The sequence below is a fragment of the Bacteroides sp. B1-V-101 genome, assembly GCF_023656585.1.
Classification (GTDB): Bacteria; Bacteroidota; Bacteroidia; order Bacteroidales; family Bacteroidaceae; genus Bacteroides; species Bacteroides thetaiotaomicron.
Genome location: NZ_JAMOKH010000011.1, coordinates 1 through 170,857, shown reverse-complemented (window position 1 = coordinate 170,857; position 170,857 = coordinate 1). Strand labels below are relative to the sequence as shown.

General features: G+C 40.9%; 118 protein-coding genes and 2 pseudogenes. 32 read left to right on the top strand and 88 right to left on the bottom strand.

Going from position 1 to position 170,857, the window contains the following annotated elements; translation table 11 throughout:
• Positions 1-201, top strand: a 201-nt coding sequence (locus NBH01_RS10915; RefSeq protein ID WP_250700089.1) for a hypothetical protein, incomplete at its 5' end; no start/stop codon positions are given.
• A gap of 276 nt (positions 202-477) precedes the next feature.
• Here NBH01_RS10915 and NBH01_RS10910 read toward each other — a convergent pair.
• From NBH01_RS10910 to NBH01_RS10900, 3 genes are all read right to left on the bottom strand, one after another.
• Entirely contained in the window at positions 478-2,136 is a 1,659-nt protein-coding gene (locus NBH01_RS10910) for a tetratricopeptide repeat protein (RefSeq protein WP_055229364.1), read from the bottom strand.
• A 197-nt stretch (positions 2,137-2,333) separates the two neighbouring features.
• Positions 2,334-3,938, bottom strand: coding sequence for an OmpP1/FadL family transporter (locus NBH01_RS10905; RefSeq protein ID WP_055228957.1), 1,605 nt, complete (start codon positions 3,936-3,938; stop codon positions 2,334-2,336).
• A 32-nt stretch (positions 3,939-3,970) separates the two neighbouring features.
• On the bottom strand, positions 3,971-5,323 hold the full coding sequence (locus NBH01_RS10900) for a hypothetical protein (protein WP_055228958.1): 1,353 nt from the start codon (positions 5,321-5,323) through the stop codon (positions 3,971-3,973).
• 151 nt (positions 5,324-5,474) lie between these two features.
• Here NBH01_RS10900 and prmA point away from each other — a divergent pair, with 151 nt between their 5' ends.
• Positions 5,475-6,317, top strand: a complete 843-nt coding sequence (gene prmA, locus NBH01_RS10895; RefSeq protein WP_143919899.1) for a 50S ribosomal protein L11 methyltransferase — start codon at positions 5,475-5,477, stop codon at positions 6,315-6,317.
• 227 nt (positions 6,318-6,544) lie between these two features.
• On the opposite strand, the gene NBH01_RS10890 is transcribed toward prmA, so the two are convergent.
• The 10 genes from NBH01_RS10890 to NBH01_RS10845 form a co-directional block, all read right to left on the bottom strand.
• The gene (locus tag NBH01_RS10890) at positions 6,545-7,060 is read right to left on the bottom strand and encodes a flavodoxin (protein ID WP_055217389.1); all 516 of its coding nucleotides are present in this window, start codon (positions 7,058-7,060) and stop codon (positions 6,545-6,547) included.
• Between the two features lie 24 nt (positions 7,061-7,084).
• Entirely contained in the window at positions 7,085-9,121 is a 2,037-nt protein-coding gene (locus NBH01_RS10885; protein ID WP_008766152.1) for an alpha-ketoacid dehydrogenase subunit alpha/beta, read from the bottom strand.
• Between the two features lie 37 nt (positions 9,122-9,158).
• On the bottom strand, positions 9,159-10,529 hold the full coding sequence (locus NBH01_RS10880; protein WP_048692258.1) for a dihydrolipoamide acetyltransferase family protein: 1,371 nt from the start codon (positions 10,527-10,529) through the stop codon (positions 9,159-9,161).
• Positions 10,530-10,615: 86 nt separating this feature from the next.
• Positions 10,616-11,335 (bottom strand): lipoate--protein ligase family protein, encoded by a 720-nt coding sequence (locus tag NBH01_RS10875; RefSeq protein ID WP_048692279.1) that lies wholly within the window; start codon positions 11,333-11,335, stop codon positions 10,616-10,618.
• Positions 11,319-12,662 (bottom strand): dihydrolipoyl dehydrogenase, encoded by a 1,344-nt coding sequence (gene lpdA, locus NBH01_RS10870; RefSeq protein WP_008766155.1) that lies wholly within the window; start codon positions 12,660-12,662, stop codon positions 11,319-11,321. The genes NBH01_RS10875 and lpdA overlap by 17 nt, the downstream gene beginning before the upstream one ends.
• 74 nt (positions 12,663-12,736) lie before the next feature.
• The gene (locus NBH01_RS10865) at positions 12,737-13,630 is read right to left on the bottom strand and encodes a glycoside hydrolase family 25 protein (protein WP_048692256.1); all 894 of its coding nucleotides are present in this window, start codon (positions 13,628-13,630) and stop codon (positions 12,737-12,739) included.
• Between the two features lie 157 nt (positions 13,631-13,787).
• Positions 13,788-15,434 carry a diphosphate--fructose-6-phosphate 1-phosphotransferase gene (locus tag NBH01_RS10860; RefSeq protein ID WP_234141640.1) on the bottom strand — a complete coding sequence of 549 codons (1,647 nt, stop codon included), beginning with the start codon at positions 15,432-15,434 and terminating at the stop codon, positions 13,788-13,790.
• A 128-nt stretch (positions 15,435-15,562) separates the two neighbouring features.
• A complete protein-coding gene (locus NBH01_RS10855; RefSeq protein WP_062695209.1) occupies positions 15,563-16,936 on the bottom strand; it encodes an efflux transporter outer membrane subunit in 1,374 nt (457 codons plus the stop codon).
• Positions 16,936-20,040: an efflux RND transporter permease subunit gene (locus NBH01_RS10850; RefSeq protein ID WP_062695211.1), complete on the bottom strand. Its 3,105-nt coding sequence runs from the start codon at positions 20,038-20,040 to the stop codon at positions 16,936-16,938. The genes NBH01_RS10855 and NBH01_RS10850 overlap by 1 nt, the downstream gene beginning before the upstream one ends.
• Before the next feature lie 3 nt (positions 20,041-20,043).
• Complete coding sequence (locus tag NBH01_RS10845; RefSeq protein WP_008766159.1) at positions 20,044-21,279, bottom strand: efflux RND transporter periplasmic adaptor subunit; 1,236 nt, start codon at positions 21,277-21,279, stop codon at positions 20,044-20,046.
• A gap of 271 nt (positions 21,280-21,550) precedes the next feature.
• Between NBH01_RS10845 and NBH01_RS10840 the strand changes: the two genes are divergently transcribed.
• Positions 21,551-23,767 carry a patatin-like phospholipase family protein gene (locus tag NBH01_RS10840; RefSeq protein WP_062695213.1) on the top strand — a complete coding sequence of 739 codons (2,217 nt, stop codon included), beginning with the start codon at positions 21,551-21,553 and terminating at the stop codon, positions 23,765-23,767.
• A 149-nt stretch (positions 23,768-23,916) separates the two neighbouring features.
• Here NBH01_RS10840 and NBH01_RS10835 read toward each other — a convergent pair whose 3' ends face one another.
• The 12 genes from NBH01_RS10835 to NBH01_RS10780 form a co-directional block, all read right to left on the bottom strand.
• Positions 23,917-24,618 carry a hypothetical protein gene (locus tag NBH01_RS10835; protein ID WP_062695215.1) on the bottom strand — a complete coding sequence of 234 codons (702 nt, stop codon included), beginning with the start codon at positions 24,616-24,618 and terminating at the stop codon, positions 23,917-23,919.
• 15 nt (positions 24,619-24,633) lie between these two features.
• Entirely contained in the window at positions 24,634-29,343 is a 4,710-nt protein-coding gene (locus NBH01_RS10830; protein ID WP_008760597.1) for an efflux RND transporter permease subunit, read from the bottom strand.
• A 2-nt stretch (positions 29,344-29,345) separates the two neighbouring features.
• On the bottom strand, positions 29,346-32,462 hold the full coding sequence (locus tag NBH01_RS10825; RefSeq protein WP_008766163.1) for an efflux RND transporter permease subunit: 3,117 nt from the start codon (positions 32,460-32,462) through the stop codon (positions 29,346-29,348).
• A gap of 48 nt (positions 32,463-32,510) precedes the next feature.
• Positions 32,511-33,572, bottom strand: coding sequence for an efflux RND transporter periplasmic adaptor subunit (locus NBH01_RS10820; RefSeq protein ID WP_008760595.1), 1,062 nt, complete (start codon positions 33,570-33,572; stop codon positions 32,511-32,513).
• A gap of 7 nt (positions 33,573-33,579) precedes the next feature.
• On the bottom strand, positions 33,580-35,076 hold the full coding sequence (locus tag NBH01_RS10815) for a TolC family protein (protein ID WP_008760594.1): 1,497 nt from the start codon (positions 35,074-35,076) through the stop codon (positions 33,580-33,582).
• Positions 35,077-35,096: 20 nt separating this feature from the next.
• Positions 35,097-38,402, bottom strand: coding sequence for a golvesin C-terminal-like domain-containing protein (locus NBH01_RS10810; protein WP_055217379.1), 3,306 nt, complete (start codon positions 38,400-38,402; stop codon positions 35,097-35,099).
• A 15-nt stretch (positions 38,403-38,417) separates the two neighbouring features.
• Positions 38,418-39,311 carry an ABC transporter ATP-binding protein gene (locus NBH01_RS10805; protein WP_008766165.1) on the bottom strand — a complete coding sequence of 298 codons (894 nt, stop codon included), beginning with the start codon at positions 39,309-39,311 and terminating at the stop codon, positions 38,418-38,420.
• A gap of 268 nt (positions 39,312-39,579) precedes the next feature.
• Complete coding sequence (locus NBH01_RS10800; RefSeq protein ID WP_195382333.1) at positions 39,580-41,004, bottom strand: carboxypeptidase-like regulatory domain-containing protein; 1,425 nt, start codon at positions 41,002-41,004, stop codon at positions 39,580-39,582.
• A 38-nt stretch (positions 41,005-41,042) separates the two neighbouring features.
• The gene (locus NBH01_RS10795; RefSeq protein WP_048698988.1) at positions 41,043-42,275 is read right to left on the bottom strand and encodes a hypothetical protein; all 1,233 of its coding nucleotides are present in this window, start codon (positions 42,273-42,275) and stop codon (positions 41,043-41,045) included.
• 4 nt (positions 42,276-42,279) lie between these two features.
• Positions 42,280-43,029: a YjbH domain-containing protein gene (locus tag NBH01_RS10790; protein ID WP_048698984.1), complete on the bottom strand. Its 750-nt coding sequence runs from the start codon at positions 43,027-43,029 to the stop codon at positions 42,280-42,282.
• A 393-nt stretch (positions 43,030-43,422) separates the two neighbouring features.
• Positions 43,423-44,388, bottom strand: coding sequence for a tyrosine-type DNA invertase cluster 3b (locus tag NBH01_RS10785; protein WP_081363749.1), 966 nt, complete (start codon positions 44,386-44,388; stop codon positions 43,423-43,425).
• Positions 44,389-44,593: 205 nt separating this feature from the next.
• Positions 44,594-46,933, bottom strand: coding sequence for a beta-galactosidase (locus NBH01_RS10780; protein ID WP_236093085.1), 2,340 nt, complete (start codon positions 46,931-46,933; stop codon positions 44,594-44,596).
• Between the two features lie 317 nt (positions 46,934-47,250).
• On the opposite strand from NBH01_RS10780, the gene NBH01_RS10775 reads away from it, so the two are divergent.
• Positions 47,251-49,941, top strand: a complete 2,691-nt coding sequence (locus NBH01_RS10775; protein WP_236093086.1) for a TonB-dependent receptor — start codon at positions 47,251-47,253, stop codon at positions 49,939-49,941.
• 34 nt (positions 49,942-49,975) lie between these two features.
• On the opposite strand, the gene NBH01_RS10770 is transcribed toward NBH01_RS10775, so the two are convergent.
• The 7 genes from NBH01_RS10770 to NBH01_RS10740 form a co-directional block, all read right to left on the bottom strand.
• A complete protein-coding gene (locus tag NBH01_RS10770; RefSeq protein ID WP_074858583.1) occupies positions 49,976-50,197 on the bottom strand; it encodes a hypothetical protein in 222 nt (73 codons plus the stop codon).
• A 1-nt stretch (position 50,198) separates the two neighbouring features.
• Positions 50,199-51,722, bottom strand: coding sequence for a hypothetical protein (locus NBH01_RS10765; RefSeq protein WP_055217373.1), 1,524 nt, complete (start codon positions 51,720-51,722; stop codon positions 50,199-50,201).
• Positions 51,697-52,122, bottom strand: a complete 426-nt coding sequence (locus NBH01_RS10760) for an ExbD/TolR family protein (protein WP_008760582.1) — start codon at positions 52,120-52,122, stop codon at positions 51,697-51,699. The genes NBH01_RS10765 and NBH01_RS10760 overlap by 26 nt, the downstream gene beginning before the upstream one ends.
• A 4-nt stretch (positions 52,123-52,126) precedes the next feature.
• Positions 52,127-52,573 (bottom strand): ExbD/TolR family protein, encoded by a 447-nt coding sequence (locus tag NBH01_RS10755; RefSeq protein WP_008760581.1) that lies wholly within the window; start codon positions 52,571-52,573, stop codon positions 52,127-52,129.
• Positions 52,557-53,975, bottom strand: coding sequence for a MotA/TolQ/ExbB proton channel family protein (locus tag NBH01_RS10750; RefSeq protein ID WP_008766172.1), 1,419 nt, complete (start codon positions 53,973-53,975; stop codon positions 52,557-52,559). Before NBH01_RS10750 ends, NBH01_RS10755 begins: the two co-directional genes overlap by 17 nt.
• A 229-nt stretch (positions 53,976-54,204) precedes the next feature.
• Entirely contained in the window at positions 54,205-55,656 is a 1,452-nt protein-coding gene (locus NBH01_RS10745; RefSeq protein ID WP_117577342.1) for a leucine-rich repeat domain-containing protein, read from the bottom strand.
• Positions 55,657-55,902: 246 nt separating this feature from the next.
• Positions 55,903-57,198 carry a DUF3874 domain-containing protein gene (locus NBH01_RS10740; RefSeq protein ID WP_055217554.1) on the bottom strand — a complete coding sequence of 432 codons (1,296 nt, stop codon included), beginning with the start codon at positions 57,196-57,198 and terminating at the stop codon, positions 55,903-55,905.
• A 301-nt stretch (positions 57,199-57,499) separates the two neighbouring features.
• Here NBH01_RS10740 and NBH01_RS10735 point away from each other — a divergent pair, with 301 nt between their 5' ends.
• Positions 57,500-58,141 carry an HU family DNA-binding protein gene (locus NBH01_RS10735; protein ID WP_008760576.1) on the top strand — a complete coding sequence of 214 codons (642 nt, stop codon included), beginning with the start codon at positions 57,500-57,502 and terminating at the stop codon, positions 58,139-58,141.
• A gap of 105 nt (positions 58,142-58,246) precedes the next feature.
• Here NBH01_RS10735 and NBH01_RS10730 read toward each other — a convergent pair whose 3' ends face one another.
• The 14 genes from NBH01_RS10730 to NBH01_RS10665 form a co-directional block, all read right to left on the bottom strand.
• Positions 58,247-58,999 carry a hypothetical protein gene (locus NBH01_RS10730; protein ID WP_008766176.1) on the bottom strand — a complete coding sequence of 251 codons (753 nt, stop codon included), beginning with the start codon at positions 58,997-58,999 and terminating at the stop codon, positions 58,247-58,249.
• Between the two features lie 12 nt (positions 59,000-59,011).
• A complete protein-coding gene (locus tag NBH01_RS10725; protein ID WP_048698530.1) occupies positions 59,012-59,701 on the bottom strand; it encodes a hypothetical protein in 690 nt (229 codons plus the stop codon).
• Positions 59,702-59,837: 136 nt separating this feature from the next.
• Positions 59,838-61,610 (bottom strand): alkaline phosphatase family protein, encoded by a 1,773-nt coding sequence (locus NBH01_RS10720; RefSeq protein ID WP_250700088.1) that lies wholly within the window; start codon positions 61,608-61,610, stop codon positions 59,838-59,840.
• An 11-nt stretch (positions 61,611-61,621) separates the two neighbouring features.
• Complete coding sequence (locus NBH01_RS10715; protein ID WP_048698526.1) at positions 61,622-63,739, bottom strand: M60 family peptidase N-terminal accessory domain-containing protein; 2,118 nt, start codon at positions 63,737-63,739, stop codon at positions 61,622-61,624.
• A gap of 13 nt (positions 63,740-63,752) precedes the next feature.
• Positions 63,753-65,582: a LamG-like jellyroll fold domain-containing protein gene (locus NBH01_RS10710; protein WP_234131586.1), complete on the bottom strand. Its 1,830-nt coding sequence runs from the start codon at positions 65,580-65,582 to the stop codon at positions 63,753-63,755.
• A gap of 16 nt (positions 65,583-65,598) precedes the next feature.
• On the bottom strand, positions 65,599-67,284 hold the full coding sequence (locus NBH01_RS10705) for a DUF5124 domain-containing protein (protein ID WP_048698524.1): 1,686 nt from the start codon (positions 67,282-67,284) through the stop codon (positions 65,599-65,601).
• A gap of 20 nt (positions 67,285-67,304) precedes the next feature.
• The gene (locus NBH01_RS10700; RefSeq protein ID WP_008766181.1) at positions 67,305-68,027 is read right to left on the bottom strand and encodes a fasciclin domain-containing protein; all 723 of its coding nucleotides are present in this window, start codon (positions 68,025-68,027) and stop codon (positions 67,305-67,307) included.
• A gap of 26 nt (positions 68,028-68,053) precedes the next feature.
• Complete coding sequence (locus NBH01_RS10695; protein WP_048698522.1) at positions 68,054-69,565, bottom strand: RagB/SusD family nutrient uptake outer membrane protein; 1,512 nt, start codon at positions 69,563-69,565, stop codon at positions 68,054-68,056.
• Between the two features lie 24 nt (positions 69,566-69,589).
• Entirely contained in the window at positions 69,590-72,760 is a 3,171-nt protein-coding gene (locus NBH01_RS10690; RefSeq protein ID WP_250700087.1) for a SusC/RagA family TonB-linked outer membrane protein, read from the bottom strand.
• A 23-nt stretch (positions 72,761-72,783) separates the two neighbouring features.
• Complete coding sequence (locus NBH01_RS10685) at positions 72,784-73,818, bottom strand: DUF5007 domain-containing protein (protein WP_008766184.1); 1,035 nt, start codon at positions 73,816-73,818, stop codon at positions 72,784-72,786.
• Positions 73,802-74,596, bottom strand: coding sequence for a hypothetical protein (locus NBH01_RS10680; protein ID WP_008766185.1), 795 nt, complete (start codon positions 74,594-74,596; stop codon positions 73,802-73,804). Before NBH01_RS10680 ends, NBH01_RS10685 begins: the two co-directional genes overlap by 17 nt.
• A gap of 13 nt (positions 74,597-74,609) precedes the next feature.
• Entirely contained in the window at positions 74,610-76,148 is a 1,539-nt protein-coding gene (locus NBH01_RS10675) for a RagB/SusD family nutrient uptake outer membrane protein (RefSeq protein ID WP_053088291.1), read from the bottom strand.
• A 33-nt stretch (positions 76,149-76,181) separates the two neighbouring features.
• A complete protein-coding gene (locus NBH01_RS10670) occupies positions 76,182-79,115 on the bottom strand; it encodes a SusC/RagA family TonB-linked outer membrane protein (protein ID WP_048698517.1) in 2,934 nt (977 codons plus the stop codon).
• A gap of 275 nt (positions 79,116-79,390) precedes the next feature.
• The gene (locus tag NBH01_RS10665) at positions 79,391-83,443 is read right to left on the bottom strand and encodes a hybrid sensor histidine kinase/response regulator transcription factor (protein WP_055228969.1); all 4,053 of its coding nucleotides are present in this window, start codon (positions 83,441-83,443) and stop codon (positions 79,391-79,393) included.
• Between the two features lie 295 nt (positions 83,444-83,738).
• Between NBH01_RS10665 and NBH01_RS10660 the strand changes: the two genes are divergently transcribed.
• From NBH01_RS10660 to NBH01_RS10650, 3 genes are read left to right on the top strand one after another with little or no spacing between them, the layout of a single operon-like run.
• The gene (locus tag NBH01_RS10660) at positions 83,739-85,199 is read left to right on the top strand and encodes a hypothetical protein (protein ID WP_022471875.1); all 1,461 of its coding nucleotides are present in this window, start codon (positions 83,739-83,741) and stop codon (positions 85,197-85,199) included.
• Between the two features lie 12 nt (positions 85,200-85,211).
• On the top strand, positions 85,212-86,693 hold the full coding sequence (locus NBH01_RS10655; protein WP_061474196.1) for a family 43 glycosylhydrolase: 1,482 nt from the start codon (positions 85,212-85,214) through the stop codon (positions 86,691-86,693).
• A 41-nt stretch (positions 86,694-86,734) separates the two neighbouring features.
• Positions 86,735-88,483 (top strand): family 43 glycosylhydrolase, encoded by a 1,749-nt coding sequence (locus tag NBH01_RS10650; protein ID WP_225694256.1) that lies wholly within the window; start codon positions 86,735-86,737, stop codon positions 88,481-88,483.
• A gap of 125 nt (positions 88,484-88,608) precedes the next feature.
• On the opposite strand, the gene NBH01_RS10645 is transcribed toward NBH01_RS10650, so the two are convergent.
• Entirely contained in the window at positions 88,609-90,693 is a 2,085-nt protein-coding gene (locus tag NBH01_RS10645; protein ID WP_187323714.1) for a six-hairpin glycosidase, read from the bottom strand.
• A gap of 419 nt (positions 90,694-91,112) precedes the next feature.
• Here NBH01_RS10645 and NBH01_RS10640 point away from each other — a divergent pair, with 419 nt between their 5' ends.
• From NBH01_RS10640 to NBH01_RS10605, 8 genes are all read left to right on the top strand, one after another.
• On the top strand, positions 91,113-91,382 hold the full coding sequence (locus NBH01_RS10640; protein WP_008766192.1) for a hypothetical protein: 270 nt from the start codon (positions 91,113-91,115) through the stop codon (positions 91,380-91,382).
• Positions 91,383-91,390: 8 nt separating this feature from the next.
• Positions 91,391-91,945 (top strand): 1-acyl-sn-glycerol-3-phosphate acyltransferase, encoded by a 555-nt coding sequence (locus tag NBH01_RS10635; RefSeq protein WP_250700086.1) that lies wholly within the window; start codon positions 91,391-91,393, stop codon positions 91,943-91,945.
• A gap of 129 nt (positions 91,946-92,074) precedes the next feature.
• Positions 92,075-92,860: an amidohydrolase gene (locus NBH01_RS10630; protein ID WP_130042227.1), complete on the top strand. Its 786-nt coding sequence runs from the start codon at positions 92,075-92,077 to the stop codon at positions 92,858-92,860.
• Between the two features lie 139 nt (positions 92,861-92,999).
• The gene (locus tag NBH01_RS10625; protein ID WP_055217359.1) at positions 93,000-94,991 is read left to right on the top strand and encodes a glucosamine-6-phosphate deaminase; all 1,992 of its coding nucleotides are present in this window, start codon (positions 93,000-93,002) and stop codon (positions 94,989-94,991) included.
• A 228-nt stretch (positions 94,992-95,219) separates the two neighbouring features.
• Entirely contained in the window at positions 95,220-98,132 is a 2,913-nt protein-coding gene (locus NBH01_RS10620; protein ID WP_195382045.1) for a golvesin C-terminal-like domain-containing protein, read from the top strand.
• A gap of 124 nt (positions 98,133-98,256) precedes the next feature.
• Positions 98,257-98,574: a DUF8442 family protein gene (locus tag NBH01_RS10615; protein WP_008760554.1), complete on the top strand. Its 318-nt coding sequence runs from the start codon at positions 98,257-98,259 to the stop codon at positions 98,572-98,574.
• Complete coding sequence (locus tag NBH01_RS10610) at positions 98,574-98,798, top strand: sulfurtransferase TusA family protein (RefSeq protein WP_008760553.1); 225 nt, start codon at positions 98,574-98,576, stop codon at positions 98,796-98,798. The genes NBH01_RS10615 and NBH01_RS10610 overlap by 1 nt, the downstream gene beginning before the upstream one ends.
• A gap of 84 nt (positions 98,799-98,882) precedes the next feature.
• Positions 98,883-100,745: a YgiQ family radical SAM protein gene (locus NBH01_RS10605; protein ID WP_061474201.1), complete on the top strand. Its 1,863-nt coding sequence runs from the start codon at positions 98,883-98,885 to the stop codon at positions 100,743-100,745.
• 441 nt (positions 100,746-101,186) lie between these two features.
• Here NBH01_RS10605 and NBH01_RS10600 read toward each other — a convergent pair whose 3' ends face one another.
• Both NBH01_RS10600 and mfd read right to left on the bottom strand, forming a co-directional pair.
• Positions 101,187-102,032, bottom strand: a complete 846-nt coding sequence (locus NBH01_RS10600) for a hypothetical protein (protein WP_074858701.1) — start codon at positions 102,030-102,032, stop codon at positions 101,187-101,189.
• A gap of 113 nt (positions 102,033-102,145) precedes the next feature.
• The gene (mfd, locus tag NBH01_RS10595; protein ID WP_225680377.1) at positions 102,146-105,529 is read right to left on the bottom strand and encodes a transcription-repair coupling factor; all 3,384 of its coding nucleotides are present in this window, start codon (positions 105,527-105,529) and stop codon (positions 102,146-102,148) included.
• A gap of 244 nt (positions 105,530-105,773) precedes the next feature.
• Here mfd and NBH01_RS10590 point away from each other — a divergent pair, with 244 nt between their 5' ends.
• The 6 genes from NBH01_RS10590 to NBH01_RS10565 all read left to right on the top strand — a co-directional run bounded on the left by NBH01_RS10590 (position 105,774) and on the right by NBH01_RS10565 (position 111,162).
• Positions 105,774-106,517 carry a polyprenol monophosphomannose synthase gene (locus tag NBH01_RS10590; RefSeq protein WP_008760550.1) on the top strand — a complete coding sequence of 248 codons (744 nt, stop codon included), beginning with the start codon at positions 105,774-105,776 and terminating at the stop codon, positions 106,515-106,517.
• Positions 106,514-107,851 (top strand): dihydroorotase, encoded by a 1,338-nt coding sequence (locus NBH01_RS10585; protein WP_074858629.1) that lies wholly within the window; start codon positions 106,514-106,516, stop codon positions 107,849-107,851. The genes NBH01_RS10590 and NBH01_RS10585 overlap by 4 nt, the downstream gene beginning before the upstream one ends.
• 25 nt (positions 107,852-107,876) lie before the next feature.
• Complete coding sequence (locus NBH01_RS10580; protein ID WP_074858632.1) at positions 107,877-108,779, top strand: vitamin B12 dependent-methionine synthase activation domain-containing protein; 903 nt, start codon at positions 107,877-107,879, stop codon at positions 108,777-108,779.
• A 69-nt stretch (positions 108,780-108,848) separates the two neighbouring features.
• Complete coding sequence (locus NBH01_RS10575) at positions 108,849-109,358, top strand: RNA polymerase sigma factor (protein ID WP_008760547.1); 510 nt, start codon at positions 108,849-108,851, stop codon at positions 109,356-109,358.
• Positions 109,359-109,364: 6 nt separating this feature from the next.
• Positions 109,365-109,943, top strand: coding sequence for a membrane protein (locus tag NBH01_RS10570; RefSeq protein WP_008760546.1), 579 nt, complete (start codon positions 109,365-109,367; stop codon positions 109,941-109,943).
• 52 nt (positions 109,944-109,995) lie between these two features.
• On the top strand, positions 109,996-111,162 hold the full coding sequence (locus tag NBH01_RS10565; protein ID WP_143920100.1) for a metallophosphoesterase: 1,167 nt from the start codon (positions 109,996-109,998) through the stop codon (positions 111,160-111,162).
• On the opposite strand, the gene NBH01_RS10560 is transcribed toward NBH01_RS10565, so the two are convergent.
• Positions 111,146-114,010, bottom strand: a complete 2,865-nt coding sequence (locus NBH01_RS10560) for an AAA family ATPase (protein WP_055299568.1) — start codon at positions 114,008-114,010, stop codon at positions 111,146-111,148. The two genes, NBH01_RS10565 and NBH01_RS10560, sit on opposite strands and share 17 nt — an antisense overlap.
• A complete protein-coding gene (locus NBH01_RS10555) occupies positions 114,007-115,257 on the bottom strand; it encodes an exonuclease SbcCD subunit D (protein ID WP_016267949.1) in 1,251 nt (416 codons plus the stop codon). Before NBH01_RS10555 ends, NBH01_RS10560 begins: the two co-directional genes overlap by 4 nt.
• Before the next feature lie 119 nt (positions 115,258-115,376).
• Here NBH01_RS10555 and NBH01_RS10550 point away from each other — a divergent pair, with 119 nt between their 5' ends.
• Positions 115,377-116,135 carry a lysophospholipid acyltransferase family protein gene (locus NBH01_RS10550; RefSeq protein ID WP_055217550.1) on the top strand — a complete coding sequence of 253 codons (759 nt, stop codon included), beginning with the start codon at positions 115,377-115,379 and terminating at the stop codon, positions 116,133-116,135.
• Between the two features lie 77 nt (positions 116,136-116,212).
• Here the strand turns inward: NBH01_RS10550 and NBH01_RS10545 are convergent, their stop codons facing one another.
• From NBH01_RS10545 to NBH01_RS10530, 4 genes are all read right to left on the bottom strand, one after another.
• The gene (locus tag NBH01_RS10545) at positions 116,213-116,689 is read right to left on the bottom strand and encodes a polysaccharide deacetylase (protein WP_055217347.1); all 477 of its coding nucleotides are present in this window, start codon (positions 116,687-116,689) and stop codon (positions 116,213-116,215) included.
• A gap of 29 nt (positions 116,690-116,718) precedes the next feature.
• A complete protein-coding gene (locus NBH01_RS10540) occupies positions 116,719-117,102 on the bottom strand; it encodes a DUF3244 domain-containing protein (protein ID WP_055217346.1) in 384 nt (127 codons plus the stop codon).
• A 165-nt stretch (positions 117,103-117,267) separates the two neighbouring features.
• A complete protein-coding gene (locus tag NBH01_RS10535; protein WP_055217345.1) occupies positions 117,268-119,019 on the bottom strand; it encodes a tetratricopeptide repeat protein in 1,752 nt (583 codons plus the stop codon).
• A gap of 43 nt (positions 119,020-119,062) precedes the next feature.
• Entirely contained in the window at positions 119,063-119,797 is a 735-nt protein-coding gene (locus NBH01_RS10530) for a DUF4369 domain-containing protein (RefSeq protein ID WP_008766210.1), read from the bottom strand.
• A 157-nt stretch (positions 119,798-119,954) separates the two neighbouring features.
• Here NBH01_RS10530 and NBH01_RS10525 point away from each other — a divergent pair, with 157 nt between their 5' ends.
• Genes NBH01_RS10525 through NBH01_RS10515 form a run of 3 tightly spaced genes read left to right on the top strand, consistent with a single transcriptional unit; the run spans position 119,955 to position 125,547 of the window.
• Complete coding sequence (locus NBH01_RS10525) at positions 119,955-121,199, top strand: anaerobic sulfatase-maturation protein (RefSeq protein WP_008766211.1); 1,245 nt, start codon at positions 119,955-119,957, stop codon at positions 121,197-121,199.
• Between the two features lie 31 nt (positions 121,200-121,230).
• Positions 121,231-123,390: a S46 family peptidase gene (locus tag NBH01_RS10520; RefSeq protein ID WP_250700085.1), complete on the top strand. Its 2,160-nt coding sequence runs from the start codon at positions 121,231-121,233 to the stop codon at positions 123,388-123,390.
• Positions 123,391-125,547: a S46 family peptidase gene (locus NBH01_RS10515; protein ID WP_008766213.1), complete on the top strand. Its 2,157-nt coding sequence runs from the start codon at positions 123,391-123,393 to the stop codon at positions 125,545-125,547.
• Between the two features lie 89 nt (positions 125,548-125,636).
• Here NBH01_RS10515 and NBH01_RS10510 read toward each other — a convergent pair whose 3' ends face one another.
• Both NBH01_RS10510 and NBH01_RS10505 read right to left on the bottom strand, forming a co-directional pair.
• Positions 125,637-125,819, bottom strand: a complete 183-nt coding sequence (locus tag NBH01_RS10510) for a type II toxin-antitoxin system HicB family antitoxin (RefSeq protein WP_008760535.1) — start codon at positions 125,817-125,819, stop codon at positions 125,637-125,639.
• Positions 125,816-126,943: a glycosyltransferase family protein gene (locus NBH01_RS10505; protein WP_008766215.1), complete on the bottom strand. Its 1,128-nt coding sequence runs from the start codon at positions 126,941-126,943 to the stop codon at positions 125,816-125,818. Before NBH01_RS10505 ends, NBH01_RS10510 begins: the two co-directional genes overlap by 4 nt.
• Positions 126,944-127,138: 195 nt before the next feature.
• Between NBH01_RS10505 and trxA the strand changes: the two genes are divergently transcribed.
• Both trxA and NBH01_RS10495 read left to right on the top strand, forming a co-directional pair.
• On the top strand, positions 127,139-127,438 hold the full coding sequence (gene trxA, locus NBH01_RS10500; protein ID WP_055217342.1) for a thioredoxin: 300 nt from the start codon (positions 127,139-127,141) through the stop codon (positions 127,436-127,438).
• A gap of 14 nt (positions 127,439-127,452) precedes the next feature.
• Positions 127,453-127,917 carry a thioredoxin family protein gene (locus NBH01_RS10495; protein WP_225693935.1) on the top strand — a complete coding sequence of 155 codons (465 nt, stop codon included), beginning with the start codon at positions 127,453-127,455 and terminating at the stop codon, positions 127,915-127,917.
• A gap of 111 nt (positions 127,918-128,028) precedes the next feature.
• Here NBH01_RS10495 and NBH01_RS10490 read toward each other — a convergent pair whose 3' ends face one another.
• From NBH01_RS10490 to NBH01_RS10435, 12 genes and pseudogenes are all read right to left on the bottom strand, one after another.
• Entirely contained in the window at positions 128,029-128,664 is a 636-nt protein-coding gene (locus NBH01_RS10490) for a SagB/ThcOx family dehydrogenase (protein WP_225693934.1), read from the bottom strand.
• Positions 128,665-128,761: 97 nt separating this feature from the next.
• A complete protein-coding gene (locus NBH01_RS10485; protein WP_008760531.1) occupies positions 128,762-129,322 on the bottom strand; it encodes an NADH peroxidase in 561 nt (186 codons plus the stop codon).
• A gap of 22 nt (positions 129,323-129,344) precedes the next feature.
• Entirely contained in the window at positions 129,345-129,773 is a 429-nt protein-coding gene (locus NBH01_RS10480) for a Fur family transcriptional regulator (RefSeq protein ID WP_055217339.1), read from the bottom strand.
• A gap of 189 nt (positions 129,774-129,962) precedes the next feature.
• Positions 129,963-130,439 (bottom strand): lipocalin-like domain-containing protein, encoded by a 477-nt coding sequence (locus NBH01_RS10475; protein ID WP_234141518.1) that lies wholly within the window; start codon positions 130,437-130,439, stop codon positions 129,963-129,965.
• A gap of 21 nt (positions 130,440-130,460) precedes the next feature.
• A complete protein-coding gene (locus tag NBH01_RS10470; RefSeq protein WP_234141519.1) occupies positions 130,461-131,276 on the bottom strand; it encodes a DUF1573 domain-containing protein in 816 nt (271 codons plus the stop codon).
• A 12-nt stretch (positions 131,277-131,288) separates the two neighbouring features.
• Positions 131,289-133,375 (bottom strand): annotated as a pseudogene (locus NBH01_RS10465) (S8 family serine peptidase).
• Positions 133,376-133,425: 50 nt separating this feature from the next.
• On the bottom strand, positions 133,426-135,408 hold the full coding sequence (locus NBH01_RS10460) for a BACON domain-containing protein (RefSeq protein WP_195380527.1): 1,983 nt from the start codon (positions 135,406-135,408) through the stop codon (positions 133,426-133,428).
• 17 nt (positions 135,409-135,425) lie between these two features.
• Positions 135,426-138,140 (bottom strand): DUF4458 domain-containing protein, encoded by a 2,715-nt coding sequence (locus NBH01_RS10455; RefSeq protein WP_055217334.1) that lies wholly within the window; start codon positions 138,138-138,140, stop codon positions 135,426-135,428.
• 36 nt (positions 138,141-138,176) lie between these two features.
• Entirely contained in the window at positions 138,177-140,123 is a 1,947-nt protein-coding gene (locus NBH01_RS10450) for a DUF8476 domain-containing protein (protein ID WP_225693930.1), read from the bottom strand.
• A gap of 23 nt (positions 140,124-140,146) precedes the next feature.
• Positions 140,147-141,046 (bottom strand): DUF4984 domain-containing protein, encoded by a 900-nt coding sequence (locus NBH01_RS10445; protein WP_055217332.1) that lies wholly within the window; start codon positions 141,044-141,046, stop codon positions 140,147-140,149.
• An 18-nt stretch (positions 141,047-141,064) separates the two neighbouring features.
• Positions 141,065-142,600 (bottom strand): RagB/SusD family nutrient uptake outer membrane protein, encoded by a 1,536-nt coding sequence (locus NBH01_RS10440; RefSeq protein WP_195380524.1) that lies wholly within the window; start codon positions 142,598-142,600, stop codon positions 141,065-141,067.
• Between the two features lie 18 nt (positions 142,601-142,618).
• Positions 142,619-145,561 (bottom strand): SusC/RagA family TonB-linked outer membrane protein, encoded by a 2,943-nt coding sequence (locus tag NBH01_RS10435; RefSeq protein ID WP_225693929.1) that lies wholly within the window; start codon positions 145,559-145,561, stop codon positions 142,619-142,621.
• A 657-nt stretch (positions 145,562-146,218) separates the two neighbouring features.
• On the opposite strand from NBH01_RS10435, the gene NBH01_RS10430 reads away from it, so the two are divergent.
• A complete protein-coding gene (locus tag NBH01_RS10430; protein WP_225680800.1) occupies positions 146,219-148,144 on the top strand; it encodes an NAD(+) synthase in 1,926 nt (641 codons plus the stop codon).
• Positions 148,145-148,258: 114 nt separating this feature from the next.
• Here NBH01_RS10430 and NBH01_RS10425 read toward each other — a convergent pair whose 3' ends face one another.
• From NBH01_RS10425 to NBH01_RS26785, 9 genes and pseudogenes are all read right to left on the bottom strand, one after another.
• A complete protein-coding gene (locus NBH01_RS10425) occupies positions 148,259-148,819 on the bottom strand; it encodes a dual specificity protein phosphatase family protein (RefSeq protein ID WP_008766229.1) in 561 nt (186 codons plus the stop codon).
• Between the two features lie 39 nt (positions 148,820-148,858).
• On the bottom strand, positions 148,859-149,983 hold the full coding sequence (gene hisB / locus NBH01_RS10420) for a bifunctional histidinol-phosphatase/imidazoleglycerol-phosphate dehydratase HisB (protein ID WP_074858665.1): 1,125 nt from the start codon (positions 149,981-149,983) through the stop codon (positions 148,859-148,861).
• Positions 149,984-149,986: 3 nt separating this feature from the next.
• Positions 149,987-151,027: a histidinol-phosphate transaminase gene (gene hisC / locus NBH01_RS10415; protein WP_008760517.1), complete on the bottom strand. Its 1,041-nt coding sequence runs from the start codon at positions 151,025-151,027 to the stop codon at positions 149,987-149,989.
• Positions 151,024-152,307 (bottom strand): histidinol dehydrogenase, encoded by a 1,284-nt coding sequence (gene hisD, locus NBH01_RS10410; protein WP_165360478.1) that lies wholly within the window; start codon positions 152,305-152,307, stop codon positions 151,024-151,026. The genes hisC and hisD overlap by 4 nt, the downstream gene beginning before the upstream one ends.
• A 12-nt stretch (positions 152,308-152,319) precedes the next feature.
• A complete protein-coding gene (gene hisG / locus NBH01_RS10405) occupies positions 152,320-153,171 on the bottom strand; it encodes an ATP phosphoribosyltransferase (protein WP_008760516.1) in 852 nt (283 codons plus the stop codon).
• Positions 153,172-153,424: 253 nt separating this feature from the next.
• Positions 153,425-153,916 (bottom strand): PaaI family thioesterase, encoded by a 492-nt coding sequence (locus NBH01_RS10400; RefSeq protein WP_008766233.1) that lies wholly within the window; start codon positions 153,914-153,916, stop codon positions 153,425-153,427.
• Positions 153,917-153,991: 75 nt separating this feature from the next.
• A complete protein-coding gene (locus NBH01_RS10395) occupies positions 153,992-155,896 on the bottom strand; it encodes a fimbrillin family protein (RefSeq protein ID WP_225680802.1) in 1,905 nt (634 codons plus the stop codon).
• A gap of 309 nt (positions 155,897-156,205) precedes the next feature.
• Positions 156,206-156,859, bottom strand: coding sequence for a DUF2490 domain-containing protein (locus NBH01_RS10390; RefSeq protein ID WP_055217325.1), 654 nt, complete (start codon positions 156,857-156,859; stop codon positions 156,206-156,208).
• Between the two features lie 196 nt (positions 156,860-157,055).
• Positions 157,056-157,216 (bottom strand): annotated as a pseudogene (locus NBH01_RS26785) (MFS transporter); the annotation flags it as partial.
• A 146-nt stretch (positions 157,217-157,362) separates the two neighbouring features.
• Between NBH01_RS26785 and NBH01_RS10385 the strand changes: the two are divergent.
• The gene (locus NBH01_RS10385) at positions 157,363-158,067 is read left to right on the top strand and encodes a pirin family protein (RefSeq protein ID WP_234141520.1); all 705 of its coding nucleotides are present in this window, start codon (positions 157,363-157,365) and stop codon (positions 158,065-158,067) included.
• 95 nt (positions 158,068-158,162) lie between these two features.
• Here NBH01_RS10385 and NBH01_RS10380 read toward each other — a convergent pair whose 3' ends face one another.
• Entirely contained in the window at positions 158,163-160,217 is a 2,055-nt protein-coding gene (locus NBH01_RS10380) for a protein-disulfide reductase DsbD family protein (RefSeq protein ID WP_048693189.1), read from the bottom strand.
• A 15-nt stretch (positions 160,218-160,232) separates the two neighbouring features.
• Positions 160,233-160,532 carry a Dabb family protein gene (locus NBH01_RS10375; protein ID WP_008760502.1) on the bottom strand — a complete coding sequence of 100 codons (300 nt, stop codon included), beginning with the start codon at positions 160,530-160,532 and terminating at the stop codon, positions 160,233-160,235.
• A 101-nt stretch (positions 160,533-160,633) separates the two neighbouring features.
• On the opposite strand from NBH01_RS10375, the gene udk reads away from it, so the two are divergent.
• Positions 160,634-161,251 carry a uridine kinase gene (gene udk, locus NBH01_RS10370; RefSeq protein WP_008760501.1) on the top strand — a complete coding sequence of 206 codons (618 nt, stop codon included), beginning with the start codon at positions 160,634-160,636 and terminating at the stop codon, positions 161,249-161,251.
• Between the two features lie 17 nt (positions 161,252-161,268).
• The gene (locus NBH01_RS10365) at positions 161,269-162,657 is read left to right on the top strand and encodes an MltF family protein (protein WP_011107154.1); all 1,389 of its coding nucleotides are present in this window, start codon (positions 161,269-161,271) and stop codon (positions 162,655-162,657) included.
• A gap of 87 nt (positions 162,658-162,744) precedes the next feature.
• On the opposite strand, the gene NBH01_RS10360 is transcribed toward NBH01_RS10365, so the two are convergent.
• The 8 genes from NBH01_RS10360 to NBH01_RS10330 all read right to left on the bottom strand — a co-directional run bounded on the left by NBH01_RS10360 (position 162,745) and on the right by NBH01_RS10330 (position 170,340).
• The gene (locus tag NBH01_RS10360; protein WP_008760499.1) at positions 162,745-164,295 is read right to left on the bottom strand and encodes a sodium:solute symporter family protein; all 1,551 of its coding nucleotides are present in this window, start codon (positions 164,293-164,295) and stop codon (positions 162,745-162,747) included.
• Positions 164,292-164,417: a symporter small accessory protein gene (locus NBH01_RS26665; RefSeq protein WP_008766705.1), complete on the bottom strand. Its 126-nt coding sequence runs from the start codon at positions 164,415-164,417 to the stop codon at positions 164,292-164,294. Before NBH01_RS26665 ends, NBH01_RS10360 begins: the two co-directional genes overlap by 4 nt.
• Positions 164,418-164,488: 71 nt before the next feature.
• The gene (locus NBH01_RS10355) at positions 164,489-165,088 is read right to left on the bottom strand and encodes a nitroreductase family protein (protein ID WP_234132679.1); all 600 of its coding nucleotides are present in this window, start codon (positions 165,086-165,088) and stop codon (positions 164,489-164,491) included.
• Between the two features lie 12 nt (positions 165,089-165,100).
• On the bottom strand, positions 165,101-167,848 hold the full coding sequence (metH, locus tag NBH01_RS10350) for a methionine synthase (protein WP_008766707.1): 2,748 nt from the start codon (positions 167,846-167,848) through the stop codon (positions 165,101-165,103).
• A gap of 89 nt (positions 167,849-167,937) precedes the next feature.
• On the bottom strand, positions 167,938-168,390 hold the full coding sequence (gene smpB, locus NBH01_RS10345) for an SsrA-binding protein (protein WP_008760495.1): 453 nt from the start codon (positions 168,388-168,390) through the stop codon (positions 167,938-167,940).
• A 9-nt stretch (positions 168,391-168,399) separates the two neighbouring features.
• Positions 168,400-168,945 carry a Yip1 family protein gene (locus tag NBH01_RS10340; RefSeq protein WP_008760494.1) on the bottom strand — a complete coding sequence of 182 codons (546 nt, stop codon included), beginning with the start codon at positions 168,943-168,945 and terminating at the stop codon, positions 168,400-168,402.
• Between the two features lie 26 nt (positions 168,946-168,971).
• Positions 168,972-169,757, bottom strand: a complete 786-nt coding sequence (locus tag NBH01_RS10335; protein ID WP_048693181.1) for a hypothetical protein — start codon at positions 169,755-169,757, stop codon at positions 168,972-168,974.
• Between the two features lie 82 nt (positions 169,758-169,839).
• Positions 169,840-170,340: a DMP19 family protein gene (locus NBH01_RS10330; protein ID WP_032841243.1), complete on the bottom strand. Its 501-nt coding sequence runs from the start codon at positions 170,338-170,340 to the stop codon at positions 169,840-169,842.
• Between the last annotated feature and the right edge of the window lie 517 nt (positions 170,341-170,857).

Genomic DNA, 170,857 nt, shown 5'->3' with positions numbered 1-170,857 from the left:
ACGCTGTTGACGAGACAGGATTTCAATGAATTCTTCTTTACTCATTTTTTGCATAGTCTTTTTTCTGGCAAAGATCGAGACTTAAAGATACAAAGACAACGGGTACTTTATCGGGGGCTTACATTTAAATATTGCTCATCAATAGTTATTTCTATAGGCAAGGCTACAGACCGTGGGCGTTTTTTAGTTTTTGAGCTTTGAGTACTATGTAGACGAATATATCTACTAGATTCAACTTCGCACAGAATTGGCTGAATAATAAAGCCCAACAGGCATAACATTACAATTAATTTTTTAAGCATAGCATAATTTTTAGTTAGTAATAAAAATAATGCTCAAAATTAAAGTAATTAATAAGAGAGAGAGAAAAAAGCTGTCGACATCCATAAAACCATATCACATTAATTATCAAACAATTACACAATATTACATTCAAGATATATCGACATTATAATCAAAGAAAGAAAAAACATAGAACTATTTTGTCGAAAAAGAGTTTAAAATTTCATTTAAACTTCTCGAATCATTCAAATGCATTCTATCCTTTTTAATGCGCTCTTTTTTCTTATAAATAGATTTACGGTCTAAACAATAAATTGCAACCAAATCATTTATTGTTAGATTCATTTTCAATAAGCAACAAAAACGAATATCCAAATCTGTTAATTCAGGATACGTCTCTTTCAATTTCAGCGTAAAATTATCAAAAGCAACATTTACATTGTTAACTATATTATCCCAATCTTCATTAGAGAATTTAATATGCCCCGCTTTCCCAGTAGTCAATGAAATTCCTGAGACGGTTATTAATCTTTTGAAAAACTCTTCACGTAATAAAATCTCCTTTTGTTGCATTACAAGTAATTTCTGCTCGGTTTCCAATTGCGTTAATACTATATCTTGTACTTCCTTTTGTTTTTGCATTATTAATTTCTGTTGCAACCGAATCCTAAATTCTTTTTTTATACGATATTTATAATATGAATATACTATAAATAGAATTATTATAAAAAATAAAAGACATATCCTATATATATTTTTTTCCATCTGTAATTTCGAAAGCTTTAAAGAATCATTCTCATTTACTAACTTCTCATTTTGATATATTTCCTGCATTTTAGTTATTGTATTCGTATACGTTTCTTGTTCTATAGAATCCCTATAGACATCGTATATCCTCCTATACCTCAAAGCCTGTTTACAATTTCCCACCATCTCAGCAACATCAGCAAGTCCTTCATAACTGGCAGCTTTAGTATATAGATTATCACTACTTATGCTTTTACCATAATATATTCCTGCAGAATCAAATTGACACATATGCACAAAAATCTGTGCTTTTAATATATAACAATAGCACAATTCGTCTTTTTCAGGCTGAATATTCCCTGATTTATTAGCGTATTTCAAAGCTAAATCATATTTCTCCAATCTATCATAAGTAGTTCCAACGCAATTATATATATAGGCTAAAGAAATGCTGTCATCTAAATGTATCCAAGATGCTGCTTTTTCATAATAACATAAAGCACTGTCTTTCTTCTCAATTTCTAAAAAGGTAGTACCTATCGCCTGTAAGGCATATGCAATATTCATACTGTCTCCCAGTAAAGTAGAATAATAATATGCCTTTTTATGCATTAACAATTCATCCTCAAAAAGTTCCTGTTCTGAATATAAATTACCTAGATAGTAATGAGATAAAAATAATAACTTATAATTCTCATCAGAGTCAACTAATAAATCTATAACATTTAAGTAATACTCTATTGCTTTCAAGACATTTTTCATTTCTTCATTAGCCCTACCCGCGTAAAAATATGATTGCGCTAATAATTTTCGATCCATATTATCTTTAAAATAGTTTAATGATGTTTTTATAAGTGAATCCGATAATAAAGGACGATAAGTTTTTTCTATAGATTGTGTCAACAACAAACAATATAAAGCATAATCTCTTTGAGACATTTTTTGAGGAGTAGTTATACTTTCCAATATAGAGTATGAACTATCTGGATTTTCCTCTAATAGCTTCATAGCAAACAATAAGTTATCATCATATTTAACTGTTTTATCACATGACATAAAAACACACATGACAATAGTTATCAATATAAAACCTAATAAAATCTTCATTGTGAATAATCAAGTATTTTTTCCTTCCAAAGATACAATTTTATAAACAAGCTATCATAATAATAAACCATTAATTACAATAACATTGAGATTTAGATAAAAAACAAAAAAGAAATCCCTGGAACCGCTGTAGACACTCAGCATTCCAGGGACTCTAACACACAAAAGTTATTATTGAAATTGAAAACAGTTTCTAATTAAAAGCGTAAACCTAAAGTCATCATCACTTTACTACGGCTATTCGTCACATCAGTCTTTTTTAAAGCTCCATCATCAAATGGATAGAAATCTTCCTTATAAGTACTATACATATAAGCTAAGTCTGCGTAAAAAGTCGATCCTCTATAACCGATACCTAATGTATAATTATTATTTGCTTTTGCATTCGCAAAATCCGTATCCGTATTAATTGAATTGTAGCTCAAATCTTTAAAAGCTGTTTTTTTGAATGCTGCTGACATATAATTATAGCCTAAACGAAAAGCAAATTGAGGAATAACTTTCCACTCAGCACCGATACGGAAAGTATTCACACCTTTCAACATTTCTTTTGCTGTAGGATTCTGCCATCCCATTGCTTCTCCATCCGAATAGCTAAAATGCATAGCGGAATAATCCTGATATTCATATTCTGCTCCAATAGCGAAAGATGATCCATAAGTATACCCAAGACTTAGATTATATTTCCATGGTGTACGGAAACGGAAGTCATATCCATAATCAACACCATTCGTAAAATCATAAGAATCTACAACAGCCTCACTTAATTTTTTAGAGTCAAAATCAGGGGTATATGTCACTGCTCTAACATTCGTTTTAATTTTCAAATTATAAAATGTAGGAGTATGAACAGCAACACCAATACGGAATGGAGAGTCTTCAAATGGACGCACGATAGCTCCAAACTTAAAATCCACACCTGAACCATCTATTTTATTCTCAGTAGTCATTTCATAACTTGGAGTACCATAATTCACATTTTCTACGATATATTCCCCATACTCTTCTCCATAAGTAGAAGTCTTTGAATAATTAACATCGTATGCACCAATAGTCAATCCTAAATAAACACGATCACTTATATTAAAAGCAACATTAAAATCATACTGATTGATTCCTCCTTTTTCATGTCCATCATACCATGAATATGGCTGAGGCAAATAACCTATATAACCATCCTTATTTTCATTTAGATTATATAAATACCCATTCCAACCAGTAGCAGCAAGCCAACCAGTCTGACTATCAGTAAACAGATTAATCTTATCATCAGCCAACTTACTGATAAAATCACCATTCTCTTTAATCATAGTGTTTGCTTGATTCGTCATTTGATTAGTCTGAGAAAGAATTGTTCCTCCGGGCCCCAGATTAATCAAACCCTCCATTGTCATATACTTATCAAATGACTTGGAACGAGTATAACTGAATCCAAAATTCACATAACGCAGAGCGGTCTGATTTCCAATTTTAGAAGAAAACACAAATCCAATATTATCAAATGATCCACGAGTCTTATCAACATTAAACTTTGATCCTTCATATTTACTTTCCGAACCAAATGAAGAAAAGCCGAAAGTTCCCATTATATCATTACTACGATATATACCAATACCAGCCGGATTTGTCCCCATAGTAGAAATATCTCCTCCTAATGCGCCCATTGCTCCTCCCATTCCTACAAAACGGGCAGTTCCATTCAAATCCTTCTGCGTAAACTTAGCACCATCGTATATTGTCTGGGCGCTTGCACTTGCCACCATAATAAGAGCAAGTGCAGCTATATTTATTTTCTTTTTCATACGTTTCCTTAAATATTATTTATGCTATAGTTTTATCTTCTACTACCACCTCTAGCTGAACCTCCGCCACCGGAAGAACTTCCACGACTACTGCTACTGCTTCCGCCGCCATATGAAGAACCACTAGAACGAGAAGAACTGCTGCTAGGAGAATAAGAACTGGAACTACTAGAACGACTACTGCTACTAGGAGTATATGTTCGAGAACTACTACTAGAGCGGTTACTGCTGCTAGGAGTATATGTTCGAGAGCTACTAGAGCGACTAGGTGTATAACTACTACTTCCTCTTGAATAAGTTCCGCTACTTCTAGAAGAAGATCCCCTATTATAAGTACCTTCACTTCTTGAAGAAGAGGTACGAGTGCTACTACTACGATTGATTCCTGAAGATGTACTAGTACGAGTACTACTCGGGCGAGTATAAGTATCTCTACGAGAAGAGCTAGTTCTTGTACTTACCCCTGTCCGTGTACTATTCTCTCTGGTTCCTACTACACGTCCCGAAGTTGTTCTATTCGAAGATGTACGAACAGATGAAGAACGAGAAGATTGATATCGGTTAGAAGTATATCTAGTACCACTAGTTGTACGGTTAACACTCCTGTTAGGAGAACGACGGTTGGTGTATAGCATGTCTCTATGACCGCCTCCACCGCCCCAGCCCCAGCTAGGACCACCACCCCAGTGGTGATGATGTCCCCAATAGCCACCGCCGCCATAGAAGCCACCCCAGTAGCCACCATACCAGCCGCCCCATGAACCCGGGTAATATCCCCAGCCATAGTAAGGACGATTCCATCCCCAGCCATAGTTCCATCCCCAACCGTAGGAGTTGTAACGCCAATCCCACCAAAGCGGATTACTAAATGTCGGGAAAGCATAAGCGTACATGCCATCGGTATATACATTCCAGTTCCATGAATTAGGTCCGTAAACTACGTCCCAATAGAGTGGGCTGCTAATGCTGATAGCAAAACGTGGATTACGGAAACGGATAATACGTTCGGCATATTCATAGTCCTCTTGCGAACCATCAAATTCACCGGTTACCCATTCTCCTTCCAAGTCTGGCTGAGCTTTCTCTTTTATATATAAGGTATCGTTTTCCATTACGAATTCATTCTCACGAGCGTCATAACGGCGGTTATATTCATCCACATCCCGTGTTTTTCCCTTGCGGTCCTGAACTACAACGGTAGTGCCCGGTGATGTATAGATGTTGGTCGTGACTTGTCTTTTCGGTTCCTTCTTTTCCGGAGTCGTTTCTTTCTTCTCCTTTTTGTCTTTAGAAGGTACGAAATAAAGGTCGTCATCAACGCTTTGTGCCATCAAGCCTATAGGGAGGCATAAAGCAATTAGCAAGAAATAAACAATCTTTTTCATATCATCTCGGTTTATGTAATTACTTAAACTTATTCACATTACAAAGATAAGGAAGAGATTCGCCACTCTAGGGAGATTTTCCCCAAAGGATAATAGGGAAATCCCTATTTCTAACTATCTTTGCAAAAGATTCACCAAATTAAAAACAACTATGAAGTATTTTGAGTTCACATTCCATACAAGTCCATGCACAGAAACAGTAAATGATGTACTGGCTGCCGTATTAGGCGAAGCCGGATTTGAAAGTTTTGTTGAAAGCGAAGGCGGACTGACTGCATACATACAGCAGGCATTATGTGATGAAGGCACGATAAAGGATGCGATAGCCGACTTCCCGTTGCCTGATACGGAAATCTCCTATACGTACGTTGAAGCGGAAGACAAAGACTGGAACGAAGAATGGGAAAAGAATTTCTTTCAACCGATTGTGATCGACAACCGATGTGTTATCCATAGTACCTTCCATAAAGATGTACCCCAGGCAACTTATGATATCGTTATCAATCCGCAAATGGCTTTCGGCACGGGACATCATGAAACGACAAGCCTCATTATCGGAGAGTTACTGGACAATGAGTTGAAAGATAAATCACTTCTGGATATGGGCTGTGGAACTTCGATCTTAGCAATCCTCGCCCGCATGCGGGGAGCACGCCCATGTACCGCTATCGACATCGACGAATGGTGTGTACGAAACTCCATTGAGAACATTGAATTAAATCACGTAGACGACATCGCCGTTTCACAAGGAGATGCCTCATCGCTTATTGGCAAAGGCCCCTTTGATATCATCATCGCTAATATAAACCGGAATATCTTATTGAACGACATGAAGCAATACATTGCTTGCATGCACCCAGGATCGGAACTTTATATGAGTGGATTTTATGTGGACGATATTCCTTTCATCCACCGGGAAGCAGAAAAGAATGGACTGACCTTCGTACATCATAAGGAGAAAAACCGCTGGGCAGCAGTGAAGTTCACATATTAAGCATTAATCTTCCTTATCTGTTTCAAGAAGACACAGACCACGTATCTTTAAAAGACAGCATATATTTGTGGTAGAGATAAGATGTACGAGATGCTCATCTTGTTATACCCCAGATGCACATCCGGTAGCGTACGAGATGAGCATCTGGTACATACCATCCTTTAATGAAAAGAATGGTATGGTATAATATTCCTTCTGTTATGTTACCGGGAAACAGATATAAAGTATTAAGGTTTTGAATCAAACTCATTCTTTACCTGTTCACACCATTCCCTGATTCTCTTTTCCGCTTGCTCGGATTGATTATCCAAATCGACGACCAAACCGCACCACCGATCACCACGCAACGCTCTGGAACGTTCGAAAGTGTATCCTTCGGAAGAAGTAAAACCGACCAATGTAGCCCCGTCTCCTTCAAATACCTCGGCAAGTAACCCGATTCCGTCAGCAAAGTTTTCGGGATAACGTATCTGATCTCCTAACCCGAAGATAGCTACTTTTTTCCCTTTCAAATCCAATGTACGAAGTTCCGGCAATAACTCATCCCAATAGGTAGGAAGTTCTCCGTCAAACCAGGTCGAAGCACCTACTATAAAACAATCGTAAGCTGCAAAATCATTTTGCCATGCCTGCTCAATAGGCACCACTTCTATCCTATCTTTTCCAAATTCTTTCTGAATTTTCTCTGCCACCCAAGTAGTCTTATCAGCTTTGGTGGCATAAAACAAACCAATCTTCTTCATATACTATACCTCCATTTTATTCCATTAATATTCCAATAGCTTTTTAGCTGCCTCATAGATCTTCGCCTCATCCGGCAATATCTCTTTTTCCAGAATCGGATTGAAACCGACAGGAGTAAATGTAGATCCGACACGCTGCACCGGACCATCCAGATAACGGAACATATCCGTTCCGATCATAGCCGCAAGTTCCGCACCGAAACCGGAGAACACCTTGTCTTCGTGAACAACCAATGCTTTACTGGTCTTTTTCACCGATTCGAAAATCGCCTCCTTATCTAATGGTATCAATGAACGAATATCGATCACTTCGACTTTCCAGCCACTTTCTTTTTCCAGTTGCTCTGCTACATGCAGGCAGAAATGGGTAGTATTACCATAAGTAATAATGCTCAAATCCGTTCCTTCACGACGAATACGTGCCTTTCCGAAAGGAACCTCAAAATCTTCCGGAACAACAGCTGCTGCTTCTACCGAATTATATAGAGCTTTCGGTTCCAAAAACAAGGTAAATCCCTTTGAACGCATACTGGTTCGTAACAATCCGGCTGCATCATCTGCAAAAGAAGGGCAGACAATACGTGCACCCGGCAACGTTGTCAGAGCACCCTCTATATTTTGAGAATGATATAATCCACCACCGATATATCCTCCGGAAGCAAGCCGTAAAGTGATATTCGGAGCAAACTTACCGTTACTGCGCCAATATTCATGAGTACACTCCACATACTGTTCTACGGCAGGCCAGAAGTAGTCTGCAAACTCAGCTCCTTCTATCACTACATGGATTTTAGGGTCAAATCGGCTCATACCATTGGCTGTACCTACAATATAATCTTCGGCAATCGGTGCGCTGAATACACGCGCCTCGCCAAATTCCTGCTGCATGCCTTTGGTCACATTAAAGACCCCGCCTTTTTCTCTGTTAGCCACATCTTGTCCCCAGATAAAGGTATCCGGATTATGGCGGAATTCCGCTTTCAATGTTTCATTAATTGCATTGACCAGGAAAGTCTTCTCTCCTTCTTCCTGATGAGTACCTTCTTTGTATTTTTGCGGCTGATAAGGTTCGGGCATCACAAAATCGTAAATGCTTTTAGGATCAGGTTCAGGGGCAGCCAGCGCCTTGCGGTTGGCAGCAGATAGTTCCTTCTTTGATTCAGCTTCAATTTGCAGCAGTTCCTCTTCCGTCAAGCGCTTATAGCGCAATAACATCCGCCGGAACTTCATTAGCGGATCAGCTTCTTTCACATATTCCAGTTCGTTTTCGTCCCGATAAAGTGTATGTTTATCCGAATTGGAATGAGAACCGATACGAACGCAGTTAGCCTGTACAATCACAGGATTACGGGTACTGATCGCATATTCGCGTGCCTCAGTCATGGCATTCATGGAATCGAACACATCTTTTCCATTGCAGTAGATAATCTTCAGATTCTTGAAACCGGAGAAGTTCTCAGCTACTTTACGATTGGCAGTCTGCTCGGATTTAGGAACAGAGATGCCATATCCGTTATCCTGTATAACGAAAATCACCGGAAGACGTTCCAGACTAGCTCCATTGATAGCCTCGTAAACAAAGCCTTCGGAAGTAGCAGATTCTCCGTGCGAAGTGATTGCTACTCCTTTATGCCCATAATATACCATTGCTCTTGCTACACCTGCCGCATGAAGGTCATGCGTTCCGGTAGCAGAAGATATATTTTCAATATGCCATTCCGGTTTGGCGAAGTGATTCGACATATGACGTCCGCCGCTACCGGGATCGGTTGCTTTCGAAATGCCGTTCAATATAATCTCTTCCGCAGTCATTCCTGCAGAAAGCACGGTCAGCATATCTCTGTAATAAGGGAACAGGAAATCTTCTCCCAATGTGAAAACCTGACCGACAGCCAGTTGGATACCATCATGCCCCGCATAAGGAGCATGGTATGACCAACCCAAGGATTGCAGCTGGTAAGACGGCGCCTTCTCGTCCAAAGCACGCCCTAATGTCATCAGATGGTACCACTTTTTCAGTGTTTCAACATCTGTAGTCTTTATATCATATTTCTTTTTCATAGTTAATGAAGTTCTTAATGAATGAAACAATCTGTTATCAGCCCTTCCAGTTTTCCAGGTAATCGGCTATGAAGTGCAGGAAGTTGCCTCCCAGCATACCGTCAACTACACGATGGTCATAAGACAGGGACAGATACATCTTATGACGGATAGCAATCGTATCACCTTCCGGTGTCTCTATTACGGCAGGCTTCTTCTCAATATATCCCACTCCCAAAATGGCAACCTGGGGCTGATTGATTACCGGCGTACCGAACAAACTCTTGAATGTACCGAAATTAGTAATGGTAAACGTACCTCCGTCAATATCATCCGGCATCAATTTGTTATCACGAGCCTTCAATGCCAGCGAGTCTATAGCTACAGCCAATCCATTCAAGTTCAGATGATCGGCATCGTGTACCACAGGAACTATCAGATTGCCATCATTCAAAGAAACAGCAATACCGATATTGATATGTTTCTTGAAAAGAATATTATATCCGTCAACAGATACATTGACCTGAGGATATGCTGCCAATGCTTTTGCTACAGCTTCTGTTATGACAGGCATATAGGTCAGTTTCACTCCCTCACGACGGAAGAAAGCGTCTTTATTCTTTTCACGCCAGCGTACCAGTTTGGTTACATCTACCTCTACTACATTGGTTACGTGTGGTGAAACCTTCTTGGACATCACCATATGATCCGCAATAATCCGGCGGACACGATCCATTTCTTTCACTTCTACTCCCGGAATATTGGCAGCCGCAGGTGCTTGTTTAGATGGAGCAGACGGTGCAGCAACAGGAGTTTGCACGGAAGCCGCCACAGGAGAAGTTGTCATAGAGCCAGCCCCTCCAGTCGAAGAAGGCATAGAAGCCGTAGGTGCATCACCGGTAGGTATTGCCGCCTTCGATACTTCAGAAATTCCCCTTTTCTTCTTCTCAATATAATCCTTTATATCTTTCTTGCTCAACCGGCCTTCGTATCCTGTGCCTTGTATCGAATCAAGTTCTTCTTTCGGAATATTCGCACTTCGTGCCAATTGAATCACCACAGGAGAATACCAGCGTTCTTCAGCCTTTGCTACCTGAGAAGATACTTTTCCTGCATCAGAAGAAGTATTCTCCTTACTTTCTGGAGTTTCTTTTCCACTTGCAGTTTCTTCATCGGATGCCTCTTCACCTCCCATATCTACAACAGCAACCACTGTACCCACAGCGACTGTATCTCCTTCCTTAAACAGGATTTCCACTACCTTACCGGCTACCGGTGAAGGTATTTCCGCACTGACTTTCGCCGTATTTACCTCGAAGAGAACATCGTCTTCCTGAATGATATCCCCCACTTTCACAGACCAAGAGACAATCGTCCCTTCGGTTATACTCTCGCCCAACTTAGGCATTTTTATTTCGAATCTTGACATAGACAGTAAATTTATTATTCAACCTTGAACTATTAAAACAACCCGCTGAAAAAGAAAGTTTTAGGTTAAAGTATTTTTAACCGGACTCAACGACTGAATATCCATTCTTCGCAAATATATTTCTCAGTCCGAAGTTTATGGATTGCTTCCAATTCTTTCTCACTGAAAGTATCAGCACATCCCTTCTGACTAAAATATTCGAAAAGTATCGCTTTGAAATGATCAACCGTTTCCATAGGTAAGTAACGACTGATATTTGTGACTTCACTACGGACAGACGGAACAGCATACACAGATGATGCCACACCCGTCTCAATGTTCCTCTCCGGATTCAGTACCTTGTTTAAAGCGGTAAGATTCGTATCATACAACAAAGTACAATGATAAAGCACCCTGTTCTTGTGTACGCACTGGGCACTCCCCGATATTTTCAGACCATCAAGATAGATACCCAGCCGTTCATCTCCTTTTGCCGGCAATCCTATCTGTTTTAAGAAATCCAGTATCCGATGAAGATAAAGACTGAAATCAGGCAAGCGGGACACTGTTTCGATAAAAGTTAAATTGACATTACCCAAATCATGATATACAGCTCCCCCACCCGAAAACCGACGGGCTATTTGAATCTGTTGTTCTTCCGCCCATTCCCGGTTCACTTCCAACTGTACAGATTGGTGTTTTCCCATCACTACAGAAGGAGTGTCCTGCCAAAGCATGAAAACAGAATCTGTTTCCTGCTTCAGCAAATACTCTTCTGCCGCCAGATGAAAATAAATATCTGTAAAAGTGTTATGAAAGCACCTCATGATAAATCTCTCCAACCGTAGGATGGGGAAATACATTCTTCTGAAATTCCTCAACCGTATAGCCCTTCTGAATGGCTATTCCGGCAATCACAATCAATTCCGACGCTGGATTTCCAAGCATATGACAACCGATAATATGATCAGCTTCATCAAGTATCAGCTTACATATTCCATTTACCTGTTCGTTTTCCGCAACAAAACGTCCGGAATAAGCCATTGGTAACTTCGTAACACGATAAGGAATGCCCTGTTTGGTCAGCTCTTCTTCTGTCTTACCTACGCCGGCCACTTCCGGATTGGTGTAGACAACTCCCGGCACACTGTTATAATTCATCCGGTCTTCCACTCCTAAAATATGATTGATTGCCACTTCCGCCTCCCGAATTGCCGTATGCGCCAATAAAGAATAGCCTGTAATATCACCGCACGCATATACTCCGGGATGAGAAGTCTGAAGATATTCGTCTACTTTAACCCCATTCCGATGAAGTTCTATATTCAGCTTATCCAATCCGACATTGGTAATATTTGCTTTACGCCCCACACTGAGCAAGATCTTTTCCGTTTTGATAGTAGAAGCCTTCCCATCTTTCTCTATGACGACTCCGTCAGGTTTCACTTCTATTACTTTTGTATTCAAGTAGAAAGTGACTCCACGTTTTGCATATTCCATACGAAGCATACTGCTGGTTTCCTTATCCATGACTCCCAGTATCTCCGGCATCATCTCGACAACATGCACTTTCACTCCCATACTGTTGAAGAAAGAAGCAAACTCCATTCCTATGACTCCACCACCTATAACAACCAACGTTTCAGGAAGCTCTTTGATCTCCAAAGCCTCTTTTGACGTCCAGTAACTAACTTCCGACAGTCCCGGTATCGGAGGAATAACCGTGTCGGAACCGGTACATACCAGCAGATATTTCACTTCATATCTTTCTCCGTCACAGATGATACGGATCAGCCCGTTTTCTTCTCCTTCTATAAAGGCTTCTTTTTCCACGATCGTCACTCCGTAAGAGTTCACAGTCATCTTTACCCCACCAGTCAGCATTTTCACCGTTTTCTCTTTACGGCTCATTATTTTAGTTAAATCAAACGAAGGAGATTCGGCAGAAATGCCATATTTGGAAGCACTCTTGATGCTATCCAGAATTTTAGCAGAATATAACAACGTTTTAGTAGGAATACATCCTTCATTCAGACACACCCCACCTATTGCCTTTTTTTCAAACAAAACGGCTCTCAGTCCGTTTGCCCCTGCCCTTTCGGCAGCTGTGTAACCAGCAGGGCCACCACCAATAATAGCTATATCAAAGTTCATAATCGTATCTTTTTAGTAATAATACGATTATAACAAATGAGAGAAGAGATTAGTTGTATGACAGATCAATCATCCTACTTGATCGTCAGCTTTTTGAGTTCTTCTAATGTACCGTTGAATACATTGAGGTCTACATCTTCTTTAATACCGGGTACATTTCCGACATCAGTATGTTGCCAGAAATTCCACTTGCCCTGATATTTCACCGAATCGACATAATAGTGAGCGATCCAATAAGGATAAGCATTGAAAATAGAATCGTCCAGATAACGGGTCTTGAACTTATAAGAGGTATAAAGAATGGGCTTCACCCCATAATGGGATTCTATACGATCCAACCAGCGCTTAATGCCTTGCTGCAATTCTTTTTTCTCTTTTCGACCGGTCACTTCCACATCGAGAACCGGAGGCAGGTCGCCGGAATCCAGTTTGACCGTACGTATAAAAAAGTCCGCCTGTTTCAAAGCATCTGTACCGGGAATATAGAAATGATAAGCGCCACGGATAAAGCCATGATTACGCGCATTAGCAAAATTGGTTTGAAAGGTAGTATCGTTATGATCTCCCCCTTCCGTCGCTTTCATAAAAATGAAGTGCAAAGGAGTTGCCGTCTGTTTATTCTGTAAAAGTCTCCCCCAGTCTATTTTTCCTTGATAATGGGAAATATCAATCCCATGAATATCATATCCGGAAGGAATACAAACTCCATATTCCTTTAAACCATTACAAGGTTTCCACCGATAAGCATAAGGACGTATAAAGAAATAATAGAAAACCATAGAGAAACAACCGACAATTGCCACAGCCAATATATTTCGAAGCCAACCAGGCATCGAATAATGCTGCTTCACCGGTGCCTTTTTCGGAGCACGGGAAGGCCTGGAAGAAGAAACCGTCCTCTTTTTGGGGGTAGTGGAAGCAGTTCTTTTCTTTTGGACAGCAGAAATCGGATTATTACGTGACGACATTTACTTTGAGTGATGAATGTAATATAGATAGGCACGGATTACACGGAATACACGGTTTTAAGAAATAGTATAACTAAAACCGCGTCAATCCGCGTAATCCGTGCCTGAAAGAGCTCTTCATTGCAACTGTTTCTTACTACAGTCCGGTGAAGTTTTCTTATTTAGCTTGTTCCAATTGCAAAGTCTTAGTTGCCTGGTCGCAAACTTCTGTAGGACCAAAGTACTGAATCGGACCTGGATATACATAATCCGTTTCAACAGCCCAACGGTCACGCTGTGCAGCGAATGCTTTGAAAGGAGCACCATCCAATTTCACTAATGCTTTCTGGATCACCGGTTTCATTTCACCGTGGCGGCGTTCCATATTCATCATCATGGTGATAGGCACACCACCTGCAATCCATTCGGCAGCAGGAGCAGTTGTGTTGCGTACAGAAGACATATAACCGGTCTTACCGTCAGCAATCAGCATAGAAGCTGTGTATCCCAAAGAATAGCAGTAGTCAGCATCAAAGTTTGACGGAGCAGCGCAACGTCCTTCGTAACCGAAGAAGTGGTGCTGTGCAGCAAACTTACCCACATATTTGCCATCTTCTTTCCAAGCAGCCAATTTGGTAGCTACCATTTCAGACAACAGTTTTTCTGTTTCGATCAGTGATACCTGAACGTTTCCGTGCGGGTCACGGTCCAGTGTCAGCTGGCGAGCTACACCTTCCGGCAGACTTGCATAGATAGCAGAGTTTTCCGGAGACAGCTTACGGATGATGTAATCACGTTGATGAGACTTCTTGATCTGAGAGAACTCTTCTGCATTTGCAGCCAGGAAGTCGTTCAACTCAGCGATCAGACGCTTCATAGCCGGAATAAATTCCACCAGTCCTTCCGGAATCAATACTGTACCGAAGTTATTTCCCTGTGCAGCACGGTCAGCTACCACTTTAGCGATAGATGTTACTACATCATCCAGAGACATATCTTTTTCTTCCACTTCTTCAGAAACGATACATACGTTAGGCTGTACCTGCAAAGCACATTCCAGTGCGATGTGAGAAGCCGAACGACCCATCAATTTGATAAAGTGCCAGTATTTACGGGCTGAGTTACAGTCACGCTGGATGTTACCGATTACTTCTGCATAAGTCTTACAAGCTGTATCGAAACCGAAAGAAGTTTCAATCATATCGTTCTTCAAGTCACCGTCAATCGTCTTCGGGCAACCGATCACCTGTACACCGTACTTCTTGGCAGCATAGTATTCAGCCAACACACAAGCGTTTGTATTAGAGTCATCACCACCGATGATAACCAGTGCTTTGATGCCCAATTCCTTGATGATCTCAAATCCCTTTTCAAACTGAGTTTCAGTTTCCAGCTTCGTACGTCCCGAACCGATGATATCGAAACCACCTGTGTTACGGTATTCGTCGATGATGTCAGCAGTCAGTTCCATATAGTTGTGGTCTACCAGACCGCCAGGACCCAGGATAAAGCCGTACAGCTTACTTTCAGGATTCAGCTTTTTGATACCGTCGAACAAACCAGAGATTACATTGTGTCCGCCCGGAGCTTGTCCGCCGGAAAGGATTACACCTACGTTCATAGCAGGAAGTTGAACAGCTTCACCAGCTTCGAATGTAATCAACGGCATTCCGTACGTGTTAGGGAATAATGCTTTGATAGCTTCCTGATCGGCTACAGATTGAGTAGCAGCACCTGCTACAGCTTTAACGGCTCCTGTTGCCAATGCTTTCGGAAGTTTGGGCTGATAAGCAGCCCTTGCGATTTGCAATGCACTTTTAGTCATTTTCTTTATTTTTATTTAAAGGTGTTAGTAAGTTTCTTGTCAAACTTGAAAAGCGTTGCAAATTTCGCATTTTTCCTCGAATTATGAAAGAGAAGCCCTCATTTTATTTCGCTGCATAGTTACAGAGGCTATTGCTTCCAGCCACCGCCAAGTGCTTTATACAGTTGTACTACGGTGATCAGTTCATCACGAATAGCGTTACTCAGACCAATTTGTGCGTCAAAATAACCACGCTGGGCATCAAGAACATCCAGATAATTGATCACTCCATTGATATATTGCAACTGCGCCAAATCCATATAACTCTTAGCCGAACGTTCCAGATTGGCACGAAGCGCGTACACCTCTTTTATCTTATTAAAGTTGACAATCGCATTACGTGTCTCCTTGAAAGCCGTCAGGACTGTTTTCTCATAACTATGTATTTCTGCTTCATAGGCCGCTTTTTTGCCTTTCAACGCAGCACGGTTTTTTCCCCAGCCAAAAATAGGAGTCAATAAAGCACCTTCCATAACGGCATAAGGCGATTTTAGAAGTTCTGACAAAGACGTGCTTTCACTACCGAAACCACCCGTCAGTGCCAGACGAGGAAACATATTCGTATAAGCCACACCTACTTTTGCATTGGCAGCGATCAGTTTCTGCTCTGCCTGACGTATATCGGGACGGCGTTCCAGCAAAGTGGAAGGCATCCCTATCGGAAGAGTTTCCGGGAAATTAAACTCTTGAAGCAAACGGGAACGGGCTATGCGATTCGGGTATTCTCCGGCCAGAAAAGCAATATCATTCTCTTTCAGCGATATTTTGCGTTCCAGATCAGGAACCAGAGTAGCTGTACGTGCCAACTCTACCTGCGCCTGACGATAAGAAGTCTCCGAAGTAAGTCCTCCTTCAAAACGGATACGTGCCAGACGAACCCCTTCTTCACGAGCTTTTAAAGTCTGCTTGACGATATCCAGTTCCGTATCCAAGGCAACCAGCTCATAATATGCCTGTGCCACTTCCGCCACAATCGTCATCTGAAGCGCACGTTGTGCTTCTACTGACTGCAGATATTCGGCGATGCTGGCAGAACGTGCCCATCGCAGATTTCCCCAAAGATCGAGTTCCCATGAAACAAGGAACTGCGCTTCAAAAGTATCCGATTTCTTAAAAGCATCTCCCCCATGATTTTCAAGTTCACGCTCGGCAGTCACTTTACCTTTAATATCGGGAAGCAGCGCGGCAGTGGATATCCGTTTCTGAGCTGCCATTTCCTTGATGCGGGCAGCCGCTATCAACATATCTTTATTATGATCCAACGCACGGTCTATAAGACTGCGAAGTGTGGAATCCGTGTAGATTTCCTCCCAATCCTGATCTCCAAAGCTGACCGTATCCTGATGCTGAGCCAGACTATCGGGTAAATGAAGATCAGGACGGACGTAGCTCTTGCCTACTTTGCAGGAAGTCAGTATTCCTGCAATAAGTAGTATAGCAATATATAGTTTATTCAGTTTCATTATTTCTTATGTTTTAAGATTTTCGACTTTGTTTTATACACCATCACAAAGAAGAACGGCACGAGAATGATACCAAATATGATAGCGAATATCATTCCGAAGAATACGCCCGTACCAATCGCCTGACGGCTCGCCGAACCCGGACCACTCGCCAGTACCATCGGAAGCATTCCCAGTACAAATGCAAGGGAAGTCATCAGAATAGGACGGAAACGTAATTTCGCTGCGTAGATTGCCGACTGAATCAAGTCTTCACCTCTATCTACCTGCACTTTGGCAAACTCTACAATCAAAATGGCATTCTTGGCGGCAAGCCCGACAAGCATTACCAATCCGATCTGGAAATAAACATCATTCTCCAGTCCGCATACCCAGACTCCCAGATAGGCTCCCAATGCTGCTACAGGCAAGGATAGCAATACAGCAATCGGCACTGTCCAACTTTCATATTGTGCGGCAAGGAAGAGGAAGACAAACAAGAACACCAGTGCCATGACCATACCCGTCTGACCGCCTGCCTGTTTCTCCTGATAAGAAAGTCCGCTCCACTCCAGTCCGATATTATCCGGAAGATGGTCACGGGCGATCTGCTCCATAATCTCCATTGCCTGACCGGAACTGTATCCCTGTGCGGCAGCACCCCGGATAACGGCAGTAGTAAACATATTGAAACGCTTGATACTTCCCGGTCCTGTCGTATAAGAAGCATTACCCAAAGAAGTCAGCGGCACCATCGCTCCATTGGAAGCTTTCACAAAGAACAGGTTGATATTGTCTTTATGTTCCCGATAAGGAGCTTCCGCCTGAATATATACCTTATATATACGGTTGAACATATTAAAGTCATTCACATACACCGAACCTGTATACGCTTTCATCGTAGAAAACACATCTGCCAAGGGTACTCCCAGCATTTTCACCTTGTCTCTGTCCACATCAAAGTAAAGTTGGGGAATCTCCGACTGCAAGGAAGAAGACAAACCTGTAAGCTCCTTACGTTTGGAAGCATAATACATCAACGTATCTGCCGCATCTACCAAATTATCGAAAGTAGCCTCTCCACGAGCTTCCAACTGCATTTCAAAACCACCGGAGCTGCCCAGTCCCGGTATGACCGGAGGAGTAGACAGGTAGACTTTACATTCGGGGTATTCTCTCAAATGTTTTTCTACCGTATCCATAATTTTTTCAATACTGGTGCTCTTTCTCTCTTCCCAGGGTTTCAGAATAACGGTCAACTCGGCACGTCCCTGATTACTGCCTACACGCGGACTGCTTCCGGTCACGTTCTGCACATATTCTATATATGGATTCTTCTCCAGATAAGCAATCGCGCGTTCCGTTACTACACGGGTTCGCTCCAAGGTAGCTCCTTCCGGCAGTTCAAGTTCAATCTTAAAGTATCCCTGGTCTTCTACCGGCAAGAAACTGGTCGGAATAATCCGGTGAATCAACAGAATAGCAATCAATACCATACCAAAAGCACTCAAAACCCGACGAGGATGTTTGATAGTACGGGTGACGGCAGCTACATACTTATTGCTTCCGATACCCAGCCACTCATTGATCTTTCTGAATACTATATTTTTCTTCTTGCCACTATCCGGTTTCAAAATGAGCGAACACATCACAGGGCTCAGCGTTAAAGCAACCACAGTAGAAATCAGTACAGATACCACGATAGTTACCGTAAACTGACGATACAGCTGCCCGGTAATTCCACTCAGAAAACTTACCGGAACAAACACAGCCGCCAATACCAGTGAAGTAGCGATCAATGCGCTTGATAATCCGTTCATCGCTTTCTTTGTCGCCTCATAGGGACTCAGCTTCTCCGTTTCCATAATATGCTCTACTCCTTCCACCACTACAATCGCATCATCGACCACGATACCGATGGCGAGAATCAAACCGAGTAAGGTCAATATATTAATAGAGAAACCAAAAATCAGCATGAATCCGAAAGTACCAATCAGGGAGATAGGTACCGCTACCACCGGAATCAATGTAGCACGCCAGCTCTGCAAAGACAGATACACTACCAACACAACCAGCACCAATGCTTCGAACAACGTCTTATATACCTCATGAATAGACTCAGAGATATACGTTGTCATATCAAACGGAATCTCATAACTCAATCCTTCCGGAAAATTCTCGCTGATTTCTTCCATCGCCTTCTTTACATTCTCGGCTACTTCCATCGCATTGGCACCCGGCAACATGTAAATACCCAGTACCGCTGCATTCTCACCATTGATACCACTCTCGGTATTGTATGAAGAAGCCTCCAGAGATACACGTGCCACATCCTTCAGCCGGATGATGGAACCATTGGCATTGGCACGTACCACAATATCCTCAAATTGCCCTACTGTAGAAAGACGTCCCTGAGTAGTGATAGGAATCGTTATATCCAGTCCCTGTACCGGCTGCTGACCTAATACACCGGCTGCCGATTCACGGTTCTGGTCTTTCAAGGCATTCTGCAAGTCCTGCACAGTCAATCCGAAGTTAGCCAGCTTATCAGGCTCTGCCCATATCTGCATAGCATAGTAACGGCTACCAATATTGGATACACGTCCTACTCCCGGAATACGGCGAATCACATCGAGCACATTGATCGTAGCAAAGTTGCTCAGGTAAATTTCGTCAAACTTAGGATCGGTAGAAGTCAGACAGAGTGTCATTAACTGACTGGGTGCCTGTTTCTCTACGGAAATACCATTCTGAATCACTTCCGCCGGAAGACGGGATTCAGCCAGCTTCACACGGTTCTGAATTTCCACAGCAGCCAAATCCGGGTCAGCAGATACATCAAAGGTAACTGTTGCCGAGAAGCCACCGGAGTTAGAACTGTTTGATTCCATATAAAGCATACCGGGCGTACCATTGATTTCCTGTTCAATCGGAGTAGCCACCGCCTGCGACACGGTAAGTGCACTCGCACCCGGATAAGACGCACTGATCTTTACCACCGGAGGCGTGATCTGCGGATATTGATCCACCGGAAGCATGGTCAGCCCGATGATTCCGACAATCACAATCACGATGGAAATGACAGCCGAAAATACCGGCCTGTCTATAAAAAAACTAACTTTCATTGATTATTCTCCTTTTGCGTTATCCTTCATTCCTGTTGTAGAATCACCTGCCACCATAGTGGTATCCTTCACCTCCGCTTCCGGCTGACTGATCCGTACTTTCATGCCCGGGGTCAACTTATGGAAACCTTCTACAACAATTGTCTCTCCTACAGCAAGTCCTCTTTCCACTACGACGTTATTCCCCACTTCGGGTCCTAACTCAATAAAACGTTTCTCTACTGTATCATCTTTACGCATTGTATAAATATAAGCTCCGCCTTTTTCAATGGTAACAGCTTTCATCGGAACAAGGATAGCTCCTTCACGCACGTCCAAAAGTAGTTTTACTTTGGTAAACTGTCCCGGAAGCAATACCTGTTTCGGGTTAGGCATCTCTGCACGTACGGAGAAAGTACCTGTCTGGGGATCGACCTGCGGTTCTGCAAAATCGACATATCCTTTATAGGGGTAAACCGTATTATCCGCCAAAGTAATAGTTATGTTCGGTTGCCAGGAACGGGTAGAATCCTGTTGTCCGAGGTTAATATTACGTTCTTTACTTTTCAGATAATCAAGTGCCGTCATACTGAAATCGACCAATACGGTATCGCTTTTTACTACTGTAGCCAGCAGAGACTTTCCTCCGGGACCTACCAGCGTTCCCAAGTCTACATTTCTTTCACTGATATGTCCGGCAAGAGGTGAACGAACAATGGTATAGCCTAATTCGAGTTCAGCCTGCGCCAAGTCCGCCTCACTCATCGCTACTGTCGCAACAGCGCTTTCATAAGCTGCTTCCGCATTATCCAGATCCAGCTGGCTAGCAGCATTTTGTTCGTACAACGGACGGATACGTTTCAAGTCACGTTCAGCTTTCAATGCCTGTGCTTCGTCCTTTTTCAGCTGAGCCCGTGCCTTGTCGGCTTTCGCACGATATTGGTCCTGATTGATCACAAACAAGACCTGATTCTTATTTACATAAGTGCCTTCGGCAAAAAGCATGTTTTCCAGATAGCCTTCTACCCTGGCACGTACTTCGACAAATTGCTGGGCACGGATTCGCCCCACATATTCTCCGAATATCTCTACATCATCTTTTATAACCGGTTCAACAATCACTGTCGGCATTTCCGGCGCAGCCTTCTGAGGTCGAGTCAGTATCCAATATACTCCCAACACAATTACCACACATACTACAGCAGCAATGTTTCTCTTTCTCCTCAGTTTCAACTCATGTTTCGAAAAGAATAATCTCATATCGAATCTTATTATTTAATTTAACTTATGTTTGTTCTACACTCTATTATGCAATACACATACCAAAATATCCTGTTTTATCTTATCTGTTTATTATCAACATATTACATTTTTCCTCTTGAAGACGGAAGTGTGGAAAACATCCTTAAAGTGTAGAATTTATCCACATTTCCGACTTTTAGAACATTTTTTATAGTTCTTGTTTCATCAACTAAACAATTTATCCCCTACATTTGTAGTTATATTGTACATCAACACAATAACATGTCTAATGAAAAAACAAATCTTTTCAACATTAGTTTTTGCAATGTGCCTGATATTACCTTTTTCTGTTTATTCACAGGAACAACGGAAGAAGGTCGGCGTTGTCCTCAGTGGCGGCGGTGCCAAAGGAGTGGCACATATCAAAGCATTGAAAGTCATCGAGGAAGCAGGCATTCCGATCGATTATATAGTAGGCACCAGTATGGGATCTATAGTCGGTGGACTTTACGCCATCGGTTATACTCCGGAACAACTGGACAGTATGGTACGCAAACAGGACTGGACTTTCCTTTTGAGCGATCGTATCAAACGCAGTGCCATGTCGCTCACCGAACGCGAACGCTCTGCAAAATACATTGTTTCGCTTCCTTTCACAAAGAACCCGAAAGCTGCCATGTCCGGAGGAATTATCAAAGGACAGAATCTAGCCAATCTGTTCTCTGATCTGACAATGGGCTACCATGACTCGATCAATTTTAATAAGTTACCGATCCCCTTCGCCTGTGTATCGGCCAATGTAGTCAATGGGGACCAGATCGTATTCCATGATGGCGTACTCTCTACTGCCATGCGTGCCAGTATGGCTATCCCCGGTGTATTCACACCGGTACGCAAAGACAGTATGGTATTGGTAGACGGTGGAATTGTCAATAATTATCCGGCAGATGTGGCCAAAGCAATGGGGGCTGATATTATTATCGGAGTCGATGTTCAGAACGCGTTGAAAGGTGCCGACAAACTCAACAGCGCTCCGGATATATTGGGGCAGATTATTGATCTCACTTGCCAGACCAATCATGAAAAGAATGTAGAACTCACTGATACCTATATCAAGGTAAATGTAGACGGATTTTCTTCCGCCAGCTTCACTCCGGCAGCCATCGATTCCCTGATGCGTCGGGGCGAAGAAGCCGCACGTGCACAGTGGAATTCCCTAATTGCCTTAAAAAAGGAAATCGGTATACCGGACAATTATGTCCCCAAACAACATGGACCGTACTCTTCTCTTTCCAATTCACGGACAGTATACGTCACAGATATATCGTTCTCCGGCGTAGAGGCTGATGACAAAAAATGGCTGATGAAGAAGTGTAATCTCAAAGAGAACAGTAACATTACCACTCAGCAGATAGAACAAGCTGTGTATCAGTTGCGTGGCAGTCATTCTTACTCAAGCGCCAGCTACACACTTACCGACACTCCCGAAGGGTATCACCTTAATTTCTTGTTAGAAGAAAAATATGAGAAAAGAATCAATCTGGGCATCCGTTTCGACTCGGAAGAAATAGCATCCCTGCTGATTAATGCCACAGCGGATCTCAAAACTCATGTTCCTTCCCGATTATCCCTGACCGGCCGATTAGGAAAGCGATATGCCGCACGCATCGATTACACTCTCGAACCGATGCAGCAACGCAATTTCAATTTCTCATATATGTTTCAATATAATGACATCAACATCTATGATGAAGGTGAACGTGCCTATAACACTACTTACAAGTATCATTTAACTGAATTTGGCTTTTCGGATGTCTGGTACAAAAACCTCCGCTTCGGACTCGGACTTCGTTTCGAATATTATAAATACAAAGATTTTCTTTTCAAGAAACCGGAACTCACTGGGCTGGATGTAGAATCCGAACATTTCCTGAGTTATTTCGCTCAGGTATACTATAGTACATTCGACAAAGGATACTTCCCTTCCAAAGGAACCGAATTCAAAGCTGCCTATTCGCTCTACACCGATAATATGGCTCAGTATAATGATCACGCCCCGTTCTCCGCACTGAGCGGTTCGTGGGCCAGCGTAGTTCCCGTAACCCGACGTTTTTCTATCATTCCATCCATCTATGGTCGTGTTCTGATTGGAAAAGACATCGCCTATCCCTTGCAAAATGCCATTGGCGGCGAAGTATACGGACTCTACATTCCACAGCAACTGCCGTTTGCCGGTGTGACCAATATGGAACTGATGGACAATTCTATCATGATTGCATCCGTGAAACTCAGACAACGGATGGGAAGCATTCATTATCTCACTCTGACAGGTAATTATGGCTTGACGGACAGTCACTTCTTCGAAATACTGAAAGGGAAACAACTGTTTGGTATCAGTGCCGGATATGGTATGGACAGTATGTTCGGTCCGTTGGAGATTACGTTCGGGTATTCTAATCAGACTGACAAAGGAAGTTGTTATGTGAATCTGGGATACTACTTCTAAGTCACTATTTCGGTTCCTGCATACATAGGACTATACTTACCATGATGAGAAAAAGTTCTCACTGCGATGAGATTTTTTTCTCATCATAGTGAGAATTTTTTCTCATCGCAGTAAGAACACTTGAGAATATTCAGTATCCTAATCTGCTGTTATACAAACTTTTCCCTTTTCTGCAGATATAGTAATCCGATCATCATCCAGACTAAACTGGCGGATAAAAGGAAAATGCGGTTTTTGATAAGGATTCCCTCCCAAATAATCGGATGAACATTATCGGGAACACGAAAAGGATTCAGCAGAACGTTCCAAAAAGAATCCGGCTTACCTAAGAACATCAATGCAATGCCTATAATAATCATAAATACGGCAGTTCCGTTTCCACTCCGCGTAATGGTAGACAGCATAAAAGCCATGTTTCCGAAAAAGAGTATCGGGAACATCAACTGTAATGCCATCTCAAGCGGATTGACCGGATACAGCAATAAAATGGCTATGTATGAAAAGACAATCAGAATAACAAAAATTGCCACATAAATCATCAATAACCGCACGCCCCAAACCTTATACTTATAGTCGGGGATTCCAAAGAGAATCTCCAATATCCGGCTATCTTCATCATTCTGAATGCCGAATACAGCCGGATAGAAAATAAGCAGCATAGACGGAAACATCAGGATGCTATAGATGAGTCCCTCGTTAATCTCCTCCCGTTTCCAGGCATTCTGAAACATGAAAAGAGCAAAAAAGCCAAATGCAGCCAACAGAAACCAGAAAAACTTCCCGGCAAATATAATCTTCAGGTTATACCTGACTACTTTAGGCAACAGTTGTATCAATTGTTTGAATGTCATATCCTTCTTTTCTTTTTAATTCATATTCTTCAGCAGACAGAGATAAGCGTCTTCCAAATTAGCTTCTACCTCTACAGCCCCTTCATAAGGCTGTCCGACAGAAAGATAGCGCACCCGAATCGTATCGCCTTCCTGAATATGATGTATTACCAACGATTTGTCCAGTACTTTTTCAAATTCTGTCTTATCTATATTAAACTGCCATACTTTCCCGTTAGCCATTTCCACCATGTCCGAAGGGTCACCGAAATATTTCAGTTCACCTTTATTGATTACCACTACCTGATTACAGGAACTGGATATATCCTCAATGATATGAGTGGAGAAAATAACGATGCGGTCTTTACTCAACTCTACCAGCAGATTACGGAAACGGATACGTTCGCGAGGGTCGAGTCCCGCTGTAGGCTCATCCACAACCAGGATACGCGGTAAATGAAGCAGAATAAGCGCAATACCAATACGCTGTTTCATACCTCCCGAGAAAGAACCTATCTTTTCGTCTTTCCGCTCGTACATATGTACCGCTTTCAGTACATAATCCAGACGCTCCTTTCGTAACTCACCGTCTACAATCCCTTTCAGTATAGCCTGATAATCCAGAAACTCCCACGAAGTCATATTCTCATAAGTTCCGAATTCCTGTGGAAGGAAACCTATCAGACTCTGTAGCTCTTCTCTGTAGATACGTGTATCCAGACCATTGATCCAGATACTACCATAGCTCTGCTCAAAGATACCACAGATGACACGCATCAAGGTCGATTTACCTGCCCCATTGGGTCCCAGTAGTCCGAACATACCTGTCTGAATCTCGAATGACACCCCACGCAATGCTTTGAAAGGTTTGCGTCGTTTTCCAATCATAGGAACACTCTTCACCATGCGGAAATAGGAACGGCGAAGCCCTGCAAATCGTCCGGTGACACGCTCAATATTTACATCATGATCATACAGATACTGGGAAGTGACATAGATGGCAATACCCACAAGCCATAACAATCCGATCATGATGACCAGCCCGTTATTATCCAGTTTCCGGAATAACTGAAACAGGATAAGGGGAGGAAGACTCCAGAATATCACCCGGTTTACGATCTTTGTTACCCGATTATCTCCGTATCGATAATATAAATAGGAACGTACCTTTCTCCACAAATACAGTATCGCTGCATAAATAGCGAACGAGAACAGGAATATCCAAAGCCTGTTATGAATGAAGAAATAGGTGAAATAAATGGCAAACAGTAAGATACCAAACTGCCATAGCACATTGATAAAGTCCTTCAGAGAATGGTATTCATTGCTCAATCCCAGACGTTTGCGTAATTGCAAACCACTGTTCCACTGACGGCTGATGTGTCCAGGCCAATCGTAGATCTTAACCAGATTGCGGACAGAAATACGAATTTCTTCATCCGGATTGATAACCTCCGCCTTAGCTCTCCGAAGACTGGTTTGCGCAAAGTATGTCATCCCCGGTATGCCTGCAATCAGTGCTACCAGATAGATTGACTGCCAAAGGATTCCGTCAGTGTATAGCCAGATACAGATTACACCGGACACAAAAAGAATCAGGTGAATGGTCCATAGTTTACGGGATAACGAACGGTACCACTGAAGCACATTTTCCAGTCCCATACAAACTGTCGGAATTAAAATCAGCGTCAGCATGGCGGAAAAGAAAAGTCCGCCTATCACTGTAATGGCAAAAGGTGCACCGATAGCCCCTGCATACTCCGTATCTCCCATAGCCAACGGAAGCATGGCAGCAATTGTGGTGATGGAAGTAATCAGAATGGGACGAATACGTGACATACCGGCAGTCATCAACGCCCTGTTCCGACGGTATCCACGTTTACGCAAAATGTTGGCGTAATCTATCAGAATGATTCCGTTATTGACGACTACTCCCAACAGAATAAGGAACCCTGTCAATGTATTCGCATTCATCAGACTGTTGCTCGAAAGCAATAATGCCAGCAAAGAACCGATAGCAGCCAACGGAATGGTAAAAAGCAACACAAAAGGCGTCACTACAGATTCGAAGACTGAAGCAAGGATCATAAATATCAAAAGAAAAGCTGCCAGAATAAGGAATTTGAAATCCCCGAATTCATCCTCCTCATGGAATACCTGCACAGCGACTCCGGACGGAAGATTATAACTGGCAATCAACTGGTCGATATCGGAACGATATCCTCCCAATAAATCTTTCGAAGACTGAACATCTCTCGGAAAAGCATAGTATACCTCAATCTGCTTATCTTGATTGACACGGATGATGCGCGAACGCCCACGTCCATAATTCAGAGACGATATATCTTCTAGATTGTGCATACCGCCATTGGCATTTTCTATCCGGATAGCACGCAAGTCATCCACAGTTTTCTCTTTCTGAGCTTTTTCCTGTGCCTCTTCTTCAGTTTCCTTTTCCGGTATTTCGTCACGGATAATAATATCATAAATATCCTCTCCCACCTTGAAAGTAGCTTCGGAAGAGTATTCATTATTAAGCGCAGTTAATCCGGTGGTAATATTGCCACGGTTAATATCATAGGCAGTCAGCAGAATAGGGTCAAAGTTCAGATTTATTTCCGCCTGACGGGGAGTATACGAAACATGAGTATGCTGTACAAAATCCTGTTCGTCCAACAAATAACGCACTTCCTCTGCCACCATCTGCATCATTTCGAAATCAGATCCCCTGATCACCACCCGTTCACTGTTGTCACCGATGCCCAACAAACGCATGAATCCGCCCAGACTGCTCAGAGCCGAGTTATCTCCTCCGCCTCCCATAGCATCAGAAACATAGATTTCCGCACCATTGATATTGGCAACTTTAGTCTGCACATCCGCTTTTATATCGGCTATTTTCCGTTTGGCGATCTTTGTGTAATCTTCCTGCAAAACGAGTGTCAGAGTCGCCTCTTTTTCCCGAATACGGCAAATCAGATCTTTCTTTTCCGGAAAATCCTCCAGACGTTCTTCCAGTACCTTTACAATCTTATCCGTATTTTCAAGCGTACTTCCGGTAGGCATCACGACACTGATGTTGAACCGGTCTGAAGCAACTTCTTTCATCTGTTGCACATTCAAGGTCAATGACAAAATCAACGTTGCAAAAAGCAAGATCACAGCTCCAAAGACTGTCACTCCCGGATTACGCATACAAGTCTTCAATAAGACCAGATAGACCTGCATCGGACGCTGAACGATCGATACTTTTTCATAAACGACACTGTTCCCACTCTTACTCTTCAAAAGAAGGTAAGTAATCATCGGTATAAAAAGTAAAGCTACAAACAGCGAGATCGTCAAAGTTGATATAATGGATACTCCGATATGGTGCCCGATCAGTTTTATCAGGAAATTATCAGAAAAAACGAACGGCAGGAATACAGTAATGGTAGTCAGGGTAGCCGCCACAATGGAGCGCCACACTTCTTTTGTTCCCTGCGTTACCGAACGTTCGGGCGTATAGCCGTTTCCCGACAAACGATAAATATTCTCAAGCACCACGACACTATTATCCAGCAGCATTCCGATGGCCAACGCCATTCCTACCAAGGTAAGACTATTGATAGTGATACCAAAAGCGTAGAAGAAGTTGAAAGCCGTATAGACAGAAATCGGTATGGAAAGTGCGATAAAAAACACCAGCCGCATATTCTTCAGGAAAAGCCAAAGAACGAACACAGCCAATAATCCCCCTACCAATGCCAGATTAATAATCTGGTTGATATTATTTTCCATGGTTTCAGCCTTGTTCTCCTGAATGACAATTTCCAGTTCGAGCGGAGCCAGTTTCTCATTCAGCTTTTCAATCACATCGGATACACGGTGTGAAAGTTCAATCAGATTAGCCTGTGAATCATTGATCAAAGCAACCGAGACGGCTTCTTTTCCATTCACACGACTATAAGTGGTTTCATCTTTCAAGTCAAAAAAGACGGTTGCCACGTCTTTCAGCAGAATAGGACCGGGAGCGACAACTATATTCTCCAAATCAGAGACTTTGGTATACATCGCATTGACATGGACAAAATTCTTGCTGTCGGGTTCATCTGCGAAGCCTACAAATGTCTTTTCCTGGGTATTCTGCGAAAGCAAACCGCTTATTTTGGAAGCTGTGAGGTTCAGAGCTTTGCAAGCCTCCGGATTCAGACGCACTTCAATGGCTTTCTGCCGTCCTCCGTAGATATTGACGGAAGCTACTCCATCTATGTTCTCCAGATCAGAACGAACATCCTCGTCTACCAGACTCCGGACACGGTCAGTTCCTCCCGTACCACGCACTTGAAGCACCATGAAGTTATTATTCATCTGAGCAATATCCACTTTCTGTACCTGTACGGTAAAACCGGTCGGCAGGGAGGCTGCGATTTCATTCACTTTCTCCTGCAGTTTAAGACTGGTCATCTTGAAGTTGATATTCTTTTTAAAGTCAATCTGTATGCTGGACTGCCTCCTGTCAATGTAGGATTGCAGTTTGTCTACTCCACCTATCGCACTGACCGCTCCTTCGAGTGGAATAATCACTTCCGACTCTACATACGAAGGGTCCATATCCTGCTGTGACGACACCTGGACAAACAGAACCGGAAGTTCTGCGTTGGGCAGCAACTCCACCGGAAGTTGTTTATACGACACATAGCCCAGCAGGCTGAGTGCAATAAACAGCATACAAATCGTTATTCTCCTATTTAGTAAAAAGTTCATCTTCAGCTGTTTTTAGTTCGGCGATTTATACGTCTTTTGATATTCTCCAAGACATAATAGACACAAGGAATAACCATCAAACTCATCAGAGTAGAAGTTATCAATCCTCCGATCACAGCTATAGCCATCGGTGAACGTAAAGATGCACCTTCACCAAAACTGAATGTCATCGGAAGCATGGCCAGAATCGTAGTCAAAGTAGTCATGATGATCGGACGGATACGCTGTTGCCCTGCTTCTACAATGGCATCAGTCAACTCCATTCCCGCCTGACTAAGCTGATTGATACGGTCTACCAGAATGATAGAGTTATTGACGGCAATACCTCCCAGCATGACAATACCGATAACTCCCATCATATTGATAGTGGTTCCGGTAATGAAGAAAAGTAAGATAGCACCTACTACAGCCAGAGGAATAGTCAGCAAGATCGTAAACGGATGCAGCAAGGATTCAAACTGGGAAGCCATCACCATATAGACAAGTACAACAGAAAGCATCAGAGCAAACAACAGACTGTTCATTGATTCTTGCCGTTTTTCTTCCTCTCCTGTCACTGTAATACTGTAGTTAGCAGGCAATTCAATACCTTTCACCGTTTCACGCACTTCGGCTGCTACTTTATCCAGTGATTTACTCGCATCCATATTAGCCATCACCTTACCGATACGGCTTTGATTGCGGCGCAGAATCTCCTTGGGCGCTTGTCCGTGAGTAATGGTAACAATCTCTTGTAATACAAATTCCTGTGTTCCACTTTTGATGACAAGAGCACCAAGAGAACTCAACGGGATATCCGGCACCTTTATGACGATATCACGCATCTCACCGCGATATTCCATCTTACCGACTTCCTTACCGCTTAGTTGCTGCTTCAATTGTTCGATTACCATAGCCACACTCAAATTATTGATACCGGCTATTGTACGATCAATCGAGATCACAACTTCCGGAGCACCGTCTTCCACGGAGGTAATAACATCATAGATTCCATTTACGCCAATCATCCGTTCCTTCACCTCTTCAGTCAACTGAGCAATCTCATCCAACTCCTCTCCTTTGACCTCCACAACAATAGGAGCCCCTTCGCTTCCTAACAGTGAACTCAGAGAATTCTCATCCTGCTGAATCGTCAGTTCCAGTCCGTCAGGATTCTTGGCCGATTCCACGAAAGACGCAATCACCTTTTCCGGTGAAAGTGTACATTCCGGTGAAAGGATCACTTTCATCATTGCTGTATTTTCTCCTTCAAATATCGCATTTTCCGAACCGCTCCCCTCTCCGATATGACTGTATACCGTACATAAAGAATCACCGCCAACGATAGCATATAACAATTCTTCCAGATTACCTACAGCAGCGGAAGTGCGTTCCATCTGTGTACCTTCGGGCATTTTGATTACAGCCGTAAACGTCTTGCTTTCCGCACGGGGCATAAACTCAGTTCCGATAAACGGAGTCAGCAATCCAGTCACGATAAGGAGTAACACTGCCATACCGATCACCAGCCAACGTCGCTGAATCAGCTTGCGAAGCACTCTGCTATATCCTGTAATACGAATGGACTTCACTTCTTCCAGCTTAACCTTCTTGCCGGAAAGCTGGATATATAACATCGGAATCACCAGGATAGCCACAAACAAAGAAGAAACCAGTGAGAAAGTAACCGTCCATGCCTGATCTTTAAACAGTTCGCCCGAAGCTCCGTGAAGATAAACAATCGGCAGGAAGACGACAATAGTCGTCAGAGTAGAAGCTATTACCGCATTGGCAACTTCTGCCGTCCCGTTAATAGCAGCCTCTTTGATACTCAATCCTTTCTCCTGATTTCGGAAGATACTTTCTATGACGACAATGGCATTATCGACGAGCATACCCGCCCCGAGCGCCAGTCCTCCCAATGTCATAATATTCAGTGACAGTCCGTTGAAGAACATCAGATTGAAAGTAGCCACAATCGAGATGGGAATAGCAAGACTGACAATCAGTGTTGTCCCCATCCGGCGAAGGAATACAAACAAGACTACAATAGCGAGAATAACACCCAGAACAGCACTGCTCTTCACTTCTCCTATCGCACTTTTTATAAAAGTACCCTGATTGGAAATCACCTGAAAATGATAACCGGGCAATGCATTCTCTATCACTGCCAATTGGCGGGTTACCTCATCCACCACTTTTACAGTATTAAAGCGCATCTCCTTATAAATAGACAGTCCGATACTACGCTTCCCGTTAATCCGTACAATGTTCTCCGGACGAGCGTTCAAAAACTGCACAGTAGCCACTTCCTTCAAAAAAACAGGAGCTTTATTACTGTTGGCAGTCGCTGTTCCCGAAGCATTGTTTCCGGATGCTTCCTCTTGTTGTATCGCTTTGTATCCGACAATCAGATTCTCAAAATCATCTTCCGAAGCAAACAAGCTCGAACTTTTCACCAGATATTGTAATCCCAGTTCACTGACCCGTCCACCGGATATACTCTGATTATTCGATTCGATGCGCGAAGCGATATCTTCTATTTTCAGTTGAAAAGCATCCAGTTTATAAGGATCAGTCTGAATGGTAAGAGTACTGACTTCTTCTCCCGAAAGCGTCACTTCAGCCACGCCTTCCAGACGAATCAACTCATTGCGGATATAGCTTTCGGCGATTTTCCTTAATTCCGCCATATCTGTAATACTCTGATGAGACATTCCCACCAAAACTACCGGAGACAAGTTCGCATCGTGTTGCGTAATCTTCAGTTCAGTAATATCCTTGTTCTGGGCAAACGGATTCATGGCTTTCTGCAAATCTAGAAAAGCCTCATCCATATCCTTTGTCCAGGTATATTCTACAGTAATTCGTGCCGTCCCGGCTTTAATCACGGAAGAGACCTGAGTAACATCACTCTGCCGAATCGCCATAGACTCCATATTTTTAACGAATTGCTTTTCGATCTCCTCGGGAGGGCGTTCACCCGCCTTTAATTCAATAAACAGGCGGGGATTATTCAGATCGGGCAATAAATCCACACTCAACTGATCATATGATACTTTTCCCAACAATAAGAGGGCAAATACTACCATACAAATCGTAACCGGATTGCCTACTGCAAATTTGATTATATTCTTCATAAGTATTTCCTATTTTCAAAAGATGCGTTCATATATCGCATCCATGATTTACTTTTGGATTTTGACTTTGGCGTCTTCTTTCAGTGTTTCAAAACCCTTCACTACCAAATTGTCATTTACATTAAGTCCGGATAGAATTTCGATATTGTATTCATCCTCCAGACCTGTTTGCAGATTACGTATCTTTGCCGTATTCTTTTCGACGATATATACGTATTTCCGGCGACGATTGGACAGGATTACGTCTTTAGGTATAATGATAGAACTATCAGCTCTGTCAACGATAATATCTGCTTTGGCGAACATACCCGGACGCAGCTTCAGTTGGTCATTATCAATCAGAATCTTTCCTTTAAAAGTACGTGTCTCCGTACTGATTGCAGGAGACAGCTCACCGACTCTCGCTTTTAAAGTATCTCCGGGGATGGTATAATGAGTAATATATACCGGTTGCGCTTCCTTGACATAACGAATGCTGCTTTCCGGCAGATTGATATCCATATACATTTTATCATAAGCCATCAGACTCACCATAGCCTTTCCCTGCTCCACTCTTGTATCGGCCGTATAGTGAGGCAAATCAACAATCACACCATCAAACGGAGCTTTCACTTTCATCTTCTCCAGATTGAGTTTTGCGTTTTCATAATCGTAACGGGCATTCGTTACTTTTACTTCCGTATTCCGCATTTCACTCATCGTCACCCCTCCTTTTTCATAGAGAGCTTTCTGCTTTGACTGTTCCTGTTCGGCAATTTCAAGACTTAGTTTTTTAGCGTCAATAGCGATTCCGTTTTCATACTCCTTGTCTTCCAGACGGATTATCAGTTCCCCCTTACTTACCCTGTCTCCCATTTTGAAAGGTTTTCCGGTTCTCGGATTAGTCTGAAGTTTATAAAATCCGCTCATTTCCGCATTCTGAGATGCACCGTAAGTCGGCTGCACTGTTCCTGTTGTATTTATTAATTTACTGATAGAACCTTTCTTCAGCTCCACGACAGATACCGGAGTTGCAATATTATTGGGTGCGTTTTGTGGTTTGTTGCCACAGCCGGTTAACAATAAGGTTGTTAACAAAGAAGATGCAATAAAAATTTGATACTGTTTCATGGTCTGCTTATTTTTTATCAATAATGTCTTTCATAGGAACAAGAGGGATATTCTTGTCGAAATCATACAATGAAAGGATTTTAAGATTAAGTAATTCTATTCTGTAATTAATCAACGCCTGCGTATAAGTAATCTTCTTATTCGAAAGCTGAGTCTGGAACTGGCTCATTTCCATACCGGTTATGTCACCTTCCCGGTAACGAGTCTGATTCAGATCATAGGTCAACTGTGCATTCTGTACATTTTGCTCGGCGATCTTAATCTGAGTCCGGAGGTTTTCGAGGTTACGCCATACCTGACGAATATTCAGCTCGATATCCACTTTATCCTCTTGAAACTCGAGTTCATTAATCCGTTGGGCCATCTTTTGTGCTTTAATCCTTGCTTTCTTTTCACCCCAGTCGAAAATAGGGACAGCAAAGCTGATGGAAACCCTTGGATTCTGTGTCGGATTATTATAAACTTTATTCAGGTGGCTATTATCTCCTATCAATCCGAAAGAGATGGATACATCTCCTTTAAACTCGTTCAGCGCTTTTGTCTTAATCATATCGAACTCAAGTTCCTTGCTCTCTATTTCACGCTGACGAAGTTCCAGACGCGAACCCAATCCATGCGATATGGCCTGGTCCAGATTTACCTGAATCGGTTTAATCTCCACTTCCGCAAATACGAGAATATCTTCATCCAGCCTCATTCCGAGAGTCTGTTTGAGTTTGTCCTTCGCATTCTCCAGATTCACCTGACTTTCGTCTACAGACGAACGTGCCGTAGCCAGATTCAGTTCCGCTTGAAAGAGTTCGTCCTTCGCTGCTAAATCCGCTTCTACCTTATTCTTGATAATATCATAACTTTGCTGGGCATTAACCAGTTCTTCACGACTGATTTCCAGATTACTCTGTGCCATATAGACAGAATAGAACTGATCGGTTATACTTTTCTCCGTATTCAGTTGCTGCAAAGCATAACTGATATTGGCATTTTCATAATCATATTCTATTTGCTTCAGTTCCATTTTACGCTTGTTGTATGTGAAAATAGGCTGAGTCAATTGCAGATAGAGGTCATTGCTGAATGCCCGGTTACTAGTTTTATCCCCTTCTATAATGGAACTGTTGTCCTGCCAGCCGAAACGGTTGATTAAAGAAATAGTACCGTCTGTCCATAGAATGGGCTGATCGACCTGAAAGGTCCCGCTGGTATTGAATGTTTCATTCGTGTACCATTGTGACAGACGATTATCGAAACGCCTGTTCTTGTTATAGTCCACCGGGTTCAGATTTAATGAAAATCGAGACTTTAATGAAGCCTTCTGCGCCAGCAGATTCTGCTTATATCTCTCCAGATTCATGTAGGAACGGCGAAGAGAAGGACTGTTCTCCTGCGCAATCTCCATTGCCTTGTCAATCGTTAAAGGAATTTGTCCTTGTGATGTCAGGGCAATTCCCGTAAAAGTTACGATTGTCAGCAGCATTCTTTTTAATAGTAGTAAGTCACTTTGCATATAGTTTGCTGTTTTAATAATTATCGTTTCACTATTTTCACTGCGTCGGCTGTCACAGAACGCAGCTTACATTCATCCGTCAGCACGACACGAACCGTATCGGCACTAAAATAGTAAGTACCGAGTTGTTCCCAACCCTCATTGGCTTTTCTCAGATTGATATAAGCATCTTCCATCTCGCTGTCGTATGCCACCCTGAAATGATATTCACCCTGAAGGCGATCATTCCATCGCAGCTCATCATCCTTGAATACATGATAATAAAGCTCATATTGACCGGCTTCCGGCACAGGAATTTTCCATGTAGCCGTCTGACTGCCGTCTCCACTCTTAATCACATAGGCCGAACGGATATATTTGCCATAGTATTTAGCATTGGTGGTAGCTGTCCATTGTAAAGGCGCACGCCACCAGGATATGCCCGAATATTTAAAGGAAGTATCCTCCACTTTATCCAGCCATTTAGGCAGAAGTCCTACGACAGCAGGGGTAGAAAGTACAAAGAGAGTGGAATCTTCATTATCCACAATAACCTCTCCCGGCATTTCTAAGGATGATTCCGGCAAGGTATAGATAGTGTCCTTGACTATTTTATTCCGTTCTTGTTTTACATTACCAATGGATTGCCGTATCATATAAGGAAGATTGCCGGAAACCATCGTATTGATTTCCACATCACGTATCTGTTCTTCCCAGACAGAAACAAATTCTTTGCTTGTATGGGCAGCTATCTCTACCTTTTTTCTGGCTCTGGGATCTTCCATCGGTTGATACCACCAGCCATTTTGAAGAACGTTCATCTGAATGATTCCGTCATAATCCGAGTTATTGCTCACCAGTACTTTCAAGACAAAGAATTCTTCTCCTCCTTTATTGACAACTTTGGTCAGTTCGGGCTCTCCGATCGAATAAAAAGGAAGAGGCGTCAACTGTTCCCATTCTTTCAAATATGAATAAAGATCCGTCCGGCTCATTTCTCCCAGAGTATCCAGCATATTTTCGAACTTTATGTTCAGAAATGTATTACGCTTCAACATCGCATATAGTGAATCCCGGAAAGCATCTACGCCCATGTTTATTTCTGACCGGGCAAAAAGACGGCTTGCCTCCAGTCCTACGATATTATTTTGCAGATTACGCTGTTCCACATCAGCCAGCAACTCCTTGAACGTATGCTTTTCCAGCAGCAGGTTGGCCTTTTCATTGTTACTAAGCCCATTTATCTGACGTTCCCATCCTTCATTTTCCGACTTCTTTTGCAGATATAGTTCAATAGCCCGATTGGCAACAGGCCATTCCGAAGAGTAAATATTGTAACGGAAATTATAAATCTGCGGGAAAAGGAAATAAGGATTTGCCGTAGACGAAAGATTTCCCCGTCCTCTACTACCCGACGAAAAGTTATAATCGCCTTCTGTCTGCAAAAACATCCAGGCAAAGTTACTAAAAGTCCGCATCTGGGCTTCCTGCAGACTGATTTCATTATTTCCCGACCACCGGATATGATTCTTCACCTGCCTCTTCACATCCAGTTCCCAGAATATAGCTCCTTTTTCGGGGAACAATACCATTTCAGGTTGTACTGTCTCCTGCGCTTGCGACCAGGCACGTTCATAGCTGGCAAATTGCACAGGAACTTCTACAATAGAAAATCGCTTAAAAGGATAATCCAGTTTATATTGCCGTGCCAGTTGCTCTTTCACATTACGTATCAGCCAGGGAATGGTATCGTGAATAGAATCAAACGAAGCAGTAAAATAGTCATGGTCCCTTAAATGCCAAACGCTATAAAGAATGCTGTCCGCATAAGCACTTTTTTGCTGATAGTCACCTATGACCAACGATAGTGTCTGAGACGGATAATCTCCTTTAAACGAATACACTCCTTCTTCATCACACTTTCCTTCCCCTTGAGAAAGAGGAACTAACCCCGGTAGAGGCTTGACCTTCAAGCGATAATTACTGAAATAAGTTTGCTGCCAGTCAGGATTTTTATCACTATAGCTTGTTCCTGCACGGGGATACCAATAAGTTTCAGGGGTAAGCATCAGATAATTTTTCGTCTGAAAACTATACTGCTTGTCTATGTTGAACAGAAACTTTTTATTGGAAGCTTGCAGCACTTCGGGAGGGATATCCAAATAACAGAATGAGTTATCTATCTGTCCGTCATACCTGAATGTTGCAGAGATTGTATCGCCTTTGGCATGCTTCGTGCCGAAATCCACCAATACTATTTGCTTGTCACGTTTAAACTTGAGTTGCTGTCCGGCCGAATGAACGGAATGAATGGTTAATCCCGGATTCAAACAGAAGGTGAATACGGCAGATGAGTCCAATGCCACTCCTTTCACAGTTACTTCCGACAGAAAATCTTCAGGATGCTGCTCTACAGAAAGATCATATTCATGAATGAACATCTTCGGAGTAGAGACATATTGGTTGTTGATCTTCGTATAGGTAGCGCGTATATCACTTTGATATAAAATCGAATGTATATGCCAATAACCGCATACGAAAGCTAACATGAGAGTACAAAAAGAAATAACCAGCCACGGATAATTACTGTGAGATGAATTCGGCAGACGCCTGAACAGGGAAATCGTGAAAAAGACAAACGCCAGTCCGGCAAGAAAATAGATGCCACGATGATTTAAAATCACCTCCCAGTTGGAAAAACCGACAATGCTGGACTTCACCAAAGGAAGACTATAAGCCATATAATCGAAAAGATAATAAAACTTATCTTCAATATAGAAAACGGTAAGTCCGATATATCCTAACAATAAAACGAATGTCAGTGCCTGATTTTTCAATACCAGCATCAGAAAGATAGCCAGGCCAATAATGAAAATCAGCGTAGGGACACTGATCAACAGAAAATAAAGCAAGTAAGCCATCCAGTCCACTTCTCCCAATGTCAGGTTGAATGCAGCCGTAATAGCCATAATAATGAGATTCAGCAACAAAAAGACGCGCAGATTTCCCCAAATCTTACCGATGACGTATTCAGCATTACTTAATGGACGGACATAAAAGACTTCTGATGTATCCAGCTTTTTATCTCTTTTCAGGAAGTCGGATGCCAGAAAGATAGCAATAACAGCCTGCCCTGTATTTAGCAACAGTAAAATTAGATAAGGAATGTTCGATGGAATGGCTGTAGCAATCCAGAAGCCTCCGCTATCTTCCGATACGAACAACTGGAAATTGAAAAAAGTAATGATAGTTACAGCGAGTACCGTGAATACTCTGAAGAACCAGCTTCTGATTAATAATTTACTTTCATATTTTGCTACCGATTGTATATTAGATATAAAGGTCATATCAGCATATCGTGTTTAGTCGTTTGTCCAAAGGTTTAATTGATTCTCCATATAATATACATAGGCGTGTTCCAGATTAGGGGGAAATGGTTCCGCTTCGTATCCTTCTACTTCATCGGCAACCACCTGTACTTCCCAGATTGTCCCCGATGGAATCGTGGAGATTACCGGATATTTTTTATCGATCTCATGCAACTGATCTCCCGCAGCCCTGATTCTCCACACTTTGCCCTCGGCTAATTTCAGCATATCTTGCGGAGAACCGTTGAAGGAAACTTGTCCCCGGTTCATTAACGCCATATTATTACAAGTACTGGAAATATCACCGACAATGTGAGTAGACAAAATAATAGTCACATCATTCTCGCTGACCTCCGAAAGAAGGTTACGGAAACGGATACGTTCTTCCGGGTCAAGTCCGGTAGTAGGTTCATCAACAATGATTACCTTAGGATGATGTATCAGCGCTTGTGCAATTCCTAACCGCCGCTTCATACCTCCCGATAATTTATTGGCATATCGTTCGCGAACATCGAACAACCCTACGTTTTCGAGCATTTCATCCACAGCTTGTTTTCTCTGCCTGCTATGGGTCATACCGGACAAACGCGCCGCGTAATCAAGAAACTCATACGTTTTGTATTTGGCAAAAAAACGAAAGTCCTGAGGAAGATACCCCAGAATACCGCGTATTTCTTTCCGCTGTTTCATCAAATCATAACCGCAAATTTCTACTTGCCCGGAAGTTGGTTCCATAAGGGCTACAAGAATACGCATTAAAGTAGATTTGCCGGCGCCATTGGGTCCTAATAAGCCAAACATCCCTGCAGGTATTTCCAGATTGACATCTTTCAAGGCATGATTTCCGTTTGGATAGATCTTATTAAGGTTCTTAATAATTATGCTCATGACATTTTATTTGTCCTATGTTGTATTGGGTGACAAAGATAGGCTTTATTTACAGGATACAAATCATAATTATAAACATTAACTTATATTAGTAGAATTCTGTCTAAAATGAACATTCAACAAACATCCATATATCTCATAAACGAAAAGGAAGAAACCACTTCACAGTGACCTCTTCCTCCTCATATCCCATATGATTATTGCCCAACAGGGTTTATAAAAAAGGGGTTTATTAAAAAAGGGTTATTTTTATGATCTTAATTATTTATTAGTTACTTCCACCCTTACCACCACTATGAGTAGGATTAGTAGTCACTGTCTTATACTGATGATCAGTTCCGGTATAGCGTGTTGCAATTACTGAAATCTTCACATCCTTATTATTATACTTCACTGTGGTCGACAATGTAGTAGTACGAGTCTTGGCATAGCAAGTATAAGTCATTGTTGTATAACCGTTCACATTTACAGTATTATAGGTACGAGTTGTTTCTGTAATACCTGATGCCGATCCCATCAATGAGTATAAACGAGTTTTGAAGAAAGCTACCATAGCATTAACTGTTTCTGGTTTTGCACCTGACAAAGCTTTTTCTACAGCCGCTTTAATATCCGCATCTTTACATTCCCAACCCGACTTTTCTTTATAAGTCAATGCAATTCCTGTTACAGCTTTAGGATTTTCACTGTTATCACGACTTGCCTGTCCTAAAATCTCACTCTTCACTACATTTTCGGCGCTTACTTTACTAGTGACTTTATTTTCCATAGCATAGGAAGAGAAATGCTTAACTTTAGTTGTGTAGCTACCTGATTTCTCATCATAAACAACTTTATTAATGTCCTCTGTTTGTGGAACCCACTTTCCATTCTCCAAATAAGTAAGCTCTATATCTTGGGCAAAAGTCACACCCGGAATAGGATTAGGAATAGAGATCGTTACAGCCTCCTTAAATTTCAAACCACTAGGTTCAAAGTGTGCTGCCGCCAAAGGTATGGTCTTTTCTACTTCTTTATTCTCTTCTTCTTTCTTCACTTCTGTAGTCACAGTTTCTGGGGCTGGTACATACGTAGTTACACTGACTTCAGCATTACCACCTTCCAGAACGTCTTCATTACCTTCTGTCTGAATTGCCCCAGCTGGAATTTCTAATTCAGGAGTTACAAGAGGAAGATCTTCTTTCACATCCTCCGGTTCAACAGTACCCGGTTCTTTAACTTCCTCATTCGAAGCACTCTTATCTTCTACCTTAACCTCTTCTGTATTACCATTCTCGCCAACTTCTACAGTCGTAGGTTCACTTTGCTTAGTCAAAGCCACAGCAACAGTCACCACACTACGATTTTCCGCATTAGCAGCAATTTCTACAGAAGTACTTTGAGCAAGATAACCTTTAGGAGCAACTTCTACAGAATACTTACCTACATTCTTCTCTGTTACAGAGAACTTACCATCTTTGTCAGTCTTAATTGTCTCAGTACCAATTTTTACATCAACACCAGACACACCTTTCCCGGCATCCGTCACAGTACCCATAATGTAATACTCAACAACCGGAGCGGGAGTTTCAATCACTTCACCCGGCTCTTGCTTTGGTTCATCGTCATCATCATGACAGGAAACTGTTACAAAAGACAACACACCGAAGGCTATCGCCAAAGAGCATGCATACAACCATTTTAAATTTCTCATAATTGTTCAATTTTTGTTTAAATTACTAATATCAACTCTTATTTAAGTTTTGTCTTTTCATTGGTACGAATCAAATAATAACGGATATAATCCGGCTGCCAGAAACGGCTGTTTTCAGCAGATTTCGGTTCGGTTCTATAGCTTACCCCCAAAGCACGGCGAGCAAATTCATTCCCACTACGCATGTCATATTGAAAAGCGAAATAATCCGGAAGCATCACACGTACCGCGTGACGACTACGCTTCTTACCCGGCAATGGAATCGAAAAATGAAATCCGGCATTTGTTTCTCCATCTGTATACATGCCATAAAGTCCCACGATATATTCACCGAAGTAACGTGAAAGAATTCCGCATACCCCATAATCTCCATATATAAAACGTCCACCGCTAACTTTCAATTGAGTATTCACTTGTGGAATGAAATAACCTACGCTAAGCTGTCCATTCACTCTTTTCCATTTACTCATTCCCCAGTCGTTGCCATATAAATGAGACGAACCGGTTATACCACCTTCTCCTTCTACTGTCCAACGGCCGTCAGAAGAAAAATAACCAATACCGGCTGCGAGTCCCTGACGATCATCCGAGAAATTTCCACCAGTCAGGTATCCCTTCCAATGATTATCCAGACGAAATTCCTGGCGCAATGTCAAATACCCCGGTCGGATGCAATCCCATTTGCCCGGCTCATTATTGACGATAGGTAAGCAAACCTGCAGCCTCAATGAAGCACCTTTCCAAAGTTGCATTTCTACAGCCGGTTGCAATTCAAAAGCTGCTTTATATAATTTGTAAGTAACATTATTAACTAACATTACCCCCGGATAAACCACTACGTCCACTTTCCCAAAAGTAGTAGACTCTCGTTTGGTTCCTTTTAAGGCCTCCATTGCAGTTTTGGTGGAAGTAGTCATCTGCATATTACGGTAAACTCCATCCAAATCACATTTTCCCGATTGATAATCCTCAATCAGCTTCGCAGGCAAAGTGATACAAAGTTGCGGCAAAGCATTATCCAATATGACCAACTGCAATGTAGAGACTTCCGGAAGAGTGATCAGGCGACGTATTGCAATGCCTATACCATTATAAGATCCCCTATATACGGAAGTCTCAAATGCTGCCGTAATCGTATCCTGCTTCTGTGCTACAGAAATATTTTCCATTTGCAATTCTTTCAGGACTTCAGATATCCCAGCAGATTGCGCATCCACACTTTCCAAAGTGCAGCAACATATTATATATAGTATACTAAATACTCTTTTCATCTTCTTAATGTATTAATGTACATTCATAACGCAAACCGGCAGAAACACAGGTAAATTCGCGTGTAAACACATGGACGGACAAACGTTTCCAAAAACGTATTGCTCCACCCAAATTCCATCCATTGGTATCATACTCTGCCATCAGCTTTAACTCACGGCAAAAAGCGGGAGTATAACGAATACCACCAAAAGGGCCTTTCTTGAAAGCCGGTTGATTGCCCTGATGAAAATACCAGCCTGCTGTAACAGCCAACTGATGCCCCTTGCAGAAACCAAACGTCTTAGTTAAGACACCATAATAATCTCCCCAATACTGAGTAGCCTTTTCTGTAAAAAGATCATCAGCACCGATTACCACAGCAGGGAAATAACGGCTTTCTTTCAATGGACGAATACGGATAGTATTGGAACGATCTTGGTTGTGATAACCGACTCTGCCATTATATGTTCGCATTTTGAGTAACGTCATACGGTAAGTCAGTTCAACAAAAGAGAACAAAGACATGTCTACGGAGTAATTCATGGTAGGATAGTTAAACTTATTAGGCGTAACCTCTTCAGGAAGGAAGTTTGCGCTTCCCATAAAGGTTCCTGTTTCCTGCATCTCGGCTGTAGGTATCATCATCTGCCCAGTTGCCCCAAGAGCATATTGTGCATGAATCCGGCTTGTTGTCAAGATTAGAATCAGAATTAATACAACACCCTTTAATGGAATAAATCGCATATCCCCCAAAATAGCTTCAGTTTGTTTCATTTTTTATCTATGTATATTCCTAAATAGAGACCTTACCCCAATTTGATTCATAAATCCTCTATTTTTACCATTCTTTTTTCTGTTACTTCTTAGGTAACGGAAAACACAGGAGGGAAGGGAAAAATCTCTTAAAATACGAAAGATAGGACATGCCAAGCCACCAAAGGAAGCTCAGTCTAAGCGTAGGGTGAAATTTCTTTGATTATGGGACGTAAAAATCTTAGAATATGAAGAAAAGGGTTCTTTCATGTTCCAGGCTATTTTTATCTTATTTTTGAATCAAAAAAGAAAAAAAGGACAGTTTATTTGCTTGTTATTTATTTTTTTGTCTATCTTTGTGCTATTATTATTTCCGTTACCTAAGAAGTAACTCGCATATATTTATACTGATTATTAACACTTTGTATCATTTACACGTTTTACCAAGCAATTCTTTACGTAAGACAAATTCATTTTATTTACTTCAGTACGTTCTTTCAAAGCAAAGCCTTTAAGGTAGATTTGTGTTGTTTTGATTGATTTGTGTCCCAACGATTCGCTGATCATTTCAATAGGAACTCCGCGATATTTCGCAGTAGTAGCCCACGAATGGCGAATGGTATAAGAAGTGACAGGAGAAGTCAGATGCAAAGCTTTTGCCAGTCCTCTCAAATGGTTATTGAAATTCCGGAGGGCAGACTGGTATTCCCGATAAGTACTTTCATCTTTCCGCTTTTTATCACCATTCAGAATACTAAATAGATAATCAGGGCAATCCGGATAAGCAGGCTGCCTGTTCCAAAGCTGATCAATCATATCTTTAGCGGTATCCAATATTTCCACACTCATCGGAGTCTTCGTTTTAACACGATTATAATGAAGAACATTCCTGTCTAAAGACGACTTCTCCAAATGCGCCAAATCAGCAAACGACATACCACAGAATTGGAACATCAAAGCAGCAATCGCCTGTGTACGTCGCAAAATATCCGATTTAGGATCTCCGTATAAAAGCTTATGTAACTCAGTTGCCGGCAAAGCCTTCTTTTGACGGACATCCACTCCCGTATACACCCCGTGAAACAATCGGTGAACATAAGGAGCCCTTCCCGATTCTACTCCACGATTATAAATACTACGCAGCATACGCATATACGTCGAAACCGTATTAAGCTTCAAGCCACGTTCATAAAGATACTGCCCGTAACACCGTAAGTGTTCGCGGGTTACTTGTCCGAATGACACGGTAGGTGTGCCACAAAACCCTCTAAAAGAAAGAAGTGCATTTTCATACACATGCGCAGTAGAATAGCGCCCCTCTTTTCGTAAACGACCGATGTACATCTCAGCGCATCGGCTAAACCCATTTTTTTTCATCATTTATACACTAGTTAATTATATAAATCACCTTCTCAGATAAGAGAACAAATATACTTCCTCTTAGGGTTTTAACCATCACAAGAATTATTTTATTTCGAACGAAAATCAGAAAGCGACCCTCACTCACGTGAAAGTCGCTTTCTGATTTTCATAACTTAATGAACAAACTAATAAATAATTAACCTTTTCTTAAAAATCTCAAACATTATATCTTAAACGGTTGCATCTTCAAATATACCTTATAGTCTTTAATCATCCCCGTTTTACCGGCTTCAGCCCTGGGTAAATAAGAGAATCCCGTAATAACTTTATCTTCACCAAGATCTATCACAATCTGATGAGGAAATGCAGGTTTGGAAGAGGAATAATTGGTATGCCAGAATGTTGATTCCTGCAAATCAAAAACATTTGTTGCAATATTGTTCGCGGCATCCGTCTCCTCACTATCGGCATAAATCACTTTCCAATGCTGACGGGATACCGGTTTGCCATCTTCGCCCAACAACTCCAATTCTGCAATAGCCGCGAAATCTTTCCCATCATGGGCGTTCAAAGCCTCCAGACAGAAGAAACGAGTCTCCACCTTCTTACCGAATTTCACATGTTGCCAACCATTCCCTGACTTAAATATCCCTTGATAAACAGGAGTTTCATTTGTTAAGTCCAAGTTCTCACCCATCTTACGATGAGCATAAGCTCCATTACCACGTTGTACATCCAGAATTGGTTGACGCAGACCTTCAGTTTCGGCTTTTGAAGGACCAGCCATATCCAATATAATGATTTCATTCTCTCCTTTCTTCAACCAGCAGCCCGGCACATATAAGGTCTGTTGAGGTCCGATTTCCCAATAACGACCAATCGCATGACCATTCACCCATACCATACCTTTACTCCAGTTCATCATATTCAAGAATGTATCCCCTAACTCATTGAGGTTAAACGTCGACCGGTAATAAGCCGGTTGGTTGCCAACATTCTCCTGTTGTTTGTACTGCTTATCACGGGCAAAACTATAATCTACCGGAATAGTATATACCTTCCAGTCCTTCACCAGTTCAACTCCTTTATCAGATTGCAGTTCTACTTTCTCGGTAATACCTTTCCAGTCATAAATACCTTTGCCGAAATTCATTCTTCCCATTGCTTCCACCAGAATATCCAGTCGGTCACCTTCTTTCAGTGGTGGTAACTTTACTACACCTTCCCCCTTCAAACGGCTCAGAGTAGCGAGTTTCTTACCATTCAAAAAGACTTGTGCCCAGTCATGAGCTTCTGTGATCAGTAATGTCTGTTCTTTATCAGAAGCGGATAATGAAGTCCGATACAGAATACTACCCCATCCCTGATCAAAAGCTTCCATTGTCCGGATATCCTCACTCTCTTTGGGGTGAGGCAGATTATCAAATAAGACTGCCACTTCAGTCATTTTAATAGCAGGAATAGCTATAGTCGGTATCGAATCCGGAATTTCCGGCAAGGTTTCACCTTCCGGCAGGTAGTTACCAAGCAGATTCCGTACTTCCAGATATTTAGGAGTCACTTTACCGGATTCATTGATAGGAGCATCATAATCATACGATGTGCAAGTCGGTGAAAAGTTCGGGAAATTCGCGCCTCCCCAATGCCCGAAACTAGTTCCCCCATGAGTCATATACAAGCTGAAAGAAATATTGCGGTCCAGCATTTCCTTCATACCTTTTACCAATTCTTCGGCACTTCTTGTTTCATGCTTGGCTCCCCAATGGTCAAACCATCCGGACCAAAATTCACTGCACATCAATGGAGTGTCCGGCCGTAGTTCTTTCAACCGTTTAAACTGCTCGTCGATGTTAGCACCCGTACCGAAATTAATAGTCCAGAGCAAATCATCCAGTGCATTATTCTCAAAATTCGAGTTCCAGTCACACTGGAATAAAGGAACACCTGTAAAACCGGCTTGTTTTACCATGTCACGGATTTCGGATATATACGGCTTATCGATTCCAAATGCTCCATACTCATTCTCCACCTGTACCATAATGATATTCCCTCCTTTACTAATCTGAAGATCAGCCAGCTGTTTGCCCACTTCGTTCAAAAAGAGTTTCACACGTTCCATGTAGTATGGGTCTTGCTCGCGAAGTTTGATATCCTTCTTCTTCAGCAGCCACCAAGGCAAGCCGCCCATTTCCCATTCCGCACAGACATAAGGGCCGGGACGCACTATGACATACATTCCATTCTCTTGAGCCAAACGGCAAAACGCAGCTATATCTTTCTGTCCGGCAAAATCATACCTTCCTTCTTCCGGTTCATGAAAATTCCAGAACACATACAAGCAAATCGTATTCATACCCAGTGCCTTGCACATTTTAATACGATGTTCCCAATATTCTTTCGGGATACGCGGATAATGAATCTCTGCCGCTTTTACAACAAACGGTTTTCCATTCAGCAAGAAAGTATTCTTCCCCACTTCAAATGTGCCCTCCGAAGATTGAGAGCATGAGCTGCCAAGAACAGCTACTACTAAAATAAGTAAATACAATAAAGGTTTCTTCATTTTCTATCTATTGTTTTCATGATATATCTCATATTTAATAAAGAGAATTCACTATCGGCTAATGTTTCCATTCAACCGACAGCGAATTTGAAAATAATCCAAGTGTTCCTAAAAACTAAAATAATACCTATTGAAAACTGAGTACGGTGCAAAGATGAGGTATTATGCGTAAACAAAGGTCCTCAAATAAGTCAAAAGGGTATGAATATCGTTCAAATGAACTTTATTTATCATTTTATGAACTCTTTTTACAGAAAAAATCAAGATATTTGCAAGAAATACCATAAACACTAAAACACCTCATAACGGGAGACCTTATGAATAAAACGACTTTTATACTACTAATAACATTAATTATATCATACATCAATACTGCTTATATTCAAGCACAGACTCAACGTGTCACAGTACAGGGAACTATTCTGGAAAAAGGCACACAGTTCCCCGTTGAGCAAGCTACCATACAACTGTTATCCTTGCCCGACAGTAATTATGTAAAAGGCATTTCCAGCTTGGAACAGGGAAAATTTTCACTCACAACTCTCCCGGGACGTTTTTTGCTAAAAATTTCTTTCATAGGCTTCACTACCGAATATAAGACTCTGCAAATAAACACAACCCAGACTATTATTCAACTAGGCAAAATAGAGTTGAAACCTGATGCTGTACTTCTTAACGAAACCGTCATTGTAGCCCAAGCCCCGCCTGTTGTCATCACAGGTGATACAACCGCATATAATACTTCCGCTTACCGCGTCAGTGAAGGTGCTGCACTGGAAGAACTAGTCAAAAAGCTACCTGGAGCCGAAATAAACGAAGAAGGGAAATTAATCATTAATGGTCAGGAAGTCAAAAAAATCATGATGAACGGAGAAGAATTCTTCCTTAACGACCCCAATACGGTTTTAAAAGAACTGCCAGCCGATATGATAGATCAACTAAAAACTTACCAAAAGAAATCAGACATGGCACGTATCACCGGAGTTGATGACGGTAAAGAAGAAATGGTACTCGACTTACGCGTAAAACCAAGTATGAGAAAAGGATGGAATGGTAACTTTGAAGCAGGATATGGAAATGACGACCATTATAGGGCAAAAGGAATGGCCAATCGTTTCAAAAACAAAATGAACTTATCAATCAATGGTACCGCCAACGACAATGGGATTAATTCCAATCAAAGAATAGGTGCCAACTATTCTCAGAATACTCAGAAACTCAAATATGGAGGTAGTATTGAAGTCCGGGAAAATAAACGCAATTCATGGAGCAAGCGTCATACAGAATCTTTTTTGTCAGACAACACTTCTCAGTTTTCCCTGCAGAACAACCAATCCGATGGAAAGACAAGTGCTATTTCCGCTAATTTTCGTTTCGAATGGAAATTAGACAGCCTCACCACTATTATGTATCGACCGACGTTTAATTTTTCCAAAGGAAATTCCAATTCAGGCAACTTCTCAGAAACGCTCAACAACGAGTCAACTCCTATCAACCGGAAAGAAGCCACAAACCGCCAAACGAATGACAGATTCTCCACCAATGGCTCCTTGCAGTTGAATCGCAAATTGAACAGTAAAGGAAGAAACATCGCCTTACGTCTTTATTACGATCTGGATGACGGCAATTCCGATCGATATAGTCTTTCGAATACTTATTACTTAAAGTATGGTGATAGTATAAAAGCTTTGAATCAATGGATTGAAAAACTTGACAATAACAATAAATATCAAGTTCAGATAACATATATGGAACCTGTATTTACCAATCGGTTCATCGAAATTAATTATAGCTATCAACACCGTTCCTCACTCTCTGAAAAATATGCCTATGACTGGGATAAACAAGAAGATACATACAGTCAATATCCTGACACAGCGCACAGTGATTGCTACAAAAATAAATATTCCACTCACCAAACCGGCATATTTTTCCGTACTATCCGCACCAACTATTTTTATAATATAGGTATAGAAGTTGAGGCGCAAAAAACGGCCAATAAAAGCTATATGCGGGACACGACCTTTGAGTATTTATCCAGAAATGCAATAAACTACTCCCCCACCATAAACTTTAAATATACCTTCTCTAAACAAACAACCTTAAAAATAAACTATCATGGGAGAACAGCACAACCCAGTATGACCGACTTATATAGAAAAAAAGATATTTCTGATCCTTTAAACATACGGCTCGCTAACCCCGAACTTAAACCATCATTCAATAACAACATATCAGCTACATTTAACACTTACTTTACTGAAACATCCCGCAGTTTCAATGCTAACCTCTCCTATAATAATACAATGAATAGTACAACACGTATTGTCACATATGACGAAAATACCGGAGGACAGACTACCCAACCGACTAATGTGAACGGGAACTGGCGAATAAACGGTTCGCTTACCTTCAGTACTCCATTATCCAACAAAAAATTCACAGTAAATACACACACCAATACAAATTACGGCAACTCTGTCGGTTTCACTGTGCTCAACAAAGAGTCAGATGCAGTTAAAAGTAATACAACTAACCTCTTTTTATCAGAACGTTTAAAAGGAAGCTACCGTAGCGACCTGATTGACTTTGAGTTATCTGCAGAAGTCAGATATCGAAAATCAGAACATTCTATCAAAAAAGAGAACCGACGGGAAACATTTGATTATACATTCGGAACTGAAGCAAACTTAAACTTACCTTGGGATATAAAAATCTCATCCAATATCAATTGTAGATTAAAAAGAGGATATGGCGGTAAAAATGATACTAACCGCACCCTATGGAACGCACAAATATCGAAAAGCTTCCTCAAGAAGAAAAAGGCAACCGTCCGATTTCACCTATATGATATACTTCGTGAGAATGAAAGTTCGGAACGTTCCATTTCCGAGAATTCTATCACCGACAGAGAATCCAGTACATCTAACGTATATTTTATGGCATATATTGCCTATCGGTTCAATACCTTCGGACAAAAAAGAAAACGACAATCGGTACAAAACTAAAATTATAAAAGAGGAGGAAATGATGTATCCACAACTACATCATTTCCTTTTTGTTCTTTAAACATGCTGAGTAACATTGAAAAAAGTCATATTGCAAGATATCAGAGATTCTCAAAAGGAGTTCGGTATCAATACTTGACTTCCCGAAGATTTTATACACATTGGTCCGCGCACAACAAAGCTGTTCTGCAAACCAAGTGACAGACAATCCTTGTCGATGTAGTTCAATTTCTATAAGCCGGCCAACGTGTATCATATTACTCTTGTGGAATAATTAAGAAACTGAAACCACACGCTCCTCCTCCGCCATTTTCCAATCGCACAAGAATACGGTTCCACCCTTGACGGAACTGGAAAGGAGCAATATGTTCGTCAATATTATACCAACTGGTACCATAATCGCGCCATACATCCTTACCATTTATCCATACCCGGCCACTATCATCCGTACCGATGGCAACCAACATAGTAGTAGCCTCATCAAAATAAAGTTCCGTATAAGCATAATAAGTAGAATGTCCGGTAGTGACAGGAACCGTATTATGCATTGATTCACTTTGCATAAACTTCCATCGCAGCGTACCATCCAAATACACTTCTTCCCCTATGACCTTTATCGGATGAGAATCCGTTTCCATCACCCCTGTACCTACTTGTCCGTCAGTATATACCGCATCAAAGTCCACAGATATCTCAGGCGGATGGACAATCGAAAAGTCCTCTCGCCCAAAACTTTCCCACGGTCCTATCATATACCATGTGTTAATATATAACCACCCTTTACGATCCGCGCTTTTTGAGAAACGCCGTCCGGGCAATGCCTGAGCTTTTACCATTTCCTGATTAAGCCGGGGACCTGCATAAGCATTCATCGGACGTCTGTTTCCACTGCCCTGAGCAGCCTCCCCCATGCCACCGAAACCGTTCCCATTGCCACTGCCTTCACCTCCGCCCGGCTGACCATTGCCAATTCCAAAGCCGCCACCGGGCTTTCCGACCTGCTTCACTACTCCAAAGAGATTTTCCAACCGAGATTGAGCAAGTCCGGCTTGTCGGGTCGCTTGTCCCAACAGACCACGGTAGTTGTTCAAGTCTGCCGTACTTTTTATTTCCAGACCTGCGCTGGCATTACTTCCCGCTGAAGTAGCCCATTCCCCTCCTTTAGTCTGCATTCGAATCAGTTCATCAAAACTTGGCATACGGGAAGAACCTGTCTTCAGAGAACTATAAACCTCGGGAAACGAAAGTCCCTTGGAAAGCGCCTGTTTAGCTGCATTGGCAGCCAAATGGTTCTGCTGTATTTCAGCCTCATATTCTCTTAAAAGAGCATACATATCTTCTACCGACGGATTCGCAGATAACTTGCCCGCCTGCGGAATATTCCTTGCTTTCGAAGTATCATTAGCATCATCCGGTGCCGTACGTGGTAACTTTCTTTGCTCTACTTTAGTCAACAATTCATTTTTCCGCTGCCTCATCTTCTTAGCCATTTCCTGAAATTTACGAAGCTGATCTTCCAAATTTTTCTTGACCAATACTTCCGACTGCTTCACTAATTGCTCAGAATAATTAGCGGGAAGCTCCCGCTGAGCCTGCTCCTGCTTTATTTTATCACTGATACTTTTCGGAGATTTCTGTTTTTTCGCTTGCAAGTCAATAGCTCCCTGTCCTGGTGATGGCATCAGCCAGATAAACAACGCTCCTCCTACCAGACAGACCAGTGCAATAACCCATGATAGGATAACCGTCAGACGGCTACTCCCTGTTGTAGTTTTCGTCATATGTTCGTATTCCTATATTCGTTAAATTATAAAACTGACAAGCATCCATTACTTCCACAAAACGTCCGAATGGAGTGTTTTTATCCATATCAATGCGGATACGCCGCCCCGGATCAGAGATACAGGTCTCCCGCAATTGTTCCATCATGAAATTGGTCGAACAAGGTTGTCCGTCCCAATAGAAGTTACCTTCAGCATCCAGTCCTACAATAGCCTGTTTATCATCCGGTTTCAGTTTTATAGCTGATTCCGAAGTCGGCAGATCCACTGAAATATCCCTGTTTTTCACCTTCGTCATTGTAGAGACAAGAAAGAAGATCAATAGCAGAAACACACAGTCGATCAAGGGCGACATAGACACTTCCGGTTCATCTTCGTTATTAAATAGTGATAGTCTCATAAGCTTAATAAGGTTTACTACCCAAACGGACACGCGTACGCGTGAATCCTTGTATTTGACATTGATCGAATATCTCTATTACCGTATTTACGGGTACAGTCCGGTAAGCCGCCACATCAATAGCAATTTCCGTACCTTCACTGTTGCGGAGTTCTGTAAGGAAAGTATTCAGATCAGAAATCGGCACATAGTGGTTCTCACCAGTGTACGCATCATGTCCTACTACCTGATACACATTTTTCTCCTCATCCACTGCTATGATAACAGCTTCCTCTCCGGCGCGGGTGGTAGACAAACTGGAAGTCATTGAAGGAAGTGATAAAGGTATTTGCATTTCCCACTTCTTCATCATAGTAGTCACAAGGAAGAAGATCAGTAGCAGAAAGACGCAGTCTATCAAGGGCGACATCTGCACCTCTACTTTGTCTTCTTCATCATAGTTTAGTCTCATGCTTCTCCTCCTTACTCCCCGGTGTGTTCATATCCGTCGAATCTCCTTCCAGATAGAGCGTAGTAATTACATTTTCAACTTCTACTTCCACCAAAGAAGCCAATTTCATAATACGATTTTTAATAATGAAATACAAAGCAATGGCAGGAGCTGCGATGATCAAACCGGCAGCAGTCGTAATCAAAGCTTTTGAAATAGAATCGGACAATATAGAAGCGCCGCCTTCGTCACCATACAATGCTACCAGACCAAACGCTTCGATCATACCGACAACTGTTCCCAGCAAACCGATAAGGGGCGACAGGGAAGCTATGACTGACAAAGGATATATGCGTGACAAATGTGTACGGATATCACGTGCGGCCATATCACCAGCTGTCTGGCTGACAGCTTCTCTTCCGGCTTTCACATGCTCGAAAATAAAACGCAGCGAATTTCCTAATGTGGAAGGGTATTTATCACAGGCTGCAATCGCACCTTTCAAATCTCCTTGTGCAAGGCATTCGCTGACTGTTTTACGTAGTCCTTTTGGTGCCAGTCTTCCTTCTCTTGAAGTTAGCAAGCGTTGCAAAGCTATTACTAAGGCAAGCAATCCAAGCAAATACAACGGATACATCATGAATCCTCCCGCTTTAATCTGTGCAGCCCAGTCAATCTGTACCCCTTGCGGTTGTTCATCCTCATTAGTTGTTCCCTCTTCATATACCAGCCCTTCCTCTTCTCCATCAACGGGTACCGGAGTTGCAATTTCGCTCGGAAGTACTTTCGGAGCATTCTTTATATCATCCTGTGTCTTAGCGAGAAAGATTTCATCAAATCCTGCATCACGTCTCTCCGGGCAGATAAAAGAAATACCGGTCAACGTAATATTACCAAAATCTTTCCATAAGTCCCTGGTCATCACCATCCAGTGTCCCGGTAGTTCACCGAGATTAAGACCTTCCATCGGATTTATCAAATCCTTGGACTTGCCGGCTATATAAGTAAAATCATATTTCTTGCCTTTTTGATTTGCAGACTTTTCGGAAACATGAAATTTCATTCCAATTTGATCACCTCCCCATTTTACCCAGGCAAAAGTGATATAGCGAAACTCACCCGGTCCCGGATTCTCGCGAATAGGAATGGATAGCCCGGTCAGTTCTGCCGGACTTTTAGAGGCTCCTACATATATATAATTTTCTGATTTTTTAGAGTATCCCCCATCACGGACAAATTTATTATCCTGAGCTTTCCACTGCGCCCCGTCCGGTATTTTAGTACTAAAGATTTCATATAATCCTTTACCGGATCTACTATTTGTTTGGGCTGAGAGCGGATAAGTGAAAAACGTTATTACTCCTAAAAGAAGTATACTCAACGTACCTTTTCTAAAAAGTTTTTTCATCTTTGTGCAATTCATGTCTATTCTATTATTTATTAAAATTTAAAAGCCACCGCAAATCATCGAATGATTCACAGTGGCAAAGTTGATAAAAATAGAAAAGAAATGAGTACTCAAATCATTCAAAATACTCCAATTCCTTAAAATGATACAAAATAAAGAGTTCAAAAATCACTCAATAGGTTTAAAAATAATCCATTACCTGAAATTTCCAGCTGTTTTTTATCTGCTATATCAGGTTTTGTATCTATTTTCCTGACACTACCATCCTGACATATTGTGGAGGTAAATAATTATATATAGAGCCATTTTCAAAAGAGGCAGTTTCTAAGGTGGGGGTTCTAAAGTTTATAGTTTCAGCATGGTATCCTTTAGGAACAATCAATTTTAAATACAAACCAGATATGTATCCATTTTTCACACCCTTCTCTCTTCTATCATAGAAATCACACATAATTAGCTTCACTTTTGTCTGGGACAAGTCCAATACTTGCAATGGACAATTTAAAATATTCAACGAATACAAGTTGACATTTGAATGCAAATCAAGCTGAGATATAGCATTACTACTACAATCCAAAACCTCCAAATATATATTTGCACTAAGATCAATTGTTTTTAGTCTGTTATCAGCACAATTTAATTCTTTTAAATAAGGGTAGTCACTAAAAACCGGAATTGCTTCTTCTGATATTTCTTTAATAGAAAGTTTACGCAGCGAACCTCCTTCCACATTCTCTTTTTGCTCAGGGAGTATCAATTTCTTCAATAAACGATAATCATTCCCTTCTTGGCGTATCCACTCATATCCCTGCAATCCGCAAGTTAAAAATTCCATCTTTAGGTTAGCACTAAAATCCAACTCTCCAATATAATTTGCTTCACAATTTAGTTCCCGCAATTCTTGATTATGTGATGTTTCAAGTGCTTTTAGCTTATTCCAACTACAATTTATTTTTCTAAGATGCGGTGATCGACTAATATCCAATTTCTCCAGATTATTATCCGAACATTCAAGTATACTTATTCCTTCTGTATTCGATCGGTTATCCGGAAGAATCAACTTAGATAATATCCCGGCACGACCTCCTTCCGAAAGTAATCCTTTATTTCTTTGAGATTTAACAATAACCGTTCGAAGTTGTTTATTATGACTAAGATCCAATTCTATCAGTCGGTTATAAGTACAATCTAAAGTTCTTAATTGAATATTCTTTTTCAAGTCTATCGTATTCAAATCACAACTTCTACAACTTAAATTCGTGAGATTTTTACAACCACTTATATCCAGTTTCGGAAGGTAGACTTGTATAATTTCCAACTCACGAAGTTCTTTAAATCTAGAAAAATCAGGAATACACTCCAATGTATCAGTCCGATTTCCCACCAATTTTAACCGACGTAGAGAAGAAAAATACTCAAGGCCTTTTAATGAGGTAATTTCATGCCTCGTAGTTTTCGCTCTATTCACGTCATTATTAATCCATAAACTGGTTTTCAGCTCCAAATCCTCCACGTAATCAATATCCGATAATAAAATAGAGCTGGTATCAGCTATAATCTTCATTTGGAACAACGCTGCTTTAAGCATCGGATCAAATTTATCTGCCACATTCTTATTATCAGAAGAGTTCAATATGTCTGCCCGACTACTCACACCCATCAATAATAAACTTACTATTAAAATAATGTTTTTCATTTTCTATTAAATTTTATGTTGTCCATAATCAAACATCTCTCTACTTCACCTTTTTACATGAGATGAATTATCATTCGCAAGATAAGAAGAAAAAACGAAAAAGAAAAGGAAAGAGTGTCCCCAAAAAGGATACAATTTTTCATCCCAAATAAGCAAATCTCCTTTCCTCCCTTCACCCTTCACAACTCCCTCTGGCACGACGATTGCGGGTGAAGGTCTCCTGTTCACCATCCGCTTCACCTCCCATCAGACGGAGACTACCCGATACACATTCCCAAACTTGGTATGCTTACGTTCTATCCCCACTGCTATCAGTATTTGTGCCAAACTCGCCGGATTTGCCCCACGCATAGCTGCCGGATTTATCTTCTTCAATCGCTGAAAGATATCAGCAGACGAAAGAAGTTCACACCCTTCTCCTTTTTCTGCCGCCCGATAACAGGAACGCAATACGTCTTCCACAGGTCCCTGGCGATAAAACGTCATGTTACTTTGCTGCAATTCCGTCTCTTCCTCTTTTGTAAACCAATAATGTTCACCCGCCAAAATCTCCGCTTTCAATTGAGCATAAAGTTGTGCATAGTCAATCCCCTCACAATCGATAGGATACTCTACCAGCACACAAATAAACCTGCGACTACCAGTCGGGTCAGTCAATAAATCTTTTCGATTCGATGTCCCGATAAAAGATGCTATACGAGGTAGCGAGCGATAATTTTTCTGATAAGCTTTGCACAGGCTTAATGAAGCCATCTGCATCAGATTCTTCAATAACGGCATTTTCGTCGGAGCATATTTATCAAACTCATCCAGATTGAGAAGTCCCATCTCCGCCAATCTCCGTTCTATATGCCCTTGACTGGTTAAATCCACCTTATCCATATAATAACGCTGAAGCGCAGGAGGAAGTAGCGATTTGCAAAAAGTAGACTTTAAATATCCTTGCTCCGTACTGATAAGCAAAGGCGCCACACTATTGGCATGACTTCCCGTAACCCCCATCCATTGTGCTGTCATACCCCGCATCCATATATGGAATTCTTTCACCCACAATTGGTCTCTCGAAACTCTGCGTGCCAAAGCCGCCAAGCGATCCACTCCATCCCATACCGGCAATTCTTCCAAATAAAGTTTGAAAGGATGATACTCTGCAATACGGGTGGAGAAAATACAGCGTGAAAGATCACGATCCCAACAAGAAATACCTGATTCGTGAGCTTCCAGGCAGAATGTATTTAAGACACGCTGATTCACAGGTGCAAATCCTTCCTCCATTCGTTCCAACAAACGATATTCCGTTTCCTCTGTCAGCACATTGTAGCGGAAATCATAGCGGGATTTTAAAAAAGTATCTACGCTCTCAGTTAGTGACTTCACTTTCGATGAGTCTTTTTCTTTAGACGATGATACCCCCTTAATCGACTGAATAATAGTATTGACAGGTGCTACACTTTTTGTATCCCCTATTCCCGTTTCATCTTGTTTTGAAAGACACTTCATCAATTTTTGCCAAAAGGCAAACCAACCATTTTTTTGTTCCATATTCTTCTTTTTTTTATGATTAATGGATGCGAATATAATATCAAAAAAAAGCCATTTGCAACTTTTCATCCTATTCATTTTTTGAAAACCAGACTTATCATTAATATCCTATCATTTCTTGTTTATCATACTATTAAACCTTATCTTTGTCACCGACAAATTATATTTATCACCAATGTGATAAGATATTATCACTACTATGATAAAATAACATCATTATTGTGATAAGATCTTATCATAGTAATGATAAGTATAAAATATCAGCACTAAAAACAAGAAATCATTTAAAGATAAAGCAGAAATGGCAGTACAATTTGAATTATATAAGACTCCGATGCCAAAGGAGAAAAAGAACAAGACGCGTTATCATGCCCGTCCGGTAAGTTTTGAGACCGTCAATACCGAGAAACTGGCTTATCGCATCCATGATCGCTCCACATTAAGAGTATCGGACATTATTTCAACCTTGGAAGAACTGAAAAATGAAGTAGCTCAGTGCCTCCTGGAAGGTAAAAAGGTGCATGTCGATGGATTAGGATTCTTTCAGGTCACTCTTTCCTGCGAAGAAGAAATACGTAACCCGAAAGACAAACGTGTGCACCGGGTAAAATTGAAAGCTATAAAGTTTAAAGCTGATAAAGAATTGAAAGGGGAATTGTGTCACATGAAATTCCAGCGTTCTAAAATCAGACCGCACTCCGCCAATTTATCAGAAGTAGAAATAGACATGAAACTAACTGAATATTTTGCTGAAAATCAGATTATCACCCGGAAAGATTTTCAATATCTCTGCGGAATGACACAAATCACTGCATATCGCCATATCAAGAGGTTAATGGCAGAAAAGAAATTGCAAAATAAAGGGACGATCTATCAACCGATATATACTCCGGTTCCGGGTAATTACAGGGTGTCGGTGGATTTAAAATATAAAGAACGATGAAAGAGCCATGAAACAGGAAGCCCTTCACCCGCTCTTCCCCATTTGATAAGGGATGTAGAGAGAAGGTGAAGGGCTGATAAATTATACAGAACTATTCCGTATTAACTATGGTTTCAAATAATTTTCCAAAGGTTCCATAGACAATTCATCTTGATTTGCTCCCCAACAATAATAAGGCTTTTTATCCTTAAAGAAACATATATGAGGATAAGTATTTTCTCGAGTTAAAATAAAAAATGTCCCATCATCAGAATGCTCTCTAGCATATTCAAACTTCTTTGTTTCATTTTTCTGCGGTGTAAACGACATAATTTCCCATCTTTCCGCTTCTGTCCTCTTTATACTACTTTCTACCATCTTGTCCGCAGCTTCCTTCCCAAACACTTCAACATATCCTTGATAATAACTTTTCGGATTCGTGTCTTTCATAAAGTTTTCAGCATGATATATAGCATAAAAATATATTGTTTCCCCATTATCATTCTGCCCATAAAAACAAGCAAACTTTTCTGGAATTCTAAATACCTTTTCTGAATCGTTCACTAAATATAATCTTGAAGGCGAATCAATAACCGGTACAAACTTTATAGTGGACTTCATCAAAGTTAAGGACAAGGATGAATCATTCCATCTCCCTGCAATATTCATGTTTAATCGTTCAAGTATGGTATCCTGAACATTTTTATTAATCTCCTCTACAAGCAGTTTGTTTTGGGGTGTAAGTTGACTGATAGCCTGAGTAATCATCTTATCTCTTTTTATAACTTGCTTGGAAGTACCATCGACATACACTTGTTCGCTACATGAAAGTAATAGTATCTGGACAAGAAATAGGATTGATAATTTAATTGTTTTCATAATACCTCTTTTTTATTTACAATAAACAGCACTATATGCATTTACATCATTCAAAGAACATTCTCTTATTCTATCAAATCCAGGGTCCATAATATAAATTATAGACTTGGGATCATTCCAATTATTATTATATAACTGAGAACCTACAAAAGCGACACAATGAGCAGCATCACTATTTATTTCTAAGAAAAAAGTTATAGATGGATTATCGCCTTGTTGACTTATTTTTTTAATAAAATCAAGTGCACTAGACACTTGAAAACCATTAGTTGTAAGGTAATCACCAAAGTTTCCTCCTGATACACCAAAATTGGCATAAACAGATGAAAATGTACAAGTCGCATTCGAATTATCTTTTAACATTTCTATAGCATTTCTAAACTCCTCATCACTCACATTCTTTTTTGGATATGGGTTAGATTGTCCATCCATGAGATAACGATGTATAAAGTCAAAACAATAAAAACATTGTAGGTCATTCGTTATAGATTCCAAGCACGCATAATAACACCAATAATCATATTTTTGAGAAACCATTTTTACTTCACTACTAAAATCAACTTTTTTAGTCAGTTCACTCATAGTCGCTTGCGCAACTCCCTTCAAAGGAATTACTACCCAAAGCGCAACTATAATTAGCACAAAAGCCCTAAAATTTATGTGACTAAATACACTAAACTTCAAATTAAGAAACCGTTTCATACAGATATCTTTTATGATTGATTTAAAATATTAATTACAACTTTATTAATTGAGTGAGAAGAGTACCGACATAAATATTTAATCGATACTCCTCCATTAATTCCAGCATCAAACAAAGTTTTCTTTTTTCGTCAAATTATTCCGTATCCACCTCTTCGCGCCATTCTTCTGAAAGCGCATAGTTATTGATAAACACGTATCCATCTAATGTGGATGGCACCGAGATGCCTAACCAATAGAGAATTTGCGGTACTATCAGCGTATTCTCAACACAGATTCTTTCAGCATTGACATTGGTAGGCAATGTATTTGCAAACATGGCAGAAGCTTTCTGTTCGATATCCGGAGAACTGCTTGTTTTATCTTTAATATAATACATATTGAGTCCACCTTGTATCTGATTTTTAATTACTAATGTATCCTCCTCTAATTTCTCAAGTTGCTCTGTTGGCTTGAATTTCCAATAGCCGAGCATATCACTAGAAGGTTCAATATCAATTTCTCCCGATAGTTGCAAAAATTCTCTTTCAGCAAGATCCTTTTTCCATAGACGTACTTCCGATATATAATAGGAAGTTGGCACAGAATAACCACCTATCGCCAAAAGGCTTGAATCCGGAGCCAATCCTTGGGTATCCGTAGTTCCAGATCCCTGCAACTTACCATCTAAAGTAATGAGCCAATTTCTCCTTCCGGAGGCAGCGGAACTTATGCTAACACCATAGTGATGCCATTTAGAATCATTGTATCCGGTAATAGCTTGCTCAAGAGCAGGACCTTCCTTAGGATTTGTTCTCATGGATACAGTTCCTCTCTGCCTATATAGTCCCCAGCCGGCTTTTCCAAGTATGCGATCCCAATTGTTACCATTATATGTACCGTCCTGCCTAGGAACCATACGCATTATGATCTCCATTGAAAATGCATCTATACCTAAAGAATAATATTTACCTATACTATCAAAAACGACAGCCTTGTATTCATTCTGAGAATCAAAATATGCACCGTATAGTCTATTACCATTCAATTGTTTTTCCGTATAATGATTGTAGTAAAACAGACCAAACGTGTTACGCTCCACTTCCGAAGTGCCACCATAACGACCATCAGCCGATCCACCGTGATTGGAAGTTACAACAATAAGCCAGTCTTCGTAAAATGCATTCTCACGGGCATCAATCGCTGACAAAAATTCACCAATGTATCCGTCTATAGTTTTAAGTGCACTGACATAAGCGGCGTTGTCCGCTTTGAATCCCCCACTCTTCCCAGCCTCCAACATTCCTGAAAAATCGGCCAGAATGAATGTGTAATCTTCATTCGCAATATGATTGAGAACCACATCCCGAGTTTGAACGTCATTTTCTGAAGTAATGGTAGTCTTAGCATTGTTAAGCATATTTTTGTTCAGTTTCGCCCAAGGTGTCACACACAATGAAAGCATATTCACGTCATTATTCGAAATATAGCTAATAATGTTTTGATAGTGAATTACCTTTTCATTCGGATTATTCGGATTGTACTCCACATTAGCAGTATAAGATTCATCGGTTATACTGTGCTTTTCGGGTATGACCCCAGTGAGCATGGTTGCCCACGTTACAGGGTCTTCGTTCCTTTCGACAGACAGGGTTCGATTGTCACTAACTCCTGTCCACGAATATTTACTGTTTTTCAACATCTTAGCAATGGCACCATCGGCAGGAAGGGAGTTCTTCACCACTTCACCAACCGCACCATCTATATTTATCCACAATACTTTACGATGGATTTTGGTAGATATTCCGGTATCTATAGTTCCATCGTCTGCTATTTCAGTAGGTGTATCGTATTCCGTGCAAGCATAGTTAAATGCCAGGACACAAACAACAAGCAAGCTGTATGTGAGAATATTTAATAGTTTATTCATCTGATATAAATTTACGGTTTATAATAAAATGTACCAAACTCGGTAAACGACTGTACTCTGAACCTAAAACGAGACATATCTGTTTCATTCCAGTTATCATTACGATTAGGTTCAGGAAGTTTTATACGCAGATATCTCACTTGTTCTTTTGACGGAAAATCATAGAAACCCTCACTTTTAATATTGGGCAACTCGGGATGTGCAATGGAATCAATCTGCACAATTTCCCTCCAAACTATATTTTCGTCAAGCGGATCATTAATAATATCCTGATTGACAGGAGTCTCGATAATCAGCTTAGTTGCCGCAAAGTCTGAGTTGTTGCCAGCCAGAAATACACCATTAACATCTGTCGTCTCTTTCATATCAATAAACAAATAATACGGAAGTGGCGGAGTACTTGTATCGTTGTTGTAATATGAAGTCCATCCTGTTGATTTGTCGCTGTCCAGCAATCGGTCCGGCGACTGCCCTGAATTAAAGTTATCGCTTCCATTTGCATCCAGTGCATAAATCTCCCAGTCAGCTCGATTATGACGGTAGTGATACCCGTTACTTGGGAAATCAACCACACCACTTGATGGATTTTCTGCCAGAGGCGAGTATTTCCATATGGCTTTATCCATCAGCGGATATTTCGATGCATAACTACGGGCTTCGTCTGTCAGCGAATAGCCCCAATGCTCAAAGAATGGTGAAAAATCTTCCTTAAAATAGTCACATAAAGCCTTAAAGAAATAGGTAGAAGTAGAATGATCTATGGAAATTTTATCTTTAATCATACGGTTCAACTCTATATAAAAAGCCCAATCGTCATCTTTGTAGTTAGCTAATTGAACGAGGCTTGCCAATGCGTATGTCGGCCGTACTTCCGACTTTATATCAGATACAAACCAGCGGCTACTATCGGTATCTGCATATGCCAATGCTTTGGGGAATTGCTCCGCAATGCTACTGCCTTCTTCCGGGAAAATCGGTCCCATCGGATACCCATCCTCTCTTAATCCTTTCTCAGCCATGCGATATAGGGGAATTGCTTTTACCGCATCAGATACTTCGCTCCACCAGGGTGATTTTATATCTCTGAAAGAGTAATTTCTATATAACGCATTAAAAATAGCAACAGAATTACCGGATTTCAACGTTTGATAGCTAGCCAGCTCATTCAACAGATAATTTGTATTCAATGCCACTACACCATAATCGGCATTACGAATATACAGATTGTCCAACAACTCCACATCCAGCACCACACGCTCAGGAAAATCGGGAGCACGCATTGAAAAATCCTGTGCCCCAACCTGCAAACTGTAATAGTTATAATAATAGGTCTCGACAGCATTGTCCCATGCTTCCAGTGTGTTCGGCATCTTTTCAGCAATGATAGGATCATCATTTATCATATCCAATAATCGCTCACGCTGAACGGAAAAAGCGACATGCCGGCCACGCAACTCGAGCCACGGTACAGTCGTTGTACGCAACTGCTCAACCCACGCTGTTACATCAGTAGAACCGACAATAAAATCAGGCGAACGATAAGCCCCGTTAATCTCCATAACAAAATCCGCACTACCATTCACATCCTTGCTTTTTTCGATCCATATCATACCTCCCAAAGGATTACGAATCGTGTTTTTTCCCGGGAACAGTTGCTTCGAAGTAGTAACTACCGGCAAACGCAAGTAGGGAGAAATATCCGTCAAATCATCTAAATGAGAACCGATGATAACCGTCAACCCCATAGTGTTGTCATTAATGGTTATAGTAATCAATTCACCTGCTCCGGCATAAAGCCCGGTGCTGTATATCGGACGAGGAACTTGTTGCACGTCCAGATCGTATGCAGGAATGTATCTCTTGCTTAAATCAAGCGCAAGCAGTGTATTGACAGTATTATCGACTAAAGTATCTACCAAACCCGGAAAAATACGGGCACTTTCATACATACTGACATCGATTCCTTCACCTGTTACTATGGTTACATTGGTAGAATCGGCGGTATCATCCTCTGTCCCGCTTTCGATATCATATTGATAAGCAATGTTGCAGCTTCCCATAAAAAACATACAGGAAATGAATGACAGCAAAACTGCATAGTCGGCTTTTAGTTTATTAAAGCATTTCATATTGCATTCTAATTTAATTATTTAAAGAAACGTAATCTAATGCCCAGCCTTCACCATCGAAATTCCAGGAAGAATCAACCGGCTCTCCAAACCATTGAAAAATCTGATAGGATAAATCGACTGTATTAAGAACCGTTTTATAGTAGGAATCGTCTATAAGTGGGCATACCTTATCCGTTACAATACTCTCCTGCCTGCGCGTTACGTAATCATCGGTAGGCGCAAACGTACCAACCGGTTTATTGAAGTATAATCTTTTATTTTTTGATGTATATTTCGAATAATCTTCCAAATAAGATAATCCGATATCATCTTCGCGATCGTTGGGGTAATAACCCACCAGATTATTCCAATACGGATATAATTCACCCAAAAGGTCCAGTTTTGTAGTACAATGATACTCCGCAATAATATCAGCAGGTAGAGCAACGTTGTAAAACTGGAGATCGTTTATATATAGATTTGCCTGACTAGGTCTGTCCGGAGAAAACGTATGTCCGATGGCAAGAGGCGCATCTGTCCACATATCTTTACTGCCGTCTATCTTACATCCCATCTGATACTTACCGTCAAGATAAAATAAGATGGAGTCACCTTTCTGGGTATCATCAACCTCTTTTATAACTAGCGTATAAGAATGCCATGATCCGTCACGTCTCGTAGATGGTAAGCGGAAAACCGAAGAACCCTCTTTAAAATTAGCAGCAAATTCGACTTGCGTATTATTAGAAAACATTAGCTGCCAACCTGTACCCGCTTTTTGATATCTTTTCGATATTATATTTCTATTACCCCAGGGGTCGCCGTGCTTATCAAACATTTTAAACTGAATGGTATATCCACTTTTATCCACCTCTTCATCCGGATTGGAACTCCATCGTTTACCCATATTAAAAAACTCGGTATTTCCAGTCATAACGGCATTTGTTGTCGCTTTTTGTCCGGGACCGACGAAATAAGGACTATAGAATTTGTATTGTAGTTCATCCGAGCCCGGCCTTTGCAACAATTTGGATGCAAACCGACTGTTATAGAGCATCATGAAAGAATTGAGACGCGGATCATCATACAACGATGCCGGAGTTACATTACCTTCATAAACACCACCATAAGAAGATGTAATAACTACAAGCCAGTTTTCCTGAACGTAACGCGGACGCGCTTCAAGTGCTTTCATTATTTTACCGATGAAAGCATCTACATTGTAAATCGCATCAATAACCTCACTGGTAGGAGTTGTCTCATTGCTCCAGAATCCATATTGCTCACCAGTCTGTTGAACACCGCCGAACTGTGCAACTACGATATCCGAGATTGTTTCACCATTGATTTCAGCAATAAGAGCATCAGCGGTTTCACTGTCGGCCGAAGTCTTTCTTTTAGTATCGGCAACACTCCCGAAAGCTCCGAAAAACTCCGTATCGGAAGAATAAAAGCTGACTTTTAGATTTTCATCCGCCTCTTTCAATCGTTGAAGAAAAGAAGGCGTTTCGAGTTCGTCAATTCCTTGATTGACATCAAGCCCGTTCTTTGTTGTTCCGGTCAGCAAATTTGCCCATCCACGTTCTTTACTTACCCCTTCTTCATTGTCGGCAAGTCCGTAAAAAGTAAACAAAGATTTATCCGTCATGGAGCGGATAACTGGAGCCTTTCGTGTATTATACGCCTCATTAACGGCTATTCCGGATGCACCATCGATAACCACCATCAATACGTGTCCCGTAGTATATTCAGTACCCGACTCCGGATAATCATCAGTCAAAAGCCTTTCCATATCCTCATTGCACGAGAATGCAAATACAGCAAACAGGCAAAGCATTATATTTTTTATCAACTTTTCCATTGTATTTCATAATAAGTTATTCATAATCAACTTCTATCATTATCGCATTGCGAACCATATTACCATCAAAACGACTGAAATCACCAAGCAGCAGCAATCCGTTTGAATTGGTCGAAGTACGAGTTTCAATTACTTTGTAGAGTTCACCCTGGAAGATGCCCGGTACATTAAATTGTTGCAGCGCCTTTCCATCACGACCCAATATAAGGAAACCACGGCGAGTTACACCATCGTATTTCGTAAACGCACCTGAAACAACAATATTATCATTATCAAGCAGACAGGCAAAATTGGCCAATCCTCCTTCCATTTTTCCGATCTTGAAAATTTCATCACGTGTGCCATCATCATTCAACATAACTACACTCTGTGCAGGAATACCGTTGAACTCAGAAAACTCCCCAGTTATAAGGATTTTCTTTTTGTTTTTATTGTACCGGATTTTAGTAATACTTCCATTTGCGCCCGTACCGATGTTTTTCATAAAAGTTTCATCAAGGGTACCTTCGGCATTCAACTTCACAATATTCTTCACAGACTGTCCATCGAAACTGCTAAATGTCCCTACTATGACAATACCGTCACTTTCGACCATACAAGCATCTAAAATCTGCCCGACAACTCCTTCTGCATCCCTGCGATAGCTATCATCAAGTTCTCCAGTCCTTGACATACGCAATACACTTGCAACCTTCGAATAATCCAAAACCATACTCTCAGCATAGGATTTTTCGGTATTAATACGACAGTAGTTTGTAATATTTCCTACTGCTACCACCTTCTCATTGGAAGTTATAAATGTACGGACAGGCGCTTCAAGAGTTCCCCCGTTGAATACCGGTATCTTACAATTTATGCTTGTATTATTCTTTTTCGAAGGCAGCGCTACAGTTTTATAATACGAGGCTACTTCATTAGTAGCTATCGTGATGTTATTGACCGGCAACTTATCCCAGCCGTATTCTGAAAATTTACCCGACAGGAGAACCCTGTGGTCACTAGGAAAATAAGTAAATGAATTAAGGTAACATTCAATATCTGTCACTCCCGGATTGGCCAGATCAATGCCGGCTCCCTGACCAGGATCAAGTTTGAAGTCAGTTACCCATTTTCCCGATACAGAGCCGTCTGTCAAAACCATAGATATACAAGAAAAACTCTGCGAGCTATTTTCATTGTAGTAGGCCTGCATATAGTCGCCAACAGGATAATATACCCGTGCTTTTGAATAATGTTCCGCACAATCGTAAATAGGTCCCGAAGTGCCTTTAAAGCCGTATGACTGATCTATCTTAATATTTCCTAATACAGTGAGACGAGGTCCATAGAAAACCTGTTCTTTCAATACAATATAAGCCGTACCCGAACTAAGATTTCCAGGTACTTTCACGGTGATTGTCGTGTCGGTAGCAGTTACAATTTTAGTTTCTTCATCAGAAATATAGAACTTGAAATCGTAACGTCCTGATTGCGGATCACACCAGTTCAACATCCCTTTTGCTTTGAATACAACCGTATCATTGGGATAAGCGCTTTCCGGAGAAGGAGATTCAGCCAGCAAACCGATTCCAAGCGGAGCTTTTCCTCCACTGTACGGATCATCTTTAATATTGCTGTTCAGATCACTGTTACAGGATGTTACCAATAACGAAGTGAATACGGAGCAAACAATCATTAACGAATAGATGGTAATATGTTTCATTGTACTATCTTTATTTATAGTTAATTATCCGGTTCTGTTTCTATTGTCGCATTTATAGCTTTGGTAGCGAAAAGATATGGTTCAAAACCAAATGCATGATCGGTTAATCTGAGTACATGTACCACTCCGTTGGTCGGTTGTATATCAGATGTTGCTACATAAGCGTTTTTCATATCTCCTATAGTGAAATCATAGACATAAGAGTATATGATTTGTCTTGCACCGGCATATTTTACATTGTTTGCATCATAATAAACAACACCCATGTTCATAGGCTGCTGACCATAAGATAAAAATGCCTGTCCCGGATAGGCTGCTATGGCAGTCGTATCAATTTGAGGTATATCTTTCAGCAAATATTTATCTTTTACAATGTACATTGACAGCATTTCACGCCAGACTTCCGGTTTTATCTGACTAAAACTCTTGATGCTATCATGCCCCATACGATACCAAATACGGTTCAGATAATTAAAACTACCACGGATTGACCAATCGGTAGGTGCAAAAAAGGTAATTTGTTCGTCTTCAAAAACATCTTCCATACCGGACAGCCGGATGACTTCCACCAAATCTTTAAAATAATCGGGTCTTGATTCCAAATATTGCATCATATTCCCATTATAATAAGGGTTCGCTTTTCCACCATCAATTAAATAACTATCATCGGCACAATTGTACATGAGTACTGCCAAAAGGCAACATCCGACAATTTTCTTCCATAATTTGATATTATTTTTCATATCTATACATTTTAAGTTTATCAGAGTTACTCCCAAAATAAATTCAATCCAATCTGTGTGTTGTTTTTCAACGCATTACGATGAATAGGCCATGTCCATGCCCCCACATTGAAATTAGTACGCGTCATCGGATTCATACAATAGTTTCTGTTATACACCTTTCCTGTACGAACCAAATCATAATAGTAATGTCCTTCACCGATAAGCTCTCTGCAGCGTTCCCAGAAAATAGCATCCATCAGTTCACTACCCGAGGTATTTATTTCGGAAGCATGTGCCCTATTGCGGACCCGGTTGAGTAATTCGCAGGCTTTCGTATCGTTAGTCCCCAAAGCGGCAAGAGCTTCAGCATACAACAAAAGTGCACCTGCATAACGGAATACTATTTGATTGCCGGAGTTGGACGTAATTGTTCCGTTTCCATAAGTATCAATATTCCAAAATTTCTTGATTTCCTTAGGAGCAGAACTTGAAACCGAAGTAGAATATATCTTTTCGTCAAACCATAGTTCTTTTCTCGCATCATCTTCATACATAGGGAACAGACTCATTAGATAATCTCCTGAATAACAGAACACTGGTGTATACTTGTTCAGACAGGAATAGGAAACATTATCAGAAAACTTTGCATTCATCATAAATATCTCATTGAAATTTATATTTTGTGCAATCTCAAACAAGCCTTCGTCTGACCCTCCTGCGAAAATCACGGAACTTCTATTTATATCAAGTAATGAATAAGCTCCATTGTTACGTTCCAGTTCCTCGCCTAGCGAAACAACATTCCTATAATATTGCTCTTTATTTTGTGCATCAAACTGTACAAGCCACAAGTTTATATGCATCATCAGCGCAATGACAGAACCTCTGGAGGCTCTAATCCCTTTGCTCGAATAAGATGAATATGACCATGGTAGTACTTCCGCTCCCGGATCATCGTCAAGCAAAGGTTGTAAGTCAGCAAGGCAATTTTGCAAAACTATAACCATATTGGTTCTTGGCAACGGAGCTTCATTATAGGCATTTGTATAATAAGGCACATCTCCAAAAGCCCTTACGATGAAGAAATAAGACAAGTTACGCATGAAAATAGCTTCTGCCTTAAAACGACTCCGTTTCAATCCATCCATACCGGGCACTTTGTCTATCTCAGCAAGCAGAATATTGGCATCCTGAATAGCAGTATAAAACACATCCCATTGCATTATTAAACCGCCCCTAGCATCATCGGGATATGTATTACGCAATTCACCCATATCGTTGTTAGCCAGATAAGCTACATATTTATCCCCAGTGCTGTAGGCTGTTATTGGAGCGCACCGCATATCTCCGCTATACGTAAGGAAAGGACGTTGTGACATTGTTGCATTCCGAAACGAATTGTATATGCTTAACAAAAAAGCTTCCGCATTCGTCTCATTTCCCTGCGCCCAAAAATCATCACCCGATAATTTATCTTCACTCTTATTTGCAAGCGAGTCACAACCGGCAAACAGGCAAGATACTATCAAAGTCATTATTAAAACTATATTTTTCATATTCTTCTATATTTAATCGTTCATCTAAAAATCCATTGAGACACCAAATGTCACAGTACGACCATTGGGATAACCACCGGATGTGTCATATCCCAAATTGTTTACATTTTCGGGATTGATGCCTGAATATTTGGAGAAAGTATAAATATTGTTCATACTAAAATTAAGCTGACATCGGCTGATCCTAAAAAAATCCAGCATTTTCTTTGGAATAGTATAAGCCACAGATATACCGTTAATTTTAAAATAAGAGCCATCTTCCATAAACAATGTCTGGTCGTATCTGAAAGGCTGAATAATACTTGAACGGGTATAATCAAACGGATTAGGATATTGGGCATAGATATTATCTTCTGTCCAGAAATTATATGCCTCAATAGGTGTTAAAGCTCCACTACCTGTAAGGTTCACCTTACCTGCTACAGGTGTTCCATAAGCCCTAAAACGGTCTGCCAGAGCCTTGTTGATAATATCACGTCTCAACGTAAACGAGCAGTTAGTGTTGATAGAAAACGCTTTATAACGAAGATTGATACTAATACCACCGGTCATTCGCGGCTGTGAATTACCTACAATCACCTTGTCTTTTTCATCGATGATATAATCACCATTTACATCCACCCAAATAGGGTCTCCCGCCTTAAAGTATGCTTGAGTAGAAGTATTCCCTCCCATCCGCAAGCGTTCTCCGGTCAGCGGATTAACAGGCACGTCTTCGTCAGTCGCATATACGCCTTTATACACATAGAGATAATTCCCCATCGCGTTAGAACCTAATTTATTCACCACTTCCGCATCACTGTTAATAATCTGCCGCACCTCGTTAGGCAGCTTTGCGATCACGTCTTTATTAATTGCCAGTGAAGTCGCTACATTCAAATCCCAATTACTTTGCCTTGACAACGGACGGACGTTCAACGAAAACTCCAATCCATAGTTAACCAGACTCGTTTTCGTACTTCTTACGGAATTAAAAGCATTGTGGTTAGCCAACTCTATCGAACTTAGCTGATTGTCAATTTGTTTGTAATACGCCTCGGCAACGAACATAATTTTATTATTAAGGAATGATAAGTCTGTTCCGAGATTCCATGATGTTGACGTTACCGGCTTCAAATCCGGATTCGGCATAGCGTTTTTATCAATAGGAATAATAGAAACTCCATTATAAGTATCTTTGCTCAGATTGTAACTTCCCCATATATCATAAATACTAGCTTTATAAGTGGTACTACGTCCCCAAGTTACACGAAGAGCTCCGGCATCCAGAAACTTCCATTTTTTAGCAAAAGATTCACGGCTGAAGTTCCAGCGAAATCCTAATGAAGGATTTATTGCCCATTTCGCCTGCGACCCATAAGATGAATTTATTTCAGGACGAATATTGGGAGTAAATACGTATTTCCCACCAGGCAGCGATAACTGAGGATCTATAATAAGTGCAAACGTATTCTTTTTATCTGAAAAATTCGACCTTCCAGCTGCCATGGACGGCATACCGGACGACCATATATGGTCACTTGCCAATCCATTCAGCATAATAAAGTTACCGCTATACTTTTCGGATGAAAGTTCAAAACCTCCCTGTAAATCAAAATTTACAATTCCCAATTTTACGGTTCTTGACAATAATGAACGAACATACATATTATAACTATATTCACTACCGTTATTCCAAGTAGCCCTATTGGCATTCAAAATACCCGGCGTAAATTTCTCATTCTCCACAGTTCCGTATTTATATCCTAAAGTACTTCTCCATCTTATATCAAATGGCAACAGATACATGATATTCATACTTGCATCATAGACTACATTCTGATTATCTGCCTGGACAGAAAAAACAGACAATGCAGAATTGGAAGCTGTATACATAGACGGTGGAGGCAACAAGGAAGAAGCTGCCGAACCTGCGGCTACGCCGGATTGTGAGAAAGCATTTCCGCTACCATTACTATTTCGGGTTAATGTAGTGGCAAGATTTAGATCCAAATGAAATCTATCATTAGGCTTATATCCTACTGCTGCCCTGATACCGTATCGGTTAAAGTCCGTGTTTTTCACAATTCCTTTTTCCGTATAATAGTTTGCATTGATCTTATAGTCAAATTTCTCATTAGGTTTACCAGAGAAACTAAGATTATGAGTTTGATTGTAAGTCGTCTGATAAAAGACACCCTGCCAATCCGTATTATTATTGTAATAAGGATTCAAGCTATCTGACAGTGCCTGCAATTTATGGATTTCATTATATCCATGATAGGCGGATGTATCATTTCCCAAAATTTGCATAATTCTGAGCGCTCTCTCCGCCCCGCCTGCAAGTACATCTCTCAACCTCGGTGGTGTTTTCACTACAAAGTTAGCCGAATAAGAAACTTTCGGTTTGGCTGTTTCTCCTCTTTTAGTTTCTATAAGAATTACTCCATAAGCACCTTTTGAACCATACAGGGAAGTTGCAGCTGCATCTTTCAATACTTGGATATTCGCAATATCTTCAAGTGGAATCATAGCCAACGGACTGACTGTTGCACCTGACAGCAAACCAGCTGCATCATAGCCCGTTACGTCTTCCTGCGGTATACCGTCAACTACAAACAAAGGAGGAGTCAGCCCCATCATAAACTCGCCATCACCGGAAGATTGAACGGAAATATCCGAGACTCCTCGAATTGAAAAACTTGGAAGACCTCCGGGAGTACCATTATTCATCTGAATATTTAATCCGGGAACACGCCCTTGAAGCAACTCCATTGGATTAGCAACAGGAGTATTGACCAGATCTTCTGCTTTAATAACCGTAACCGATGCTGTTACCGCAGCCTTGCTAACTCTTTTAAATCCGACTACAACTGTTTCATCAAGCATATTCTCTGTCGGACTCAGATATATTTGCATGCGTTCTGAAGGTTTAGTAACTTTGACTGAAAGACTGTCGAACGCCAGGAAAGAGAATACAAGTCGGTAACCACTCTTAACTTTTGTAGAGAATCGTCCGTTATCATCAGTTGTGGTTGAAAGCTGAGGCACCGTTTTTCCACTTTCATTTTTAATAATAACAGAAGCATAAGGCAATGTAGAATTATTGCTTTTATCTTTGACTACACCACTGACAGGAATATCCTGAGCCCGAACACCAACCGAGGTGACGGCAATCGCCATAGCCAACAAGCCATATTTAAATATATTTCTCATATTAGAATCATGGTATTAATTAGTTATTTTCCATCTTCAAACAAGGGGGCTCCTGCTGTAAATACAACTATTATCTCCCAATGAGCTTCCTTGTATATCGCAAATTCAAATGACATAGTGGATGTCATACGATAACCACTTGCTGTAATACGGTCATATAAAAAATTGACATTTATTCTATTACCATCTTTATTGGTATATTTTGATTTCATTTCAACCAATGGCATCGGATAAACTACATCGTACTTTACATATTCATCTGTTTTCTCCATGTTGAAACCATGAATCAGATTAGCCCAGTCTGTCTGATTAAAAGATGAAGGAGAGATCGGTGTATAATCCGGTCCATAAAAACGAAAAGTCAAACTTTTTACATCATCATCATTATCTTGGTTCTCACGAAAATAAATATGTACATCTTCAGGAAACATATAGTCTCCACTTTCTGTTTGAAAAAGGGTTAACGAATTTGGTGTAACATAGTCCTGTCCCTGCACCAACCCTGTTTCCGGATCGTATATACTCGGTTCGTAATCACTTTCTCTGACAGGTATAAGCTGCATATCGGTAAAAGTTTTATATCCTCCCGAGTTTTTCACCAGCACATCAAAAATATAACCGTCACTCGGAGCACACTGCACAAAAGAAGATTCGGCATTGGACCACATCATAAATTCTCCGGAATGCTTTTTAACCTGAAAAAGAGTACGATATTCTATTTCTCTTTTAGCTTCTATTTCTTCTATAGACTTTTCGGTACCCATATATGGAGTTTTCCAAACTTTTACCGGGAAATATTCCGTCAATTCAGGTGCAGGACTTCCGTCGGCCCTCACGATTCGTGATATTTCGAAAGTAAGAGGAAGCGTTGAATTACCCGATGAAAAGTTGTCGGACATCAAAGTATTTTTTCCTAGTTGAGGACGATATAGTTTTGTAGTAAAATTGACGTCTCTGTCGAAAGCATCCAAACTATCCGGCAAATATTTATCGACACACGATATGCTTAATAATACGCAGGAAAACAGCAGCGCAATATTTTTACTTCTTATATTCATTGCCATAATTATTAAATACGTAAATAAATTCATCAAAACCGAAACTGTGTTGGGGAGAAAGGATGTGAATGATACCATTATTTGTATAAACATCATTCCATACCGTAGAAACTCTGTTCCAGTTATCTTTTACCTGAGAGTTTTTCATATCACTGAAAATAAGCTGTTTGACTCCTCCGCCTACAAATCCGGATGCCGGTTTGCGAGAACATTCTATATTCATTTGATAATTGTACTTCAAAGAATTTAAGGAGTTATTTCCTTCATTGGCTAGAATATTATCGGTATCGTAACTACCTTTAATAATGTACTTGCATAACATTCGCTCAAGGTCAGCTCTATAATCATAATGATATTCGTTAATGATCGTATCATTTAAAGTCGGTGTTATAACATTAACGATCGTATCTTTAACAACAAACGGTTCAATTAATAAATCACTCAAATAAATCGCTTCACCCAACTCCTTTTGTTTACGGTACTCGTTAAGTTGCGCCAATGAGGAACGGATACATGCATCCGGTATGGCAAAAACTGTATATTGCACATCCGTCTGTTCCATCTGTTGTATGAAATCGGGAATATTGTTGACAAGAACCATCATAGAATCAAATTTCAAATTCAGCCTTTCATTCCCTGTGGACAAATAATCCAGAACCGTTCCATTAAATACTTCGGTTTCATTTTCCTCAGGATATGAAGCCACTTCGTAATCTGTACAAGACAGCATCCAAAGGGAAGCCGAAGTCAGACATAAAATAAATAGTATCTTATTCATTGTCGTTTTCTTTTTATTTCCAAAACTCATTTTGTTCAATCTGTGAATTAGCAGTAATGATATCTTCCGATACCGGCCAGTAGATTCCACCACTGCTGATCAGTCGCAAGAATGCCTCATTATCTTTCATCAGCTTTTGCCGACGGACAAGGTCATACCACCTCCAGCCTTCTCCCATAAGCTCTCTGCGACGCTCTTCAAATATCTCGGCAATTAAGCTTTCGCGATTATTCCCAAAATCCTTTTTAAAAGATACTTCTCTCAATCCACGATTTGTTCGGATCATATTCAAGTAGGATACAGCTTCTGTGCTTCTATTTAGTGCGCATAATGCTTCAGCCCGTAGCAAGGTGATATCTTCAAGGCGAGTGAAAACAATAGACGAGCCAAAGACTCCGAAATCATTGTCTTTCGCCGATCCATCCTGAATAATCTTTATTTTACTGAACACCGGAGTTTCTTCATTCAAATTCTGAACATAATAGGATGAATATTTGATGGTATCTATGATTCCAAACCGCAAGTCATCAAAATTGGTAAAAATCGAAAATAAGCTGTCCTTTGAAATGTATATTTCAGGATAGGATTTTTGTACCAATGGATAAGCTAAAGTCAACTGTTCAAGATGTCCGCTTTGAGTTGCTTCGTTATCATTGTGAGCAAAATTAAATCCTAAAATCCTTGAACCTTTTACACTCGCATTCGAGTAAAACAGCCCTGTTTCTGAAGTCAAGTCGGCAATAGAAGTATATTTTGCATTAATCTCAGATGCATGATCTAGTATAAATGAAGAATATGTCTCGGCTTCTGCATAATTTCCCTGCCAAGCACAGATGTGAGCTAATACAGAGTATGCAGATAACTTATTGAACAGTTTTCCCTGCCATTGGGCCCCATATGAACCATAATATAAATTCGTTTGAGTACCATATTGATAGGGTAAATCCTTTATAGCTGTCAACAGTTCTGCCTTAGCGTAACTCAGCACCGTTTGAGCGTCTGTACGAGGCATAGACGGAAAAGTTCCGTTATCATAAGAATAGGTGACTAACGGCACATCTCCCCAGATTCTTACCATATAAAAATAAGCAAATGCCCTCAAAGCGCGTACTTGAGCAATGTCATATTTCAAGTTTTGTTCAGAATACGACCGGTCAAGTTCGACAGTTCGTGGAGCTTTTTCCATAAAAACAGATGCCGCATTGATTACCGCATAAAATCTTCTCCAGTTAGATACTTTCTTCAACAAGTCATATGGCTTGTTCAATTCATTATCAGACACAGCTTGTAAATCACTACGCTTATAAACCGTAAAATCCCCCTTCCGCAAATCACCACATATCCAATGAGTATTGTTATCGGCTAAGGCTGCGCGTGTCAAGCCATATACTCCCATCAATGCTGATCGAGTATCTTCAAGGGTCTTCCATTGTTGGGTTTCCGAAGCTGCATGTTTGGGATCTACATCCAGAAAGTCATTGCAGGACTGCAAAAATAAACAGGCAAGTGCGGAGAAAAGAGCTAATCGCAATTTTTTCATATTGTTTTTCATATTGTTTTTCATTTTTTATCATCTCCGATATTTTTAGAACTTAAATCTCAGTCCCAAAGAAATGGAACGAGGAATGGGAAGCGAATACCCGTCATAGGTACCATTGAAGTTAACTAATTCCGGATCACCTGCTGAAAAATTACTGAAAGATAACAGATTAGATCCTGTCAAATAGAAATACAAACTTTTAGGTATATTACTACCAACTTTCTTTATAGGAAGTGTGTAACCAACAGTTATATTTCTCAGTTTCAGGTATGACAGCTTTTCAAGGAACAAATCCTGTTCTGCACGGTAAGGATGAACACTGCTTTGCGGATTGTATATAGGATAATCGTCACGCTGATTAGTGTTTTGCCAAAAGAAAATCTCCTTGACAGACTGCAAGGACTGAATATTATCCAAAGTCGCAAAGTCGTAACGTTGCTGATCGCGCAGATTTAAAGCACTATGCCCCAAAGCAAAGAAGAGATTGAAGCTGAAATCGAATCTTTTATAAGCAAACTGGTTAGTCAATCCTCCTGTATAGGGTGGAATGGCATGTCCGGTCAGCACACGGTCATTGTCGTTAATCTGATTATTTCCGTCAACGTCTGTCCAAACAGGATCTCCTGCTTTAAAAGGAACTCCATTTATGTTCAGTGGTTTCCCATTCATAACAGGAACTTCTGAGTCGTTTGTATAAATGCCTTTATTTTGATACACCCAAAAGGCATCAACTGACTGTCCTACTTGTAGTTTATGGTCGCCTATCACAGTTGTCTTCTGGTTTTCGGGAAGTTTCTCTAGTTTGTTCTTATTATAACTTGCATTGAAAGACAAATCCCACTTCAACGGAGTGTTCTTCAAAATGGATGCCGAAAGATTTAATTCCAATCCCTGATTACTGATATCCATTCCACTGGCCAGTTTATACTCATATCCCATTTCTTGAGTGACAGGCAAATATGTCAATAAATTCTTTTCATAATTCTTATACAGACTTATTTCCGCAATAATGCGATTGTCGAAAAAAGAACCTTTCAAAGCAAGCTCCATTTTATCAGAATAGGGAAGCTTTAAATCATAACCAACCCAACCCGATGCATACGGACGAGTGATTGTTGCAAATCCATTAGCTGAGGAAAGTAACGGTTCGCCACTCCATGTGATACTTGTAGCCAAGTATTGAGGACCTAATTCATATCTATCGGACTGGAATGATTTGGCTATTCGTGCATAAGATGCACGCAAAGACAATCCAGACAATGCAGTACTACCTGTAAAAAAATGATTCTTTAAATTCCATTCAGCAGAGGCAGCGGGTGTAAACATCCATCTGTGATCCGACTGGATAGCGGAATTTCCGTCGTATCTTGCCAATAATCCCACATTAAGCAAATTCTTATACTTATAATCTAAAGCTATTGAAGTCGATACCCACCTATTCTCCAAACGATCAACATAACGATACTGCTTGAAGTTCCCGGTACTTGTTGTCGGCTTCATATCATCATCACCATCATAGGCACGAGTATAATTATAGTGATACAAATCGCTGGTTATAGAGCCATTCCACTGAATATTCAACTTATGAATATCAGCTAAAGGCAACAAATAGCTCGCTGAAGTTTCACCTATAATCCGTTGATTGTATCCTGAATAGTTAGATACAAAGTTGACGGACTCCAACAAAGCCATAGGCCAAAAAGCGCGACGAACATTTGTTGTATAATCAAGTTTGATGCTGGCTGTAGCATTGAATCTTTGCTTAGTATAGCTCAAAGCCAACAATCCATTCAGTAAATTGTTATAATTATCATCTTTAGTCAAATCATTGGATATTAAAAAGTCATTATACAAATTGCCGGCAGGTGCAAGCGGAGTTGAAAAATCAACCATATACTCCATCTCAGCAAACCTGTCTCTAAAATTCCGATTCCTGACACGGTCTATCTTAGCGGCATTAATAATTGTACTAACATTCAAGCCATCCAAAGGAACCATATTCAAGGCAAAGCCAATATTATATTTCGTATAAGAGGTATTGTCCGCTGCTCCCGCATCTTTTGTCGTTGCGAGTGTAAATACATAATTCGCTTTCTTTGAACCACCACCGATAGAAGCATTTACATTATATAAGAGTGATGACTGATAATAATCGTCTGCCCAGTCCGGTTTACCAAAATAACGTACATCTCTTGTATCCATAAGATAATCGGGTTGTTTACCCGGTGTAAGAGAATACGTATCATAGAAACGTTGACGGAATGCTTTTTCGTATGATCCATTCGTCATACGAACCGAAGACGGAGCAAAGGCCATTCCTGCCGAAACTCCGATAGAGACGTTCTCCCCACCATAATAACCGTCTTTGGTCGTTATCCAGATGGCGCCATTGGCAGCTAAAGGACCTAATTTGGCAAGCTGAAGCGGATCCTTGATAATTTCTATTGACTCTATGGAAGATATATCCAGTCCCGCCAACATATTGGCAGCAGCTCCTATCGGATTAATATCAAACTGTTTGATATCGTACACATAGCTGTTTTCCAACATCAAAGGAACACCATTCAAATAAATCGTCGGCTGAACACCGGACACATCTTTATTTGAAAAGACAGGTGAAGATAAGCCACGAACCAGCATGCTTTGAATGGTACCAGGCTCTCCATTATTTTCCTGTACATATACACCGGCCACATTCCCTTTCAGTAATTGCTGAATAGATAAAAATTGAGAGCGCTGCAACATCCTGATATCAACAGTATCACTCACCCCAAAGGAGTCTATACTACGATTAGTAACGAAACGAGATCCTACATTCTTCTCAAAAGAGTCTTTTTTCATATAGGTCTCCACAGAATCAATATTCACAGGCGAACTTGATTGAGACGCTATCGCTCCACTAAATCCTAAAAAGCCCATGACAGCCAGTAAACGACAAACAGGCTTCTGCAAAAAGAAATTAGGTAAAATTATCACCATACTATTAGATTTATAAAGTTATTTAGACCAAATAAGTATTAGTTGTGCATCAAATGCATCACAAAAGTGCGAGTTATCCAGTAGAAAGAAGTTCTCTAATCATTCAAAAACCTCCAAAATTGGACCATAATCGCTATTAACTATCATAGGTCTAAAAATCGTTCAATATAAGTTCAGAAATCATTCAAAAGGGATAGATCATTGATATATAGAAAAGTACGCATCTTCCATTAAGATACGTACTTGTGCATTTTAAGTTCATATTATTTTTTATCCTAACAAGATTTTTGATATTCCTTTGGAGTTACACCAAATTCTTCTTTAAAACAAGTTGCAAAATATTTAGGATTAGAAAATCCACATTCATAAGCTACCTCTGCTACAGATATTGATTTATCCTTCAATAACTGACTACCATGTTTTAGTCTTATATTTCGAATAAACTCAATGGGTGACAGTCCTGTTGCTATTTTCATTTTCCTATATAGAGAAGACTTAGACACAGCTAATGCATCCGCTAATTGAACCACATCAAAATCTCCTTCCGACATATTTGATTTTATAACAGAAATCACTTTATCCAAAAACTCTTTATCCATAGAAGAAGGTTCTAAAGAATCAATATTGACTTCTACATTAGATCGAAACTCTTCTTGTTTGTTTTTCTTATGCATTATAAAATTATTAATACGAGCCTCTAATATTTTTAATTCAAATGGCTTGGATATATATCCATCCGCTCCCGCATTATAACATTCAATGCGATCTTCCACGGTATTTTTAGCTGTTAATAATATGATAGGAATGTGACTGGTTTCCAAATTTGACTTTAAAGTGCGACAAAACTCTAGACCATCCATTTCAGGCATCATCACATCACTTATAATAATATCTATTTCATTATCTTTTATAACGTTCAGAGCTTCTAATCCATCTTTTGCAATAAGTACATGATAATGCTTGGATAGAATTTTCTCCATCAAAAACAACAATTCTTCATTATCCTCCACCAATAACAAATGAACGTCAGCTATTTGCATATCTTCGCCTTCGCCAACCTTTGAATCAATCAATTCTTCTTTCTCTAAAATAAGATCCGTATTTATGCCATTTACCGAAATATGTTCTGATATTAATTCATCTTCCTGATAACTATCTTTATTAATGGGAAGATCTACAGTAAAAGTACTTCCCTTACCTAATTCACTTTCAACATTAATAGTGCCATGATGTAACTCCACTAAATCCTTTGTTAAGGATAACCCAATCCCATTAGATTCACTTTCATCTCCTTTATTTATTGTATAAAATCTTTTGAAAACATTCTCCAAATCAGCAGGAGCAATACCTTCTCCGGTATCAACGACCTGTATTCGTAAATGATGATATTCAGACTCCCAATATGAATCTACTATTAATTTTATATCTCCACCATTAGCTGTATATTTACAAGCATTAGATAATAAATTAGATACTATCTTATCTAATTTATCTCTATCAAAATAAGCCATCAAATGTCTATCTTCAGTTAGAAATGTAAAGGTTTGATTTTTCTTTCTCATCAATGGAGTAAAGTTCACCTTACAAACATCATCTATAAATGATATGACATCACTTTTTGATACAGATAATTTCATGTTCCCACTTTCCACCTTACGGAAATCTAAAATTTGCTGTAATAGTCTACGTAATTTATTCACATTAGAACGAATCATAGTTAACTGCGAAATCCGACTACCATTCGTCATTTCCGCATCATCAATCAAACAAGTAATAATAGTTAAGGGAGTTAATAAATCGTGCGATATATTTGTGAAATAACGTAATTTTGTTTGCACCAATTCTTCTGACTTCTCTTTATCTATTTGAGCTATTCTCAGTTCGTGCCGCAACTGAATACGACGCTTCATCCTGTGATAGAAAAGATACAGACATAAAAGTGTAAACACAATATAAAATAAATAAGCCCACAATGTTTCATAGAAAGCAGGCTGTTTAAACACCTGAACTTCTGCTATATAATTGCTCCATAAGCCATTTACATCAGTTGTCTTTAGATAAAAAGTACGTTTACCTTTAGGTAATTGATTGTAAAATGCAAATTGACGATCGCCTCTGACATACACCCAATCATCATCAACTCCATCCATTTTATATGCATATTTAATTTTGTCAGGAAACGCATAATTTAAAGAAGAAAAATCTATCTCAATATTTTTATCTCCTGCATTTAAAGAAATGATCTGACTTCTTAAATTAAAACGTTGGTTGTTTTTCTCCAAAAGACTAGAAACACCATCTATCTTGACATCTGACACCATCGTTCTAATTCTACGAGGATTATCAGACAAATGATCATAAGGAGTAAATACTGAGATTCCTTTATTACCTCCATACAGTATTTTCCCAGAACGAGTTTTATAATAAGAATTAGGCATAAAAGAATTTACCATCACATCAGTCATTGTCGAGTAATCCATGATACCACCATTTTTAGGGTCGTATTCAATCACCCGCTTATTGGTAGAAATCCAAATATGTCCCAACTGATCTGTTATAATATTAAAAATACCTTCTTCAAGCATATCAAACATATCAGATAAGTTTTCCACTTTATTGGTTTGAGGGTCATAAGTGAATACATCCCCATCCTGGCTACCCATCCACACCAAGCCATTATCATCCACACAGATTGCTCCAATATTATCACTTATTACTCCCTCTGCGTGAGTCTTCAGATTTCTTAAATTTTTCTCTTCTAATGTCAGATCAGAGGATATTTTTGCATTATACACGCCTTGCTTTCTTGTACTAATCCATAGGGAACCATCTTTACCTTCTCCAATTCCTATTATATCTACAAATGGAAACTTAGCATCTTGAAGTATCTTTTCGTTTGCCGGTTTAACCAAAATACCTTTAGTTGTTCCCACCCAAAGGTTATGGTTACTATCAGCATAAAATAAACGCGGGAATCCTGAATTATCCACATAATCAGTTAATTTCAAAGTCCCCAATAGTTCTATTTCTTTTTTATCCTTCTTCACCCTGTAAATTTCCGGATAATACTCAGACCCCAGCCATATCTCATTAAGCAATGGAGCAGAAGTAATGCAGCTTACATTTCTCAAGTTAGTAATGTTTTTTAGAGAAGGAATATCTTTATAAAAGAGAAGTTTATTAGAATCCGGATTGTAAATTCCTATTCCCCAACGATTCTGGTCTATCCATAAATCTCCTTCCTTATCTTCATATATGTTCTTTATATTTGTAACAAATCCCGTCTTTTCCCGAATAACTGGAAAAGAGTAATTTTGTACTAAAGGTTTATTTAAATCAATCATTGATACTCCTTCATTAAAGGCAGCAATCCATAAATTACCTGACTTATCTTTTACTATTTCACTAAAAATATTATTTAACTTAGAAGAAATATGAGATATATCCACAGTATTAATTATATTTCCAGGACGTTTTTGAAGTGCATAAAGTCCCTGTGTAGATACAATCCATATATAACCATACTTATCATCCTGAGTAATACTAAAGCAACCATTCATGTCCCAATGCTCATTACTTTTAATATCCACATGACTATACATTAAATCATCTTTCTCCTCCGGATAAAGTAAAAAGATCCCGCTTTCCCATGTTAAAATCCAATGTTGCTTCTTATTATCTTGAAAAACTTTAAATGGATTATTTAAAACTCCAATATGAGGCATAGCAATAAATGAGTCTGTTTTTGAATTATATCGATGTAATCCCCTTTCCCATAAAGTTACCCAAATATTCTTATCTGCATCTTCATAAATAGAATTCACACTAGTAACAGGTAAAGTAGAATCATATCTTTTGCAAAATGAGAAATCGGCAGAACAACGAAAAACAGAAGTTAACGTACCAACCCATATCCATCCATCACTATCCACTATCATTGTCCGAATCTCTTGATCTTTCAAATCATTGTGTATAACTGGTATTATCTGATAAGTTCGCTTATCCAGTATATTAATCCCTTTTTTAGTTCCTATAAATAAATATCCATTTTTATTTTCCGCAATACAAGTAATTTCATTATTCGTCAAAAGATCCGGTGATTTCAACCCAGAACGAAAAACAAGTAATCGATAGCCATCATAACGACACAAGCCATCTTTGGTTCCTAGCCACAAAAAGCCTTCCCGGTCACAATGAACCCGTAAAACAGTACTTGACGGCAAATAATTATTTAATGGAAGTGTAGATACCGACATTTGTTGTGCAAAGGCACACGAAAACAATTGAATAAAAAACAGTACTATATAGAATTTTATTTGATGTTTCATAGTAGAATTAAATATAAAGACGTATTTTCTATGCAATATTAAAATAAAGAAAGCTATCACTGTTCATAAATCCCTTAAAATATATTAATTTAAGACTAACACAAACATATGTGGTCTATTTTTAAACCTTTCTGAATGATTTTTATCCCACTTTGAACAGATAACTTAAAATTATACGTATTTGAATCATTCCAGCACCTATATATGAATATGATTCAGCAACTTTGCAAACAAGAAGTAAACACTGATTATCAGTTCAATCATAAATAATTAATTTATAAAACATTTCTGTATCATGAAAAAAAAATATGTAAAGATTATGTTTTTATCATTGTCATTGCTGACAATTAGCACAACAGCTACTTATGCAGTTCAACCCGAAGATGATAAAAAAGAAAATGAAGCCTTACAAACCTCAACAGAGGAACATCTACCATTACTAACGATTAATGGTACAAACGCATCATCATCCTTCATTGTCAATTCCGAGGCTTTACTCGGCAAAGAAATAACAATTACAGCTCCAAACGGTTTCACCGTAACTCCGACTGTTATAGCAGCCAACTCTGGGAAACAAAAAGTGAAGGTGACCTTAAACAGTACTAAAAGACTGACTGAAGGGAAAATTATTCTGCGAAGTGGAGATATCCGTTCATATATAAAAGTAAAAGGATTTGGAACTGCCCTTCCAGTGAAAGACATTGCAGCATCTCCTGTTTATAAGAAAGGGAATGATACGGAATTTACCAAAGCATTCACTCCAAATTCAAAAGGATATACTATTGAGTTCAAAATAAAAACAGATGACTCGGAGAAAAACTTTTATCCTTATTTTGTAAACGAAAAAGGTTATGGATTCAAAGCGTATATTACCTCTAATGAAATTGGATTATTCAATGCCTACAAAAAAGAGATCAATAATCCTGCAACAAATGGAAAAGCAGGGGGAAAAGGCAAGTTCTATAATAATGATGGACAAGCACATGTTTATCGTTTTGCCATAACACCAGATAACCGTGCCTTCATTTATAGAGATGGAATTCCTGTAGATTCCGTTAGAATTATAGACTACGCTCCCCAGCCAAACTTTGCAGAGAAAGTTGGCAAACCAGTAGAAAATCTTTTGAAGAACCCAAACTTCGAAGGAGAATTTGATGTAAATCCAGAAACAAAGTTAGTTAGTAGAGTTGAGGGGTGGGATGTTGTTATTGGCGACCGTTGGAATTCAGAACAACAAATTCTTCCTGAAGAAATTGATAATAATCAGGACCTGGACAATCATGTTTTTGAAATTAGACCCTATAAATGGGCAGCTGGCTGGAGTGATGGTATCCTAATGCAAGTGGTAGATGTTGTACCGAATGAAAGTTACACACTATCTGCTCTATTAAAAGGAGGAATAGCAAAAAAAGAAGGAAAACTCACCGGTAAAATGATCATAGAAGAAGTGCAAGACCCTGAAAAAAAGGTCATCACAGAAATTGCCAGTGACAACTGGGAAACTTATTCAATGGACTATACTACTTCTGCCGAATGTAACCAAATTCGTGTATCCTTTACAGTAGGACGTGGAGGATGGGGAAATGATATCGGAGCTGTCCGTGTAGACAACGCTAAACTGACCGGCACATCACGTACATACTCGCCCAAATTCGGTTTTATAGATAATACTGCCGATGTGGAATATTTCACAATTGATGAATCCGGAGCCTATGCACCAGCACAGCCTGAAATAACGATTAACATTGAAGACTAAAATAACGAAAACATGAGAATAACTTTATTTATCTGCTTTATGTTCTCATTCACCTCTATTTTTTCACAAAACACCCAGATCAGTCCGGGTGTTTTGTGGAATGACATAGATGGGGAGCAAATTAACGCGCACGGTGGATGTGTCGTTTACGAAAAAGGAACTTATTATTGGTTTGGAGAAGATCGTACAGGTTTTAAATCAAATGGGGTAAGCTGTTATCAATCTAAAGACTTATACAACTGGAAACGGCTGGGGTTGTCGATGAAAACGACAGGTGAAGCCAGAGAAGACATGAATGATATATCGCAGGGACGTTTGTTTGAACGTCCTAAAGTAATTTATAATCCCCAAACTAAGAAATGGGTAATGTGGAGCCATTGGGAAAGTGGAGATGGATATGGAGCTGCACGTGTTTGTGTAGCAACAAGCGATAAGATAATGGGGCCTTATGTACTTTACAAAACATTTCGCCCTAATAAAAACGAGTCCCGTGATCAGACGTTATTCGTAGATACAGACGGGAAAGCATATCATTTCTGTTCTACGGATATGAATACCAACATGAATATTGCATTACTTAGAGACGATTATCTGGAGCCGACTCCGACAGAAACTAAAATTTTAAAGGGACTTAAATATGAGGCACCCGCTATTTTTAAGGTTGGGGATATGTATTTTGGATTGTTTTCCGGTTGCACAGGCTGGGAGCCCAATCCCGGGAAAAGTGCCTACAGTACTGATATACTGGGGAACTGGACAACAGGGAATAATTTTGCTGTAGACAAACTCAAACAAGTTACTTACAACTCCCAAAGCTGTTATGTATTTAAAGTGGAGGGTAAAGAAAAAGCTTATATATACATGGGTGACCGTTGGAACTCTAAGGATGTAGGAAAGTCTCATCATGTGTGGTTGCCCATTAGTATGCGCTCAGGCTATCCTGTCGTAAAATGGTATGATCAATGGGATTTAACCGTGTTTAATAGTATGTATCGCTATAAAAGAGCTGCAGAAATCATACCCGGTAATATATACTCATTATTAGAAAAGACCTCTGATCGTTTAGTGTCTAAACCTGCCAATGGTTTCAGTATAGCGGATGATGATGATGACATCAATCTAAGTCTGGAGTTTATAAAGACTAATATACCCAACGTATATAAAATAAAAGATACCAAAACCGGAAAGTTTTTGGAATCACTGTTCGGAACTTTACGCCTGAATTCCGAGAAGAAAGATGATGCTCAATGCTGGGTATTCAACCTACAGGAAGATGGTTATTATCAGATACAAAATCTGAAAGATAAAAAGTATGTTACAGTTTCCGGTTCAAATACATTTGCCGGAAGTAATTTATATCTTACTGAACTATCCAAGAAGTTAATGCAAGATTTTGCAGTATATTTCGATTCCAATAAATATAAATATAAGGAAGCAGATATATTCTCTGATGCCTACAAGGCTAATAATCTAAAACAGATGAAAGCCCAATAAATTTCTCATATGTAATTCTGATAAATTAAATTTGTTACATTATGAACATAAAAAGTCAACAGGCAAAAAATAGTTTTTTATTCATATTTATATATCTATGTAGTCTGTCTTTGCAACCAGCTTTCGCAACTCAATCGAAAGAAGTTATAACAACAGATATCTGGGCAGCCACTGCCACTGTATTCAAACTTGTCGGTGAAAAAGCTGTCAACAATGTAAAACTGAATTGGATGCAACGAGAGGACGCCGACCTTTATAAAATCTACCGGGATGGAAATTGTATTGGAGAAGCTAAAGGAAATACATACGATGATTATAATCTGAAAGCAGATAAAACTTTTACCTACCATGTAGAAGCATTTAAAGAGGGGAAGAAAATAGCCACGTCCGCTTCTCAACAAGCAACAACCTTCACCCCTAACGGCGAAACTAAAGTTTATGATAATCTAAACGGAAAATATATCACCAAAGAATCTGCCCAAAAACCTCAGGGTATGAAAATTGGGGAGCTTTATTTCTCTTATAAAATGGAAAACGTTGAAAAGGAAGTAGATGGACAAACACTCAAAGGATGGCTAGCTACAGAAAGCTTTTCTCCGACAGGGCTCAATGGTAGTTGGAGTACTTCCCGTGAACTGGCTTTTTACCCAAATGTAAAATTTGAGGGTATTGCTTTCCGATATAACGCAAAAACCGGTAAGGTAGTACTTTCAGCACATTATGAAGATCAAAGTGGATATGTTGCAGCTAAAATCTATCTGGCACAAATAACTCCCAAAGGCGAGCTCGAAGTAGGCACTATGGAACGACCATTGGGCTATGACTCTAGAGATCAATCTCTTTTCATTGATGATGACGGTACAGCTTATCTCCTTTCAGCTACAAATATGAACAGAGATATAAACATCTATAAGCTAGACCCTTCATGGACTAAGCCTGTTTTATTAGTTAATACAATATGTAAAGGACTACATCGGGAAACTCCTGCAATCATCAAAAAAGACGGAGAATATTATTTCTTCAGTTCAAAGGCTTCCGGATGGTATCCGAGTCAAACCATGTATACATCTGCCGCTGATTTAGGAGGCGAATGGACACCTATGAGAGAAATTGGCAATAATTCTACTTTTGATGCACAGTTTAACAGAATCAGTACAGTTGGAAAAACCTGCGGAGTATGGAGTTACCACTGGGGAGCGCAACGAAAATATAAAACTCCGGCTGGCAATTTCCCGAGAATTTCAATAGCCGCATTTAACAAAGGATATGCTTCGATGGATTATTACAGATACCTGGAATTTAGTGACAAATATGGTATTATCCCTGTTCAGAACGGTAAAAACCTGACATTATATGTACCGGTGACAGCCGCTGTCCCAGGAGCGAGAGGAATTAAAGCTGATTGTATCACGGATGGAGCTTGTACTGAATCTTCTACTTATTTCCAGAAAAGTTCAAATGCTGCTACAGGTTCTCCTTATATGTTTACCATAGATATGCAGAAAGAAGCCGTGATTTCTGAGATTAATCTTTCGACAAGATTGGTTAACGGTTCCGAGGCTGCCTACAAATATACCATTGAAGGAAGCCGGGATGGAAAAAGTTATAAAATGCTCGTAGACGGCAAATTAAACTGGCAGGTAGGATTTCTAATTCTGAATATTGAAGATCCGTCGCTATACAGATATTTACGGCTCCGCGTATACGGTGTTGTCAATGTACATAAAAACAATTCTGCAATGTGGGCAGATGGCATTTATGAATTTGCTGCTTACGGAAAACCACAATAAATAAGAAAGCAAAGTGTATTAGAAAAAGCCAGTTAACTATTTAAATGTTGACTGGCTTTTCATTTTGCATCGATCACAAAAAGTTACCCTATTAAGCTTTCTGTATTTAACGATTCCATTATTCGTTAATATATACCATTTTGTACAAGCAAATAATAAACTAAAGCCCAATCCTGATCATTTGCATATGGATCGTAGAATCCGCCCTTTACTCCGTTAACCTTATTTGGATAAATATAGGCGCAAGAAGCTTTTCCATCTTCAAAGAATAAACACAGATTATTTCTCACAATATTCTCTGCACGCTCTTTATATGAATGATCTCCCGTACATTGCGAATAAAGATAAAAAGCAGCTCCTGACAATGTACTCCAATAGTGTGGAAAAGTATCTCCCCACATTTCCCGCTTACCAAACCAATAACCATCCCAATGACGAACAGCTATTTCATTCAAATGATAACTGGGTTGTTTGCCATTGAAAGCTTCCAATACAGGCATTTGAATCTTTGCCCCATCCAAATATTTCTGCCTTCCGGTTTCCATATAAAGTTGAAGCAAGAACATGACTGATGGAGCTACAATGGCTTGTTCGTAGTTTACTTCACTAGCCGGATAATTCAAACCATTTTTCAAAAAAGTATCACCAACTGCAATATAATCATTCTCCAGCTCTTGATATTCTCTTTGCATATCAGCATTTTTTAAAGTTTGTAGTCCTAAGCGAACCGGTATACCTATGGCATAAAAACCATGTCCGAACTGTTTGAACATAGACCGCAAAGTCATATAACCATGTTTAGCATATTGTTTGTCATTGGTTATTTTATACATCTGGAAATAAAAATCCGCTACCCATACATAATTGTACGCCCTGTTACGTCCCTTCTGATCGACTGAAGAGAAAGTCTTATAGTCAGCATCTTGCAATCTATTACGCAAAAAACTTGCATATCGCAATAAAGACGCCTTTACTTCAGCAACAGGATGCAATTGATAATACTTTGCTAAAAGTACCCCCATACCGACTCTTTCAGCACCTTCATCCCTGTCAACCGGATTACAGTTATGTGTATTATTCAGATATATTTCATTCTTTTCATTATCATAAACCATATAAGCATCTCTACGCGTATTCGAACTTTTCATCTGTTGATTTGCAACTATAAACTCTACTCGTTTTTTAATCAAATCATTCACATTACTAATCACCAAACAATTTGCATGAGTTTTTTTCCCTGCGCCATATAGTATATCAAAACGCACTTCTCCCAACTGATCCATTACTACTTCAGCATACCATGCTGTTCCTTGTTTTTTCATAGGGATAGTGACATCATTCTTTTTAAGTATACAGTCTTTTACCATCTGCCCACCTGATATTTTCACAAGGGCAGTTTCTCCCTTCTCAAATACATACTTGTTGCAAGATACCCAGACACTCTCTCTTTCCAATAACTTTTGACGGAAATCATCTCCACCTTTATGCGAAAAGATATACCACGAAAATACTTGTTCATCACCCGGCATCAATTTCATATCCGGAAGATTCAAAGAAATAATTCCTCTTGTATGAGAGTTACCCTTATTTCTATCACGCTCTGATATTTCATAACTTTTAATTTCGCCTTCCCTCAAAACCAGTCCCAAATGTGGAGCATATCCTCCCATACGTGTTGCGTTTACATAAGCTGCATTATCACCCTCCCATATATGAGCATTAGCCCGCATATTTATACAAGCTTGTGCCCCTGGATAGTTATCGTTGAATGGAGTATAGATGCCTATATCCGATAAAAGTATTTCCTCTGTTCCATCATTTTGGAAAGTATACTCTTCTATTAAATCTTCTCCTCTCATACTCCTTTCTACAAGGATACATATATCTCCAACTCGATAAGTAACTTCTCTCCCATCCTGCTTTATACTGGCAGGAAGATTCCAAAACAACTTGTTTTTCTGATTTCTTCTCACCTCAGTGAAATAGCCAAGTCCCCAACCATAATTCTCCTTTATCCAAGGATATTGGCTACCATCTGTTGCAATCAGCCAATTCATATTCTGTTTATCATTATCAATATTCATTGATTGTATGGCTCCAGTTTTCGAATTCACTGTAAAGTTTACTTTTTGGGCTTTAACAGAAATACATATTACTGTCAACAACCCAATACCACAAAGCTTTAAAAAAGGATTCTTTACTTTTCCCATTGACATCATCCTATTTTTCTTAAAACAGGGCTTACTTCTTTTAGATAAATCTAAATCCATTGTTTTTCATTTAATTAATTATAGCTATTAAAAATCTTATTGCCAAGTAATTATTCAAAGATAATTCTTTTCAAAAGGGAAAAAGTACTATAATCATTCAAAAGGGAACAGTAATAAATAAAAATACCTCATCCTTGTCGAGGGCAATTCCCCGTTTGACTAAATTTCATTCAAATCTGTTCAATTTTAATTCAATATTTCAAAATCCGGTTGATTAATCAATTGTATATCCAAGCAGGATACACTTAGAGAGCAAATAGTAAAAAGAAAAAATTCAATCCATTTATTCGCTAGAATCAAAGAAAGTCCCTATCTTTACCCCAAGTAATTTTTATTATTCACCATTAAATGTAAATATTATGGCAAGTAGAAGAGAACTTAAAAAGAACGTAAACTATATCGCAGGAGAATTATTCACCGAGTGCTTAATCAATAGTATGTTTATCCCTGGTACTGACAAGGCTAAAGCTGATGAACTGATGGCTGAAGTTTTAAGAATGCAGGATGAATTTGTCAGCCGCATCAGCCATACAGAGCCGGGCAATGTGAAAGGCTTTTATAAGAAATTCCGAGTAGATTTCAATGCAAAAGTTAACGAGATTATTGAGGCCATCGGGAAATTGAATTAAAGATCAGAATGAAGAAAGCAATTTATAGCTTTATCTATTACCGCCTGTTAGGGTGGAAGACAAACGTTACGGTACCTAATTATGATAAATGCGTGATATGTGCCGCACCACACACAACGAACCTTGATTTATTTATTGGAAAACTGTTTTATGGAGCACTAGGCCGTAAAACAAGTTTCATGATGAAAAAAGAGTGGTTCTTTTTTCCGTTAGGAATTATTTTTAAAGCTGTAGGCGGAATTCCCGTAGACCGTAGTCGGAAAACTTCGTTGGTCGACCAGATGGTTCATCATTTTGCTGAATGCAAAAAGTTTCATCTGGCTATCACACCCGAAGGAACCCGCAAGGCGAACCCGAACTGGAAAAAAGGGTTTTATTACATCGCCCTTAAGGCTCAAGTGCCTATCGTTCTGATCGGTATTGACTATAGTACAAAGACCATAACGTCCACTAAAGCAATTATGCCGACGGGAAATCTTAATAAAGATATGCGGGAAATCAAACTGTACTTCAAGGATTTCAAAGGAAAACATCCTGAGAATTTTGCACTTGGAGAACTTTAAGAATAAAGTAATAAGTAATAGGTATTAAGTATTAATCGTAGCTGCTGAAATGCTGCTCCGCATGGTATATTACCTATTACTTATTCCTTATTACCTATTACTTATTCCCTATTACTTAAAACAGGCATCATGGATTCGATTCGTATTTCCATAGTACAAACCGATATCGTTTGGGAAAACAAACAAGAAAATCTCCGTTTGCTCCACGAGAAGCTGCAAAGTCTCCGTGGAACAACGGAGATTGTTGTTTTACCGGAGATGTTTTCTACAGGATTCAGTATGCAGAGTGATATGCTGGCGGAAGCAAATTCCGGTGAGACGATTACAGCACTGAAACAATGGGCTTCTTTGTTTCAAGTGGCCATCTGCGGGAGTTATATCACTGTAGACAACGGAAGATATTACAATCGCGCTTTCTTTCTGACGCCGGAAGGAGAAGAATTCTATTATGATAAACGCCATCTGTTCCGCATGGGACGTGAGGCAGAACATTTCTCGGCAGGCGATGAACGTCTGATTATCCCTTACCGTGGCTGGAATATCTGCCTGCTTGTATGCTACGATCTTCGTTTTCCGGTGTGGAGCCGGAACGTAGCCAATCAATATGACCTATTAATATATGTAGCAAATTGGCCTATCCCCCGCCGTCTGGCATGGGATACACTGCTTCGTGCCCGTGCCTTGGAAAATCAGTGTTACGTATGCGGGGTCAACAGAGTAGGTATAGACGGATATCATCTGAAATACAACGGAGGAAGTAAAATCTATTCAGCGCTCGGAGAAGAAGCGGCTTCCGTGCCCGACGAAACGGAGGGCATAGCAACCGCTACGCTTCATCTGACCGCACTTCATCAGTTCAGAGAAAAGTTTCCGGTATGGAAAGATGCAGACGAATTCCAACTCCGCCATTCGTGATAAAACAAATGTTAAAAACGATTTGAAGGTGCAACAATACCTAGAAGTTAGTAGTTAATTATATAGACTTCTTTTGTATCTTTGTCGTGAAAATACAGTCGTAAGGACTCTAATCTTACATAACTTAATTAACAACTTTATGAAAACAAATCTTAGTTCTCAAATCACTCTCCACAGGGTCTCCCCCAGATACTACAGACCGGAGAATGCATTTGAAAAATCAGTCTTGACAAGACTCGAGAAAATACCTACAGACATTTATGAGTCTGTAGAAGAAGGGGCTAACTACATTGCTTGCGAAATAGCACAAACCATCCGCGAAAAACAGAAAGCAGGACGCTTTTGCGTACTAGCACTCCCCGGAGGTAACTCACCCAGCCATGTCTATTCGGAACTGATCCGCATGCATAAGGAAGAAGGACTGAGCTTCCGTAACGTGATCGTATTTAATATGTATGAATACTATCCGTTGACTGCCGATGCTATCAACAGCAACTTTAATGCTTTGAAGGAAATGTTGCTGGATCATGTCGATATTGACAAACAGAATATATTCACTCCCGACGGAACTATCGCCAAAGATACCATCTTTGAATATTGCCGTCTGTACGAACAGCGCATCGAAAGTTTCGGAGGCATTGACATTGCCCTGCTGGGTATCGGTCGTGTAGGTAATATCGCATTCAACGAACCGGGTTCACGTCTGAACTCTACCACACGTCTGATCTTATTGGACAATGCATCGCGCAACGAAGCATCCAAGATTTTCGGAACGATAGAAAATACTCCGATCAGCTCTATCACAATGGGAGTATCTACCATTCTTGGCGCTAAAAAGGTATATTTGCTGGCATGGGGGGAAAATAAGGCAGCAATGATCAAAGAATGTGTGGAAGGTCCGATTAGTGACACAATTCCTGCATCTTATCTGCAAACTCACAACAATGCTCATGTAGCGATCGACCTTTCAGCTTCCATGAACTTAACACGCATTCAACGTCCATGGCTGGTAACATCCTGCGAGTGGAATGATAAACTGATCCGCAGCGCTATCGTATGGCTGTGCCAGTTGACAGGCAAACCGATTCTGAAGCTGACCAACAAGGACTACAACGAAAACGGTCTGAGCGAACTTCTGGCATTGTTTGGTTCTGCCTACAATGTAAATATCAAGATTTTCAATGACTTGCAGCATACCATCACCGGATGGCCGGGTGGCAAACCTAATGCTGATGATACCTACCGTCCGGAACGTGCCAAACCGTATCCGAAACGTGTGGTTATCTTCTCTCCACATCCGGATGACGACGTTATCTCCATGGGAGGAACCCTCCGCCGCCTGGTAGAACAGAAACATGAAGTACATGTAGCTTACGAAACTTCCGGTAACATTGCCGTAGGTGATGAGGAAGTGGTTCGTTTCATGCATTTCATCAACGGATTCAATCAGATTTTCAATAACAGCGAAGACTTGGTAATCAGCGAGAAATATGCAGAAATACGCAAGTTCCTGAAAGAAAAGAAAGACGGTGATATGGACAGCCGTGACATTCTGACTATCAAAGGTTTGATTCGTCGTGGTGAAGCCCGTACTGCTTCTTCATACAATAATATTCCGTTAGATCGGGTACATTTCCTTGACTTGCCGTTCTATGAAACCGGTAAGATTCAGAAAAATCCGATTAGCGAGGCTGACGTAGAGATCGTACGCAACCTACTTCGTGAAGTGAAGCCTCATCAGATTTTCGTAGCCGGAGACTTGGCTGACCCGCATGGCACACACCGTGTATGTACGGATGCCGTATTCGCTGCTGTCGATCTTGAAAAAGAAGAAGGAGCCAAATGGTTAAAAGACTGTCGTATCTGGATGTATCGTGGTGCGTGGGCTGAATGGGAAATTGAGAACATCGAAATGGCTGTGCCTATCAGTCCGGAAGAGCTTCGTGCAAAACGTAATTCTATCCTGAAGCATCAGTCGCAGATGGAAAGCGCTCCGTTCTTAGGTAATGACGAACGTCTGTTCTGGCAACGTAGCGAAGACCGTAACCGTGGCACAGCAACGTTGTATGATCAGTTAGGACTGGCATCGTATGAGGCAATGGAGGCATTTGTAGAATACATTCCTCTATAAGAAAGAAAATTCTTAATTAATAGAATATAAAACAATCAAAGAAGAGTGGGCAGTTCGATACTTCCCACTCTTTTTTTGTTTATTTTTGCAGGAGATTTTGCCACAGAATGCAATGGACTTACATGAATGCGAGATTCATTTCGTATTCTCCTTCCAAAAGGGGAAATGCCATCAAGGGGAAAGTGGCGGACATAGATAATCATAGGATGCAACCTAAAGAGTGGAACGATGAAAAAAATAATAGTCTTTCTTCTGTGCCTGACAATGGGCACCAGTCTTCTCTTCGCTCAGGATATTGAGAGAAATATAAAAGAGCGGTTAACGGATTACTTTGCCAAATACACAGCGACAGCTAAAATCAGTACACCGAAGCTGAACAGTTTCGATATTGATTATGACCGCAGAACCATTCAGATTTATGCTTCGGAAAGCTTCGCCTACCAGCCATTTCTGCCGGAAACAGTAGAAACCATCTACAATCAGATGAAAGAACTGCTCCCCGGTCCGGTAAACTATTATCAGATCACCATTTATGCAGATGGAAAGCCCATTGAAGAATTAATTCCCAACTTATACAGAAGCAAGAAAAAAGATAAAGAACGAATGGCGCTGAACACCGAATACAAAGGTGCTCCATGGGTGAAAAACACTTCCCGCCCCAATGAGATATCCCGAGGATTGCAGGACCGGCATATTGCCCTCTGGCAAAGTCACGGTAATTACTATAAGAATGACAAAGGCGAATGGGGATGGCAACGCCCCCGATTATTCTGCACTACAGAAGATATGTTCACTCAGTCTTTCATTCTTCCATATGTCATTCCGATGTTGGAAAATGCCGGTGCCATAGTGTATACTCCTCGCGAACGGGATACACAAAAGAATGAAATCATCGTTGACAACGATACTCCGAATGCTTCCCTTTATTTGGAAGTAGGCAGTAAGAAAGCACGCTGGACGACTACTTCCGTGAAAGGATTCGCCCAGAAAAAAGCCATTTACAAAGATGGGGAAAATCCTTTCACTGACGGTACCAGCCGATATATTCAAACAGAAAAGAAGAAAAAAAAGAATAAGGATCAGGCTTTTGCCGAATGGGTACCTACCCTGCCGGCAACCGGAAAATATGCGGTCTATGTTTCATATCAGACACTACCCAATAGCGTGAGCGATGCCAAATACCTCGTCTTTCATAATGGGGGTGTCACGGAATTTAAGGTCAATCAGAAAATAGGCGGCGGTACTTGGGTGTATCTCGGAACTTTTGAGTTTGACAAAGGAAATAATGACTACGGTATGGTTGTGCTTAGTAATGAAAGTAGCGAGCATGGCGTAGTGTGTGCAGATGCCGTACGCTTCGGAGGCGGAATGGGTAATATCTCACGAGGAGGAAAAATAAGCGGACTTCCCCGTTATCTGGAAGGAGCACGATATTCATCCCAGTGGGCCGGTATGCCATACGATGTATATGCCGGGCGTAAAGGAGAAAACGATTATACAGACGATATCAATACACGTTCCAATACAATCAACTATCTGTCGGGAGGCTCTGTCTATAATCCGGGACAAGCGGGTTTAGGTGTACCTCTGGAAATGACTATGGCACTTCATAGTGACGCAGGATGCAGTAAAGACAATGAAATCATCGGTTCACTCGGCATCTATACCACCGATTTCAATAATGGCAAACTAAATTCGGGAATGGACAGATATGCTTCACGTGATCTTGCGGATATCCTGCTGACTCAAATTCAGAAAGATATTCGTACGAACTACAATCTACCATGGACACGCCGCAGTATGTGGAACCGGAATTACAGTGAGACACGACTTCCTGCCACTCCTTCCACGATTATCGAATTGCTCTCTCATCAGAACTTTGCAGATATGCAGCTCGGCCATAATCCGAATTTCAAGTTTACCGTAGGACGTGCTATCTACAAGGGTATCCTGCAATTTATAAACAGTCAGCATGGCAAAGACTATGTAGTACAACCTCTTCCGGTCAGCAACTTCGCTATCCATTTCGGAAAAAAGAAAAATACACTGGAACTTACCTGGAAAGGGGAAGACGATCCGCTGGAACCGACAGCCCGTCCACGGGAATATATGGTATATACACGCATCGGATACGGAGGATTCGACAACGGAACTCTGGTCAGCAAACCCTATTACAGTGTCAAAGTAGAACCGGGACTTGTCTATTCATTCAAAGTGACAGCCGTAAACCGGGGAGGAGAAAGTTTTCCTTCTGAAATCCTTTCGGCTTATAAGGCAAAACGTGAACGAGAGAGAATCTTGATTATCAATGGATTCGACAGAATCAGCGGTCCGGCTGTCATTAACACACCGGACAAAGCCGGATTTGATTTGGAACAGGATCCGGGAGTGCCTTATTTGTCCAATATCTCTTTTTGTGGGGCACAAAGCGGATTCAACCGTTCACAAGCCGGAAAAGAAGGAGAAGGCAGCCTGGGACATAGCGGCAGAGAACTGGAAGGCATGGAGATAGCAGGAAATACGTTTGATTATCCTTTCATCCATGGAAAAGCCATTCAGGCAGCAGGGAAATACAGTTTTGTTTCGTGCAGCGACGAAGCGGTAGAAAATGGAATCGTCACTTTAGAAGATTACCCGATCGTAGACTATATACTCGGACTTGAAAAGGAAGACCCGATAGCCAAAGCATATTACAAAACATTCTCTTCACCGATGCAAAGACTGATTACAAGCTATTGCCAGTCAGGAGGTAACTTGTTCGTCAGCGGTGCGTATGTGGGAAGTGACATGAGCGGAACACAAGGGAACCGGGAGTTTACAGAGAAAGTTTTGAAATACGGTTATCAGAACAGTCTGACAGACAAAAGTTCCGGTCAAATCAATGGATTAGGACGCAGCATCACGATCCCCCGCCTGCCCAATGAAAACAGTTATGCTGTTACAGCACCGGATTGTATTGTTCCGGTAGCTCCCGCATTTCCAGTATTTACTTATGCACGTGGCAATCAGTCGGCAGGTATTGCTTACAAAGGGGCGGACTATCGTACCTTTATACTCGGCTTTCCTTTCGAAAGCATTCAGTCCGAAACAGATCGAGCCAGCATTATGGCAGGGATACTAGGTTTCTTTACTCAGAAATAAAGTACTCACGGATATAAGATTTATTTTCTGAAAGCCCGGATAAAAATATCCGGGCTTTTTTAATCCGTTTTTCATTTTAAATTCTATCTTTGCTCCTAGTAATAACCCTTAAAACTAAAAAACGATGTATACTATACAAGCAAACCCTAGCGGTACACGCAGCATAGAGGTGTCCAGCGAAAATCTGAAAACAATCGAGAAATATGCCTTATTCCGCCATCTCATTGATAGTACCGGAATTGTAGACGAACCCGTACTGGATAAACTGAAACTAAATATTCGTTCCCTGATTGCCAGTCAGGAAGAGGACAGTAAAGAATTGCTGGATCTTTGCATAGATGTTATTTATCACAATAACATGAAAGCATTTGGCCTGCAACAACTCATCAAGCTCTATCTCACCTGGCTTTCCACTCAGGATGCGGAAGAGGAGGAAGAATAATGATTACGGTAGATACCTGCGGAACAACAGCTTACAGTCCTTTGATTCCTGCAATCAAAGCTATATGCGAGGCTCCTTTCGGTGAAACGCTCGAAATTATCATGAATCATGCAGATGCTTTCCAAGACTTAAAGGAATATCTTTCCGAGCAAAGCATCGGTTTTCGTGAAATCTATGACGGAGAGCAAATGACATTGCAATTTACAATCAATGAGAAGTTTTAAAAAAACATCTTAATGATTGAAGTTAAACATCCCAATGAATAAAAAAATCATTGGGATGTTTTTTATTATCCGTATCTTTGCGGCATGAAAGAATATCGATTGACCGATTGGTTACCTACCACCAAGAAAGAAGTGGAACTCCGCGGATGGGATGAACTGGATGTCATTCTTTTCAGCGGTGATGCTTACGTAGACCATCCCTCATTTGGCGCTGCCGTCATCGGACGTATCCTCGAAGCGGAAGGTTTGAAAGTTGCGATCATCCCCCAGCCCAACTGGCGTGATGACCTGCGTGACTTCAGAAAGCTGGGTCGTCCCCGATTATTCTTCGGCATCTCTGCCGGAAGTATGGACTCGATGGTTAACAAATACACTGCCAACAAGCGTCTGCGCAGTGAGGATGCATACACTCCGGACGGTCGTCCGGATATGCGTCCGGAGTATCCCTCCATCGTATACAGTCAGATTCTAAAAAGACTCTATCCGGACGTTCCTGTTATATTAGGAAGTATCGAAGCGAGTTTGCGCCGTCTGAGTCATTATGATTACTGGCAGGATAAAGTTCAGAAAAGTATCTTATGCGATAGTGGCGCAGACTTGCTGATCTATGGTATGGGAGAAAAGCCGATAATAGAACTAACCCGGAAAATGAAGGAACTGCTTCCTGCGGAGGATGCTTCATTGACAGCCGGCGAACTCAAGAAAATAGCAGGAACCATCCCTCAGACAGCCTATCTCTGCCGTACGGCAGAGTGGACTCCTGCCGCAAACGATATTCAGCTTTACTCACATGAAGAGTGTCTGGCTGATAAAAAGAAACAGGTCAGCAATTTCCGGCACATCGAAGAAGAATCCAATAAATATTCGGCTTCCCGTATCACACAAGAGGTAGATAATAAAGTAGTCGTTGTCAATCCTCCTTATCCTCCGATGAGCCAGGAAGAACTTGACCATTCGTACGATCTGCCCTATACCCGCCTTCCCCATCCTAAATACAAAGGAAAGCGGATTCCCGCATATGATATGATAAAGTTCTCCGTCAACATCCATCGGGGATGCTTCGGCGGTTGTGCATTCTGCACCATTTCCGCACATCAAGGGAAGTTTATCGTCAGCCGCAGCAAGAAGTCTATATTGAATGAAGTAAAGGAGGTGATGCAGTTGCCCGACTTCAAAGGGTATTTAAGTGACCTTGGAGGGCCTTCCGCCAATATGTATCAGATGAAGGGTAAAGATGAAGCAATATGCAAAAAGTGCAAACGCCCGTCATGTATTCATCCCAAAGTATGCCCGAATCTTAATTCGGACCATCGCCCGTTATTGGACATATACAAAGCGGTAGATGCCATCCCCGGCATAAAAAAATCATTTATCGGCAGTGGAGTGCGCTACGACTTATTGCTCCATCAGAGTAAAGACGCCGCCACCAATCGCAGCACGGCTGAATACACACGCGAGTTGATTGTCAATCATGTGAGCGGACGATTGAAAGTAGCTCCAGAGCATACCAGCGACCGGGTGTTATCCATCATGCGCAAACCTTCATTCGAACAGTTTGAAACTTTCAAAAAAATATTTGACCGTATCAACCGGGAAGAGAATCTGCGTCAGCAACTTATACCGTACTTTATCTCTTCACACCCCGGCTGCAAGGAAGAAGACATGGCGGAACTGGCTGTTATCACCAAACGGCTGGACTTTCATCTGGAGCAAGTACAGGACTTTACCCCTACTCCGATGACTGTAGCCACCGAAGCATGGTACAGCGGATTTCATCCCTATACACTGGAGCCTGTATTCAGTGCCAAAACACAACGGGAGAAACTGGCACAACGACAATTCTTCTTCTGGTATAAGCCGGAAGAACGAAAGAATATTCTGAATGAGTTAAGACGTATCGGCCGACAGGATCTGATAGACAAGTTATACGGAAAGAGAAACAAATGAAACCATTAAAACGGCTTCCCTATTGACTTAGCCTTTTAAATTTCGTATATTTGTAGAAACAAATCCGGAATTAAAAGCATGAAACGTACAAATATAAAGACATAAAGATATAATTTACATGTATGAGAGTACATTGTAAGGAGTAAGAATGGGGTGAAGTCCGCAAGGATTTCACCCCATTTTGTTTAATTAATTCCTCTCATTCCGAAGAATTTGGCAAAATATAGTTTATAATAAACTTGGGACCCGTTTATAATAAACGTCCTCACTATTTATTATAAACGTGATGCGAGTTTATGAAGTAACTTGTATAAGAAAGAGAAAACAAAAATCACAGATGACAGAGAAAAGGCATCAGACGAAAATATATTCATACATTTATAATGAACAATATACTTTTACTAATACCTTCCTGTTCTCTTTCCAATCATGATAAATAAATCATGGAGCAGCCTTTTCAGAAAGAGGTGTCGAATTAAAATTTATATCCTTTGTCGGAGTGATGGTATTGGTAGCTAACTCATAGACGAAATACATGGAAAGAGCTGTAGAATATACAGCGAACTTAGTACTACCGGTTTTATTATAATATAATCTAAATGTACAAATATCAGTAGCTGAAATGAATGGTTCATACTTCAAATGCGAATGAATAGGAAAAGCAATCATCGGCATTCGTTCTGTAGCTTCCACCGGAATAAGTCCGGAATGAAATTTCTTCCACGATTGAATTTCTCCTTCTTTATTAGCAATAAATAAGTAATCATTGCCGAAAGGTATGGCACGCCCTTTAGATACTCCTGAAATAGCATAAAATTTATATCCATCTGCAAATGGTATGAGATCCCAATTCAGAGGATAATTATCGTAGCGATAAATTGGATATTTTTCATGATCAGCAAGTTCACTCCGTATCTTTTCTTTTATCTTAGCCAAAAGTATTTCCTGTTCTGTTAAGTTCCTGCGGGTAGTCACTTCCGAACATGGAGCTGATTCATTAAGGAAAGTTGCCTCATAGATACAATAAGACTGCTTATCAATAGCAACACATTTAATAGAATCGCCTTGATGGTAAGTCAGAATATTCTGAATTGTTTCAATTAACCCCGGTTTGGCAAAGATCATATCAGTGAAATTCCAGACAGCCGTTTCATATCTGTACAAAGTATTAGCTTCTTCTACAATAGAATCACATTTCTGTTTTAGTTCAGCTTCCGTATAACTCTCTTGCGAATACACCGTTAACCACGATGATAATAGGACGATCAATGTCAGCATGTTTTTCATATTCATTATTTTTTAGATTTTAAATGGCTCTTACTTGTTCTTATCTGTGTCTTTAGATCAAAGATAAGCATTTTTGAATATAAAAAACAAACATTGCTCCTATTATTTATCAATTAATGATCATCCAGTTCTTTCACCGGCAACGCTACAATCTCCTGCAACACACTAACGGCAGTTTCCACATTAGTCACATCCTTTATCAGCATACTCCGTCGGCCGTTCTGCTCACGCAGGTCACAGCGCCGGGTATATTTCATCATGTAATCTATCATTTTGCCAAACGCCTGACTCTGATAGAACGGACTATCCGCATTGGAGACAAAGAATAGCGTCATACGTCCGCCCTTCAAGAAGACTTTCTCCACTCCCAATCGCGCCGCCAAGCGACGGAGGGGAACGATGCGAAGCAATTCCTGCGTTTCCGGCGGAACAGGTCCGAAGCGGTCTTCCAGGCGGAAACGGAAGGCATCCACGTCTTTATCCAGCGTCAGTCCGTCCAGTTCGCGGTAAAGCAACATACGCTCGCTGCTGCCCGTCACATAGGTGGCCGGCAACAGAAGTTCAAGATCGCTTTCTATCTGACATTCGTCTACAAATTCTTCTCCACTGATCTGACCTTCTCCCTTTATTTCATCTGCATACAATTCTGCAAACTCATCATTCCTCAGTTCATGAACTGCTTCGGCAAGAATTTTCTGATACGTTTCGTACCCCAGATCGGCAATGAAGCCACTCTGCTCTGCTCCGAGCAGGTTACCGGCTCCACGTATATCCAAATCCTGCATAGCGATATGGATGCCACTCCCCAAATCACTGAAGTTCTCAATCGCCTGCAAGCGTCGTTTTCCTTCTGCCGTCAGACTGCTCAACGGAGGCGCCAGCAGATAACAGAAAGCCTTTTTGTTACTGCGCCCTACACGTCCACGCATCTGATGGAGGTCACTCAGACCAAAGTTCTGCGCTTGGTTGATGATGATCGTATTGGCATTCGGAATATCGATACCGCTCTCTATGATAGTAGTCGCCAAAAGCACATCATAGTCATAATTGACAAAGTCAAAAATGATCTGTTCCAGCTGTGTGGGCTCCATCTGTCCATGCCCGATGGCAACACGGCAATCGGGAATATGACGTTCGATCATCGCTTTCAGTTCCGGAAGGTTCGCAATCCGGTTGTTGACAAAGAAAACCTGACCGTTGCGGCTCATCTCAAAATTAATCGCGTCCGTAATCACTTCCTCATTAAAGGTATGTACTTCTGTCTGAATCGGATAGCGGTTAGGCGGAGGCGTAGAGATTACACTCAGGTCGCGGGCTCCCATCAGCGAGAACTGAAGCGTACGTGGAATCGGTGTGGCAGTCATGGTCAATGTATCCACATTCACCTTTAGCTGTCGCAGCTTCTCCTTCACAGAGACTCCGAATTTCTGCTCTTCATCAATGATCAGCAAGCCTAAATCTTTAAACTGAACATCTTTCCCCAAAATACGGTGGGTGCCGATAAGAATACTGACTTCTCCTTCCCTCAGTCCTTTCAATACAGCTTTGGACTGAGCTGCCGTACGGGCACGGCTCAAATATTCTACCCGGCAGGGCAGATCCTTCAAACGTTCGCGGAATGTCTGGAAATGCTGATAGGCAAGGACGGTCGTCGGCACAAGGACCGCCACCTGTTTATTATCGGCTACGGCTTTGAACGCTGCACGGATCGCTACTTCTGTCTTTCCAAAACCCACATCTCCGCACACCAAGCGATCCATCGGACGGTCGCTTTCCATATCGGCCTTCACCTCCATCGTTGCCTTACTTTGGTCGGGCGTATCTTCATAGATAAAGGAGGCTTCCAGTTCACGCTGCAAGAAGCTGTCGGGACTGTAAGAGAAACCCTTTTCCTGACGGCGCTGCGAATATAGTTTAATGAGGTCACGGGCAATATCTTTAATTTTCGCCTTCGTACGGTCTTTCAGTTTCTCCCAGGCACCGGTACCCAGTTTGTTCAGTCGCGGAGCTTCTCCGTCCTTACCTTTATATTTGGAAACTTTATGAAGGGAATGGATGGAAACGAACACGACATCCTCATTCTGAAAGACAAGTTTCAGCACTTCCTGCGTAGTATCTCCATTCGGAATGCGTACCAAACCGGAGAAACGACCGATACCATGATCCGTGTGAACCACATAATCTCCCGGAGTAAACTGATTCAATTCTTTGAGGGACAGAGCGACCTTACCCGAACGGGCCTTGTCACTTTTCAAGTTGTACTTATGGAAACGGTCGAACAGCTGATGATCCGTAAAAATACACAGATGCAGCGTATGATCCACAAAGCCTTCATGTATCGTACGTACTACAGGAGTAAACTGAATCTTATCTCCCCGGTCTTCAAAGATGGCTCTGATACGGTCGGTCTGCTTGGTACTGTCGCTACAGATATAAAGTGAATATCCCTGTTCAAGGTAGTCCTTGAAAGAACCGGCCACCAGATCAAAGTTCTTATGAAAAATAGGTTGTACGGAAGTATGGAAAGAGATCTTTGCATCCGGCGTACCGGTCGGCTTATTTCCAAATTCCATCCGGCGGAAATCAAGGGCACGTACCGTAAATTCACTGCCGTCAATCAGCTTGCCTTCCAGCGTGATACCGCCATTTTCTTCGGCTTCCTGCACGGCAATAGCCTGCGGCGTCAAAGCCTCATCGTGCACTACCTGGATACGCTCGCGCAACCAAAGGAAGTCACGCATCGCCAAAACGGTTTCTTTAGGTATGAAATCAAGAAAAGAAGTTGTCACATCTCCCGTCACTGCCAGGTCGGGGACTATAGCCACTCCCTCTTTCCTCTCACGGGACAACTGCGACTCTACTTCAAATGTACGGATACTCTCTACTTCGTCTCCGAAAAAGTCAATACGATAAGGATATTCCGAAGCAAACGAAAAGACGTCAATAATACTACCCCGAACGGCATATTGTCCCGGCTCGTACACATAATCCACATATTCGAAACCGTAGCTATGCAGCATGTCTGTGATAAAGGTCGTGTCCAGCTTCTCTCCCACATTCAGTTTCAAGGTCTTATCGCTCAACTCCTTGCGGGATACCACTTTCTCTGCCAGCGCATCCGGATAGGTAACGATGCACAAGCCTTCTTCTCCTTTCTGCAACCGGCTCAGTACTTCTGTACGCAGAATCTCGTTGGCCGCATCCTTTTGTCCGTACTTGATGGAACGGCGAAATGAAGACGGGAAGAAAAACACTTTCTCTGTTCCCAGCACTTGTGTCAGGTCATGATAAAAATAGCCCGCCTCTTCCAGGTCTCCCAGTACAAAGACAAACGGACACACATCTTGTTTCACCAATACAGAAGAGAAAAGAGAAGCGGAAGAAGCACATAAGCCCCCGCAAAAAATAGTTTGAACGGACGCATCCTTCAGCAGTCGTTCCATGACTGCCGTATTAGGATGAGCGGCATATTGTTGTTGCAACTCAATTATTGTCATAGCTATAAAATTTCACCGCAAAAGTACGAAAAAAGAACCGGGATTGATATAGTCACACCGAAGTTTTCTTCTTCAAGATTGTTTCAAGCCTTGAAACTATTGGTTTCAAAGGTTGAAACTAAAAGTTTCAAGGCATGAAACCAATAGTTTCACACCGGGGAACAAATACAAACGCGTTAAATTATCCTTAGTCCCTCTATAACTAAAGGAAAAGCGCTACATTTGTCTTAAAAATAGGACTTCTATGCAATTATCAGATAGCATCGTTATTATCCCGACCTATAATGAACGGGAGAACATAGAAAATATTATCCGTGCCGTTTTCGGTTTAGACAAGGTATTCCATATACTGGTTATAGAAGACGGATCTCCGGACGGCACTGCAAGCATTGTGAAAACTTTGCAACAGGAATTCCCCGAACGCCTCTTTATGATCGAGCGCAAAGGGAAGTTAGGATTGGGTACTGCTTACATCGCAGGATTCAAGTGGGCGTTGGAGCACGCATACGAATATATCTTCGAAATGGATGCCGATTTCAGCCATAACCCGAATGATCTGCCCCGTTTGTACGCAGCTTGTGCAAAAGAAGGAGGAGACGTATCTGTCGGCTCCCGTTATGTAAGTGGTGTGAATGTAGTCAACTGGCCGATGGGACGGGTGCTGATGTCTTATTTTGCCTCCAAGTACGTCCGCTTCATTACCGGTATTCCGGTGCATGATACGACTGCCGGATTTGTATGCTACCGCCGTCAGGTGCTGGAAACAATCGATCTGGACCATGTTCGCTTCAAAGGATATGCTTTTCAGATCGAGATGAAGTTCACTGCTTACAAATGCGGATTCAAAATCATAGAAGTCCCCGTCATCTTCATTAACCGTGAGTTGGGAACTTCCAAGATGAACAGCAGTATCTTTGGAGAAGCCATATTCGGAGTGATCAAGTTAAAAATAAATAGTTGGTTCCATAAATTCCCGCAAAAGAAATGAAACGTATACTGATAAAAAACGCCGTAATTGTCAACGAAGGAAGAAAAGTTCCGGGATCTGTTGTTATTGAAGGTGAGAAGATTGCTGAGATCTTAGTTGACGGACAAGAGGCTGCCATGCCTTGTGACGAAACGATTGACGCATCCGGCTGTTATCTTTTGCCGGGAGCTATTGACGAGCACGTACATTTCCGCGATCCGGGGCTGACTCATAAAGCAGATATCACAACGGAAAGCCATGCCGCGGCAGCCGGAGGAGTTACCTCGATTATGGATATGCCGAACACAAATCCTCAGACCACAACTTTGGAGGCGCTGAATGACAAACTGGCTTTGCTGGCGGAAAAATCATCTGTCAACTTCTCCTGTTATTTCGGAGCGACTAACAATAATTATCCGTTATTCAGTCAGCTGGACAAAAACCGGGTATGTGGGGTGAAGTTATTTATGGGTTCCAGTACGGGAAATATGCTGGTAGACCGGATGGCAAGTCTGCGCAATATCTTCGGAGGTACGGATTTACTGATTGCAGCACACTGTGAAGATCAGGGAATCATCAAAGAGAATACGGATAAATATAAAAAAGAATACGGTGACGATGTACCTTTGTCACTTCATCCGGTCATCCGCTCGGAAGAGGCTTGCTACCGTTCTTCCGCTTTGGCGGTACAATTGGCACGCGAGACCAATGCGCGTCTGCATATTATGCATATTTCTACTGCCAGAGAACTGAGTTTATTCTCCAAAGCACCTTTGGCAGAGAAGCGTATTACTGCCGAAGCGTGTGTGTCTCATCTAATTTTTACCGAAGAAGATTATCAGACCTTAGGAGCGCGCATCAAATGTAATCCTGCCATCAAAACGGCAGAAGACCGGAAGGCTTTGCAGGAGGCAGTCAACAGCGGCCTGATCGACGCTATTGCGACCGACCATGCTCCGCACTGCTTGAGTGAAAAAGAAGGAGGCGCATTAAAAGCCATGTCCGGCATGCCGACCATACAATTCTCTTTGGTCAGTATGCTCGAATTGGCAGACAAGGGTGCTTTCAGCATCGAAAAGGTAGTAGAGAAGATGTCTCATGCTCCTGCACAAATGTATGAGATATGTAATCGCGGATTTATCCGGAAAGGATATCAGGCGGATCTGGTTTTGGTTCGTCCCGACAGTGCGTGGACTGTTACCACAGACTGCATCCTGAGCAAATGTAAATGGAGCCCGCTGGAAGGTCATACTTTCCACTGGAAAGTAGAAAAAACATTTGTGAACGGTCATCTGTTATATGATAACGGAACCATTGACGAGAATTATCGTGGACAGGAGTTAAGATTCAGATAAACAGCAACTCGTCACTTATAAACATATGATTTTATCTTATAAGATACATAACGTCGCCCCCTACATCAATTGGATTTACTTTTTCCATGCATGGGGATTCCAACCTCGTTTCGCAGCGATCGCCAACATTCACGGTTGCGATGTCTGCCGTGCTTCGTGGCTGACTACTTTTCCGGAAGAAGACCGCAACAAGGCTTCCGAAGCTATGCAACTGTTTAAGGAAGCCAACCGGATGCTGGATTTACTTGACAGGGATTATGAAGTGAGAACTATCTTCAAACTTTGCAAAGCAAACTCGGACGGAGACAACCTGGTGATTGAAAAAGAAACCGATCAATTCCTAATTTTCCCTTTGCTCCGCCAGCAGACGCCTAAACGGGATGGAAGCCCGTTCCTTTGCCTGAGTGACTTTATCCGCCCTCTTTCTTCCGGCATTCCGGATACAATAGGTACCTTTGCTTCTTGCATAGATGCAGATATGGAAGGCCTGTACGAGCAGGATCCCTACAAACACTTACTCGTCCAGACTCTTTCCGACCGTCTGGCAGAAGCTGCTACGGAAAAGATGCACGAATATGTACGCAAAGAAGCGTGGGGATACGCCAAAGATGAAAGTCTGTCAATGCCCGATCTGTTGGTCGAGAAATATCAAGGGATTCGCCCTGCCGTAGGCTACCCGTCCCTGCCCGATCAATCCATCAATTTCCTGTTGGACGAACTGCTGGATATGAAACAGATAGGCATCACACTGACCGAGAATGGTGCCATGTACCCTCATGCTTCGGTCTGCGGTCTGATGTTTGCCCATCCGGCTGCCGAATACTTCTCTGTCGGAAAGATAGGAGAAGACCAGCTCGAAGACTATGCCCGCCGTCGGGGAAAAAGTACGGAGGAAATGCGAAAATTCCTGGCTGCCAATCTGCAATAACTTTCGTTTACTTGTGATTTTTCTCCTTTTCGCACGACTAACTAACCAGAAAAGTAACCCATTTAATTCATGAGAGAACGAACAACAGAGGCAACCAACCCTATTGAACAGGAGTTCTTATCGGTCATCCGCGAATATGAACGGGTGATCTACAAGGTATGTTACTTATATACCAATCCTAACGCCCCGCTCAATGACCTCTATCAGGATGTAATACTCAACCTCTGGAAAGCCTATCCCAAGTTCAGAAGAGAATGCAAAATGTCCACATGGATTTACCGCATCGCTCTGAACACGTGTATCAGCTTTTTCCGCAAAGAAAAGAATGTACCGGAAATCGTCACCCTCACCCGCGAAGCGGACTGGATGATAGAGGAACATGACCCGATCCACGAAATGCTGAGGCAACTTTATCAAATGATCAATCAGCTGGGACAACTCGACAAATCAATTATCCTGCTTTATCTTGAAGACAAAAGTTACGAAGATATTGCGGAGATCACCGGACTGACGGTGACCAATGTGGCTACCAAACTGAGCCGTATCAAAGACAAACTAAAAAAAATGAAAAAGGAGTAATCATATATGGAACTGGAAGAACTGAAAAAATCATGGAATGCCCTGGATGAGCACTTAAAAGACAAGGAGCTGATCAAAGAGGAAGAACTTGGCAAACTGATAGGACATGCAGACAAAGGTATCCATGCCATTGCCCGGCTGAATATCAAACTCATCCTGATTTCTTTGCCGGTATTGGTCTTATTCCTGCTGGAAGTCCTGTTGCACGGCAGACTGAATCCGATCTATATCATTATCATTCTATCGTGGATTCCCGCACTCTACTGGGACATCACCACCACCCGTTTTCTACAACAGACGAAAGTGGACGAAATGCCTCTGATAGAGGTGATCAGTCGTGTCAACCGCATCCACCGATGGATGATTCGGGAACGTCTGATTGCTACTGCTTTCCTTCTTATACTGGCAGTACTCTCATTTATTTATTGGCAGATATGGCAATATGGAATAGCCATCATTCTGTTTTTTATCCTGCTTTGGGGAGCTGGGCTGGGGCTGATCTTGTGGATTTATCGCAAGAAATTCCTGAACCGTATTCAGGAAATCAAGAAGAACCTGGACGAACTTAAAATCATAGACAGTTGACCAGAGTCAGATGCTTCGCCTATTTCAACTAAAAATTAATATCCGTGCTGTTATGTTGCAACGCCTATTTATATTTTTACTTATTTTCCTTATTCTACCAGACATTTATCTGTATCTCAGATTTATCGTTCATCTGACGGCAAAACGCTGGCTGAGAATCCTCTACTGGCTGCCCGCTTTCCTGCTATCCTCAGGATTACTTTATCTGGTTTACTTCTCCAATAACGCCTTTGCCGAACGCCATACACAGGCTATTGGATGGTTTTCCATCTTTTTCTTCCTGTTTACGGCTCCTAAACTATTGCTGTCTCTCTGCACGATTATCGGGGTACCTTTCCACAAATGGCTACGGTGGCCCCGAACTCCCTTTATCTGTACCGGGCTGACATTAGCCGTGATTTCTATCGTAATGATCATCTACGGGTCTTTTATCGGACGCACGCAGTTTGACGTCAAAGAGGTAACTTATTCCTCGCCCAAGCTTCCATCGGCTTTCGATGGATACCGTATTGTCCAGTTATCAGATATTCACATCGGAAGTTGGCAGGGAAATACTTCCGCTATTCAGAAGTTAGTAAAACTGGTGAATGAGCAACAGGCCGATCTTATTGTCTTTACCGGAGATCTGGTTAATCATCGTGCAGTCGAACTAAATGATTTTCAAGATATACTGTCCGGACTGAAAGCCAAAGATGGAGTCTACTCCATTTTAGGGAATCATGATTACGGTCCTTATTTCCGCTGGAAAAGCAAAGATGAGCAAGATGATAATCTGAACGATCTTCTGCAAAGACAAGCCGCTATGGGCTGGAAGTTATTGAATAATTCTCATACGATTCTGATTCAGGGCAGCGACAGTATCGCCCTTATTGGAGTTGAAAACGAAGGAGAACCTCCTTTCTCCCAATATGCTGATCTCCCCGAAGCGATGCGGGGAACCGAAGGAATGTTCCAGATACTTTTAAGCCATAACCCTACCCACTGGAGACGGGAAGTACTCCCACAAACAGACATCGATTTAATGCTGGCAGGGCATACCCACGCCATGCAGTTAAAATTCGGTAATCATTCTCCTTCCTCTTACATCTATCCCGAATGGAGCGGGATGTATCTGGAAGGAACACGTGGTTTGTACGTAAATGAAGGCATCGGCTATGTCGGACTTCCTTTTCGCTTCGGTGCATGGCCGGAAATAACGGTGCTTACCCTACGACGGTAAGCACGCTTTTTCCATTGATCTTCTTATGTACCTGCACCTGAACTGAAATACGTTCACTCATTTCTTGTACATGGGAAATGACTCCGATTTTCCGTCCCTGCATCTGTAGCTGCTCCAAAGCTTCCATGGCTGTTCTCAGGCTGTCAGCATCCAACGAACCGAATCCTTCGTCGATAAACAAAGATTCTACTTTCAGATTATTGCTCGAAAGCGAAGATAAGCCCAATGCAAGTGCCAGTGAAATCAAGAAAGATTCACCTCCCGAAAGCGAATATACCGTACGTATCTCGTCACACATATCGCAATCAATCACCTGAAGCGCCAGTGTATCGGGAACTTGCTGTAACTTATACCGTTTGGAAAGATAAGCCAGATGTTTGTTGGCATGAAGCAATAACAGATTTAAAGTATAACTTTGGGCTATGACTTTAAATTTAGCACCGTCGGCACTACCAATCAATTTATTCAATTTAGCCCAACGTACGGCAACTGCCTGTTTTTCGGTAAGTTCTTTGGTTATCTGCTCAAAGATTGTTTTATTCTTTGCCTGCTGCAACAGACATGCCTCCGCAGTCGATAACGTACGTTCCGTATTAAGATTATCTTCCTGCTGTTTCGCTATAGCCTGAGGAAGCTGTTCCGGAAATTCAATACCTTTCTGTTGCTCCCGAAGTTCTTCAATGACAACGGACAGTTGTTTCATTTCTCCTTGCAGGCCGGAAAGACGATTTTGTACTCCTTCCACTTGTTTACGAGCCCTTTCCAACGCCTCATTCAATTCTTTTTCTCTTCGGGCAACAGCAGCCTCAGCTTCGTCCGCACTCTTCCCTTTTAATAACAAAGAACGTTCCTGTCGGAGTGCATCCAACGCTTTAGCGATCACTTCGAATCTTTGTTGCTCATCAACAGCTGCTTTCTGTAAAATAGCCGACTGTTCTTTAGCGGCTGATACCTTTTGCGCAGCCAAACGACACTGTGAGACATTCTCACGCAGAGCATCACAGTGTGTCCGCAATTTCTTTATTTTCTCATCGTTCTGCTGCCATTCCGCATACAGATGCTGATAAGCTGAAATACGTTCCGCCAACTCATTTAACCGATTCTGTATATGTTCTTCCTCTCCAGCCGGCAATCCTTCTTGTTGTAAAACGGACAACTGTTCTTTTATCTGTACCCCAGTTGCCCTTTGATGGGTTAAATCTCGTTGCAGGACAATGCTGCGATTATTTATCTGCTGATAAGCAGACACTGCGGTATTATATTCCTGTTCCATATTCCGGTAAAGAGTATCCACTACCTCTTGTTCCCGATGATAAGGATGTGTCGTACTTCCACAAACCGGACAGGCCTCCCCTTCCTGCAACTGCTGACGCAATGCTTTCACATCCTTTCCTACCGCCATACGGGCATTTTCATAAAGCCGCTGCAAAGCTTTAACTACAGCATCCTGCTCTGCCAACTGCTGTGTACAAGCAGTCACTTCCTTTTCCAGTTTCTCTATATCCTGCTTCGACTTCGATTGTTCTTCAGTCAATTTCTTTATATTCTGCAAGCGCGTCAGTTCTTTTTGAATTTTACCCTGCTCATCTACCAAAGAAGGATAACCAAAAGAGTTTAACCGGCCAAGGCGTTCTTCATTCACCTTTGTCCATGTTTCCAATGTATCCTTTTCCTCATTAAGGATGACTTCAATCTGTTCCAGCTGCAGTGACTCCACATCCGTACGATTCAACAGACGACTCAAAGAATGATAGGAAATCCGTAACTGCTCTACTGCAGATGCAGATTTCTTATCCTGATCCGCCACCTGCTGACGGGCAGCCTGCAAAATTTGTTGCGACTGTATATACCCCGCCTGCTGCGACTGTATTTGTACATCCAGCTGACGTGCCTTTTTCAGATCCGGCTGTATCGCTTCCCACTGCGCTTTAAAATGAATCAGTCCTTCTTCCTGAACAACCAAAGCATCCTGTAGATTCTTTTGTTTATTCAGTTCCTCCTGCTCTTCCTGCTGCTTTTTCATCCAAAGAGCTTCCTGAATTTTCAATGAACGAACCACATTCAATTGCGCATTCAGTTCTGCCAGCAATTTAATCCCTGCCGCACGTTTCTCAACCAACTGTTCTTTCTCATTTTGCAAGGTTAAAAGTTCTTCCTCCGGCAACAACTCAATCACACTCATCTTACTTTGAATCATTGCCACCTCTTCTTGTGCAGCCTTATTCCGGGCAAAAATCTCCTGGGAGATGCGGGAATAAACTCCTGTTCCCGTCAATTTCTCCAGTAGTTCCGCTTTCGCTGCCCCTCTGGATTTCAAAAAAGTTGCAAAGTCGTTTTGTGCCAGCAATACGGTACGGGTAAATTGCTCATACGTCAAACCGACCAACTCTACCAACTGTGCCAGCAATTCTTTCTTCGTTCCCTGAAATTCTTTTTCCGTATCCAAATCTTTCACTTCCAACACTTGAGGCTGTAAAGAACCACTCGCCTTATTCCTTGTCCGCCTGACCGACCACCGGGAACGATATCGATGTCCGTCCACTCCTTGAAAATCGACCTCCGCATATCCGTCACTCGTCCCCCGACGAAGCAGATTTCTCACATCTGACTGATTGATCTGGTTATCTCCCACATCTGCCAGATTGATACTCTCCACCGAAGCCGCAAAACGGGGAGCCTTATCATATAATGCCAGACACAGAGCATCCAACAAAGTCGACTTTCCCGCTCCTGTAGCACCGGAAATTGCAAATATACCAGCCGAAGATAACGGTTCCACCGTAAAATCTATTTCAACACTGCCTTCTATCGAAGTCAGATTCTTCAATCTTATTGCTATAATTTTCATTCTCCTTCCTCCTCTTCTTTACGAGTTGCGGAAATATATGCTTCCTGGAATAAATCAGTCAGGTCGGCAGGCATTTCCGTCTGATAAACCTTTTCGAATGCAGATTGAGCAATCTGCAACGGAGACATTTCCTGCAATCCCTTTTTCCAGCCATCAGCCTCCTTTTCCACTCTTTCTTCCTGACGATAAGCAGAAACGATACGTGCCAGACGATATTTCTTACCAGCCAATGCCTCTTCTATTTCCTGACGAAGCATAGGTTCCGGTTCTTCAAGCAAAACCTTGACTTCCAGATAAGGAGCTTCTCCATCCACCTCCGGTAAATCTCTTAATATTTCTATTATTTTTTCCGGTGAAGCAGCCTCTCCACCCGGCACACTGATAAGAGGTATGGATTGTGGACACTCTATCCTTCTGATATCAACCGCACAGCCTTCATCTAAAGTCACCATCACCACTCCGTGATGATAATGCTTCTCGGCAAAAGACATAGGAATCGGACTTCCGGCATATCTTACATTCTCCCTGCCGGATACCCGCTGTGCTTTATGGATATGTCCCAAAGCCGTATACGCTATCTTTTCCGAAAAAGTATCGGGTGATACACATTCCAAACCACCAATCACTGTCCGTTCGCTATAATCCTTCTCGGCAATCTCTGATCCGGTAGCCTGTAAATGACCGACAGCAAGAATAGCCTGATTCGTTTCCCGGCGTGCCCACAATCTTTGCAAAAGTCGCGCATAAAGTTCTCGAACTCCTTCCATATATGGATTTCCTTCTGTCTCCACTACCGGATAATCTCCCTGCCGCAAAAAAGGAACAGCCATACAAAGTACTTCTGCTTCCCCTTCTCTATTCTTCAATTCTATTGTCAAATGATCATAGTCAATCTCTCCGCCCTCCAATTTGCGCACTACCCCTCTGACTTCCGTCCGCATCGCCTGCAACAAAGGCAGAGGAGCTTCCAAACGCGCCGCAGAGTCATGATTACCGGCAACAATCACAATTTGCAGTTTCGGATTCTCCGCAGTCACCCGATAAATAAACTCATAATATATGCGCTGAGACGCAGCAGAAGGATTGGAAACATCAAACACGTCTCCGGCTATAACCAATGCATCAATCTCGTTTTGTCGGATTTCTTCGGCCAGCCAATCAAGAAAAGCCTTATGTTCTTCCGCGCGGTCGTAACCAAAAAATGTCTGTCCTAAATGCCAATCGGCAGTATGTAGTATACGTATCATATCATTATCTGTCTATAACAGAAGACAAAAATAACATAATCGCAAAGATTATGTTGTATCCTACTGCTTTTTTTACCAATAATCATGTATCTTTGCATATATATAAAAATAAACTCCCCATGAAGATACTATATTATATTTATCAAATTTGTATTGCTTTACCTATCCTATTGGTATTGACTATTCTTACAGCGATTGTCACCATTGTAGGCTCTTTACTAGGAGGAGCTCATTTCTGGGGATACTATCCGGGCAAAATATGGTCACAACTCATCTGTCTTTTTCTGTTGATTCCTGTAAAGATTCACGGTCGTGAAAAATTACACGGGAAGACCTCTTATATCTTTGTGCCGAATCATCAGGGGTCCTTCGATATTTTTCTTATTTATGGATTCATCGGAAGAAATTTCAAGTGGATGATGAAGAAAAGCCTGCGTAAGATACCATTTGTAGGAAAAGCATGTGAAAGTGCAGGACACATTTTTGTAGACCGGTCCGGTCCCAAAAAAGTACTGGAGACCATTCGGCAAGCAAAAGATTCGCTGAAAGACGGGGTATCCTTAGTCGTTTTTCCCGAAGGGGCACGTACTTTCACCGGACACATGGGATATTTCAAAAAAGGGGCGTTTCAATTGGCAGATGACTTGCAGCTGGCAGTTGTTCCCGTCACAATCGACGGTTCTTTTGAAATCCTGCCACGTACAGGCAAATGGATACATCGCCATCGCATGATTCTGACCATTCATGACCCTATTCCTCCTAAAGGAAAAGGTATGGAAAACATAAAAGCTACTATGGCAGAGGCTTATGCTGCTGTTGAGAGTGCACTTCCTGAAAAGCATAAAGGAATGGTCACAAACGAAGACCAGGATCGATAAAAACGAAATGCGGGGATACTCACGCACCCCCGCATACCTAACCAGTCTTTATGCATTAATCTATTAAATCAAAAAGTCTATATATTATGTAGAAATCTTATTGTCTGGTTAGACATCATTTGCAATTCCTGGAATGTCAAAGCAAATCCTCTCCTTATTTCTTCTTCTAATCGTTCTAAAGAGAAGTACTCTGCTTTTATTCCATTGATTTTGCCTCTAAAATAATTATTGTATTGTTCATGCAATGTATCTGGAGTAACTAAACCTCCAAAACCATATTCCCCCACTACAATAACCGGTTTTCGTTGTAATACCCCTTCATAGGCCATACCCCTTGCGCCAATGATAAGCCCAGCCTCATTTACAGCTTCACTTATCTCCTCGTCAGAAAAGATATATCTCACCTGATACTCTTGTATTGTATCTAATAGAATACTTACTCTCAATTTTGCACGGGGACAATCAATCCCGACTGCAATAGAAGAATTATATTCTATAGATTGCTGTTTGTCACCTTCCCAAGTGCCAATAGCAACTGTATGATGACTATTCATTATATAAAAGTTAAGGTCTAGTTCCTTATTTATTCTATTACTAGTTCTCCGTATACGTATCCGCCTTCGGCTACTTTAAATTCTAGTTTATAAACGCCCGGAGCCCATCCTTCTATAGAGAAAGAAGTTGTTTGTCCAGGAGCCGTTACCTGACAGACTTCCTGTACTTGTCCATCTACTAGTATTTTCACTTCGCCCAAAGGAGCTGTAAAAATGATTTCTACAATATTATCATCTGTAGAAACAGACGCATTAATAGGTATTACAGGAATAGAACGATGAGTAGTAGTTGGGACTTCTCCCTTTAACACAACAGGCAATTTTCTCTCTACCCGATCCGTACTCTCAATAGCAATCATATTTCCTGCAATAAATAATGCAGCTAAAAAAGATAAAATAAAACGTACTTTCATAACTATATTGCTTTTTTGTTTCGCCAAAAGTACGGTATGTATTCGAAAAAACAAAAAAATCGACCCGGACAAATTACAAGAGAAAACAATCAAATAACTATCTATTAATCAAAACATTAAGAAGATATCATTTAACATTTACCCGGACAATCCATTTTTTATTTCTCAGAATTCTTTCAAAAAAGTGTCTAAATCATCTTGTGGAGAAACACCTAATCGACCTTTTAACCGACCTTTTGCCCTAGTTACAGAATCAGAAGTAGTATGAAAAATGCAACTCAACTCTTCATGAGTCAAACCGAATTTAAGAAAACAGCAAATCTCAAGATCATGTTTTGTTAAGGTTGGAGCTCTTTCCAACAGCCTAGTAACATAATTCCAATACATCAGATCAAATAGACTGAATAGTTTTTGCCTCTCTTCATTTGATAGTTTACCTCTTAATGTACCTTCTTTTATAGCTAATAAAAGCCGAAAAGCATGGATAAATGAGCTAGAAGATGTTCCAACATTTAATTCACCTCCCAATTCTTTCAAATGTTCCGACAATGTTTTATTCTGCATTGTTAATAGTATAATCTTCCCATTAAGTTCTCCTACTTTTGTGCGGTTTTCTTCTAACATCAAATTCTCCTTTAATACTTGATCTTTTGATATTTGAATATCTTCAATTTCCTGTTGATATCGTTCTATCTCTTCTTCATTCTCTCGAATCTGCGATTCAATCTCAGCTATTTTCTTTTTATTATTCCGGTTTTTATAATAATAATAGCACATACAAGCAACAACAATCAAGAAAGCAATCATCCCCCATAACATAAAATTCGTATATCGTACCTTCATATGTAAATTGTCATTCTGTAGTTTTTCATTCTCATATTTCTTCTGTAGACTTGCTATTAATTCTCGAGAATTAAGTTCTTCCATAGCATTAGTTATGGAATCGGCTAATTCATGGTAGACTATTGCCTCCTCAAAATTATCAATATCTTTTTCTAGAAAATACAAACAATCAAATGCACTAATTTGCGTATATGCCTTAGAAGATTTAGCACTCATCTTTAAATATTTTCTAGCATTTTCGGTCTGTCCCATTTGCATATACAAATATCCCAAAGACAAGCATTCCATATATTTTTTCTCTTCATCAGTTTCTTTTTCATAAGCAGCTAAAAAATAACGTTCTGCTTCCGATAATTCTTGCATAGAACGATATAAAATACCCAATTCATGCAAAATTGAAATTTCAGACAAATTCTTTTTTACGGCTATTTCCAAAGCATTATTGTAATAATAAGAACAGCTATCCCATTGAGATTTAAACAAATAAACTCTAGCAATATTTTGACTAACACTAATAATCCCAAGAGAATCCTTCAGCCGTATATGGGTATCCAATGCTTCTCGAAAATTGGATAAAGCATCATCAAATAGCTCCTGCTTTCGGTTAATCATGCCTATTTCTTCAAGAATCAATGCCAACATTTTATGATCCTTAGTTCTCTCATAAACATCTTTTGCCGCAAGAAAAGATTTCAAGGCTTCTTCCTCCTTATCCAATTCAAGCATAACTCTTCCATGATAAAATAGAGCCTTTGCATACATTATTGGGGAGGTCTGAGTTATTGTATAGTAATTCAGAGCTAATGCAATCAACGAATCCGAACTAAACTTCATATAGTTCTTATCCATTGCCTGCGTCATCAGAAGAGCATAAGTCGCTTGTGACTCACCCCACAATTTTTCAGGATCATGAATACCTTTTAATAGGTTTAGAGCACTATCCGGACATAGATCCATACACTTTTCCACTTTTGAAAAAGTCATGTTGAGAGCGTCCGTATCTCTATGACAGGAAACTGCCAAAAAAGAAAGAATAAAGAAAAAAGCAATACGAATAGAAAAGGACGTTTTCATCTTATCTTGAGTTTTATGCAAAAATACGCAAAAAACTCAAGATTTATTTCTTCGAACCTACATTTTGTTGCATCCGTTGATGCTCTTCTATCAATTGCATGTTCTCTTTGGCCTTCGTCAAGAACTCTCGCACCATCTTATTACTCTTAAAAGAATAGGGAGCATCCTTTATTATATCATCTATTTGTGGAGTCATAATAGGATATGGCAAAGAGCTGCAAAGCATTATAAATACATTAGGTCCTAATACATTTTCATAATTATCCGAGATGAAAGTCTTGACATATTGATTCATCGCTTTCATCAGTGAATCTCCTTCTGCAAGTAACTGTTCATGAACTTCTTCCAGATCAGCGCCATCCATCACCATACGGGTTTCTTTTCTTTCCAGTTCACCGATGCTTTCTTCCATTGCATTCTTCTTTGCAATAAAGTCATACAATGCTGTGTTCAAAGGAGTTCCAACCGCTTTAAGGTCGGTATTGCTAATGGTAATAACGATCTTGCCACTTTCCAACACAACCGGCATGACACTTTCGTCATCCATATAAAGTGTTGTCATTTGTACAGAATCGATTTTCCCTTTCATTGAAAATGATCCATGCACTACTTCAGCCGAGTCCAGTTTTGTCCATTCTCCATCCCTCAAAGTCTTCAGATATAACATTTTTCCATCCAGACCATTTACTGAAGATGTTCCTTCTATCTTATACTTATGAGTACACGAAGCTAGAAAGGGAAGCAAAAGCACAAAAGGCAAAATCTTATTCACGTTCATTGTTTCATTAAATTCTGGGTACAAAGGTACAACTGATTCGGACTTAAAAGAAACATTTTATCAATATTTAAAACTTGTAAGACTCTTTTCTTTAATAATCCTTATAAACAGAGGTGGGAGATCATTTTTTTCATTTAGTTTATCTAAATTTGCAGTCATGAAAGCAACAACTTATGCACCTTTTGCCAAACCGCTTTATGTCATGGTAAAGCCCGTGGGAGCCGTATGCAACCTCGCATGCGAATACTGCTATTATTTGGAAAAGGCGAATCTATACAAAGAAAACCCGAAACATGTAATGAGCGATGAGCTACTGGAAAAGTTTATCGACGAGTATATCAACTCTCAAACCATGCCTCAAGTGCTTTTTACCTGGCACGGTGGAGAAACGCTGATGCGTCCGCTTTCTTTTTATAAAAAGGCGATGGAGCTGCAAAAGAAATACGCCCGCGGACGTACGATTGACAATTGTATCCAGACGAATGGAACCTTGCTTACAGACGAATGGTGCGAGTTCTTCCGTGAAAACAACTGGCTGGTAGGGGTTTCCATTGATGGCCCGCAAGAGTTTCATGACGAATATCGCAAAAATAAGATGGGCAAACCTTCTTTCGTCAAAGTGATGCAAGGGATCAATCTCCTGAAAAAACATGGAGTAGAATGGAACGCTATGGCTGTTGTGAACGATTTCAATGCCGAATATCCATTAGACTTTTATAATTTCTTCAAAGAAATAGATTGCCATTATATTCAGTTCGCTCCGATTGTTGAACGCATTGTTTCACATCAGGACGGTCGTCATCTTGCCTCTCTGGCAGAAGGTAAAGAAGGGGCATTGGCTGATTTTTCCGTAAGTCCGGAACAATGGGGTAACTTTCTCTGTACAATTTTTGATGAATGGGTAAAAGAAGATGTGGGCAAATTCTTCATACAGATATTCGATTCCACATTGGCTAACTGGATGGGCGAGCAACCGGGCGTATGTACAATGGCGAAGCATTGCGGACATGCCGGCGTTATGGAATTCAACGGAGACGTATACTCTTGTGACCACTTCGTATTCCCGGAATATAAATTGGGAAATATCTATAGCCAGACTTTGGTGGAAATGATGCATAGTGAACGACAGCATAACTTCGGAACAATGAAATACCAATCACTCCCAACCCAATGCAAGGAGTGCGACTTTCTATTTGCCTGCAACGGAGAATGTCCAAAGAACCGCTTCAGTCGGACAGCGGACGGCGAACCCGGTCTGAACTATCTGTGCAAAGGATATTACCAATACTTTCAGCATGTAGCTCCCTATATGGATTTCATGAAAAAAGAATTAATGAATCAACAGGCTCCTGCCAACATCATGAAAGCACTAAAAGACGGAAGTTTAAAAATAGAATATTAACATCATAATTTATAATTGTTATCATAAAGTAATGAACAGACTAAGACTTTATTTATTAGCGCTGACAGCGCTGCTGGTATGTACCGTAAAAGCGGACGAAGGTATGTGGTTATTGCAACTAATGCAACAGCAACATTCCATAGATATGATGAAGAAACAAGGATTAAAACTGGAAGCCCAGGATTTATATAATCCCAATGGTGTCTCTTTGAAAGATGCAGTCGGTATATTCGGAGGAGGATGTACAGGAGAAATCATTTCACCGGAAGGCTTGATCCTGACTAACCATCACTGCGGTTATTCTTCTATCCAGCAACACAGTAGTGTAGAACACGATTATCTGACAGATGGCTTTTGGGCTACATCCAGAGATCAGGAACTTCCTACTCCGGGACTAAAGTTCACCTTCATCGAACGTATCGAAGATATAACAGATATTGTGAATGCTAAAATCGCCGCCAAAGAGATTACAGAATCCCAGTCATTCACCGGTGCTTTCCTTGAAGGACTGGCTAAAGAACTCTATGAAAAAAGTGACCTGAAAGATAAGAAAGGAATTGTACCGCAAGCCCTTCCTTTCTACGCAGGAAACAAATTCTACCTGTTCTACAAGAAAATATATCCGGATGTACGTATGGTTGCCGCTCCTCCTTCTTCAGTAGGTAAATTCGGTGGCGAAACAGACAACTGGATGTGGCCCCGTCATACCGGTGACTTCTCCATGTTCCGTATCTATGCAGATGCCAACGGAGAGCCGGCTGAATACAGCGCAAGCAATACTCCGCTGAAAACGAAGAAACATCTGTCAATCTCCATCAAAGGTTTAAAAGAAGGAGACTATGCAATGATCATGGGATTCCCCGGAAGAACCAGCCGTTATCTGACTGTGTCAGAAGTAAAAGAACGCATGGAGTCAACCAATGAACCGCGTATCCGCATTCGTGGTGCACGCCTGGCTGTTTTGAAAGAAGTGATGAACGCCAGCGATAAAATCCGTATTCAGTATGCAAACAAATATGCAGGCTCCAGTAACTACTGGAAAAACTCGATCGGAATGAACAAAGCGATCATTGACAATGACGTATTGGGCACTAAAGCAGAACAGGAAGCTAAATTTGCTGAATATGCAAAGGCACAAAACAATACCGAATATGCCAATGTTGTGAAAAAGATCGATGATCTGGTAGCACAAACAGCTCCTCTCAATTATCAACTGACTTGCCTGACTGAAGTTTTCTTCGGAGCTATCGAATTTGGTAACTCAATGTTAACTAAAACACGGGAAGCTTTGGTTGATAAAAACGACTCTCTGATCAAAGTTCGTCTGGAAGGTCTGAAAGAAAACTTCAAAAGCATCCATAACAAAGACTATGATCATGAAGTAGACCGCAAAGTAGCTAAAGCACTGCTTCCTCTCTATGCAGAAATGATTCCGGCAAACCAACGCCCTGCTATCTATAAAGTGATCGAGCAAAAATATAAAGGAGATTACAACAAGTTCGTAGACGATATGTACGATAAGTCTATTTTTGCCAATCAGGCTAACTTTGATAAATTCCTCAAAAAGCCGACAGTAAAAGCTATTGATGAGGATCTGGCTTTGCAATATGCCCAATCCAAATACGATCAATACGACAATCTCCTTGATCAGCTAAAAGAGCTAGACAAAGAACTTGATCTGCTCCACAAAACTTACATCCGCGGTTTAGGTGAAATGAAATTGCCTGTTCCTTCATATCCGGACGCAAACTTCACCATTCGCCTGACCTATGGTAACGTAAAACCATATGATCCGAAAGATGGTGTACACTATAACTATTACACAACAACAAAAGGTATTCTTGAAAAAGAAAATCCGGAAGACCGCGAATTTGTGGTACCGGCCAAGTTGAAAGAACTTATAGAAAAGAAAGACTACGGTCGTTATGCATTACCTAACGGTGATATGCCTGTCTGCTTCCTGTCAACCAATGACATTACCGGTGGTAACTCCGGTAGTCCAGTATTGAACGAAAACGGAGAATTGATCGGCTGTGCATTCGATGGTAACTGGGAATCTCTGAGTGGTGATATTAACTTTGATAACAACTTGCAACGTTGTATCAACCTTGATATCCGCTACGTCCTGTTTATCCTTGAGAAATTAGGAAACTGCGGCCATCTGATTAATGAAATGACTATCGTAGAATAAATGAGAAAACAAATTATATTTGCTATTTTTTCACTGGCAACTCTTAGCATCCACGCCGATGAAGGTATGTGGATGCTAACTGACCTGAAAGCACAAAATGCAGTTGCCATGCGGGAACTCGGTCTGGAGATTCCTGTTGAAGAGGTATATAATGCCAATAGCATCTCTCTGAAAGATGCTGTTGTACACTTCGGTGGCGGATGTACCGGAGAAGTCATTTCTTCTGAAGGACTGGTACTCACCAATCATCATTGTGGTTACGGAGCTATCCAACAACATAGTAATGTAGAGCATGATTACCTGACAGAAGGATTCTGGGCCATGAACCGTGATGCAGAACTTCCCACACCGGGATTGACCGTCACTTTTATCGACCGTATCCTTGATGTAACCAGTTACGTAAACGATCAGTTGAAAAAAGATGAAGATCCGAATGGTACTAATTATTTGTCGCCAAGTTACCTGAGCAAAGTGGCAGAACGCTTCGCTAAAGATGAAAATATAGAAGTCACCCCTGCAACCAAACTTGAACTTAAAGCTTTTTACGGAGGAAATAAATATTATATGTTTGTAAAGACCGTATACAGCGATATTCGCATGGTAGGTGCTCCCCCCTCTTCTATTGGTAAATTCGGAGCCGACACAGACAACTGGATGTGGCCCCGCCATACCGGAGATTTTTCCCTCTTCCGCATCTATGCTGATAAAAACGGCAAACCTGCCGCATATTCTAGAGACAATGTTCCTTTGCAGGTCAAAAAACATTTGAAAATCAGCATTGCCGGAGTACAGGAAGGTGACTTCACCTTTGTTATGGGATTCCCGGGACGTAACTGGCGATATATGATTTCCGATGAAGTGGAAGAGCGTATGCAGACTACCAACTTTATGCGTCAACATGTACGCGGTGCCCGTCAGAAAGTTCTGATGGAGCAGATGCTGAAAGATCCTGCCGTACGAATCCATTATGCAAGTAAGTATGCATCTTCAGCCAATTACTGGAAAAATGCAATTGGTATGAACGAAGGATTAGTACGTCTCAAAGTACTGGATACCAAGCGTAAACAACAAGAAGAACTCTTGGCCCGTGGCCGCGAAAAAGGTGATGATTCTTATCAGAAGGCATTTGATGAAATACGTTCTATCGTTGCTCATCGACGGGATGCACTCTATCACCAGCAAGCCCTTAACGAAGCACTTGTCACAGCACTTGACTTTATGCGCCTCCCTTCTACAACAGAAATGGTCACTGCCCTTAAGTCAAAAAACAAAGAACAAATAAAAACAGCTACCGAAAATCTGAAACAAGCCGGTGAAAAATACTTTGCCTCCGTTCCCTTCCCGGAAGTAGAGCGAATGGTTGCCAAAACCATGCTGCAAACTTATGCCAGCTACATTCCGGAGGAACAACGAATCAATATTTTCGAGATCATAAACTCACGTTTCAAAGGAAATATAGATTCATTTGTAGATGCTTGTTTTGAATATTCGATTTTTGGTAATCCCAAGAACTTTGAAAAGTTTATCAAAAAACCAAGCTTATATAAGATAGGTCATGACTGGATGGTACTTTTCAAATACTCCATCACAGATGGAATATTGAAAACTGCCATTGCCATGAAAGAGGCTAATCAGAACTACGACGCTGCTCATAAGGTATGGGTAAAAGGAATGATGGACATGAGACAGGAAAAAGGAATGCCTATCTATCCGGACGCCAATTCAACCTTACGACTGACTTACGGACAGGTACTTTCTTACGAACCTGCCGACGGAGTAGTTTATGACGCTCATACTACACTCAAAGGAGTTATGGAGAAGGAAGATCCAGGAAACTGGGAATTTGTAGTTCCGCAGAAGTTGAAGGAACTATATAAAGCCAGAGACTATGGACGCTATGGTAAAGACGGTGAAATGCCTGTCTGCTTTATTGTTAATACTGATAATACAGGAGGAAACTCCGGCAGTCCGGTATTCAATAGCAAAGGACAACTAGTGGGCACAGCTTTCGACCGCAACTATGAAGGGCTGACCGGAGACATCGCTTTCCGCCCCTCCTCACAACGTGCCGCCTGTGTAGATATCCGCTATACCTTATTTATTATCGATAAATATGCAGGAGCCTCCCACATTATTGATGAACTGAGTATTGAATAAATAGATAATGAAAAATGGATAATGGAAAATCTCTATGCAGAATGGCATCATCAATTCTCCATTATCCATTATCCATTTTCCATTATCCATTAAATAAACTCTTCTACCATATACATCTCATCTATCATTTCATTCATTGTTTCCTGCAAATTCAGCACAGCTTCTTCAGGAGACTCTCCGTAAGCATTACATTGCATATTCACAGTCAACCAGGCATAATATCCGCCGTCTGACGCCCGCTCAAGTACATAATCTGTTTTATTCAGTTTCATATCGGTAAATAATTAGTAAATGTTGGTATTGAAGTAATTGCTGATTGTGATGCAGCCAGTTTTTCCAGTTCCAGAATAATACGTCGTTCACCGCTACGTACCCAACGAACGAAAGTACGATTAGGAGAATACGTTCCGGCAAAACGGAGTAAAGGCTTCAAATCAAAAGAATCACTGATAATTCCGGCTCCTGCCCTCATTGCATCATGGGCATTACAATCCTGCTCAATATGTGCCGGAACCATCAATACAGGTTTTCCCAGATACATTGCTTCACAGATAGATTCGAACCCGGCAGTGGTAGCATAAGCGCGACAACCGGCCATCCCATTAAGAAACTTCACATCATCTATCTGATAGAAACTTAGTGTTTCGTCAATCCGGGTCACCTCCTCTGCATCTGCTTTGTCCCAGAAAAACCTCAAAGGAACTTCCGGATATATCGTATGAAATTCCTCCACACTATCTGCAAAACCGGAATTTACCATATATCCATGAATATAATTTCCTTCTTCCGGTTGAATAGCAGTTACTTCCTGCCGAATTAAAGGAGGAACTACCACCACTTGTTGTCCCCTGTCCGGTTCCATATCATTGAAAGATAAAGCAAGTTTCTTCGAAGATCTAACAGCTGTCATCTTGGTGAAGAAACGCAGCATCCGCAATTCAAAAGAGTTTTTATCCGGAAATTCAAAATTCTGATGTAAAAACAAGTATTGGTGTCCGACGCAGACATATGGAACGGAGGGACGAAAGAGTGCGTAGGTAAGTCCCGTCAGAAGCTCGTAGAAGTTGATCACTACTTCCGCCCCCGTCTCCTTAATCCGCTGATTAATATAGCACATACTGCGAAAATATTCCGGAATACGCAGTAAATTGTAAGTAAAGCTTTTCTTTAGATTCGCCCGTTTATTATCTGCCGCAGGCAAGAAATTAGGGCTGATAAAACGTTTGACCGGTGCTTGTATATTCCGGTTAAAAAAACCGGGCAAGATACGTGATGAACTCTCACCGACTAATACTTCCACTACTTCATGTCCATTACGCAACAACATTTCTTCAAGGGTAATAGCTTGTGTCAAGTGTCCCCTACCCTCACCTTGTACAATAAATAAAAATTTCATGAGGCTATCATTATTAGTTTATTTCTTATTTATTTGTTTTTCGTTATGCAAAGTTCCCTTTTCCAGATTACAATAAGATGACTCTACAATTACTATTTTATGAACAAAAACAGCTTTTTCCTGTTATATTAGTAAAATAGAAATTATATTTGCAGTCTTCAAAGACTGATATTTAAATTTAAGAAAGGAAAGATTATGGAAAAGTTTGAAGATTTAATACAGTCACCGGTACCCGTTTTAGTTGATTTCTTTGCAGAATGGTGTGGACCATGCAAAGCGATGAAACCGGTTTTAGAAGAATTGAAAACAATGGTAGGAGATAAAGCCCGTATTGTGAAGATAGATGTTGACCAACATGAAGATTTGGCTACTAAATATCGCATACAGGCGGTGCCGACTTTTATTTTATTCAAAAATGGAGAAGCCGTATGGAGACATTCCGGAGTTATCCATAGCAGTGAATTAAAAGGAATCATCGAACAAAATTACGCATAAAAAGAAAACAGCGAATGAAGAAAGTATTAGCAATGGTAGCATTTGTCATGCTAAGCGTTATCGTATACGCCTTCAATGACAAACCGGATACCAATCAAGGTAAAAAAGAGATAACAGGTAACGGTGAAGTCGTCGTAATGGACAAAGAAATGTTTCTGAAAGACGTCTTCGATTATGAGAAATCAAAAGAGTGGAAATACAAAGGTGACAAACCCGCCATCATTGACTTATATGCAGACTGGTGCGGGCCTTGTCGCCAGACAGCTCCAATCATGAAAGAATTGGCAAAGGAATATGCAGGGAAAATAACAATCTACAAAGTCAATGTAGACAAGCAGAAAGAACTTGCTGCCTTGTTCAACGCAACAAGCATTCCATTGTTTGTATTCATTCCTATGAAAGGAGACCCGCAACTTTTCCGTGGAGCGGCTGATAAAGCAACTTACAAGAAAGCTATCGATGAATTTCTGCTGAAATAAAGAGCCCCCATTATAGTGACACTATCCGGTCAGGATAATGACATTATAATATAAAAATGGTGACACTATCCGGTGTGGATAGTGTCACCATTTTTATATGCAGAATAAAGATCATTTAAAGTATCCCACGGGATGATTCATCATAGGAATCTGACTGTCTTTCAGTTTCAGGACCTTCTTCAGCTGAGCGGCATCCATCGAAGCACGTGGCACTGTAGCCAGTTTAGCAGCAGAACAGAAGACAGAAATATTCTGTGAAACAATACCGGCATCCATGGCTCCCATTAATTGATTCTGTGTTTTCTGAGCATCACCAAAACGGGAAATATCACTGATTAACACCAAAGATACCGGAGCCGTTTTTACAAAAGCCTGACCGCCTGCTACTGCTCCACGGTAATCTCCCTCAGCAATCAGATTTAACTGATGATTCTTTGCGTCATACAAGTAACTTCCTTCCGGCAATATCACATATACGTCTACATCCTGCTTATTCAAAGCGGAAGGAGCCGTTCGTTTTCCAGCATCCGAACGATTGATTCCGTTGGCCGCCCATAATAAGTCCGACAAATCAGCAAGAGTTAACGCTTTCGAAGCATACTCGCGCGTAGACTGACGTTCAGACAATGCCTTCATCACCGTACCAGTACGATTCAAATTAGGTTTTGGTAACTTAACAACCTTATCAGCAGCAAAAGCAGCCGCTGAAAGCATTAAACAAATGAACAATAGTTGTACCTTTCTCATAATTGTGGTATTTAAAAGTTGATGGGCAAATATAAACAAAAAAGGTCTGCATTCACTATAGAACACAGACCTTTTAAAAGTTATTTATAAGGCTTTATTATTTCTTATCTCCGAAATAACGGTTGTAAAGTCCTTCAAAACCTTTACCATGACGAGCTTCGTCCTTGCACATTTCGTGTACAGTATCGTGAATAGCGTCCAAATTCAAAGCTTTAGCACGGGTAGCGATACGTTTTTTGTCTTCGCATGCACCTTGTTCAGCATCTTTACGCTTTTGCAGGTTAGTTTTTGTATCCCAAACACAGTCACCCAGCAATTCTGCAAATTTAGAAGCATGTTCAGCTTCTTCCCAAGCATAGCGTTTGAAAGCTTCAGCTACTTCAGGATAACCTTCACGGTCAGCCTGACGGCTCATAGCCAAATACATACCTACTTCAGTACATTCACCCATAAAGTGATTATTCAGATCCTTGATCATTTCTTCGTCACAACCTTTTGCAACACCGATAACGTGTTCGTCAGCAAAAGACAATGCACCACCTTCTACTTCAACAACTTCTACGAATTTGCTGGCAGGAGCTTTACACAAAGGACATTTCTCAGGAGCTGCGTCACCTTCATAAACGTAACCGCATACAGTACATCTAAATTTTTTCATTTTCTTCTCAATTTTAAATTAATTAGTCAATACGTGTTTCTTTATCTTTTCTTAAGCAATTCTTGCATATACCTTTATAATAATAATGAACTTCCGTCACTTGATGCCCATCCATTTCCTGATTCTCAACTGTCTTCACAGATTCCGGACATTTCAAGTCATAAATATGACCACAGCGCCTGCAAAGAAAATGTGAGTGTACAGAAGTATCTGCATCAAAATTTGTATTTTTCTCATCAATCGTAAGCATCAACGCAGCTCCTTGTTCCGAAAACAGTTTCAAAGTGTTGTAAACCGTAGTTTTTGAAAGGGTCGGCATTGAAGGAGACAATGCTGTATAAATATCATCAGCCGATGGATGAATAGGATGATTCATCAAATATTCCATGATAGCTATACGCTGCATGGAAGGCTTGATATTATGTTCTAACAATCGTTCATATGGTTTCATAAATTCCCCTTCTTTTCAAAGTTGTATTCATTACAATTATAAATCTGATGCAAATATAGAAAGTCCCGATATCATTTCCAAATAAAATCAATATTTTTTTTTGCAGATATGTATCACTAAATTCTTCTATACAAAAAAGGCCATCTTATGAAAGATGACCTTTAGACATTGATATACCTTTATTTTGCCTTAATTCTTGTTGGTTTTAGCCTCTTCGATTATTGATTCAGGTACTTTTTCGCAACGGACATATTTATTCACGTCACTATCATCATCTTTTGCAGTCCAAATCATAGAGCCGGATTCTAGCAAATCCGTTACGATATAGTCACTGTTCCAGTCACCATTACCAAAATCATATTCACCGCTAATAACATATCCCAGATATGGATCGTTTTCTATACTAAAAGAACCAGTAATATAACGTGCATACATACTGTCAAACTTCTGATACATTTCAAAAGTCAGTTCTCTACGATTAAAAGTTATATAGCAATATGTACCTTCTGCCAGAGCTTGTCCGTTCCATTCAGAAAGTTGCCACGTTCCGTTCAAATTAGCAGCAGTGACCGGCAAGGCAGGAATCTCTACCTTTTCATCGTCGTCACAGGATGCGAAACAAAGCACGAAGGCGAATAAAGCCATTAATTTGAGAATATTCTTCATGTCTTCTTTTTATTTTTATTGTTACTTAATACAGTTTACTTTTATATTCAATGTCCGGTCTGATGGTTGCCCTTCCACTCCTTCTATAATAATAGGAGAAGTAAATGAACGACCTTTTTCCACAGGAATCAGTGAGGCGTCTATTGTGATCACAATGTCGGCTTCACTACCCGGACTGATTACTTCCGGCTCGGTACGAAAAGTTGCAAACTCAGGAATAACAGCAGCCGACAAACGCAATGATTGTTTTCCGCTGTTACCACACAGGATTCGTTCGGAAGGACGCTTTCCCGCATTTACTTCCCGAAATTCTATCCGGTTTTGTTTCAGTCTCAATTTACCCATCTTATATGGATAACGTCCCCATTCATCCGTTCCCGGCAACACATTACCAATTAATGTAAGGCGTGCCACGGGCATTTTGTCCGAAGAAGACAGATAAACAAAAGCATTCGTATCTATTGTTCCAGGATGATTCTTCGGATGATAAGTCAATACTACAACTCTCGTTTCACTGGGAGACATCTCCCCTGTACGTACATCTGCTACCGCACATCCACAAGTAGTTCTTACACGGGTAAGATTTATGGCTTTGCCACTTACATTAGTACACGTGAAACGATACATTTTTGGAGCATCATCTTCGGTCAATGTCCCGATATTCAGCACAGTCTCGTCAAAACGCAGAATATGTTCCGCCCCTTTTATCAACGGCGGATTTATCAGCGTATCTGTTTTTTCCTGTGGAGTGAAATGGACATTCCGGGCTTCAACCGCCCGGAATTGTCCGATGACTACACATAATAAAAAGAATCGTATCCAAGTAACTGGTTTCATTGAATATTAAAATTACATCCAACCATTATCATTAGCCTTCTTGCGAACGGTAACAGTAATGGATTGTTCGCTTCCATTGCTTACTTTCACTGTAATACGGGTTGCACCGGTTTTTACCCCAGATACTGTCATAAACGTACCATTGACAGATACTGAAGCGACAGTTGTATCCCCCGATGTGCAGGTATAAGTTAGATTCTCTCCATTAACAAAATAATAGGCAAGGTTTAAATCCGATGTTGTACCTTCTGCTACATACATATTTGGTACTACCATGTCAGAACCATTACCCTCAATATTGTTAAGCAACATTCCGGCATCTAGCAATCCAGCACCCATCTTACCAATATATTTCGATAACTCTACTCTAGTAGCGGAAGCTCCGGATGAGATGTGGTTACGATAGTAAGCCTTCACTTCTCCTGTATTATACCAGCTATCGAGTGGTTTTGTAGATGACTTCAATAGTTCGACAAACTCACTTGCTTTAAAATGACGACGTTGTTTGACAGCATACGACAAACCCAATGCTACGACTCCTGATACATGCGGACAAGCCATAGACGTACCATCCATAAATCCATAGGTCGCATTACCGTTTTGTATCCAAGTCGAGAGAATAGAACCGGAATGGATTCCTTCTTCCCAACCCTCAGGGTCATCTTGCCCCACCGGATTGTAATATTCCGTATCACCACCCGGAGCAGATATCGTGACTTCCTTTCCATAGTTGCTATATGAGGCCGGAGTAAAATCGGCCGCTACCGCACTGACTGATATACATTTGGAATAAGCAGCAGGGAATGCAGCCATTCCTGCATATTCGTTTCCGGAAGCGAAAATTGCCAGTCCCCCGTCTATCACCCCATTGGGCGAACCGGCATTATTGATAAAGTAGTCCAATGCATCTTTTTCCAACGGATACAATTTTTCCCATTCTTCTTCCGATCCCGGACCGGGAGTATATCCTTCAATCAGATTGGCCAAGGAAGAGTTGTATCCCCAGCTACACTGAAGAATGACTGCGCCATTATCAGCCGCATATTTTATAGCTCTTGCTTCAGCATCCAAAGTAACACCGGCTTCACCCGCAAACACTTGACATGACATAATTTTCACTCCGGAGTTTTTGGAACCATCGCCACCGGCAATACCGCAAACACCTTCGCCATTATTGTTCACAGCAGCAATAGTACCTGCAACGTGTGTTCCGTGTCCCGTGTCAACTGCATCCATCCACGAAATGATTCCTGAATTGCTCACGAAATTGTAACCATATTTATCGTCCTTATATCCGTTACCATCAGCATCCTTATCTGCATAAAATTCTTCCTTTTCATTGATCCACATATTACCTTTCAAATCAGGATGGGTATACATCACACCTTCATCCAGCACAGCAACAATAATAGAAGGATCGCCCGTACACTTCTTCCATGCTTCCATACAACCGACATCACACCCCGGCCTGGAACCATTTTTCAATGCATTCTGATTGTCAAAAGGGTTATTGCCACTGTTATTATAATGCCATTGATATGCCAATCCGGGATCAGAGAAGGTGCTTCCTGTCGTAACAGTACGTGTTGCCGCCTTCTGTCGCAATGCACTCTCACTGACATAACTCCGATAGCCATCAGTTCTGTAAGCACGCTGTATGTGACTATTAGCCTGCACTTTAGCTATTTCGCCTAATTTAGCAAGACGACCGGCGGCTTCCTTCAAGTCCGTATTTTCATCAAACTTTACCCGATACCACAAATGTAATCCTGAAGTACGGGTACGTTCTTCATTTTTAGTGTCTACCGGAAATATACGTTCAAAATGATATGCACCCAGAATATCCAACACTTCGTCAGTAGAAGGAATCCCGGAACGGGTCATAGCCCCCCACTTCTTGTTGCAACTGTGAGAGCCTGATCAAGAATCTCTGTCATTGCAGGATCGAATTTAATCAGCAATTCACCGGAAGTGACATCAGCCGGAAGCTGAACTTCCGTCCCCCCTGTTGGGGTAGAGGGTTGTTCGATCACTTCTTGTTCCGAGCATGAAGCCAGTATCAAGGCAAACAGCGCTGTATATAAGAAATTTTTCTTCATTGTTCTTATTTAAAATTATTCTTGTTAATGATATTTACTCTAAAGTCCTGCTAGTCTGTAGTTCCCGACAATACAAATTTTCTAAAATACAACGGATAAGCGACACCGCTAACAATTTGATTTGTCCCGGGGTCTGTACTTCCGTAATAATAAGAAAAATCGTAGTTTACGATATCCACATTATTGAATCCCACTGTATTTCCTTTTGAGTTTTTGCCGTCTTCTTGCTGATTGAATATCATGCTTTCGGGTCCCCAATATGCAAAGTAAGGATGGAATAGCAACCAATTAGGCAAAGCACCTGTCAGGAAGTTCAGATTAATATGAACTGTACGGGCAAACGGTAACACACGCGGAATATCCTGCCCGCTTACTGGAGTCTGCTTCCGATATCTCACCTGATTGTCGGTCGTCAACAGCCACTGGCAAGTATCTCTAGATATCTTATCCATGAATATGGATGGCTTGGCAGTCAACTCATCTTTACTGAAGAAATCATCCGATTGATAAGTTTCCGGTTTATCTGCAGCTCTCAATGCCGCTCTCACCTCTGCGTCTGTAGGTAATTCTCCCTCCAAGAAGTTGTATGACATTTGCAATGAAATCAGTTTATCCCAAGTCAATAACTTCAAGAAAGCTTCTCTTTCAGGTTGTCCTTGAGAAATATCAACATGCAGACCGACATCCCTACCATTGTATTGGTTGTTCCCATCAATCAAGCTCATATCTTTCAGTGTTTCCGTAGCACGACATCCGGTTAATGTCAAATATCTCAAGTGCGGGAAATTCTTTTCGTTCACCACATCTGTAACTACAGACAACGACTGGAAATTATTACTTGCCAAATCCAAATTCTCCAGTTTCTTACCCAATTTAATAAAATTCTCAGGGAGAGCATTTATACCAAAAGAGAATATTGTCAGATCCTTCAGATACTCCAATTCACAAATTTCTTCTCCTAAAGAAATAGTACGTATTTGTCGGTTGGCATTACTCTGAACTGAAAATGATTCCAGGTATTTCAGATGACGAATTTCTTTGGGGAATGTTTCACCGTCTTGCAAATCAATCATTGCATAACTTACAGACCTCACACGCCCTACAGCTTCAGTAGGAACTATTCCATCTTTTATTTCTTTATCAGTAGCTTCCCAAAGGGTTACAAAACTCCAGTTCATCATACTTTCACTGGTATCAAAACTCATCATGCTCTGAAGTTTGCTATTGATAGTAATAATAGCCAATGAGTCACCGGCACGATTATCCTCAATCTTCATAGCTGCTTTTTGTGTTACAGTCAACACTACAGCATCTATTATATTACCGTTATTGTCCACCAATTGGTCATTCTCATCTACCGGAACCAGATGGATCTTTGCCACACGGGTATAGGGAGCCACGTTCATTCCCCAACGGAAATCCACTCTAAGAGTACGGGGACGTGCTCCTTTGTCTAAATTCACCGCTAGATCTTTATCCTTCGGCAATGTCACCCAACCGCTACGTTCTCCTTCTACCTCTCTTTTCTCCTCTTCAGTCATCGTAGCCTCTTCAGCGAAAGAATAATCCACACTTCCGATTTTGAAATTTACGTTAGTAGAGATAGTTGATTTAAAGTGACGGTTATCGAATGCATCCGAACTAGGGATTTCCACTTCAGGTTCTTTCACCAAGATTTGCTTACCGAAACCAAACTGTGTAACCGTAACCAAGCTAGGCTCCCGACCGTTCATAGTGAAACTTATCTGTGCTGTACGCGCAACATTCGTCAGTGTAGAGTCTATGGTAAGTTCACATACCGCAGAACCAAAACCGTTTGCCGGTGAAACGGCAATCCAAGGTTTAGAAACGCGTACCACCCATTGATCATTAGACGAAACGGCGATCTTCTCTGTTCCTCCTTCGGCACCGATAGCTATTTCTTCTTTATCTAGCGAAATGCCATCGATCCTTGTTTCATCGTCATCCTTGCATGAAGAGATGATCCCCATGCAAAGAATTAGTCCTAATGTTATTTTACTAAAATATTTCATTAATAGATTCTTTTATATTATCGTTCAATACCCAAAGCATCACAACCACGAATATCTTGTGTCTTATCATATAACAGAACATACATACCTGCCTCAATATAAGGACATACGCTAGTCACATCAATCGAGATGTTCGGATTATCTGCAATATCCAATATATAAAGCTGCGGTGTCAGTTTCTCGTCTACTTTACGGATGTCGTTAGAACCAATTTGCAACTGGATCAAACTAGGGCAAGTAGTGATACCGGTCGGCCATTGGCGCAAGATACGATTGCCTTCCGCATCACGTTGATGGCGAATTCCGAAAGCTTTCAACTGGCTACTGTTCAACGGTTGTGTCGGGAACGAAGAGAAACAATTATAGCTAACGTCCATATTGCTCAAATAAGGTAAGGTAGTCGCCCGGAAGTCATCAGACAAGCTGGTCAATTTATTGAAACGCAAATCTATAGTAGTCAGCAAATACGTATTCTTATAGTTTCCGTCTTTTGGTTTCAATGAATTTTCCGGAATCGATGTCATTAAATTGTTACTCAGGATAATTGTCGAAATCGGAGAGCCGGTTGCAAACAGTTCTGTAGGGAACTTCTGGATTTCGTTATATGACAAGGTTACCGTTGAGGCATTAATACCTTTGTAATCATCCATCGAACAACTGATGTTACGTCCCTCCGAACCTATTTTATTATACGAGAAATCTACAGATCCCATCACATATACCGACTTGGCATTGAATATATTCGGAATATATTTCAGCTTATTATGAGAAAATCCTAAGCCTTCCACTTGATCGGTAAATGCACAGAAATCTTCCGGAATCTCTTCAATCTGATTGTAGTCTAACTTAAGGTCAGTCAGTTTAACATTGGTACCGAAAGCTTCCAAATGTCTTACCTTATTATGCACACAATCAAGTAAGCCTAGTTTCACCATCTTCTGTAAAGAAGCAGATGCGGGAAACTCTTCCAAATTATTATAACCCATATAAAAAATCTGAATTTTAGGTCCTGTATCCTCATCGTCAGCGAGTCGTGTCCAATCAGCTTTTAATTGGCCGGCGCTAATGCCTCTGTTACATGCAATGTTCAATGACTGTAATTCAGGAAGATCATACAAGAAGTCCGGAAGCTGCGTCATATTCGGACAGTTATACAACTCTACATCCGTGAGATCTTTCAAATTACTCCAACTCAATTCTTCATTTTCATACTGTTTGGCATAATCCGAGTTGGCATCTTCCCAATCGACAGCAATATTATCATAGGTAAAAGGAGAATTGGCAAAATAGATAATCTGCAACTTGGTCAACCGTTGAATAGCCTTCGAAATAAACGTTATTCGATTGGTAAGATTACCGATTTGTGTATCTTTCAATGAAATACGGCTATCCTTCTTGATCGGTTTCATTTCAGGATTTCTATTGATGGCATCCTGTAGTAGGTCTGACAAATTCAAGCGTTGGTCATAGTCAAGGAACATTTTCTTATAGTGCATACGAATTCTATGCTTTTTTTCCTCGCTCATGTCCGGAGTCAGTTCTTCATCTCCAAATAATCTGCCGCTCACCGTTTCGCTATGTGTACCGAACGAAAGCACTTTTAATTCAGTTAATTGCCCGATAGCATCGGGTACTCTGCCTTTGGCACCGAAACCGGCAAGCGAGAGTCCAGTGACACGCCCATTATTATCCAAATCAACACCGGGTTGGTCACCCCACATATCAAGTTCTTTGTTGAAGTTCCAGTTTAAACTGTGAATAGCATTGTTTATCGTCCCACTATAATATCTCCAATTCTTTCCGTCCAAAGCTTCCCAAATGGCTTTCAGCGCTTTATAATCTTTAATGTACTCCGCCGTTTCCTTCAATTGGATAGGGACGTTGGCATCTTTTGTCAATTTGTTGTCTATCACAGTAAAAGATTCTCCTCTTACAGATTGCGTTTCCAATTCCGATCTTTTGATACCACTTTGTGAGTAGGTGGTATATGCTACTACCTGATAGGTACCGGCAGGAAGCCATACGGCAGAGTCGCATGTTGCTACACCTATATCCATATACTTATCATTGGCATTATCGGGATTTTGGTGTTCTTTAGAATCTTCTTTGTAGGTGACTTTCATCCCCTTCAATTCTGTGGTGACACGATTAAAGGAATTCATCACCGTAACATCGACATAGCGAATATTGCTGAATAAGTATTCGCCGGCTGCACGTGTACTAATTCCTTCTTTTGACAATTTAAAGGTAACGGTTCCATGCGGAACTGCATCTACAGTCAATGCTTTTTCCAGCAATCCTCCACTTACAACTGTCAGTTCATTGTCTTCTCCGGCAGGTCCTGCCAACAGTACCTCATCAAGACCGTCATACAGATAATAGCCGACGATCTTATAAGTACCGGCCAGTAATTGCAATTTGTCACTACGCAGACCATATTCCGCATTGTTCGCATTGTATGCGTTCAGAAGCAGAGTTTGTGAAACGGTGGTACCGTTATGCGTCATCACCACCTTTATCTTCTGTGCACTAGACATTGATTCAAGTTTGTCCGCAGCACGAGTAGTTGTTCCTTTCTCAAAAGAAGTACTCTTATAGAGTTTAAACTGCACGTAACCGTATTGGCTTTGCAGCGCCTCGTCATCATCGGAACATCCTGTCGCTACCAACATTGTCAGCAGGCCGACAATAAAAGGCAGGAAGAATATTGAATATATTTTATGTAGATTCATTTAATCTATTTATTCGTTTAATAATTAATATATACATTATTTATTGATGTGAATAAAGAGTCCATGATTTTTACCATCATCCCCCGCAATTACTAGTAATACACTACTTGTTATCTCAGTACCACTACCAAGCCACACATTAAGAGTATTATCACCCGTGTTTACTATAGACTCTTCGGTGATCTTAATTTCTTCAAATGACTCAGTATCATAGCATGTATATCTGGAAAGATTAGAAGCCATTAAAGTAATATTCATTGATTGCAATGGCTCTGTTATTTCAAAAAGGTCATCGATATCCAGTGTAGTCATAATCCAAGTACCACCCCCAAAAGCACCACTACTATAAGTAGTACAATCAACACTCCCGGGCATTCCAGTACCATCGGCTACAGCAAAAACCGTTTCTCCTCCACCGCCACTTCCGGCATTACTAATTCTGACAATTAACATCAGTTTATTTCCCGATTCATCAGAGACTATTAAAAATACATCTTTACCGTTTGTAACCTCTGTATAGATTGTTATGTCAGTTTCACTTATTGGTTCAATAACACCATTGACCTCTTGTTCACCTTCAAAGTAATAGCATACTGAATTGCTCCAATTAAAAGGCATTTTTGCCACTGTAGCGACCGATGCAGGCTGTTTTATCTCAAAAATTCCTGTCACGCCATACTCTGACTTAAAGTAATCTGCATCGCCACCTGTATAAGACGTACAATCAATAGGATTATATGTTTGACCGTCTACCGCAGTAATAGCTAGATCATCGCCACCGCCTTTCGTTTCTTTCTGAGTAAACTGAAGAACAAGATTAGACTGCTCATATTTATAAACCAGATTTTCACCGTCAATGATAGTCGCTTCCAAGTTATCTTTGATACCTTCATATTGAGCACGTGAGAAGACAAGAACATATCCAACTCTTTCAGCCGGTTCGTACGAAGCAGGAGCATATTCGTCTACAATAAGTGTCACATTACCACCTTCACGTTCGCAACGCATCCATTCATTATAGCTGGCATCCATGATATACAAATCATTATTGTTACTTCCTTTTTCAACAAATACTACCTCATAATCATCGTTCAATGTTTTAACAGTAAATGGAACGCGATTCTTGAGGGTTGTTGTACTGCCTCCCGTACCTGCCACTCCTCCGGCGCTTTGAGTGAAAGTTTTTCCGTCCAAAGATACAGCCCAATCATACTTATTGGATGACGGAAGTGTCATTTCCAGTACACCGGGCGTCATACCATCGTAAGAAACTCTGAAAGAATAGAATGCTTTTCCCTCTTCATCGGAGAAGGTAATCACATTTTTATCAGTAGCTGCAATCGGATATTTTTCGCGGTCATTGTTTTCTATTATTTTCAGACCACCATCTACTTTCTTATCCACCGGACCAACAAGAGAACCACCATCGAGTTCTACCCAACCCGGCAAATTGGTAGCAGCAAAGCGGAAGTTAGCTTGCACACTAAACTTTGAAAAGCTTTGGTATCCTACTTTCAATTCGTTAATCTCTGTTCCTTCTTCATTGAATATTTTCAATTCATATCCTGCAGCCGAACGAGTAACTTCACCAATCACAATTGTCTGACCACCCATTGTCAACTCCAATTTAGCTACGCTAACATTATCATTTTTTTGGTTCTCATCTGTAGCTACAATAGTTACGGTTTGTGTTCCGGCAGTTCCGGATACTACAAACTCTTCTGTATCGTTGTTCTGAAACTTACACCAAATTGCTGATGATGCCAAACTCCAGTTAGTATTAGCCGTGAAAGTGAACTCTTTTTTCTCACCTGCATTACAGACAATATTTTGTTTTTCCGGAAATATCGGAGTCACCGTATCATCATCGTCATCCGAACATGCCGTCAGACAGAAAGTCATAAGTAAGCCAATGAAGAAGCAACTCTTGCATAACATCTTCATGCAGGAATCTCCTAGTGGTTTTAAACTAAACTTTTTCATATCCATTTATATTTCTTATTTTTTTAATATCCTTGTTCTTTTAATTTCTCCGCTTCTGCTTCGCTTATCCATTCGATCACATTGACAAACGTGCCAACCGTACCGTATGATGATCCATCTTTATTGTTCACGCTTAGCGTGACATACTGTAGGACGAAATTTTCGTTAGTACTGAAGTAAGAAGTATAAGCGGCAGGTTGATTCATCAGCAACTTGCCGTCACCGTAAATAGTTCCGAAAGCCGTTCCTGTAGATGCACAAACCTGTTCATCCATTTCAACTAGGGGTTCTTGAACATCCTCACGGTTGAAAGTGATTTCCGTATCGTATCCGTCATAGTAAAGACCATGTATGGCAATGGTATTTTCTTTGCCTTCTACGATATCCGAAGTTACCAGACGCAATTCTAAATTGTTCAAATAACTTGCAAAATAAGTCGAACTGACAACACAATAACCTGTAAAGTTTTTAATGTCAAACGGACGGATTTTCTGCATTACAACTTTTGCTTCAGTTCCATAGAGTCCCCATTGTTCCGTTTCAGGAATTACCAGTCGCAATGCAAAACCCAGCGAATCATTAATTTCCAGATTATCATAAATACCTTGTACCTCTAAATTGGTACTCCTTTCTCCCGCCTTAATGGTAACGGTATTCGACAGAATTTTATAATGCTTACCTTCCACGGCATTACTTTCGCGATCAATTACTTCAACAGCGAAAGTCCGGTCGTGATCGGCAGCCACAGTAGCAGAGATCGGAACATTGAATATCTCATTTGTTTCTTGCACGGCATACGTATAAAGCGTGTCAGAAAACATAAGATAACTGGCTCCGTTGTACACCACCTTGTCCTGATCGCATCCGGAAAGAGCTATCAGAGCAGCACCGACTGCTATACATCCTAATAATAATTTCTTCATTATCATATGCTTTTAATCTTATTTGTTACTTTCATTCGGTTGGACTTGTGAACCGGGAGCGTCCAATTCGTGCTGCGGTATAGGCCACACGAACAAAGGATCGTCAGCTTCTACTTTCAAGCTACTACCATTTGCCAATGACTGGTCTTGTGGCTTGCGCTCGAATCCTTTATGCCAACGTTTCAAATCGTGAAGACGAAAACCCTCCATATAAAGTTCTTTCACACGTTCAGCTTCGATAACATCCATCGCATTAGAAGCAGACAACGCAGTAGAACCACCGTAAGTTGAATAACGTGCCATACGGAGAGTCGTAATATCTTTTCCTGCACGACCATAGTCAGGTTGCGCTTGCTGCACATAAGCTTCAGCACGTATCAGATATTGTTCAGAGAGACGAAGTACTTTAGGCATAGAGACGTGTAGGATCTGGGCACTTGTAAATTCTTCATTGCCCAAATACTTAATCAACAAAGGCCAGGAAAGACCGTGGCTATAGCCGGTAGTGTATGTTTGGAAGAAACTAGACACACGTAAGTCATTACTATCATACGAATTGATAACCCAAGTTGCCGGTACATAATCCGGACGGTAGCTACTGTAGTCATAGTTGAAAAAGATCTGCCCCAAACTACCACCATAAGAATTTATAGTAAAACCAACTTTCCAGATAGCTTCGGTAGAGAGGTCGCTAGTCCACATATATTTATAATAGCTAACGTTTTCGGACACATAATTTGTACAACTGGACAATAGGTAATAATTACTGTCTATTACTTTACTGGAATACTTAATAGCTTCATCCCATTTTCTCATATAAAGAGCTACACGTGCACGCAGTGCGTATACAGTATATTCGTTAAAGAAGGCAGCAGTGTTGTACAAAGCATCTTTGCCGGTAGGCTGGAAGTCTTTATCCAATGCCAGTAACTCAGCGGCAAGATCAAGATCGTCTAAGATAAACTGATAAGAATCTTTCAGCGATGCACGCTTCATTTCTTCGTTCCCTTTATAATGTCTAGTCAAAATAACACCCAATTGATTGGCAGCATCTTCATCGCTTTCATAAGCCTTGCAGAAAAGTTTAACCAATTCCGAATAGGCAATCGCACGAGCAAAATAGGCTTCACCGCAACACTGGTCAATCAGATCCAAATCATCATCATTAGTTGTGTTCTTTCTTACATTATCCACACGGTCGAGTAGAAAGTTACAGCGATTGATCACATTGTACAATGCAGCATAAACACCTTCAATACTGGTATTGGTTGCCAATATGTCTTTCCAACGCCAGATTTCTCCGTAAATATTCGTATTTCCATTTACTCCATATACTAAGTCTGTCTGCAAATCGGGTAGTAATGTAAGACTCCCGGAATAAAGAGAACTACTTTTAAAAGTATCATAGATACCTATAACAGCCAAGTTTATATCATCCACCGTTTGGATAGACTCGTCGAAAGGAATGGAATCCTCAGGCATCTTATCCAAACAAGAAGTAGCGGAAAATGCCACAACAGCCAACAAGATATATAATTTAAATTTCTTAATCATCTTTCTTTTATATACTATTTAGAATGAAACTTCAACACCTAATGTGAATTGACGTGAAGCCGGGTATTGTGCCCTGTAAATATTGCTTGCAACTTCCGGGTCAAGTCCGGTGAAACCAGTCCAAGTCAGTAAGTTCTGTCCTTGTAAATAGACACGTGCAGTTGAGAAGAAATTAGCTTTCCTCAACAACGACTGTGGAAGTGAATAAGCCAATGTAAGATTCTTCAAACGAAGGAATGAAGTATTTTCAAGAAAGCGGTCGTCTAATTTTGCTACTACGTCATAACGGGGAATATCCGTAATATCACCAGGCTTTTTCCAACGGTCATATAATAACCTTTTGGACTGATTATAGGTGCTATAGATTCCATTACTCTCTTCAAAGAAGCGGTCATTATTCATCACATAACGTTTAGCCATCCAACTAAACTGCGCTGATAATGAAAGACCTTTCCACATAAGGGTTGTTCCAAAACCGCCCGCCCAGGGAGATTCATAAGCTTTGCCTGTCATAACTTTATCTTCTTCGCGGAACTCAGTTGTTATTTCTCCGTCAGCAGTGTACCACAATGCATCACCATTAGCTGGATTCACACCAGCATAACGATTGAGGAAAAACTCTGTAACAGGATGTCCAACCATATATTTCAGTCCGGTTGTTGAATTAACATATTCTTCTACACCGTTGTATAGCTCCAACAACTTATTCTTATTATAAGAAAAATTAGCACTCATATTCCAGGTAAAGTCTTTCGTGCGAACAACATCACCATCTACTGCTACTTCAACGCCTCTATTCATCATTGCACCGATATTATCCCAATGCCCAGATTCGCCAGTCATGGCATACGACTGGGGAACAAACATCAATATATTGGTAGTCTTCTTATGATAAAAATCCAAATTTACATTCAGCCGATTGAAAAGTCCGACACTCATACCGATATTATTTGCCCAAGTCTGTTCCCAACCCAGGTCTTCGTTCCCACTCTGCAAAGGATATAGACCGGCTTGATCAAGATAATTGGCATTTCCGGAAACAAGTGCAAGATGATCGTAGTCAGGAATGGTCGAGTTACCTGATGTACCCGTACTCAATTTAATCTGAGCACCAGTCAGCCATTCCACATCTTTCAAAAAAGCCTCGTTCTTTATGTTCCACATAAAACCTAATGACCAAAAAGCTCCCCAACGATGGTCTTTACCAAAACGGGAAGAGGCATCCGTACGTGCGGCAACTTCCGCATAATACAAATCTTTATAGTTGTACTCAGTACGGAAGAAAAGCGATATGAAAGCATGCTCAGTATTGGCATCTTGCCATGAGGAAGCGCGTGTACCAGAAGCAATATTCGTCAAACGATTAATGGTCTGTCCTCTCGTAACTACTTGGAAACCTGTCGAACGATAATCTATACCTTCCTGCCCCAACATAAAATTGAATGAATGATCATCTTTCAATGTCCACCGATAATTTGCAGTAAGAGTTTCAGTCAGGTTTAGAATATCCGACGAACTACGTCCAGCCCTTCCTGAGTTATTATTAATAATGTAGCTCGGATAAGACTTCATAAAAGAGGTAGAATGAGAATAATCAGCACCGAATTGCGCCCGGACGGTCAAGTTTTTAACAGGTGTGATATCTACAAAAACGGTTGACAACAACTTATATTTTTTATGTTCTACAGGGTTATTTGCCATCCACTCAATAGGGTTCTGCCCTGTCCCTTTCCAAGTTCCGTCATTTTCTGAAGCCAAAGAGCCATCAGCATTATAAGGATTCCAGTAAGGCAACATAAAGCGTGAGCCGGAAATAGGAGTATAAAGTGCCATATCCCCTTCTTCAGCCTGCGCTATTTCCTCATAAGCCATCATCGTATTGGTACCTATTTTTAACCAGTTACTGGCTTTAACCTCCGCATTGGCACGCATGTTATAGCGACGGAAAGTTGAACTCTGAGCAATACCGTCCTGATCGTAAAATCCTCCTGAAACATAGTAGTTCAAACGATCGGTAGCACGGTTTACAGACAGTTCATAGCTCTGCAATGGAGCGCGATCATTAAATACTTTATCCAGCCAATTAATATCTGTACGAGAAAGCAAATTATAATCCTTACCTGTGTCCAAACCAATTTCTTTTTCAAATTGGATACGCTCAGGAGTATTCATCATCATCCAGTTATCACCCGATGCCAATTGTGAGAATCCCCACTGTCCACGCAATGTCACTTTTGCTTTATCCATTGCCAAACCACGTTTGGAAGTGATTACAACCACACCATTCGCCGCACGAGCTCCATAAATAGAGGTTGAAGAAGCATCCTTCAACACCGATATAGATTCTATGTCTCCCGGACTGATCGTATTAAAGTCAGCACTGGAAATAGGCACACCATCCAAAATAAACAAGGGGGAAGTTCCCGAATTAATTGAATTGGTGCCTCGAATCTGGAAGACAGCCGCCTTACTAGGTTCTCCCGAGTTAGAAATTACAGATAATCCCGGTGTCTGTCCCTGCAGTGACTGATCAAAACCTGCAGCTGGCACATTTTCTAGTTTCTCCGCTTTCACAGTGGAAACGGCACCAGCAATCGTCCCTTTTTTACGAGTTCCATACGCTACCACCACTACCTCATCTATTAAAGCAGCATCTGAAACCAGACGAACATTCAGTGTGCCGGTTTTGGCACTAACTTCATGTGCCTGTGATTGCATACCGATATAAGAGAACAGCAAAGTAGCACTTGCCGTACCCTTAATCTCAAGAGTGTAATTACCATCAATGTCGGTAATTACACCATTTGTAGTACCCTTCTCTAAAATAGACACACCTACCATCGGCTCATTATCTTCTGCCGAAACAACATGTCCTTTTACCTTATATCCGCTCTGTGCAAAAAGCATAAGAGGAATATTCAGTAGAGCAAAGAGTACAAACAAGAGAATTGATTTTCTCATCTTTGATACTTGAATTTAAATTAATGAATTGATTTATTTTTATTGATTTATCTACAAAACGAAAACTTAGCATATTACGCTTCACGCATGAAACAGCAATATACTTCTTCCCTTGGAGCGACTTTAAAAAGTGTACTTTTATCATCGTTCCAGGACAGACTATTAAATAGTCTATACAATATATAGAATAGGAAAATTAGCTCGGCTGATTTTTAATATTACGCCATGTGTCTAAATAAATGTCTTGTGTCGCTGCAATACTAATAAAGTGTATGTCCATCTCTCTAAAATTATAGATATTAATAAGTGCTTATCGTTTGTTTAGGTGTAAATTGCCTATAAAATTATTTAATTTGGCTACAAATATAATTATAATTGTTAAATAGAAGAAACAAAAAGTCGCATTTTTTATACCAAATTTCCTAAAATGTCTTTTTATTGCACAATTAACAAAATATTAATAAACAAACAGATATATCCCATAGAATCAGTCAAAAACAGGGCTATATTACTTTCTATTTGACATTCTTATTAGTTGTTTATGCAATAGTCATTAAAACGACATAAAACACCTCATTTTGAGGATTCGGAGTCAAAAAGGCAAAAATCCAAAACTATTTCCTATTTTTGTACCCACTATATATAAAAAGGTACAAGATGAACTACGGATTCGTAAAAGTAGCTACAGCCGTGCCACACGTTAAAGTGGCCGACTGTAAATTCAATGTAGAGAGAATAGAAAGCCAAATCGCAATAGCCGAAGGTAAGGGTGTGCAAATCATAGTATTCCCGGAAATGAGTATTACCGGATATACTTGCGGCGACTTATTCGGACAGCAGATCTTGCTGGAAGAAGCAGAGATGGGGCTAATGCAGATACTCAATAATACCCGCCAACTGGACATCATCTCTATTGTCGGCATGCCGGTAGTAGTTAATTCAACCGTGATCAATGCCGCCGTAGTGATTCAAAAAGGAAAAGTACTGGGTGTTGCTGCCAAAACTTACCTCCCCAACTATAAGGAGTTCTACGAACAGCGCTGGTTTACTTCTGCCCTTCAACTGACAGAAGATACCGTACGCCTATGCGGACAAATCGTTCCCATAGGTGCCAACCTGCTGTTTGAAACTGCCGATACGACTTTTGGGATCGAAATTTGCGAAGACCTTTGGGCTACCATACCTCCCAGTTCCTCATTGGCTTTACAAGGAGCGGAAATTATTTTCAATATGTCTGCCGATAATGAAGGAATCGGAAAGCATCATTATCTTTGTTCTCTTATCAGCCAACAATCAGCACGTTGCATTGCAGGATACGTATTTTCTTCCTGTGGTTTCGGGGAGTCTACTACGGATGTAGTATTTGCGGGAAACGGATTGATTTACGAAAACGGCTCATTACTGGCACGTAGCAAACGTTTCTGCATGGAGGAACAACTGATCATTAGCGAAATCGATGTGGAACGCATACGGGCAGAACGTAGAATCAATACCACTTTTGCTGCCAGCCAGGGAAATCCAGGAGATAAAAAAGCAATCTCCATCGCAACGGAGTTTGTTAATAGTAAAGAGCTTACTTTGACCCGAAGCTTCAATTCACATCCTTTTGTCCCCCAAGGAGCAGAACTGAATGAGCATTGTGAGGAAGTATTCTCTATCCAGATAGCCGGCTTGGCACAACGACTGGCTCATACCAAAGCTAAAACAGCTGTAGTCGGTATTTCCGGTGGATTGGATTCAACACTGGCATTATTAGTCTGCGTGAAGACCTTCGACAAACTCGGTTTACCCCGTAAAGATATTCTGGGAGTTACAATGCCAGGCTTTGGAACGACTGACCGTACTTATAACAATGCCATTGATTTAATGAAATCATTAGGCATTTCTATCCGGGAAATCAGTATTCAAGATGCCTGTATCCAGCATTTCAAAGATATCGATCATGATATCAATGTACATGATGTCACCTATGAGAACTCTCAGGCACGCGAACGCACACAGATATTAATGGATATCGCTAACCAAACTTGGGGAATGGTAGTGGGTACGGGTGACTTGTCAGAACTTGCACTCGGATGGGCTACGTACAATGGAGATCACATGTCTATGTACGGTGTCAATGGAAGTATTCCCAAAACACTTGTGAAGTATCTAGTGCAATGGGTAGCGGAAAATGATATGGATGAGGACGCTAAAGCGACTTTACTGGATATTGTAGATACTCCTATCAGTCCCGAATTAATTCCAGCTGACGAAAACGGGGAAATCAAACAGAAGACCGAAGACTTGGTAGGGCCTTATGAACTGCATGACTTTTTCCTCTATTACTTCCTGCGTTTTGGTTTCCGTCCTTCCAAGATTTACTATCTGGCTAATATAGCTTTCAAGGATGTATATGACAAAGAAACAATAAAGAAATGGCTATCTACTTTCTTCCGACGTTTCTTTAATCAGCAGTTCAAGCGCTCCTGTCTGCCCGATGGTCCGAAGGTAGGTAGTATTTCCATCAGTCCCAGAGGTGACTGGCGAATGCCAAGTGATGCAAGTTCAACTATCTGGCTTAAAGAAATAGAAGATTTATAATCTCTTTGATCTTTCTTTTGTGACATTTTTGTATTTATCTTAAGTATTATACGGGGTAAAACAGAAATGTCACATAACTGTGTATCAATCATACAGAACATACGGTCAATTGCACTATTGTAATACTTCTCTTTTAATACGTTCTATATCAGCCTTCTCAATAGTGCGAATGATATTTTTATAAATACGATGAAAACCGAAACCTCCTTCGGTCATTTCCTGAATAGCTTTTTGCTTTGACACTCCTTGAAATACAATACGATACATAGCACATACTGCACCTGTCCTATCAGAACCGTGATGACAATGAAAGACGATCGGCCCTTTGCGGTTCTTGATAATGCGTAATGCATTGATCAATTGATCTTCACTGACTGAATGCGCTTTCATTTTTAGCCGATAAAGCTTTATCTTTGTTCCTGCCGCCTCATCATCGTCACTATGCCTGTTGCGAAGATTCAGCACTTCACGAATACCGTATTTCTCCAAAGCCTTAAAGTCAGCATCCGATGGTTGCTCCGAACGATATACACCTGAGTCTATCTGATACAAATTAGTCAGTTTACTATCGGGAACAGTTATCTTTTCAGCGTTTATGTTTTGACCATAAACCGAAAAAGACATCACTATCCCGATAAATAAACCAAGCCAAATTCGTTTGTTATTGATTATCATATAGCAATCCTATGAGATTATATAATATGATGAGGCAAATTATAGTACTCCTTTGCTCGAAGGAAGCTCAAAATGATAGATATCTCTTTTCAATGCCATTTTCAGAGCACGTGCAAGCGCTTTAAAGATACCTTCTATCTTGTGATGCTCATTCTGTCCTTCAGCCTTGATGTTCAGATTCATTTTTGCAGCATCACTCAATGATTTAAAGAAATGCAGGAACATCTCCGTCGGCATCTCTCCTATTTTCTCACGATTGAACTCTGCATCCCATACTAACCAAGGACGACCTCCGAAATCAAGGCAAACCTGACAAAGGCAATCATCCATAGGCAAAGCATAACCATAACGTTCGATTCCACGCTTACTGCCCAAAGCCTGATAAATACATTCTCCCAAAGCGATGGCAGTATCCTCAATGGTGTGATGTTCATCCACTTCCAGGTCGCCTTTTACCCGAATGGTCAGATCCATTCCGGAATGCTTACCTATTTGTTCAAGCATATGATCGAAGAAGCCAAGACCGGTAGAAATATCACAGCTTCCATTTCCATCGAGATTGAGAGACACATAAATATCAGTCTCCTTCGTTGTACGGCGAACTTCTGCTTTCCGCTCACCGGCAAAAAGAAACTCTGCCACCTGATCCCAGTCTGTTGTTGCAAGTGCGCAAACATCTTCCAGACCTTTCTCTTTCAAATCATCCGTTGCTTCTTGCAGATAAATAGCACGGCAACCAAGATTCTTTGCCAGCTCCACATCAGTAGGACGATCACCGATTACAAAGCTTTCCGCAAGATCATATTCCGGATTATCAATATACTTCGTCAACATTCCTGTACGCGGTTTGCGAGTCGGCGCATTATCTTCCGGAAAACTACGGTCGATCAGAATATCATCAAAGGTAATGCCTTCTCCGGCCAATGTTTTCAGCATCAAGTTGTGAGCAGGCCAGAAAGTGTCTTCCGGAAACGAAGATGTACCCAGCCCGTCCTGATTGGTAACCATCACAAATTCAAAATCAAGCTTGCTACGGATAAAGCCCAAATTACGGAAGACTCTCGGATAAAATTCCAGCTTTTCCAGTGAATCAAGCTGATAATCAATGGGAGGTTCAATGACCAATGTCCCGTCCCTATCTATAAACAATATTTTCTTCTTCATATACTATCCTTGATATTTTTTGAGGGCAGCAAGTAACGTATTATTCTCCACTCTGGTACCCACCGTCACACGCAGACAGTTGCAACAAAGCGAAATGGAATGACGGTTGCGCACTATGATCCCTTCACCTACCAAATAATTGTAAATCTTCACCGCATCCGTTACTTTCGCCAAGAAGAAGTTGGAATCGGACGGGTACATTCGGACTGTACAAGATAATTTCGCAAATTCTTCTTCCAGATAGTCGCGTTCTTCCTTCAATGTTTTTATCCAGCGTTCTATTTCATAATATTTATGCAGCATAGCAATAGCCTGCTGCTGTGTCAGCTGATTCACATTATAAGGATACTTGATTTTACTCAGGATTCCGATAATTGCTTCGGATGCAAAAGCCATACCCAAACGGATAGCAGCACATCCCCAAGCTTTGGAGAAAGTCTGAAAAACAACCAGATTCGGATATTTATCCAGCTCTTCGAGGAAAGAAGGTGCTTCGGAGAAATCATTATACGCTTCATCCAATATGACCAATCCTTCAAATTCGCGGAGTATTTTTTCTATTTCAGAACGCAGCAGGTCGTTTCCCGTCGGGTTATTAGGTGAACACAGGAAAATGAGTTTCGTACGCTCATCTGCAGCTGCAAGAAGCTTTTCTGCTGAGAACTGGAAGTTTTCGTCCAACAAAACTTTCCGGTACTCCACATTATTCACATCGGCACAAACCTGATACATACCGTAAGTCGGATCAATAGCAACTACGTTATCTTTTTCCGGTTCGCAGAATGCACGAAACACCAGATCAATCGCCTCATCACTGCCGTTTCCTAAAAAGATATGCTGGGGAGAAACCTTTTTAATTTTAGACAACAGTGTTTTCAGTTCCCACTGCATGGGGTCCGGATAGCGGTTGTGAGGCAGGTTATAAGGATTCTCATTCGCATCCAGAAAAACGGAAGCCACAGCGCCTTTATATTCATCACGAGCCGAAGAATAAGGCTTTAGTTTCCATATATTCGGCCGGGTAAGTTCTTGTAATGTTTTCATTTCAATGTATTTAATCGTACTGTAACTGAATTCTTATGAGCATCCAGAAGTTCGTTGGCTGCCATTTCTTCAATAGCCGGCCCGATAACTTTCATGCCTTGAGGAAGAATTTCCTGAAACGTGATTTTCCGGATAAAGCTGTCCAGGCTCACGCCGCTGTATGCTTTCGCATAACCATTAGTCGGCAGCGTATGGTTGGTTCCGGAAGCATAATCCCCTGCACTTTCCGGCGTCAATGAGCCAAGGAAGACGGAACCGGCATTTATTACACGTTCAGCAACTTCCAGATAATTTTCAGTCTCTACAATCAGATGTTCGGGTGCGTATGCATTCGTCAACTCTAACGCTTCATCCATGTCCTTCACCAAAATCAGTTTACTGTTTTCCAGAGATTTCGCAGCAATTTCCCGTCGAGGAAGCTTTGCCAGTTGGCGGTCTACTTCTTCCATTACTTCTGCCTGAAGCTTTTCAGAGGTTGTTATCAACATCGCCTGACTGTCCACTCCGTGTTCTGCCTGCGACAGTAAATCTGCCGCAACAAACACCGGATTAGCAGATGCATCAGCCAGCACTTCCACTTCGGAAGGACCTGCCGGCATGTCGATGGCTACATCCCGAAGACTTACCAACTGCTTGGCAGCCGTCACATATTGATTTCCAGGGCCAAAGATTTTGTAGACTTTAGGAACACTCTCGGTTCCATATGCCATAGCAGCGATAGCTTGCACTCCTCCCGCTTTGAATATCTTACTGACACCTGCCAGTTGAGCGGCAAAGAGAATAGCCGGATGAATATTTCCGTTTTTATCGGGAGGGGTACAAAGCACAATTTCCCTGCATCCCGCAATTTTTGCGGGAACAGCCAACATCAATACCGTAGAGAAAAGCGGAGCCGTTCCACCGGGAATATAAAGCCCCACCTTTTCGATACCTACCGCCTTTTGCCAGCAAGTTACTCCTTCCATTGTTTCTACCTTCTTGCCAACGAAGCGTTGGGAAGAGTGGAAAGTTTCAATATTCCGTTTAGCCAGCGTAATGGCAGATTTCAACTCGTCGCTGATCAGTCCTTCGGCTTTCTGTATTTCTTCGGAAGTCACAGTGAGAGCAGACAAAGTCACCTTATCAAAAGCCGCCTCATATTCCAAAACAGCTTTATCACCTTCCGCTCTTACCTTATTTATAATAGTACGAACTGTATCGAACAAGCTCTCCGTATTCAAAGCCGGACGCTTCAGAAGTTCTGCCCATTGTTCTTTGGAGGGATATTTGATTAGTTTCATCATTCAAACTTATTAGACTATCATTTTTTCAATCGGCAACACCAAAATACCTTCAGCACCCAGTCCCTTCAATTTGCCAATGATTTCCCAAAAACGCTTTTCATCTAGTACAGTATGAACAGAGCACCAGCCTTCTTGTGCCAATGGCATAATAGTAGGGCTCTTCATACCAGGTAACACGGCAATTATTTCTTCCAGTTTATCCTTCGGAGCATTCATCAGCACGTATTTCTTGTCTTCGGCAGTCTTTACTGCATTCATTCGGAACAAAAGTTCTTCCAGTACTTCTTTCTTCTCATCGCTCATGTTTTTGTTGCCAATCAACAGCGCTTCGGATTTCATCACTACCTCCACTTCCTTCAAGCGGTTGCTTACCAAAGTAGATCCTGAACTTACGATATCAAAGATAGCATCTGCCAGTCCAATGCCCGGAGATACTTCTACCGAACCGGTAATGACATGTATCTCTGCATTTACTCCGTTCTTCTTTAGGAAGTTTCTCAAAATGACTGGATAAGAAGTAGCTATTTTCTTCCCATTGAACCATGACAATCCCGGATATTCAATGTCTTTCGGCATTGCCAAAGACAAACGACATTTGCTGAATCCCAATCGTTTGATGATTTCAGCATCTTCCTCTTTTTCCATAAATTCATTCTCACCGACAATTCCCAAATCAGCTACACCGGTAGCTACTGTTTGCGGGATATCATCGTCACGAAGAAATAAAACTTCGATAGGAAAATTGGAAGACTGCACCAACAAAGTACGCTTCGTTGTACTGATTTTAATATCCGACTCTCCTAAAAGTGCCATTGTCTCTTCGAAGAGACGTCCTTTGGCTTGTACTGCGATTCTTAACATGATTTTATTTATTATTTTATGATTTACAATTCGAACAATTCAGAAATAAAAAAAGGCTTACCGTATTCGGTAAGCCTTCGTTATCTTTATAGAGTTATACACACTATCAATCACGCCCACCGAGTTATTCGTTAGGAAAATGATGATGATGATGTGCAACTGTATATTTCATATTTCTTTTATTTAATGCGACAAAAGTAAAGCATTTGTTTGATACTTCCAAACATTTATCACAAAAAGTTCAGTTTTTATTTCAAATTAAAGGCAATATCTCTTCTGGCTCTACATCACACTTATCAAAGTGCATTTCATCTTTCGACTTTTCGTGCGAGAACGTAAAGTACGTACAAACCGCTTCGGTACATACTTCGCCATCCTTATTATATAACTTAGCTTCAATAATTACAATATTTCGCTTGACTTCCTTAATAGAAGCACGCAACACAATATGGGAATCAGTAGTACTGACCGGCTTGCGGTAACGAGTCTCCATTTTTGAAGTTACTCCCGTTGTCTGTAATTTACGAAGTATCACCCAAGCGCAAATTTCATCCATGAGAACAGCCTGAATACCACCGTGCAAGGTATTGATCCATCCCTGATATTCAGGACGGGGTTTCCAGATACTTACCACTTCGTCGCCATCTTCATAAAACTCCATCTTTATTCCGGCTTCATTATTAGGGGCGCAACCAAAGCAATTGTACCCTTCCAGACCTTTCCAGGGATTTATTATTTTCTTCATAATCTATGACTTCTATTTAAGTTTCACTTCCCAAATATAAGCAAAATATAAAAAAGAAGAACAATTTTCCACGATTTACTTTCGGATGCAACGAATGGCGTAAGCTTTGTCTAACCCGGTGTTTCCCTCTGCTATTTCGTTTTTATCACTTCTCAACAAGAATATTTTCTCATCCGCATCTGTCCCTGCTTCATTCAAAGTCCAATAAGAAAGATATTTTCCTTCATAGGCAGACTGAAACTTGCCGGCATACATTCCTACCGGATATCCATCAAAACCCGTGAGATTGGTAGCAGTTCCTACTATTGCACCGGCACCGGTACTTATTGCTTTCCATGTCCCGGTTTTCAACAAAGAGGCATCATTGCTCAAATAAGTTTTCAGCATATTCCAATCATTCCAATCAGGCATATTCCACCCCACAGGAAGCAGCTTATTACTGACAATTGTTCCAAAACTATAAAAATAATAACTCTTATCTGTTTGAGACAATAGATAACCTGTCGCTCCGGCATTCATAATCTCCAGTTTCGGAATTTCTTCTCCATCTATATATAATGATGTTTTCAGATTACTTCCCATCCAATACTGCGTACCAATTTTCACTATCGGGTAATTGTGAATACTACTCCCACGCACATCACGCATTATATCTTTCATGGCCAATACGGGCAACATTTCTTCAGGCATAGACAATGCAATTTGTCCGTCAGGCAAAATATACACCTTACTTCGGGCAGCCTGATTTCCAGGAGTATATTTCAATGAATGTTCTTTCAAATCCCACGCTACAGTTCCGCCGTGCACTTTATCTGCATGTCCGACCAATTGTACTACCGTTCCCTTGGATAAGTCAACCGCATGGTTATCTTTCATCGGATAAACGACAATTGCCTGTGAAGAAAAATCAGGCGTCACTAGATATTCTTTACATATTTCTGCTACCTGCTGCCCAGCACTCAACACTTTATACACCTTCGAATCGTCAAATACCAATTTTGACACATCCACATAATTGTGGAAAACTTCGGACCCGGACTGCCCTGTATTTCCATCTTCCCAACTATTGATTTCTCCTTCGACTTTACTTATCAAAACATCTTCGGTCGGGATGAAGGAAATCGCCAGCTCACTCTGTTTACCACTCTGTAACTGCAATGAAGAAGGCAATGGGCTGGTATATATCTTGCCTCCAACTTCCAATACGATGTATTGATAGCCCAAAGTGGTTTCTTGCGGAATAAGGATCACTTCTTTTCCGCTCAACCGATTTCCCTGTATCTCCCATTTTCCGGCAGGAGTAATGCTTTTCTCATCAGAAAAAGCGGAATAAGTCTCTTTTTGAAAATCATAAATCGCCTTACTATAAAAACCACAAACAGAAAGTTTGGGGTCAGTATCCAGTATCCCCTGCAATTCTTCACCTTCCTTTCCTACCAGAGCTATTTTTAACTTGAAAAATTTGTGATCATAGTGCAGGGCGATGGCTCCTTTAGGAGCTGATTGCAGATTCTGAGAGGCAACCAGAAAATCAGAGCAAAAATAATCGGCAGAAAGATTTTGATCAGCTTCTACCGCCACCGGCATCGTACTTTCTCCCATATCCACTCCCTCTTCCTGGTAAGGATAATAACTGATCAAACGTAATGTTACCTCATCATCAGGATAATAAATCGGTTCACTGGACTCAAATATTTTTTCGGAAGTACGAAAGAAACGCAAATTATCCGCATAACGTTCTTCCTTCATGGTGGAAGAACCCACAAGGGCAAACACCCCTACTTCATCATTCTCTTCAAAGCCATTGCCGGCAACACGTGTATATGTCGCTTCATGAATATCAGCAGTAAATCTCAATGAAATACCTCCATCGCTGACTATAGCCTTCTCTTCCGAAATATGATTTACACATGCTGATACAAAAAAAGAAGAAAAAAGGCATACAGCGATTCCTTTCTCCATTCTAAACAGAATATTCATATCCTCTTCATTTAAATATAAATAATAAGAAATCTTTGATTGAGCAGAAAGAAGGACATAAAAGGAAGTATTCGCTTTCAGTTATGAGATTCCTCACAACATTTCTGTTGCGACTGGAGAATCATCAACTCCAACATTTCATTGTGAAATGCTGAAAGCAAAAGTATATATCATAAACCAACCAGCACTTCATTTTCTTAAATAATATTTATATTTATTCATAAGTATCAAATTAATAGCACTTTATGAATCAGGGATATTTCAAAGCCAAATAGGCTTACACATTATTATATTAGTAATCTAACATTTTCAAAAAGAATAGCCTATTTCTACTCCGGCAATATGTTTACCTTTTGGAGACTCATACTGATAACAATAAAAAACATCTAACGCCCATCGTTTAGCCAAAGCAATCTCTACTCCAGGACGATAACGCATACGATCTGCCCTCCAAAAAGGAGCATCATCCAGACTTTGATAAATTTCAATTGAGAAGTAAGGAGAAACGATTCCTTTTTCAGGCGCATAAGCTAATTTTAAGCGGGAACGCAGACGAGCTTTTGAATCACCACGGTCAAAAGTTTGCTGAAACCTTTCTCTCAAAGCAATTTTCAACCATTGATACTGAAAACTGGCAGTTGCTCCAAAGTTATAACGGTGTCTGAATTTCCATTCCGAATCTCCCAAATTCCGGAAATGAGTTTCATATCCGGCTTCCAGTTTCAAAAATGAATAAGCCCGATACTCACCTCCAATGGCCAATCCCAAACGGTCCATTCTACTTACGTCATCCTTTGTCCGAAACTCCAGATTGCTTAAAAGTGAAAATCGGGGATCGATCTTATAGTTCACTTTGAATTTAGTCCATGTAGTGAAATCATCACTTTGTGCAAATGCAGTGGAAGTCATTCCAGCCAATAGCGCAAACAGCAGTATTTTAGTAATTGCAAATATTCTACTCATCGATTACCGGGTTAAAAGTACAAAGATAATAAAACTCCGGCAAAGAAAAATTATGATACTGAAATAATTCTGAAATATCAGGGCTCATTCCTTTAAAAGAAACGCCCCGTTGGTTTTAAAGGAACAGGTCGTTGGTTTTAAACCAAGAACCCGCTACTTTAAAAGAAAAGGTTCCTATTTTATATTCACGTGATAATCAAACCTTTACTTTTTGCTTCGCATTCCACCCCATAAAGCGAAAAATACCAACAATAGAGCCGCCCCAATCCAAAACCAATTGATATAAGTAAAGTCGTAAACCTCTACCCCATTCCGGATCGTTTTATGTCCTTCAATCAGAACTCCGCTCATGACATCTTAGCATACGCATCTTTCTGAGTTAAAAATAACCTTCTTTCTTATTAAGTTTCCGACCAAGAACTTTGTGCTCCTTTAATTGTTATCCTATTATAAAAGTGCGAACAAAGCACACAACAAAGTTCTATAAAAAAGAAAGGAAGATTATGAAAAAAGTAATCGACAGAGCTTCATCAAGAGGCTATTTTAATCATGGCTGGCTCAAAACCCACCACACATTCAGTTTTGCTAACTATTACAATCCGGAAAGAATCCATTTCGGAGCCTTGCGAGTGCTGAATGATGACAGTGTAGACCCGTCGATGGGATTTGATACTCATCCACATAAAAATATGGAAGTAATTTCCATTCCGTTGAAAGGGTATCTGAGACATGGCGACAGTGTACAAAATACGAAAACGATTACTCCCGGTGATATCCAAGTGATGAGTACGGGCAGTGGTATCTATCATAGTGAGTATAACGACAGCAAGGAAGAACAATTGGAATTCCTGCAAATATGGGTATTCCCCCGAATCGAGAATACGAAACCCGAATATAACAATTTCGATATACGTCCGCTGCTGAAACCGAACGAGTTATCTCTGTTCATTTCACCGAACGGCAAGACACCGGCCTCCATCAAACAGGATGCCTGGTTCTCTATGGGAGACTTCGATACGGAAAGAACCATCGAATATTGTATGCATCAGGAAGGTAACGGAGCTTATCTGTTTGTGATAGAAGGAGAGATCAGCGTGGGCGATGAACATCTGGCCAAACGTGACGGCATCGGAATATGGGATACCAAAAGCTTCTCTATCCGTGCTACTAAAGGGACCAAACTTCTGGTAATGGAAGTACCCATGTAAAAAACATTATTTCTAGTTTTATTCTATTCTATTTAAATGAAGCGGTCCCACTCTACAGAGTGAGACCGCTTCTCATTGATAGTTATATCTTCGGATTATTTTTCCTTCCGATAATTCTCCAGTCCAGTTTGCAGGAATTCAATATATTTGGGAATGTCTTCATCGTAAGCATAAGACTTATTCAAAGGACTTCCCTGATTATCCAGCAATACATAGAAAGGCTGTGCATTAGCACCAAACTTCACACGTTGCAGATAGCTCCACTTATCACCGACTGTACGCAAAGTACGTTCCTTACCGTTCTCTACGATTTTCACAGGTTCGGTCAACGGAGTTTTATTATCCACATACAGAGTAATCAGCACATAATCATTATTAATCAGATCACTCACTTTCGGGTCCGTCCATACAGCGGCTTCCATCTTACGACAGTTCACGCATCCATAGCCTGTAAAGTCAAGCATCACTGGTTTGCCATTCAGACGTGCATACTCCATACCCAGATCGTAGTCATCGAATTTCGCATGTACTTCATTCTTATACAGATTAAAGTCTTGCGTATGCATAGGAGGCGCAAAAGCACTTACGGCTTTTAACGGAGCTCCCCACAAACCGGGAACCATATATACGGCAAACGCCAGAGAAATAAGTGCCATAAAGAAACGAGTCACTCCCACCTTATTGTCATCATCGTCATGCGGAAACTTGATTTTACCAAGCAAATAGAAACCCAGCAATGCAAAGATGACAATCCACAGAGCGAGGAAGGTTTCACGGTCGAGTAATCTCCAGCCATAAGCCAGATCGGCAACCGACAGGAATTTAAGCGCAAATGCCAGTTCCAGAAATCCTAACGTCACTTTGATCACATTCATCCATCCGCCCGACTTCGGCATAGACTTCAGCCATGACGGGAACAGAGCAAAGAGTGTGAACGGCAATGCCAATGCAATGGCAAACCCCAACATACCGATAGCCGGGGCCACCACGCTTCCTGTAGTAGAAACCTGTACCAGCAGGAATCCGATAATCGGACCTGTACAAGAGAAAGATACCAGTGAAAGTGTAAATGCCATCAGGAAGATACTCAGCAGACCGGTAGTCGATTCCGCTTTACTATCTACCGCATTGCCCCACTTTGACGGTAATCTAATCTCAAACGCTCCAAAAAATGAAGCGGCAAAGATTACCAGCATCAGGAAGAAAAGGATATTAAAGACAGCATTCGTCGATAAAGCATTGAGCGCACTGGCACCAAATATCAGTGTAATAGCCAATCCTAATGCCACATAAATAACGACAATGGAAGCACCATAAGTCCACGCATCACGAATACCTTTCTTCTTATCTTTGCTACGTTTCAGAAAGAAACTGACTGTCATCGGGATAATAGGCCACACACAAGGAGTGAACAAAGCCAGCAATCCACCCAGGAAACCTGTCACGAAAATATAAATCCAGGACATATCTCCCTGAGTATGTTCCTCGCCCAGTGCCTGCAATTCACTGATTACCGGACGCCAAAGGTCACCGGAAGCTACTGCTGGTTGAATATCGGCATTTGCATCCGTAGCAGAAGCAGGAACCAGTTCCATCATCGCAGCAGAGTCTTTGGACGCAGCAGGAGCAGTTACCTCTTCCGCCTCTTTTGTCTCCGGCTTATCAACTTTGGCTACAGGAGTAGCCGTAGTTCCGGCCTTTGCTTCACCCGAAAACTTAAAAGGAACTTCTGTCGGAGGCAGACAACTCTCATCGTCGCAGGCTCCATATTCCAGATAACCTTCTATCGCATAAGCTCCACCAGTCAGCTTCACTTTCTGCACGAATTTGGCAGTATTCTCGAAATAGCGCACTTTCATTTCGAACAGTTTGTCGAAAGTAGCTATTTCCTTGCCGACAGGCTTCAATTTACCAACCAGTTCTACACCGGACTTCTTCTCCACATTAAATGTGGCAGAAATAGGTCCTCCGTCTCCAAGATCGGTAGAATAAACATGCCACCCTTTGTCAATGGCAGCTGTAAACACGATCTCCGCTTCTGTATCAGAAAGAGAGTTCAGTTCTGTTTTAAACTTTACCGGATCTTTAATCTGCGCCTGCAATGTATAGGCTACAAAGCTTAAAAGCAGAAAAGAAATTAATTTTCTCATTTTCATTATTGGGGGTTATAATTCATAATCCACGCATGCACGACTGTCCTTTGCTTCAGCTATAATCTTTCCGGCTGCCACATGATCAGGGTGTGTTGCATAGAACTTCACATCCTCCAGCGTGTCAAATTCGCTATAGAGAGCTATATGCCAAGCCTCTCCCGGATTCATATTCAGTCCGACTTCAATCTTACGGATCACTGAAATCTTAGCGGGGAGCGCTTCGATAGCTTCCTTAAATTTATTCATCACTACGAGTTTCTCCGCTTCGGGAACTTCGTCTTTTAACTTAAATAATACAATGTGTTTCACCATTACGTTGTTATTTTAATGAATTGTTTCTATATTTGTCTTGTCAATGCATTACATTACTAATGCAAAATTACTCTATTTGGTTCAAATAACACTATAAAGAGATGTTAATAATAGGAATAGCAGGTGGAACGGGCTCCGGAAAAACCACCGTCGTACGAAAAATAATAGAAAGCCTCCCCGTTGGAGAAGTAGTACTATTACCTCAAGATTCATACTACAAAGACAGTAGTCACGTGCCGGTTGAAGAACGTCAGAATATCAACTTTGACCATCCGGATGCTTTTGAATGGAGCTTGCTTTCCAAACATGTGATGATGCTGAAAGAAGGAAAAAGCATCGAGCAGCCGACCTATTCTTATCTGACTTGTACCCGCCAACCGGAAACCATCCACATCGAGCCTCGTGAAGTCGTCATTATTGAAGGTATCCTTGCCTTGTGCGACAAGAAGCTACGCAATATGATGGATCTAAAGATATTTGTAGATGCCGATCCCGATGAACGCCTGATACGTGTCATCCAAAGGGATGTCATCGAAAGAGGACGGACAGCGGAAGCTGTCATGGAACGCTATACCCGTGTTCTGAAACCGATGCACCTGCAATTCATAGAACCCTGCAAACGCTATGCGGACCTTATCGTTCCAGAAGGCGGCAGCAATGCAGTAGCTATCGATATATTAACAATGTATATCAAGAAACATTTGAAAAATGAAGAATGAAAGATAAAGAGTTCAGAATGAGTGCCAAGACACTGATCCTCCCCTTGTTTCTTATACTTTTGTGCTGTGTATTCGGATGCCGGAACAAACATCATACCGAAAAGAATGAAACAGCACACGATCTTCCACAGATTAAAGACAGTGGAGAACTGGTTGTGCTGACACTCTATAGCTCTACTTCATATTTCATTTATCGCGGACAGGAAATGGGATTCCAATACGAACTCAGTGAACAGTTCGCTAAAAGTCTGGGACTGAAACTCAGAATCGAGGTAGCCAGAAATGTCCGTGAATTGATTCAGAAATTACAGTCAGGCGAAGGAGATATGATCGCCTACAACCTGCCGATTACCAAAGAATGGAAAGACAGCCTTTTGTATTGCGGAGAAGACATAATCACCCATCAGGTTATCGTCCAGCAAGGAAATGGAAAGCATAAACCATTGAAAGATGTAACGGAACTTATCGGCAAAGATATATATGTCAAACCAGGCAAATATTACGATCGCCTCGTGAATCTGAACAACGAACTGGGAGGTGGTATCCATATTCATAAGATAACGGGAGATAGCGTTACCGCGGAAGACTTAATCACCCAGGTAGCACAAGGTAAGATTCCCTATACCGTAGCCGATAATGATTTAGCCAAACTGAATAAAACTTACTATCCCAATCTGAATATCGATCTTTCTATCAGTTTTGACCAGCGTTCTTCATGGGCTGTGCGAAAAGACAGTCCCGAACTGGCAGCCGCCGCCACAAACTGGCATAAAGAAAATATGACCTCTCCTGCCTATACGGCAAGTATGAAGCGTTACTTCGAGAATAGTAAAATGATGCCACACTCCCCCATCCTTTCACTTAAAGAAGGAAAAATATCACATTACGACGATTTATTCAAGAAATACGCCCAAGAGATCGGATGGGACTGGCGAATGCTGGCATCCCTCGCCTATACAGAATCAAACTTTGACACAACAGCCGTATCTTGGGCAGGAGCCAAAGGATTGATGCAATTGATGCCTGCCACTGCACGCGCAATGGGCGTACCCGCAGGTAAAGAACAAAACCCGGAAGAAAGTATAAAAGCAGCCGTTAAATACATTGCCGCCACAGACCGAAGTTTCAATATGATCCCTGACAAACAAGAACGACTCAATTTCATACTGGCTTCTTACAATGCCGGTCTAGGACATATTTACGATGCCATGGCACTAGCGAAAAAATACGGAAAAAATAACCTCGTATGGAAAGATAATGTCGAAAACTTCATTCTGCTCAAAAGTAATGAGGAATACTTCACCGACCCTGTTTGTAAAAATGGATATTTCCGTGGCATAGAAACGTTCAACTTCGTACGTGATATTCAGTCCCGGTTCGAATCGTACAAAAAAAAGATAAAATAAGTAATAAGTATCAGGTAATAGGTAATAACCGTAGCTTATCAATAGTGTATCCGCACGGCTTATTACCTATTACTTATTACCTATTTATTACTTGTTTCTGCCCGTCAAAAGGCTAACCACCACAATAGCCAGTATAGACAATGGTAATGCAAAGAGAATAGGGTCAATTACCGGAAACGGATATGTCTCAATCAATACATCCTTGCCAAACAGGAATTTACATATTCCCATTGCGGCAGCTTCTTTCTGATGAAGGAATATTAGTGCAAAAGCACTGCCTAAAGTTCCTACCCAGAGACTTGCCATAACTCCCTGTTTCGTCGCTTTCTTCCAGTACAATGCACAAAAGTAGGCAGGAAGAAATGCAGCAGCACAGATACCCATGAAAATAGAAGTTCCGCGGGCGATAATATCGTGAGGCAGCATATAGCAAATAATATAGCTGACCAAAATAGAGAAAAGTACTCCCAAACGAATCACATTTGTCAATTTGCCACGAGAACGGGGTTTATAAGTACCATAAATGTCAGAACCAACCGATGCTCCCATTGTGTGGAACTGAGAACTAAGCGTAGACATACTTGCAGAAAGGATACAGAGCATAAACAAAGCGGCAAACCAGTCCGGCATAGCTTTATTGATGAAATAAGGAATGATTTTATCAATATCCTGTATCACTTCCGTAGCAACGGCTCCTTCTGTCTTCAAGAAGAAAAGATTGCTTAATGCACCGGCATGATAGATAGCTCCTACCGTTATAATCAGGAAAAAACAACCGATAAATACGCCACGATTCAACTGTTTGCTACTTTCTACCGTCATAAAACGTACCACCAACTGAGGCTGTGCAAGGCAACCGATTCCTACTCCCAAAATAAGAGAGGTAACCAATGAATACCACTGCGGAGAACCTGTCACAGGCATTGCGGTCCATCCCTGATGCCCCAATGCCTTGAACTTTTCCGGAACCAGAGGGGCTATATTTGTCAATTCCTTGTTTGCTTCCGTAAAACCCATGCCAAGCACCTGATACAAAGAGAACAACAGGAACAACATACAGCCAAACATGATAACTGCCTGTAAAGCATCCGTATACATCACCCCCTTCATTCCTCCCGCAATCACATACGCAGCAATGACTAACGTAAATATCAGCAGAGATATATTAAAATCAATCTGAAAAATCTGTTCAATAAATACAGCGCCCCCTTTCATTACCACAGCAGCGTACAACGGCATACCTATAAATATGACGGCTGCAATGAACACCTGTATATTACGGGAACGAAAATGACGGCCTAATAACTGCGGAAAAGTGCTGACATTCAGTTTTGCTCCCATGCGCCGGGTACGCAAACCGAAGAATATGAAGGCGATAACTACCCCGACAAACATATTGAGGAAACACAGCCACTGAATACCCATACCGAAAGCAGCCGCTACTCCGCCAAAACCAACTATAGCAGACGCAGAGATAAACGTAGCACCATAAGAAAGCGCCATCACTATCGGATTCATCTGACGTCCGCCAACCAGATAATCACTGGTATTCGTAGTCTTCTTATATCCTAAAAAACCGAGGTAGGCCAATGACAGCAGATAAGCTATCACAATCAAGCCAAGAGTAAATGTATTCATCGCGTTTCGTCTTTATCGTCGTCCTTATTCCAATATTTCAGCCCAAACCAGGCAGCAAAAATCACACATATCACTGAGAGGATATATGGCAAGACTATAAAAGGGTCATCTATTCCAAACATTTGCGTATCAGATTTTAATCAATTAAGCCACAAATGTAAGGAATTTATTGAAAAGACAAAACTTTTGTTTACTAATACTGATTATAATGTATCTTTTTCTCGTCATATTTCTGTTTCGGCTGCTCTTTTGTTGCAGGATAGCCGAAAGGAATGACACAAAGAGGAAGAATATTCTCGGGCAGGTGGGTATATTTGCGAACGACTTCCATACGATCTTCATACGGATAAGCAGCTGTCCATACAGCACCCAGCCCCATACTTTCAGCAGCCAGCAAAATATTCTGTGCTGCAGCAGAACAGTCTAAATACCAATAAAAAGAACGGGCAGAATCACCACAGACAATAATCGCATTACGGACTTGTGTCAACATTTTGGCATAAGGAAGAGCCGCCGCCATCGAATCCAGTTTCGCACGGTCGGAAACAACCACAAACTCCCAGGGACGAACATCCTTTCCCGATGGAGCAGACATCCCTGCACGAAGCATTAAATCAATTTTCTCTTTCTCTACACCTTTATTCAAGTAAGTACGCACGCTCTTACGCTCAAAGATATTATCCAAAGCGACATTTCCGGTGCCGGTTGTTCCTTTTTCCTCTTTTGAGGAAGAACACGAGATCATAGCAGTCATTGCCATGAACATACACAAGAAAGAAAAAATCTTTTTCATTGTGACAAGTCTTTAAAATAGGTTTAACTTATTTTTCTGGGCTTCTTCCAACGATACTGTTTCACGGCGTAATAGTCCGCTCTTCTCACGAAGTGCCTGATATTCTGCATCTAACTCATTAATCAGTTCGGCTTTCATCTGCGAATTCAACAGCCGGGAAGCAACACTGGCATTCTGAGAAGCATCTTTCAGATGTACAACCGGTGCATGATATACAGGTGCGATTTTCAGTGCCGTATGCATCTTTGAAGTAGTGGCTCCGCCAATCAACAGAGGAATATCCAGTCCGGCTTTCTCCAGTTCGGCAGCCACATGAGTCATTTCTTCCAGAGAAGGTGTGATCAAGCCACTCAAACCGATCATATCGACTTTTTCTTCGATGGCACGCTGAACAATGGTTTCTGCCGGAACCATCACTCCCAAGTCAACTATATCATAACCGTTGCACGCCATTACGACGGCAACTATATTTTTTCCGATGTCGTGCACATCCCCTTTTACGGTGGCAAGCAGAACTTTTCCGGCAGAAGATGATCCTTCCACTTTTTCTGATTCAATGATCGGTTGCAGTATAGCTACGGCTTTCTTCATAGTACGGGCAGTCTTCACGACCTGAGGCAGGAACATTTTTCCTGCGCCAAAAAGCTCGCCGACATAATTCATTCCATCCATCAACGGACCTTCAATTACATCTACAGCTTTATCATATAAAGGTAAAGCTTCCGCTAAATCCTGTTCCAGATAATCACCGATTCCCTTCATCAAAGCATATTTCAAACGCTCTTGTACGGATTCTTCTCTCCATGCATCCTGCTTCACAGCTGCCTGACCGGAAGTACCGCCCATCGTTTCTTTCAATGCTTCCGCCAGTTCTATCAGACGCTCGGCTGCATCGGGACGACGATTCAATACAACGTCCTCTATCTTTTCCAGCGTATCTGCAGGAATATCACTGTAGAGTACGGAAGTTCCCGGATTGACGATTCCCATATCCATCCCTTGCTGGATGGCATGATAAAGGAATACTGCATGCATTGCTTCACGAATATAATTATTGCCACGGAAAGAGAAAGAAAGATTACTCACTCCGCCGCTGACGTGTGCACCGGGAAGATTCTTCCTGATCCATCCGGTAGCTTCTATAAAGTCTACGGCGTAATTGTTATGCTCTTCGATTCCTGTAGCCACCGCAAGCACATTCGGGTCGAAAATAATATCATGAGGATTGAATCCAACTTTATCAACCAGCAGACGATATGCACGTTCGCACACTTCTATCTTGCGGGCAGCAGTATCCGCCTGTCCTTTTTCATCAAAAGCCATCACGACAGTTGCCGCTCCATATTGCTTGATGATCCGGGCATGCTCCAGAAATACTTCCTCCCCTTCCTTCAGAGAGATCGAGTTTACGATTGATTTGCCTTGCAGGCATTTCAATCCGGCTTCGATCACTTCCCATTTGGAAGAGTCGATCATAACAGGTACACGGGCTATTTCCGGTTCAGACATGATGAGATTCAGAAAAGTAGTCATCTCAGTCCGGGCATCCAGCAGACCATCATCCATATTAACGTCAATAACCAAAGCTCCGTCTTCTACTTGCTGACGAGCTATGGAAAGGGCTTCATCATATTTCTTTTCATTAACCAGACGAAGAAACTTGCGTGAGCCTGCTACGTTGCAACGCTCACCTATATTCACAAAGTTGATTTCCGGTTTCACTTCCAGCAGTTCGAGTCCGGAAAGCCACATACAATCCGGTTTGGGTGCCGGAACATGAGGTTTGGCACCTGCTATCAGTGCCTGATATTCTGCAATGTAGGCATCTGTCGTACCACAACAACCACCGATAATATTAACCAATCCTTCCTGAATATACTCCTTCACTTCATGAGCCATATCTGCGGGAGTCTGATCATATTTCCCCAGACTATTCGGAAGGCCCGCATTAGGATAAGCACTGATATAATAAGGTGCACGCGAAGCCAACTGTTCAAGAAAAGGCTTCAACTGACGGGCACCAAAGGAGCAATTCAATCCGACTGAAAATATATTGGCATGCTGCACAGAAGCAAGGAAAGCTTCCAAAGTCTGTCCGGACAATGTACGTCCGCCGATATCGGATACCGTCACAGACAACATAACAGGGACTTCTATTCCTGTCACCTTCATAGCCTGTCCGGCTGCAAAGATGGCAGCTTTCGCATTCAGCGTATCAAATATGGTTTCGATAAGAATGGCATCCACCCCACCTTCCAGCATGGCTTCCATTTGCTGCTGGTAAGAGGCAGCCAGTTCGTCATAAGACAAGGCACGAAACGCCGGATTGTTCACATCCGGGCTCATAGAACAGGTTTTATTAGTAGGTCCAACGGAGCCTGCAACAAAACGCGGTTTATCCGGACTCTTTGCCGTATATTCGTCCGCCAGTTCACGTGCCAGTCTGGTAGCGGCAAGATTGATTTCGCGCACATATTCTTCTACATGATAATCCGCCATTGAGACAGTTGTAGAACTGAATGTATTGGTCTCGATAATATCCGCACCTGCTTCCAGGTATTTACGATGGATATCTTGAATGACATCGGGGCGAGTCAGACACAACAAATCATTATTCCCCTTCAACTGACCGGGAATATGCGCAAAACGTTCACCACGAAAATCTTCTTCTTTAAGATTATATTGTTGGATCATTGTGCCCATTGCGCCATCCAGAATCAGAATACGCTCGGATACAATCTGAGAAATTGTCTTTTTCATTCTTACCTTATTACATTAACACCTAATTGTCACTCTGCCTATCTTAGACCTATCACGATCTTATCTTACTATTACGCTATAAAGCCATCTTATCGCTTAAACATTCGGGCCATGTCTCTGCGGTCATCTTTTTCTTTAATTGATTCCCGTTTATCGTACTGTTTTTTACCTTTCGCCAAAGCAACGACCAGTTTCGCCAAACCTTTTTCGTTGATAAACAAACGCACAGGAACGGTAGTAAAACCGGGGTCTTTCATTCCCCGTTGAATTTTCTCCAATTCTTTCTTATTAAGCAACAACTTTCTGTCTCTACGAGCTGTATGATTATTGTACGAACCATAGAAGTACTCGGCGATATGCATATTCTTTACCCATAATTCGCCTTTCGCAAAATAACAAAACGTATCCACCAGACTTGCTTTTCCTAAACGAATGGATTTAATTTCCGTGCCTGTCAATACAATACCTGCCGTGTAGGTATCCATCAACTCATAGTCAAATGTAGCACGTTTATTCTTGATATTTACAGAAGGTTGTTTCATCTTTACACATTAATTAAGTATGGCTATCAACTTACTAAATACAATTTGAATCACCGTCGGACATAGTATTAACAAAACTGATGAGAAAAGGGTGTATTTCAATCGTACTTTTTCCTCCACTTGCATCAATATGGGAGCTCCTTCCCATACTACATAGACAATGTAGAACTGAAATAGCCAGGCAATAATTCTAAAATCAGGTAAAAGTCCGGTCACAATCTGAAGCAAGAAGGGAACAACAAGTGCGTATCCGGCAAACTGTTGTGTCAACGGAGCATTGGCAGGCATCCCAAACATTCTTACTCCCATTTCGTTAATTGCATAGGCCGCCAGAAAGTAACCACCAAACAATGCCACAGCTACGGCACAACAATTGGTCATCGCTATTTGAAAACTTTGCGGTCCTCCCCATCCATTCGTCAGCAAAGAGCCGATAAAGACGGACAAACCGCATAAACCAATCATAGGATAGACAAAAGCCATAAAAACTTTTCGCCTATCCTCTTCCATAGAAATTTCCTCCCAGGCCTTGGCCGGAGAGGAAATCAATTTCATTGCTATATTAAATAATTCTTTGTAGTTCAATTTGTTTTAAGTGTTTCACTCCACGTTGAATTTGCGGCACCATCCAAAGAATTCTTTGAGGAGTTGGTCTTTGCATTTACTTTTATTTTAGTTGGTTCTACTCCAGTAGCTTGTTTGAATGCATAAATAACACTAGACAGATTATATGCCTTATAAGTAGAAGTATACTTATCACGAGTCACAGTCTCCTCTGAACCATCTTTAATCACATGATTAAGATTCAATACAAGTTCAGTTGACCCTGATGCCAATTCATCAAAATCATATGTGAGTATAAAAGAATGCTTATTAAGTTCTTCTTTCTGCTTTTCGTCTGTACTCTCTACTTTTACCCAATACATAATAGGAATTACAAGATATTGATCAAAAAGTATTCCCGGCTGAGTTGATGTATCGCTATTAAAAGTATATAAAGGTGCAGTAGCTTCGTTATAATCTGCCGCTTTCTCTGGTCCTTCAGTAGATTTTGCACTAATAGAAGTCGGAGTACTTCCTGCATAAAGTGTTACATCAAGAGTCTGAGAATTCCCTGGCTGTTGCGCTGTGTCAAACTGATAGTAAAAGAAATAGATTTCTCCTATATTCAAGTTAGACATTGACAATTCATTCACAACTAATTTCTGCCCATTAGCCAATTCAAATGTAGCAGGAAAATAGTTTGTACATTTAGCGAACGCAGGTCCGGTATATATCGTATTATCATCCCCATTCATACAAGAAGTAACAGACATCCCCATTAAAACCGTCATTAAAGCTACTAATAAAAATTTCATTTGTTTCATAAACATATTTTTTAGAGTTTGCAAAGATATAAATTCTAATTCACAATTAATAAATGCAGATACTTAAAAAATACTGCATCGTTTACTTTATTATTTTTGCAAAAAGTTCCAGGTGATTATCTACATAGCTGGCAACCAGTGTTGTCACTTGTTCCTCCATATCTAAATATGCCTCTTCCAAATCATCAAAAGCCTCATATTGCTCATACATCGCCATGAATTCATCATCCGTCCGTTCTTTTTCCAGATCCTTCCGGTTGGCATCATATATCTTCTTGGCTTTATATACCAATTTAGAGAACTCTTCCGCCCCCCACAGGCGCATCACTTTTGCAAAAGGATTATCAAAGATATATCCGCCATAACCGTTCTGAATCAACTGACAGAATCCGCCGAACATTATTTCATCACGAAAAATCTGATAAGCCAGCAATGAATGCTGTTCACCTGTCAACAACGGCATTGTGTCAGCAGTCAATTCACCACCGATTATTTCCTTATATTTATCAGTAAAAACCTGGATAAATTCATCCATTCCTTCGCCCGCAGCTTTCTGTAAAGCGGACTCCATAACTTCTATCATAGCTTTGTTCAATAAATTATTCAGCAAAGCTACTAATTTTATTCTATATCTATCTAGTAATACCGCTACATTCTCACTAAAACATACCTGTTGGCGGAATTAATTTAATTCAAACCCATGAAAACAGGATATCTCATTCTGCTTTCCGATATCCGCCAGATAATTGCATACCGATATACTTTCCCTTTCCCCAAAAACCCTTTAAGCACATTTCTTTTACCGTTCAATAGTATGCAAACAACCCTATAATAACCTGCTTTACAACTATTATTGTCGCATTTTCAAAGGGAGTTCTTCATCGTTCCACCCAAGTGAACAAGCATGTCCACCTAGGTGCGCATACCTGTTTACAAGGGTGCAACGATCGGTTCACCCGGGTGGAACGATGAAGATGTTGTACTTCCCTAATAATGGTTGACTTGTTTATCTCTAATAGCTGCTATGTGTTGACTAGAAATATTACTAACCCTGGCAGCTGTTTACTTTATTATTTATTATTCCTGCCTCCGGTTTACTT

What these genes read in the sequence shown, in the direction of transcription:
- NBH01_RS10910 (WP_055229364.1), bottom strand. Translation starts at nt 2,136, where the DNA reads ATGAAGATTTTATTAGGTTTTATATTGATAACTATTGTCATGTGTGTT.
- NBH01_RS10905 (WP_055228957.1), bottom strand. Translation starts at nt 3,938, where the DNA reads ATGAAAAAGAAAATAAATATAGCTGCACTTGCTCTTATTATGGTGGCA.
- NBH01_RS10900 (WP_055228958.1), bottom strand. Translation starts at nt 5,323, where the DNA reads ATGAAAAAGATTGTTTATTTCTTGCTAATTGCTTTATGCCTCCCTATA.
- prmA (WP_143919899.1), top strand. Translation starts at nt 5,475, where the DNA reads ATGAAGTATTTTGAGTTCACATTCCATACAAGTCCATGCACAGAAACA.
- NBH01_RS10890 (WP_055217389.1), bottom strand. Translation starts at nt 7,060, where the DNA reads ATGAAGAAGATTGGTTTGTTTTATGCCACCAAAGCTGATAAGACTACT.
- NBH01_RS10885 (WP_008766152.1), bottom strand. Translation starts at nt 9,121, where the DNA reads ATGAAAAAGAAATATGATATAAAGACTACAGATGTTGAAACACTGAAA.
- NBH01_RS10880 (WP_048692258.1), bottom strand. Translation starts at nt 10,529, where the DNA reads ATGTCAAGATTCGAAATAAAAATGCCTAAGTTGGGCGAGAGTATAACC.
- NBH01_RS10875 (WP_048692279.1), bottom strand. Translation starts at nt 11,335, where the DNA reads ATGAGGTGCTTTCATAACACTTTTACAGATATTTATTTTCATCTGGCG.
- lpdA (WP_008766155.1), bottom strand. Translation starts at nt 12,662, where the DNA reads ATGAACTTTGATATAGCTATTATTGGTGGTGGCCCTGCTGGTTACACA.
- NBH01_RS10865 (WP_048692256.1), bottom strand. Translation starts at nt 13,630, where the DNA reads ATGTCGTCACGTAATAATCCGATTTCTGCTGTCCAAAAGAAAAGAACT.
- NBH01_RS10860 (WP_234141640.1), bottom strand. Translation starts at nt 15,434, where the DNA reads ATGACTAAAAGTGCATTGCAAATCGCAAGGGCTGCTTATCAGCCCAAA.
- NBH01_RS10855 (WP_062695209.1), bottom strand. Translation starts at nt 16,936, where the DNA reads ATGAAACTGAATAAACTATATATTGCTATACTACTTATTGCAGGAATA.
- NBH01_RS10850 (WP_062695211.1), bottom strand. Translation starts at nt 20,040, where the DNA reads ATGAAAGTTAGTTTTTTTATAGACAGGCCGGTATTTTCGGCTGTCATT.
- NBH01_RS10845 (WP_008766159.1), bottom strand. Translation starts at nt 21,279, where the DNA reads ATGAGATTATTCTTTTCGAAACATGAGTTGAAACTGAGGAGAAAGAGA.
- NBH01_RS10840 (WP_062695213.1), top strand. Translation starts at nt 21,551, where the DNA reads ATGAAAAAACAAATCTTTTCAACATTAGTTTTTGCAATGTGCCTGATA.
- NBH01_RS10835 (WP_062695215.1), bottom strand. Translation starts at nt 24,618, where the DNA reads ATGACATTCAAACAATTGATACAACTGTTGCCTAAAGTAGTCAGGTAT.
- NBH01_RS10830 (WP_008760597.1), bottom strand. Translation starts at nt 29,343, where the DNA reads ATGAACTTTTTACTAAATAGGAGAATAACGATTTGTATGCTGTTTATT.
- NBH01_RS10825 (WP_008766163.1), bottom strand. Translation starts at nt 32,462, where the DNA reads ATGAAGAATATAATCAAATTTGCAGTAGGCAATCCGGTTACGATTTGT.
- NBH01_RS10820 (WP_008760595.1), bottom strand. Translation starts at nt 33,572, where the DNA reads ATGAAACAGTATCAAATTTTTATTGCATCTTCTTTGTTAACAACCTTA.
- NBH01_RS10815 (WP_008760594.1), bottom strand. Translation starts at nt 35,076, where the DNA reads ATGCAAAGTGACTTACTACTATTAAAAAGAATGCTGCTGACAATCGTA.
- NBH01_RS10810 (WP_055217379.1), bottom strand. Translation starts at nt 38,402, where the DNA reads ATGACCTTTATATCTAATATACAATCGGTAGCAAAATATGAAAGTAAA.
- NBH01_RS10805 (WP_008766165.1), bottom strand. Translation starts at nt 39,311, where the DNA reads ATGAGCATAATTATTAAGAACCTTAATAAGATCTATCCAAACGGAAAT.
- NBH01_RS10800 (WP_195382333.1), bottom strand. Translation starts at nt 41,004, where the DNA reads ATGAGAAATTTAAAATGGTTGTATGCATGCTCTTTGGCGATAGCCTTC.
- NBH01_RS10795 (WP_048698988.1), bottom strand. Translation starts at nt 42,275, where the DNA reads ATGAAAAGAGTATTTAGTATACTATATATAATATGTTGCTGCACTTTG.
- NBH01_RS10790 (WP_048698984.1), bottom strand. Translation starts at nt 43,029, where the DNA reads ATGAAACAAACTGAAGCTATTTTGGGGGATATGCGATTTATTCCATTA.
- NBH01_RS10785 (WP_081363749.1), bottom strand. Translation starts at nt 44,388, where the DNA reads ATGATGAAAAAAAATGGGTTTAGCCGATGCGCTGAGATGTACATCGGT.
- NBH01_RS10780 (WP_236093085.1), bottom strand. Translation starts at nt 46,933, where the DNA reads ATGAAGAAACCTTTATTGTATTTACTTATTTTAGTAGTAGCTGTTCTT.
- NBH01_RS10775 (WP_236093086.1), top strand. Translation starts at nt 47,251, where the DNA reads ATGAATAAAACGACTTTTATACTACTAATAACATTAATTATATCATAC.
- NBH01_RS10770 (WP_074858583.1), bottom strand. Translation starts at nt 50,197, where the DNA reads ATGATACACGTTGGCCGGCTTATAGAAATTGAACTACATCGACAAGGA.
- NBH01_RS10765 (WP_055217373.1), bottom strand. Translation starts at nt 51,722, where the DNA reads ATGACGAAAACTACAACAGGGAGTAGCCGTCTGACGGTTATCCTATCA.
- NBH01_RS10760 (WP_008760582.1), bottom strand. Translation starts at nt 52,122, where the DNA reads ATGAGACTATCACTATTTAATAACGAAGATGAACCGGAAGTGTCTATG.
- NBH01_RS10755 (WP_008760581.1), bottom strand. Translation starts at nt 52,573, where the DNA reads ATGAGACTAAACTATGATGAAGAAGACAAAGTAGAGGTGCAGATGTCG.
- NBH01_RS10750 (WP_008766172.1), bottom strand. Translation starts at nt 53,975, where the DNA reads ATGAATTGCACAAAGATGAAAAAACTTTTTAGAAAAGGTACGTTGAGT.
- NBH01_RS10745 (WP_117577342.1), bottom strand. Translation starts at nt 55,656, where the DNA reads ATGAAAAACATTATTTTAATAGTAAGTTTATTATTGATGGGTGTGAGT.
- NBH01_RS10740 (WP_055217554.1), bottom strand. Translation starts at nt 57,198, where the DNA reads ATGGAACAAAAAAATGGTTGGTTTGCCTTTTGGCAAAAATTGATGAAG.
- NBH01_RS10735 (WP_008760576.1), top strand. Translation starts at nt 57,500, where the DNA reads ATGGCAGTACAATTTGAATTATATAAGACTCCGATGCCAAAGGAGAAA.
- NBH01_RS10730 (WP_008766176.1), bottom strand. Translation starts at nt 58,999, where the DNA reads ATGAAAACAATTAAATTATCAATCCTATTTCTTGTCCAGATACTATTA.
- NBH01_RS10725 (WP_048698530.1), bottom strand. Translation starts at nt 59,701, where the DNA reads ATGAAACGGTTTCTTAATTTGAAGTTTAGTGTATTTAGTCACATAAAT.
- NBH01_RS10720 (WP_250700088.1), bottom strand. Translation starts at nt 61,610, where the DNA reads ATGAATAAACTATTAAATATTCTCACATACAGCTTGCTTGTTGTTTGT.
- NBH01_RS10715 (WP_048698526.1), bottom strand. Translation starts at nt 63,739, where the DNA reads ATGAAATGCTTTAATAAACTAAAAGCCGACTATGCAGTTTTGCTGTCA.
- NBH01_RS10710 (WP_234131586.1), bottom strand. Translation starts at nt 65,582, where the DNA reads ATGGAAAAGTTGATAAAAAATATAATGCTTTGCCTGTTTGCTGTATTT.
- NBH01_RS10705 (WP_048698524.1), bottom strand. Translation starts at nt 67,284, where the DNA reads ATGAAACATATTACCATCTATTCGTTAATGATTGTTTGCTCCGTATTC.
- NBH01_RS10700 (WP_008766181.1), bottom strand. Translation starts at nt 68,027, where the DNA reads ATGAAAAATAATATCAAATTATGGAAGAAAATTGTCGGATGTTGCCTT.
- NBH01_RS10695 (WP_048698522.1), bottom strand. Translation starts at nt 69,565, where the DNA reads ATGAAAAATATAGTTTTAATAATGACTTTGATAGTATCTTGCCTGTTT.
- NBH01_RS10690 (WP_250700087.1), bottom strand. Translation starts at nt 72,760, where the DNA reads ATGAGAAATATATTTAAATATGGCTTGTTGGCTATGGCGATTGCCGTC.
- NBH01_RS10685 (WP_008766184.1), bottom strand. Translation starts at nt 73,818, where the DNA reads ATGAATATAAGAAGTAAAAATATTGCGCTGCTGTTTTCCTGCGTATTA.
- NBH01_RS10680 (WP_008766185.1), bottom strand. Translation starts at nt 74,596, where the DNA reads ATGAATAAGATACTATTTATTTTATGTCTGACTTCGGCTTCCCTTTGG.
- NBH01_RS10675 (WP_053088291.1), bottom strand. Translation starts at nt 76,148, where the DNA reads ATGAAAAACAATATGAAAAAATTGCGATTAGCTCTTTTCTCCGCACTT.
- NBH01_RS10670 (WP_048698517.1), bottom strand. Translation starts at nt 79,115, where the DNA reads ATGGTGATAATTTTACCTAATTTCTTTTTGCAGAAGCCTGTTTGTCGT.
- NBH01_RS10665 (WP_055228969.1), bottom strand. Translation starts at nt 83,443, where the DNA reads ATGAAACATCAAATAAAATTCTATATAGTACTGTTTTTTATTCAATTG.
- NBH01_RS10660 (WP_022471875.1), top strand. Translation starts at nt 83,739, where the DNA reads ATGAAAAAAAAATATGTAAAGATTATGTTTTTATCATTGTCATTGCTG.
- NBH01_RS10655 (WP_061474196.1), top strand. Translation starts at nt 85,212, where the DNA reads ATGAGAATAACTTTATTTATCTGCTTTATGTTCTCATTCACCTCTATT.
- NBH01_RS10650 (WP_225694256.1), top strand. Translation starts at nt 86,735, where the DNA reads ATGAACATAAAAAGTCAACAGGCAAAAAATAGTTTTTTATTCATATTT.
- NBH01_RS10645 (WP_187323714.1), bottom strand. Translation starts at nt 90,693, where the DNA reads ATGGGAAAAGTAAAGAATCCTTTTTTAAAGCTTTGTGGTATTGGGTTG.
- NBH01_RS10640 (WP_008766192.1), top strand. Translation starts at nt 91,113, where the DNA reads ATGGCAAGTAGAAGAGAACTTAAAAAGAACGTAAACTATATCGCAGGA.
- NBH01_RS10635 (WP_250700086.1), top strand. Translation starts at nt 91,391, where the DNA reads ATGAAGAAAGCAATTTATAGCTTTATCTATTACCGCCTGTTAGGGTGG.
- NBH01_RS10630 (WP_130042227.1), top strand. Translation starts at nt 92,075, where the DNA reads ATGGATTCGATTCGTATTTCCATAGTACAAACCGATATCGTTTGGGAA.
- NBH01_RS10625 (WP_055217359.1), top strand. Translation starts at nt 93,000, where the DNA reads ATGAAAACAAATCTTAGTTCTCAAATCACTCTCCACAGGGTCTCCCCC.
- NBH01_RS10620 (WP_195382045.1), top strand. Translation starts at nt 95,220, where the DNA reads ATGAAAAAAATAATAGTCTTTCTTCTGTGCCTGACAATGGGCACCAGT.
- NBH01_RS10615 (WP_008760554.1), top strand. Translation starts at nt 98,257, where the DNA reads ATGTATACTATACAAGCAAACCCTAGCGGTACACGCAGCATAGAGGTG.
- NBH01_RS10610 (WP_008760553.1), top strand. Translation starts at nt 98,574, where the DNA reads ATGATTACGGTAGATACCTGCGGAACAACAGCTTACAGTCCTTTGATT.
- NBH01_RS10605 (WP_061474201.1), top strand. Translation starts at nt 98,883, where the DNA reads ATGAAAGAATATCGATTGACCGATTGGTTACCTACCACCAAGAAAGAA.
- NBH01_RS10600 (WP_074858701.1), bottom strand. Translation starts at nt 102,032, where the DNA reads ATGAAAAACATGCTGACATTGATCGTCCTATTATCATCGTGGTTAACG.
- mfd (WP_225680377.1), bottom strand. Translation starts at nt 105,529, where the DNA reads ATGACAATAATTGAGTTGCAACAACAATATGCCGCTCATCCTAATACG.
- NBH01_RS10590 (WP_008760550.1), top strand. Translation starts at nt 105,774, where the DNA reads ATGCAATTATCAGATAGCATCGTTATTATCCCGACCTATAATGAACGG.
- NBH01_RS10585 (WP_074858629.1), top strand. Translation starts at nt 106,514, where the DNA reads ATGAAACGTATACTGATAAAAAACGCCGTAATTGTCAACGAAGGAAGA.
- NBH01_RS10580 (WP_074858632.1), top strand. Translation starts at nt 107,877, where the DNA reads ATGATTTTATCTTATAAGATACATAACGTCGCCCCCTACATCAATTGG.
- NBH01_RS10575 (WP_008760547.1), top strand. Translation starts at nt 108,849, where the DNA reads ATGAGAGAACGAACAACAGAGGCAACCAACCCTATTGAACAGGAGTTC.
- NBH01_RS10570 (WP_008760546.1), top strand. Translation starts at nt 109,365, where the DNA reads ATGGAACTGGAAGAACTGAAAAAATCATGGAATGCCCTGGATGAGCAC.
- NBH01_RS10565 (WP_143920100.1), top strand. Translation starts at nt 109,996, where the DNA reads ATGTTGCAACGCCTATTTATATTTTTACTTATTTTCCTTATTCTACCA.
- NBH01_RS10560 (WP_055299568.1), bottom strand. Translation starts at nt 114,010, where the DNA reads ATGAAAATTATAGCAATAAGATTGAAGAATCTGACTTCGATAGAAGGC.
- NBH01_RS10555 (WP_016267949.1), bottom strand. Translation starts at nt 115,257, where the DNA reads ATGATACGTATACTACATACTGCCGATTGGCATTTAGGACAGACATTT.
- NBH01_RS10550 (WP_055217550.1), top strand. Translation starts at nt 115,377, where the DNA reads ATGAAGATACTATATTATATTTATCAAATTTGTATTGCTTTACCTATC.
- NBH01_RS10545 (WP_055217347.1), bottom strand. Translation starts at nt 116,689, where the DNA reads ATGAATAGTCATCATACAGTTGCTATTGGCACTTGGGAAGGTGACAAA.
- NBH01_RS10540 (WP_055217346.1), bottom strand. Translation starts at nt 117,102, where the DNA reads ATGAAAGTACGTTTTATTTTATCTTTTTTAGCTGCATTATTTATTGCA.
- NBH01_RS10535 (WP_055217345.1), bottom strand. Translation starts at nt 119,019, where the DNA reads ATGAAAACGTCCTTTTCTATTCGTATTGCTTTTTTCTTTATTCTTTCT.
- NBH01_RS10530 (WP_008766210.1), bottom strand. Translation starts at nt 119,797, where the DNA reads ATGAACGTGAATAAGATTTTGCCTTTTGTGCTTTTGCTTCCCTTTCTA.
- NBH01_RS10525 (WP_008766211.1), top strand. Translation starts at nt 119,955, where the DNA reads ATGAAAGCAACAACTTATGCACCTTTTGCCAAACCGCTTTATGTCATG.
- NBH01_RS10520 (WP_250700085.1), top strand. Translation starts at nt 121,231, where the DNA reads ATGAACAGACTAAGACTTTATTTATTAGCGCTGACAGCGCTGCTGGTA.
- NBH01_RS10515 (WP_008766213.1), top strand. Translation starts at nt 123,391, where the DNA reads ATGAGAAAACAAATTATATTTGCTATTTTTTCACTGGCAACTCTTAGC.
- NBH01_RS10510 (WP_008760535.1), bottom strand. Translation starts at nt 125,819, where the DNA reads ATGAAACTGAATAAAACAGATTATGTACTTGAGCGGGCGTCAGACGGC.
- NBH01_RS10505 (WP_008766215.1), bottom strand. Translation starts at nt 126,943, where the DNA reads ATGAAATTTTTATTTATTGTACAAGGTGAGGGTAGGGGACACTTGACA.
- trxA (WP_055217342.1), top strand. Translation starts at nt 127,139, where the DNA reads ATGGAAAAGTTTGAAGATTTAATACAGTCACCGGTACCCGTTTTAGTT.
- NBH01_RS10495 (WP_225693935.1), top strand. Translation starts at nt 127,453, where the DNA reads ATGAAGAAAGTATTAGCAATGGTAGCATTTGTCATGCTAAGCGTTATC.
- NBH01_RS10490 (WP_225693934.1), bottom strand. Translation starts at nt 128,664, where the DNA reads ATGAGAAAGGTACAACTATTGTTCATTTGTTTAATGCTTTCAGCGGCT.
- NBH01_RS10485 (WP_008760531.1), bottom strand. Translation starts at nt 129,322, where the DNA reads ATGAAAAAATTTAGATGTACTGTATGCGGTTACGTTTATGAAGGTGAC.
- NBH01_RS10480 (WP_055217339.1), bottom strand. Translation starts at nt 129,773, where the DNA reads ATGAAACCATATGAACGATTGTTAGAACATAATATCAAGCCTTCCATG.
- NBH01_RS10475 (WP_234141518.1), bottom strand. Translation starts at nt 130,439, where the DNA reads ATGAAGAATATTCTCAAATTAATGGCTTTATTCGCCTTCGTGCTTTGT.
- NBH01_RS10470 (WP_234141519.1), bottom strand. Translation starts at nt 131,276, where the DNA reads ATGAAACCAGTTACTTGGATACGATTCTTTTTATTATGTGTAGTCATC.
- NBH01_RS10460 (WP_195380527.1), bottom strand. Translation starts at nt 135,408, where the DNA reads ATGAAATATTTTAGTAAAATAACATTAGGACTAATTCTTTGCATGGGG.
- NBH01_RS10455 (WP_055217334.1), bottom strand. Translation starts at nt 138,140, where the DNA reads ATGAATCTACATAAAATATATTCAATATTCTTCCTGCCTTTTATTGTC.
- NBH01_RS10450 (WP_225693930.1), bottom strand. Translation starts at nt 140,123, where the DNA reads ATGAAAAAGTTTAGTTTAAAACCACTAGGAGATTCCTGCATGAAGATG.
- NBH01_RS10445 (WP_055217332.1), bottom strand. Translation starts at nt 141,046, where the DNA reads ATGAAGAAATTATTATTAGGATGTATAGCAGTCGGTGCTGCTCTGATA.
- NBH01_RS10440 (WP_195380524.1), bottom strand. Translation starts at nt 142,600, where the DNA reads ATGATTAAGAAATTTAAATTATATATCTTGTTGGCTGTTGTGGCATTT.
- NBH01_RS10435 (WP_225693929.1), bottom strand. Translation starts at nt 145,561, where the DNA reads ATGAGAAAATCAATTCTCTTGTTTGTACTCTTTGCTCTACTGAATATT.
- NBH01_RS10430 (WP_225680800.1), top strand. Translation starts at nt 146,219, where the DNA reads ATGAACTACGGATTCGTAAAAGTAGCTACAGCCGTGCCACACGTTAAA.
- NBH01_RS10425 (WP_008766229.1), bottom strand. Translation starts at nt 148,819, where the DNA reads ATGATAATCAATAACAAACGAATTTGGCTTGGTTTATTTATCGGGATA.
- hisB (WP_074858665.1), bottom strand. Translation starts at nt 149,983, where the DNA reads ATGAAGAAGAAAATATTGTTTATAGATAGGGACGGGACATTGGTCATT.
- hisC (WP_008760517.1), bottom strand. Translation starts at nt 151,027, where the DNA reads ATGAAAACATTACAAGAACTTACCCGGCCGAATATATGGAAACTAAAG.
- hisD (WP_165360478.1), bottom strand. Translation starts at nt 152,307, where the DNA reads ATGAAACTAATCAAATATCCCTCCAAAGAACAATGGGCAGAACTTCTG.
- hisG (WP_008760516.1), bottom strand. Translation starts at nt 153,171, where the DNA reads ATGTTAAGAATCGCAGTACAAGCCAAAGGACGTCTCTTCGAAGAGACA.
- NBH01_RS10400 (WP_008766233.1), bottom strand. Translation starts at nt 153,916, where the DNA reads ATGAAGAAAATAATAAATCCCTGGAAAGGTCTGGAAGGGTACAATTGC.
- NBH01_RS10395 (WP_225680802.1), bottom strand. Translation starts at nt 155,896, where the DNA reads ATGAATATTCTGTTTAGAATGGAGAAAGGAATCGCTGTATGCCTTTTT.
- NBH01_RS10390 (WP_055217325.1), bottom strand. Translation starts at nt 156,859, where the DNA reads ATGAGTAGAATATTTGCAATTACTAAAATACTGCTGTTTGCGCTATTG.
- NBH01_RS10385 (WP_234141520.1), top strand. Translation starts at nt 157,363, where the DNA reads ATGAAAAAAGTAATCGACAGAGCTTCATCAAGAGGCTATTTTAATCAT.
- NBH01_RS10380 (WP_048693189.1), bottom strand. Translation starts at nt 160,217, where the DNA reads ATGAGAAAATTAATTTCTTTTCTGCTTTTAAGCTTTGTAGCCTATACA.
- NBH01_RS10375 (WP_008760502.1), bottom strand. Translation starts at nt 160,532, where the DNA reads ATGGTGAAACACATTGTATTATTTAAGTTAAAAGACGAAGTTCCCGAA.
- udk (WP_008760501.1), top strand. Translation starts at nt 160,634, where the DNA reads ATGTTAATAATAGGAATAGCAGGTGGAACGGGCTCCGGAAAAACCACC.
- NBH01_RS10365 (WP_011107154.1), top strand. Translation starts at nt 161,269, where the DNA reads ATGAGTGCCAAGACACTGATCCTCCCCTTGTTTCTTATACTTTTGTGC.
- NBH01_RS10360 (WP_008760499.1), bottom strand. Translation starts at nt 164,295, where the DNA reads ATGAATACATTTACTCTTGGCTTGATTGTGATAGCTTATCTGCTGTCA.
- NBH01_RS26665 (WP_008766705.1), bottom strand. Translation starts at nt 164,417, where the DNA reads ATGTTTGGAATAGATGACCCTTTTATAGTCTTGCCATATATCCTCTCA.
- NBH01_RS10355 (WP_234132679.1), bottom strand. Translation starts at nt 165,088, where the DNA reads ATGAAAAAGATTTTTTCTTTCTTGTGTATGTTCATGGCAATGACTGCT.
- metH (WP_008766707.1), bottom strand. Translation starts at nt 167,848, where the DNA reads ATGAAAAAGACAATTTCTCAGATTGTATCCGAGCGTATTCTGATTCTG.
- smpB (WP_008760495.1), bottom strand. Translation starts at nt 168,390, where the DNA reads ATGAAACAACCTTCTGTAAATATCAAGAATAAACGTGCTACATTTGAC.
- NBH01_RS10340 (WP_008760494.1), bottom strand. Translation starts at nt 168,945, where the DNA reads ATGAAATTGATTTCCTCTCCGGCCAAGGCCTGGGAGGAAATTTCTATG.
- NBH01_RS10335 (WP_048693181.1), bottom strand. Translation starts at nt 169,757, where the DNA reads ATGAAACAAATGAAATTTTTATTAGTAGCTTTAATGACGGTTTTAATG.
- NBH01_RS10330 (WP_032841243.1), bottom strand. Translation starts at nt 170,340, where the DNA reads ATGATAGAAGTTATGGAGTCCGCTTTACAGAAAGCTGCGGGCGAAGGA.